This is a genomic window from Cellvibrio sp. PSBB006 (genome assembly GCF_002162135.1).
Lineage (GTDB): Bacteria > Pseudomonadota > Gammaproteobacteria > Pseudomonadales > Cellvibrionaceae > Cellvibrio.
In genome coordinates this window covers 2575336-2806021 of sequence record NZ_CP021382.1, presented here as the reverse complement: position 1 = coordinate 2806021, position 230686 = coordinate 2575336, and the positions used below count along the sequence as shown (strand labels likewise).

General features: G+C 51.3%; 202 protein-coding genes, 1 other RNA gene and 3 pseudogenes (2 of these 206 running past the window's edge). 113 read left to right on the top strand and 93 right to left on the bottom strand.

Going from position 1 to position 230686, the window contains the following annotated elements; genetic code table 11:
- Positions 1–2229: the 3' portion of a family 20 glycosylhydrolase gene (locus tag CBR65_RS11750; protein WP_087467022.1), read on the top strand. 345 nt of this gene lie to the left of the window's left edge; only the last 2229 of its 2574 coding nucleotides appear in the window; its start codon lies off the left edge, out of view; the stop codon is at positions 2227–2229.
- 392 nt (positions 2230–2621) lie between these two features.
- Positions 2622–2753 carry a hypothetical protein gene (locus CBR65_RS22575; RefSeq protein WP_255377125.1) on the top strand — a complete coding sequence of 44 codons (132 nt, stop codon included), beginning with the start codon at positions 2622–2624 and terminating at the stop codon, positions 2751–2753.
- A 64-nt stretch (positions 2754–2817) separates the two neighbouring features.
- On the opposite strand, the gene CBR65_RS11745 is transcribed toward CBR65_RS22575, so the two are convergent.
- The 4 genes from CBR65_RS11745 to CBR65_RS11730 all read right to left on the bottom strand — a co-directional run bounded on the left by CBR65_RS11745 (position 2818) and on the right by CBR65_RS11730 (position 4313).
- The gene (locus CBR65_RS11745; RefSeq protein ID WP_087467021.1) at positions 2818–3423 is read right to left on the bottom strand and encodes a 5-formyltetrahydrofolate cyclo-ligase; all 606 of its coding nucleotides are present in this window, start codon (positions 3421–3423) and stop codon (positions 2818–2820) included.
- A 40-nt stretch (positions 3424–3463) separates the two neighbouring features.
- A non-coding RNA gene (gene ssrS / locus CBR65_RS11740) (6S RNA) lies at positions 3464–3642 on the bottom strand.
- Positions 3643–3780: 138 nt separating this feature from the next.
- Positions 3781–4077: a cell division protein ZapA gene (locus CBR65_RS11735; protein ID WP_087467020.1), complete on the bottom strand. Its 297-nt coding sequence runs from the start codon at positions 4075–4077 to the stop codon at positions 3781–3783.
- Positions 4078–4106: 29 nt separating this feature from the next.
- Positions 4107–4313 (bottom strand): TIGR02449 family protein, encoded by a 207-nt coding sequence (locus tag CBR65_RS11730; RefSeq protein ID WP_087467019.1) that lies wholly within the window; start codon positions 4311–4313, stop codon positions 4107–4109.
- A gap of 238 nt (positions 4314–4551) precedes the next feature.
- On the opposite strand from CBR65_RS11730, the gene CBR65_RS11725 reads away from it, so the two are divergent.
- The 13 genes from CBR65_RS11725 (at position 4552) to CBR65_RS11665 (ending at position 14491) form a co-directional block, all read left to right on the top strand.
- Positions 4552–5130 (top strand): UPF0149 family protein, encoded by a 579-nt coding sequence (locus tag CBR65_RS11725; protein WP_087467018.1) that lies wholly within the window; start codon positions 4552–4554, stop codon positions 5128–5130.
- Positions 5131–5152: 22 nt separating this feature from the next.
- Positions 5153–6466 (top strand): Xaa-Pro aminopeptidase, encoded by a 1314-nt coding sequence (gene pepP, locus CBR65_RS11720; protein WP_087467017.1) that lies wholly within the window; start codon positions 5153–5155, stop codon positions 6464–6466.
- A 45-nt stretch (positions 6467–6511) separates the two neighbouring features.
- Positions 6512–7783, top strand: a complete 1272-nt coding sequence (ubiH, locus tag CBR65_RS11715; RefSeq protein WP_087467016.1) for a 2-octaprenyl-6-methoxyphenyl hydroxylase — start codon at positions 6512–6514, stop codon at positions 7781–7783.
- Positions 7780–9000: a UbiH/UbiF/VisC/COQ6 family ubiquinone biosynthesis hydroxylase gene (locus CBR65_RS11710; RefSeq protein WP_087467015.1), complete on the top strand. Its 1221-nt coding sequence runs from the start codon at positions 7780–7782 to the stop codon at positions 8998–9000. The genes ubiH and CBR65_RS11710 overlap by 4 nt, the downstream gene beginning before the upstream one ends.
- Before the next feature lie 29 nt (positions 9001–9029).
- Complete coding sequence (locus tag CBR65_RS11705; RefSeq protein ID WP_087467014.1) at positions 9030–9524, top strand: MgtC/SapB family protein; 495 nt, start codon at positions 9030–9032, stop codon at positions 9522–9524.
- 101 nt (positions 9525–9625) lie between these two features.
- Positions 9626–10675: a Gfo/Idh/MocA family oxidoreductase gene (locus tag CBR65_RS11700; RefSeq protein WP_087467013.1), complete on the top strand. Its 1050-nt coding sequence runs from the start codon at positions 9626–9628 to the stop codon at positions 10673–10675.
- A 47-nt stretch (positions 10676–10722) separates the two neighbouring features.
- Positions 10723–11085, top strand: coding sequence for a hypothetical protein (locus CBR65_RS11695; protein WP_232461181.1), 363 nt, complete (start codon positions 10723–10725; stop codon positions 11083–11085).
- Positions 11086–11360: 275 nt separating this feature from the next.
- The gene (locus CBR65_RS11690) at positions 11361–11588 is read left to right on the top strand and encodes a cold-shock protein (RefSeq protein ID WP_087469045.1); all 228 of its coding nucleotides are present in this window, start codon (positions 11361–11363) and stop codon (positions 11586–11588) included.
- 148 nt (positions 11589–11736) lie between these two features.
- Positions 11737–12054 (top strand): DUF3301 domain-containing protein, encoded by a 318-nt coding sequence (locus CBR65_RS11685; RefSeq protein ID WP_087467011.1) that lies wholly within the window; start codon positions 11737–11739, stop codon positions 12052–12054.
- 217 nt (positions 12055–12271) lie between these two features.
- Entirely contained in the window at positions 12272–12838 is a 567-nt protein-coding gene (locus CBR65_RS11680; protein ID WP_087467010.1) for a hypothetical protein, read from the top strand.
- Positions 12839–12882: 44 nt separating this feature from the next.
- Positions 12883–13434 (top strand): bacterioferritin, encoded by a 552-nt coding sequence (locus CBR65_RS11675; RefSeq protein WP_232461180.1) that lies wholly within the window; start codon positions 12883–12885, stop codon positions 13432–13434.
- A gap of 69 nt (positions 13435–13503) precedes the next feature.
- The gene (locus tag CBR65_RS11670; RefSeq protein WP_087467009.1) at positions 13504–13908 is read left to right on the top strand and encodes a GNAT family N-acetyltransferase; all 405 of its coding nucleotides are present in this window, start codon (positions 13504–13506) and stop codon (positions 13906–13908) included.
- A 13-nt stretch (positions 13909–13921) separates the two neighbouring features.
- Positions 13922–14491, top strand: a complete 570-nt coding sequence (locus CBR65_RS11665) for an NUDIX hydrolase (protein WP_087467008.1) — start codon at positions 13922–13924, stop codon at positions 14489–14491.
- A gap of 11 nt (positions 14492–14502) precedes the next feature.
- On the opposite strand, the gene CBR65_RS11660 is transcribed toward CBR65_RS11665, so the two are convergent.
- Positions 14503–15498 carry a metal-dependent hydrolase gene (locus CBR65_RS11660; RefSeq protein WP_087467007.1) on the bottom strand — a complete coding sequence of 332 codons (996 nt, stop codon included), beginning with the start codon at positions 15496–15498 and terminating at the stop codon, positions 14503–14505.
- 99 nt (positions 15499–15597) lie between these two features.
- Between CBR65_RS11660 and CBR65_RS11655 the strand changes: the two genes are divergently transcribed.
- Complete coding sequence (locus tag CBR65_RS11655) at positions 15598–16323, top strand: 16S rRNA (uracil(1498)-N(3))-methyltransferase (protein ID WP_087469043.1); 726 nt, start codon at positions 15598–15600, stop codon at positions 16321–16323.
- Here CBR65_RS11655 and CBR65_RS22300 read toward each other — a convergent pair whose 3' ends face one another.
- From CBR65_RS22300 to pilG, 9 genes are all read right to left on the bottom strand, one after another.
- A complete protein-coding gene (locus tag CBR65_RS22300) occupies positions 16324–16935 on the bottom strand; it encodes a hypothetical protein (protein ID WP_087467006.1) in 612 nt (203 codons plus the stop codon).
- Positions 16936–16984: 49 nt separating this feature from the next.
- On the bottom strand, positions 16985–17473 hold the full coding sequence (locus CBR65_RS11645) for a chemotaxis protein CheW (RefSeq protein WP_087467005.1): 489 nt from the start codon (positions 17471–17473) through the stop codon (positions 16985–16987).
- 28 nt (positions 17474–17501) lie between these two features.
- Positions 17502–18482 (bottom strand): chemotaxis protein CheB, encoded by a 981-nt coding sequence (locus CBR65_RS11640; RefSeq protein WP_232461179.1) that lies wholly within the window; start codon positions 18480–18482, stop codon positions 17502–17504.
- Between the two features lie 2 nt (positions 18483–18484).
- Complete coding sequence (locus CBR65_RS11635) at positions 18485–24724, bottom strand: Hpt domain-containing protein (protein ID WP_198300722.1); 6240 nt, start codon at positions 24722–24724, stop codon at positions 18485–18487.
- A 12-nt stretch (positions 24725–24736) separates the two neighbouring features.
- Positions 24737–25600 carry a protein-glutamate O-methyltransferase CheR gene (locus CBR65_RS11630; protein ID WP_087467003.1) on the bottom strand — a complete coding sequence of 288 codons (864 nt, stop codon included), beginning with the start codon at positions 25598–25600 and terminating at the stop codon, positions 24737–24739.
- A 43-nt stretch (positions 25601–25643) separates the two neighbouring features.
- Positions 25644–27803, bottom strand: coding sequence for a methyl-accepting chemotaxis protein (locus tag CBR65_RS11625; RefSeq protein WP_087467002.1), 2160 nt, complete (start codon positions 27801–27803; stop codon positions 25644–25646).
- Positions 27804–27919: 116 nt separating this feature from the next.
- On the bottom strand, positions 27920–28462 hold the full coding sequence (locus CBR65_RS11620) for a chemotaxis protein CheW (protein WP_087467001.1): 543 nt from the start codon (positions 28460–28462) through the stop codon (positions 27920–27922).
- A gap of 127 nt (positions 28463–28589) precedes the next feature.
- Positions 28590–28952 (bottom strand): twitching motility response regulator PilH, encoded by a 363-nt coding sequence (gene pilH / locus CBR65_RS11615; protein ID WP_087467000.1) that lies wholly within the window; start codon positions 28950–28952, stop codon positions 28590–28592.
- Between the two features lie 66 nt (positions 28953–29018).
- Entirely contained in the window at positions 29019–29414 is a 396-nt protein-coding gene (pilG, locus tag CBR65_RS11610) for a twitching motility response regulator PilG (protein ID WP_087466999.1), read from the bottom strand.
- 318 nt (positions 29415–29732) lie between these two features.
- Here pilG and gshB point away from each other — a divergent pair, with 318 nt between their 5' ends.
- The 4 genes from gshB (at position 29733) to ruvX (ending at position 32735) form a co-directional block, all read left to right on the top strand.
- On the top strand, positions 29733–30701 hold the full coding sequence (gshB, locus tag CBR65_RS11605) for a glutathione synthase (RefSeq protein WP_087469041.1): 969 nt from the start codon (positions 29733–29735) through the stop codon (positions 30699–30701).
- Positions 30698–31597, top strand: a complete 900-nt coding sequence (locus CBR65_RS11600; RefSeq protein WP_087466998.1) for an energy transducer TonB — start codon at positions 30698–30700, stop codon at positions 31595–31597. Before gshB ends, CBR65_RS11600 begins: the two co-directional genes overlap by 4 nt.
- Positions 31598–31660: 63 nt before the next feature.
- The gene (locus CBR65_RS11595; protein WP_087466997.1) at positions 31661–32251 is read left to right on the top strand and encodes a YqgE/AlgH family protein; all 591 of its coding nucleotides are present in this window, start codon (positions 31661–31663) and stop codon (positions 32249–32251) included.
- Positions 32252–32300: 49 nt separating this feature from the next.
- A complete protein-coding gene (gene ruvX, locus CBR65_RS11590) occupies positions 32301–32735 on the top strand; it encodes a Holliday junction resolvase RuvX (protein WP_087466996.1) in 435 nt (144 codons plus the stop codon).
- A gap of 39 nt (positions 32736–32774) precedes the next feature.
- Here ruvX and CBR65_RS11585 read toward each other — a convergent pair whose 3' ends face one another.
- Together CBR65_RS11585 and CBR65_RS11580 are read right to left on the bottom strand one after the other, a co-directional pair.
- A complete protein-coding gene (locus CBR65_RS11585; RefSeq protein WP_087466995.1) occupies positions 32775–33920 on the bottom strand; it encodes a PilT/PilU family type 4a pilus ATPase in 1146 nt (381 codons plus the stop codon).
- A 114-nt stretch (positions 33921–34034) separates the two neighbouring features.
- Positions 34035–35069, bottom strand: a complete 1035-nt coding sequence (locus CBR65_RS11580) for a type IV pilus twitching motility protein PilT (protein WP_087466994.1) — start codon at positions 35067–35069, stop codon at positions 34035–34037.
- Positions 35070–35171: 102 nt separating this feature from the next.
- Between CBR65_RS11580 and CBR65_RS11575 the strand changes: the two genes are divergently transcribed.
- The 13 genes from CBR65_RS11575 (at position 35172) to hemW (ending at position 47778) form a co-directional block, all read left to right on the top strand.
- A complete protein-coding gene (locus CBR65_RS11575) occupies positions 35172–35867 on the top strand; it encodes a YggS family pyridoxal phosphate-dependent enzyme (RefSeq protein WP_087466993.1) in 696 nt (231 codons plus the stop codon).
- 27 nt (positions 35868–35894) lie between these two features.
- On the top strand, positions 35895–36716 hold the full coding sequence (proC, locus tag CBR65_RS11570; RefSeq protein WP_087466992.1) for a pyrroline-5-carboxylate reductase: 822 nt from the start codon (positions 35895–35897) through the stop codon (positions 36714–36716).
- Between the two features lie 40 nt (positions 36717–36756).
- Positions 36757–37347, top strand: a complete 591-nt coding sequence (locus CBR65_RS11565) for a YggT family protein (protein WP_087466991.1) — start codon at positions 36757–36759, stop codon at positions 37345–37347.
- Positions 37347–37649 carry a DUF167 family protein gene (locus tag CBR65_RS11560; protein WP_087466990.1) on the top strand — a complete coding sequence of 101 codons (303 nt, stop codon included), beginning with the start codon at positions 37347–37349 and terminating at the stop codon, positions 37647–37649. The genes CBR65_RS11565 and CBR65_RS11560 overlap by 1 nt, the downstream gene beginning before the upstream one ends.
- A gap of 205 nt (positions 37650–37854) precedes the next feature.
- Positions 37855–39870, top strand: coding sequence for a dynamin family protein (locus CBR65_RS11555; protein ID WP_087466989.1), 2016 nt, complete (start codon positions 37855–37857; stop codon positions 39868–39870).
- 144 nt (positions 39871–40014) lie between these two features.
- A complete protein-coding gene (locus CBR65_RS11550) occupies positions 40015–41160 on the top strand; it encodes a homoserine O-acetyltransferase (RefSeq protein WP_087466988.1) in 1146 nt (381 codons plus the stop codon).
- Between the two features lie 3 nt (positions 41161–41163).
- Complete coding sequence (metW, locus tag CBR65_RS11545; RefSeq protein ID WP_087466987.1) at positions 41164–41757, top strand: methionine biosynthesis protein MetW; 594 nt, start codon at positions 41164–41166, stop codon at positions 41755–41757.
- 95 nt (positions 41758–41852) lie between these two features.
- Positions 41853–43319 carry an ATP-binding protein gene (locus tag CBR65_RS11540; RefSeq protein ID WP_087466986.1) on the top strand — a complete coding sequence of 489 codons (1467 nt, stop codon included), beginning with the start codon at positions 41853–41855 and terminating at the stop codon, positions 43317–43319.
- Between the two features lie 14 nt (positions 43320–43333).
- Entirely contained in the window at positions 43334–44716 is a 1383-nt protein-coding gene (locus tag CBR65_RS11535; protein WP_087466985.1) for a sigma-54 dependent transcriptional regulator, read from the top strand.
- Between the two features lie 176 nt (positions 44717–44892).
- Entirely contained in the window at positions 44893–45282 is a 390-nt protein-coding gene (locus CBR65_RS11530) for a DUF4168 domain-containing protein (protein WP_087466984.1), read from the top strand.
- 190 nt (positions 45283–45472) lie between these two features.
- Positions 45473–45910, top strand: coding sequence for a DUF4426 domain-containing protein (locus CBR65_RS11525; RefSeq protein ID WP_232461177.1), 438 nt, complete (start codon positions 45473–45475; stop codon positions 45908–45910).
- Between the two features lie 11 nt (positions 45911–45921).
- The gene (locus tag CBR65_RS11520) at positions 45922–46518 is read left to right on the top strand and encodes an XTP/dITP diphosphatase (protein ID WP_087469040.1); all 597 of its coding nucleotides are present in this window, start codon (positions 45922–45924) and stop codon (positions 46516–46518) included.
- Positions 46519–46599: 81 nt separating this feature from the next.
- Positions 46600–47778: a radical SAM family heme chaperone HemW gene (gene hemW / locus CBR65_RS11515; RefSeq protein WP_087466982.1), complete on the top strand. Its 1179-nt coding sequence runs from the start codon at positions 46600–46602 to the stop codon at positions 47776–47778.
- Positions 47779–47785: 7 nt separating this feature from the next.
- Here hemW and CBR65_RS11510 read toward each other — a convergent pair whose 3' ends face one another.
- The 6 genes from CBR65_RS11510 to CBR65_RS11485 form a co-directional block, all read right to left on the bottom strand.
- The gene (locus CBR65_RS11510) at positions 47786–48352 is read right to left on the bottom strand and encodes an exopolysaccharide biosynthesis protein (protein WP_157672047.1); all 567 of its coding nucleotides are present in this window, start codon (positions 48350–48352) and stop codon (positions 47786–47788) included.
- Between the two features lie 208 nt (positions 48353–48560).
- Positions 48561–49355, bottom strand: a complete 795-nt coding sequence (locus CBR65_RS11505; RefSeq protein WP_087466980.1) for a gluconate 5-dehydrogenase — start codon at positions 49353–49355, stop codon at positions 48561–48563.
- 10 nt (positions 49356–49365) lie between these two features.
- Entirely contained in the window at positions 49366–50205 is an 840-nt protein-coding gene (gene kduI / locus CBR65_RS11500) for a 5-dehydro-4-deoxy-D-glucuronate isomerase (protein WP_087466979.1), read from the bottom strand.
- 65 nt (positions 50206–50270) lie between these two features.
- Complete coding sequence (locus CBR65_RS11495; protein WP_232461175.1) at positions 50271–52781, bottom strand: glycoside hydrolase family 88 protein; 2511 nt, start codon at positions 52779–52781, stop codon at positions 50271–50273.
- Positions 52782–53055: 274 nt separating this feature from the next.
- The gene (locus CBR65_RS11490) at positions 53056–55761 is read right to left on the bottom strand and encodes a TonB-dependent receptor (protein WP_087466977.1); all 2706 of its coding nucleotides are present in this window, start codon (positions 55759–55761) and stop codon (positions 53056–53058) included.
- 261 nt (positions 55762–56022) lie between these two features.
- A complete protein-coding gene (locus CBR65_RS11485; RefSeq protein WP_198300721.1) occupies positions 56023–57480 on the bottom strand; it encodes a glycoside hydrolase family 28 protein in 1458 nt (485 codons plus the stop codon).
- A gap of 767 nt (positions 57481–58247) precedes the next feature.
- Here CBR65_RS11485 and CBR65_RS11480 point away from each other — a divergent pair.
- From CBR65_RS11480 to CBR65_RS11445, 8 genes are all read left to right on the top strand, one after another.
- Positions 58248–59768, top strand: coding sequence for a UxaA family hydrolase (locus CBR65_RS11480; RefSeq protein WP_087466975.1), 1521 nt, complete (start codon positions 58248–58250; stop codon positions 59766–59768).
- A gap of 400 nt (positions 59769–60168) precedes the next feature.
- Entirely contained in the window at positions 60169–61326 is a 1158-nt protein-coding gene (locus CBR65_RS11475; RefSeq protein ID WP_087466974.1) for a Re/Si-specific NAD(P)(+) transhydrogenase subunit alpha, read from the top strand.
- Between the two features lie 8 nt (positions 61327–61334).
- Positions 61335–61619, top strand: coding sequence for a proton-translocating transhydrogenase family protein (locus CBR65_RS11470; protein ID WP_087466973.1), 285 nt, complete (start codon positions 61335–61337; stop codon positions 61617–61619).
- Between the two features lie 27 nt (positions 61620–61646).
- A complete protein-coding gene (locus CBR65_RS11465; RefSeq protein WP_087466972.1) occupies positions 61647–63053 on the top strand; it encodes an NAD(P)(+) transhydrogenase (Re/Si-specific) subunit beta in 1407 nt (468 codons plus the stop codon).
- Positions 63054–63261: 208 nt separating this feature from the next.
- A complete protein-coding gene (locus CBR65_RS11460; protein WP_087466971.1) occupies positions 63262–64284 on the top strand; it encodes a TRAP transporter substrate-binding protein in 1023 nt (340 codons plus the stop codon).
- Between the two features lie 66 nt (positions 64285–64350).
- A complete protein-coding gene (locus CBR65_RS11455) occupies positions 64351–64812 on the top strand; it encodes a TRAP transporter small permease (protein WP_369825664.1) in 462 nt (153 codons plus the stop codon).
- Between the two features lie 29 nt (positions 64813–64841).
- The gene (locus tag CBR65_RS11450; protein ID WP_087466969.1) at positions 64842–66140 is read left to right on the top strand and encodes a TRAP transporter large permease; all 1299 of its coding nucleotides are present in this window, start codon (positions 64842–64844) and stop codon (positions 66138–66140) included.
- A gap of 33 nt (positions 66141–66173) precedes the next feature.
- The gene (locus tag CBR65_RS11445) at positions 66174–66563 is read left to right on the top strand and encodes a VOC family protein (protein ID WP_087469039.1); all 390 of its coding nucleotides are present in this window, start codon (positions 66174–66176) and stop codon (positions 66561–66563) included.
- 63 nt (positions 66564–66626) lie between these two features.
- On the opposite strand, the gene CBR65_RS11440 is transcribed toward CBR65_RS11445, so the two are convergent.
- Entirely contained in the window at positions 66627–67568 is a 942-nt protein-coding gene (locus CBR65_RS11440; protein ID WP_087466968.1) for a sugar kinase, read from the bottom strand.
- Positions 67569–67903: 335 nt separating this feature from the next.
- On the opposite strand from CBR65_RS11440, the gene CBR65_RS11435 reads away from it, so the two are divergent.
- A complete protein-coding gene (locus tag CBR65_RS11435) occupies positions 67904–69379 on the top strand; it encodes a mannitol dehydrogenase family protein (protein WP_087469038.1) in 1476 nt (491 codons plus the stop codon).
- A 79-nt stretch (positions 69380–69458) separates the two neighbouring features.
- A complete protein-coding gene (locus tag CBR65_RS11430) occupies positions 69459–70559 on the top strand; it encodes a pectinesterase family protein (protein ID WP_232461173.1) in 1101 nt (366 codons plus the stop codon).
- Between the two features lie 43 nt (positions 70560–70602).
- On the opposite strand, the gene CBR65_RS11425 is transcribed toward CBR65_RS11430, so the two are convergent.
- The 6 genes from CBR65_RS11425 to glnA all read right to left on the bottom strand — a co-directional run bounded on the left by CBR65_RS11425 (position 70603) and on the right by glnA (position 79034).
- Positions 70603–72126, bottom strand: coding sequence for a methyl-accepting chemotaxis protein (locus CBR65_RS11425; RefSeq protein ID WP_087466967.1), 1524 nt, complete (start codon positions 72124–72126; stop codon positions 70603–70605).
- Between the two features lie 270 nt (positions 72127–72396).
- Positions 72397–73887 (bottom strand): methyl-accepting chemotaxis protein, encoded by a 1491-nt coding sequence (locus tag CBR65_RS11420; protein ID WP_087466966.1) that lies wholly within the window; start codon positions 73885–73887, stop codon positions 72397–72399.
- Positions 73888–74250: 363 nt separating this feature from the next.
- The gene (gene glnG / locus CBR65_RS11415) at positions 74251–75669 is read right to left on the bottom strand and encodes a nitrogen regulation protein NR(I) (RefSeq protein ID WP_087466965.1); all 1419 of its coding nucleotides are present in this window, start codon (positions 75667–75669) and stop codon (positions 74251–74253) included.
- On the bottom strand, positions 75656–76729 hold the full coding sequence (gene glnL / locus CBR65_RS11410) for a nitrogen regulation protein NR(II) (RefSeq protein ID WP_304441681.1): 1074 nt from the start codon (positions 76727–76729) through the stop codon (positions 75656–75658). Before glnL ends, glnG begins: the two co-directional genes overlap by 14 nt.
- Before the next feature lie 200 nt (positions 76730–76929).
- On the bottom strand, positions 76930–77496 hold the full coding sequence (locus tag CBR65_RS11405; RefSeq protein WP_087466963.1) for a DUF4124 domain-containing protein: 567 nt from the start codon (positions 77494–77496) through the stop codon (positions 76930–76932).
- A gap of 137 nt (positions 77497–77633) precedes the next feature.
- Positions 77634–79034, bottom strand: a complete 1401-nt coding sequence (glnA, locus tag CBR65_RS11400) for a type I glutamate--ammonia ligase (RefSeq protein ID WP_087466962.1) — start codon at positions 79032–79034, stop codon at positions 77634–77636.
- Positions 79035–79624: 590 nt separating this feature from the next.
- Here glnA and CBR65_RS11395 point away from each other — a divergent pair.
- Both CBR65_RS11395 and thiI read left to right on the top strand, forming a co-directional pair.
- Positions 79625–80836, top strand: coding sequence for a cation:proton antiporter (locus CBR65_RS11395; protein ID WP_232461172.1), 1212 nt, complete (start codon positions 79625–79627; stop codon positions 80834–80836).
- A 239-nt stretch (positions 80837–81075) separates the two neighbouring features.
- Positions 81076–82554 carry a tRNA uracil 4-sulfurtransferase ThiI gene (thiI, locus tag CBR65_RS11390; RefSeq protein ID WP_087466961.1) on the top strand — a complete coding sequence of 493 codons (1479 nt, stop codon included), beginning with the start codon at positions 81076–81078 and terminating at the stop codon, positions 82552–82554.
- A 142-nt stretch (positions 82555–82696) separates the two neighbouring features.
- Here the strand turns inward: thiI and CBR65_RS11385 are convergent, their stop codons facing one another.
- A complete protein-coding gene (locus CBR65_RS11385) occupies positions 82697–83473 on the bottom strand; it encodes a helix-turn-helix transcriptional regulator (protein ID WP_087466960.1) in 777 nt (258 codons plus the stop codon).
- A gap of 163 nt (positions 83474–83636) precedes the next feature.
- On the opposite strand from CBR65_RS11385, the gene CBR65_RS11380 reads away from it, so the two are divergent.
- The 3 genes from CBR65_RS11380 to CBR65_RS11370 all read left to right on the top strand — a co-directional run bounded on the left by CBR65_RS11380 (position 83637) and on the right by CBR65_RS11370 (position 87872).
- Complete coding sequence (locus tag CBR65_RS11380; RefSeq protein ID WP_232461171.1) at positions 83637–84884, top strand: MFS transporter; 1248 nt, start codon at positions 83637–83639, stop codon at positions 84882–84884.
- 193 nt (positions 84885–85077) lie between these two features.
- The gene (gene typA / locus CBR65_RS11375) at positions 85078–86901 is read left to right on the top strand and encodes a translational GTPase TypA (RefSeq protein ID WP_198300720.1); all 1824 of its coding nucleotides are present in this window, start codon (positions 85078–85080) and stop codon (positions 86899–86901) included.
- 164 nt (positions 86902–87065) lie between these two features.
- The gene (locus CBR65_RS11370; protein WP_087466959.1) at positions 87066–87872 is read left to right on the top strand and encodes a sulfite exporter TauE/SafE family protein; all 807 of its coding nucleotides are present in this window, start codon (positions 87066–87068) and stop codon (positions 87870–87872) included.
- A gap of 55 nt (positions 87873–87927) precedes the next feature.
- Here CBR65_RS11370 and CBR65_RS11365 read toward each other — a convergent pair whose 3' ends face one another.
- Positions 87928–88596, bottom strand: a complete 669-nt coding sequence (locus CBR65_RS11365; RefSeq protein WP_232461170.1) for an alpha/beta hydrolase — start codon at positions 88594–88596, stop codon at positions 87928–87930.
- A gap of 278 nt (positions 88597–88874) precedes the next feature.
- On the opposite strand from CBR65_RS11365, the gene CBR65_RS11360 reads away from it, so the two are divergent.
- The 7 genes and pseudogenes from CBR65_RS11360 to CBR65_RS22490 all read left to right on the top strand — a co-directional run.
- The gene (locus tag CBR65_RS11360; protein WP_087466958.1) at positions 88875–89051 is read left to right on the top strand and encodes a YezD family protein; all 177 of its coding nucleotides are present in this window, start codon (positions 88875–88877) and stop codon (positions 89049–89051) included.
- An 83-nt stretch (positions 89052–89134) separates the two neighbouring features.
- Positions 89135–90193, top strand: coding sequence for a porin (locus tag CBR65_RS11355; protein ID WP_087466957.1), 1059 nt, complete (start codon positions 89135–89137; stop codon positions 90191–90193).
- A gap of 115 nt (positions 90194–90308) precedes the next feature.
- Complete coding sequence (locus tag CBR65_RS11350; RefSeq protein ID WP_087466956.1) at positions 90309–91319, top strand: sulfate ABC transporter substrate-binding protein; 1011 nt, start codon at positions 90309–90311, stop codon at positions 91317–91319.
- 66 nt (positions 91320–91385) lie between these two features.
- A complete protein-coding gene (gene cysT, locus CBR65_RS11345) occupies positions 91386–92210 on the top strand; it encodes a sulfate ABC transporter permease subunit CysT (RefSeq protein WP_087466955.1) in 825 nt (274 codons plus the stop codon).
- Positions 92211–92283: 73 nt separating this feature from the next.
- Positions 92284–93108: a sulfate ABC transporter permease subunit CysW gene (gene cysW, locus CBR65_RS11340; protein WP_369825663.1), complete on the top strand. Its 825-nt coding sequence runs from the start codon at positions 92284–92286 to the stop codon at positions 93106–93108.
- A gap of 126 nt (positions 93109–93234) precedes the next feature.
- Positions 93235–94293, top strand: coding sequence for a sulfate/molybdate ABC transporter ATP-binding protein (locus CBR65_RS11335; protein ID WP_087466953.1), 1059 nt, complete (start codon positions 93235–93237; stop codon positions 94291–94293).
- Between the two features lie 27 nt (positions 94294–94320).
- Positions 94321–94443 (top strand): annotated as a pseudogene (locus CBR65_RS22490) (hypothetical protein); the annotation flags it as partial.
- Here the strand turns inward: CBR65_RS22490 and CBR65_RS11330 are convergent.
- Together CBR65_RS11330 and hemH are read right to left on the bottom strand one after the other, a co-directional pair.
- Positions 94433–95647, bottom strand: a complete 1215-nt coding sequence (locus tag CBR65_RS11330; protein ID WP_087466952.1) for an MFS transporter — start codon at positions 95645–95647, stop codon at positions 94433–94435. The pseudogene CBR65_RS22490 and the gene CBR65_RS11330 sit on opposite strands and share 11 nt — an antisense overlap.
- 74 nt (positions 95648–95721) lie before the next feature.
- A complete protein-coding gene (hemH, locus tag CBR65_RS11325; RefSeq protein ID WP_087466951.1) occupies positions 95722–96744 on the bottom strand; it encodes a ferrochelatase in 1023 nt (340 codons plus the stop codon).
- A 272-nt stretch (positions 96745–97016) separates the two neighbouring features.
- On the opposite strand from hemH, the gene CBR65_RS11320 reads away from it, so the two are divergent.
- Positions 97017–97439 (top strand): DCC1-like thiol-disulfide oxidoreductase family protein, encoded by a 423-nt coding sequence (locus CBR65_RS11320; protein WP_087466950.1) that lies wholly within the window; start codon positions 97017–97019, stop codon positions 97437–97439.
- 89 nt (positions 97440–97528) lie between these two features.
- Here CBR65_RS11320 and CBR65_RS11315 read toward each other — a convergent pair whose 3' ends face one another.
- Entirely contained in the window at positions 97529–98683 is a 1155-nt protein-coding gene (locus CBR65_RS11315; RefSeq protein ID WP_087466949.1) for a PQQ-dependent sugar dehydrogenase, read from the bottom strand.
- 161 nt (positions 98684–98844) lie between these two features.
- Between CBR65_RS11315 and CBR65_RS11310 the strand changes: the two genes are divergently transcribed.
- Entirely contained in the window at positions 98845–99387 is a 543-nt protein-coding gene (locus CBR65_RS11310; protein WP_087466948.1) for a thioredoxin family protein, read from the top strand.
- 58 nt (positions 99388–99445) lie between these two features.
- On the opposite strand, the gene CBR65_RS11305 is transcribed toward CBR65_RS11310, so the two are convergent.
- The 4 genes from CBR65_RS11305 to CBR65_RS11290 all read right to left on the bottom strand — a co-directional run bounded on the left by CBR65_RS11305 (position 99446) and on the right by CBR65_RS11290 (position 102505).
- Positions 99446–100354, bottom strand: a complete 909-nt coding sequence (locus CBR65_RS11305; RefSeq protein WP_157672046.1) for an NPP1 family protein — start codon at positions 100352–100354, stop codon at positions 99446–99448.
- Positions 100355–100655: 301 nt separating this feature from the next.
- Positions 100656–101903, bottom strand: a complete 1248-nt coding sequence (locus tag CBR65_RS11300; protein ID WP_232461169.1) for an MFS transporter — start codon at positions 101901–101903, stop codon at positions 100656–100658.
- 58 nt (positions 101904–101961) lie between these two features.
- A complete protein-coding gene (locus tag CBR65_RS11295) occupies positions 101962–102159 on the bottom strand; it encodes a hypothetical protein (RefSeq protein WP_198300719.1) in 198 nt (65 codons plus the stop codon).
- Entirely contained in the window at positions 102152–102505 is a 354-nt protein-coding gene (locus CBR65_RS11290) for a hypothetical protein (RefSeq protein ID WP_087466946.1), read from the bottom strand. The genes CBR65_RS11295 and CBR65_RS11290 overlap by 8 nt, the downstream gene beginning before the upstream one ends.
- A 76-nt stretch (positions 102506–102581) precedes the next feature.
- On the opposite strand from CBR65_RS11290, the gene CBR65_RS11285 reads away from it, so the two are divergent.
- From CBR65_RS11285 to CBR65_RS11270, 3 genes are all read left to right on the top strand, one after another.
- Positions 102582–103103, top strand: coding sequence for a DUF2975 domain-containing protein (locus CBR65_RS11285; RefSeq protein WP_157672045.1), 522 nt, complete (start codon positions 102582–102584; stop codon positions 103101–103103).
- Between the two features lie 36 nt (positions 103104–103139).
- Positions 103140–103322 (top strand): helix-turn-helix transcriptional regulator, encoded by a 183-nt coding sequence (locus tag CBR65_RS11280; protein ID WP_198300968.1) that lies wholly within the window; start codon positions 103140–103142, stop codon positions 103320–103322.
- Between the two features lie 188 nt (positions 103323–103510).
- Positions 103511–105781 (top strand): hypothetical protein, encoded by a 2271-nt coding sequence (locus CBR65_RS11270; protein WP_157672044.1) that lies wholly within the window; start codon positions 103511–103513, stop codon positions 105779–105781.
- A 51-nt stretch (positions 105782–105832) separates the two neighbouring features.
- Here the strand turns inward: CBR65_RS11270 and CBR65_RS11265 are convergent, their stop codons facing one another.
- Positions 105833–106924: a serine hydrolase gene (locus tag CBR65_RS11265; protein WP_087466941.1), complete on the bottom strand. Its 1092-nt coding sequence runs from the start codon at positions 106922–106924 to the stop codon at positions 105833–105835.
- A gap of 39 nt (positions 106925–106963) precedes the next feature.
- Complete coding sequence (locus tag CBR65_RS11260; RefSeq protein ID WP_087466940.1) at positions 106964–107422, bottom strand: SRPBCC family protein; 459 nt, start codon at positions 107420–107422, stop codon at positions 106964–106966.
- Positions 107423–107680: 258 nt separating this feature from the next.
- Between CBR65_RS11260 and CBR65_RS11255 the strand changes: the two genes are divergently transcribed.
- On the top strand, positions 107681–108994 hold the full coding sequence (locus CBR65_RS11255) for a PAS domain-containing methyl-accepting chemotaxis protein (protein ID WP_087466939.1): 1314 nt from the start codon (positions 107681–107683) through the stop codon (positions 108992–108994).
- Between the two features lie 64 nt (positions 108995–109058).
- Here the strand turns inward: CBR65_RS11255 and CBR65_RS11250 are convergent, their stop codons facing one another.
- Both CBR65_RS11250 and CBR65_RS11245 read right to left on the bottom strand, forming a co-directional pair.
- Positions 109059–110279, bottom strand: coding sequence for an endo-1,4-beta-xylanase (locus tag CBR65_RS11250; RefSeq protein ID WP_087466938.1), 1221 nt, complete (start codon positions 110277–110279; stop codon positions 109059–109061).
- Between the two features lie 54 nt (positions 110280–110333).
- Positions 110334–110963, bottom strand: a complete 630-nt coding sequence (locus CBR65_RS11245) for a hypothetical protein (protein ID WP_087466937.1) — start codon at positions 110961–110963, stop codon at positions 110334–110336.
- 69 nt (positions 110964–111032) lie between these two features.
- Between CBR65_RS11245 and CBR65_RS11240 the strand changes: the two genes are divergently transcribed.
- On the top strand, positions 111033–111491 hold the full coding sequence (locus tag CBR65_RS11240; RefSeq protein WP_157672043.1) for a MarR family winged helix-turn-helix transcriptional regulator: 459 nt from the start codon (positions 111033–111035) through the stop codon (positions 111489–111491).
- A 12-nt stretch (positions 111492–111503) separates the two neighbouring features.
- On the opposite strand, the gene CBR65_RS11235 is transcribed toward CBR65_RS11240, so the two are convergent.
- The gene (locus CBR65_RS11235; RefSeq protein WP_087466935.1) at positions 111504–112334 is read right to left on the bottom strand and encodes an AraC family transcriptional regulator; all 831 of its coding nucleotides are present in this window, start codon (positions 112332–112334) and stop codon (positions 111504–111506) included.
- A 133-nt stretch (positions 112335–112467) separates the two neighbouring features.
- On the opposite strand from CBR65_RS11235, the gene CBR65_RS11230 reads away from it, so the two are divergent.
- Both CBR65_RS11230 and CBR65_RS11225 read left to right on the top strand, forming a co-directional pair.
- Positions 112468–113400: an alpha/beta fold hydrolase gene (locus CBR65_RS11230; protein WP_087466934.1), complete on the top strand. Its 933-nt coding sequence runs from the start codon at positions 112468–112470 to the stop codon at positions 113398–113400.
- A 188-nt stretch (positions 113401–113588) separates the two neighbouring features.
- Positions 113589–115250 (top strand): right-handed parallel beta-helix repeat-containing protein, encoded by a 1662-nt coding sequence (locus tag CBR65_RS11225; RefSeq protein ID WP_087466933.1) that lies wholly within the window; start codon positions 113589–113591, stop codon positions 115248–115250.
- Here the strand turns inward: CBR65_RS11225 and CBR65_RS11220 are convergent.
- From CBR65_RS11220 to CBR65_RS11195, 5 genes are all read right to left on the bottom strand, one after another.
- Complete coding sequence (locus tag CBR65_RS11220; protein ID WP_087466932.1) at positions 115247–115936, bottom strand: hypothetical protein; 690 nt, start codon at positions 115934–115936, stop codon at positions 115247–115249. The two genes, CBR65_RS11225 and CBR65_RS11220, sit on opposite strands and share 4 nt — an antisense overlap.
- A 15-nt stretch (positions 115937–115951) precedes the next feature.
- Entirely contained in the window at positions 115952–116764 is an 813-nt protein-coding gene (locus tag CBR65_RS11215) for an AHH domain-containing protein (RefSeq protein ID WP_087466931.1), read from the bottom strand.
- A gap of 236 nt (positions 116765–117000) precedes the next feature.
- Positions 117001–117222: a hypothetical protein gene (locus CBR65_RS11210; protein WP_087466930.1), complete on the bottom strand. Its 222-nt coding sequence runs from the start codon at positions 117220–117222 to the stop codon at positions 117001–117003.
- 114 nt (positions 117223–117336) lie between these two features.
- Positions 117337–117573, bottom strand: a complete 237-nt coding sequence (locus CBR65_RS11205; RefSeq protein WP_087466929.1) for a helix-turn-helix domain-containing protein — start codon at positions 117571–117573, stop codon at positions 117337–117339.
- Positions 117574–118031: 458 nt separating this feature from the next.
- On the bottom strand, positions 118032–119807 hold the full coding sequence (locus tag CBR65_RS11195) for an ATP-binding protein (RefSeq protein ID WP_087466927.1): 1776 nt from the start codon (positions 119805–119807) through the stop codon (positions 118032–118034).
- 163 nt (positions 119808–119970) lie between these two features.
- Between CBR65_RS11195 and CBR65_RS11190 the strand changes: the two genes are divergently transcribed.
- A complete protein-coding gene (locus CBR65_RS11190) occupies positions 119971–120270 on the top strand; it encodes a transposase (protein ID WP_012486016.1) in 300 nt (99 codons plus the stop codon).
- Positions 120267–121121, top strand: a complete 855-nt coding sequence (locus tag CBR65_RS11185; RefSeq protein ID WP_157671936.1) for an IS3 family transposase — start codon at positions 120267–120269, stop codon at positions 121119–121121. The genes CBR65_RS11190 and CBR65_RS11185 overlap by 4 nt, the downstream gene beginning before the upstream one ends.
- Here CBR65_RS11185 and CBR65_RS11180 read toward each other — a convergent pair.
- The 3 genes from CBR65_RS11180 to CBR65_RS11170 form a co-directional block, all read right to left on the bottom strand.
- Entirely contained in the window at positions 121118–122197 is a 1080-nt protein-coding gene (locus CBR65_RS11180; protein WP_157672042.1) for a hypothetical protein, read from the bottom strand. The genes CBR65_RS11185 and CBR65_RS11180 overlap by 4 nt on opposite strands.
- Positions 122198–122393: 196 nt before the next feature.
- Positions 122394–123110: a hypothetical protein gene (locus CBR65_RS11175; protein ID WP_087466925.1), complete on the bottom strand. Its 717-nt coding sequence runs from the start codon at positions 123108–123110 to the stop codon at positions 122394–122396.
- 593 nt (positions 123111–123703) lie between these two features.
- Positions 123704–124621 carry an AraC family transcriptional regulator gene (locus CBR65_RS11170; protein WP_198300717.1) on the bottom strand — a complete coding sequence of 306 codons (918 nt, stop codon included), beginning with the start codon at positions 124619–124621 and terminating at the stop codon, positions 123704–123706.
- A 114-nt stretch (positions 124622–124735) separates the two neighbouring features.
- Here CBR65_RS11170 and CBR65_RS11165 point away from each other — a divergent pair, with 114 nt between their 5' ends.
- The 3 genes from CBR65_RS11165 to CBR65_RS11155 all read left to right on the top strand — a co-directional run bounded on the left by CBR65_RS11165 (position 124736) and on the right by CBR65_RS11155 (position 128911).
- Positions 124736–125479, top strand: a complete 744-nt coding sequence (locus CBR65_RS11165; RefSeq protein ID WP_087466924.1) for an SDR family oxidoreductase — start codon at positions 124736–124738, stop codon at positions 125477–125479.
- A 394-nt stretch (positions 125480–125873) separates the two neighbouring features.
- The gene (locus tag CBR65_RS11160; protein ID WP_087466923.1) at positions 125874–127373 is read left to right on the top strand and encodes an ATPase domain-containing protein; all 1500 of its coding nucleotides are present in this window, start codon (positions 125874–125876) and stop codon (positions 127371–127373) included.
- A 35-nt stretch (positions 127374–127408) separates the two neighbouring features.
- A complete protein-coding gene (locus CBR65_RS11155) occupies positions 127409–128911 on the top strand; it encodes an ATP-binding protein (protein WP_087466922.1) in 1503 nt (500 codons plus the stop codon).
- Between the two features lie 14 nt (positions 128912–128925).
- On the opposite strand, the gene CBR65_RS11150 is transcribed toward CBR65_RS11155, so the two are convergent.
- Positions 128926–129462, bottom strand: a complete 537-nt coding sequence (locus CBR65_RS11150) for a pyridoxamine 5'-phosphate oxidase family protein (protein ID WP_087466921.1) — start codon at positions 129460–129462, stop codon at positions 128926–128928.
- A 224-nt stretch (positions 129463–129686) separates the two neighbouring features.
- On the opposite strand from CBR65_RS11150, the gene CBR65_RS11145 reads away from it, so the two are divergent.
- Positions 129687–129884, top strand: coding sequence for a hypothetical protein (locus tag CBR65_RS11145; RefSeq protein WP_087466920.1), 198 nt, complete (start codon positions 129687–129689; stop codon positions 129882–129884).
- A gap of 193 nt (positions 129885–130077) precedes the next feature.
- Here CBR65_RS11145 and CBR65_RS11140 read toward each other — a convergent pair whose 3' ends face one another.
- Positions 130078–131082: a DUF4166 domain-containing protein gene (locus CBR65_RS11140; RefSeq protein WP_157672041.1), complete on the bottom strand. Its 1005-nt coding sequence runs from the start codon at positions 131080–131082 to the stop codon at positions 130078–130080.
- Positions 131083–131225: 143 nt separating this feature from the next.
- On the opposite strand from CBR65_RS11140, the gene CBR65_RS11135 reads away from it, so the two are divergent.
- From CBR65_RS11135 to CBR65_RS11125, 3 genes are all read left to right on the top strand, one after another.
- Entirely contained in the window at positions 131226–131810 is a 585-nt protein-coding gene (locus tag CBR65_RS11135) for a TetR/AcrR family transcriptional regulator (protein WP_087466918.1), read from the top strand.
- Positions 131811–131826: 16 nt separating this feature from the next.
- Positions 131827–132315 (top strand): hypothetical protein, encoded by a 489-nt coding sequence (locus tag CBR65_RS11130; protein ID WP_087466917.1) that lies wholly within the window; start codon positions 131827–131829, stop codon positions 132313–132315.
- A gap of 120 nt (positions 132316–132435) precedes the next feature.
- Positions 132436–133263: an arylamine N-acetyltransferase gene (locus CBR65_RS11125; RefSeq protein WP_087466916.1), complete on the top strand. Its 828-nt coding sequence runs from the start codon at positions 132436–132438 to the stop codon at positions 133261–133263.
- A 107-nt stretch (positions 133264–133370) separates the two neighbouring features.
- Here CBR65_RS11125 and CBR65_RS11120 read toward each other — a convergent pair.
- Positions 133371–134738: pseudogene (locus tag CBR65_RS11120) on the bottom strand (endo-1,4-beta-xylanase); the annotation flags it as partial.
- A 3-nt stretch (positions 134739–134741) separates the two neighbouring features.
- A pseudogene (locus tag CBR65_RS22710) lies at positions 134742–135092 on the bottom strand (cellulose binding domain-containing protein); the annotation flags it as partial.
- A 368-nt stretch (positions 135093–135460) separates the two neighbouring features.
- Between CBR65_RS22710 and CBR65_RS11115 the strand changes: the two are divergent.
- The 6 genes from CBR65_RS11115 (at position 135461) to CBR65_RS11090 (ending at position 142587) form a co-directional block, all read left to right on the top strand.
- Positions 135461–136159, top strand: coding sequence for a MotA/TolQ/ExbB proton channel family protein (locus CBR65_RS11115; protein WP_087466914.1), 699 nt, complete (start codon positions 135461–135463; stop codon positions 136157–136159).
- Positions 136160–136163: 4 nt separating this feature from the next.
- Positions 136164–136604 carry a biopolymer transporter ExbD gene (locus CBR65_RS11110; protein WP_087466913.1) on the top strand — a complete coding sequence of 147 codons (441 nt, stop codon included), beginning with the start codon at positions 136164–136166 and terminating at the stop codon, positions 136602–136604.
- Complete coding sequence (locus tag CBR65_RS11105; protein WP_087466912.1) at positions 136591–137991, top strand: hypothetical protein; 1401 nt, start codon at positions 136591–136593, stop codon at positions 137989–137991. Before CBR65_RS11110 ends, CBR65_RS11105 begins: the two co-directional genes overlap by 14 nt.
- A 155-nt stretch (positions 137992–138146) precedes the next feature.
- A complete protein-coding gene (locus tag CBR65_RS11100) occupies positions 138147–140546 on the top strand; it encodes a TonB-dependent receptor (RefSeq protein WP_087469029.1) in 2400 nt (799 codons plus the stop codon).
- 77 nt (positions 140547–140623) lie between these two features.
- Positions 140624–141316, top strand: coding sequence for a response regulator transcription factor (locus CBR65_RS11095; protein ID WP_087469028.1), 693 nt, complete (start codon positions 140624–140626; stop codon positions 141314–141316).
- The gene (locus tag CBR65_RS11090) at positions 141316–142587 is read left to right on the top strand and encodes a HAMP domain-containing sensor histidine kinase (protein ID WP_198300716.1); all 1272 of its coding nucleotides are present in this window, start codon (positions 141316–141318) and stop codon (positions 142585–142587) included. The genes CBR65_RS11095 and CBR65_RS11090 overlap by 1 nt, the downstream gene beginning before the upstream one ends.
- Positions 142588–142830: 243 nt before the next feature.
- Here the strand turns inward: CBR65_RS11090 and CBR65_RS11085 are convergent, their stop codons facing one another.
- The 3 genes from CBR65_RS11085 to CBR65_RS11075 form a co-directional block, all read right to left on the bottom strand.
- Positions 142831–143280 (bottom strand): DUF695 domain-containing protein, encoded by a 450-nt coding sequence (locus tag CBR65_RS11085; protein ID WP_087466910.1) that lies wholly within the window; start codon positions 143278–143280, stop codon positions 142831–142833.
- Positions 143281–143420: 140 nt separating this feature from the next.
- Positions 143421–144323, bottom strand: coding sequence for a class A beta-lactamase (bla, locus tag CBR65_RS11080; RefSeq protein ID WP_087466909.1), 903 nt, complete (start codon positions 144321–144323; stop codon positions 143421–143423).
- Positions 144324–144684: 361 nt separating this feature from the next.
- Entirely contained in the window at positions 144685–146115 is a 1431-nt protein-coding gene (locus tag CBR65_RS11075; RefSeq protein WP_087466908.1) for an IS1182 family transposase, read from the bottom strand.
- 366 nt (positions 146116–146481) lie between these two features.
- Between CBR65_RS11075 and CBR65_RS11070 the strand changes: the two genes are divergently transcribed.
- Positions 146482–147615: a helix-turn-helix domain-containing protein gene (locus CBR65_RS11070; RefSeq protein WP_087466907.1), complete on the top strand. Its 1134-nt coding sequence runs from the start codon at positions 146482–146484 to the stop codon at positions 147613–147615.
- Positions 147616–147737: 122 nt separating this feature from the next.
- Positions 147738–148808 (top strand): serine hydrolase, encoded by a 1071-nt coding sequence (locus CBR65_RS11065; protein ID WP_087466906.1) that lies wholly within the window; start codon positions 147738–147740, stop codon positions 148806–148808.
- A 307-nt stretch (positions 148809–149115) separates the two neighbouring features.
- Here the strand turns inward: CBR65_RS11065 and CBR65_RS11060 are convergent, their stop codons facing one another.
- From CBR65_RS11060 to CBR65_RS11005, 12 genes are all read right to left on the bottom strand, one after another.
- Positions 149116–151056, bottom strand: a complete 1941-nt coding sequence (locus tag CBR65_RS11060) for a DUF5060 domain-containing protein (protein ID WP_087466905.1) — start codon at positions 151054–151056, stop codon at positions 149116–149118.
- 57 nt (positions 151057–151113) lie between these two features.
- Entirely contained in the window at positions 151114–152298 is a 1185-nt protein-coding gene (locus CBR65_RS11055) for a hypothetical protein (protein WP_087466904.1), read from the bottom strand.
- Between the two features lie 146 nt (positions 152299–152444).
- Complete coding sequence (locus tag CBR65_RS11050; RefSeq protein WP_087466903.1) at positions 152445–152819, bottom strand: hypothetical protein; 375 nt, start codon at positions 152817–152819, stop codon at positions 152445–152447.
- A 23-nt stretch (positions 152820–152842) separates the two neighbouring features.
- Complete coding sequence (locus tag CBR65_RS11045) at positions 152843–153781, bottom strand: hypothetical protein (RefSeq protein WP_087466902.1); 939 nt, start codon at positions 153779–153781, stop codon at positions 152843–152845.
- Positions 153782–153848: 67 nt separating this feature from the next.
- Positions 153849–155057 (bottom strand): RtcB family protein, encoded by a 1209-nt coding sequence (locus tag CBR65_RS11040; protein WP_087466901.1) that lies wholly within the window; start codon positions 155055–155057, stop codon positions 153849–153851.
- Between the two features lie 282 nt (positions 155058–155339).
- Positions 155340–156434, bottom strand: coding sequence for a hypothetical protein (locus tag CBR65_RS11035; RefSeq protein ID WP_087466900.1), 1095 nt, complete (start codon positions 156432–156434; stop codon positions 155340–155342).
- Positions 156435–156617: 183 nt separating this feature from the next.
- A complete protein-coding gene (locus tag CBR65_RS11030; RefSeq protein WP_087466899.1) occupies positions 156618–157421 on the bottom strand; it encodes a DUF1206 domain-containing protein in 804 nt (267 codons plus the stop codon).
- A gap of 166 nt (positions 157422–157587) precedes the next feature.
- The gene (locus CBR65_RS11025; RefSeq protein WP_198300715.1) at positions 157588–158058 is read right to left on the bottom strand and encodes a GNAT family N-acetyltransferase; all 471 of its coding nucleotides are present in this window, start codon (positions 158056–158058) and stop codon (positions 157588–157590) included.
- An 81-nt stretch (positions 158059–158139) separates the two neighbouring features.
- Positions 158140–160359 (bottom strand): xanthine dehydrogenase family protein molybdopterin-binding subunit, encoded by a 2220-nt coding sequence (locus tag CBR65_RS11020; protein ID WP_087466898.1) that lies wholly within the window; start codon positions 160357–160359, stop codon positions 158140–158142.
- Between the two features lie 33 nt (positions 160360–160392).
- Positions 160393–161373: a xanthine dehydrogenase family protein subunit M gene (locus CBR65_RS11015; protein WP_087466897.1), complete on the bottom strand. Its 981-nt coding sequence runs from the start codon at positions 161371–161373 to the stop codon at positions 160393–160395.
- An 8-nt stretch (positions 161374–161381) separates the two neighbouring features.
- The gene (locus CBR65_RS11010) at positions 161382–162065 is read right to left on the bottom strand and encodes a (2Fe-2S)-binding protein (protein WP_087466896.1); all 684 of its coding nucleotides are present in this window, start codon (positions 162063–162065) and stop codon (positions 161382–161384) included.
- A gap of 105 nt (positions 162066–162170) precedes the next feature.
- Positions 162171–163055 carry an NAD(P)-dependent oxidoreductase gene (locus CBR65_RS11005; protein WP_157672040.1) on the bottom strand — a complete coding sequence of 295 codons (885 nt, stop codon included), beginning with the start codon at positions 163053–163055 and terminating at the stop codon, positions 162171–162173.
- A gap of 121 nt (positions 163056–163176) precedes the next feature.
- On the opposite strand from CBR65_RS11005, the gene CBR65_RS11000 reads away from it, so the two are divergent.
- Complete coding sequence (locus tag CBR65_RS11000) at positions 163177–164085, top strand: LysR substrate-binding domain-containing protein (protein ID WP_087466894.1); 909 nt, start codon at positions 163177–163179, stop codon at positions 164083–164085.
- A 136-nt stretch (positions 164086–164221) separates the two neighbouring features.
- Here the strand turns inward: CBR65_RS11000 and nirD are convergent, their stop codons facing one another.
- The 3 genes from nirD to cobA form a co-directional block, all read right to left on the bottom strand.
- Positions 164222–164593 (bottom strand): nitrite reductase small subunit NirD, encoded by a 372-nt coding sequence (gene nirD / locus CBR65_RS10995; RefSeq protein ID WP_087466893.1) that lies wholly within the window; start codon positions 164591–164593, stop codon positions 164222–164224.
- Positions 164594–164662: 69 nt separating this feature from the next.
- Positions 164663–167203, bottom strand: a complete 2541-nt coding sequence (nirB, locus tag CBR65_RS10990) for a nitrite reductase large subunit NirB (RefSeq protein WP_087466892.1) — start codon at positions 167201–167203, stop codon at positions 164663–164665.
- A gap of 16 nt (positions 167204–167219) precedes the next feature.
- Complete coding sequence (cobA, locus tag CBR65_RS10985) at positions 167220–168161, bottom strand: uroporphyrinogen-III C-methyltransferase (RefSeq protein ID WP_232461168.1); 942 nt, start codon at positions 168159–168161, stop codon at positions 167220–167222.
- Positions 168162–168734: 573 nt separating this feature from the next.
- On the opposite strand from cobA, the gene moaA reads away from it, so the two are divergent.
- The 4 genes from moaA (at position 168735) to CBR65_RS10965 (ending at position 173794) form a co-directional block, all read left to right on the top strand.
- On the top strand, positions 168735–169787 hold the full coding sequence (gene moaA / locus CBR65_RS10980; protein WP_087466891.1) for a GTP 3',8-cyclase MoaA: 1053 nt from the start codon (positions 168735–168737) through the stop codon (positions 169785–169787).
- Between the two features lie 45 nt (positions 169788–169832).
- Positions 169833–170342, top strand: a complete 510-nt coding sequence (moaB, locus tag CBR65_RS10975; RefSeq protein WP_087466890.1) for a molybdenum cofactor biosynthesis protein B — start codon at positions 169833–169835, stop codon at positions 170340–170342.
- A 140-nt stretch (positions 170343–170482) separates the two neighbouring features.
- The gene (glp, locus tag CBR65_RS10970; RefSeq protein WP_087466889.1) at positions 170483–171664 is read left to right on the top strand and encodes a gephyrin-like molybdotransferase Glp; all 1182 of its coding nucleotides are present in this window, start codon (positions 170483–170485) and stop codon (positions 171662–171664) included.
- Positions 171665–171889: 225 nt separating this feature from the next.
- Positions 171890–173794, top strand: coding sequence for a bifunctional diguanylate cyclase/phosphodiesterase (locus CBR65_RS10965; protein ID WP_087466888.1), 1905 nt, complete (start codon positions 171890–171892; stop codon positions 173792–173794).
- Here the strand turns inward: CBR65_RS10965 and CBR65_RS10960 are convergent.
- From CBR65_RS10960 to CBR65_RS10950, 3 genes are all read right to left on the bottom strand, one after another.
- Positions 173718–173933: a hypothetical protein gene (locus CBR65_RS10960; protein ID WP_087466887.1), complete on the bottom strand. Its 216-nt coding sequence runs from the start codon at positions 173931–173933 to the stop codon at positions 173718–173720. The two genes, CBR65_RS10965 and CBR65_RS10960, sit on opposite strands and share 77 nt — an antisense overlap.
- Before the next feature lie 700 nt (positions 173934–174633).
- A complete protein-coding gene (locus CBR65_RS10955) occupies positions 174634–175266 on the bottom strand; it encodes a DNA-3-methyladenine glycosylase I (RefSeq protein ID WP_087466886.1) in 633 nt (210 codons plus the stop codon).
- Positions 175202–175951 carry a YafY family protein gene (locus CBR65_RS10950; protein WP_087466885.1) on the bottom strand — a complete coding sequence of 250 codons (750 nt, stop codon included), beginning with the start codon at positions 175949–175951 and terminating at the stop codon, positions 175202–175204. The genes CBR65_RS10955 and CBR65_RS10950 overlap by 65 nt, the downstream gene beginning before the upstream one ends.
- Before the next feature lie 252 nt (positions 175952–176203).
- Here CBR65_RS10950 and pip point away from each other — a divergent pair, with 252 nt between their 5' ends.
- The 4 genes from pip (at position 176204) to CBR65_RS10930 (ending at position 180039) form a co-directional block, all read left to right on the top strand.
- Positions 176204–177175, top strand: a complete 972-nt coding sequence (pip, locus tag CBR65_RS10945) for a prolyl aminopeptidase (RefSeq protein ID WP_087466884.1) — start codon at positions 176204–176206, stop codon at positions 177173–177175.
- Positions 177176–177322: 147 nt separating this feature from the next.
- Positions 177323–178498: an AraC family transcriptional regulator gene (locus CBR65_RS10940; RefSeq protein ID WP_087466883.1), complete on the top strand. Its 1176-nt coding sequence runs from the start codon at positions 177323–177325 to the stop codon at positions 178496–178498.
- A gap of 21 nt (positions 178499–178519) precedes the next feature.
- A complete protein-coding gene (gene dtd / locus CBR65_RS10935) occupies positions 178520–178960 on the top strand; it encodes a D-aminoacyl-tRNA deacylase (RefSeq protein ID WP_087466882.1) in 441 nt (146 codons plus the stop codon).
- Positions 178961–179154: 194 nt separating this feature from the next.
- On the top strand, positions 179155–180039 hold the full coding sequence (locus tag CBR65_RS10930; RefSeq protein ID WP_157672039.1) for a TraB/GumN family protein: 885 nt from the start codon (positions 179155–179157) through the stop codon (positions 180037–180039).
- 45 nt (positions 180040–180084) lie between these two features.
- Here CBR65_RS10930 and CBR65_RS10925 read toward each other — a convergent pair whose 3' ends face one another.
- The 8 genes from CBR65_RS10925 to ubiE all read right to left on the bottom strand — a co-directional run bounded on the left by CBR65_RS10925 (position 180085) and on the right by ubiE (position 189849).
- Entirely contained in the window at positions 180085–180516 is a 432-nt protein-coding gene (locus tag CBR65_RS10925; RefSeq protein WP_087466880.1) for a CBS domain-containing protein, read from the bottom strand.
- Between the two features lie 113 nt (positions 180517–180629).
- Positions 180630–182558: an acetyl-CoA hydrolase/transferase C-terminal domain-containing protein gene (locus CBR65_RS10920; protein WP_198300940.1), complete on the bottom strand. Its 1929-nt coding sequence runs from the start codon at positions 182556–182558 to the stop codon at positions 180630–180632.
- The gene (locus CBR65_RS10915; RefSeq protein ID WP_087466878.1) at positions 182509–184623 is read right to left on the bottom strand and encodes a 3-hydroxyacyl-CoA dehydrogenase NAD-binding domain-containing protein; all 2115 of its coding nucleotides are present in this window, start codon (positions 184621–184623) and stop codon (positions 182509–182511) included. The genes CBR65_RS10920 and CBR65_RS10915 overlap by 50 nt, the downstream gene beginning before the upstream one ends.
- A gap of 11 nt (positions 184624–184634) precedes the next feature.
- Positions 184635–185957 (bottom strand): acetyl-CoA C-acetyltransferase, encoded by a 1323-nt coding sequence (locus CBR65_RS10910; RefSeq protein WP_087466877.1) that lies wholly within the window; start codon positions 185955–185957, stop codon positions 184635–184637.
- 155 nt (positions 185958–186112) lie between these two features.
- On the bottom strand, positions 186113–186508 hold the full coding sequence (locus CBR65_RS10905; protein WP_087466876.1) for a DUF1294 domain-containing protein: 396 nt from the start codon (positions 186506–186508) through the stop codon (positions 186113–186115).
- Between the two features lie 137 nt (positions 186509–186645).
- Positions 186646–188307: a ubiquinone biosynthesis regulatory protein kinase UbiB gene (gene ubiB, locus CBR65_RS10900; protein WP_087466875.1), complete on the bottom strand. Its 1662-nt coding sequence runs from the start codon at positions 188305–188307 to the stop codon at positions 186646–186648.
- A gap of 175 nt (positions 188308–188482) precedes the next feature.
- Positions 188483–189100 (bottom strand): SCP2 domain-containing protein, encoded by a 618-nt coding sequence (locus CBR65_RS10895; RefSeq protein WP_087466874.1) that lies wholly within the window; start codon positions 189098–189100, stop codon positions 188483–188485.
- Positions 189100–189849 (bottom strand): bifunctional demethylmenaquinone methyltransferase/2-methoxy-6-polyprenyl-1,4-benzoquinol methylase UbiE, encoded by a 750-nt coding sequence (gene ubiE, locus CBR65_RS10890; protein ID WP_087466873.1) that lies wholly within the window; start codon positions 189847–189849, stop codon positions 189100–189102. Before ubiE ends, CBR65_RS10895 begins: the two co-directional genes overlap by 1 nt.
- 110 nt (positions 189850–189959) lie before the next feature.
- Between ubiE and CBR65_RS10885 the strand changes: the two genes are divergently transcribed.
- The 3 genes from CBR65_RS10885 to CBR65_RS10875 all read left to right on the top strand — a co-directional run bounded on the left by CBR65_RS10885 (position 189960) and on the right by CBR65_RS10875 (position 196841).
- Positions 189960–190424: a hypothetical protein gene (locus CBR65_RS10885; RefSeq protein ID WP_087466872.1), complete on the top strand. Its 465-nt coding sequence runs from the start codon at positions 189960–189962 to the stop codon at positions 190422–190424.
- Positions 190425–190541: 117 nt separating this feature from the next.
- Positions 190542–196148 (top strand): alpha-2-macroglobulin, encoded by a 5607-nt coding sequence (locus CBR65_RS10880; protein WP_087466871.1) that lies wholly within the window; start codon positions 190542–190544, stop codon positions 196146–196148.
- 186 nt (positions 196149–196334) lie between these two features.
- Positions 196335–196841: a transposase gene (locus CBR65_RS10875; RefSeq protein ID WP_087466870.1), complete on the top strand. Its 507-nt coding sequence runs from the start codon at positions 196335–196337 to the stop codon at positions 196839–196841.
- Positions 196842–196900: 59 nt separating this feature from the next.
- On the opposite strand, the gene CBR65_RS10870 is transcribed toward CBR65_RS10875, so the two are convergent.
- The gene (locus tag CBR65_RS10870) at positions 196901–198223 is read right to left on the bottom strand and encodes a glycoside hydrolase family 2 TIM barrel-domain containing protein (RefSeq protein WP_087466869.1); all 1323 of its coding nucleotides are present in this window, start codon (positions 198221–198223) and stop codon (positions 196901–196903) included.
- Positions 198224–198438: 215 nt separating this feature from the next.
- On the opposite strand from CBR65_RS10870, the gene pbpC reads away from it, so the two are divergent.
- From pbpC to CBR65_RS10850, 4 genes are all read left to right on the top strand, one after another.
- Complete coding sequence (gene pbpC, locus CBR65_RS10865) at positions 198439–200799, top strand: penicillin-binding protein 1C (RefSeq protein WP_087469025.1); 2361 nt, start codon at positions 198439–198441, stop codon at positions 200797–200799.
- Positions 200800–200827: 28 nt separating this feature from the next.
- A complete protein-coding gene (locus CBR65_RS10860) occupies positions 200828–201421 on the top strand; it encodes a hypothetical protein (protein ID WP_087466868.1) in 594 nt (197 codons plus the stop codon).
- 227 nt (positions 201422–201648) lie between these two features.
- Positions 201649–202179, top strand: a complete 531-nt coding sequence (locus CBR65_RS10855; protein ID WP_087466867.1) for a MauE/DoxX family redox-associated membrane protein — start codon at positions 201649–201651, stop codon at positions 202177–202179.
- Between the two features lie 15 nt (positions 202180–202194).
- The gene (locus tag CBR65_RS10850) at positions 202195–203112 is read left to right on the top strand and encodes a YihY/virulence factor BrkB family protein (RefSeq protein WP_087466866.1); all 918 of its coding nucleotides are present in this window, start codon (positions 202195–202197) and stop codon (positions 203110–203112) included.
- A 15-nt stretch (positions 203113–203127) separates the two neighbouring features.
- Here CBR65_RS10850 and CBR65_RS10845 read toward each other — a convergent pair whose 3' ends face one another.
- The 4 genes from CBR65_RS10845 to CBR65_RS10830 all read right to left on the bottom strand — a co-directional run bounded on the left by CBR65_RS10845 (position 203128) and on the right by CBR65_RS10830 (position 204744).
- A complete protein-coding gene (locus CBR65_RS10845) occupies positions 203128–203355 on the bottom strand; it encodes a hypothetical protein (RefSeq protein ID WP_087466865.1) in 228 nt (75 codons plus the stop codon).
- Positions 203352–203606 carry a mechanosensitive ion channel domain-containing protein gene (locus tag CBR65_RS10840; protein WP_232461419.1) on the bottom strand — a complete coding sequence of 85 codons (255 nt, stop codon included), beginning with the start codon at positions 203604–203606 and terminating at the stop codon, positions 203352–203354. Before CBR65_RS10840 ends, CBR65_RS10845 begins: the two co-directional genes overlap by 4 nt.
- Positions 203606–203872 (bottom strand): hypothetical protein, encoded by a 267-nt coding sequence (locus CBR65_RS10835; protein ID WP_087466863.1) that lies wholly within the window; start codon positions 203870–203872, stop codon positions 203606–203608. The genes CBR65_RS10840 and CBR65_RS10835 overlap by 1 nt, the downstream gene beginning before the upstream one ends.
- A gap of 185 nt (positions 203873–204057) precedes the next feature.
- Positions 204058–204744 carry an OmpA family protein gene (locus CBR65_RS10830; protein ID WP_087466862.1) on the bottom strand — a complete coding sequence of 229 codons (687 nt, stop codon included), beginning with the start codon at positions 204742–204744 and terminating at the stop codon, positions 204058–204060.
- A gap of 219 nt (positions 204745–204963) precedes the next feature.
- Here CBR65_RS10830 and CBR65_RS10825 point away from each other — a divergent pair, with 219 nt between their 5' ends.
- The 3 genes from CBR65_RS10825 (at position 204964) to CBR65_RS10815 (ending at position 208388) form a co-directional block, all read left to right on the top strand.
- Complete coding sequence (locus tag CBR65_RS10825) at positions 204964–205590, top strand: DUF2799 domain-containing protein (RefSeq protein ID WP_157672038.1); 627 nt, start codon at positions 204964–204966, stop codon at positions 205588–205590.
- A 26-nt stretch (positions 205591–205616) separates the two neighbouring features.
- Positions 205617–206843, top strand: a complete 1227-nt coding sequence (locus CBR65_RS10820) for a dicarboxylate/amino acid:cation symporter (RefSeq protein WP_087466860.1) — start codon at positions 205617–205619, stop codon at positions 206841–206843.
- Between the two features lie 186 nt (positions 206844–207029).
- Positions 207030–208388, top strand: a complete 1359-nt coding sequence (locus CBR65_RS10815; protein ID WP_232461418.1) for an MATE family efflux transporter — start codon at positions 207030–207032, stop codon at positions 208386–208388.
- A gap of 172 nt (positions 208389–208560) precedes the next feature.
- On the opposite strand, the gene CBR65_RS10810 is transcribed toward CBR65_RS10815, so the two are convergent.
- The 3 genes from CBR65_RS10810 to CBR65_RS10800 are packed head-to-tail and all read right to left on the bottom strand — an operon-like array spanning position 208561 to position 210167.
- Entirely contained in the window at positions 208561–208914 is a 354-nt protein-coding gene (locus CBR65_RS10810) for a DMT family protein (RefSeq protein WP_198300939.1), read from the bottom strand.
- 20 nt (positions 208915–208934) lie between these two features.
- Positions 208935–209300, bottom strand: a complete 366-nt coding sequence (locus tag CBR65_RS10805) for a hypothetical protein (protein WP_087466858.1) — start codon at positions 209298–209300, stop codon at positions 208935–208937.
- A 24-nt stretch (positions 209301–209324) separates the two neighbouring features.
- Positions 209325–210167, bottom strand: a complete 843-nt coding sequence (locus tag CBR65_RS10800) for a 23S rRNA (adenine(2030)-N(6))-methyltransferase RlmJ (protein WP_087466857.1) — start codon at positions 210165–210167, stop codon at positions 209325–209327.
- Between the two features lie 250 nt (positions 210168–210417).
- Between CBR65_RS10800 and CBR65_RS10795 the strand changes: the two genes are divergently transcribed.
- The 13 genes from CBR65_RS10795 (at position 210418) to CBR65_RS10735 (ending at position 230070) form a co-directional block, all read left to right on the top strand.
- Positions 210418–212184 (top strand): autotransporter assembly complex family protein, encoded by a 1767-nt coding sequence (locus CBR65_RS10795; RefSeq protein WP_087466856.1) that lies wholly within the window; start codon positions 210418–210420, stop codon positions 212182–212184.
- Complete coding sequence (locus tag CBR65_RS10790; protein WP_087466855.1) at positions 212181–215900, top strand: translocation/assembly module TamB domain-containing protein; 3720 nt, start codon at positions 212181–212183, stop codon at positions 215898–215900. Before CBR65_RS10795 ends, CBR65_RS10790 begins: the two co-directional genes overlap by 4 nt.
- A 185-nt stretch (positions 215901–216085) precedes the next feature.
- Positions 216086–217567: an MFS transporter gene (locus tag CBR65_RS10785; protein ID WP_087466854.1), complete on the top strand. Its 1482-nt coding sequence runs from the start codon at positions 216086–216088 to the stop codon at positions 217565–217567.
- 14 nt (positions 217568–217581) lie between these two features.
- Entirely contained in the window at positions 217582–218592 is a 1011-nt protein-coding gene (locus tag CBR65_RS10780; protein WP_087466853.1) for a glycoside hydrolase family 43 protein, read from the top strand.
- Positions 218593–218893: 301 nt separating this feature from the next.
- The gene (locus CBR65_RS10775; RefSeq protein WP_087466852.1) at positions 218894–219853 is read left to right on the top strand and encodes a glycoside hydrolase family 43 protein; all 960 of its coding nucleotides are present in this window, start codon (positions 218894–218896) and stop codon (positions 219851–219853) included.
- A gap of 404 nt (positions 219854–220257) precedes the next feature.
- Positions 220258–221937: a ribulokinase gene (locus CBR65_RS10770; RefSeq protein ID WP_087466851.1), complete on the top strand. Its 1680-nt coding sequence runs from the start codon at positions 220258–220260 to the stop codon at positions 221935–221937.
- Positions 221934–222629, top strand: a complete 696-nt coding sequence (locus CBR65_RS10765) for an L-ribulose-5-phosphate 4-epimerase (RefSeq protein ID WP_087466850.1) — start codon at positions 221934–221936, stop codon at positions 222627–222629. The genes CBR65_RS10770 and CBR65_RS10765 overlap by 4 nt, the downstream gene beginning before the upstream one ends.
- Positions 222630–222725: 96 nt before the next feature.
- Positions 222726–224228 (top strand): L-arabinose isomerase, encoded by a 1503-nt coding sequence (gene araA / locus CBR65_RS10760; RefSeq protein ID WP_087466849.1) that lies wholly within the window; start codon positions 222726–222728, stop codon positions 224226–224228.
- Between the two features lie 435 nt (positions 224229–224663).
- Positions 224664–225263 (top strand): beta-phosphoglucomutase family hydrolase, encoded by a 600-nt coding sequence (locus CBR65_RS10755; protein WP_087466848.1) that lies wholly within the window; start codon positions 224664–224666, stop codon positions 225261–225263.
- Between the two features lie 104 nt (positions 225264–225367).
- On the top strand, positions 225368–226762 hold the full coding sequence (locus tag CBR65_RS10750; RefSeq protein WP_087466847.1) for an MFS transporter: 1395 nt from the start codon (positions 225368–225370) through the stop codon (positions 226760–226762).
- 24 nt (positions 226763–226786) lie between these two features.
- Positions 226787–227758, top strand: coding sequence for a family 43 glycosylhydrolase (locus CBR65_RS10745; protein ID WP_232461417.1), 972 nt, complete (start codon positions 226787–226789; stop codon positions 227756–227758).
- Positions 227759–227980: 222 nt separating this feature from the next.
- On the top strand, positions 227981–229519 hold the full coding sequence (locus CBR65_RS10740; RefSeq protein WP_087466845.1) for a methyl-accepting chemotaxis protein: 1539 nt from the start codon (positions 227981–227983) through the stop codon (positions 229517–229519).
- A 254-nt stretch (positions 229520–229773) separates the two neighbouring features.
- The gene (locus tag CBR65_RS10735; protein ID WP_157672037.1) at positions 229774–230070 is read left to right on the top strand and encodes a hypothetical protein; all 297 of its coding nucleotides are present in this window, start codon (positions 229774–229776) and stop codon (positions 230068–230070) included.
- Positions 230071–230344: 274 nt separating this feature from the next.
- On the opposite strand, the gene CBR65_RS10730 is transcribed toward CBR65_RS10735, so the two are convergent.
- A protein-coding gene (locus CBR65_RS10730; RefSeq protein WP_087466844.1) for a sodium:solute symporter crosses the window boundary here: on the bottom strand, positions 230345–230686 show its 3' end. The gene runs 1290 nt beyond the window's last position; 342 of the gene's 1632 nt are visible here — the last part of the coding sequence; its start codon lies beyond the right edge, outside the window — the gene reads right to left on this strand; the stop codon is at positions 230345–230347.

Here is a 230686-nt window from a genome sequence, read left to right as displayed (position 1 = left end):
ATTGCCTACTCACCCTCTTCCTCTATGGTGAGCTACACCGATTTTATGCCCCGCGCATTTATCTATCGGCCCGGTTTGCAGGCTGAAATCTTTGCCAATACCGACACTGAAGATACGAAGCAATTTGTTGATGCCTTTGAGCGCCCGGAGCAGTTGCTGCGGCACAACGAGCCGGATTTATTCCCGATTGCCACCGCACCCTCCCGTTATGAGGCGAACCGGGCGGTCAATGAGATTCCATTGAACAGCAACGAAGCGGCCTTGCGCATCATTCCAAAGCCACAGGAAATGAAAGTGCAGCGCGGTAGCGCAAATCTGAATGCCACCTGGCAGATTCGCCACGCTGGCCGCCTGATGGGCGAAGCTAAATATCTTCAGGCGCGTTTAAAAGAGGCGCTGGGCGTGGAGCTGGATACCAAAGCGGACCATGTGGCAGCGTCCGGCAAGGTTATTGAGTTGCAGGTGAATGCTGGCGATGCGAACAAAAACGGTGTTCCGCAAAAAGCTGAAAGTTACAGCCTCAGCATTACCGCTGACAAGATCATTATCAATGGCAGCGACAATGCCGGTGCCTTCTATGGCGTACAGAGTTTATTGAGCTTGCTGCCCGCAGAACCCGCCAAAAGCTATTCACTGCCGTTGGTGAGCGTCAGCGACAGTCCGCGCGCCCATTGGCGCGGTATGCATTACGACATGGGCCGTAACTTCCACGGCAAAGCGGTGACGCTGCGGCTGATTGAGCAGATGGCGCGTTACAAGCTGAATAAATTGCACCTGCATCTGACCGAAGATGAAGGCTGGCGGATCGAGATTCCGGGTTTGCCGGAGTTGACCGACATCGGCGCCTTCCGCTGTTTTGACCTGAGTGAACAGACGTGCCTGTTGACTCAATTGGGTACCGGGCCATCCAAAACCGGTTCCGGCAATGGCTACTACAGCACCGAAGATTTTATTGAGATCCTGAAATACGCCGCCGCGCGTCATATTGAAGTGATCCCCGAAATTGACATGCCCGGTCACGCCCGTGCAGCGGTGAAGGCGATGGATGCGCGCTACAAAAAGCTACTCGCTGCTGGCAAAAAAGCGCAAGCCGAGCAGTACCTGTTGTCTGATCCAAAAGACAAATCCGAATACATCACCGTGCAAAACTATACCGACAACTCCATCAACGTTTGCCTGCCCTCGACCTATGCTTTCGTGGATAAGGTGATGTACGAGCTGCAGCAGATGTATCGCAAAGCCGGCTTGAAACTGGAGACTTTCCACATGGGTGGCGACGAAGTGGGCGCAGGTTCCTGGACTGCCTCACCGGCTTGTGAAGCCCTGTTTGCCACCGAAACCGGCGTGGCCGGGGTGGCAGATTTGAAACCGTATTTCGTAAGCCGGGTGGCAGCGTTGAGCAGTCAGCGTGGCTTGGCACTGGCGGGTTGGGAAGACGGTTTAATGTACGACCCCAACAACACCTTCAACCGCGCGCAGTTCGATAACAAGCGGGTGATGGCCAATGCCTGGGACAACATCTGGGAATGGGGCGTAGCGGACCGCGCCTATCGTCTGGCAAATGCCGGTTACGAAGTGATTCTCTCCCACGCCACGCATTTGTACTTCGACCATCCTTACGAGGCTCACCCGGAAGAGCGCGGTTACTACTGGGCAGCGCGATACACCGATACCGCCAAGGTCTTCGGCTACATGCCGGACAACCTCTATGCGAATGCTGATAAGACTCGCGCCGGTGCGAATATCGACAACCTGGAAGCTCTGGTGGGTCGTGAACTGCCGGGCCTGGAAAAACCGGAGAATATCCTCGGCATCCAGGGGCAGGTATGGACCGAAACTATCCGGACTGCCGAGCAGGTGGAAACCATGATCTATCCGCGCCTGATCGCACTGGCTGAACGCGCCTGGCACAAGGCGGCATGGGAAAGCGATAAACCTGATTTGGTGCAGCGCCAACAGGAATGGGCCAAATTTGCCCAGACCCTGGCAATAAAAGAGCTGCCCAGGATGATCGCGGCTGGAGTGCAATTGCATTTACCGCCCCCGGGTGCGGTTATACAAAACGGTACGCTGCGGGCAAATACTGCATACCCCGGTTTGACAATCGAGTACAGCCTCGATGCAGGTGAAAGCTGGAAAGCCTATGAAAAACCGGTCGAAACAACGGCGGACATGGTATTACTCCGCTCCCGCAGTGGTGAAATTGTCAGTCGCAGTACAGGGCTTTAATAACCATTAGGCATCAATGTTGCGAAAGCCAGACAGAAATGTCTGGCTTTTTTGTTTTCGGAGGGTTTTCATCTGTGGAATGCTGCACAAATTAAAAAATAGTTGGAATTTTTTTGACTAAAAACTGTTGTTAAGCTAACCCTGTGTCTATGCTTCATATCCACGCACAATTTTTATTAATTGTGACGATGCGAGCGATAAGGACACACGCTATAAGACGAGGAGCTTGGTACGAGGACGCAACAAAAAAGCCATTTTTTTGCGTGAGTATGGATACACAGCATGGAGCTGATCTAAGTCCGCTGTAAAACCTGTCTCGCGGGATTTGCCGATTGACGGTCGGGTATAAGTCTTGCAGTGAAAAGAAAACTTTTTTATTGATAACTCAAACTATGAAAATCGATATTGTTAGTGGTGTGGTTCTTATCTTTTGTGTAGGTGTATTTGCGAGTGCCTTGGCATCGTCCGATCTGTTTAAGGGTTCTGATGCGCCTGCCGCGATTACGGCGCAACTCGAAGAATAAGTTGCCAGTTAACACATCCCCACCCAGCAAAGCCAGCTGATAAAGCCGGTAGCCTTCTTATTGCTCACGCATTGCCGCAGAGGATTAGCTCACGATCGGTGGCGATGCCGTGGAGCGGTACATCCCAACTCGCGGTTTCCAGTTGATCCACTTCCTGGCAGGCATGCGCCAAGCCGATCAGATAGGGTTTACCTTTGCTTTTTTGCTGCTTGAAGGCAAAGGTATAGTCATAAAACCCCGCTCCCATCCCCAGCCGCGCACCGCTGCGATCAAAACCTACCAGAGGCAATAAGACCATATCCAGTAAATTGGCTGGCAGACGGTGGTTATGAAAGGGGTCGGGCTCTGCAATACCGTAACGGTTTGGATTGAGGGGCGTGCTTGGGTCGTAACGCACAAACCACATCTGTTTGGCTTTGTCCGGGCGCAGCACCGGTAAATAACAGGTCTTGTTCATCTTCCATAGTTGTTGCGCAACCGGTGCCGGATCGATCTCGCCGTCTGCTGCGATATACAGCGCAACATGATAGCTACGCATAAATAATGGCTGTTTCATCAGTTGGCGAAGCAACCCAAGCGAAGCCTGGTGCTGTTGCGTTGGCGACAACGCCTGGCGACGTGCGCGAAGTTGTTGGCGTAATTCGGAGCGGGACGGAGCAGAGTGGGTCATCGGCGGCCTTGTCAAACAGATGTAACGCAGATGCTGGAAGAGATGCCCCGGAAATGCCGCTACCAAGCGGGCCTTGAACCCAACGGCTCAAGGTGGCGATACCTGTGGTTCTTTAGGCTTTCCGTCAGGCGGACATGCACACCGAACACAACGAGGTACTGCCGGTTACACATTTATCGGCTCAAGGACTTTGTCGGTTGGCAAACATCCCAGGGCAGAGGCAATTATAACCCGGCACCACCGGGCTACCGCAAATACATTTATGAATGAGAGTGATGAGTTTCGGTAAGTAAATGCAATGGAACTTTTCGAAGGGCAACAGGAGCGCGCATTCATCGCGCCGGCAAACACAATCCATCAACTGAGATTATTGAGCGCGCGTTCGACTTTTTCGCTAAGGCGTTGCAGGTCGGTCTTATCGGTGGTTGACGATGAGCCGCTTGTCGTGCGTGCTTGCAGGAGTTCGTGGCTCAGGTTGAGCGCAGCCATCACTGCGATACGCTCCAGACCGATAACGGCGCCGGTATTTTTGATGGCTTTCATGCGCTCATCCAGCATCTGCGCGGACTGTTGCAAAGCCTGACGCTCTTCGCGCGGGCAGGCGACCTGGTATTCCTTGTCGAGGATCTTCACAAAAACGGTTTCGTTGCTCACTGGGTAAATCTCCGCTTATGACGTACCGCTTATTCCGCATCCAGACTTTTCAGGTGGGCGATCATGGCTTCCACCCGGCTGCGGGCCAGTTCATTCTTCTCGATCAGTCGTTCGCGCTCACGCTGCCATTCACCTTCGCGCGCTTTCAGCTGTGCATTTTCCTGTTGCAGGCGGTTGCACAGCAGAATCAAGCGATCCAGCTTGGTTTCCAATGAGAGTAGAAGGTCGTCAGACATGATAAGTGGCCAATAATGATGCAGCGGCTACTATATTGCGCCCTCCGCAGGTGGTCAATGATTGCGGCCCGGTTATTCACAATTATTCAAGTAGTTTCGAGGAAACCGCGTTAACACATGAATAACAAGATAGTTTTTCATTTCATTGTGTGTCTGTTGATGGGCGCACACAAGAATGTCTCACCCGGTCCTCCGGTGAATCGTGATAGCATTTGGCGATTGTCCAAGAGAGCGTGTTATGACTGATTTATCCCCTTCGCATTTTGACGATTTATGCAACCTGTTACTGCCGCTAGGTGCGCTTAACAGCCCTGCTGAGTTACACGGTTTGTTGTGCGGCAAGTTATGCGGCGGTGAAGCCTTGAGTGAAACCCGCTGGTTACTGGATGCCGTGGAATTTCTTGATTTTACCCAGGCGCCGGATGAATCGGTCCGGGCAGCACTCAGCAAACTGTATCAGGAAGCCTCGGCGCAATTGCGTGGCGAAGCGTTTGAGCTGGTGTTGATCCTGCCCGACGATGAGAGCGATATCGAGCAGCGCCTGACAGGGGTGGGGCAGTGGTGTTATGGCTTTTTATCCGGCTTTGGCAGTGTCGCTGCTGTGGGGCAGCAAGAAATATCCGAAGAATCCGAAGAAATCTTGCGCGATCTGGCATCCATCGCGCAGATTGATGTCGATGTGGAAGAAGACGAAGAGAGCGAGGCAGATTACACAGAGTTGACTGAATATATTCGTATGGCCGCCACGTCGCTGTATCTGGAATTTGCTACGGCAGCCCCCGCGGCTGCCGAACAACAACCGCCTACCCTTCATTGAATCGCGTGAGACCGTCGTCGCTATGAGAATTACCAAGCAGGAGTTCGCTCGCCGTCGCAAAACCCTGATGGGGCTAATGGAACCCAACAGTATCGCCATTGTGGCTGCCGCACCGGAAAAACCGCGCAGCCGTGACACGGATTATCCTTACCGGCAGGACAGTGATCTGTTTTACCTGTCCGGGTTTTCCGAGCCGCAAACGGTTCTGGTTTTGATTCCGGGTCGCCCCCACGGGGAATATGTATTGTTTGTGCGTGAGCGCGATCGCGAACGGGAAATCTGGGACGGGTATCGCGCGGGTCCGGAAGGGGCGTGCAGCGAATACGAAGCCGATGATGCATTTCCTATCGACGACATAGATGACATTCTGCCCGGCTTGATCGAAGGCCGTGAGCGTGTCTATTACGCTATGGGCAAGGACAGCGAATTTGATAAACAGGTGATGGATTGGGTCAACACCATCCGCGCCAAGGTGCGCTCCGGCGCGACGCCGCCGGGTGAGTTTCTCGACCTGAGTCATTTTCTCCACGACATGCGTTTATTCAAAAGCGCAGCAGAATTACGTGTGATGCGCGAAGCCGGTGAAATTTCTGCCCGTGCCCATGTCCGCGCAATGAAACTGTGCAAGCCGGGCCTGATGGAGTATCAGCTTGAGGCCGAAATCCTGCACGAATTCGGCATGAACGGCGCCCGCGCCCCGGCATATAACAGCATCGTGGGTGGTGGTAAAAATGGCTGCATCCTGCATTACATTGAAAACAGCGCGTCGTTAAAAGGCGGCGACCTGGTGCTGATTGACGCAGGGTGCGAGTTGGAAAGTTACGCAGCCGACATCACCCGGACCTTTCCCGTTAACGGCAAATTCACCCCGGAACAAAAGGCGTTATACGAGATTGTGTTGCGCGCCCAGGAAGCCGCCATTGCCACGGTAAAACCGGGCAACCATTGGAATGATCCGCACAATGCTACTGTGCAGGTGATTACCGAGGGGCTGGTGGAGCTGGGGCTACTGGAAGGCAAGGTGGAGGAGCTGATCGCTGCCGAGGCTTACAAAGAATTCTACATGCACCGCGCCGGCCACTGGCTGGGTATGGATGTGCATGACGTGGGCGATTACAAGGTCGGTGGTGAATGGCGTGTGCTGGAGCCAGGCATGGTTCTGACCGTTGAGCCGGGCATTTATGTCGCGCCGGATAACGAACGCGTCGCCAAAAAGTGGCGCGGTATTGGCATTCGCATTGAAGATGACGTGGCCATCACCAAAGACGGGTATGAGATTCTCACCAAAGATGTGCCAAAACGTGTCGATGAAATTGAAGCGCTGATGGCGGGTTAACCCCGCCGCTCGCTCCGCTCCGATTAATAACACCAGCCGTTACGCATGACCTCAAACGAGCAATTTGATATCGCCATTATTGGCGGCGGCATGGTGGGTACCAGTCTCGCCAGTTTGCTGTCGGCCAGTGGCTGCGGCTGGCGGATTGCCTTGATCGAAGCCAACCCGTTTTTAGCTACCGATACCACCTCGAACTACACCTCCCATTTTGATGCGCGCTCTACAGCCTTGTCTCACGGCAGCGTCGAGATCTTCCGTGAGCTTGGAATCTGGAATCAGCTGCAACAACATGCAACGCCGATTCGCCAGGTACATGTGTCGGATCGCGGCCATTTTGCTGGCAGCGTTATTGACGCTCGCGAACAGGGTATTGATGCGGTTGGCCATGTGCTGGAAAACACCTGGCTGGGTCAGGTGCTGGCGAATCATGTGCAGCAACAAACCGACATTCATTGCTATTCGCCGGCGCGCGTACAGCAGTTGATCCCGCAGCAACAGGGGGCGCGCCTGCGACTGGATTACCAGGGCATAACCGTCGAGCTGCAATGCCGGTTGGCGATCATTGCCGACGGTGGCGACTCGCCCTTGCGACGCGCCCTGGGTATCGAAACTGACATAAAGGACTATCGGCAGACGGCATTGATTGCCAATGTTGAGTTTTCCGAATCCCATCGAGGTGTGGCTTACGAGCGTTTTACCGATCAGGGGCCGCTGGCGCTTTTACCTTTGGGTGAAACGGAGCAGGGGCAACGGGCAGCACTGGTGTGGACACTTCCACCGGCAAAAGCACAGCACCACATGAGCCTGGATGACGCAGCGTTTCTCGCGCAACTGCAACAAGTCTTCGGACATCGTCTGGGACGCTTTGTACGCCTGAGCCAGCGCCAGGCGTTTCCGTTACAACTGATTACGGCGTGTGAACAAATTCGTTCCGGTGTCGTGTTGGTGGGTAATGCCGCGCACTTTTTGCATCCAGTGGCGGGGCAGGGTTTTAATCTTGCATTGCGCGATGGTGTGGTATTAACCGAGATGTTGACGGAAGTGCACCGACTGCAAAAAGCGCCGGGTGAACTTGCGGGTTTACAAACTTATATTGAACGGCAGCAGCGCGACCAGGCGCTCACGATCACGTTCAGTGATCGCCTGGTACGTTTATTTTCATCGGACCATTTACCTTTAATTGCTTTGCGCCACTTGGGATTTATCAGCCTGGCGGCGCTGCCGATTGCCAAACATTATTTTGCTGAACACACCATGGGAACCGCCGGACGCAGTCCGCGCTGGCGCGCCTCCGGTTTTGAAACGGAATCCTCATGAACCATTCTCCGCACGACTATGATCTGATCCTGGTGGGTTCCGGCCTGGTCGGTGCCAGCCTGGCCTGTGCGCTGGCGATGCTGGAGACAGGAAGGCAATTGCGCATCGCCATGATTGAAGCTGGCGGCGATATGCCGCGCTACAGCGGTGGGCAATTTGATCCGCGCGTGGTCGCGCTCACACCGGCATCCCGGCATTGGCTTGAGCGGTTGCAGGTGTGGGAAGCGATCCGGCAAGCGCGTGCTTGCACCTATCGCGATATGCATGTGTGGGACGGCGAAGGCACGGCCGCGATCCATTTTTCCAGCGCGGATGTGCGGCAGGATTGCCTGGGTCACATTGTCGAAAACTCTATCGCTGTGCGTGCTTTGCGTGAACGATTAGCACAGTTGCCGCAGGTTGAGGTGATGCAGCCGGTCAGCATCGTCGAGTTGCGTGGACCGCAGCCTATGCAGCCCGGTGTGCAGGTTACCTTGAGTAATGGCGATACGCTGCAAGCGCCACTTTTGGTCGCGGCCGATGGTGCGCAATCTCGCGTGCGGGAAATGGCCGCGTTTCGCACGCGCGAGTGGGATTATCAACAACAGGCAATTGTGACCACCGTCCGAACCAGCCAATCCCATGAGCACACCGCCTGGCAACGATTTATGTATACCGGCCCACTGGCTTTTTTACCTTTGCAGGAAGCGGGTGATACGCATCATTGCTCCATTGTCTGGTCAGCGGATACGCCCTTGGCGGAAGAGTTGATGGCATTGGACGCGGCTGCCTTTTGTGAGCGACTGGGTTTTGCCTTTGAACATCGCCTGGGAAACATTGAGCACTGTGCAGAGCGTTTTTGTGTGCCTCTACGTCAGCGTCATGCGCAGCAATACTGTCAGCCGGGTATCGTGCTGGTGGGTGACGCCGCACACAATATTCATCCACTGGCCGGGCAGGGCGTAAACCTCGGCTTGTTGGATGCCGCGGCCTTAACCAATGAGATTGAACGCGCACTGGTGCGTAATATTCCCTTGGCCGACTATTCGATTTTGCGGCGCTACCAGCGTCAGCGTCTCGCGGGAAATCTCGGCATGATGAGTGCGATGGAAGGTTTCAAACGGTTGTTCGGCCATCGCTCGCTGGAAGTTACCCTGTTGCGCAATATCGGGCTGCAAACATTTAATGATTTACCGTTGTTGAAAAATTATCTGGTGAAACAGGTTATGGGGGTGTAAATGATGGGTATTAACCGCAAGGGTGCGTTATGACGATTGCTGACATTATCTCGATTGCACCTTTCCAATGGCACTCTATCGGTACGGCAGTGTTGTGTGGTTTTATCATCGGCCTTGAGCGGCAACTGCGCGGCAAGCCAGTGGGTATTCGCACCTCGACCCTGATCACCCTGGGAACCTATATTTTTATTTCATCGGCGACGCTGGTTCAGACAGATGCCACTGATCCATCGCGGATTATCGGGCAGGTGATTACCGGTATCGGTTTTCTCGGTGCAGGTGTTATGTTAGCCCGTGATGGTGTGGTGCTCGGCGTCACGTCTGCCGCTACCATCTGGGCGCTGGCTGCTATTGGTGTGTGTATCGCGGTTGGCTATGAACTAACGGCTATCAAGCTCTCCCTCATTGTTGTGTTTGTACTCACCGGTGTGGATTTGCTGGAGGATTACTCCCAGGCATTAACGCGTGGTGTGCATCGGAAATATCAAGGCTGGCGCGATCGTTCAAAGCACAGCTCGGATTAATCCCGGCGCTCTTCTTTTTCCCGTGTAAGGTTATGTTGAGTTGTCCTGCCAGGCAGCTCTTTCTATAACCAGCGCATCTCTCCTGCTAACCGGATTTATGTATGTCTAACAGATTGCGTGTAGCTTTGGCTGCTTATGGTATGTCCGGCCGTTTATTCCACGCTCCCTTCATTCAGGCGAATCCTGATTTCGAATTGACAACAATTCTGGAGCGCTCACGCACGGATTCCAAAGAGCAGTTCCCCACTGCCAGAATCGTGCGTGACTATGACGATATTTTGCAAGATGCCTCTATTGATATTGTCGTGGTCAATACGCCGAACTCCATGCACTACACCATGACAGAAGCTGCCTTGTTGGCAGGCAAGCATGTCATTGTTGAAAAACCTTTTACGCCAACAGTAGCGGAAGGTGAAGCGCTGGTGACGCTGGCGCAACAACAGGGCTTGATGCTATCGGTGTATCACAATCGTCGTTTTGCTTCTGGTTATCGTACGGCGCGTCAGTTATTGGCAGAGTCCGGCGTGGGTGAATTAAGAAGTTTTACCATGACCCTTGAGCGTTATCGGCCGCAACCCGGACCGAAAAAATGGAAAGAAGAACACAATCCGGCGGCGGGACTGTTTTATGACATGGGCATTCATCTGCTGGATGAATCCTTGTTGTTATTTGGTTTGCCGCAATCATTAACTGCCGACTTGCGCATCCAGCGACAAGCGAGTCAGGTCAATGATTACTTTGATGTACGGCTCGATTATCCTGGCTTTCATGTAAACCTCAAAGGTTCATTGCTGGCACGTGAGCCGGCGCCTGCTTATGTTATTCACGGCGAAAAAGGCACCTATATCAAACAGCAGCAGGATGTTCAGGAACCGCGACTGCTTGCCGGTGTGACACCCACCGCACCAGGATGGGCGGAGGAGAGCGAGAGTGAATGGGGTCTGCTGCACAACGATGAAGGCCGACAAAAATACCCGACCGTGACCGGCGATTATCAGGATTTTTATCGAAATGTTCATGCCCATTTATGCGTCAACGAGCAGTTGCTGACGCCGCCGCAACAGGCGTTATTGGCGCTGCGCATGCTTGAACTTGCATTATTGAGTTCACAACAGCAGCGCACATTGCCAGTGCATTTTTCTGAACGCTGACAGCAAATTGTGCAATTGGTGTAGATTGGTAACACATAAAAGTTTTAATGGTACTGATGATGGCAAAGGTGACAGTTGTAACAAAAATATTGAATGTTTTATTGCAGTTGATATTGCTGATATCCCTCATGGGATTTGTAAGCTTTGCCAATGTGTATGGTTTTTTTTGGGCAGCGGTTACCGGCGTGATCCTTTTTGGCGTTAACCGTCAACAACGTTGGGCTTACTTTGCGTGCGCAGCCTGGGCGCTGGCCTGTTATCAATTGGCAAAACAAGGTTATGAATTTGAAAGTGTTAAGCGCTGGGTGATGTTGCTGGGGTTTTTGGTTATCGGTTTGGCAATTTATCTTCATGAAACATTGGGCAAAAAGGCTGCGACAAATAACGCGCGTGAAAGTGATCAAGGTTAATTGCCTATGCAGCGTTTGATTTCCATTATAAAAAACGTCGAATATTGTCTAAATTCATCCATAATCTCTTGAACTCGCATAGGCGAAGTGCTTTAATTTTGAACTGCTACAGATTGAGATTCGTCCAAAGACTACGGCTTTTGTGAGGTTCCCTCCGCTTGCTCGGCCCCTTGGTACGCACCACGACCTTAGCAATAGCTTTATTAATAAGCTATTTCACCCTGGCTTTTAATAAAGTCGGTTTTAATGTTTGGTCAGCATCGCTGACTTTTATAATGCAAGACGAGGAAAGTATGTCAGATCTGGTCTCTGGTGTTGTTAAATGGTTTAACGACGACAAAGGTTACGGTTTTATTGAGCGTGAAGGTGGTTCAGACGTGTTTGTTCACTTCCGTGCTATCAACGGCACCGGTCGTAGAACGCTCAAAGAAGGTCAAAAAGTGACTTTCGAAGTGACTCAAGGTCAAAAAGGTCCGCAAGCGGAGAACGTAACTCCTCTCTAAGAGCAGTTATGTTTCAAGGGGATGACGATCATTTTCACCATCCCCTTTATCCTCACCTCTGACGTCGAGTCATTGGTGTTAATCCCTCTTTTGTGCTGAAGCCGGTAGTTCGGTAGTTGTTTCAGTTCCTTTCTGTGTTTAACCGCTCATGCTTGATATCACCGCAATCTTCTGGCTTATCCTGTTCGGTTTGATCCTGTACTACTGGTTTAATGCCCTGAGGATCAAAGATATTGCATTTGCTGCGGCGCAACGTCATTGCAGTGAGATGCAAGTGCAGATGCTCGACCAGAGTGTGTATCTGCGCCGTTTGTGGTTTAAGCGTGATAACCGCGGACAATTCCGTTTCTGGCGTGCGTTTTATTTTGAATTTACCGTGACTGGTGAAGATCGTTATACCGGGCGCGTATTAATGCTGGGTCCACATCTTAACTCTGTGCAATTGGACCCGCATCGCTTTCATTGATTTACCTTTTCAATTTCCCATCTTGCTATTTCCTCTCAAAAATACGGCTTGTTGGCATTAATGTTTGCAAGCGTACTGAATCCGCCAAGGCAGACGCGCAAGCTATTATCGTCTGTTTATTTCATGTCTGCGCCATGTCATGCAGCGAAAACCAATGGCTGTATTCATCACATGTCGTGCCATGAAGCAATATTTTTCAACCAGGATGGTCGGCACAATGAACCGTTTATTGATTCATAAACTGGCGGGTTTTTCTTTCGCCTTGATGTGTGTAGCGATGTGTTTAACTAAGGCAGTTCACGCGGTACCTTTTTCGTCATCGCCAGAGTATGAAGCCAATATGCAGCGTGCAGAAAAAGAGTATGTTGCCGCACGCAAATTATGCGATGCATTGAAAGATCATCCGCAGGATGTTTGTATCGCTGAGGCAAAAGCGGAAAGAAAACGGCAGGAAGCAGATGCGGAAGCCGCCGAAAAAAATACCCCTGAGGCTAAAACCAAGGCATTGATTACCTATGCAGACGCTGCGTTGGATGTGGCTAAAATCAAGTGCGAAGGTCATAAGGGCAATGAACAGGATATTTGTCTCAAACGTGCGCAGTTGGAATATCAGCAGCGTGTGAGCGTGGCAGAGGCAAATCAAAAAGTAAGGGATGCACATCAGGACGCATTGGATGAAATTAGCGAGGCGGATTATCAACTGGCGCTGGAAAAATGCGAGCGTCTGATGGGCGACGAAAAAAAATCCTGTGTTGATCAGGTAAAAGCGCGATTCAACAAATAACAGGTAAGTGTATTTTCTGAAAATAATCACTGACGAGAGTAAAGATGATGAATGAAAATTTCTCTTTCACAGATGTGGCGACCTTGCGCGAGCAGGCTCGTGCCCATACAGAAGACGGGGCCGTGACCGCCGGTTATCGGCTCGATCGTGAACGCTTACTGCAACTGTTAAATGAAGCGCTGGCGACCGAATTGGTTTGTACAATGCGCTATCGCCGGCACCACTTTGTTGCTCATGGTTTGCGTGCCCAGTCGGTGGCCGAAGAATTTATGGTTCACGCGAATCAGGAGCTGGCTCACGCCGATCAGATCGCTGCACGTATTGTTCAATTGGGTGGCGAACCGGATTTTTCTCCAGCTACATTACAGGCGCGCAGCCACGCGGAATATGTCGAAGGGGAAACCTTGCAGGATATGATTCGCGAGAATTTGGTTGCTGAACGGATTGCCATCGAAAGCTATCGGGAATTAATCCAATACATCGGTGACGCTGATCCGACCACGCGCCGTATGCTTGAAGATATCCTGGCGGTTGAAGAAGAGCATGCTGATGAACTGGCAGATTGGTTGCCGCCTAAGGGTTCTGCGCTCGACTGAGTATCGACGTTTCCCGTCTGTTCCCAACGCGCTATGATAGAGGCCTGTTGATCAACGGGCTTTATCATCATGTCAATTACCTACCGGGACGATGCCGTCCTCACGCCAGAAGAAGCCATCGCGCTATATCAAAAATCTACCTTGGGTGAACGACGCCCGGTTGATCGGCCCGATGTTTTTGCGGGCATGTTGAAGAACGCTAATTTAATCGTGACCGCTTGGGATGATTCTCGATTGGTTGGTATCGCCAGATCCTTGACCGATTTCACCTACGTTACTTACCTCGCAGACCTCGCCGTTGATGTGGACTACCAGCATCAAGGTATCGGCAAGCAATTAATTGCAGAAACACAACGCCGTGTAGAGCCTGAATGCATGATTGTATTGCTCGCTGCACCCAAGGCTAACGATTATTATCCCAAGCTGGGATTTACCCACAACCCGCGCGCATGGATGCTGAAAAGCGATTATTGAGAGAAATCAAACCATGGCAGATGAAACTGTTCTCACCACAAAAATCGGTGGATGGCGCGTCAGGTCATCTGCAACCGTTTACGAAAATCCCTGGATAAAAGTCTCCCATGAAAACGTCATCACACCCAGAGATACGCAAGGTATTTATGGCGTGGTGCATTTCAAAAACACCGCTGTTGGCGTGGTGCCTATTGATGACGAAGGTAATACCTGGTTGGTCAGACAAAGTCGTTACACGTTAAATCAATATACCTGGGAAATTCCGGAAGGCGGGTGTCCGGTGGATGAAGAACCTTTGGCCGCTGCGCAACGGGAGTTGGAGGAGGAGGTAGGGCTGCGCGCGCAGCGCTGGGATTTTTTAATGAACCTGCATCTGTCTAACTCTGTCACCGATGAAGTGGCGCAGGTATTTGTTGCGCGCGGCTTATTTTCCGGCCAACAAAATCTGGAAGCTTCTGAAGATATCGAGCTAAAAAAATTATCCTTGCAAGAGGCTATTGCCATGGTAAAACGCGGTGAGATTACTGATGCTATTTCAGTGGCCGCGTTGCTGCGTCTGGCGGCTGACAATATATCTTTCTGATTCACAGTCTTCTATTTTCCTTGCAGCATTTTTATCAACGCTTCCCGCATTTTCGGTGTAAAAGATCGGTCCACAACAAAGTCTGTTGATGCATCAGGATTCATTGGATCAATACGAATACCCCACATCGGTTCCACACTGTCAGGCAACATAGCGTAACGCAGATCACCGACAAAATTTTCGTGCTGCGGGTGGGTTACCAGCATACGATCTGCCAAGGCAAAAAAACGCGTGAGGTCGCGATAAGCACGGGAATCCGGCGGTAAATCTTTCCAGAAAGCTGGTTCAATTAAAGTAACCGATGTACCCTGGTAAATCTTCGCTTCACTGGACCAACAGACGCGAATCGCATCAGTCCAGGCCCTACCATCTTCTATTGTGATAGCGCGCCATAAAAATAAATTGGCTAAGGTTGGTTTAATGATAATTCGTGAAGGTGTAACGCCGCGTTGTGCAGCCAATGCTTCTGCAGTGTGATAAGCGCGTTGATGTTGCACGGCTCCTACTGAGAGATATACAACGGCACCAACTAATCCGAGCCAGCACCAGCGTTGTTGGTGGGTGTAGATCGCGCTACCCAGCGCGCCGATAAGTATCAGGCTGAACAGGGGATCAACCACGGCGATAATACTGAGTGATATGGGTTTATCCATCAGCGGCCATAGCAAATGGGTGCCATAACTGGTGCACACATCCAGCAGACACGCGGACACATAGCCAATCAAGGCATAGAGATATAATTGTCTTTTGTTCATATAACGACGAAACACGAACCACAGAAACAAGCTCGCCAGCAAAGCACCAATGGGCGCAAAAAATAATGAATGGCTGAAGTGACGGTGATAGGTGAGTGTCATCAGAACATCGTCTGCGCTGCGAATCAGTACGTCCAGATCTGGTAGCAACGCGGCAATAGCACCGACGCCACTAGCTGCCCGAGCATGCTGTCGTTGGCTGATTGACTGGGCGGCAACTGCGCCGAGTAACGCGTGGGTCACTATATCCATAATCGATTATTGCTGTTGATTGTCCGACCACTTTACTACAATTTGCTGGCCGCGCTGATAAGCAGCGGGCCTCCAGAAATTTATATGAGTCATTTTGTCATGCGTGTACCCCGATTATTTACCTCGCACTCGTTGGCCTGTGGCCAATTCCTCGAATTGGAAGAGGCTGCGTCCCATTATCTGGGTAAAGTCCTGCGCATGCAGCCGGGGCGGGAACTGGTGTTATTCAATGGGCAGGGCGGTGAATATCAGGCGCAGATTACCGGTATCAGTAAAAAGCAGGTGACAGTCGCAGTCGGTGAGTTTTCTGCGGATGATCGTCAATCGCCCTTGCAGTTGGAGTTAGCCATCGGCGTGTCGCGCGGTGAGCGTATGGATTGGGTTTTACAGAAGGCGACCGAGTTGGGTGTTACCCACATTACACCGCTGTTGACTGAGCGCACCGAAGTTAAATTGGCGGGTGACCGGCAGGATAAAAAATTACAGCATTGGCAGCAGATCCTGGTCAGTGCGTGTGAACAGTGCCAGCGTAATATCCTGCCGTTACTCAGTGAACCCCTCAGCCTGAATGATTGGTTGGCGAGCGTGAGTGCCCAGCACAAATTTGTCTTGCATCATCGCGATAGTCGCGGCTTATCCGACGATGAGGACGTATCCAGTGTCGCCCTGTTGATCGGCCCGGAGGGTGGTTTATCCGATCAGGAGATTGAGCAGGCGCGGGCAAAAGAGTTTGCGCCACTCACGCTGGGACCGCGCGTGTTGCGCACCGAGACTGCGCCGATAGCGGCGATCAGTCTGGTGCAATATCGATGGGGTGATCTCTGATCAAGCCGTCGGTGGAGAGGATGACGCCGACGAAGATGATGACGAAGAGGACGATGAAGAAGAGCTTGAGCTGGATGATGACGGCCACTGAATCTCTTCAGAGAAGATCAGCTTCTCGCGGCTCTCGACAAAAAAGAAACGAAAGGGCCTCTCATCGCAACTATTCGCAGTGTCGTCTTCACGATTTTCGAACTCCAGGGTAACTCTAACCACCGCATCGTTTTCTTCCTGTGCAGTGGCTCGGCGAAACACTAACCTATCGGTGCACGGATTGAGATCGCGCGAGCCCGCGTCATATAAGATAACCTGGCCGCGCTCAAAGTCCGGTTCATCGATAACTTCATTGGTGTATTTGTCGTATACCTCGTAGTACTCGGTCTCATCGCGCATGACTTGCAGGCGCCTGGTGCTGTCTTCTGGCAGAATCGGGTCATTACCCATCACCAATGAATCGATATCAACCGCTACAACATCCACATCATCCTCATCATCGCCATCGCCCGGATCAAACGGCTCATCACGAGAACCGCCACAGCCTTGAAGGCTGATCAAGCCAGCGAGCAAAAGTGTTGCGAAGGACAGTTTTTTTCCTGAAAACCTGAATGTCGACATGGGTAAGCGTAATCCGTGTGTTATGAGGTATGAGTGCGTCTGGCAGGCATCAATAAGAAACCGCGCCCGCGCGGTAATCAAGCAATGCTTGTTCCATCCGGCTGACGTCGGGGATAACAGCATCCTCTCCGGCCCATGAGACATACATCAATTCGAAAGGTTTCTTATCGCCTTCGCGCTCGCGAATCTCTTCTTCATTCACCCGCGCCAGACGGGGCAGGCCTTGGGTGACGATGGCAATGAAGGGTAAATCATCGCTGATGCCGGTACTGTTAAGTACCGCAAAACGCGCGCGACTGCTGGTGCCGCCTTTGGGGTCACCGTTGAGGGTTTCAAATGAAAGCACAGGCACTTTCTGCTCGCGCCATATGCAGTCGCCCAGATACCAGTTGGGTGCATCGCTGACCGGCAAAACCTGCGTGATAGGAACGATTTCCGCAACCGAAACGTTGGGAAGCAATAACAGACAGTCGTTCAGGGGTACCAGCAGACTGGCGACTTCCTGAATTTTCTTTTCTAGGCGTTGTGGGGCTCTCATGGGAGCGCTTTCCTTCAAAGGGTTAAGATTAAAAACTTGATAATGTAGTCGGTTGATAACGGCGATATTGCCGACTGAACCTGGCTAATTGCTGCGCTAATTCCTGTGGCGTTCCGCTGAAACCGACGCAGTTCGTTGCCAGGGCTGCCTCGGGCATGGAGGAGCTGGTACAGCTCGCCGGTGTTTGAACCCACACCTGGCCACCCTGTTGCTTGATTAGCCGGGCGCTGGCCGCGCCGTCATCGCCCATGCCGGTAAATACGATCAAGCCACTGCGTTCCCGATAGATTCTGGCCACGTTGGCAACCACTTGATCAATGGAAGGCGCATAACATCCCCCCCAGGGTTTTTCGCTCACCAACAAGGTGCCGTTTTCCAGAATATCCACGCGTCGTTCGGCACTGATCAGGGTAATTCCATCGGGCTGTAGCACGGCGCCCTGGCAAGCCAGCGCGGCGGGGTAATGCCCGGCCCCGCTCATCATGCGTATCAGGGTGGTCGAGTAATGGGCATCAATATGTTGCACATAAACAAAAGCGATACCCAGCTCCGCTGGCAAGTGGCTGATAAATTCCTTAACCGCCGCCGGACCGCCGGTGGACGCCGCCAAAACCCAGAGGCGTGGTGCGCGCTCGGTCTGTTGCAGGTTGATATCCCCGCTCAGGCGTTGAAGCCTTTCGGTCGTCCGGCGCAGCCAGGCCTTATGTTCGTCACTGCCTTCACTGTACTCGCTGCTGTCGCTGAGGATAACCGGAACAGTAGCGTTTTCTAACAAGTGCTCGACAAACTGATCATGTGCCAAGTGGGTTTCATTTTGTTCAGTGTTGGCGGAATGATCCGCCGTCACATCGACAATCCAGGCATCCACGGGCGTGTCCGGTGTAGCGGGGGCTGCATTCAATAAGATAGTGATGCAAGCAACCTGATGTCCCGCCTGTGTTACCAGACCGGTGAGATAGTGTTGTTTGACCGCAGAATCCACCAGGATGCCGACACGCAGTGCACACACGATTATCTCGCCGGTTTGCCCAAAAGTTCGTTGATGTTATTCAACAGCAAATCCTCCTGATAAGGTTTGCCCATGTACTTATTCACGCCCAGGCTGAACGCGCGCTCGCGGTGTTTATCGCCGGTGCGCGAGGTGATCATGATGATCGGGATATCTTTCAGGCGCGAACTGGTACGAATATTTTTGGCGACTTCGAAGCCGTCCATGCGCGGCATCTCGATGTCGAGCAGCATCACATCGGGGATGTGGTCCTGCAACAACAACAGTGCTTCGGCGCCGTCTTTAGCGGTAATGACAATGAAGCCTTCGCGCTCAAGGAAGCGGCTGGTTACCTTACGCACCGTTACTGAGTCGTCTACGACCATGACGGTTTGTTCGGCTTGATCTTCTTTCTTCGCTGGTGCCGCGCTGAGCGGTTCGAGCAGCAGGGATTTGCCCAAGCCAAGGGCCAGTTGCTCGCGGATCAACGCATGCAGGTCGAGAATGACCACCACGCTACCGTCACCCATTACGGTGGCGCCGGATACGCCGCGCACAGTACTGAACTGCACACCGAGCGTTTTTACCACGATTTCGCGGCTGCCCAAGAGGCGATCCACCTGTAACGCCACGGTATTTTCGGCACTGCGCACCAGGACAACGGGCAGGGGTAGTGATTGGCCGTCCAGTTTGGGCTGAGCCATACTGTCAAGCATCGTACCCAGGTAACGCACCAGATAATTTTCACCGGCATATTCAAAACGCGCTTGTTCGTCCTGGTAATAGTGCTCCAGTTCAAACGGGCTGACACGCACGATACCTTCGATGGTATTGAGCGGAATGGCGTAGAGGTCATCACCAATCTGGACCATCAGGGCGCGGTTGACCGATACGGTGAACGGCAAACGCACAATAAACTCGGTGCCTTGACCCCAGGTGGAGTCGATAAACATGGCGCCACCCAGTTGTTTGATCTCGGAGTGCACCACGTCCATACCCACGCCGCGTCCGGAAATCTGGGTAACTTTGTCAGCGGTACTAAAACCGGCGTGCAGAATAAACTGGATGATGTCCTGGTCACTTAACTGGGCGCCTTCGGCCATCAAGCCACGTTCAATGGCTTTTTCCCGCACGCGCTTCAGGTTGATTCCGCGCCCGTCATCCGCCAGGCGAAGCATGACGTCACCGCCTTCGCGGCCGAGGCTCAAGACGATCCGTCCGGCGGCTGGTTTGCCAGCGTTAATACGGTCTTCGGTTGATTCAATACCATGGTCTACGGCGTTACGCAGCATGTGTTCCAGCGGCGCCACCATGCGCTCCAATACCGTCCGGTCCAATTCGCCTTCGACGTTATCCAGTTCAAATTCAACTTCTTTGCCGAGCTCGGTGGCAGCTTGCCGCACGATACGGCGCAGACGCGGAACCAGCCGTGAGAAGGGCACCATGCGCGAGCGCATCAGACCTTCTTGCAAATCGGTATTAATGCGCGACTGTTGCAGCAACAGGGTTTCTGTATCGCGCGTTTTATCAGCCAGGGTGAACTTCAAGTCCATCAAGTCCGATGCGGATTCGATCAGCGAGCGCGATAACTGTTGCAGTTGGGAGTAGCGGTCCATCTCCAGCGGGTCGAACTCCTCGTGAGCAGACATCTGTTCCTGCCGGAATAACACCTGGGCCTCGGTTTCAATATCGAGGCGGCGTAACTGTTCCTGCAAGCGCTGGATCGTGGAGTCCATCTCGTCAATTGCTGTACTCAGGTCGCTAACCTGCTGCTCCATTCGGCCGCGGCTGATGGAGGTTTCACCCGCGAGGTTAACCAGTTCTTCGAGTAATTCTGCGGAAACTTTTACAACTTCCTGCGGCCCGCTGCGACGGGTTGCAAGGTGCTGAATGGGCGCTGGCGCTGCACCACCACTGGGGCCGGGGCGCATACCGGGCATGTCCACAGACGGGACCGAGGGTGCACTTGGTACCTGTTTGGGTTTGGGTGTGAACGGAATGACTTTTGATGTATCGACAAATTCATGGCTTTCGCTCGGGAAAGTCGGTTTTGTAGACAGATCATCGTCAGTTTCGTTTGAATGCATGGGCTGCATCGGTGCAAGCTTGTCCACAACATGGGATTCGGGCGCAGCCAGTACGCCTTCTTCCAGTGGCGGCAGGGCTTCGCCTGCCAGCTTGGCGCGCGCGCGATCAACCAATAAATGCAGGCGGTCCTGGTAATTATTGAGTTTCTTGAAGAAGCTCTGATCGATCTGGGCATCGGCACCCATCTCGATTAATACGCTTTCAAATTCGTGTGACAGATCGCCGATATCCATCATACCTGCCAGCCGCGCACCGCCTTTAAAGGTGTGCAGGCTACGCTTCAGATCCTCGACCGGCTCGGTGTTGTTCCAATCTTCCTGCCACTCGTGCAGGGCGCGCTCGATATCCTCCAGCAACTCGCTGGCTTCTTCGATAAAAATTTCGACGATTTCAGGATCAAAATCTTCATCTTGTGCGGATTCTTCTTGCACATCAAACGAGAAGACAACATCCTCTTCTGCTTCTGCTTCTGCTTCTGCTTCTGCTTCTGCTTCTGCTTCTGCTTCTGCTTCTGCTTCTGCTTCTACGTCCGACTCAGTCGGGTCGAAAAGAAGCGGCGAAGGCGCGGGGTTGATCAGGTTGTCGAGCGATTCATTGATATGCGGTGGAATCTCACCGAGATTCTGACCTGCGGCTACGGCATCAACCATGTCGAGTAGCGACAGGTGTGCGGCATTGAGTGTTGCGCACACGTCATCGCTACAGTTCAACTGGCCGCTGGTAATGCGTTGATACACCGCCTGCAATTTCTCGCCGAGGGTAGCCATTGGTGGCAGATAAGCGTGCGCCGCACCGTGAGTCAGATTGCGTAACTCATTGATCAGTGGATTGAGTTGTTGCAAGTCTTTAGGTGCTTCTCGCCACCGCTCAATGATTTGATCAGCATTGAGCAACAGATTCATCTCTTCTGCCATAAAGATGGACAGCAGTTCCGGATCAATCGGACGCTTCCCATTGGCATCGGCTTCCTGTTGGCGTGCCAGCGGCGCAACATGGATTTCACGCAATTCGTGTACGCGAGCAAGGAATTGCTGCAGGCGCGGAATTTCTATCGGTTCGTTGTGATGAATATTGTCCAGCGCAATGTGGGTGTAACTGACGGCATCGCGCAACAGTTGCAGGATGTCATCATTGATATTGACCTGATAGCTGCGCAATTCCTTAACAAATTTTTCCAGCGGCGTTGCCAACTCGGCAACGGGAGTGATCTCTGCCATATGCGCGCTGCCCTTGAGGGTGTGCAGGGCGCGTTGCATGTGTTCGCTGGGTGGGTCATAGAAGGGCGCTTGTTCTTCCATGCGTTGAATATAATTCTGCACGACTTCCAGATGACTCAAGGCCTCCGCACCGAAGATGTCCCACAGAGGATCGTCCACTTCGCTGCTGTCTTCCTCGATTAAGTAACCATCCAGCGCGTTAGTGCCGGGCGATGACAGCGAGTCATAATCAATGACTTCCTCATCGTCCATGTGATGCTCGGCGTTGTCTTCATCGGTTGTTGCATCGATGAAACTCGCATAGGTAATTTCTTCAGCTTGCGGCAGTTCCCCGTTTTCCGGCTCCAGTTCTGCGGCAATAGTCTCCAGCGTAATCTCGGCATCGTCGCTCTCGCCATCCATTGCTTCAGACATGTCAGCATCGTGACCAGTCTCCGCAGCGGCGGGTGCATCGCTTAATTCCGGTGGCACAATGCCTTTGGCCAACGCTTCAGCCTGTGCGCGATAAGCAGCGGTTAGCTCTGGTTCCGGGTTGGGTTGGTGCAAGCTGAACGCGTTGATCATGCCGGGCAATAACAGACGCACTTTTTCAATAATAGCTATGTGCGGCTGGGACGGCGTGACCGTGCCATCGATGATGCGATTCAGCATGTTTTCGATGGACCAGGCGAGCTCGCCTATGTCGTTTGCGCCAACCATTCGACCGCTGCCTTTCAGTGTGTGAAACGCACGACGGAATTCAGTCAGTGATTCGGCATCGTCAAAATTTTGCGCCCACTGCGGGAAATATTCACCAATGGTTTGAGTAACTTCACCGGCTTCTTCAACAAAGATATCGATGATTTCATCATCAAGATCGTCATCCTCATCATCGGCAATGTTTTCGGCGGTGGATGAGTAGTTGATAAACTCTTCAGCGGCGGGCTCTTGTTCGGCAACCGTTTCTGGAATTGGCGCTGACTCGGCCTGATCTTCTTTGGGTAGGGCCCATTCGTTTGCGGTAATGTCTTCCGGCTCAAGTTCAGCTGCCGGTTCTTCTGTCATGACGGAAGTGGAATGCGTGTCGGCATCTGGCTCAAGGGCAGCTTGATAAGCAGCAAGTAGGGCTGCGGTATCTTCGTCGCTCTCCTGGGTTATATCTGGTGAGCTTGCATCTGGAGCCGCATCCGCTAACGCTAACGGTATTTCACCCGTGTCGATAACAGATATGTGATCATCTTCCGCATCGAAAGGCTTGGGTTCGGGGCGCGGCATCTTGGCCACGGCATACCCCAGCGATGCCACGCTCTCTTCAGCAACGCTTAGCAATAAATCATTTTCTTCTTTGCGCGCGCCGCTGCTCAAACGCTCCAGATAATATTCAACACTGGTGATGGCATCAGCGAGGGTGTCGAGGTTGTTCCATTGGGGAACCTCGTCCTGTTGCAGCAGTTGTTCTTCAATGTAACGCGCACAGGCACCGAGAATTCGGGCCGGGCGGGGCAGCGGCATAATTTCGAGGCCGCCGCGAATTTCACGCAAGGTTTCAGGTACGGCTTGCAGGTGCGCACGATCCCATTGCGAGGCAATGTATTCGATGATGGCGTCTTTGGCATGCTCCAGGCCGTTGCGTGATTCCCTTAGCACCGATTCTTTGGCGCGATTGAGGGTAATATCGGCTTCTTCACCCGAACGGTTGGCTTGGCTGGACTGTGAAGCAAGGTGGTCCAGTGCATCTTCAATCTCGATAACCTTGCCCGCCACAGACATCAACTGATCGTTGGATAATTGGCTGTTGGCGTCAACCACCATCTCCAGCACGGCGCCCTGCTCCAACACTTGCTTGCGCAACTCACCAATACCGAGAACCGCCATGGTATCTGCCACGCGCTTGACCACGGGCAATGCATCACTTAATGCGCTGCGGGTATCGCCACCGGAGAGGCAAATATCCAATGCATGTTTGATAACATCCAGTTCACCTTTCAGCGCCTCGACAACAGAACGCATGGCTTCAGGGTCGGGTGCCGAGAGCATATTCTGCGCGTCATCACCCACTTCCTTACCTTCCACCAGTGCCGCTTCCAATTGGTAGCCCTGATAGATGCGTTGGAGATGTGAATTAGGTGGGAAACCCGGCGCATGTTTGCCGGAACGGGCAACGTAATAGAGCAGGTTTTTAATTAGCTCGTCCTGGGTAAATGCATCCAGGGCTTTAACGCCATGCACCGCAAGTACTTTGATTTCCTTGTCGAGTTGGCGCAGCAAGTTTTTGATGGAAACGCTGATCTCTATAGCATCGATTTGCAATGCTTCAGCCAGGGCGAGGCAGATGTCCCACAATGGCGCCCGCGCCGTGCCTTGTGTCAGTTTATGCAATCGACTGAATACTTTTTGCAGGTAACCCAGATTCTCATCCGGATTAACGCCACGAATAAAACCGGCAGCAGCGTATTGATACATCTGCCGCAGTTTCTTCACCATTTCCTGGAATTGTTGGTTGTCTTGCGTCACGGGCAAACGCGTACCACTGATGCGTTTGGCCGGAGCAAGATTCGGAACAAATAATTTGGTATCGGTCAGCAGACTTTCGCCGCGTACTGCGCGCAAGTCGTTGAGCAGCGGCAAGACCACCAGCGGATTATCGCGGCGGGTTGCTTTTACCTGGTCGAGATAAACCGGGAATTGCAGGATAGCGCGCATCAATACTTCCTGCGCTTCGGCAGGATTGGCCACGGTATTGTTGATCATGGCCTGGGTCAGCTTTTCCATTTCCTCGGCGAGCATGGCGGCCCCGTAAAACTCCACCATTTGTAAGCTGCCATGTACCTGATGAATGTGCGTCAGGCAGAAACGGATGCGCGCCGTATCTTTCGGATTTTCAACAAAGGCTTCGAGCGATTGACGAGCTTCTTTCAGTGTCTCGCCAATTTCGTGGATAAGCCAATCCAACGCGGCAAAATTTCGATTATCTGCCATGTGGAGCATTCCTCATTGTTCTTCTCGCTCATCGCGTAGATATGCTTGCACGTCGTCTACAGAAACGCGGTGCATTTTGGGATGCTCCCAGTCAACCGCTTCGCCTAACCCGATAATTAACAAACCACCGGGTTTCAGCCGATCAACTAAAGCATTCAGGATATCCCGCCGTAACCAGCGGCGAAAATAAACCAGTAAATTTTGACAAAAGATGACATCCACCTTGACGTGCGGCATGCAGTCGGGGCGAATGATATTGCCTTGGGTGAAACACACACGCTCCCGCAGTTTGCTGACGACTTCATAGCTGCCGTCATCGCAGTGTTGCAAGTAACGTTTGATTTCTTCGGGTTTGACTTCTTCGAGTTTGCGCGCGGAATAATGCGCTTCCCGGGCTTTGGTCAAGGCGGTGGTGCTGATGTCCACGGCGGTTATACCGTAATAAGGATTCAGCGCCGCGAGCTCGAAGCAATCGTTGATCACCATCGCCAGCGAATAAGCTTCTTCACCGGTAGCACAGCCGATGCTCCACACATCGAAACTGCCCGGCAATTGCTGGTTGTTGATCTTGTTTTGCAGATAACGACGGACATATTCCAATGACGGACGGTGACGGAAAAAACTGGTTTCCTTCACCGCGATGCGATCGACCAGCGTAGACCATTCCATCATGCCGGACACGCCGTGAGTGACCTCGACGTAATACCGATCATAGTCGTCGAGACCCAATTCGCGCATACGAATGGATACTTGTGACTCCAACAACGTCCGCTGTTGGCGCACCAGATGAATGCCGGTGCGCTCTTCCAGCAGCGTACTCCACTGAGCAAACTGCCTGTCGGAGAGCGTCGGTAATTTTCTCAGTGACCACGCCATATCTACACCCGCAAATCAATTACCGAGAGGGCAATTGATGAACTCATGCCTTCGCCGCTACGTGAGAGTAATCATCTTCATCACCGGGCAGAACTTCGTCATCCAGATCAATGATTTCGGTATCGTAGTCAACCGCAGCCGCCGCTGGTGCCGGTTTGTGGGCGTGACGTGCATCGATAATGACGTCCTCTTCCGGCAGTTTGAAGCCGGCAACGGACTCACGCAGATCGAGTGCCATTTCGGCGAGGTTACCAATCGATTGTGCGGTAGCAGAAGTACCGGCGGATGTTTGGGTCGTAATCTCCTGGATAACATTCATCGTGTTGGAGATATGACCTGCGGATGACGCTTGTTGGCGAGCTGCGTTAGAAATGTTTTGAATCAATTCCGCAAGGTTGCCGGATACGTTTTCAATCTCTTCCAGTGCCACACCCGCGTCCTGCGCGAGGCGCGCACCGCGCACTACTTCAGAGGTGGTTTGTTCCATCGAAATTACGGCTTCGTTGGTATCGTTCTGAATGGTTTTTACCAGCGCTTCGATCTGCTTGGTTGCTGCTGCGGAACGTTCCGCAAGGCGTTGAACTTCGTCCGCTACCACCGCGAAGCCGCGGCCCGCGTCACCGGCCATAGATGCCTGAATTGCCGCGTTAAGTGCGAGGATGTTCGTTTGGTCAGCAATGTCGTTAATCAAACTTACGATATCACCAATCTCTTGTGACGATTCACCGAGACGTTTAATACGTTTGGATGTGTCCTGAATCTGTTCGCGGATGGTATCCATCCCGTGAATAGTGTTCTGTACCACTTTAGCGCCGTTGCCCGCGATCGATACCGCGCGCTCCGCTACCGCTGCTGATTCAGCGGCGTTTGCCGATACCTGGTCAATGGTGACCGCCATTTCGTTTACCGCGGCAGATGCACCGGCGATTTCTTGCGCCTGGTGTTCAGATGCTTCAGCGAGGTGCAATGCAGTTTGCTGGGTTTCCTGTGCAGCCGCCGATACGTTTACCGCAGTTTCGTTGATTCGCGCTACCAGGATACGCAGCTGGTCGATAGTGAAGTTGATGGAGTCCGCAATCGCACCGGTGAAGTCCTCGGTTACCGTTGCTGTCGTTGTCAGGTCACCGTCCGCGAGGTCGGCCAGTTCGTCGAGCAGACGCAAAATCGCAGTCTGGTTACGTTCATTCGTTTCCGCAGTGTGAACCAGACGGCGGCGAGTGTTACGGAACAGGCTGATACCGATAAAGGCAGCGCAAAGTACCGCGATAGCGGCGAGGATCAGAATCAGTTGGTTGTTGATCGGACGTGCACTGGCCTGGATTGAGATTTTATCGGCGATAGCCGCCAATGCTTGCAATAACTGTGGGCTGTCTTCGAGCAGCGCGTCACTGGCCTGACGTGCGCGGAACAGGGTAGTGGAACCTTCAACCATCTCCTGGATGGATTGATTTACCGCAGCAAACATTTCAGAAATTTGTTCAAGGCTGGCACGCGCATTGGCATCAGACACGCGAGAAATCCGCATGGTTGGGTCGCCCTGTTGCATTGCCGTTAGTACACGACCGTAGATGTTGGCGTCGAGGTTGAATTGGTCAGCAGCGCTGCTTGCGTCAGTGTCACCACGCAGCATCTTGTCCACGTTCCGACCGATACGCTCCGCCCGCCAGGATTGCATTTGCGCCTGTGAGACCTGATCCGCCGGTGCATTGTTTTCCAGCAGGATTTCCACGATGTTGTTGTGCTGGGCCTGCAGGTTGGGCAGGTTGTCATTCAGGTTGTTACCAACATTGTTGAGGCTAACGATTAGTTCACGGTTGGTCACAATGGTCTGGGCATTGTCGCGGACACTTCCCCAGATGCCATTAAAAGCTGCAAACTCATTGTTCAATTCGCGGCGGGTTCGTTCATCGCTGGCACGCAGGGATTCCCAGGTGCTGGACATACTACTTAATACGCCGGTTAATTCAGTGAATGCCTCCTCGTCACCGGAGGTCGCATCACGGGACAATGCCGTAAGTCGATAGGCTTCCGCACGGAGATCCGCCACTTGTTGCAGATAGCGCTGATCGTTATCTGCGTCTTTCTGCACAATGAAGTAACTCACTGCAATTGCCGCGAAGCAGGCAATCAGCAATAGCACGGCAATCGAAATTCCCGGACTCGCCTTGACTGCCGCAAAAGGGCTTCTGGATTCAGTTTTCATCTACGTACTCCTACCGACTCTGCGTCTTATTTTTTATCCCCGGTAGCGGAGAACATCCCCGATACCATTGATTCCGTCTCCAGCTTGGTGTGGATACTCTTACTACCAGCTAGTTACTAACCTTTGGCCGCGTTGATGAAACGCGGATCTTCTGCCAGCAGCCCCGGTCGAAATAGCGACCATTGTTGGCCACCGAGTGAGTAGCTTCCGGTTACAAATGGCAAAATATTGCTGGCGATAGCACCAGCCTGTTCACTGTATTCATCCATGGGAAAATGCTGCATACCAAAGACCTGGTCTACCATCAAACCGCTGTACAGGTTTTCGGTTTCCAGGACCAGCACCCGGCGTTGTTTGCGGCCGCTGATCAGTCTGTCGCCAAAGAAGGTTGCCATGTCAAAGATGGGAAGCAGTCGCCCCCGCACATTGGCCACGCCTTTTACCCAGGGTTGAACGCCGGGCAAGTGAGTAAAGCTGGGCACTTCCAACATCTCGGAAACCTCACCCATAGGGGCTACAAAGTTGCTGCCCATGAGCGAAAAGCCGATGCCGCTCCACTGTGGGCGGATGTCGGTTTGTGCCGGCAGACCGCGTGCTGCTGCGCGACTGCGTTGTGCGAGATCGAGGAGCGCCTGAAAGGCTACCTGTGGTTCTGACATAGACCGATTTATTCCATTCTCACCAAGCGACCAACAGAGTTGTGTAACGAATAGTGCGGCTGTTGGGTGCATTTGTTATTGAGTTTTGATGGCGCTGGTCTGCCATGGCGTCTTGGTCACGCCCTTATCAGCGCATGACCTGAGCGATTGCTGCCATCAATACATCTGCTTCAATAGGTTTCGCCAGGTAATCCTTCGCACCCTGACGCATGCCCCACACACGATCAGTTTGTTGATCTTTGGTGGTCACAATAATGACCGGGATGTGCGAGGTTTCCGGGAGTTTTGACAGTTGGCGGGTTGCCTGGAACCCATTGAGGCCCGGCATCACGATGTCCATCAGAATAACGTCTGGCTGTTCTTTCTGAGCCAAGGCGATACCGTCTTCGCCATTCTCTGCAGTCAATACTGCATGTCCATGCTTTTCAAGCATGCTGGTCAATTTATACGTCTCAGTCGGTGAGTCGTCGATGATTAATACTCTGGCCATAGCTACCCCAAAATAATAGAACTTCTAGTTGAGCAATCCATTGGTTTAAACGTATCCGCCCGCCCTTCACGAGGCTTTGGCATGCTTGACGTGTGCCTGAATGGCATCGAGCAATTCGCTTTTGCTGAAGGGTTTGGTGAGATATTGGTCGGAACCGACAATCCGTCCTTTGGCTTTGTCGAACAATCCGTCTTTGCTGGATAACATGATGACCGGTGTGGTCTTGAATTCGCTGTTATTCTTGATCAGGGCACAGGTTTGATAGCCATCAAGGCGGGGCATCATAATATCGACAAAGATAATGTCGGGGCGGGTATCAGCTATTTTCGCCAGGGCATCAAAGCCGTCGGTGGCTGTTACTACCGTGCAACCTGCTTTTTTAAGCAAGGTTTCTGCTGTGCGGCGAATGGTTTTACTATCGTCGATTACCATCACCTTCAGGCTTTCCAAACTTACGTCCATAACTCTGACCTTTGCCTTTTATCTCGTTGTCATGACACTGCCAGACCTTGCGATCCGTGTCACACTTTATGTCTCTCAAACACGGAAAACGGCCTCGAAAGCCGTCGTAACAAGCGCCATGCAAACTTTTAACATAGTTTTTAAGGTTTATCTATAACTACTTGAATATATAAAGAATCTATTCGTTTTCGCAATTCTTTAGAGCTTAACATTATGGGATGTACTTAAGCCTCTTGCTTTAATAGCCCCGAGGACTTAACTTTAGTCCGCATAACGACTCCCGGCAAATCCAATGCCACCATGAGTGCAAAAGATTTTATGACCATCTCCCTCGGCGTTGTGATGGACCCCATCGCAAGCATCAAATATTACAAAGATACCACCCTCGCATTGCTGTTGGCTGCCCAGGAACGGGGATGGGATCTTTATTATATGGAGCAAAGTGATCTTTATTTATTACAGGGCGAAGCCCGTGCCAGTGTGCGGGCATTGTTCGTCGCGGACAATGCCGATACCTGGTATGAGCTGGGTCCCCGAGAGGATAAGTCGCTGGCAGAGATCAACGTTGTTCTGATGCGCAAGGATCCACCTTTCGATAATGAATATATATATAGCACTTATATTCTGGAAGCAGCTGAAAAACAGGGTACTTTGGTGCTGAATAAGCCACAAAGCCTGCGCGATTGTAATGAAAAGGTATTCGCCACCCAGTTTCCCCAGTGTTGCCCGCCGGTTTTGGTCAGCCGTAACGCCAGACAACTGCGTGATTTTCATCGGCAACATCAGGATGTGATCTTCAAGCCCCTGGATGGAATGGGAGGCAGTAGTATCTTCCGTTGTAGGGAAGATGATCCCAATGTAGGCGTTATTCTGGAAACACTGACGCAACATGGAACCCAATTGACTATGGCCCAGCGTTATATTCCAGAGATCAGCGCTGGCGATAAGCGCATTCTGGTTGTCGATGGCGAGCCTATTCCCTATTGTCTCGCGCGCATTCCGGCTCAGGGTGAAACCCGGGGCAACCTGGCGGCAGGTGGTACCGGTGTGGCTCAGCCTCTGAGTGAACGGGACCGCTGGATTGTGGCGCAGGTTGCGCCAACCTTGAAAGCAAAAGGGTTACTTTTTGTAGGACTGGATGTGATCGGGGATTACCTGACGGAAATCAATGTGACCAGTCCGACCTGTGCCAGGGAGATCGATAAAGCCTACAACACGCGTATTGGTGCACGGTTCATGGATGCTATTGCCGGCTACCTGGCGGCCAAGGGTATTCAGGAACGATGAATTCTGTTGCTATGTCACCAGCACTGGATGAGGCGCGAGTCGATACCGGCGATCGTTTGAGTTTTACGTTTTTTCTTGCCTTGGTCGTCCATGCCCTGATCATTTTGGGGGTGGGTTTTAACCTGCAGCAACCCAACCAGTCTCAGACACTGGAGATTACCCTCGCTACCCACAAGTCGGCCAAAACGCCGGAACAGGCCGACTTCATCGCGCAGCATAGCCAGGAGGCCAGCGGCACAGAAGACGAAGCCAGGCAGTTGACCACTGAGCGTCAGGCTGAGTTTGCCGACTCAGAGGTGCGTGACGTCAATCCTATGCCGCAAACCCAGGCCGCTTCACCCAATGAGCGTAAAGATGACCAGTTGATCAGTACGGTTGCCGATAACCAGCGGCAAGTGCAGGTTCAGACAGATCCGGAGCCCTTGGATGAGCAACAGCAGCGCGACGGCCTTTTGCAGGAGCAAACATTTACTACGGAGATTGCCAGCTTGCAGGCCAAGTTGGATCGCCAGCGTCAGGAATATGCCAAGCGCCCGCGCATTCGCACCCTCACATCGGTATCTACGAAAGAATCCTTCGACGCCAAATATCTGCATGAATGGAGTACAAAGATCGAGCAGGTAGGCAACGAAAACTATCCGCAGGAAGCGCTAAGCCAACGCATTACCGGCCAGCTGCGCCTCTCCGTGGTCATTAACCCCGATGGCACCATCCACGAAATCGACATGTTGCAGTCCTCCGGGCAGCGTATCTTTGATGAAGCGGCGCGTCAGATTGTGCGTTTGGCGGCGCCCTTTGCAGTCTTCCCACCGGAGATTCGTCAACAAGCTGATCGCTTGCAAATCATCCGCACCTGGAATTTTGAGATTACCGGTCTGTCTACCTCAGCAGAGTAAGCGCGCGGGATAAATTTTTGCGATCAGCTTGTATTAGTCCACGAAGCCCCCAATACTGAAACCATGACAACACACGACGATCTCACCACTTCTGAACTCACGGCTGGCAGCCTCCGCGATCATTTCCTGATTGCTATGCCAGGTATGCGGGATTCCGCCTTCGCGCATTCGGTTACTTACATTTGTGAACATACAGATAAAGGTGCCATGGGTATTGTGATTAACAATGCGATGCCGTTGTTTATTCGCGATATTTTTGTGCAGATGGAATTGGCTGACGCGGCGGGCATCGGCAGTCGGGCGGTATTTGCCGGTGGGCCGGTACAGATTGAGCGCGGGTTTGTCTTGCATTCCAGCGAAAAAGAATGGCAATCCACACTCAAGATTTCTCCGCGAATTAGCCTGACAGCATCACGCGATATCATCGAAGCTCTGGCCGATGGGCGTGGGCCAGAAGAGTATTTAATTGCCTTGGGTTATGCCGGTTGGGGCGAAGGGCAATTGGAAGCCGAGGTCGCCGCCAATTCCTGGCTTACTGTGCCATCCGACGGCAATATCATCTTCCACACTCCGCATGAACAACGTTGGGCGGCAGCGGCGCAACCTTTAGGTATTGATTTGAATTTGATCTCCAGTGTCGCAGGGCACGCGTAAGTCGGATCAATATTCTTCTCGTCATTCATTCGTTTCAAAAATTCTTTCCATGATAAAAACGCTTCTGGCCTTTGATTACGGTACACGCAATATCGGCGTCGCCTCTGGCCAAACACTCACTCGTTCCGCTACTGAACAGTCCCCACTAAAGGCAAATGACGGTGTGCCCGACTGGGTGCAGGTAGAGAGGCTATTGCAGGAGTGGGAACCGGATCTGGTATTGGTTGGTTTGCCATTAAATATGGATGGCAGCGAAAGTGAACTCAGCGCCCGCGCACGTAAATTTGCCAATCGTCTGCACGGGCGTTTTGGTGTGAAGGTGGAGCTGGTTGATGAACGTCTCAGCAGTTTTGCTGCTAAAGGTGAAGTGATGGAACGCGGTGGCTCCCGTGACTACAAAAATAATCCCGTTGATTCTATTGCCGCACGCCTGATTCTCGAAACCTGGCTACAAAATCAAGTCATACCAGGTGGGTCGGATTAGCACAGCGTAATCCGCCACCAAGATCCAACAGTTTAAAAATTAAAACATCCGCCCGCGATCATTCTTATCATCGTCCTGAATAGATAAACCATCTGCCGCATGAGACAAATAGGTCGCATCGGTTTCTGAGCCCAGTTTGATCATCAAGCGCAGGTCGTTGGGCGAGTCAGCGTGAAGCAGCGCGTCCTCGTAAGTAATTTCACCATTGTCATACAGTTCATAGAGTGCCTGGTCGAAAGTCTGCATGCCCAGTTCGGTAGATTTTTTCATCAGCTCTTTCAAGTCCGAGACTTCGCCTTTGCGAATCAGATCCTGGGCGAGCGGTGTATTGATCAGCACCTCAAGACAGGCGCGTCGCCCTTGTCCATCCGGTGTCGGGATCAATTGCTGTGCAACAATCGCTTTCAGGTTGAGCGACAAGTCCATCCACAACTGGCGATGGCGGTCAGCGGGGAAGAAGTGAATGATACGGTCCAGCGCCTGGTTAGCGTTGTTGGCGTGCAGCGTACACAAACACAGGTGACCGGTTTCCGCAAACGCGATGGCGTGGTCCATGGTTTCCCGTGACCGCACCTCACCAATCAGGATCACATCCGGCGCCTGGCGCAGAGTATTTTTCAGGGCAATTTCAAAGGATTCAGTATCGATGCCCACTTCGCGTTGGGTGATGATGCAGCCTTCATGTTGGTGAATAAATTCGATCGGGTCTTCAATCGAAATAATGTGACCTTTACTGTTGCGGTTGCGGTGGCCGATCATCGATGCCAGCGATGTTGATTTACCGGTACCCGTGGCGCCTACAAAGATAATCAAACCGCGCTTGGTCATCGCCAGTTCTTTAATAATTTCTGGCAGGCCGAGATCGTCTATGCGCGGAATGTTGGTTTCAATCCGACGCAGCACCATGCCCGCCAGGTTGCGTTGGTAAAACGCGCTGGCACGAAACCGGCCGATACCGCGCGCGCTGACGGCGAAGTTCAGTTCCTTATTTTCAAGGAATTCCACACGTTGTTTTTCATTCATAACGCTCAGCACCAATTCGCGGACCTTTTCGGGGGCGAGTGGCGTGGCGGTAACGGGAACGATCTTGCCGTGCAACTTGATGGACGGCGGCACACCGGCGGTGACGAATAAATCCGACGCGCCTTTTTCCACCATCAACGCTAACAAACGATCAAAATCCATAACGGCTTACCTTCTGAGTTGCGCTCCAGAGCGCTAGTGAAAATTATTGCGTCTGAACGTTTTTAAAAGCAAAAAATTGTCCACTGTTTTCTCTGGATGACGCAGACAAATGAATTAAAAATTCTCCGGCATCTTCGCCTTGCTCTTGGCCGCTTCACGGCTGATGACACGTCGCGCCACCAGGTCCGCCAGGCATTGGTCCATAGTCTGCATGCCCAGCGATGCGCCGGTTTGAATGGCGGAATACATTTGGGCCACCTTATCTTCGCGAATCAGGTTACGAATTGCCGGGGTGCCGCGCATAATTTCGTGAGCTGCTACCCGGCCGCCGCCGTTTTTCTTCATCAGTGTTTGCGAAATAACCGCTTGCAATGACTCCGAGAGCATTGAACGCACCATGGATTTTTCGTTGGCCGGAAATACATCCACGATACGGTCAATGGTTTTTGCGGCGGAAGTGGTGTGCAGGGTACCGAACACCAGGTGGCCGGTTTCGGCGGCGGTCAAGGCGAGGCGAATGGTTTCCAGGTCACGCATCTCACCCACCAGGATAATGTCCGGGTCTTCCCGCAATGCTGAGCGCAGTGCTTCGGCGAAGCCGTGGGTGTCGCGGTGCACTTCCCGTTGGTTGACGAGGCACTTCTTACTTTCATGCACAAATTCGATCGGGTCTTCAATCGTCAGGACGTGTTCGTATTTGTTATCGTTGATGTAGTCAATCATAGCGGCGAGGGTGGTGGATTTACCGGAACCGGTTGGGCCGGTTACCAATACCAACCCGCGCGGTACGGCGCAGATATCGCGAAACACATTGCCCATGCCCAGCTCTTCCATGGTGAGTACCTTGGAAGGAATCGTCCGGAATACGGCGCCGGCGCCGCGGTTCTGATTAAAGGCATTAACCCGGAAGCGGGCGACGCCCGGCACCTCAAAAGAGAAGTCGGTTTCGAGGAATTCTTCGAAGTCCTTACGTTGCTTGTCATTCATGATCTCGTAGATCAAACTGTGCACCTGCTTGTGCTCCATGGGCGGCAGGTTAATACGCCGCACGTCGCCATCGACGCGAATCATCGGCGGCAGGCCAGCGGAAAGGTGTAAGTCGGACGCGCCCTGTTTGGCGCTGAAGGCGAGGAGTTCGGTAATATCCATACTGCTTGCTACCTTATTTCAATCAATTATTTTTTATCTCAGCCGCACAGGGAGCACAGGCTCCGGTGGTCGATCAACAGGCGGCACACTCTCATACTGGATATGCACAAGATAGACGACAATCTCGCCAAAGTCATGGCGCGCATTCAACGAGCTGCGCAGGAATCCGGCCGCGCTGCCGCTGATATTCACCTGCTCGCCGTTAGTAAAACCCAACCGGCAACGGCTGTTGAACGCGCCTGGCAATGGGGGCAGCGCCGGTTTGGTGAAAACTATGTGCAAGAAGCGCTGGAAAAAAAACAGGCTCTCGCACACCTGCCAGACATTGAATGGCATTTTATCGGCCCCATTCAGTCCAACAAAACCCGCGCCATCGCTGAAAATTTTGACTGGGTTCACAGTATAGACCGGCTCAAGACCGCGCAGCGTCTGAGCGCGCAACGGCCCTCTACACTGCCAGCACTGCAGGTCTGTGTGCAAGTGAATATTGATGATGAAGAAACCAAGGCCGGTGTGAGCCTTGCGGAGCTGCCGGTACTGGCCCAACAGGTCGCTGAGTTGCCCAATCTGCACCTGCGCGGCTTGATGAGCATACCGGCGCCCTGCGATGATCCCCGCCGCCTGCGCGCGACATTCTCTCGCTTACGCGATGCCATGGAGTCCCTGCAGCAGGCCGGCGTGCCGCTGGATACCCTGTCCATGGGGATGTCCGGTGATCTGGAAGCCGCCATCGCCAGTGGCTCAACGCTTGTGCGCGTCGGCACGGATATCTTCGGCGCGCGTGCTCCCAGGGATTAACCATTTTTTATTGCACAGGATGACGTTGTGAATAACACCAGACTTACATTTATCGGCGCGGGCAACATGGCGCGTGCCATCATCGGTGGGCTGTTGGCGAAGGGTTATCCCGCTGATCTCATCAGCGCCAGCGCCACTCGCCAGGAAACACTGGATACTGTCAGCAACCAATTCGGTATTGCCACGAGCACTGACAACCGCGCTCTGGCCCAGGCGGCTGATGTCGTGGTGCTGGCAGTCAAACCGCAGATGCTTAAAACCGTCGCGCTGGATTTGCAGCCGGCTCTTGGCCACAAGCCGCTGATTATTTCGGTGGCGGCCGGTATCACCACCCAGAGCATGGGCGAATGGCTGGGTGTGGATCAGGCCATCGTGCGCTCCATGCCCAATACTCCGTCGCAGGTGCAAACCGGTGCGGCCGGTCTTTTCGCCAACGCCAATACCTCTACTGAGCAACGCCAAACCGCCAGTCAAATTCTGGGCGCTGTGGGGGTGGTGCAATGGTTGGATGATGAGCCTTTGCTCAATGCGGTGACTGCCGTCTCGGGTTCCGGCCCGGCCTATTTCTTTCTGATGATGGAAGCGATGATTGATGCGGCGGTTGATCTGGGTTTGTCGCGCGACTGCGCGACTGACCTGACTCTGCAAACCGCTTTGGGTGCTGCCATGTTGGCCAAAAACAGCGATGTCGATGTTGCCGAGTTGCGCCGCCGGGTTACGTCCCCGAAAGGCACCACGGAACAGGCGATCAAGTCGTTTGAAGCGGATGGTATCCGCACGATGGTCAGCCGGGCGATGAAGGCTTGTGCTGATCGTTCGCTGGAGCTGTCTGAACAACTCGGGCGATAATTCCCGTATTTACCTGTTTATTGATCAACGAGGAGTCGCTATGTCCGTCCTGGCTGAGATTGCCATTTATGTGATCCGCACCATTGGATCGCTGTATCTGTTGTTGGTGTTGTTGCGTTTTCTGTTTCAGCTGGTTCGCGCTGATTTCTATAACCCTATCTCCCAAACCATCGCCAAAGCCACCAATCCGTTATTGTTGCCCATGCGCAAGGTGATCCCCGGCTTCTACGGGATTGATTTCGCCTCGCTGATATTGGGCCTGCTGGTACAGGCGCTGGTGATCCAGATCATCTTTTTTGTCGCCGGCTATGGCTTTATCGGCGTGCTTAACCTGATTGCCTGGTCGTTTGTCGGTGTCCTGGCTACCTTCGCCAGTATTTACTTCTGGGGTCTGATCATTGTGATCATTGCCAGCTGGATTGCGCCCTTTAGCCAGAATCCGGCGTTGGTGCTGGTGCGTCAGATTATCGAGCCGGCGATGGCGCCGCTGCGCAAGATTATCCCGCCGCTGGGGGTGATTGACCTGTCACCTATCGTGGCCTTCATGATCCTGCATGTGATCAACCGTTATCTGATCGCTGCCATCGCCGGTTCAGTGAATATGCCGTCGGGCCTGGTGCTTGGGCTTTAATGCCGGTGACCGGGACGGCAAACCACTATCGCTGGCAAGGGGAGGACCTGGTTCTTCATTGCCAGCTGCAACCCCGGGCCGCCCGCGATGAAATTGCCGGCTTGCATGGCGACCGCCTTAAATTACGCATCACGGCGCCGCCAGTAGATGGTAAAGCCAACGAGCACCTGATGAAGTGGTTGAGTAAATTGTTCAATGTCCCGCGCTCGGATATCACCCTTGTGCAGGGTGAGCTGGGCCGTCAGAAAACCCTGTTGATTCGCGCTCCCCGCCAGCTACCGCCGGAGATGCTTATTCTCTGATGCGGCCTTTATCCTTAATTCGCGCGCCTTTGATCCCGTTGGTTTGACCACTGGGTCAGGGTGGGACTATTCAGGTGTCAGCTTTTCGGCTTTAATCTAGTGTCAAAAAATGATCAGTGTGGTAATAGACGAAAGCGGTGTCGGCTAAGCCCCTGGATCAGCATTATCAACAAGCAAGATAGACAAAAAATAAAGGTCGGCTCCCATGGATGTTAAAGCGCTTCACCGTCAAATGACCAACTACAACCGCTGGAAGCACCAGTTGGATGATCGCCTGCAACGCTTTGAAAAGTGGGGCCAGAGCCACAACATGGTCAGTGCCGAGGTGCACAAGACCCTCAAACGCGCGCGCGAGTTGCTGCGTGGCGACTCCTTTACCATTGCCTGTGTCGGTGAGTTCTCCCGCGGCAAGACCGAATTGATCAATGCTCTGCTATACACCGAAGGTGGTCGCCGTTTACTGCCATCCCAGCCGGGCCGCACGACCATGTGCCCCACCGAGATTTACTGGGAGCCCAACCAGAAACATCGCAATTGCGTGCGCTTGCTGCCGATAGAAACCCGCCGTACCAACACCAGCCTGCAAAGTTTTAAACGCATTCCCCAAAACTGGGTGGCGATTCATTTTGACCCGCAGGACCCGGTGCAGACGCGCACCGCCATCAACCAGGTGTCTGCCAACAAGCTGGTGACGCCGGCTGAAGCCGCCCGGCTCGGCTTCTCTACGGATGAATTGGGTGAGCGCGACGCAAATGGGATGGTGGCCGTGCCTTGCTGGCGCCATGCGCTGATCAACCTTGATCATCCACTGCTGCGCCAAGGGCTGCGGATCGTCGATACCCCGGGCCTGAACGCGCTGGGAAATGAGCCTGAATTGACGCTCAGAACCCTGCCGGAGGCGCAGGCGATTCTGTTCCTGCTGGCCGCTGATGCGGGTGTGACAGCCAGTGATATGACGATCTGGCGCGAGCATATCCAGATCCTGCGCGACGACCATTGCACCGCAGTGCTGGCGTTGCTCAACAAGATCGACAGCTTGTGGGATGACCTGTCCGGCACCCAGGAAGTGGACAGCCAGGTTGAACAATTGCGCCAGCTGACGGCGCGCCAACTGGAGTTGTCGCCGGAACATGTGCTGACCTTGTCTGCCAAGCACGGTTTATTGGCCAAGGTTGGACGCAATGCGGCGCAATTGCAGCGCAGTAATTTCCCGGTGCTGGAGCGGATGCTGGCTGAATGCGTGATACGCAGCCAGCAGCAAATTGTGGGACATAGGCTTATCGGTGACAGCTACAGCATGATCATCAACACGCGCAACAGCCTGGCCCGGCGCTTGAAGGAATGCGAGGTGGAAGTGGGCGTGCTGCGTTCTGCGGCGAATCCGGATGCCATCGATACATTGCAACAACTGCGCGACACCATCCGCCAGACCCATCACCAATACCACAAACAAGCGCTCTCGCTACGCACCAGCCAGCGCCTGCTGGAAAATCAGCGCGCGGCGCTGTTAAGCCCGGTCAGTGCGAGCCAGTTGGAGAAGCAGGTGCAGGAGGCGCATCACAAGCTGGCCCAGAGTTGGACCACGCTCGGCTTGTCCCGCGCCATCGGTGAATTTTTTGATGCGGTGGACAGCAATATCCGCCATCTGGAACGCGAGATTGAGCGGGCCAACAAAGTACTGACCTCGATTTATGAGCGTCCGGAGCATAATCAGACCAACGGTGAGTTGCTTAACCGCCATCTGTTCCGCATGCACAAAGAGCGCCGTCAACTACGCCAGCTGCACACCCGTGCGGACGATTTCCGGCTCTCGCTGAACAGCTTACTGACCAGCAAAAGCACCCTTATCAGCCGCTTTATCAACACGCTGGTGCAGGAAGTGCGCAATACCTTCAAAGATATCAATCGTGCGATCGAGCACTGGTTACAGGAGGCGCTGTCACCGCTCTTCCACAACAACGAATACCAGAAACAACTGGTTGAACAGCACATGCTGCGCCTCACGCAAATGCAGAACCAGCGCAACACTCACGCGGAAAAAGTGGAAAGTCTGCAAACCAATATTTACCAAATGCAGGCGGCGCTGACCCAGTTGGAGCCGCTTTATCGTGAAGTCATGAAGTCGCCACTGGATGATGCCCTGGAGGCGAAACCCGCGGCGGATGCCGGTGCGACCATTGTCTCTCTCAGTGAAGCGCGGCAGGCTTCGCGCTCTTCCTGATCCATCCGCACCCTGATGAGCAGGGTGCACAACTCCCTTGCAGCCACCGAGTGGCGACCGTAGACTTGCGCCTTTGTCGCCGCGCCTGAGCGGCCTTCGCCACACGGCGATGTTCATTGTGTGCTGCCGAGATACGAGATCATCATGCCAATAACGCTACCCGCTGATTCAGTGGGTCTGGTTACGCCTCAGACCATTCATTTCAATGAACCCTTGCTGCTGGCCTGTGGCAAGACGCTGGACAATTATCAACTCATCTATGAAACCTACGGCCAGCTCAACGCCAGCAAATCCAATGCGGTGCTGATTTGTCACGCGTTGTCCGGCCATCATCATGCAGCGGGTTATCACACGGCGGAAGATCGCAAACCTGGCTGGTGGGATGCTTACATCGGCCCCGGCAAACCTATTGATACCAATAAATTTTTTGTGGTTGCACTGAATAACATTGGTGGCTGTCACGGCTCGACCGGCCCCACCAGTATCAACCCGGCAACCAATAAACCCTGGGGGCCGGATTTTCCCAAATTGCGCGTGCGCGATTGGGTGGCGAGCCAGGCGTGTCTGGCCGACAAATTGGGTATTGATACCTGGGCGGCCATCATCGGTGGCAGTCTGGGTGGAATGCAGGTTATGCGTTGGGCTCTGGAGTATCCGGAGCGGGTGCGTCATTGCGTGGTAATTGCGTCCGCGATGAAACTCACGGCCCAGAACATTGCGTTCAATGAAACCGCGCGCCAGGCGATCATGAGCGACCCGAATTTTTGTGAAGGTCGCTACCTCGAAGAGAATACTTTGCCGCGCAACGGATTGGCGGTCGCGCGGATGATCGGTCACATTACTTATTTGTCGGATTACGCCATGGGTGAGAAATTCGGCCGCGATCTACGCAAAGGCAGTTTTGAGCGCGGCACTGATGAGCCGGTGGAGTTCCAGATTGAAAGTTACCTGCGTTATCAGGGCGACACGTTTGCGAATAATTTTGATGCGAACAGTTATTTGCTGATTACCAAGGCGCTGGATTATTTTGACCTCGCGCGCGAGTACGACGATGATCCGGTTGCTGCCTTCAGTCACGCGCGCGCAAAATTTCTGGTGGTGTCCTTCAGTACCGACTGGCGTTTTGCGCCGGAGCGTTCGCGCGAAATTGTGAACGCACTGATGGGCGCACGCAAAGCAGTGACCTATGCCGACATTGAATCCAACTTCGGTCACGATGCGTTCCTGTTACCCAACCCGCGTTATCAGCAAGTGTTCGCCCGTTACCTCGCCGGGATTGCCACGGAGTAAGTTATGCGTATAGATCTTAATGAAATTCAACACTGGATCACGCAGGGCAGCCGGATTCTCGATCTGGGTTGCGGCGACGGCACGCTGCTGAAATTTTTGATCGACAACAAACAAGTGGAAGGCTACGGATTAGAGATAGACCCGGAACAAATTAATTTGTGTATCGATAAAGGGTTAAATGTTGTCGAACAAAACCTGGATCGCGGATTGGGCAATTTTTCCGATAAAAGTTTTGATACGGTACTGATGACCCAGGCGTTGCAAACCCTGCATTTTCCCCACCTGGTGCTGGATGAAATGTTGCGGGTCGGCAAGGAATGTATCGTGACCTTCCCGAACTTCGGTCATTGGAAGGCGCGTTTTTACCTCGCTACGCGCGGACGTATGCCGGTTTCCGACCTCTTGCCTTATGAGTGGTACGACACACCCAACATCCATTTTTGTACCTTTAAGGATTTCGAGGTGTTGTGTCGCGAAAAAAATATTCAGGTGATCAATCGCCAGGTTGTTAACGAAAAATCCCTGCAAACTCTGAAAGATATTGCGCCTAACCTGTTTGGTGAAACCGCCATTTATCACCTGCGCAAATCCGCCTGATTTTCACTTCGCTTGCACAGCGCTCTCCATTCGTGGAGCAGCGCTTTTTTTGTGTGTGTTAGGATGAAGCATCATTCACAAACACATGCCTGCCTATGTTTTTATTTAACCGAATCGCGTTTTACAACATACGCGCCGCCTTGCTGGTGTTTGTCTTATTGCCTTTCCTGATCACCATTGTCGCGACGGGTTGGTACGGTTTATACCGTCTGGAAGCCAGCGCCAAGGCGGCAATGGAAGAAGAAATTGAATTGTTGGCGCGCGCTATTCGTCTTCCGCTGAGTCATGCGCTGCAACATGGTCACTCCGGCACCTTACAGCGTAGCGTGACCTCCATCTTCGATATCGACAAAGTTTACGCCGTGTATGTGTATGACAAAGACGGCCGGCGTATTTCCACCAGTGGTTCATCCAAGGCGCGGGTGCAGGATCGCGAAGCGGTAGATCTGGCGAACAAGGGTGACGAGCAAGGTGAGTTTGACAAAGTGGGTGGCGAAGAAGTGTTTTCTTATTTTTTGCCGCTGACGGACAGTGGTGAAAACAGTATCGGGCTTTTGCAGGTCACCCGTCGCGGCAGTGATTTTTCTCGCCGTGTTGATGAATTTCGCGCGAATGCCATCGCTATGCTCGTGTTATCTACCTTACTGGTTACGGGGCTTATCTGGGTTGGTTACCAGCGAGCGGTGGGGCGCCATATTCATCGAATGCGCGAAGATATGGAGATGATCGCAGCGGGTGAACTACAACACCGGGTGGCGGTGGACGGCCCGTCTGAAATTCGTTTTCTGGCGCAGGGCTTTAATCAAATGCTCGACAGTATCGTGGCCTCCGAACAGGAATTACGCGAGCGGCGCGAACGGGAATACGAACTACAAAGCCGGTTACAGCAAACGGAAAAATTGGCCGCCATCGGTCGCTTTGCGGCGGGTGTGGCCCACGAATTAGGCACGCCGCTCAGCGTGGCGGACGGCAAAGCTCAGCGCGAGTTGCGCCGGGCGGACGAACAGAGCGCCGGTGTGCTGCATCAGATTCGCCAACAGTTGCAACGTATGGAACGCATCATTCGCCAACTGATGGATTTCGCCCGCCCGGTTAAACCGGTGGCCAGCGAGGTCCGGGTGGCCGACCTGCTGCATTCCACGCTGGCCCAGGTGGATATGGAGCGGCAGCAACAGCAAGTGCAGATGGTACTGGCGGGCCAGGATACGCCGCTCATTCTTCACGGCGATCGTTTGCGTCTGGAGCAGGCGTTGATCAACCTGCTGCGCAATGCCATTCAGGCAGCGCCGGGCGGGCGTGTCCGGCTGGATTGGTACACGACCGAACCGGGTTGGCTGGTATTCACTGTGGAAGATGACGGCCCCGGCATTGATGAAGTGGATCAGCGCCGATTACTGGAACCCTTCTTTACGACCAAAAGCAGCGGCACCGGTTTGGGATTGGCGGTGGTCGATGCGGTGGTCAGTGAACACGGCGGTCGAATCGACGTCGGTGATAGTGAGTGGGGTGGTGCCAAATTCAGTCTGCACTTGCCGATTAATCCACCTGACCAATCTGCCTGAACCAGGAGCTGAACATGACGAAGTCGCCGCCGGTTGATGTGTTGTTAGTCGAGGATGATCCCGACTTGCGTCAGCTCCTGTTGGAAGAGCTGGAGGACGCAGGCCACCGTTGCACCGCCTGCAGCGGTATTCAGGACGCGCGGGCATTTTTACAGGCGCAACTCCCCCAATTGATTGTCAGCGATCTGCGTCTGCCCGATGGCAACGGTCTGACGCTGCTGGAAAACGTAAAACAGCTGCCGCTCAAACCGGGATTTATCGCCATTACTGCCTTCGGCACCATTGATCAGGCAGTCGATGCGCTCAAACGCGGCGCCGATGATTTCCTTACCAAACCCCTGGATCTTGATCATCTGCGCCTGTGCGTCGAGCGGACTCTGCAACGCCAGCGGTTGCAGGAAGAGGTGGCCTACTATCGCCGGCTGCTGGATGAAGGCGAATTCCACGGCATGATTGGCGGCAGCAGTGCTATGCGTCAGTTATTTGCCCTCTTGCGTCAGATTGCCCAAGCCGAAGGGCCGGTGTTGATCACGGGGGAGAGCGGCGTGGGCAAAGAGTTGGTTGCGCGCGCCCTCCACAATGAAAGTCCCCGCCGCGACAAGCCTTTTGTCGCCATCAATTGCGGCGGCATTCCCGCCAGCCTGCTGGAGAGCGAACTGTTCGGCCATGCTGCGGGTGCCTTTACCGGCGCCGATAAAGCGCGGCAAGGATTATTCGCCGCCGCAAACGGCGGCACGGTGTTACTGGACGAGATCGGCGAGATGCCGCTGGAGATGCAGTCGAGTCTGTTGCGTACCTTGCAGGATGGCCGCGTGCGTCCGGTGGGCAGCAACCGGGAGCAGGAGCTGGATGTGCGGATTATCGCCGCCACCAACCGCCAACTGACGGAGGAAGTCAGCGCTGGCCGTTTTCGGGAAGACTTGTACTATCGACTCGAAACCTTTTCCGTGGAGGTGCCGCCTTTGCGACACAGGGCCGGGGATCTGGAGCGCTTGATCAGCCATCACCTCAAGCAACTAAACCTGCGCCGCGAGCAGCCAGTAGAAGGTATCTCCGCCGAGGCGCTGCTGCGTTTGAAAGCCTATCCCTTCCCCGGCAATGTGCGTGAGCTGGCCAATATGATCGAGCGGGCGGTCACCTTTTGTGCTGGCCAGCAAATCGAGGTGGAACACTTGCCTGAACGCGTGCAGTCCATCGCTATCACGCCGCTGGATACCTTTGAAAGCCGCTGGCAACCGCCGATGGCAGAGGGCCAGTTAGTGCCGCTGGAAACAATAGAGCAGGACTACATTCGCTATGTGCTGCAGCAGGTCGATGGCAATAAACGGCGCGCCGCTGAAATTCTCGGCATCGGGCGCCGCACCTTGTACCGTTGGTTGGATAGCGATGACGAATAAACCGTCAGACACATGTGTCAATCTGGCGCATGAGCGCTTGGGCACAGTAAGTTTTTTACATATAGATTAAAAAAGATTTATAAATCAATGCGTTAACGTTTTTTGTTGGCTGGCATAGCGATTGCAAAACTCCTTGTGTATTCACACTTTTCTGTTGAGTTAATGAGGAGAAAATTATGTTCAAGATGATCAAGCAACCACTGGCAATTCTTTCCGTGACGGCCGGTTTGTGCGTAGCACCTGTAGCCTTGGCTGAAACCGCTCCGCAAACTACCACGCCCACTGCGCCAGCGACCCAGGCGCAACCGCAGCTCAGTGAAGAGAAAGTGGATAAGTTCGTGACGGCCTACGTGGAAGTGCAGAAGATCAACCAGGAATACAGCGAGCAGTTGCAATCTACTGAAGTGCCTGAAAAGGCTACCGAGCTGCAGCAAGAGGCTCAAACCAAGATGCAGGAAGCGGTGACTGATACTGGGTTGACTATCCCTGAATATCAGCAGATCGCCAGCCGTGCGGGCCAAGACCAAAACCTGCGCTCTCGCATCCAGGAAAAAATGGCTAATTAATTTCAGCTGTTCTCATCACACTGGAGCCTAAGGCTCCGGTGTTTCGTTCTATCCCCACTTTCACCATTTATTTGCCGTGTAATCCTGTAAAATGCGGGCACTTTTGTCCGTTGGGAGATTCATGGCAATGTCACATCTTCGCGCTCTTCTTTTTCGTGCCCTTTCTTTTCGCCTCCATCTGTGGGTTTTCATGCTGTTGCTACCCGCTCTGGCAAGCCAGGCTCAAACCGACCAACTGAAACCCGTGGAAACCTCACAAAAATTTGGCAATTACACGGTCCATTTCAGCACGTTTAACAGCACGTTTATCAGCCCCGAGATTGCGCAGATTTACGGGCTGACACGCGCGAGCAATCAAACGTTGATTAACATTAGCCTCACCCAAACTGTCGACGGAAAAACCACCTTGGGTTTGCCCGCCAGGGTGAGCGGTACGGCGACCAATCTAATCCAACAACAACGCACGCTGGAATTCAAAACCATTGCTGAAGGTGATGCGACTTATTACCTTGCGCCGCTGCGTCACACCAACGAAGAAGTGATTAATTTTGCCGTGCAAGTGCAGGCTGAAACCGAGTCTGCGCCGTTTACCGTGCGTTTTACCCGTAACCTGCACACTGAAGAGTGATTGTGTTTTCTATGAGCCAAAAAATTATTCTCGCCAGCGGTAATGCCGGCAAGTTGCGTGAGTTCCAACAATTACTGGCTGACTGTGGGTTCGATGTAATACCGCAATCGGCTTACCAGATTGATAACGCAGACGAAACCGGATTGACCTTCGTTGAAAACGCCATTATTAAAGCGCGCCATGCGTGCCAACACACCGGCTTGCCAGCGATTGCTGATGACTCAGGCCTGGAGGTGGACGCGTTGAATGGTCGACCGGGAATTTATTCGGCGCGCTACGCCGGCACTCAGGCATCGGACTCAGCCAATAACACTAAACTCCTTCAGGAATTGAATGATGTAATGGAAGACCAGCGCACCGCGCGTTACCACTGCGTGCTGGCATTTATGTGGCATGCGGAAGACCCCACGCCGATTCTTTGCCATGGTGTTTGGGAAGGGCGCATCCTCAGTACGCCGCGCGGGGAGGGTGGTTTTGGTTATGATCCCTTGTTCTTTGTCCCGACCCACAATTGCGCTGCGGCTGAGTTGGATAAAGCTGAAAAAAATCGCATCAGTCATCGCGGCATTGCCATGGCACAATTGCTGGCCACATTGAAAGCTCGTTAGAACCGCGACGAAAGATTTTTCAGCCGTTGTTTAACGGCATTTTTTTACATTTTTATTGCTGTATCACCAGCAGGACTCGCCATGCTGCAACTTCCTCCCTTGGCTCTTTACGTTCATATTCCCTGGTGCATTCGCAAATGTCCCTATTGCGATTTTAATTCGCATCAAGCCAATGACGAGGCGCCGGAAGCAGATTATGTCGCAGCGTTGCGCGCTGATCTGGAACAGGATTTGCCTTTAGTGCAGGGCCGCAAATTAACCAGTATTTTTTTTGGTGGAGGCACGCCGAGTATTTTTTCCGCCAAAGCCATCGAACAAATCTTGCAGGACGCCGAGCAGTTGGTCGGGTTTGATGACGATATAGAAATTACCCTGGAAGCAAATCCCGGTACCTTTGAGCAGGAACGCTTTTGCGGTTTTCGCCAGGCCGGTGTGAATCGCTTGTCGATCGGTATCCAAAGTTTTAATGACACACAACTGACGTTACTTGGGCGTGTGCACGGGCGCAACGAAGCTTTGCGTGCAGTGGAGATGGCGCGCGCCGCCGGCTTCGATAATATCAACCTCGATTTAATGCACGGTTTACCCCAACAATCCGTGGCTGATGCACAGGCTGATTTGCAACAAGCAATTCTGTTAGCGCCGGAACATGTGTCCTGGTACCAGCTGACCATCGAGCAAAACACCGTTTTTTATTCGTCGCCGCCACGTTTACCGGATGAAGAAATTCTGGCGGATATTCAGGATGAAGGTATTGCGCTATTGGCGCAAGCCGGGTATCGACAGTATGAAGTTTCCGCCTATGCACAACCGGGCAGGCAAGCGCGACACAATATTAATTATTGGCAATTCGGCGACTATCTTGGCATCGGTGCCGGCGCCCACGGCAAGATCACCTTGCCGATACAAGCGCATATTATGCGATTGTGGAAAACGCGTTTGCCCAAGCATTACCTGCAAAGCCGCGACAGAATTACCCAGAGTATCTATGGGCATAGCAACGCTTATGCTGGCGGTGGAGAAATTCTGCAACAGACGTCATTGCCGCTGGAATTTTTGTTGAATGGACTGCGCCTGGTGGATGGCGTACCGGTAGATTATTTTCATCAGCGGACGGGCCTGCCGCTTAATGCGCTGGAGCCGCAGTGGTCTGAGTTGATGCAAAAGGGTTTGGTGCAGCTGGATCAAGGTGTAATAAAAACCACAGCACTTGGGCAGCGCTTTCTCAACAATGTACTTGAAGCCTACACTGAAAATTAAATGTTAATTACAGCAACCAGATCGCTGCGCCGCCAAGCATAATAAACGCGGCACTAAGTCCAACGAGGGTAAAGACACCATCGCGCGCCGTCAGGCCAAGACTGATAATAACAATGGACGATGAAGGGATGACATCGGCAAAAGGGATGATCTCCAGAAACGGCATAAACAAACACAGTACAATAATGACGGCACCGATAATGCGAGTCATCGGCTTTTTTGCGAAGCGTTTAAGTCGCGGCCGAAGCACATAATCGATTTTGCGCGTGACCGGTTTGAGTTTATTGGCCGCGCTACTGAATTTCGCTTTATCAAAACTGATGCTGCGCAGCTTGTTTGGCAGCCAGGGTGTGGAACGACCCCACGTGAGTTGTGCGGCAATAAAAATAATAATTACAGCGAGCAAGGTAGGAATACCCGGGATTCCACCGGTAGGCAACATGATGAACAGTGCGGCAATTAATAACAGAGGGCCATAACCCCGGTCTTCAAATTCATCGACGATCTTGCCGAATGTGATTTTATCACCGTCAATATTTTCTTCGATTTCATCCAGGACTGCGGTCAGATTCATTTCTTTCTCCATTCTCCCTCCCACGCTTTGTATTACCCGGAACGGCGGCGTGTTTGTTGGCAGGCAGTTTTATGTCTGGAATTCTAGACAAAGCAAAATAGAGCCGGTTCGGCTGACAGACACCGCCTTGTTGTGTGCCACACATAAAAAAACCGCTGCCGAAGCAGCGGTTATCAAGATGAACAAAAAAACAGAGGAGAAAAAGTTGTCAGGCTTCGTTGGAAGGCTTGCCAATGGTGGCGAGAATGCCACCATCAACATAGACGATTTGCCCGGTCACAAAGTCACTTGCTTTCGACGCCAGGAAGATGGTGGCACCTTGCAGGTCATCCGGATCACCCCATTTACCGGCCGGTGTGCGATTGATGATGAAATCATTAAACGGATGGCCATCCACACGAATCGGCGCGGTTTGGCTGGTCGCAAAATATCCTGGACCAATACCATTCACCTGCACGTTATATTTGGCCCATTCGGTCGCCATATTGCGCGTCAACATCTTCAAGCCACCTTTGGCGGCAGCGTAGGCGCCGACGGAATTGCGGCCGAGTTCGCTCATCATGGAGCAGATGTTGATGATCTTGCCGGAGCGACGTTCCACCATCTTGCGAGCCACCGGGCGCGTCATGGTGAATACACCGGTGAGATCAGTCTTGATGACTTCTTCAAATTCTTCCAGCGGCATATCGAGTAATGGAATGCGTTTAATGATGCCGGCGTTATTAACCAGAATATCGATCGGGCCGTGATCTTTTTCAATCTGATCAACAGCTGCTATCACTTGCGCTTCATCAGTTACATTAAATTTATAACCGAAAGCCTTAAAACCTTTCTCGCGATAAGCCGCCACCGCGTTGTCGATTTTTTCCTGTGACGAATTGCCATTGATAATTAATGTCGCACCGGCGCTGGCAAGCCCACAGGCCATGGACATGCCCAAGCCGTGAGTAGCGCCGGTGACCACCGCAATCTTGCCGGTTAAATCAAACAGAGGATGTGTCATGAGTCGATCCTTATTTCAAGTCGCTGGGCTTATGGAAATCCATATCGGTGTAATCCAGGTTCTCGCCGGCCATACCCCAAATGAATGTGTAATTGGCTGTGCCTGCGCCGGAGTGCATGGACCAGGGCGGTGAAACCACCGCTTGTTCGTTGCCCACCCAGATATGCCGGGTCTCATGGGCTGGGCCCATAAAATGACAAACGGCTTGGTCTTGCGGAATCTGGAAATAAAAATACGCTTCCATCCGACGACTGTGGGTATGCACCGGCATGGTGTTCCAGATACTGCCACTTTTCAGTTCGGTCATGCCCATCTGCAATTGGCAGGTGTCCACCACGCCGGCAATCATCAGCTGATAAATATTGCGTTCATTACAGGTTTCGGACGAGCCCATATTCAACACCTTGGCGTCTTCCTTGCCGACTTTTTTGGTCGGGTAAGCGTGATGTGCCGGCGTTGAATTCAAATAAAATTTTGCCGGGTTGCTGGCGTCGTCGCTACTGAAGCTGACATCCTGGGCGCCGCGACCAATGTACAAGGCTTCTTTGGTGTTAATCTTATACTCAGTGCCGTCGACAGTAATCTTGCCGCTACCACCGATATTGATAGCACCCAACTCTCGACGTTGTAAAAAGAAGTCGGCTTTTTGCTGATACACCGGGTCCAGTTTGATGACCTTGTTCACCGGCATAGCACCGCCGACCATCAGTCGCTCATAGTGTGTATAAGTAAAGAGTACTTCATCGGTTTCAAAAATTTTCTCGACCAAAAAATGCTTGCGCAATTTTTCAGTGTCGTAATGTTTGAAATCGTCCATATGAACGGCAAAGCGTTCTTCCACAATTTTCATAATAAAACCTTCAGCGTTACCAGGTTGATTGTTCAATAATACGGTTTACAGGTATGGCTTATTATTTATTGTGATGCGTTATCGCCAAGCAGCTTGTACATTTCTATGCCCGCGAGTATGAATGGCCCGTTACCTTTCGGATCATTCTCGTAGATACGCTCACTCATATAGTAATCGTAGCTACCATCGCGACCAAAGCCCAGGCCGGCAACCAGACATTGGTTGGTCATGCTGATCAAGCCATCCGGGTGCACGGTAACAAATTCCTTGATCAAACCGTCATAAGCCTGTTGCGCGGTGGCACGATATGAATCCGGAATATAGCCCTCATTAATTGCCTTGGCATAGAAATAGGTGAACATGGCGCTGGCTGAGGACTCGCGATAATTTCCGACGCGTTCCGGTTGATCCAGAATCTGAAACCAGGTGCCGGTGGCCGGGTCCTGATAGCGACGTAAATCCGCTGCCAGTTCAGTCACCATATCCAATAAGGGCTTGCGCAGCTCGGTATTGTTTTCCGGAATATAATCCAGCACATCAACCAAGGCCATGGTTAACCAGCCCAAACCTCTGCCCCAATAAAACTCGGACAAACCGGTTTCTTTGTTGGCCCAGTTCATTTGTTTGGATTCGTCCCAGGCATGGTAATAAAGCCCGGACTCCGGATTGCGCAGCTTTTCGTGCACCAGTTTAAACTCTTTGACAACTTCTTCCAGGCTTTCGCCATCTTCAAACATCACGCTGTAACGTGCCAGGAATGGCATGCCCATGTAGACACCGTCCAGCCAAACCTGATGAGGGTAGGACTGTTTATGCCAAAAGGCACCTTCGCTGGTACGTGGATGTTCCTTTAACTGCTTACGCAACAGGTCAGCGGCTTTGCGATATTTTTCATCTTTGGTTTTTTCATACAGACTCAACACCACCATGCCAGGCATAACGCTGTCGATGTTGTAATTTTTGATATCGTATTCGCGGATGTCACCTTCATCCGTAATAAAACTTCCCGTTACTTTTTCAGCAACATCATCATAACGAGCATCAGGTGAAACCTTGGCCAATTCTTCCAGCGCCAGAATCTGCAAGCCGTGAATATCATATTCAAATTTGGGCTTGCGACGACGATTTTCGTCCCAGCCATTGTAGTGATAATTCAAGGTTTTACGTTCCAGTTCCGAATCCACCAGACGCTTGCTCCAATTCAACGCCGCATCGGCAGTGATGGGAAATGATTTTGCCGATTCGCTCAGTTTGCTTTCAAAACGAACGCGCGGCGTGACGGTCAGGCGTTTCACTTCCTGTTCCAGATACGCCACAAATTCTTCTTCAGTTTTAATCCCGTCTTTTTCGCCATCCCATGCCGCAAGGAAGTAGTACTCAAGCTCGCCATCGGTAGGCTCCATAACAGAGACGTAACTGTTGGCATCTTCCGTTTGCTCTATGCGACTCTGGCGATGGAAAAGAATAGCCATGCCCAGATAATCGTCTTCACCACTTAAACTTTGTTTGCCCCAACTAGCGACATAAGTCCAGGCGTAACCACTGACTTCCTGGCTGCCTTGTAACAATTTCGTGCCGGGATGTTTCACCATGCCGATGGCAAGATTAGGTAATTCTTCTGACATACTTAAACGGGTATGCACCAAACGGCTGCCAGCAGTCATCGAAAGGTTGCTGACCAAATCCAGCTTCTGATTGTTGATTTCCCAGCCTTTGTAGGTCAGGTTCAGTGCGGAATAGAGCGGACCGTCTTCAACCACTTTAGCGGTCCATTGGTCAACCTTGGAGACCAGTTCGACTTCTTTGCCGTTCCAGAATCCGTAGCCACCGGCTCCCAGAGATTTACCCACTTTTAATAAATCCATGCCCCAGTCGGCAGGCTCATGGTAAGACTGATAACCATCTTGCCCGACATTTTGCAAAACCATATCGCTGGTTTTCTTGCCAAAAATATCGAAGCCGTTACGCCAGTCGAGATAAATCCGGTAGCCTACTTTATCGGATTCAATGCCCGGACCTTCGTAACGAATATATTCAGAGTGATCGGTGTACTGCGGTGGCGGGGTCAACTCTTTAACATTTTGAAATGTACCGCCGATATATTTTTTGTCCTGCCACTCGCCACCGACTTTATGGGAAATTTCGGCCTGGGTTTGCTTGGCAATTTCCAACGCATCGGCTTCGGTATCGGAAAGGATGGTGATGTTGCGTTCTTGTGCCGGTGAAAAATCCAGCGTAACCAGCAAATCATCCGGGGTGCCATCTGCATCGCGATCAACTAACTGCGTTGGCAGACGTTGCTCACCTTCTTTGGCAATAAGATGTTCTACCTGGGCGTCCTGTGCTTCCAGGCCGAGATCATAAAGACTGAAGTAAACAGGCTCCCGGGGGCGAGCAAAATCTGTTGAGTTAGCAATTTCTGCCTGCGCCAAAACCGCTGCACTGGCCGCGCTGCTGGATACTGTAGCGACGGATGTTTCCGTCGTCGGTTTACCCGAATCGCAACCTGCGATCAAAGCCAGCAATAAGCTGCCGGACACTAATCCGCCAATGTTTGCCATTTTTTTTCGTTTCAATGGATTCACCTTTTTCGGCTGGTCAATAATGTAATTTGAAATAGAAAATGAAGGTTAAATTTATCTCACCATCATGATAGTGGCGGCAAATACTGCCATGTGCAAGAGTGTCGGCTAACGCTTTCGTTAAGAAGAGTGGCGCTAACGACTAAAAAATTCGACAAGGTTTTGAATTGAACTTCCCCGCCATGAGCTACAAAAAAACTGGCCCGAAGAATCAAACAGGGATGCCGGAAAACCGGCATCCCTTTTCGGTCTAACAAAGTACTTTTAATTAGTACTTGTATTGTACGCCCAGATAATATTGAGTTCCGGTAGTGTGGTAGTAGGATAAACGATTACCGGAATAATCAACCCATTGGTCATCTGCTTCATCAGTCAAATTCAGAGCCTCAAATGTAAATTTGAGATTGTCATTGAGCTGGTATGAAGCGCTGAGGTCGATATTGGTTGTGGGATTGGTACCTTCGCGATCATTGTTGTTGCGTCCGGTGGCGTTAGTTAAATAGCCTGCACGATGGACCGCCGATACACGAGCACTGAATGCGTCGTTCTCGTAATATAAAGTACCGCTGGTGGTATCCTGCGAAAGGCCTAGCAAGGAGCGTGTTGCAACAACCTCACCGTCAGAGTTAAGGAAGTTCTGCTCAGCTTCAACATAAGTAAAGTTACCGATGAAACCGAAGTTGCTCCAGAACCCTGGCAGGAAGGTGAACGGGGTTTGATAGCTCAACTCAAAGCCATACAGATCGCCGCCTGGTGCATTGATTGGTGAGTTAACATCCCACTCAATATTTTCGTTACAGTCTGGACCATAACCGGGGCCGGCATTACATGCATCGATTGCGAGCTGTACAGGTAAACCGGTAGTAGTGAACGGACGAGTTTCCCTTACACCTTGAACAAAGGTCTCAATATCTTTGTAGAAGACTGCCAGTCCCAAGACGGACTCTTCGGACATGTACAGCTCAACCCCAAGGTCATATGCTGCAGCGCGAGTTGGTTCTAGCGCGGGGTTTCCAGAGCTTACGCTTCTGGAGCCGCCGGACACACTAATGTTGGTATTTGGCAGTAGGTTTCCTAATCCGGCCCGAGCTAGCACTTCAGAGTAACCTAAACGGATAAGTACATCTTCGATTGGTTCGAACACCAGATTCACAGAAGGGAGTGTGTCGCTGTAGTTGTGAGTTCCCGTTACTTGCTGGTCGTCGGATGTCCAGGCGGTAGACTCAACATCTGTCTCAACTTGGCGTATACCAATATCACCTCTTACAGGCGTTTCGCCAATTGTAGAATCAAAGCTCAATTGGATGTAGCCACCAATCGTTTCTTCGGCGATAGAGTAGTCCTCAACTTCTCTCAAAAAGACTTCAAAATCACCGCTGTTGCTGTAAATGCTGTAATCCGCTGCTATCAAATTCAGGTTAGGTACGGCCCACGGATTGTTGGAACCTAGTCCGGAGTTATACGGCATCATGTAACCATCAAGATCGAGACTTGCTCCATCTTCTGAGCCACGACGAGCCGCTGTCGTTTCAAACTCAAAGTTTTTATAGTTAATGCCACCTTTGATGGTGAGGCTGTCATTGATATCGTATTCAAGATTTACCTGTGCTGCATCGTAAGTGTTTTCGGCACTTAACGGACGCAAACGAACGCTATTGGAACTCCAGCCATCTAATTCAGATACTTCACTACCGAATTCCAGGATGGGATCTTCACGGTTGCTACCGCTGTAGTCGTAAGCAAAATCGATCCCGGTTTTTTGAGCCACAATAGTTGTCTGAACTGGATTATCAAATTCAGAGGTAACATTACCTACCATCCCGTCGATACGAAATGAGTCAGTAAACTCATGCTTCGCATGCAAGGTTATTTGAGTGAATTCGGTAGAGAGCTCATCAAATCGATTTTCAGAGCGAATAGTGGCATTTTCGAAAGAGGCTGCGGTTAAGGTATTGGTGTCATCTATCTGATAAGACAGGACATTCATGGCACCGGTTTGGCTGTTACCATTTAGAATGCCTTGCATGAAAACTTCATTTCGAGTTGCATCATATTTCGCGTACAGACCATCTAAACTGATTTCGGTAACGTCAGTTGGACGGAATTGTAAAGAACCACTAACGCCCAAACGCTCCATTTCATGAATATATGAATCATAGCGGGGAAGGCGTGGACGGAATGCCTCATTGATCTGGTCAATGGGTTCACCATCTACTGCAGGATTATCAGCGTTTCCTTGGTAGGTTGGGAAGTCATTAACATTATCCCAGCGGACAGTACTTGCTCCTTCATCCTGAATGTTGCGTTCGGAATAAGATACTGAAAGCAGAGCACCTATGGTGTCGTCGGCAAATGTATTACTGATTAAAAACGCTGCTTTAGGATCAGTTTCTTCTGAAAGGTCGTTGTATCCAACTTGACCTGAAGCTGTGAGAGTAAACTCTCCCAAATCGAAAGGTTTGGTGGTCTGCATATCTACAATGGCACCCAGAGAACCTTCTTCTTGGTCAGCGGATGCTGTTTTGCGCACTGTTAAATTGCTAAATAAATCTGCAGAGAATGTATTGAAGTCAAAGCTGCGGCTCCGGTTCGCGCCACCGGCAGCATCGGTTGAACCACCCGTAGCAATAGCTTCCATCCCATTGATCTTGGTGCGGGTAAAGTCACCACCCAAACCACGGACGGAGATTTGTCGGCCTTCGCCCGCTACACGAGAAATAGCCACACCAGGAATACGCTGTAACGATTCAGCGAGGTTTAAATCAGGAAAGTCTGCAATGTCTTCTGCAACGATTGCATCGACAGCACCGGCAGAATTTCTTTTCAGGTTTAACGCATTAGCCAAACTATCCCGGAAACTGCCAGTTACCACAACTTCTTCAATAGTTTCATTGGAATTATCTTGTGCGTGCACGGTTGCCGGCAGTACAACTGCCATAGCTAACACCAGCGGATTGATCTTGAACTGTCTCATTGTTTTTCCCCTGTATATTATTTTGATGTATCACATCGAGCGTTGTGATGCCTTATGTTTGGTGGTGAATGAATTCAACACCTAACAATTCCTTCGAGAACAAGGCTTGTTATACAGAAGCCAGATGACGTATTTATAAAAACTTCTTCGTCATGCCACTTCAGTTTTGTTTTAGGTCCCTTGTCTTTTGTTATTAATTGCGACAAAAAATGAAAAGTTAGCTTTGAAAGCGATGGAATAAATAGAAAGTTTTATTGCACTCTAGCCGACTTTAAAAGTTTTGCCTTCTATCGTAACGTTTTGAGCGACAAAATTTTCAACGTGTTCGATATCACCAATTTCATCGACGGAAACAAACGTGTTGTTAATCATGCGCAGGTTGCGGATGGGCGCGCGTTCAAAACCGCGTACCTGGAATACGCGCTCGGCCTTTTGGCAAACGAGATTGCGAATTTCAATGTTGCGTACCGTGGGATCGAAGTCACCAGCGTCACCTTCTTCATAATGAAAGTCGATGACCAACGCATTTTTCACTTCGCCGATTTCGATGTTGCGAATATAGAAGTTTTCGATGATGCCGCCGCGCATGGAATTGGTCTTGATGCGGATGCCGCGCTCAAGATCAGGGCTACTCATCTGGCAGTTTTCAACGAAAATGTTGCGCGCCCCACCGGAAATTTCGCTGCCGATGACAACGCCACCGTGACCGCTGCGCATCTTGCAGCCAGTAATAAGAATATTTTCCGCAGGAGTGTTCAGACGACGACCGTCGTTGTTGCGACCGGATTTGATGGCGATGCAATCATCGCCGGTATCGAAATAACAATCTTCAATCACAACGTTTTTGCAGGATTCCGGATCACAGCCGTCGGAGTTAGGTCCGAGGCTGGCGCAGGTGACACCCTTGACGGTGACGCTTTCACACAGCACAGGGTTGATCAGCCAGAAAGGTGCACCAGTAATGGTGACGCCTTCAATCAATACATTTTCGCAACGGTAAGGTTGGAAAAAAGGCGGGCGCAGGTGAGCGCCGTCGGCATAAAGACGCTGCTCCGGTGGTACACCTTGTTCGGCTTCGGCAAATAATTTCGTTCGCCCTTCATCTTGGGTGGGATATCCGGGAAGCCCCCAGTTGGTGCCGCCGACCCAGGCGCCGCCTTTCCAGGGCCACCAGGTAGTACGGTTGGCTTGGCCATCCAGTGTGCCGCTGCCGGTCACAGCAATATTCTTTTGTTCGTAAGCGTAGATCAGCGGGGAATAACCCATCAGTTCCACACCTTCCCAGCGGGTAAAGACGGCGGGGAGATAATCTTTTGGATCAGTGCTGAAGAGAATTCTGCTCTCGGGTTCAAGGTGCAGATTCACATTGGACTTCAAATGGATCGGGCCGGTCAGGAAACGTCCTGCCGGTACGACGACGCGACCACCGCCGGCTTCGTGACATGCAGCAATGGCTTGCGCAAAGGCGACGCTATTGTTGGTCTTGCCATCATCAATCGCGCCGTAATCGCGAACATTGAATTGGCGATCAGGAAATGTTGGAACAATGGTTTGCTGACGAATAGTGGACGCCATCTCCCAAGCCTGGTGGTGCTGGGCATCACCAGAAACTTGGGGGGCGCTGGACTGCTGATCAAGAACGGCGCAACCAATAGCACTACCTGCGGTAGCCACCAAAAATGTACGACGACTGATCTTTGCGGGACGAAGCTCTCTCACCTGTCTCTCTCTTTTATATATTCGTTGAGCGTTGCGTGTTCGCTAACTTTCGAGTCAGTAATGATCGTGTTCAGGCACAGACAACTAACACTGCATCAATGAAGAAAATTATGGTTGATTTCCGTTCTGCCAAAACACCCTGCGGGTCAATTAAATTGTTTTAGTAAGCCTGGTGCGTAAATCGATTATTGGCAGAAGCGGCTATCCGGTTGATGTATTCATTGATGCCGTTTTTTCATTGTGTATTCCGCTGCCAGGAAAATCAATATCTTTTTAGTGTGAAATTTCTATTTTGTCACCTTTTATTAGTTTCCCTGTCACTAATTTTAAGGTGTAATCGGTTTCATGTAATTATTTTTATTCTTGTAAACGGTTACATATTGCGCCGAGAAAATGTTTTACCGTTTTCTTTACAAAAAAAGAGAATTTTTTTTCAAAACTTAGCGAAATAATTTGCTCCTAATAAAGCGAGGCGAGCGCGGACTCTGGTTGCGCCAGAGTGAATGATTTTGAGATTGACAGCGCTGTCATGCTGGACATAGTTTGTTTAACCGGAAATCAGGGGTTGAGATAACGCTGGCGTTCGTTATTGCGGGACTATTCCCATCGGTGATAGATTGAAATTGGTATTGACCGAATACCATTGCCGATATTTAGGCGCCGCAAGGCGCCTGTTTTTTTCTCTACAGTCGGTAACACTTCTCCTATAACAAAAATCATCTGGCGAATTTGTACAATCGACCGAAAACTCACCGTAGGTTGCAATCTTGAGCAGTATTATTCATTTACACGAACAGGATAATGTCGGTGTCAGCAAAGCCGCTTTACCTGCCGGAATTACCCTGATCGAAAATAATCTCACCTTGCGTGCCGATATCCCGGCGATGCACAAAGTCGCTTTGATGCCAATTGCCAAGGGCGAAGCTATTCTGAAATATGGCCAGGTGATTGGCTTTGCCAGCACTGACATTGCTGCCGGCGACCATGTCCACACCCATAATTGTGTGATGGGCGACCTCGAAAAAGATTATGGTTTTTGCCGCAATGCGGTGCCCACTGAATTTGTGGCGCCAGAACAGCGTGCAACCTTTAAAGGCTACCGTCGCGCTAACGGCAAAGTCGGAACACGCAATTACATCGGTATTCTCACCACCGTAAATTGCTCTGCGACCGTTGCCCGCGCCATCGCCCAACATTTCACTTTCTCGGGCGAACTCAAATCATTTCCCAATATTGATGGTGTCGTGGCGTTTACCCATGAAACGGGCTGCGGTATGCGCTCGGATGGTGAGGGATATGAAACCCTGCGTCGCACGTTTGATGGTTATGCGCGTCATCCGAATTTCGGTGGTGTGATGATGGTTGGGCTTGGCTGCGAAACCATGCAGGTTCAGCGTGTTATGGAAGAAAGCGGCCTGGCGGATACCAAAACTTTTTTTGCTTACACCATTCAGGAAGTGGGCGGTACGCGCATCGCTATTGAGAAAGGTATTGAAACCCTGCGCGCGATGCTGCCGCTGGTTAACGAGGCCAGACGTGAACCTGTTCCTGCCAGCGAGCTAACCTTGGCGGTTCAATGTGGTGGTTCGGATGCTTTCTCTGGTATCACCGCCAACCCGGCATTGGGTATTGCTGGCGATATCCTTGTGCGTCACGGCGGCACCGTTATTTATTCGGAAACGCCGGAAATTTTCGGTGCGGAGCATTTGCTGACCCAGCGCGCAGCAACCCCTGAATTGGCAGAAAAATTATTGGAGCGAATTCGTTGGTGGGAAGATTACACCGAGCGCAACGGTTTTGAATTGAATAACAATCCTTCGCCTGGCAATAAGGTCGGTGGATTGACGACGATTTTAGAAAAATCACTCGGCGCTCAAGCCAAAAGTGGTTCGACCCAGATGACTGGTGTGTACTTGTACGCGGAAGAAGTGAAAGAAAAAGGGCTGGTGTTTATGGATAGCCCTGGCTTCGATCCGGTATCCGTCACTGGCCAGGTGGCTTCCGGTGCTAACGTGGTGTGTTTTACCACCGGGCGCGGATCTGCTTTTGGTTTCAAGCCGGTTCCCAGTATCAAGTTGGCCAGCAATTCGCAATTATTTGAGCGAATGAAAGAAGATGTGGATATCAACTGCGGTGGCATTCTGGATGGTGAGTACACCTTGCAGGAGTGTGGAGAAAAAATCTTTGCCGACGTGCTTGCCGTTGCATCCGGTGAATCCACCAAAAGCGAATTGCTGGGTTACGGGGATAACGAATTTAATCCCTGGAAAATTGGTGCCGTTGTATAAGTAACTTATGCAGGTGAGTTGTGCGTCTCAACCGCGTCGCGATAATCATCATGCAGGGTTAGAAGAAAGGTCTCCGGCTGCTGCGCGATGCTCGCATCGTGCATAAATACAACCAACGCAACTGGAGATTGCGTTTTAGTGTTTTGCATCCACTAAAGCGTATTTAAACGCCGCACTGACGGTGAGAGAGAAGAGTCAGACCTTGATGTCTGACCATCATGAAAAAGCACAGATTGAGAAGTCAGCCAAGCCATTCCTGCTTATAGTGAATTGTTCTGAGCTGGCCCAATTTAAGTGCCATATTATAAAGGCGTGCTTGCTACAGAAAACTTCTTGTGATTTAACAGTCGCGAGAGGTATTTGTTTGCAATCAAAAGACCTACTTAGAGGGAAGTGTCCTATGAAGATCTCCATACCCAGGGAGCGTCGTGCCCACGAGCGTCGTGTGGCCGCAACACCAGAGACGGTGAAAAAATTTGTTGCCTTAGGTATTGATGTAGCTGTAGAAGCAGGTGCCGGTGAAGCAAGCCGGATTACTGATGCGGCTTATGAAGCCGCCGGTGCAAAAATAATTGGTGATCTCGCGCAGTTGTTGGCGGATGCCGATGTTGTCCTGAAAGTCCAGCGTCCCCTTTTGGCGGGCGAGGATGGTCCCAATGAGTTGGCGCTGATGAAACGCGGCGCACTGCTCATCGCTATTTTATCTCCCTATGCTGACCCCGACGCTATTCAGCAATATGCCACTGCCGGTGTAACGGCAATGGCATTGGAATTTGTGCCGCGTATTACACGCGCGCAAAGTATGGACGTGCTCAGTTCTCAAAGTAACCTGGCCGGCTATCGCGCCGTGTTGGAAGCGGTGAATGTTTATGACCGCGCCATGCCGATGATGATGACGGCGGCGGGTACGATTGCGCCGGCGCGCGTGATGGTATTGGGTGCGGGCGTTGCCGGGTTGCAAGCTATCGCGACGGCGAAACGACTCGGCGCGATTGTCAGTGCAACCGATGTGCGTGCCGCATCGAAAGAGCAAGTGGAAAGTCTCGGTGGCAAATTCGTCATGGTGGAAAGTGAAGAAGTGGCCAATGCAGAAACCGCCGGCGGTTACGCCAAAGAAATGAGTGACGACTACAAGCGTCGCCAGGCCGAGTTGGTGGCAGAAACCCTGAAGAAACAGGACATCGCGATTTGTACAGCGCTGATTCCTGGCCGCAAAGCGCCTACATTGATCAACGACGAAATGGTGCACAGCATGCGCCCCGGATCGGTGATTGTGGATCTGGCGGCAGAGCAGGGTGGTAATTGCACGCTGACCAAACCCGGTGAAGTTATTGAAATTAATGGTGTAACCATCATTGGTTTGTTCAATATTCCCAGCCGTCTATCTGCCGATGCCAGTGCGCTTTATGCCAAGAACCTGTTGAATTTCCTCACGCCCCTGGTGAACGCTGAAGAGAAAGCGCTTAACATCAATTGGCAAGATGAAATTGTTGCAGCGGCGACCTTGACGCGTGACGGTCAGGTGGTTCATCCCAACTTTCAGCCGGCGAATGCCTAGGGGGATTTATGGAAGCGAATTTCATTTCTCAATTATCGATCTTTGTGTTGGCAATATTTGTCGGTTACTACGTGGTGTGGAGTGTGACACCGGCGCTGCATACGCCCTTGATGGCGGTAACGAATGCGATCTCCAGTGTGATTATTGTCGGAGCTTTGATTGCTGTCGGGCCAGCAGAGATGAGTCTGTCCAAAGTCCTTGGCTTTGGTGCAATGGTGTTAGCTGCAATTAATATTTTTGGCGGCTTTACCGTGACGCATCGCATGCTTGCCATGTACAAAAAGAAAAAATAAATCCGCACATCATCATTGGGGAACATCATGACAGAATTACATGCAAACCTTACCTCGCTCGCCTATCTGGTAGCGGCGGTGTTGTTCATCATGGCGCTGCGCGGATTGTCTTCACCGGAGTCTTCCCGCGCTGGAAATTTTTACGGAATGATCGGGATGTTCATTGCTGTTGTAACAACAGTGTTGAGTCCCGAAGTTGATTCATACGGCTGGATTGTTATTGCGCTGGCGATCGGTGCGGTGATCGGTGTGATTACCGCACGACGTATTGCCATGACCGCGATGCCGCAATTGGTCGCCGCCTTTCACAGTCTTGTCGGTATGGCGGCGGTGCTGGTAGCTGGCGCGGCCTTCAGTAATCCGGCAGCCTTCGGGCTGTTGGATTCTGCCGGTGAAATCTTTATTGCCAGCCGTATCGAAATGGGCCTGGGTGTGGTCATTGGTGCGATCACGTTTTCGGGCTCCGTTATCGCGTTTACCAAGTTGCAAGGTTTGGTTTCCGGTGCACCCGTTTCTTTCAGTGGACAACATATCCTGAACGCGATAATCGGTTTGGTAATTATTGGACTGATTGTGTTTTTCTGCTTTGAGCAGGCGCCCTGGGTGTTCTGGAGTATGACTGCATTGGCTTTTGTGATTGGTGTGTTGCTGATTATTCCGATCGGCGGCGCAGACATGCCAGTGGTGGTTTCCATGCTCAACTCCTACTCCGGTTGGGCAGCGGCCGGTATCGGTTTTACCTTGCATAATGATGCGTTAATTGTTACTGGTGCACTAGTCGGCTCTTCCGGCGCAATTCTGTCTTACATCATGTGTAAGGGTATGAATCGTTCCTTCTTCAATGTTATCCTCGGCGGCTTTGGTGGCGATTCGGCGGCGGCCGGTGCCAGCGGTGGTGTCGATGATCGCCCGGTAAAACAGGGTAGCGCTGAAGATGCGGCGTTCATTATGAAGAATGCCGGTTCCGTCATTATCGTACCCGGTTATGGCATGGCAGTAGCGCAGGCGCAACACGCGTTGCGTGAGATGTGTGATGAACTGAAAAAAGCCGGTGTCAAAATCAGTTACGCGATTCACCCGGTTGCCGGCCGTATGCCGGGCCATATGAACGTGTTATTGGCAGAAGCGAACGTGCCTTACGATGAAGTGTTTGAGCTGGAAGACATCAACAATGAATTCCAGACCGCCGATGTGGCGTTTGTGATTGGTGCCAACGATGTGACCAACCCCGCTGCCAAGAGTGATCCGGCCAGTCCGATCTTCGGTATGCCGATCCTCGATGTGGAAAAAGCGCGCACTGTGCTCTTCGTTAAACGCAGTATGGCATCGGGTTACGCCGGTGTGCAGAATGAGTTGTTCTACAAGGACAACACCATGATGTTATTCGGTGATGCGAAAAAAATGGTGGAGACTATCGTCAGAAACCTGGATTGATTTTTGTTGTTCCCTGCAAAGTGCCTCCTCACCCGAGGCACTTTTGCTATCTGCGAAAATCCCCAAGGACATAACATAACTCAATACATAACTACAACAGCTGTGAGAACCGTATTCTCTCGGGTAAAACAACACAAAAATATTATAAGACGGCCATGTGCGTTGCGCACCATGAGCCAGAAAAGCAGTCAACACGAGAAAAACGATTATGGAAACTTTGTATCAACATCAACCAAGATATCAACCAAAAAAACGTTTGTTGCGCACCCTGGGTATTGTTTGTTTAACCGGCTTACTGATGAGTTGCGGCGTGAAAGATAACGTCAAAATTCTCAAGCTGGGTCATAACCTCGATCAAACCACCTCCGTTCATAAAGCCATGGTATTTATGGGTGAGCGCCTGCATGAATTGTCTGGCGGTACCATGCGTGTCGATGTATATCCCAGTGGGCAGTTAGGTTCCGAGCGTGAATTAATTGAGCTGCTGCAAGTGGGCAGCCTTGCCATGACCAAAGTCTCTGCCAGCCCGATGGAAGGTTTTGTGCCGGAGATGCGCATCTTCAGTATTCCTTACGTGTTTCGCAATGAAGAACATCTGTGGCGTTTTCTGGAAAGCGATGTTGGTAAAGGCATGCTTGCCAAAGGGGAAGACAAACGTTTGCGCGGCATCGGCTATTACGATGCCGGTAGCCGCAGTTTTTACAGTCAATGTGGCACCGGCAAACCAATTCGCACACCGTCAGATCTTTCCGGATTAAAAGTTCGCGTACAGGAAAGCCAGACTTCCGTGCGTATGATTCAAGCCTTGGGTGGCTCTGCAACGCCTATTTCCTGGGGTGAGCTTTATACGGCCTTGCAACAAGGTGTAGTGGATGCCGCCGAAAATAACCCGCCAAGCTTTTATCTCTCCAAGCACTTTGAAGTATGCAAATTATTTACGATTGATGAGCACACCTCTGTGCCGGATGTGATGTTGATCAGCAGTTATGTCTGGAGCACCCTCAGTGAACAGCAACAGATCTGGCTGCAGCAGGCGATGGATGAATCAGTCGATTTTCAGCGTGAACTCTGGGCACGGGATACACAGGAAGCTCTGGCCGCTGTACAAGCTGCCGGTGTCGAAGTGGTTTATCCGGATAAAACCCTGTTTCAGGAGCAGGTTAAAAGCATGCACGAGTCCTATCGTGGCGAACCTATCTATGACTTGATGCAACGCATCAACGACATGTAAGACATTGAGGACCTCACAATGCAAAGCGTATTAAAAAAACTGGATAGCGTGTTGGCCTTTATCCTCATGATACTGATGGCCACCATTGTTATTGATGTGACATGGCAGGTGCTCTCGCGTTTTATCGTCGGCAATCCCAGCTCCGTTACCGAAGAAATTGCACGCTTCCTGTTGATCTGGATCGGGCTTCTGGGTGCTGCTTATGCCTTTCGCATGCACTCGCATTTGGGACTGGATTTATTTACGGCAAAGATGGAGCCATCCCGCAGACACGCGGCGGAAATTTTCTCGCAAGTCATGAGTTTTATCTTTGCCGCCTGGGTGATGGTGTACGGCGGTATCAGTCTGGTGAAGTTGCAATTTGATCTCGGCCAAACCTCGGCGGCGTTGGAGATCAACATGGGTTATGTGTACAGCGTGATTCCGATTGCCGGTGTGCTGATTTGTATTTATGCCCTCGACAATATGTTCAGCGCAAAGGTCCGTGTAGGCGCCAGCGCCGACGCCGGCCAAAACCCCATTGATTAATAACCAGAAGAATAACGAGGCGAGAGATCATGGAAATTTCAATTTTAGTGTTATTGCTCAGCTTTGCCATTTTATTGGCAATGAATGTTCCCATTTCTATCAGTATTGGTATTGCGACCTTGCTGACGATGTTGTTTACCATTGATGCCGGGCCGGCTGTTGTCACCATTGCGCAACGTATGGCGAGTGGTATCAACAGTTTTGCGCTGCTGGCTATTCCATTTTTTATTCTGTCGGGCATCCTGATGGGGCGCGGTGGTATCGCGCATCGCCTGATTGAATTTGCCAAGGTGATGTTTGGCATGCTGCCCGGCGGTTTGGCTTTCGTGAATATCATCAGCTGTACCTTGTTCGGCGCTATCTCCGGTTCAGCTGTGGCTGCGACGTCGGCTATCGGTGGATTTATGGTGCCGGTGATGGAGAAAGAAGGTTACGACCGTGCCTTCAGTGGCGCTGTGACTGTGACCGCATCGACCACCGGTTTGTTGATTCCGCCGAGCAATATTCTTATCGTTTATTCGTTGGCCAGTGGCGGTGTTTCTATTGCGGCTTTGTTTATTGCCGGTTACTTGCCGGGCATTTTGTTGATGCTGGGCTTGATGGCAGTGTGCGGTTTTTATGCCAAAGCCAAAGGTTATCCGGTGGGTGAGCGTGTTGGTTTGCGTGATGCGGTCAAGAAAACCCTTGATGCAATTCCCAGCCTGCTGCTTATCGTGATTGTGATTGGCGGTATCATCGGCGGTTATGTCACCGCGACTGAGGCCAGTGTGATTGCGGTGCTTTATTCTTTGTTGCTGGCAGTGGTTTTTTATCGCGAAGTCAGTGTTAAAGAATTGCCGGAGATTCTGGTGAAATCGGTAGAGACTACCGCTATCGTGATGTTGTTGATCGGTACCTCTTCCGCCATGTCGTGGATTCTGTCTTACGAAAATATCCCGCAAAGTATCAGCGACGGTTTGATTGCGCTGAGTGATAACCCGGTGATTATCCTGTTGATCATCAACGTGATTTTGTTGATTGTTGGCATTTTTATGGACATGACGCCGGCGGTATTAATTTTTACACCGATTTTCCTGCCTGTCGTTACGGAGCTGGGGATGTCGCCGCTGCATTTCGGGATCATGATGGTGTTGAACCTGTGCATCGGTTTGTGTACGCCGCCGGTGGGCAGTGTGTTATTTGTGGGTTGCGGTATCGCCAAAACAACCATTGCGCAAATGGTTCGTCCGTTGCTGCCCATGTACGTGGCGATGTTTGCCGTGTTGCTGCTGGTAACTTATGTCCCCGCCATCAGTGAATGGTTGCCGCGCGCGTTTGATTTATATTAATGAATGATTGATGAGAAGCTGGTGGGTATACCGATGAAGATAGAACATTTTGCGTTTAATGTAGCTGACCCGATTGCTGTCGCCGAGTGGTACGTAACGCACATGGGAATGACCATTGCGCGCAAGATGGACGGTGGTCCCAACACCCATTTTCTTGCCGACAACAGTGGTCAGGTGATGATTGAAATTTATAACAATCCACCTGATCAGGTGCCGGATTATGCGAACATGAATCCGTTGATCCTCCATCTGGCTTTTGTGTGTGAGAACCCGGAAGAAAAACGTGCGGAGCTTGAAAAGGTCGGTGCGACCTTTGCGGAAGAAGTGCGCATCAAAGATGGTTCGCATTTGGTAATGATGCGTGACCCCTGGGGGCTGGCAATTCAATTGTGCAAACGCGGCGTGTCGATGTTAAAGGCGTGATGTAGAAAGGCTGATGTTAAAGTAGGTCGGATTAGCCAAAGGCGTAATCCGACACCAAAAAAACTAAGCGCGCAGCTCCTGCTCAAAAACAGCCTTATCAATAACGCCGCCGCGATAACGAATGATGATACCCGCACAGCGAGTGCCTTGTTTTGCTGCATCCGCTGCCGAAGCACCGTTTAACCGGGCAGCCAGATAGCCGGCATTGAAAGTATCGCCAGCGCCGGTGGTATCGATAATATCTTTCACGAGTGGAACAGGTACACGAACTTCCTGTCCATCCTGAATGATGATAGTGTCACTGGCACCACGTTTTAAAATCAACTCGTTAACCGCCGTTGTTTTATAGCGATCCACACAGCCTTGAACGGAGTCGTCACCCCACAACAGCAACTCATCGTCAAGTGTCAGCAAGGCAATATCGGTGAGTTGTAAAATAGCCAGCATGGCTTGTTGGGCTTCACTTTTATCGCGCCATAAGCGTGGACGAAAGTTGCTGTCGAATGCAATCTTGACGCCCGCCGTGCGCAATTGTTGTAAAGCCGTGAGCAGTATCTTGCGCGATGCTTCGCCGATAATGGCCAGCGTAATGCCGCTGAGATACACACAATCACAGGACTTCAATTGTGCAACCAGGTGTTCGGCTTGCTCGGCTGTTGAAAACAACTCGCGTGCTGGCGCCTCTTTACGCCAGTAAAAAAATTCGCGTTCGCCATCCGGTGTGTTGCGGATGATGTACAGGCCCGGTGAGCGACCCGGCAACTGATTGATCATATCGGTACCGATTTTTTCGTCGCTCATGCGTTGCAGGATTTGTTTGCTGTAAGGGTCGTCACCCAGCAAGGTAACATAATCGGTTTGTAGGCCAAGTCGGGCCATATAAACCGAAGTGTTGTAAGTGTCGCCTGCGTAAGATAAGGCCATCACTTCGCGTTTGTCAGTTGTGTTATTTGTGAAGGGGGATAATTCCACCATCACTTCACCTATTGCTGCTATATGTGCCATAGACATGTGCCTGTAAGTCGGGTGTATGTGAAGATCACATTCCGGGTTGATTTTTTGATGTGTCTCTCAATAGAACAATAGAAATTCTAAGTAGAAATTTCTTTTTGGTTATTAAAAACGGGTGGTATTTTTAATTTATTAAAGGGTATAAAAAACCGGAAAAAATCCGCGAAAATATAGCATCTCCGTTGCACATTTACCAGTTTCCCGCTATCGAAGGCTTGCCCGGATTCGCTATAATTAACGGCGTTACACACGCAAAAAATGTTGGTTTGAGAGAGCCGGCAGCAGCACCGTTACAGTTAAAAAAACAAATCAACCACGCAGGTATTAAGATGAACAGGCTGAATTCAGGCAACACCGGGCAATTACCTTCCGATGTACAGTTACCCCGCTATGATCGTGCGGCACTTAAACCAGGCATCGTGCATCTCGGCATAGGTGCGTTTCACCGTGCGCATCAAGCCTATTACACCGAGGCCGTGTTAAATCAATTGGGTGGCGACTGGGGAATTGTCGGTTGCAGCTTACGCTCCGCAAATGTGCGTGAACAATTGGCGCCGCAGGATAATCTCTACACACTGGTAGAGCGTTCGGGTGACGGTGAAAAATTGCAACTGATTGGCGCGGTGTTAAAAACCCTGGTTGGACCGGAAGATCCCGCTGCTTTGGTTGCCTTGATGTCTGATCCAGCCATTCGCATCGTATCGCTCACCATTACTGAAAAAGGTTACTGCCATGATCCGGCTACCGGTGACCTGAATCTGGCGCACCCGGATGTTATTCACGACCTCGCTAATCTGGATCGTCCGGTGTCAGCGATTGGTTATCTGGTAGCGGCCTTGCAACAACGTTTTCAGGCAGGCCATAAAAGTTTTACGGCATTAAGTTGTGACAACCTGCCGAATAATGGTGAGGTTCTGGCGAAAGTCGTCTGGCAATTTGCTGCGCAGATCTCAGCGGAATTGGCCGACTGGATTAAAGCCAATACCGCCTTCCCTTGCACTATGATTGATAGAATTGTGCCTGCAACCACGGATGATGATCGTCACGAAATTGAAGCGCGCCTGGGCTTGCGTGATGAAGGTATGGTGGTTGCAGAACCCTTTACCCAATGGGTGGTTGAGGACAAGTTTTCTGATGGTCGCCCGCAATGGGAAAAAGTCGGTGTGCAGTTGGTTGACGATGTGCATGTTTTTGAAAAAATAAAATTGCGCCTGCTTAATGGTTCCCATTCCACACTGGCTTACACAGGTTATTTGTCCGGTTTCAGCTATATCAGCGAAGTTATGAGTGAGCCGGCGTTCGTTAACATGATCAAGTTGTACATGGCGCGCGAGGCCGGTGAGACGGTCACCGCACCGGATGGTTTTGATATTGAATTCTACAAACAGCAATTGCGCGATCGTTTTTTCAATAAAGCACTTAAGCATCGCACCTGGCAAATCGCGATGGACGGTTCGCAGAAACTGCCCCAACGCTTGTTGGAAACCCTGCGCGAACAGTTAGCCGGTAATGGACATATTGATATTATTTGTCTGGCGGTAGCGGCCTGGATTCGTTACGTGTCTGGTGTGGATGAACAAGGCAATGCTATTGAAGTCTCCGATCCCCTGGCGAAAACCTTACGTCAGCTATGCGATGACAATGCGGGTAATCCATTGGCCATGGTTAAGGCGGTTACGTCGTTGTCGCAAGTGTTCGGTACTGATCTGGCTAAGGATACGCGTTTTATCGAAACAACCGCACTCTGGTTAACGCGCTTTTATGAGAAAGGTGTGTTGGCAACGATCAAGCATTACTTCGCTTGAGCGGGTTATCACTGATGTAACGACATCTTAACGGCGGCGCCTATACAGGTGTCGCCGTTTTTATTTGTGGAGAAAGCAAATGAAAAGTATAAAAAATTTACTGTGGCTGTTGTTGGCGATGCAATTATTGGCTTGTGCTCACCATCCCGATTTACCTTACGACGCTGTGGTCACCCATGATGCAGTATTGGCTGGCAAGCTGAAGCATTTTGCCAGTGTTCAGGCAGCGCTTGATGCTGCGCCCATGGAATCAACCTTGCCTTATAAGGTGTTTATCCAGCCCGGCAATTATTACGAGAAAATAGTTATCAACAAACCCAATATCCAACTGATTGGTGCGGGTATGGATAAGACCCGCTTATATTTTGATGCCTATTCCGGCCAGGTTTCAGAGCCGGGAAAAACCTGGGGAACCCGCGGCTCAGGTACGATAATTGTGCGTGCGACGGATGTGCAGTTTCACCAGTTAACGATCGAAAATACCTTTGATTTCGTCGCGAATGATGCATTGGAAAATGACGACCCACAAAAAATTCGCCACAGTCAGGCTGTGGCATTACATCTGGATAAAGGTAGTGATCGTGTGCTGGTGCGCAAGGTAAAACTGCTCGGCTATCAGGATACCTTGTTCGTCGATGCCGGGCGGTCCTGGTTTGATCAGAATATTATTGCCGGCAATGTGGATTTTATCTTCGGCGCCGGTAATGCGTTGTTCACGGACTCGGAGATCATCACCCGAATCCGCGGGCGCGACAGTATTCCCCACGCTTATGTCACGGCCCCGTCAACGCAGATTGTGGATGAATTCGGGTTAACATTTATTCGCTGCACATTGACTCGTGAGCCGGGTGTACCGGATAACTCTACGCCACTCGGGCGGCCCTGGCATCCCACAACAGATTTTCCTGACGGTCGCTATGCTGACCCCAAAGCTATCGGAAAAGCCGTGTTTATCGATACAAAAATGGATGCGCACATTACCCGCGATGGCTGGTATTGGATGGGTGGCACGACTCGCGACGGTGGCAAGGAACCGTTTATGCCGGAGGATGCGCGTTTCTTCGAGTATCAAAGTGATGGACCGGGCGCACATAAAAACGACAAGCGTCGCCAGTTAACCGCAACAGAAGTGAAAGTCTACACCTGGGAAAATATAATGGGAGATTGGCAGACGCCGTAACAGTAAAACCGGAGCGCCAGGGTGCGCTCCCAATTTTTATTCATTAACTCTTCGCCAATTCCGCCGACGAATCCAGCACCACATTGCGCAGTTGTTGGTTTAGCAGCGCTTGATGCTGGATCAAAATATTAGACAGATTGCTTAATGCTGACACCTGCGCTTGCATCTGCGAATTGCGTTGTTCTACCGTGGCGGCATTGGCACTCATCTGCTGGCTCACCTGATCCTGCTCTTGTGTTGCCTGGGCGATGGATTGGTTGAGTTGATTGATCGACAACAAGGATGCCTTAAGCGTATCCAGCGATTGCGCTACGTCTATGCTGTTTGCTTCCGTCTCCCGGGCGATGCGTTGGCAATTTTTCATGATGTCCAGTGTTTCTTCCGAGCCTTTTTGCAGCGTTTGCACCAAGCCGAAAATCTCGCCGGTGGATTGTTGGGTGCGACCTGCCAAGGCGCGAACTTCTTCGGCGACCACCGCAAAACCACGCCCATCTTCACCAGCGCGGGCCGCTTCGATAGCAGCATTAAGCGCGAGTAAATTGGTTTGTTCTGCAATACCGGTAATCACGCTAACGACTTTATCAATCGTGTGGCAAGCCTGATTCAGGTTGCTCATCTTGTCTGACGCCAGTGTCAGGTACTCATTAATATCATGGCTGGATTTCACCACCATGCGTAACGAACGTTCATCTTTATAGGCATCTTCCACCGCGCTGGCCGCTGCAGCCGCGTTGTCGGCGATGTCATGCACGGCGCGCGACAGGGTGGTGACGGATTCGGCGAGGCTGTGAATATCCATTTGAATGGTTTCGCTGTCCTGGTGTAACTGTTCGCGTTTTACATCCAATTCCTGCGCGGAGGATTGCAATTCATCGGATACTTTATTGACCTGAAACAGCAATTTTTTCAGGCAGCAAAGCAAGCGGGAAAACTGTTGTAATTCGGTGCAGGAGCTTTCGATCTGGATGCGAAAATCAATGGTATCTTCGTCGCGCATCATCTTTTGTGTGGTGACCATTAGCACATCACCGACTTCAACTTCGCGACGGGCATTGCGCGTAAAGAAAATCAGGAATGCTGTCTCTGCAATCACATAGCCGGCGTGGATAAAGACGCGCAACCAATGATCAGTCATATCGCGAAATAACCACACACCCATATCGGAATGTTGCAGATAACAGAACACCAGATGATGCACCGCAACTAACGCAGCGGTGATCACCAGTGGTAACCAGTCGCGGTATACCGCGATAAATGCCAGCACAACAAAAACCCCGAAATGCATTTCTATCAAGCCGTGTGCCTGATGAATGTGCAGGGTGACGAATAGCATCGCAATGCTAGCCAACACGACGGAGCTTAATCGGGTGGCAGGTCGCACGGTGTAAATCATCACGGCAATAATTACCAATGGTATACCGACGATGAATGCCGCTTTCCAGGTGTCAAACCAGGGGGCAAGTGCAAGGGCGTAGGTGAATTCCAGGATGATGGTCAGGAGGAACATCTTGTCGGCGCGCAAAGCTCGGCTTTTGCGTAGCCCATCGAGCGTGGTGAGCGATGTCATGCTTAAAGTCCTGTTTAACTAACGATGAGAGTACCGTGAAGATAGATCCTGTTCAGGTATGGATAACTTTAGTTGATGTTTTTGGGGTGAGCAAAATTAAAGCAATATTTATATGTCTTTATAAATAATGTGCATAGGTTTTTATTTTTTTCTGTGAAAAGTTTAGTTTCTTAAAACGAATTTGCTTTGGAAACAGTTTAAATGAAGAAAAGGAGATATAAAAAAGCGATATTGCAACGCAATATCGCCCAAGCAAGGCTCTGGCTGGTTTTAAATCTTGAAGTTGTCTATCTGCTCTTTGAGCTCACTGCTTTCCTGGGTGAGGTGTCCGGCGCTGGCGCTGACGACATTGGCGTTTTGCGAGACTTTGCCGGACAAGTTGTGGATCGCAGAAATATTTTTGCTCACCTCATCCGCGACTGAACTTTGTTGATGTGAGGCGGTGGCAATCTGGTGGTTCATGTCGTTGATCACGGTGATATTCGCGCGAATTTTATCGAGCGCTTCACCGACGCGTGCGGCGGTGTCGATGGTTTCGCGTGCGGAGGCGGTGCTGGTGTTCATGGATTGATGGGCTTCGTCTGCCGCGCGTTGCAATTGCACAATGATCGATTCAATTTCTTCGGTGGAGTCGCGGGTTTTTTGCGCGAGGGAGCGAACTTCGTCAGCGACCACCGCAAATCCGCGCCCTTGTTCGCCGGCGCGCGCGGCTTCAATGGCGGCGTTGAGAGCGAGCAGGTTGGTTTGTTCGGCGATGGTACGAATCACTTCCATCACAGAGCCGATATTCACACTGTTTTCTTTCAATATCTGAATTTTCTTCGCTGTTGCATCAATCTGGTTGGTGAGGCTGTTGACGTTATTGAGTGACAGATTGACTACCTGGTGTCCTTCATCGGCCAGGATGCTGGTGGCGTTGGTTCGCTCAGCGGTATCGCCGGCGTGCTTGGCGATTTCGGTGGCTGAGGCCGACAGTTCTTCCACGGCGGTGGCAACCAATTCAATTTCTTTTAACTGTTGGCCGGTGGAGGTGACGGTGCTGTCAGTGGCAGCGGCCATATCGCGGACGTGGTCGCGCACTTTGTCATTGACCTGCACCACGTTGCGGATGATGTCGGCGATATGTTCCATCACGCGATTAAAGTTGTGGGCCAATGCGGCAATTTCATCGCGTCGGGCGGTGGACAAACGGCGGGTCAAATCGCCGCCGCCGTCAGCGATGGAGGCGAGGGATTGGGTCACTTCGGCTACCGGTGCCAGCACCAGTCGGCGGGTCAGCACGTACACTGTCCCCAGACTTGCCAACAGCAGCAAAACCACGACCAAAATATTGTTCTTAACCTGGCTGCTCAGTACCTGGTCGACTTCATGGGTGGAGAAAGTAATGTCGTAGCTGCCGATATTGCTGCCGTTGTACACAATCGGAATGGCGGTGTGGGGAACCTGGCCGTCGCCGAGCTGGGCATCCTGGGCTGTGGCCAGTGCTTTGCCACGATGATCCACAATGTTGATGCCAGTGATGAGCGAGGTATTGACCAGGGATTTGGCAATGGCTTCAATCTGCTGGAAATCATAGGCGAACACGGCTTCCAGTAAGGAGGAGTTAGTCAACTCGATCATGGTCTGGCTGTCGTGGGTAAATTTTTCCTGTAGTTCGTTGGCGGCAATGCGGTAGTTGGCAAAGGCCACGATCATGGCAATCAAAACCATGGCGGCGCTCAGCCAGCCCATCAATTTGGTGAGCAGAGAACGTTCAACCATCTTTTCATACTCCGATTTTTTATTATTCAGGTGTCCGCCGAGGTCTGGCGGGCCGGGATAAGGCAGACAAAAACAATCCCGTGCGGTGGTTTATAAGAATGTTTCCGGGTGCGCGAAAACCACTGTCGTTATTGATTAGCCTAGTTGGGTTAACGGCATAGTCAATAAAACATTAAGGGTTATAACCAAGTGTTTGGAAGATAAAGTTTAGGATGAGGAATGTTGTTAACAGCGACAAATCCCGTAGGTCGGATTAGCCGCAAGGCTTAATCCGACGCGTTATTCCTACGAAGAGATGCACGATACTTCGGCGAGAAACTGTCGGATTACGCCTGGCGGCTAATCCGACCTACGGAGGAAACGTTATTCTTCGGTACCGCCGGACATGCCCAGGTCTTTCAGTTTGCGGGTCAGGGTATTGCGGCCCCAGCCGAGCAGATTGGCAGCGTCGCGTTTGCGCCCGGCGGTGTATTTGAGTGCGGTTTCAATCAGTGCGCGCTCAAAGGTTGGTACCGCTTCGCTGAGCAACTGGTGGTGACCGCGTGCCAAAGCCTGATCGGCCCAGTGGCGTAAGGCTTTTTCCCAATCGTCCGCCGGTGTGCTGCCTTCTTTATGGTCCAGCAGTTCCGGCGGTAAGTCTTCAATATGCACTTCCCGGCCGGATGCCATCACGGTAATCCAGCGGCAGGTATTCTCCAATTGGCGCACGTTGCCTGGCCATTGCAGGGAACAGAAAAACTCTTCGGTTTCCGGCAGCAACACTTTCGGGTCCACATTCAATTCGGTAGCGGCTTTATGCAGGAAGAAGCGCGCCAGCTTGGGAATATCCTCGCGGCGATTGGCGAGCTTGGGGATATGAATCCGGATCACGTTCAGACGATGGAACAAGTCTTCACGGAAGCGGTTCTCCGCCACCAGATGTTCGAGGTTCTGGTGGGTGGCGGCGATGATGCGCACATCCACCTTGATCGGCGTATGACCACCAACGCGGTAGAACTCGCCATCGGCCAGCACGCGCAGTAAACGGGTCTGGGTTTCCGCCGGCATATCGCCAATTTCGTCGAGAAACAGCGAGCCGCCGTTAGCTTGCTCAAACCGCCCCTGGCGTTGCGAGGCAGCTCCGGTAAAGGCGCCTTTCTCATGGCCAAACAACTCGGATTCCATCAGATCTTTAGGGATCGCGGCCATGTTCAGCGCAATGAACGGACCGTTGCGGCGCGGGCTGTGGCGGTGCAGAGCGCGTGCCACCAGCTCTTTACCGGTACCGGACTGGCCATTGATCAATACGGTGATGTTGGATTGGGACAAGCGACCGATTGCACGGAAAACTTCCTGCATGGCCGGCGCTTCACCGATGATCTCGGTGTTGGCATCGATGCTCGCCACACTGGTGTGTTCGCTCTTCTGTTCCTGGGCATGAGCCAGGGCGCGCTGGGTCACAGCTACGGCGTCATCCACGTCGAAGGGCTTGGGCAGATACTCAAAAGCGCCACCCTGATAAGCCGCTACCGCACTGTCCAGATCCGAATGCGCCGTCATGATGATGATCGGCACCTGCGGATGATTGGAGTGCAGATTGGTCAGCAGCGCCAGACCATCCATCCCGGGCATGCGGATGTCGCTGATAATGGCATCGGGCACTTCGCGGTTCAGTTGGCTCAGCGCACTGTCACCCGAGTCAAATACCCGCGTGTCAATGTTGGCTTGTTGCAGGGCCTTTTCCAGCACCCAGCGGATGGAGCGATCATCATCAATAATCCAGACACGATTAGACTTCTGCATGTTGTACTTCCATTGGTAGGTAGAGAGTGAAACGGGTTTGGCCCGGCTCACTCTGGCACTCGATAAGGCCGTGGTGTTGATGGATAAGGTGTTGCGAAATCGTTAAGCCCAGTCCGGTGCCTTCAGCGCGCCCGGAGATCATGGGGTAGAAAATGTTTTCGATCATGTCCTGGGGAATACCGGGGCCGTTGTCCAGGATGTCGACGCGGCACACCAGCGGATGATGGCGGCGCCCGATAGTGAATTGCCGTTGGATGCGGGTACGCAGGCGAATCACCCCATCGATCATGCCCGCCTCAAGCAATGCCTGCATGGCGTTGCGCACGATGTTCAGGAACGCCTGAATCAGCAGCTCCTTGTCGCCCATGATGTCCGGAATACTGGGGTCGTAATCGCGCACGATCTTGACCGCATCGTTGCTTTCGGCGTGGATGATGGTTGCCACTCGCTCCAGCGCTTCGTGGATGTTGAGTTGCTTGTGCTGTGGCAGCTGGTTGGGGCCGAGCATACGATCAACGAGGTTACGCAGGCGATCTGCCTCGTCGATGATGATATTGGTGTACTCCTGCAAGCCGCTGTCCGGCAGTTCCCGCGCCAGCAATTGGGCGGCTCCGCGAATACCGCCCAGTGGATTCTTGATCTCATGGGCCATGCCGCGAATCAGGTTGCGCGTGGTCTCGTGGGATGAGGCCAGCATCTCCTCGCGGCTGATACGCAGCAGGCGGTCAATTGGCAGGATTTCGATGATCAGGCCTTCGTGGTCGCCAAAGGGCGTCACCGTGTAATCCACGGTGATATGGCCACCGCTGAGCAGCTGCCATTCAGCATGGCGCTTGGTGTAGTGATTAGCCTGAACGGCGGCGAGTTTGAGTTGTTTTTCGGTTTCGTTGGATTCGTGGAAGAAGTAGGTGATGGGCTCGCCGATATTGCGTTCACAGCTCATCGACAGTAAGGCTTCGGCAGCCGGATTCATATGGCGCAGGAGCAGATCGCCGTCCACCAGAATAATGGCTGTACTGAGGCTGTCGAGCAGCGGTTTGTGAAGATCGCGAGGGCTCACCGATTCATTAACTCCTGAATGCCTTGGCACTGGGCACATGCCCGCTCGTGTGCTTGGTCTGTGTGCATCACCTATGCAAAAAGCAAACCAAATTAAGAAGTGCTTGTTTTTAGGCGTTTTCAGTGGTGAGTCTAGTTGGTGTGAGCGGGTTTTGCACCAAGTTGGTGCTGCCCGCTTTTAGGGCTTGGGCATATGGCGCATTATGTCTTGGGCTTGGGTTTCGGCGTAGGGGCAGTTTGCTGTTTAACGGTGGGGCGAATGACATTGACGACGACCGGGGCAGACTTGCCCAGGGAGTTGCCATTGCTATCGATAACTTCGACTTCCAGCGTGTGGCTACCGCGAAAGACATCCTGCACCACAATGTTGCTATCGCGAGTCTCTTCCAGCAATTCACCGTTCATAAAGTAAAGCAGCCAGTGATCACCGGCCAGGGGCGGGTTGAGCGTGATAGCGATCCCCAAATCCCTTTGCCCTGGCGGAATAGTTACATTCTCGCGGGGGCTGATGATGTTTACCTGATAGTTGATGGCTTCCTGCTGATTATCTTGCCGGGGTTCTGGAAAATTGTCGGCGTTTTCGGGTGGCAGGGTGTTGATGGGTGGGAGATCCACCGCTTCTGCGGGTTGATCGCCGCGGGGCTTATCGGTGTAGATGACCTTGCCGTCCTTGTCGACGGTTTTATAGATTTGTGCACTGGCACTGGCGCTGGCGCTGGCGGTCAGGGCAAGAGCAAGGAGTAAACACAGGAACGGACGGACGGGCATAGGTGCTTCCTCAAACGATTTCAGCAAGATTACTCCCGCCGCCGCAAAAGAAAAAGCCCGTTCAGGTGACTGAACGGGCCTTACGTAATCCATTAACCAACTTGCATCACCTGCCGGAGCAGGTGATGCCGGCAGGTTTACACGCTGTAGTAGAGTTCGAATTCTACCGGGTGCGGAGTCATGTCAACACGTTGAATGTCGGCACGCTTCAGCGCGATGTAAGAATCGATGAAGTCTTTGGTGAACACGCCGCCAGCAGTCAGGTAGTCGTGGTCAGCTTCCAGAGACAGCAGTGCTTCTTCCAGGCTGGCACAAACGGTCGGGATTTCCGCTTCTTCTTCTGGCTCCAGGTCGTACAAATCTTTAGTCGCTGGGTCGCCAGGGTGAATCTTGTTCTGAACGCCGTCGATACCCGCCATCAACAGAGCAGCGAACGCCAGGTATGGGTTAGCTGTCGGGTCAGGGAAACGGGTTTCGATACGCTTGGCTTTGGCGCCAGATACGAACGGAACACGGATAGAAGCAGAACGGTTACGGGCAGAGTAAGCCAGCATTACCGGCGCTTCGAAGCCTGGAACCAGACGCTTGTAGGAGTTGGTAGACGCGTTACAGAAAGCATTCAGTGATTTAGCGTGCTTGATGATACCGCCGATGTAGTACAGGGCAGTTTCGCTCAGGCCAGCATAAGCATCACCGGCAAACTGGTTAACGCCAGCTTTAGAGAAAGACTGGTGAACGTGCATACCTGAACCGTTGTCGCCAATCAGCGGCTTCGGCATAAAAGTAGCGGTTTTACCGTACTGGTGAGCAACGTTGTGTACGCAGTACTTCAGGATCTGTACTTCGTCCGCTTTTTTCACCAGGGTGTTGGCGCCAACACCGATTTCACACTGACCGGCGTTAGCCACTTCGTGGTGGTGAACTTCGATTTCCAGGCCCATAGCTTCCATGGCATTACACATGGCGGCACGGATGTCGTGCAGAGAGTCGATCGGCGCAACCGGGAAGTAACCACCTTTTACGCGTGGTGCGTGGCCGGTTTTACCTTCGGTGTCAGCACCTGAGTCCCAGGCGGCTTCTTCAGATTTGATCTTGTAGAACGCGCCGCCCATGGTGCTGGCGTAGTGAACGCTGTCGAAGATGAAGAATTCAGGCTCCGGACCAAACAGGGCTTTGTCGCCCAGGCCGGTGGACTTCAGGTACTCTTCAGCGCGACGGCCGATAGAGCGTGGGTCGCGGTCGTAGCCTTGCATGGTGGCAGGTTCAACGATGTCGCAACGCACGATGATGGTTGCTTCGTCGTAGAAAGGGTCCAGCATAGCGGTAGAATCGTCCGGCATCAGGATCATGTCGGATTCGTTGATGCCTTTCCAGCCGGCGATAGATGAACCATCGAACATTTTGCCTTCTTCAAAGAAGGTGTCGTTTACGACGTTGGCGGGGTAGGTAACGTGTTGCTCTTTACCTTTGGTATCGGTAAAGCGCAGGTCGATCCAGCGCGCTTCGTGTTCTTTGATCAAGTCCAGAGTCTTAGACATTGAATGCCTCCAAGTAAATGAGTAGCCACCATAGCTACAAGTCAGTAATCATTTTTATCCCGCGCTCTTTCCACCTCGCCACCCCGGTAGCGAGCAGAGCGAGAACCAGGGTGTCCGAAAAGGGGCAAAATATATGCCATCTCGGAGAAATAGCAACGGGCTTGTAAAAATCAGGCTTTGCGGAAGATTGGGACCCAAGCTTTTTTATCAAAAGCACCAAAATATTGCACACGATTTTTGCTTTGCACTTTTTTGGTGCCAAATTGAGCGGCGGGGTAGATGGTATCCACCATCCCTTGCTTTAAAATCTCTCAACTTCTTTTTAGCGCGCCAACAGTAGGCTTTCCGGTGATTCATCGTCAAGCTCCCAGCACAAATAAATCCCTACTTTGGCACTTGGGGGCACTTGGGGTTGCGTTCCGGCGTCTGTGAGCACGTCCAGGCTATCGCGGGGATAGCTTTAAACAATTGACCGCCACCCGCCCGGCTTTGTAGAAAGGCGGCGCCATGCACGGTGGAGATTCGCTGCACGGTTTATCGGTTGTGATGTTCTGTCACTTTATTCCCCTAAAAAATAGCCTGGATTAGCCATGCCTCATGCCATGAACACCACGGAAATCTTCCTGATTGCCATGACGATTATCTTCACCGTGCCTTATTTCATCTGGCGCGTTGGAAAAACAGATTACTGGGCACCGCTGGTGGTGGTGCAGATTATCACCGGCATTTTGCTGGGGCCGGGCATTCTCGGTGCCTTCTTCCCTGACTACTACGCCTTTGTCTTTAACCCCTCGGTGGTCACCGCGCTTAACGGTATTGCCTGGTGGGCAGTGATGTTGTTTGTGTTTATCGCTGGTGTTGAATTGGATCTGAGCAAGGCCTGGCAATATAAACGCGAAAGCGGCATCACCGCCGGGTTGGCCCTGGGGATGCCCCTGGCCTTCGGCTGCGTGGCCGGCCTGGGCATGTTGATGTTTGAAGGCTGGTTGGGGCCGCAGGGTATGCCCTGGCAGTTTGTATTGGGTGTGGGGATGTCCTGTGCAGTGACTGCCTTGCCAATCCTGATTTTGTTGATGGAGAAGCTGAATATCCTGCGTCAGCCCATCGGTCAGCGCATCCTGCGCTACGCCAGCCTTGATGACATTGCGATCTGGGGCGTGCTGGCGCTGATCCTTCTGGATTGGGATCGCGTGGGGCGCCAGGGTATGTTCCTGGTTGGGTTTGCGGCGGCCAGTTATCTGTATCGCAAGTTGATGGTGGCGATTCCTGAGCGGGATCGCTGGTACGTGAGCCTGGTGTGGCTGGCAATTGGAGGTTTTGCCGGCGACTGGTCGGGATTGCATTTTATGGTCGGCGCGTTTCTGGCCGGCGCGGTGACGGACAGCCATTGGTTCAATCAGGAGGAGATGGACAAGCTGCGTCATCACGTGTTGCTGGTGATCATGCCGGTGTTTTTCCTCAGCACGGGGTTGCGGACCAACTGGGATGTGGGGGGCACCATGGTGTTTATTGCGGCGGCGGTGTTATTGGTGGCGTCGGTGAGCGGTAAGCTGGCGGGTGTGCATCTGGCGGGCAGGATTTTGAAATGGGAGAAGGGGGAGGCGTCGATCATTGGTTGGTTGTTGCAGACCAAGGCGTTGATCATGATTATTTTTGCGAATGTGTTGTTGGATAAACAGATTATTACGAGTGAGACGTTTACGGCGCTGTTGTTGATGGCGGTGGCGAGTACTATGTTGACGGTGCCGGTAGTGGCGCCGAAGCTGGAGAAGTTGCGGGACGTTATTTTTAGATCGAAATAAAGTCTTCTATTGGGCAAGAAGTACTCCATAAACGTTTGTTGTAAAGCACGGCATATCGAAAACGCGGTGAATACGTCCCTGTAGCTCCCTCACGTCATCCCTGACGCGAGGGTTTCGATATGCCGTGCTTTACAACAAACTCACTTCAGTGCGAATTTATGTCATTGATGCCTCAATCCCGGTCCAAGCGAACATAAGGTATAATCGCCGCCTTTTTCACCAGTCAGGCGCGGTTGTTCATGCATTTTATCGTCAAGGTTTTCCCCGAGATCATCATCAAAAGTCCGCCGGTGCGTAAGCGCTTTATCAAGCAGCTGCGCGATAACCTGCGGCGTTTGTTGGCGGATCTGGGGGTGGATATTGATGTGCAGCGCGATTGGGAGAAGATTGAGGTTGTAGCGCCCGGTGCGGATGCGAGGGTAACGGCGCAGGTGGCCGAGGTGTTGGCGCATACGCCGGGCATCGCGAATTTTTCGTTGATTCAGGCTTACCCGCTCGGTGACCTGGAGGATATCTTTCAAAAAACCCTGGCCCATTGGCGCGATGCGTTGGCTGGTAAAACGTTTTGTGTGCGCGTAAAGCGCCATGGTAAACATGACTTCGGTTCGGTCGATGTGGAGAAGTTTGTGGGTGGTGGGTTGTTGCATAACTCCCAGGCCAAAGGTGTGGATCTGCATAAACCGGACATTATCGTGCCGCTGGAAATCAAATGGGAGCGCCTGTTTGTTATCGCGAGCAAAACGCAAGGTCTGGGCGGTTTTCCGCTCGGTGCGCAGGACCCGGTTCTGTCACTGATTTCCGGCGGTTTTGATTCCACGGTGTCGACGTATTTGTGTATCAAGCGCGGTTTGCGCGCGCATTATTGTTTCTTCAATCTCGGCGGTCGTGCCCATGAGATTGGTGTAAAAGAAGTGGCTTATTATTTGTGGAATAAATACGGCGCTTCGCATCGCGTAAAATTCGTCACTGTGCCCTTTGAAGATGTGGTGCGTGAAATTCTCGAAAAAGTTGATAATTCCTATATGGGCGTGGTGCTCAAGCGCATGATGTTGCGCGCGGCGGAAAAAGTGGCGGACTCGCTGGAGATTCCCGCGTTGGTAACTGGCGAAAGTGTGGCGCAGGTGTCGAGCCAGACGCTGGTGAATTTAAATGTGATTGATCGCGCGACGGACATGATTGTGTTGCGCCCACTGGCCACCATGGATAAGGGCGAGATCATCGATATCTCGCGCAAGATCGGCACGGAAACCTTCGCCGCCAGCATGCCGGAATATTGTGGTGTTATTTCCGTAAACCCCACCACGCGCGCGAAATTGGCTCGCGCCGAGGCGGAAGAAGAAAACTTTGATATGGCGGTGTTGCAACGCGCTATTGACGAACGCATCGCGCAGAATATCGATGAAATTGTGGACGACCTGAATGCAGATCTGACCGTTCCGATTGTGGCGGATATCGTCGGTGCCGACCAGGTAGTGATCGATATTCGCCATCCCGATGAAGAAGAAGCGAACCCGCTGAAACTGATCGACGTCACCATCGAAAAGATTCCTTTTTATTCGCTTAACAAACAATTCCCGCAATTGGATGCCAGCAAACAATATTTGCTTTATTGCCAGAAAGGCGTCATGAGCCAACTGCATGCCGCCAACCTGAAAGATGCCGGACACACGAATGTTGGCGTCTATCGTCCGGAACCCAAGAGTGCATGCTCGATCTAGAAGCCGTCTCAAAATTCGATTGGCGAGACTCAGGCAAGGCGAAAAGTTGATGAGGAGCGGAGTTTACTTAAGTAAATGAGCACCGGAATCAGCTTTTCAACGCAGTATCAGGCCGCCAAGTGATTTTTGAGATGGCTTCTGGTTATCGTTGAAAATATTGGTTGGGCGTGACACCAACATTGCGTTTGAACATTGCCGAGAATGCACTGGGATTGGCGTACCCGAGGAAGTTGGCGATGCGTGCAATGCTTTCGCCTCGGCTAAGGCGGCAGAGTGCTTCGGCAAGCTGTACTTGCTGAACCCACTGGTGGTATTTCAGGCCGGTTTCTTTCGGAAATAAACGAATCAGGGTGCGAGCACTGGCACCCGCCATCTCGGCTAATTCATCGATGGTGTAAGTCACCCCGGGCGAATTCATAATCCGCTGGCACACGGTTTGTAAGCGCCGATCCTGTGGCCAGGGAATTTCCACCGGCTGGGTTGCAGCGCGGTCAATCTCCATCAAAATCAGCGCAACCAAATGTTCACCGCGTCCCGGCATTGGATACTCGGCCGGTTCTTGCAGTAAACCCAAAATCAATTCGCGTAGTAATCCCGACACAGAAATTGCCCGGCATTCCTTGCCGAGTGAAAGCCGGATATCGTCACTGACGTAAAGGGTGCGCATCTCCACCTCGGTCATCATAAACGAGTGATGTTCAACATTCGGCGGCACCCAAAGTGCGCGATGCGACGGGATTGTCCAGACGCTGTTGGGGGTTATCACCCGCATTACCCCTTCAACCGCATAAAGTAACTGCGCGCGCCGGTGCGTGTGGCTGGGAATCTCGTCGCCATTCGCATAATGCCCAGCCCAGGCCACTATGGGGCGCGGCACATGTTGAAGTTCTTCCGGGCTGCGCTGTTCAACAATACGCATGATCGTTCCCCCTTCTCCCATGGCTTGGCTGCGGTAAATGGACGGCTTTGATTTGTCACTTATTCGACATTTTATGTCATTTCTATTATTTCTGGCGCCTTATACTGGCCTGCCGAGCAATTACCGGCGTGATCGCCGCTTAATCCCTTTTTGAAGTCATGTTATGAGCCAGATGGAAACCCTTACTCCCGCTGGTGCGGTGCTGGGCGAGATACCGCCGGTTGTACCTGCTGCCAATACTTTTGATCCGACCAAAACGATCTTGCCGGTGATTGGCGCGGTCAGCTTTGTCCACCTGATCAATGATTTGATCCAATCTATCTTGCCGTCGATCTACCCCTTGCTGAAAACCGATTACGCGCTGAGCTTTACCCAGATCGGCATGATAACGCTCGCGTTCCAGATGACGGCGTCGCTACTGCAACCGGGCATTGGACTGTATACCGACAAACACCCCAAGCCTTATCTACTGCCCACCGGCATGCTGTTCACATTAGCCGGCCTGGTCATGCTGGCATTCGCCAACAATTTCACCTGGCTGTTGATTGCCTCTGCGATGATTGGTTTGGGTTCTTCGACTTTCCACCCGGAAGCCTCGCGTGTTGCACGTATGGCATCGGGCGGGCGTTTTGGTTTTGCGCAATCGTTCTTCCAGGTGGGCGGCAATGCCGGTTCTGCGTTTGGTCCCTTGTTGGCAGCGGCCATTATTCTTCCGCAGGGACAAGGTGCCATCGGATGGTTTACGTTGTTTGCGATTGTTGGTTTTGCCGTACTGTTTGGTGTTGCCCGCTGGACAATCCGTTCCCATGCATCACTTAAGAGTGTAAAAAAGCACGCGCACTTCGCACACCTGTCACGCGCTCAGGTTATCGGTGCATTAACGGTGTTGGCGCTGTTGGTATTTTCCAAATACATTTACATGGCGGCGTTTACCAATTACTACACGTTTTACCTGATCGAAAAATTCTCGACGTCCGTTGCCGACGCGCAATTGTTTTTATTTTTGTTTTTAGCCGCAGTGGCGCTGGGCACATTTGCCGGTGGTCCGATTGGCGATAAGGTTGGCCGCAAAGCCGTGATCTGGATTTCCATTCTCGGCGCCGCACCTTTCACGCTGCTCTTTCCCTACTGCAACCTGTTCTGGACGGCGGTGCTGTCGGTCGTGATCGGGCTGGTTTTATCCTCGGCGTTTTCCGCGATTGTGGTGCTCGCGCAGGAGTTGGTGCCCACTAAAATCGGCATGATTTCCGGGATATTTTTTGGTTTGATGTTTGGTATTAGCGGCGTCGCAGCGGCGGGATTGGGTGCTTTGGCCGACGCAACAACCATCGAACATGTGTTTGATTATTGTGCTTATTTACCCCTCATCGGCATGGTCACTATCTTATTGCCGCGTATGAGTCGCAGGTAATTGGCGGCGAGATCGCGTAACTTCTTCCGCTTCGCTGCCATTTTTCGACTAAAAAATCATCAATAAAACCCTATCTGTCATATCCCCGTCAGCCCGACATGGGTATAATGCGCGGCTTTTTACCGTCCTCCCTTGCCTCAGCTGGCGCCAAATCCAAGCCTCAGCTGGCGCCAAATCCAAGAGAAACAACACTGTGACAGATCAATCCGCTATCGAAAAACTGCGTAATATTGCCATCATCGCCCACGTTGACCACGGTAAAACCTCCATGGTTGACCAGTTGTTGCGTCAATCCGGCACCCTCGACCGTCGTGAGGATACCGGCGACCTGATCATGGATAGCAATGATCAGGAACGCGAACGCGGGATTACCATCCTCGCGAAAAACACCGCGATCAAATGGAACGATTACCGCATCAACATCGTGGACACCCCCGGACACGCCGACTTCGGTGGCGAGGTAGAGCGGGTTCTGTCGATGGTGGATTCTGTGTTGTTGATCGTGGATGCGGTAGGCGGACCTATGCCGCAGACCCGCTTTGTAACCTCCAAAGCCTTTGAACAAGGTTTGAACCCCATTGTGGTGATCAACAAGATCGACCGTCCGGGCGCTCGTCCGGAGTGGGTGATCGATCAGGTATTTGAGTTGTTCGACCGTCTGGGTGCTACCGAAGAGCAGCTGGATTTCCCGGTGGTCTACGCATCGGCATTGAACGGTGTCTCCGGTACCGATCTGAACGACATAAAAGACGACATGACACCCTTGTTCCAGATGATCGTCGACAAAGTTAAGCCGCCGGTCGTTGACCTGGACGGTCCCTTCCAGATGCAAATCTCTGCGCTGGATTACAGCAGCTATGTGGGTGTTATCGGGATCGGCCGTATCACGCGCGGCAGCCTGTCGCCCAACCAGCAGGTTGTGGTGGTGGACCATGAAGGTAATCAGCGCAAGGCCAAGGTATTGCAGGTGATGGGGTATCACGGCTTACAACGTATTGAAACTGGCAAGGCATATGCGGGCGACATCGTTTGTATTACCGGTGTGGACAAGTTGGGTATCTCCGATACCCTGTGTAGCCCCGATGCCGTTGAAGCACTGCCGGCACTGTCCATTGACGAGCCAACCGTCAGCATGACCTTCCAGGTAAACGACTCGCCCTTCGCCGGTAAAGAAGGCAAGTTCGTGACCAGCCGTAATATTAAAGATCGTCTTGAGCAAGAGCTGATTGCCAACGTGGCCTTGCGTGTTCAACAGGGCGACAGCCCGGACAAATTTATCGTCTCCGGTCGCGGCGAATTGCACCTTTCCGTATTGATTGAAAATATGCGTCGTGAAGGTTTTGAGCTGGGCGTATCGCGTCCGGAAGTGGTACAGAAAATTGTTGACGGCGAAGTGCACGAGCCCTACGAGCAAGTGGTTATCGACGTTGAAGAACATCACCAGGGTTCGGTGATGGAAGAACTCGGTCTGCGTAAAGGCGAGCTGACTAACATGGAGCCGGATGGCAAAGGCCGTATCAAGCTGGAATTCCTGTGTCCGTCGCGCGGCCTGATCGGTTTCCGTGGTCAGTTCCTGACCATGACCTCCGGTTCGGGCATCATGACCAGCATCTTCGACCATTACGGTCCGGTGAAAGAAGGTGAAGTGGCCAAGCGTCAGAACGGTGTGTTGGTGTCCATGGTGAAAGGTAAAACCCTCGCTTATGGTTTGCACCCGCTGCAAGACCGCGGCCGTTTGTTCCTCGGCGCCGGTGTGGAAGTATACGAAGGTCAGATCGTTGGTCTGCACTCACGCGGTAACGATTTGGTCGTTAACCCCACTAAAGCCAAGCAGTTGACCAACGTGCGCGCCTCCGGTACTGACGATGCCTTGACCTTGTCGCCGCCGGTTCGCCACACCCTGGAACAAGCGCTGGAGTTTATTGAAGACGATGAGCTGGTTGAAGTCACACCGCAAAGCATTCGTCTGCGCAAAAAGCTGTTAAGTGAAAACGATCGGAAGCGCTCCAAGAAATAACGCGCCACCTTTCAGGTAGTGAATACAATGCCCGTTTACGTCCGGCTATACCGGTGCGTAAATGGGCATTATTTTTTGCGGGCTTCCAGGTATTAAGACGCATTGATCACGAAAGCGCTTAGGCTGTTTTAATTCGCCCGTTATTAAATCTGTGTTTGATCATCATGCCTGAACTTTATTTTCTGTTATCGCTGTTGCTATTGGGGGCCGCCACCGGTTTGTTTGCCGGACTGTTCGGTATCGGTGGCGGTGGCATCATGGTGCCGATATTAACCCTGCTATTTATGGCGCAGGGTTTTCCTGAGCAGCATCTGGTGCATCTTGCGTTAGGAACTTCCATGGCAGCGATAGTGCCCACGGCCCTGGCCAGCGTCCGCGCACATCATGCGCGGGGCGCAGTATTGTGGCCGGTTGTGATAAAGATTGCGCCGGGTATTTTATGCGGCACCTTCGCGGCAACGTTTTTGGCCAGTTACCTTTCTGCCAAACCACTCGCACTGTTCTTCTCGTGTTTTATGGCCTTTGTTGCGCTGCAATTGATGATAGATCGCAAACCTCAGGCTGCACGTCAATTGCCAGGCGCAGTCAGTTTGTCGGCCGTGGGGGTGGGTATCGGGAGCATTTCGGCATTGGTGGCGATTGGCGGCGGCACGTTAACTGTGCCGTTTTTGACGTGGTGCAACGTTCGTTTACAAACGGCCATAGGCACCTCGGCAGCGGTCGGTTTTCCCATTGCGCTTGCTGGTGCCACGGGTTATCTGGTGAATGGATGGTCAGTAGATAATTTACCCGTTCACACGCTGGGCTTTATTTATTGGCCCGCCGTCATTGCAATGGCATTGATGAGTTTTATCACGGCACCGGTCGGCGCGAGGCTCGCGCATCGTTTACCCGTCGCGTTATTAAAAAAACTATTTGCCTTGTTGCTGATTGGTCTCTCCCTGCAAATGCTGTATTCACTGTTTGTTTAACCGATCCCGTAGGTCGCATTAGCCGCAAGGCGTAATCCGACACGCAAATGCAACCTTACGCGGCAACCCCGTTTCGATGGCTCGAACGAGTCAACAGTTTCTTAACAACATTTTTTGGCTTAACTCTCCGCACTAACAATTCCAATTGCTTTAATCCCTGCGGCCATACACCGATGTCGGAGTGGCTATTGATATGCCCCAGTTCTTTTATCCGCAAAAAATTCGCACCCCACAACAATGCCCAGTAGGCTGCCTTACTGTCCTTCATCCAGGGATCATTACTGCTCGCAATCAAATGCACGGGAACCGACAAGGGGCGGTCTGGCAGACGATCGGCGATCTGGAATTTATCGGGATCAGCAGGCGCCACCAACAACACCGCCGCGATCAGTTCCAGGTATTCCGCTGCGATAGATGCCGCCGCGAGTGCCCCAAAACTGTGTGCGATTAATACGCTGGGTCGATCAACCCCGGCCAGGGATTTCTTGATGGCATTGCGCCATTTATCCAGATCAGCTTCGTGCCAATTTTTTACCGCGATACGTTGCGCATTGGGCAGGCGATTTTGCCAGAGTGTCTGCCAATGATTGTCATCACTGTTATTCAATCCTGGCACAATCAACACCGGATGTTCTCCCACAACCTGCGCAGGATTAACTAACGCCTCGTCATCATGGGGCGCGTCAAAAAAGGGGGCATCAAAAAAAATCGGCTCGTGGCTCATGGTCGGCTCCGTTACCAATGTATGGTCGTTGTTCAATGGGTCGCGTTCATAGCGTTAGGGCGGAGCTTACTGGCTGGTTATATGAATGCGAAGGAATAATTTGTTCTGTGGTTATGCCTGAAATGTTTGCCGTTTTCCGGGTACGGCATATGCCAAAAAATGAGTCGCTTATGACTACGCATGTCATAAGCTAATAAAAAATAAATCTTTTGCGGCCAGATGAGCGTTGATTAGTATGGCGCCGTCGCTGAGCAATCAGTTGTTATTGAGATACCGTCATGGCAAGCCCAACGAATGAATCCATTGCTATCGATGAAGATGTGCTGAAGGAAATCAAGCAAATCCTGGCGCAAATTCAATACGGCTCGCTGGAAATATCTGTCCACAATGGCCGGATCGTGCAACTGGAACGTCGCGAGAAAAAGCGGTTTGATAAAAGCGAAAACGCTAAATAAATTACCGCGCATTCTAAAAGAACATACACACCATCAACACTGACCGGACCGCCGGAAGTGATAAGTTAATTCTGGAGATTAACATGTCATTTCAACACCTGCGGTCGTTGCGTCGATCGTTTTACACGCCCACACTTTTTTCATTAGCTGTGACTGCGGCCTTGGGGCTTAACGCTCAGCACGCGTTGGCTAATCCGCCGATTATTTACGGAAAACTGAATATTACTCTCGATCAATTTGATCACGAAGGCGCGGCTCGCGTCATTGCTCTCCAGGCTCCTGCTGTGGTTGACCAGTGGGAGCTTAATTCCAATGCTTCACGCTTGGGGATCAAAGGCGAACAGGCATTAGAGAATACCGGTTTGACGGTGGTGTATCTCGCGGAATACGAAACTGATGCGGACGACGGCGGTAGCAGTCCCTTTGTACAACGCAATATTTACGCCGGATTGCAAGGCAGCTTTGGTCGCGTGATTGGTGGAAAATTCGATACGCCGCTAAAAGTCATCGAAGGCAAAGTTGATCAGTTTAACGATCTGAAAGCAGACATTGATGTTCTGCTCGGCGGTCAGAATCGCGTGAACAATATCGTCCAATACTCCACACCCAGGCTCGCCAAATTATTCACCGCCAATCTTGCGTTTGTTACGCCGGAAGGTGCGGATGTAGATCTCGACGGCGAGGTAGACGATGGTTTGACCGATACCCTTTCCGCGTCGTTGGTTGCAGATAACGGCATTTTTTATGGCGCTATTGCCTACGACAGTAACCAACTGGCGCGTCGCAGTCTCGATGGTATTGTCCGTGCTGATGTAATCCGAGCGGTGGGCACGGCCAAACGGGGCTCATTTGAATTGGGAGCACTGGTGCAACAAGCCAGCGATGTTGTTGCCGGTAGCGAAGCAGAGGACACCAGCTATTTAATCTCCGGCGCCTGGAATATCGACAGGTTTAAAGTAAAAGCGCAATACGGCATCGCCGAAGCAAATGTCAGCGACGAAGAAGGCACGCTGGCAGCAGTGGGCCTGGACTATAGCCTGGGTAGCAAGACCAAGATATTTACCTACTATTCCGCGCTGGATGTGGATAACGCCGACCTGGCGGATAACACCTTTGCCGTTGGTTTTGATCACAGTTTTTAAGGGAAATCATGAAGTATTTTTCAAGCAATTACCGATGTTGCTGCGCATAGCCTGATTCACCATGCCAACACTTATTCGATTTATATACACGCTTTTTTTTGTAAGGAACCTGATCATGATTACTCGTTATCTGAAAAATACATTGCTGGTCCTGTCACTTGGCTTTGCCAGCGTTGCATACGCGCAGGATGTCAAACTATTAAACGTTTCCTATGACCCTACGCGCGAACTCTACGTGGAATTTAACAAAGCCTTCGCAGACCATTGGCAAAAAGCCAACAAACAAAAAGTCAGCATCAGCCAATCCCATGGCGGAGCTGGCAAGCAGGCGCGTGCCGTTATCGATGGCCTTGAGGCAGACGTTGTGACTCTGGCATTGGCCTACGATATTGATGCTATCCATGAAGAGCGTGGATTAATTCCCAAGGATTGGCAGTCACGTTTGCCGCACAACAGTTCGCCCTATACATCGACTATCGTGTTTCTGGTGCGTAAAGGTAATCCCAAAAATATCAAGGATTGGGATGATCTGGTAAAACCGGGCATTGAAGTCATTACGCCAAACCCGAAAACCTCGGGCGGCGCGCGCTGGAATTATCTGGCCGGTTGGGCCTACGCGAAAAAGAAATATAGTTCGGATGAAAAAGCGCAAGCGTTCATCGAAAAACTCTACAAAAACGTCCCGGTCCTGGACTCAGGTGCGCGGGGATCGACCACAACATTTGCACAACGCGGTATTGGTGACGTTTTTCTCTCATGGGAAAACGAAGCGTTTCTCGCTGAAAAGGAATTTGGCAAGGGCACCTTTGAAATTGTGGTTCCTTCGCTGTCGATTTTGGCTGAACCGCCCGTGACTATCGTGGATAAAAATGTCGACAAGCACGGTACGCGTAAAGTTGCACAAGCCTATCTGGAGTTTTTGTATAGCGAAACCGGCCAGAACCTTGCGGGTAAACATTTTTATCGTCCGCGTGATTCTGCGATTGCAGCCAGGTACGCAGCGCAATTTTTGAACGTTGACCTGATTACCGTGGATGAGGAATTTGGTGGTTGGCAGAAAGCCCAGAAAACCCATTTCAATGACGGCGGTGTGTTCGACAAGATCTACAAGCCTGGAACGAATTAACGTCTGCTGAGGGCAGCGCCCGCAATAAAACACAAATTCAGTGCGGGTTTTTTTTAAAGGTGTTTCATGAGTCGTCGATCTTCTGTTATTCCCGGTTTCGGGTTGTCCCTTGGCTACGCTGCATTTTATGCGAGTTTGATTGTGTTCATCCCGCTCGCCTTTTTATTTGCCAAAGCCATGACGCTTACCTGGTCGGAGTTTTGGGCAACGGTGCTCGATCCGCAAGCGGTAGCGAGTTATCGCTTGAGTCTCGGCGCTGCGTTTATTGGTGCGCTGATCAATTTAGTGTTTGGGTTTGTCGTAGCCTGGGTGCTGGTGCGCTACGATTTCTTTGGCAAAAAAATTGTTGATGCCTTGGTGGATTTACCTTTCGCCTTGCCCACCGCCGTGGCGGGTATTGCGCTCACTGCACTTTACGCACCGCAAGGCTGGATCGGCCAATGGCTCACGCCACTCGGCATTAAAGTGGCTTACACGCCGCTGGGCGTGATCGTCGCGTTGACTTTTATTGGTTTGCCCTTTGTCGTGCGCACCGTGCAGCCGGTGCTGGAAGAATTGGAACGAGAGATTGAAGAAGCCGCCGCGAGTTTAGGTGCAAATCGTTGGCATATCTTCCAGCGGATTTTATTGCCCGCGTTGTTACCCGCCTTGCTCACCGGCTTCGCGTTGGCATTTGCCCGCGCGGTGGGCGAATACGGTTCGGTGGTGTTTATCAGCGGCAATATGCCGTTTCGCACCGAGATCACGCCCTTATTAATTGTCTCCAAACTGGAGCAATACAATTACGCCGGTGCTGCTGCCCTGGCGGTGGTGTTGTTAACCTTTTCCTTTGTCCTGCTGTTGCTGATCAATTTCTTGCAACACTGGAGTAGCAAGCGGGCAGGAGCCTAGTATGAGCGGTGCTGTATCTTCCCTGGGCCGTCGCACCCGCAAAGCGACCGATGCCACCACAGAACCTTTATGGATGCAAATGACGTTAATCAGTATGGCATTGCTTTTTTTAGCGCTGTTTTTAGTGGTGCCATTAATCGCCGTATTTACCGAAGCCTTTTCGCGCGGTGCCGATGTGTATTGGGCGGCCATTACCGAACCCGATGCCTGGCATGCGATTACATTAACCTTGTTGGCGGCAGCCATCGCTGTGCCGCTCAATGTCATATTCGGTTTGGCCGCAGCCTGGTCGATCACCAAATTCCAGTTTCGTGGCAAGCAGGCATTGATCACCTTGATCGATTTGCCTTTTGCTGTCTCGCCGGTGGTGGCTGGTTTAATTTATGTGCTGCTCTTCGGCGCGCAGAGTTGGTTTGGCCCCTGGCTCTCCGACAACAACATACACATTATTTTTGCCGTGCCGGGCATTGTATTGGCCACCGTGTTTGTCACCTTTCCGTTTATCGCACGCGAATTAATTCCCTTGATGGAAGAGCAGGGCACATCCTATGAAGAAGCGTCGCTCACGTTGGGCGCCAGTGGTTGGCAAACTTTTTGGCGAGTGACGTTGCCGTCCATTAAATGGGGTTTGCTCTACGGCATTATCTTGTGTAACGCGCGTGCCATGGGTGAGTTTGGTGCAGTGAGTGTCGTTAGCGGCCATATTCGCGGCCAGACCAACACGCTGCCGTTGCATATTGAAATTTTATACAACGAATATCAATTTGCGGCGGCCTTTGCTGCTGCCTCGTTACTTGCCGGTTTGGCATTGATCACGCTATTGGTGAAATCTTTACTGGAATGGCAGCACACACGGGAGCGCGAAAAATCCATCCGCGCTGCCCAACAACAAACCTGACTGACCATCCGTAGGTCGGATTAGCCGCAAGACGTAATCCGACACCATGGTGGCCAAAGGCATTGTCCCTGACACCAGAGATTCCAAAAAAGTAGCACTCTATTTATTCACGCAACGAGAAACATCATGAGCATCCAGGTCAAAAAAATCCACAAAAACTTCGGCAGTTTTTCCGCGTTGAATAACGTTTCACTGGATTTCCCCACCGGTGAACTGGTCGCGCTGCTTGGCCCCTCCGGCTGCGGTAAAACCACACTCCTGCGCATTATTGCCGGTCTCGAACAACCGGATAGCGGCGTAGTGGAATTCCACGGCGAAGACGCCACTAACGTCCATGTGCGCCAGCGGCAAGTAGGTTTTGTGTTTCAACACTATGCACTGTTTCGTCATATGACGGTGTTTGATAACGTGGCCTTCGGGTTGACCGTGCGACCCAAACACACACGCCCGAATAAAAAAGACATTGCTGAGCGCGTTCATGAATTGTTGCGCCTCGTGCAACTGGACTGGCTCGCCGATCGTTATCCGGATCAGCTTTCCGGCGGTCAACGTCAACGTATTGCCTTGGCTCGTGCGCTCGCGGTAGAACCAAAAGTGTTATTGCTCGATGAACCCTTCGGTGCACTCGATGCAAAAGTCCGTAAAGACTTGCGTCGCTGGTTGCGTCGTTTGCACGATGACTTGCATATCACCTCGATCTTTGTCACCCACGATCAGGAAGAGGCCATGGAAGTAGCGGATCGCATTGTGGTGTTAAACAAAGGTAAGATCGAACAGATCGGTTCGCCGGATAAGGTTTACAATAATCCTGCCAGTCCATTTGTGTATGACTTTATCGGACAGGTGAATTTATTTCACAGTCGTGTCAGCGAAGGCTGGGCCCATATCGGCGATTACAAATTACCGGCCCCGGAACACGCGAGCGTTAAAGACAGTGCTGCTGTTGCTTATGTTCGGCCGCACGATATTGAACTACAAGCGGAACCCCAGGGGGAGGGTTTTATCGAAGCGACAGTGGACAGTATCAGTACGGCGGGTTCGGTGTTGCGCATTGAATTGCGCCATGCACTCAGCGAGGATATTTTTCATGTGGAATTGCCGCGCTCGCAGGAACGTTTAATTCATTTACAACCTGGCGCCAGGGTTTATGCCAAACCTGTTAATTCCAAGGTGTTTTTGCAATGATTGTCAGATTAGGCTTCTTGGTTCTCTGAATTAACCCCCCAGCAATGGTGGGCAAAAGATGAAACCCTCGATCAACGCATCCGCGAACGCTTCAGCGATATACACGCCCAAGCCACACGCTGTAGCCGGGATCAAGTTTTTAAGTTCTGAAATAAACCCGCCGGATGTATGGCAACTTCACCAACACCATGATGCCAAACACAGCCGCCGCTGCGCCGAGCAACCACTGCAAACTCACCCATTGTGCGCAAGCACCGAAGATAAACGCACCCAGTGCCGGGCCGGCGCGAAAGATCAAACCGTACAGTGCCATCACCCGGCCTTTCATGGCAGGTTCGCTCAGTGTTTGCGCCATGGTTTGCATACCGATATTGCACACCACATGAAAAACACCGGCAATGGCGATGATCAACACCACCCATTCTAGTTGCGTCGTGAATGAAAAAATCATCAGGGTTGCAGCAATACCGATGGCGGCACCGAAGGTGATTTTAATTAAATGATCGGCGGGCTTGGCTTTTAACATCCAGATTGCGCCGAGCAAAGCACCGAATCCTTGCGCGCTCATTAACCACGACAAGGTTTGCGGGCCACCGCGCAAAATATCCCCCGCGATAGCTGGAAATAATTCGCTGAACGGCCGCGCGAGTAACGCAAAACCCAGTGCCAGCGCAAACAGTGCCGCAATCACCGGTGTGTGACGGATATAGGAAAATCCTGAATGGATGTCGTGCAGAATATGCGCGGTGCGTGGCGATAAGCCCGGTCGGTTAATGTGATGGCGTACCCATACGATCACAGTCACCAGTGCGATAAACGAAAACGCATTGATCAGAAAAACCTGTTCGATATGGCCGGTCACCATCACCAGACCGGCAATCGCCGGGCCGAGACTGCGGGCCAGGTTCACAGCAATGGAATTGGTGGCGATGGCCTGCGACATGCGTTCCGGCGGCGCCAGTGAACCGATCACCACCATGCGCACCGGTTGATTAAAACCTTGCACGCTGGCATCGGTGATCGACCACGCGAGTAATAACCAGATGGTCAATACGCCGCTGGCCGTCATGGCCCAGAGGACCAGCGTCAGCAGAATCAGCAATGTTTGGGTGAGTAACATCAGACGAAAAGGATTGCTGCGATCAGTCACCGCGCCCGCCAGCGGTGCGACCCACAAGGCCGCGATCAAATCGCTCATGGCAATGGCGCCTACCCAGGCTGGCGAATGGGTCAGTTCCCAGGTCAACCAACCCACTGCCGTTTTTTGCATCCAACTGCCGAGCGACGATAAACCGTGCCCGGTGCTGAATATCACAAAGTAGGGAATGCCATGGCGGGTTGCTAAGGAATGCATGAATGTCTTGACCAGCAAACTCCTCCGTTTACGCCGCAAGTGTGGTGTCGGATTGCGCTACGCTAATTCGACAGTCATAGCTTCTTGCGGATAATGTCGACCAGCGCATTAATATGATCGGGGCGATCATTCAAGGCGGGAATATAGTGGTAGGACTCGCCACCGTGATGCAAAAAAATCTCGCGATTCTGTTCGGCCAATTCTTCCAACGTCTCCAGGCAATCAGCACTGAATGCCGGCGATACAATCGCAATATTTTTGACGCCTTTGGATGGTAACTCCTCCAGCGTTTTATCGGTATAAGGCTGCAACCATTCCGCGTAGCCAAAGCGCGACTGAAAAGTGGATAAACAGATGTCTTTATCGAGCCCCAATTTTTCCGCCACCAGGCGCGTGGTCTTCATACAAAAACAATAATAGGGATCACCTAAATCCAGGTTACGTTTCGGCATGCCGTGGTAAGAAAAAAGTATTTTTTGTGGTAAGCCCTGCGTATCAATATGCTCTTTGATGCTCTGCGCCAGAGAATCAATATACAGCGGGTTATCGGCATAACCATTGACAAAATCCAAGGCCGGTACCCAGCGCCAAGTCATCAACTCCCGCGCGATGGCATCGAATACAGAGCCGGTGGTGGGTGCGGCGTATTGCGGGTACAGCGGCAACACAATGATGCGGCGAATACCGGCTTCACGAAATTCCCGCAGCGCACTGGCGATGGATGGGTTGCCGTAACGCATGCCCAGTTTGACACTGACGTCGCTGCCCAGCTCTTGTTGAATGGCGGCCAGTTGACGTTGGCTGATAGCCAGTAAGGGTGAGCCTTCGTCGGTCCAGATGCTTTTATATAACGCCGCTGATTTTTTCGGGCGCACGCGCAGGATAATGCCGTGCAAAATCAGCTTCCACGCCAGAGGCGGAATTTCAATGACCCGCGGGTCGGAAAGAAATTCTGCAAGATAGGTGCGCACCGAGGGTGTGGTGGGCGCATCCGGCGTACCCAGGTTAACCAGCAAAACCCCGGTGGTGACGCGCGGCGCCGTCTCTTTTTTGTGGAATAACGCATCAGCAGGTTGTTGCAGCGAGCTATAAGTCATGAAGCCTCCTCGACAGGTTGCGAAAAAATAGCCGCTTATACCGGATAAATCCAGTAAAAGATCGCAATCGTGCTAATTGGTTGCAAGCAGGTTGCTTGCGTTTAGCTTGTGCTGGTCACGCGGGGAATTTTTGTCGCCTTGCCTTGATTTATATTCATGCCTGATCCAGCCTTATAGTAAGCGCGTATAGACCCAGTAACGCACAGCGATTCATTAACTGCGTAGCTATTCATTAACGCGTCAATGCTGTCCTTTTTTGAAGGTGACCGATCGTGCGCAACTCGCCTGTTGTCAATAAATCCTCTACTGAAATCGTTTCATTTGTGCTGGATAAAGCCACCCTGTTTTACGATGGCCAATGCCCCATCTGCCTGCGCGAAATGCACTGGCTCAATAAATTCAAAGCGACGGGATTGCAATTGATCAATGTGCATGACATGTTGAGTTTGTCGGCGGATGAACGCGAACGCTTGTTGCGCCGTTTGCATTTGAAACAGGCGGATGGACGCTGGTTGATGGATATGGATGCGAGCGTCGCCGCCTGGTCGTTCACGCCCTTCGGCTTTTTATTACAGCCCCTGCGGTGGCGTTTGTTCGCCCGGCTGGTAGATCATTTTTATGAACGCTGGGCTGATAAACGCTACTGCCGGGTATACGGTTGTTCCCTGCCGCCAAGCGCTGCTGAAAAATATTGAGTGGGATAGAAAGCGGAGGTAAGCGCCGGAAGCGTATTCCGGCGCAGGATGCCATAGACAACAATCCGTGGCAGTGTCACCCGTGGTAATTATTTTTTGACGGCGGGTTCAAGGCGAAAAATCTTGCCGTTGCTTTCATCAGAGATGAGATACACAAAACCATCCGGTCCTTGCACCACATCGCGCAAACGTTCGCCCACTTCCTCTTGCAGCAAACGTTCTTCGTGGGTGATCTTGTTGCCATCCAACACCAGTCGGGCCAGTGTTTGTCCGCGCAATGCACTCACCAACAAATTGCCTTTCCACTCGGGAAATTTATCACCGGTATAAAAGGTCATGCCGGCAATCGCGATAGATGGCACCCACTTGTGCAGCGGTTGTTCCATGCCTTCTTTATGCGTGCCGATACCGATCTTGCCGCCACCGTAATTTTCACCGTAGGTAATTACCGGCCAACCGTAATTGTTGCCTGGCTCGTCGAGGTTAATTTCATCACCGCCCTGTGGGCCATGCTCGCCGGTCCAGAGTTTGCCGGTGGTCGGATGCAACGCCGCGCCCTGCACATTGCGGTGGCCGTAAGACCAAATCTCGGGCAAGGCACCTTCGGTTTTTACAAACGGGTTATCTTCCGGCACGCTGCCGTCGGGTTTAATGCGCACGACCTTGCCGTGGTGGTTATCGAGAGTTTGGGCATCGTCCATACGCGCGTAGCGATCACCCAAGGTGATAAACATATTGCCGTCGGGTGTGAACACAATGCGCGAACCGAAATGCGCTGTGCTATCAAACTTGGGCTGTTGGCTGAAGACCACCGTAACATCTTCCAGCGCATCACCTTTCAACACGCCATAAGCAACAGCGGTGCTATTACCTTTACCTTCTTTGGCGGGTTCAGAAAACGCAAAGTACACGCGCTTGCTCGTCGCAAAATCCGGTGCCACGGTGACATCGAGCAAACCGCCCTGGCCGCGCACAATAATATCCGGTAAGCCTTTCAGCGCTGGCCCTTTGGTGCCATTGGCTTCAACGATGCGCATCTGACCGCTGCGCTCGGTGACAATCATCTTGCCGTCCGGCAGAAAATCCAGACCCCAGGGATTCTTTAACCCGTCCGTGACGGTGACGACGCGCAAGGGTGTGGTTTCCGTCTTGACGTTGATGGTTTTGCTGTGCGCCGCACCGGCACCCAGCAGCAGGCCCAATGCTATAGCGAGTAAAGAATAGGGGCGGGTTAGGGTTTTCATTTATCGTCTCCGATGACGGTTGCAGTGATCTGGCAGGTTAACAAAGGCGCGCCGCCGGTCGCAACGGGCGCTGGTTTAAGAAGTGTATAGATACGCATAAACCTCGCACGGCAGATATGCTAGGCTCGCTGTCTTCACCACTCACATGAAAGGAGAAACCAATGGCCCGCACACCGTCTACCATGGTCGCCCTCGGCAGCAATGCGGCTGACTTCCGTTTACTCAATCCTGCCAACAACCAGCAGGTCGCGCGCGACGATCTGTGTAAAAGCAAAGGCTTGCTGGTGATCTTCATGTGCAACCACTGCCCCTTCGTCAAACATATCCTTGATGGCCTGCGTGCATTAGGCCGTGACTACCAAAACAGTGACATCGGCCTTGTGGCCATCAGCTCTAACGACGCACAAAATTATCCCGAAGACGCGCCGGAAAAAATGCCGCAACTTAATCTCGGCATCACTTACCTCTATGACGAGACCCAACAGGTTGCCAAAGCTTACGACGCGGCCTGCACACCGGATTTTTTCTTATACGATGGTGATCTGCAATTGGTTTATCGCGGCCAGTTCGACGATTCGCGTCCGGGCAATGACATACCGGTAACCGGAAAAGATTTGCGTGCGGCGATGGATGCGTTGCTGGAAGGTAAAGACATTTCGGCTGATCAGGTGCCGAGTTTGGGATGTAATATCAAGTGGAAGTAAATGTTGTGATGTTAAAGCTGTATAGATACAGCTTTAACATCAACTGTTGATCTATTTTTTATTCGCTGATTTGCTGGTGAATAGCCGGGTAGTTAGCTTCAAACTCTTTCGCCCGTGTAGCCCACACGTCATCCCAGGAAAACCAGGTGTTGGCCCAAAACGCATCGCTACGCGGAGCGTTGTCATTGGCTTTGTTCAATACTTCCGCATCGTTACGTGTTTTAAAGGTTCCGCTGCCGAAGTTTGAGTTTTCCAATACCAATCGATATTGTCTGTTGGCGTTGTAACGAGTCCATTCATCGTTACTCCATGAAGCCACCGCGCGATAATGGCTCAGGATATTCGGCGCATAAAACTCGCCCCAATTGCCCTGGAATTCAACATTGTTTTTGTCGGTAGCGTTGGCAAAGCGAAATGCGTGAGTGCCCGCACCATCTTTATGGTAAACCACCAATGCATGCGAACCCTGGGTTTGAATCTGGTTCATCGCTCTGGTCGTAAAGTTGCCGTGTGCGCTCACTGACGTATGTGAAACAAATGGAGCCTGATTATTGATTTTTCCCGTCCAAACGATAACCGTTTCTACATCATGGCGATGACCGGCCAGGAAAGAGAAGCCGAGGGCTTGGTCTTTTTCGAAATAGAGTTCATAAAAATGTGCGCAACGTTGGATGGTATTTCCACCTTCGTTTGTTGTACGACACAACTGACGATGGATGGTGTTCGCGTAGTTTTCCCAGCCAGCATCCCGGCAAGCACCCCAGACAGTACCGGTTGCGCCTAGCCCCGGATTCTGCCGCAAATTTTCATAACGATGAAACGGCGTTGCTGCGTAACACCCGTCTGAGTCAAAGTCGAATTTGGGGTGAAAGTTTTGCACCTGCACTTCATTGTATTTGGTAATGGCTGCATCCCAGCGTGGGAACTCATCTGCTTGCACCTGACCGATACCGCAGGTGAGTGCCATGAACAAAATACAACCTGTTGACCGAGAAGTTATTGCTTTTTTTACGCCTGATATAAAAGACATCACACTTTCCTTTTAAAGGTTATGGAATTGGTGACGGCATTCTACAAACGTAATCATGACAACTTGTTGACGGTTGGTTGCGGTTCAGAAGATTGGTATTGCGGAGAAAATTAAGGGAGGGCTCGGCAGTTCAACCGCCGAGTTTTAGAAGTCTTGCGTAAATAAAAAGCGTAATAATTTTTACATCAGCTGTTCATTATAATGTGATAAGTACCGATGACGCACAACGTAGGTCGAATTAGCGCAGCGTAATCCGACAAAACCCCGCCAACCCGAATACCGGGCCAAGCAATAATATAAACGCAGAATCCAATCCGATTTCTTCAAACAAATACGTCGTGATCGTGATCGAAATAATCGTGATAGCAAAACCAATCGAGTTTTGCAGTGCCAACGCACTGCCGACAAAGCGAGGCGGACAAGCTTTTGCGGAGAGCGCTGAAAAATGCGGTGAGTCTGCAATGACAATTGCGCCCCACAGTAGCAGCACAACCAATAACACCCACGCTGGTAAAAATCGCCATCCAAAAAGAAATACTACACCGCACAGGCCAGACAAGGTCAGTGCGCTCGCAGCAACTTTAGCGCTGCCAAAACGCTGTGAAAGCTCTCCGCCGATAATACAGCCAACCGCCCCCATCGCCATAATAAAAAAGGTCAATCCCGCTACGCCGACGAGCCCGAAGGATTCATGCAATTTCAAACTGGAAACATATAGCGGCACAATGGTCCAGAACGCATAAAGCTCCCACATGTGCCCGAAGTAACCGGTCGCCGCGGCTCTGAAATTGTGAATGTTGAATAAGCGATAGGCGTTGAAACGAGAATGATCTGTTACATCAGTTTGTAAATGTTGCTGTTGAGCAACCCGTGGCTTATCACCTAGTAATGCAATTAGCAACGCGCTGATCACCGCGAGTAGGGACGATACTGTAATGATTTCCCGCCAGGGAAGTTCGGCGGCTAACTCGCGCAGCCCATAGGGCAATGCAGTTCCCAGCGTTAGCATCGCGACGAGTAGAGATAGTGCCCATCCAGCTCGCTCCGGTGCCCATTGCACCATGAGCTTCATTCCAATCGGATAGACGCCGGCTAGTGTAATGCCAACAAGGAAACGATAAATAATTCCCTCGGTTAAATCCGCTGCCAACCAGGCAAAGCCCGCATTAAAACCAGCACCCACTAATGCTGAAACCGTAAAGATCACACTGGCTCGAAAACGATCAGCCAGCCCCGACACAGAAATCACTAAGGTGCCGATAATAAATCCCAGTTGCACAGCACTGGTCAGCCAACCTATATCCGTCGGGCTGGCTTGCCACTCTCGCATGAGATCCAGCGCGGCACTGTTCGCGCTGAACCATAAAGAAGTCCCAAATAATTGCGCAAGCGTGATCACAGCAACGGCGTATAAACCAAAACGGTTACGCAGCTGAGCTATAAAACCAGAAGGAGGCAGGTGGTGCTTCATATCTTTTACGGTCACTAATACCACTTCGGCGGGACTTACCCCAGAAGATACCCGGATGAATCTTTCAGCTTACCTATTTTTCCGATACTTCGTTTCGTTCACGCTGATACTCTTCATAAGATTTGTTCGTGCGTTCAATGCATTCATCATAGGCGGGCGGTGGCTCTTTAATACACTCATTGCGCTGATTGATGCGTATATTGTCGTACACCGCTTTGTTGCTACACCCGACCGCGCCCAATATGAGCAATACCATTAATAACTTACTCATGATTGCAGCCTCCACGTTCCTCAAAGTATCGGATCAACACCAGCATGGCATTGTCGCTGCGGTATTGTTCACTCCGTTGCTCCATAAACCGGATAATGGCCGGTACATCAAATAATTCTTTCGGCGCTTTGCAATATACCTTTTGTAGATAGTCCGTCCGTTCATCGAGTGTGGCCAGCAAATCCAGCGCGCCGCCAACATAGGCCTGAACGGTGGGGTGGTCGCTGCATTTCACAGGAGATGATTTACAGATATTGGAAAATTGCTCCATCGTCAGCGCTGTGGCAAGCGGCACGTGCAAAGATAGTAATAGGGTGGCAATGATAGTGAGCAAACGAATAGTCACAGGAAAATCCTCTTGACAAAATTGCTGTAAAACAATAATTTATTATTGCATTGCAATAATGTCAAGCGGAGGATATATGACTCGCCATTTTTCACGCTTAATCGCTCTGGGCTGCATGGCCATACTTATTGCAGCCCCTGTGGCTGCGCTGTATTTCCTGATCGACATAGAACAATTTGCCGTAATGGCCAAAAGCAACCTGAATCTGCCGATACAATGGCAGACAGTCTCTAACATACAGTGGTACGGCTTATGGCTGTTGACCATCTTATATATTGCCACTGGCTTGGCTGGTCTCTTTTTCTTACGTCGTGCGTTCGCCAACTTCGCTAGAGGAGAGCTCTTTAATTACAGCAACAGCCGTGACTTGCGCCTGTTTTCCGTTTTTCTATTCGTGCAGGCACTTGCCAAACCCTTGCATTTTTCGCTCGCCAGTATGTTGTTATCAATGAATCATCCCGCGGGCCAAAAGATGCTTTCGATTTCTTTGGGAAGTGGTGAAATTAACGTGATCGCACTGGCCATGATTCTGTGGGTGATGAGCGACCTGCTGGTAAGCGCCAGCAAGCTCGAAAACGAAAACAAGCAATTCATCTAGGAGTTCGCAGTGCCTATTGTCGTTAACCTGGATGTCATGTTGGCCAAACGCAAAATTCGTGGCAAAGAACTTGCCACGGAGATCGGCATTACCGAACAGAACTTATCGCTGCTGCGTACCGGTAAAGTGAAAGGTGTGCGCTTTTCAACGCTCGAGCAAATTTGCCAAATTCTGGAGTGCCAACCGGGGGATATTCTTGAATATGTTCCGGATGAATAGATAAGTGAAAACGGAAATTATTTTGATGATAGACTTTTTGTTGGTTTTGTTATCCAATCCCACCTCTTCGAAATGCTGCCTCAAGTACTTGGGGCTACGGCATAGTCAATAAACGCCTCACGCTTAACTCATAAAGCGAAATCAAATTAAGAGCCGGTATTCGACCATCGGCAAGAAAGGAGATGTGTATGTATAAAGTTCACCTGGGATTGATGCTTTGCCTGTTCGCGCTTGCAGGTTGCGGGGGTGGTGGTGGCTCTGGCGGTAATGGTGGCGAATCGAGAACAAGCGCATCAGTATCCTCCCTATTAGTGGGTAGTTCATCGTCCAATTTTCCCTCAAGCGCAAATTCATCTATTACCAGTTCTTTGCAAGCTAGCTCGATACCGGCTTCATCCCTGTCGGGGAGTTCGAAAAATTCATCAACCTCGTCATCCAGCGAGCCTGCGAGTTCTACCAGCTCCAGCTCATCATCAATGCCTCTTGTCGATACTCCAGCAAGCGTCAATTTCACCGCATGGATAGGTGAGCAAGATACCATTTTTGAGTTCGATGCTTCTGCTAACGGTATGGAATTTATTGGTACAACGGATGGCGGTTGCGATTACTTGTTTTATCAGGATTGCGATCCCGTAACCCACAGCTGGATACTCGGCAATAAAGCGCGTGATTCCACGCTTGCCATAGGCGGCTATGCGTATTACGCCATCAAAAATGGAACAGAAACATCTGAAGTAGTCCTGCGAACAGACGACCTCCCTGTGCGTCGCGGAGCAGAATCTTTCGCTTTTAATGATAAATTGTGGATTATAGGTGGATATGAAAGTGGAGCGCGGAATGACATCTGGTCTTCTGTCGATGGCGCTAACTGGAAGATCGAATTGGAGCAGGGCGCTTTCTCTGGCCGAGAGTATCATCGGGTTGCTCATTTTAATAATCAATTGTGGCTGATTGGCGGCGATAGCAGCAAAGGACCCACTAATGATGTCTGGTCATCCTCGGATGGCATTAACTGGACATTGCGAAATGCGAATTCGCCGTTCAGTCCGCGATACGGACATGCACTAGTGGCTTTTAATGGAAAGCTGTGGTTAATCGGCGGAGAAGATGATGAGAGCTGGTTTGGCGATATATGGTCTTCATCAAACGGGATCAACTGGGTTCAGGAAACAGATCTCGCTGTATTCGGCGCGCGCACGAGCTTTGAAGTCATTGAATTTGAGGGACAACTTTTACTATCGGGTGGTTATGGAGAGAGTGGCAGAACAAATGATATCTGGACCTCTCTCGATGGCGTCAACTGGTCGCTCGCAATTGAATACGCAAATTTTTCCCGCCGTTATGGCCATGCCATCCACGAAGTTGATGGGAGGTTATGGTTAACAGGTGGTTCTACAGATGATCTTTCCGTGGATGAAATTTGGTGGTCGGACGATGGCGTTATTTGGGAGCAATCAATGGCAACACTTCCTGATACCTATTTCGAGCACAGGGTTCTTACCTTGAATGATCAGCTGTATATGGTTGGGGGATTTCTCCGTAATACCATCTGGAACTCTACCGACAGCCTGACCTGGGAAAATTTGACTTCCCGTACGGTTGTTCCTGATGCATGTCGTTTCTACACCTTCAATGACCAGCTTTATGCAGCTTCTCGTGGCCTTCTTTGGCGAGCAAACGATATAAAAGATTGGGAGCTATTGCCCGCGACAACGCCTTTACCCGCGCAAGGAATCTGTAGTCTCGTTGCTCACGGTGAAAAGCTATATGTCGTCGGTGGCTTTGCGGGACCTGGCGATTTCAGAAGGGATGTATGGTCATCCACAGATGGCGAGACATGGGAACAAATTTTATCGCCCGCACCCTTCTCCTCCCGCGCAAATCAAACCATGGTATCGTTTAACGGCAAGATATGGATGATTGGAGGAAACGACCTCTTTACTACTTTTGAAGAGGTATGGGCCTCAACTGACGGAATTGAGTGGGAGCAAGTTGATTTGCTTGGCCTACCAACATCGAGGATATTTCATAAACAATTTTTTGTTTTCAACGATAAATTATGGTTCATCGGCATTTACGGGACTGCCGAGCAGGAGCTCGTCGCCTATTCAACGGCTGATGGAGTGACCTGGCAACCAGAAGTTTTGAATGATCTGGTCATAACTGGTAATTTTGCAATTACGTTCTATAATCAAAAGCTTTGGTTGTTTAATAGAGGCACAACGCACCGTGCAATTTATTCATCAGTTGACGGAAGCAATTGGACAGCCGAATACGAGAATGTGCCCTTCTGGTTAAGTCATCTCTTTGTTTGGAACGATCAACTGACTGTCATTGGCCAAACGCTGCAACCAGGCGGGAGTTGGCTCTCCGGCGTAAATGATTTATGGATGCAAGACAATGATCTGGAATGGCGTCGTGCATCTGTAGGAAAATTTATCTTTAGGGTAACTGATTAGAATCCGGTCTTGTTGTTGCATTATCCCGTATCTTCCAGGTAGCTATACGTCTCAGAAGATACGGGATCTTGCCGAAGCTCCGCTAATTTTTCCACCCTTCAATACCTGCTCAATCTCATCAATAATTTCCCAGCGCGGCACATCACTACTGTTCGTCAATAAAATAATAGCGTTGTTAGCACTGGGCTCCATCACAAGAACGGATTCATAGCCGCGTATACCACCCATATGGTAAACATAGTCGATCTGATGACGGCGAGTTATGAACCAACCCAAACCAATGCGGGTTTCTTCCCAGGATGTTTTTTCTAAAGGCGTGGTCATTTGTTTATAGGATTTTTTTGACAGAAGTTTAGATGACCTGGTCAAAACTGCCTGGACCCACAAACTTAAATCGTTAACGTTGCTAATTAACCCTTCACTGGGAAAAAACTGTGGATCAAAAGGCCATTGCTGGTCGTGAGGGATAAGCTGCCCGTTCTTAAAAGGTTCCACATCTGGTTGTACGCCGGTCGATCCAGAATAATAACCAGAGCTTTCCATTAACACAGGCTTCAGAATATTGCGTTCGATGTAAATGTGATAGGGCAGCCCGGAAACCTTGGTAATAACCTGGCCGAGCAAATTAAAACCGGTATCGGAATATTGAAATTGAATGCCCGGTTTAGTATCCGGATTCACGGCCAGCACATTTTTAAGATAAGCATTGAACCCGCTGTCCTCACTGAAGGGCTCGGGCCAAACTTTATCCTGCAAGCCGCCGTGATGGGTGAGTAGATGCTGGATGGTAATGTGGTCGTTTTTAAATTCAGGAATATACACAGCAACGTCGTCATCGAGCCTTAGCTTATCTTTTTCCACCAACTGCATGATTGCTTGAGCGGTAAACAGCTTGGTGATAGACGCAATTCTAAAGCGTGTAATGCCGGTTTCAGTTTGCAGAATTTTATCGTTCCGCTGATGTAAGTCAGCGATATACACGATCTTCCCTGACCGTATGACACTGACCGATAAATCGGGAATCTTGTGCTGGTGCATGATGCTTTTTAAAGCCTCTTGCATGGTGTCCGTTTTATCCGCAAATGCCGATGCCGATACACACATAAACACCAGAACTATCGAAACGAGCTTCCGTACTTTCATTGATCCACCTGCCCTTCATATTATGAAGGGCAGATTGTCTCATCCATTATCCGAAATGTCAGGCTCAACCAGTTTGATCAGTTGCTCCAGCGATTCCTGCCAACCCAGATAACACATTTCTGTTGGAATGACGTCGGGGATACCCGCCTGAACAATACTGATTTCCGTCCCACACAAGACTGTTTTGAGGGTAATGGAAACTGTCATTTCTCCGGGCAGATTCTCATCATCAAAACGATCTTTGTGTTGAATGTATTCATTGGGCACCAGTTCAGTATATTCCACCGTAAACGAGTGGCTGCTGCCGGTGCCGAAATTGGTGAACGACATTTTATAGCCGCCGCCGACGCGGACATCCATGGTGTGGATCGTACCGGTAAACCCATAGGGCGGCAGCCAGCGCTCAATAGCACTTTTATCGGTAAACGCCTTATACACGCGCTCGGCGGGCGCCCGCAGCACGCGGTGTAATCGCACAGTGTTTGCTTCATTAGACATAGTAGCCTCCTTAATTTAATGGAATGGTTTCTGGTGTTTTCAGAATAGTTACCAGGATAGTCGAACAGGAAAGCTGGAAATCGACAGGTTACTGGTCCTTGCATAGTTTTTATTTGCTGAATGCCTGATCTATTTCGCGAGATGTGGCGTATAAATCATCATTATTCTTCCCGGGCACGCTTCAAATGTGTTCCGTTAGAAAGCCGCGACGAATAACTCATTGATTTATATGGCCTTTCATTATCTACGGGTAGATCTATGTTCTTTTCGAAAAAGCGAAAGCTTGAGCTGGAAGCCTTGGCTCAGAAGGCCGCTAACACCCAGGATCGGTTAGATAGCATTTCTCGCTGCTGCGCGACCATCAACTTCACCACAGCGGGCGAGGTGTTGGATGCCAGCGAGTCATTCCTCAGCGTGATTGGATATTCACTGAGTGAGGTTAAAGGTCGGCACCATCGCCTCTTTTGTCCACAGGCAATTATTGATTCAAAAGAGTATTCCCTGTTCTGGCAAGATCTCTCAAAAGGCATTGCCAAACGCGGCATCTTTTTGCGGAAGCATAAGAACGGTAAGGATATCTGGCTGGAAGCGACTTACATCCCCATCTATGAAGATGGTGTTTTGGTGCACATCATGAAGATTGCCTACGATGTTACCAGTGTGCAAATGCAGTCAATGGAAAGTAAGGCGCTTATTGACGCTATCCACCGGTCCAGCGCCATCATCGAATTCACGCCCGACGGCACAGTGGCCAACGCCAACGCCAATTTTTTGCAAACAATGGGCTACCGCGATCTCAATGCGATAAAAGACAAACATCACAAAATATTTTGTCCTACGGATTTTTATAACGAGAATCCCAACTTCTGGCGGGAATTAGCCAACGGTAAAATTAAAAATGGCCTTTTCCAGCGGTTAGACAGTCGCGGCAATACCGTGTGGCTGGAAGCAACCTATAACCCGGTGTACAACCACGCGGGAAACATCGTAAAAATTATTAAAGTCGCGAGTGATGTCACGGAGCGTATTGAAAAACAATTGAAGATTCAGAAGGCTGCTGAAGTAGCTTACAGCACCGCCGTAGAAACGGCCCAGGTATCTGAACACGGCGCACAAATTCTGAAAGAAAACCTCAGGAATTCAGAAAAAATATCGGTGGATATAAAACAATCCGCCGAGCGGGTGGAGGATTTAAATAAACAATCGCGCGAAATATCCAAGATAGTCACCACGATAAAATCCATTGCCGATCAGACCAACCTGCTCGCATTAAATGCGGCAATTGAAGCCGCAAGGGCTGGCGACCATGGGCGGGGATTTGCAGTCGTGGCCGACGAAGTCAGAACACTGGCGGCCAGAACCAGCAAATCCACGGAAGAAATTAATCAAATGGTGGACACTAACAGCAACCTGGTTGTGCAAGCGCGCGATAGCATGATTGAAGTCATCACCCAGGCAAACAAAAACGCGGATCTGGTGAACGAAGCCACAGCCATCATCGACGAAATTCTGCGCGGTGCCGAACACGTTTCACAAGTTGCGGTTAACCTGGTAAATAATTCGAGCAGTTAGTTAAACGCACTATGCCGCGTCGCGCGCAGCGCGCGGTATGTGTGCGTGTGGCTGGCTTCAAACCCTACCGCGCATTCACATCCCATTGCACTATGGTTTCGGAAATTAATTTCGCCGCAATCTTGGGATTTTTGTCCTGGTCAAACAAATAGGGATCATTAGGCGTTGCAAACATCCACGGCAAATCTTTGTGCCACGCGTCCTGGTCGTGCAAACCCCAGAACGTAACGCCTTTGCAGGCTTTGATGTCGAGGCAGGCGGTCATGATATCCCGGTAATATTCCGCCTGGGCCAGATGCGGATTTTCTCCATCAGCAAACAGACGAAGGCGCGCATCCAGTTCGGTAATTTCAACATCAACGCCCAAGGCTGACAACCGTTGAATAAACGCTTTGGTTTCTTCACGCGGCGCGAGCGTGAACAACATATGATGCTCCAGGCCCACACCGTGTATCGGCACTCCCTGTGCCTTTAAGCGTTTGACTAACGCGATAAATGCATCGGCTCTGGGCCCGGTGTAGCGATCAAATTGTTCGTTTAAAAATAACCTTGCCTGATTGTCAGCGAGGTGCGCCCGTTTAAACGCATTGGCAATATAATCAGGTCCCAGATTTCGCAAAAACACGTTATCTTCCAGCTCGCCTTGCCCAAACAGCCCCAGGGGCTCGTTCACCACATCCCACTGCGTGATCCTGCCCTGGTAGCGCGTCACCATAGTATCAATATGATGATCCACCAATTCTTGCAACGCCTGACGCTTGTTTGCGTCATCGCGATAGTATGTATCCAGCCAGGTTTGCAAATTTGGTTCTTCATAAATATCACTCAGTTTGCCGAAAACAAGGGCATGGCCGCGGATACGTAAACCTTGATGCAAGGCTTCATCAATAAAGCGATCCGCTTGCGTGAAGTCATAGATTTTCTGATTAATCTCTGTGAGCACAGCGCCAATCTTCAGCGCATTGATCGCGGTATAGGAATTAAATAAATCCGTGAAGGCGTGGTGCTTTATATCGTCAACCGTATAGGTGCCTGCACCCAGATAAAAATCCAATGCCGTTAATGCCGCGCGGGTCTCGGGTGCGATGACTTGAGCTTCCAGTGCAGGTGCCGGCGGTATATTGATGGGCCGCATAAAATAGCCATAAACCACCGCTGCAATAAATAACGCGGCCCCGCCTGCATAACCCAGGTATTTGCCGATGGTGCGGCTGCGTCTAAAACTGATAAGCAGCGCGATCAGAATAACAAGGGCAAGAAAAATTAATGCAATAGTCTGCAACATAGCGTACGTCCAATGTATAAATTTTGAAAAGTCAGGTTAAAAAACCGATGTGTATTAATTGGCTTTTCCAGTGAATAAGCCGTAACAAGTGCGTCCGCACAGGGTCAGCACCAGGACTACTGCCATCACTAACGCCCAGAGATATGTGAGAGCAAATAAAAGGAATTTAATCACCGCAAAGCTGCTATAGGGATAAACCAGAAAATCAGGAAAACTCACCGGCTGTAGCAACAGAATAAAAGACAATAAATTTTCAATCGCATCCGCGACGGCGGCCAAGGGGGCGATAAAACACATCCACGCCGCCACGTTTCGCCAGCGCAGGGCGTTGGGAAATACCCGCACCATGCTATGAAAAATACTTTGGCTTAACGCGAAGAACGCCAGGTAGGTGCAGGCGATAAAGACAAAATCAATGCACTGGGTTGACCAGTAAACCGGCATAGTCCCTTTGTCCAACATCACCTGGTAATAACTTTTTAATTCGGCAGCATCAAACGTCATCTGGCCGACATAAAAAGGTACAGGATATTGCGACGCAACATAGGATGGGTCGAGCCACAGTGTCTGGACTAAACGGGCAACAACGAGCCCGATGAGTGCCATCAGCCACCAGTACCCGACATTGAATTGGCTGGTGAGGCTGCGGTTAACGAAACGGGTGTGGGGGTTAACTATGTCCATATAAGCTCCTAAGGTGTATTCTATGGAATGTATTATTGTATTCCATGGAATATATTGTCAAGAGTCGCTATGAAAATTCCACCATCCTTGCTCGGAGCCGGCGTGCAATGCTTGTCGATTGTTTATCAACAATTGGCCGCCCGCCTCAATCGTCAGCTCGAACCGCTGGGTCTGAATATGACCCAGATTTCATTATTAACTCATCTGGTTCACGCCAATCGCGAAGAAACGGTATTGGGCCTTGCGCAGACCATGCAGATGAATCAACCCGCTGTTACCAAGGCGATTCAGGCAATGGATGTGCGGGGGTGGGTGCAGAAACGAAAGTGTAAAAAAGATGCGCGCGTGAGTTACGTGACCGTCACTGCCGATGGCAAGGATCACCTGAATCGAGCGCAGCAGGCATGCGTGCCGCTGTTGCAGAAAACCTTCAGCGGGTTGGAAGAACAGGAACTGCGGCAGTTGATTGATCTTTTGCAGAAGATCAACAACACGGCCTGGAAGAGTGATCAGCCGTCGGCAGAATAACAAGGCACAAAGCTAATCACCGCGCGCCTGCTTAAGCCACGCCTTCGGCGAAACACCGCATTGCGATTTAAACGCCCGCGAGAGCGCGGACTCGCTGCCGTACCCCGCTTCTTCCGCAATCAACTTAAGCGATTGCCCATTCTTCAACCATTTTTGTACCAGGCCGATGCGCCAGCGTTGCAGATAACTCGCGGGCGTTTCTCCTACGGCTTCGCGAAACAGGTTTGAAAAAACACTGCGCGACATACCCGCAACCGTGGCGAGTGATTCAACGGTCCACTCTTTTTCCGGTTCCTGATGTATCGCCACAATCGCGCGGCGCAATTGCGGATGCGCAAAACCCGCGAGCAGGCCGACCTGGGCGCTGCCGTTTTCCATCAGTTGCCGCAAGAGTTGAATCAATACCACTTCAAACAGCCGATCCAGCAGCGCTTGTCGGCCGCAATTCCTGGCCTCGGCTTCGGCAAACAACAGCGTCAGTACCGACACGCTGTCGGGCAATTGTGACAGCGGGATGCACACGCAGGCGGGCAGGGCATTGGCGAGGGGATTCGCCGCACCGCCCTCAAACGCGATGTGCGCACACACAAAATCGGCACCCTGTTCGGCATGGGTCACAAACCGGTGTGCGGTGGGGCGCGGATAAAACAACAAGGTCGGCTCCTGAAGGTCATGGGCTTTGGTGTTGCCATGCCAGACCTCTGCCTTTCCCTCCTTCAACAGATGCAACTGACCATAGGGATCTGTCCCGTCCAGCGTGTTAACTCCGCACAGCGGGCCGGATTGGAAGGTGCGGGCACTGACTGAAAAGTGGCCCAGCAAGGCAGCGAGTCGATCAACCATAAAATACGATCCGTCAAAAATTGAAGACAAACTGTATCAATTCGTATGGGGGATTGCTAGACAATGCTCCTCGTCAACACAAAACAGCGTGTACCCAAACCCAACATTTAACTCACTGATAGGAAGCAAAGTCATGAATAAATTTACGCGTACCCTCATCGCCACCTTAGCCGTTGCCGCGTTGCCGCTCGTCTCTATCGCCGCCGAGGCATCAAGCAAGGTTGTCCATACCGCCAGCACCGTCACCACGCAAGACGGCGTAGAGCTGTACTACAAAGACTGGGGCCCCAAAAATGGCCAGGTCGTGATGTTCAGCCACGGTTGGCCGCTTAACTCCGACAGCTGGGAGTCGCAGATGCAATTCCTCGCCGAGAAAGGCTACCGCGTCATCGCCCACGACCGCCGTGGTCATGGCCGCTCAAGCCAGCCCTGGGACGGTAACGACATGGACCATTATGCCGACGATTTATCTGCCGTGATCAAAGCCCTCAAGGTAAAAGATGTAACTCTGGTAGGCTTCTCCACCGGCGGCGGCGAAGTGGCACGTTACATCGGTCGGCACGGCACCAAACTCGTGAAAAAAGCTGCACTGATCAGCGCCGTACCGCCGATCATGGTGAAGACCGAGTGGAATCCCAATGGCGTGCCTATGTCGGTGTTTGATGGCATCCGTGAAGCATCAAACAAAGACCGCTCGCAACTGTATCTGGACATCGCCTCCGGCCCCTTCTTTGGTTTTAACCGCGAAGGCGCGAAACCTTCACAAGGCATGATCCAATCCTTCTGGAGACAAGGCATGATGGCCGGTGCAAAAAATACCTACGACTCCATCGCCGCCTTCTCAGCAACGGATTTCAGAGAAGATTTAGCAAAATTTGATGTGCCAACCCTGGTAGTACACGGCGACGACGATCAACTCGTACCGATTGAAACCACCGGCAAAGCCTCAGCCGCGTTGATCAAGAATTCAAAACTGATCATCTACAAAGGCGCCCCGCACGGATTGGCAGATACGCATAAGGAACAGTTGAATCAGGACTTGTTGAATTTTTTGCAAGCCAAATAAGTCGATAGGTGTAAACGAAAAAGCCGGGGCGAAAGCTCCGGCTTTTTCAATTCTCCTGCGTGATCATGGCGATTGGACATCACACCTTCAGGGATAAAACATGTAAACGATTTTTGGGTAAGATGCTTCATACCACCGTGAAGTGATATGTTTCTGCCTTATGCAGAGGCTTCTCAGGATATCGAATAATGAAAACACCAGTTGTCAGTCTTGTCAGTGCGTTGATGTTATGTGGCATGACTCTACAAGCCGCAAGTCAAAACGCAGACGCTGCTTTGAGTATTAATGTTGCCAACTATGGTGCGATAGGCGATGACGAGAAAGATGATACGGTGGCTATTCAAACGGCGATCAACACCGCCAATGCCGGTGATACGATATTTATCCCGAATGGCATATATAAAATCTCCCGCGCTATAACGTCCAGGTCAAACATTAAAATTCAAGGTGAGTCTCAAGCAGGAACGGTTGTTGAGTTTTCAGGAGAGAAAAGCTTCACGATGATTGACCTGGCGAATCTCTCCAATGTAGAGATAACAACACTCACCCTTGATGGAAAGCTGAAAAACCTGGCGAATGGCATTTTTGCCACAAATGGCGGCGGCCATAAAATACATTTCATGACGATACGAAATTTGGCTTATAACGGCTTTGGACCTCACGGGATTTTATTTGAAGGTAATGCGAAATGGAAACAGGCTGTTAATCATAGTCTGCTATCGGATAACACATTTTCACATATTGGTGTGAAGTCAGAATGGGGCGCGGCCATACGATTTGCCAATGGCTCCTCGCACAATCAGGCGCTCAGAAACACCATCACAGATACAGGGCGCGGCGGAATACTTGCCAATAATGGTGCGACAGATTTAACGATTAGTGGGAACTCAATTACCGGAATAGGCAAGGTCGCTGAGGGTTTATCGATTGAAGTGCACACCGAGTGCAATCGCGCGCTCATTGAGGACAACACCGTTGAGCATTGGATAAGCCTGGACAAAACAAATAACAGTGCAATCCGCAGAAACAGTGTTAGCTCCAACAAAGTGGATGACTGGAAATACGCTGGCCTTGAACTGGCGGGAGGATCAAATAATATCTTTACCGACAACCAGGTTAATCAAGGTGCAAAACTGGGTATCTCTATATCCGTTGATTACCCCAAAGAATATGTGTTTTGGGGGCGCAACACCATCAGCGGTATGGCTGATTGGGGTGCACAATTACAAGGCGAAGCAACCGGATTGGGTTATCACTATTTTTATAAAAATAGCTTTTCCAACACCTACAGAAATCACACGCAATCTACCTATAAAAACCAGGGCCATGGATTTCGTATCAACGGTAATTCCCACCACGTCACTCTGGAAGAAAATGCTATTAAAGGAAATGAAGGCTTTGGCGTGGAGTTTAGTGGAAAGGGTATCGATCAATTTACGTTTATCAATAATGTCCTAACCGATAACAAGCAAGGTGCAATAACAACCTACCAGGGCACTGATTTACAGTGGAGCGGCAATCATGTTGCCAGTAATAAAAGTAATGTTGTACCAAGCTCCTCAGGATTCAATAACAGCGCCATACCCAGCGCTGATTTTAAAGTTAACAAGCGCATTAAGGAGCATCAGCCCGTTGAATTTATAAATCTTTCGCGCTCAAGCAATGCGGACGGCTCCATCGCACATGTGCTATGGGATCTCGGCCAAGGGTTGCCCAGCACAGAAAAAAATCCAACCCATACCTACACAGCACCAGGTACATACCGGGTCACACTGATTGTATGGGATGAAAAAGGCAGAGCTGCGCGTAAAGAGCAATTGATTAAGGTGGCGGCGGCTTCAGGCCGCTAAAGGGCAATTTCTGTCAGATCATAAAAGGCAACATCTGATCCAAAGCCTTTCTCCAGAAGCGCATCACGCAAGGATTCATGCACAAGAATGGCGTTAGTGGATTCCGCCAGCCGAAACATCTTGATGCCCCGCGTTTTATTTTCATCGATAACCAACGAATTAAAATCCACATCAATCAGTGGAATGCCATCGTGAACGGTGGCTTCGGATTTCGCCATATCGGCGGCAGCAACGAGTCCGAGAACATTAACGGCTTTATAATTGGTAAACACGGCCCCAGGCTTGGGATCGATCCACTCCCCGAGTTCCTGATAACCGATATCGCGAAGATACTGATCCACATCATCGACGCCGGCATCGCGCATTTCCTGATAAAACGCATCAATGATCGGCTTGTTGTCCGGGTTTGAGATAGCAACATCGTAGGTATCAAAGTTATGCACGCCGCAGTCGCGGAGCGCCTGGATGAAATCATCACGCCAAAGCGGCGGGTTAGTTTCCATAATGGCTCCCATATACTGATCCTCGTCTTCCGAAAACGGGCGATACGGGTGCAACGAAAAGGGTAGTGGTTTCGGGAGCGGTGCCGTGATCACAGCACCCCGCCACCAACTGACGTTCTCTATAAACGGCGTTTCAGCAATGCGGCGGCGAGGACGGCTATTGGCGGATAACAGATAATACATAGGTAGCTCCGAACATTAATCCTGGTGTGACTTATCAGTCATGTACATTTCGACAAAGCGGGATGTATAGATGTTACGTTTCCAGTTGCGGGTAGGGAAGGTCAGCATCTTTTTCATACGGGAAGAGATGGTATTCAACCGCTGAACCAGCGCGTAAATAGGCTCTTTTTCCTCAGGCTTTTTCTCTTCTTTCTTTTTGGCCTCAGGGCACCATATGTCTTTCTTGGCTTCGAGTTTTTCAAACACCTTATCCAGGCTGTCCTTCACAAAAGAACTGTAATCCGCATGTGCATCATGAAATTGAGTGCGCCATTTGTCCATGGCGGCAAAAGCAAAGTCTTTTGGCTCCAACGTCGGATTGCCCAACTTAAACGCGGCCCCACCGGGGCCCCAAGGGCGGACGCCATAGTTGCCCGGCGACCAGACGCCATTTTCGCCGGCATTGATGTTGTAACCGATATTGCCTTTGGCTTTACCGTCCTTCCAAAGGTATTTTTCCGACTTGAATAATTGGCTTTCTTTAAGGGCCGCGTTACCCGGAATCAAATGGTGCGCTGCTACCGAGGCTTCAAAGTCTTTATTCGCTAGCGCGACGATCTTTGCATCCGGCTTGCCGCCGAGCGCGGTACCCAACTTTCCCGCATCGTTCTTGAATTTATAAGTGGGCATGTTATCGCCGAGCTTGGCTTCGGCGTCTTCATCGTGCTCATCGGTTAGATCATTGACGACGTCTTTCGGCGGTTCGGTTGAGCTACAGAAAGCGCACGTCTCTTCGTCGTGCATTTCGCTCGCAATCATGTCTACGCTGACTTTTTCACCAAGATCCATAACCCGAACTCCTCGACTTGTTCATTGCTAACACATCCATTCGCAAGGCATGCCCGATTCTGCGAGAGCTGGCGTAGGTGGATGGTGCCATAGCTAAATTTATAGCATACCGCTTGTGGATTACACCACCTTCCTTATGTAACCTCGGGGAATCAGCGGTGGTTCACATCAGGCTGGCCTGAAGACTGTATCAGTTTGGGGTGGGGCTGCGAGCCGGGAGGAAGGCCAGCTTTTTATTATTTTAGAATTTCATCGTAAGGCACATGGTTGCTGCCTTCTTGCCAATTGCTTTCATAAAGTGCTTTAAGCTTTCCAGCTATCTCACCCACCTGAACTGAAAGATCCGCGGCATCGTCGGCTATCTCATCGTTATCAGAATTAATCTGTTCGTGCAGTTCCTCCAACTCCTTGTCAACGAGGCGAATCAAAGTAGCCAGTTCGGATAAAGAGAAATTCATTTACGCCTGCACAGCTAATTTTATGAAGGGTTGATCGAGTAGCTATCTTCCTTTTCATCAGCATTCTTCACGCGTTGCTCCTTATCTACGGCGGAATAGTAAAAGCCGGTAATACTATTTTTCGAAAGGCGTTAATAAATAGGCCGGGGTCACATCCAGAGCGATAGACAATCGCTCGATGTTATAAATTGTGACGTTCTTCTCTCCCCGTTCCAGCATTCCGATATAAGTGCGATGCACCCCGGCATATTCCGCAAGCTCTTCCTGGGAAAGCCCGAGCTCCAGCCGTTTGCGTCGAACATTGGCCGCGAATACGTTAACAAGTTGGCATTGATTGGGTTGTGTAGGCATTCGCCAACTTTGCTAATTTGCATACTATAGTTCTACATACTATGATTAGCAAATAATATGTATATGGACGGCTTTAATATGTTGGATATAGAGACAAAAAGGAAGATTGACGGGCAGGAGCTATCGCTCAGGCAGGAATTTCTGAACCTTTGCGATGAGTTTTCCGAGTTTAATGACTATTGTACTTTTTTTTGCGAATCGGTAAGTCTTCATATCGCCCAATGTGATTCGGCAGATAAGGCATATGCGCAAGGAATGAAGCGTATGTCTCGGTCGATCAGCGATAAAGCGCAACTGTTTGATGAGTGGTTGCAACGAATTAATAGTCGCGTATAAATACTATATCGAAAGAGACTTGATGGCAGCTTTCGGCCAAAAGCGGAAGTTATCGATTGTATCAGCCTGGTGTCGGCCCTCTCAATATTCTCATTTGCCAATTGCAATAGTTAATATTTCCCTTAAGAAATATCTTTCCAGAGTTCTTTCAAATCTACATCTCCGCTATCAGGTTGGTGATCCTTAGCCAGTTGTTTAAACTGCACAACCATAGGAATATCAAATGATGTCCCTGTTATCACCGCACAGCCTTTGGGCAAGTTGGGTATCATTGAGCGAGAAAGAAAGTCCAGCGTGCTAATGGAGTTTTCCAGTAACAATAAGTCCCTATCGTTAACCAGCCGGTGAATAAAGAAATTATGAATTTGAGACATGATGGTTGGTGATATATCAGCAGGACGCTGACTGGAAAGCGTCAAGTAGAAGCCAAATTTCCTCCCTTCTTTAATAATTTCCTCAAACAGCTCCAATCGATAATCTTTCCAGCTTTCACTTTCACGATTCGATTGCATCGACAAAATGTTGTGTGCTTCATCGATTATCATATGGAATGTTTGTTTTGGAGGACTTTGGTTGATTACAATTTCCTTATGAGAGTTGTAATAATATTTTGCTAAAAGCAACGGGATGACTTTCTTAACTTCTTGATTTGACCTCCTTAGAGAAATCACCGTCAGGAGGTTGTTGACAGGGTTTTTACCAATTGAAAACACGCGCTCTAAAGATTTTAGTGAAGCCTCGACGCGTTTCAAAAGTGGTTGTATATGTTCAAACTGGACATACTCATCAGTTAGATCTGCCAGCAATTGAAGATTGATTCGAAGTTTTAGCTCTCCAAAATGATCCAGTTGTCCCACCGTTATATTGTCAATGTGTGGCTTGAAATAATTTCGATATGTCGCATCATTTTCACCACCATTGAGAAAATTTCCTCCGACGATATAGAACTTCCCATCTTTACTGTACCAACTCATCTTTCTGGCTAAATCCTTGAGTTCATCTGCTAAAACTACTCCTGCAATAGTCCTTATCAGTTCGGCATACTCTTTTTTGGGTGATGTGCTGATTAGTGCTTTAGTTATAGTTTTCCTTGTATAGGTAACAAGGCTGTCCTCAGTATCTTTAAATCGCTCCCTGCCAGCCACGATACGTCTTAAGAATGGTTTCTGCGTATTCTCCGTCGCTTTAAATAGAATACCGAAAACCTCTTCGTCCCAAAACACGCTCTCACTCAACGGAAACTTGTCGCCATCATCCGAACGAGTATCCAATTCGTGAACTTTTTTGTATTCTGGATTGGCAATTAATTGATTGCCTGTATACTCACCATTGAAATCAATTACAACAAAATGGCTGTTGCCATTTAGTTGCTCAAACTTGTTTAGAAAAAGAGTCGTGTATAAATTTGTAAGAGTATTAGATTTGCCGCTACCAGTATTTCCAAATACTCCTATATGTGTATTGAAAAGACTTGCCCAAGGTAATGATATCGGAAGTTCTTCTTTTAAAATCTCACCAACAACAAAGTTTTCATCTGGCTCACCATAAATCTGTCTCACTTGCTCATCATTCATCAAGTAAGCTACGTCCCGAATCATCGGTAAATGCTTTATGCCCTCGAAGAATTCTTCCTGATGATAAAATCCAATAGGTTTCAACTCTACTTTTCGGACATAGTTGCCACTATCTTCAGAATGTAGCCGCGCATCCAAGTACTCGCCTTGTACGCGTGCAACTATGTCTTTAAATCCTCGTTTAATCAGGACATGCTCTTGAATGGAAACACCTTTAAACTTCTTGCCATCGTAGAATAGCGTTTCTTTATTCGATTCCTCATACAGCTCGATAACAATGTTGATTCCTTTTACGGATACGACCTCTCCGATGGCAATGCTCATTTACTCACCATCCTTTTTAAGAGTGAATACACGCTTGTTAAAGCGAGTAAAAGTCAGGTCATCATCTATGGCAATATATTTGACATTTGCATACCCTTGAAGTGGTCTAATTAGACCGGACACCAAGTTAAGCGGATAATACCGTAAAACATCAAGGTGTCCTATGACCAAGCAAACACGAAAGAAATATACGCCTGAATACAAACTTGAAGCCATCGCCCTGGTTCGCGATCAAGGCTTCAGTATAGGTGAGGCAGCGGCCCATCTGGATATCAATCACAATATGCTACGCCGCTGGCTAAAAGAGCATGAAGCTCAGCCTTTTAGTGATTACCAGGGAAAAGCCGGGATGACCCCCGAGCAAAAACGTATCCGTGAACTTGAAAAACAAGTGCGCGAGCTACAGTTGGATAATGATATTTTAAAAAAAGCCAGCAGCTACTTCGCGAAGCATATGCGGTGAGATTTGCGTTTATCCGAGAGCATGCTTCGCGCTGCCGGGTAAAACACTTGTGTCGCATGCTAAGTGTCAGTCGCAGTCGTTATTACGAGTGGCTGGGACAGCAACAGGATAAGCCTGATCCGGAACAGCAGAGGTTTGAAACCTGCATGCGCGCATTGTTTGTTGAATCCAACAGCAGCATGGGCAGCAGACGCATGGCGCGGCGATTACAGGCACAAGGTTTTGCGGCGGGGCGGTATCGGGTACGACGACTGATGAAAAAGCTGGGGCTGGTAGTTAAACAGAAGCGTAAGTTTCGTATTACCACCAACAGCAACCATAAATTGCCGGTAGCGGAGAATATACTTGATCGGCAGTTCAATCCGGTTACACCGAATCAAGCCTGGGCTGCAGACATTACTTATATTTGGACAGCAGAAGGATGGCTGTACCTGGCGGTGGTGATTGACCTGTATTCGCGGCGGGTTGTTGGCTGGTGCATGGATAAACGGCAAACGAAATCGCTGGTGATTCGCGCATTGATGATGGCGGTGAATATGCGCAAGCCATCGGCGGGACTCATTCACCATTCGGATCGTGGTTCGCAATATGCGAGCCTGAAGTATCAGACTTCATTGAAGCAGCACGGTATTGTGTGTTCCATGAGCCGCAAGGGAAATTGTTGGGACAATGCTGTTGTGGAGCGCTTCTTTAGCAGCCTGAAACGGGAGTGGATCAGGGATAATTTGTATCGCCATCGAGAAGATGCAATTCGGGATGTGCGAGCTTATATTGTGACCTGGTATAACTCGCGAAGACCACATTCAACTCTGGGCTACAAAAGCCCGATTGAATTTGAAAAGTGTGCTTAACTTTTTGTCCGGTTTTTGTTGACCATTACACCTTTAAATTTATTCTGCATCTCACGCTTTTCACCTTCGTTAAAACAGGAGACGTAAACGGTTAAGCTGGGATTAGACAGGGACCTCTGCACTAAGTGCAAAATGTGTTCATCTGCGAAAGAGAAACCAAAGGTTATCAAAACCGAATTTGGGCGCTCCAGCTCAAAGCTTAAGTGACGCAGAATCTGGTAGTAGGCTTCTTCGAAAACAGTTTCATGAAATTTCCACTTTGTGGGATTAACTATAGGAATTTCTTTATATTTCTCCCAAAAGGTATCAGCTTGCAGGGTACTCCAATCCCATAAGCCAAGCTCATCCTTCTCGAATTCAATCAGATCATTTATATTCCTGTTTTTGTCGTCAAGTAACTCTTCAAATGCCTTCAGGAGCTTCTCTTGCTCTGAATCAAAAATAATGTCATATGGTGAATGGCCATAATTGACCGCAATATTTTTATCAATTTTATGCCAGTAGACAGAGCCATGCGGATGAAGGATATTAATTTGCGGAATATATTCGGCGTGTTTATCAAATATACCTTTTTGTAAGACGCGATTGTTGAAGTTCTTTGTATGAAATTTCCGCTGTTGAAATCCGGAACTTCCGTCATTGATTGCACAGTTCAAAGCTTGTTCGGTCATTAGTGAGTCAGCAGACAGCTCAAAGCAATTGTCGTAGTTAGTCGTGTATATATTGCACTTTTTATCATTTCGGTTTTGCTTTTCTAATACTGATAATAGAGTTTTTAGGAAAATTTTGTACTCTTTAAGAACTTTTGCACGATACGGTGGATGTGGTGCCATTGGTAGTCGTGGTAATCCGGTATTGATGCATTTCTTAAAGTAGTACATAAAGAGCAGAGTATATAGATCGCGGGTACTGCCCTTATCCAGCTCTTTTGCCAAAGTCTCAAAAGTATAATGCGTTCCTTCACGATCTTTAATATTTAACGCCAATGTTGGGAGAAATCCATAAGACGCACCAGCGCCAAACAAAAAATTTAAGTTCTGTTCGTAAACATCATATAGGTTAAATTTATCTGGCATAAAAATCTCTGGTTTGTGCTGTTGACTAATTAAGGATTTAACTTTCGCTTCGGGCACAACTGGGTAAGCCGCATATATTGAGAATCGGAACAGGTTATTACATCGCATACCGGCCGAAAGCGGAGAATGATACAACTCCACTTAGACTCGAAAATAGCTGGCCTAGGGGTTAAACAAAAAATGTTTCTAAACGTAGTCACTTTTTAGAGTTTTTCCACTTACCATTAAAATCTTCGTATGGATATACTGAAATATCTTTTTCACTTGGAAGGAGCATAAAATATATGTGGCAAACGGTTTGGATTGAACACTGAAAAAATTCGCTAAACTCACAGGAATAGCTCCCTTCATGCATGAATTCGTTCCTTGCGCTTTTTAGTAAAACCAATCTTTTAATGGCGGTTTTTGTGATTTTTCTCTCTGCAACTGAAAACGATTTGGCAAACCCTTTCTTCGCTTTATCTACAGTTTTTTCATCTGAAATATTTAAGTCACCGTGCACACCGTAATGCCATGCTTGTCGATTTTTTAAACCGCCCGGATTTACATTTTCAGATATCTCATTACCAAAGTTCTCTAGCAGGGTATAAATATAAGCTGATGATGCGGCCTCCAATGGATAATAGGATAGCTCGGGAGCAACATGTGCTGGACTCAACGGTTCCTGACTATGAAGAAAGCCACCCCAATCCTCGTCGGGTTCATCTAAATTTTTACGTGTCGCTTTTATGCCTATTCCTTTTATGGGGTAGTCCATGTGAAGAAAATCTTCGAATTCTCTCCAGTTCTCCTGGGCATTATTATGAAGTAATTGAGCTGCTTGATATGCAACATGAAATGACAATAAGTTTTCAAAAAAACTTATTGTTCTTTCTTTAATAAACTCTTTTTGTCCTTTTGTGAGACGAGCCACGCACTCTCCCTCAATAGTTATTTAGACAGCCAAATCATAAATTATCATAGCGCCTATTACCAAATATCATCTGCTTGTAAAAGGCGCCTGTTTCCAATTTCATTTTTCGAGTTCAGAACAGGTGATATACAGCTTTTAGCCGGACCTGTGTTTATACAGTCCCAGCGTCCGCTTTGGGCACAAAGCAGCCCCTAAAACTCATCCATAAGCCAACAATCAGCGAGGCCTTATGGGCCACTGATCATCTAGCCTCGCTGACATATAAACTTCGGGGAATACAATCGTGGGGAAGGCGGCATAAAGAAGTAACAAACCTATCATTCCCTTTTTCCCTGTTACGCATTATTGCTTGAGAAAGTCTTGCTGTAGCGCCCGGCAATAATTCCTGTATTAAAGCCCATGGAAGACTCTTGTGCCAGCTCGGGGACGTGTTTTTTCAGAATTCTTTTGCATGGGTTTATTGGTTTTAATGCGGGATATTGGGGCGGAAAGTCAATTACGCGGTATTACACGGTTTTTGTTTTGTCGGATTACGCCTTTGGCTAATTCAACCTACGGGTTATTGGAGTTTTGAAATTGCGCAATCAATAAAGTCACGAAGTGATTGCTTTTAAATACTGCCGGGAATATTGGCTTGGTGGTTCGCCGGCGTAGCGCGTGAACGCGGTACTGAAAGCGCTGGCTGAGCCGTAGCCGACGCGTTCGGCGATTTTTGTGAGTCCTGCATCGGGTTGGCGGAGCAGGCGTTTTGCGACGGCCATGCGCCAGGCTAATAGATATTCCATCGGTGGTATGCCTACGGCGTGTGAGAAGCGTTCGAAAAATGCGGAGCGCGAGAGTGTGGCGTGTTTCGCGAGTTCGGCTACGGTCCACGGGTGCGCCGGGTCGCGGTGCATGTTGCGCAGGGCGAGTGCGAGCCGTGGGTCGGCTAAGCCGCGTAGTAAACCGGGTGGTGTTTTTTCGCCGGGGGTTGCGCGCAGGGCTTCAATTAATAACACGTCTATTAATCGCGTCAGGATCGAGTCCCGGCCCGGTCTTTGTGCTTTGCATTCATCACTCACGAGTCGTACCAGCGTCGCAAGTCGTTCCTCGCCGCGTACATGCACCAGCGTCGGTAGCAGCGAGACGAGCAAGGCTGCGTCGGGTGAATCGAAAGCAAAATAGCCACCTAACAAGCGCACGTCGGGTTCTGCATTCGGGTCGCCGTGGCGAACTTCATCCATGTCACCCGCGCTGGCGAGTGGATCTGTCTGTATGGGCGTCACCGGCTCGAAGCCCGACATGGTGAAGCCGGGTGTTGATGACAGCAACACAAAATCGCCTGCCTCCAGTGTCAGCATCGCTTCGCCATCCACGGCCAACAGGCAGCTTCCTTCAAGCACGACACAAAAGCTCGGGTGGCCGAAGGATGAATAGCGCACGCCCCAACGCCCGGCGCCGCTGATGGCTTTGGAGAACACCTGGCTGGGCCGGAGCAGGGCGATGACATCGGAGAGAGGGTTATGCATCATGGCTTAACTTCAAGACTATTGATAATGTTTTATGGATTATCCGTTATAGAGGGTATTGGTTGCGGAGCTTATCATGGCCACATCTTAACCAACACCATCATTAAGGAGATTCCTATGAAAACAGTTCTTATCACCGGTTGCTCGTCAGGTTACGGCCTGGAAACCGCTCGCTATTTTCTCGCCCAGGGCTGGCAGGTGATCGCCACCATGCGCAGTCCGCGTGAAGATATCTTGCCGGCGTCGCCACGGTTGCGCGTGTTGCCGTTGGATGTGACAAACCCCGAAAGTATCGCCGCCGTGCTCGATGCCAGCGGGCATATCGATGTGCTCGTGAATAACGCGGGCATTGGTTTGTTCGGCGCCTTTGAAGTCACGCCCATGGCGACGATTCGTGAAATTTTTGAAACCAATACCTTCGGGGTGATGGCGATGACGCAAGCGGTGTTGCCACAATTTCGCGCGCGCCGTGCGGGGATGATTGTGAATGTGACCTCCAGTGCGACCCTCGCACCCATGCCATTGGTCGCGGTTTACACCGCAAGTAAGACCGCCATTCAGGGTTTTACCGGATCGCTCGCGCACGAGCTGGCAGAGTTTACTATCGGGGTAAAACTGGTGGAGCCCGGCTATGGGCCATCGACCCGTTTTGCGGAAAATGGTGGCGAGCGCATGGCGGGATTAATCCCGGAAAGTTATGCCGCTTACGCGCAGTCCGTGTTTACGTTGTTTGCGCAGCAGGCGGCGTTTACCAGGGAATCGGATGTGGCCGAGGTGGTGTGGCGAGCAGCGAATGACAGCTCAAAGCAATTGCATTTTCCAGCGGGTGCAGATGCGCTTGCCTTGGTTTCTGCAACATAAAAACAAACGCGACTGCTTAAAAAAATGTCGACTCTTGGCGCAAAACCAGCAAGGTACCTTATGTGCCTTGCACCACATTGTTCTTAAATGGCTTTTTTTAGTTTGTTTTTTAAAAAATTGCAAAGCGCAAGCGGGCACAGCATCTGCGCGCGCGTTTGGGCAATAACAGACGGAACCGCTCACACAAAAGATGAATAATAGTAAGACTGGTGAAGCGTCGGTTGGTCTTCGCTTGAACCTTTCAAACTAAAACATCTCCATTGAAGTAATTGATCCGGAATTCACTCGCATGACGTAAAAAAGTAATTCCATCTGCTGACAATAGGGATGAACCGAGATCTGTTTGCGAGGCTTTCTGCGGTTTTAGCCTCGTAGGATTTATGAGGGAAAACACATGGCTACGCAAAATACCGTGAGCAAAGATTTTATCTCCTCGGGTGTTCCTGGGCTCGACCTTGTATTGGGAGGCGGGTTAACGAAAGAACGGCTTTATCTCGTCGAAGGTGATCCGGGCTCGGGCAAGACCACCATGGCGCTGCAATTTCTGATTGAGGGTGCGCGGCAAGGTGAAAAAGTGTTGTATGTCACGCTTGCCGAAAATGAAGTAGAGCTGCGAGCCGTTGCTGATTCACACGGTTTTTCAATGGATGGTGTGACAGTGCATGAGGTGATTCCGGAAGAAGGTTTGCTTGATCCGGCTGAGCAGTACACGGCGCTTCATCCGTCAGAGGTGGAGCTGAGTGAAACGAATAATCTCATCCTTGAAATGATAGAGAAGCTGCGCCCCACACGTGTTGTGCTGGACTCTTTGTCGGAGCTACAACTGTTGTCCGGCGATGCGTTGCGGTATCGCCGGCATGTGCTCGGCCTTAAGCAATACTTTGCACGACGTTCATGCACAGCGCTGTTACTTGATGACAAGTCATCCATTCGCCGGGATTTACAAGTGCGCAGTATTACCCACGGTGTGATTTCACTGCAGCATTTTGATTCTGAATACGGAGCCGAACGGCGCGTTGTGCGGATACTGAAATATCGCGGCATTGCCTACCGTCGTGGACCGCATGATTACAGCATTATCACCGGTGGGATTGTTGTGTACCCCAACGTTATCGCTGCTGAATCACGCGAGTTGGCAGAGCGGGGGCAAATTAAAAGCGGACTGGATGCATTCGATGCGTTGCTGGGCGGCGGAATCGAAGAAGGTTCCAGCACACTGATTTCCGGACCACCCGGTACGGGAAAATCCAGTTTGGCTAATCAATTTGTAAAAGCGGTAACAGAGAGCGGCGACAAAGCCTCCATGTTTCTGTTCGAAGAATCGTTCAACACACTTCTCAATCGCAGCAAAGGCATCGGCCTGGATTTACGCGCACCTTTTGAGTCCGGCTTGCTCAGTGTGCATCAAATTGATCCTGCTGAAATGTCGCCGGGAGAATTTTCACACGCTGTGTGTAAGTCGGCGGATGACGGAGCGAAAGTGATTGTGATTGATAGCTTGAACGGCTATCTGAATGCCATGCCCCATGCGCGTTTTCTTTCGACGCATTTGCATGAGGTTTTAACTTATCTTGGCCAGCGTGGCGTGGCGACGTTTCTTATTGGTGTCCAACAGGGTATGGTTGGGACAATGACCACCGGAATCGATGTGAGCTATATGGCAGATAACGTTTTGATTCTGCGTTATTTCGAAGCGCGTGGTTCGGTAGAAAAAGCGATATCGGTTTTCAAAAAACGTGGCAGTGCTCACGAAACGACACTACGCCGACTCTGTATTACCAAGAATGGAATTGAAGTTGGAGCAGTGCTCAATAATTTTCAGGGCGTGCTGACCGGTGTGCCATCCGTTGTAAGTCCTCTCGATGATATTAGGTCACAGGAAATAACCAAGTAGATGAGCGATTGGACTGCAGATTTCAGGTGTTGTAAATGATTATGGAAAGCCGTCTACTGATTTATGCACCTACCGGCAAGGACGGTAGGCTATTGGCTGGCGTTCTCGAACGCGCGCAGATGGATTGCTATGTGTGCACCCGATTCGATGAAGCGTTTGAAGAAATGGGGAAGGGGGCTGGTGCCATTATCCTGGCGGATGAAGCGCTGACTGTAGAATTCCTGAAAGTGGTTCGCCCATTTCTTGATAATCAACCTACCTGGTCTGATTTTCCTTTTTTGGTGCTGCGGCAAACTGCCCCCGACACACCGGACATGCGCAGTCGCTATCTCAAGTTGGGCAATGTTACCTTGCTGGACCGGCCCGTCAGGAGCGTAACGCTCGTCAGCGCCGCCACGTCGGTATTGCGTGCGCGTAAACGGCAATACGAGATGCGTGAAATTGATCGGCGCAAAGATGAGTTCCTCGCGATGCTCGCGCATGAATTGCGCAACCCTCTGGCGCCGATCAGTGCGGCGTCTGAATTGCTCAGTGTGCCAACCTTGGATCGCGAAAGAATTCAACAAACCAGCGAAATTATTTCGCGGCAAGTGCGCCACATGACCGGTCTTATTGATGACTTGCTGGATGTGTCCAGAGTATCGCGCGGGCTGGTTACGCTCGACCAGGGCATTCAGGACGCATGGCAAATTGTGGCCAGCGCCGTGGAGCAGGTTCGCCCGATCATGGATTCGCGACAACATCACTTAAGCGTGCGCGACGCACCGGTTGCTGCCTCAATCTTTGGTGATCAAAAAAGATTGGTGCAGATCATTGCCAACATTTTGAATAACGCGGCGAAATATACGCCTTCGGGCGGTGATATTTCTCTCAGTGTCGAAGTCGATGATGCGAGTGTTATTTTTACGGTTGAGGATAATGGTATCGGAATGGAACCGAGTGTCCTTAATCGTGTATTTGATATGTTCGCCCAAGGCGAAAGAAATTCAGATCGCACCCAGGGCGGTTTGGGAATAGGGCTCGCTATCGTCAAGAGTCTTGTCAGCTTGCACGGCGGCAGCGTGGCGGCGCACAGTGCCGGGCTTGGGAGAGGCAGCACGTTTACATTAACCTTGCCCCGCGTTGCGCATCAGAACATGCCCGCGCGAACCCCGCTTCCTGAATTACCGCCGGTGCAATCATCCCCTCGCGTATTGGTGGTGGATGACAATGTCGATGCGGCGACGACACTGGGAACTATTCTGGAAATTGCCGGCTATGAGGTTTCTATTGAACACAGCGCCAGGGCCGCCCTTGATCGGGTTGCGACTGAATCGCCAAAAGCCTGTTTGCTCGATATTGGATTGCCCGACATGGATGGCATCACCCTCGCGCGACAACTGCGCAATCGCCCTGACACAGCATCCTCCCTGATGATTGCCATTACCGGCTACGGTCAGAACAGTGATCGGCAAAAGTCGCTTCACGCAGGCTTTGATCACCATCTGGTAAAACCGGTCGACCTTCCGCAATTGCTTAAGATATTGTCGTCGCTCTAGCAACGTTTGCGTGATTAAAGTTTAACTTTTCCTTCTATCGAATCGTCCAGCGTTTTACTGGTTAGCGCGCCAATCACCATCTTGATACCCGCTACAGCGAAGCCGTGTTTAGTATCCCAGTAGTAGCCTTCCGTTGGGGCAACTTTAATCACGGAAATACGCGGATCATTTTCGCCTTCGGTGAACCAGGTTTTAAAAATCGGCTGCCAGAGTGCTTTAATTTTCTTCTCATCGCGCGACGCTGTGGCAGTACCTTTTAGTACCAGGAAATCAGAATGTGCTGACCCCTGAAAATACAAAGTCACGTTCGGGTTAATCGCAATCTCCTGATCTTTATGGCTATCGTTAGCACTCAGAAACCACAGGTTTCCTTCGTCGTCCACCTCCTGTGCGCCCATCGGACGCGTGCCAGAAGATCCAGCAACGTGAAACGAGGTACTAAAAAAGCAGCTCTCTGCTTTATCAACAATGTGTTTGATCTTCTCGACAGCCGCTGTGCCGTTTAAATCTTCATGATTGTGTTCGGGTTGGTTTTTGTTGATCGAATCCATAATGACCTCATTTGCTATAGCGTTAAAAGAGAATGTTGCGCCTGCAACATGAACCTCATCACCCTATAGCAACGCTGTATGATCAACCGTGTGGTAAATAACCTAATGGACTCCTCAGAAAGTTCCCTGTTTTTGTAACAATTAGCGTGCTTGTGAGTCTCTGCCATTCACATCATCGTAAAAGACAAAAAACAGGCCATTTTATGGTTACGGAGCATCCGGCTATGTCTCAAGAAACGTCAGCGTGGCTATTGCATGTACTAAAAGTAGAGTTCACTGTTTATATCAGTTTAATTGTCGCTAATTTTCTCTTCGGGGTGCTTCATCCTGAAAATAAACTGATTGCTATCGGCGGGGTCGTCTTTTTTACCCTTGCACTGCTGCGTCAGTTTTACGTCGAACACCCCTTCAACGTTCGTTAGCGCTTTTGTTCGGGTAGTTACTTATGCTCCCTTGGGTATAAACCACCGTGCTTTTATTCGGGTCGAGTTCGCTTTGAACTGTAATGTGGAGTTAACTCGTTTGGCACCACAATATCCCAATCACCAATTGAAAACTGTTTTCCGTTAACAAAAACCCTGTGGTGTGAGCGTTGATATATGTAAAACCTATGCGTCACTCTGCTATCTTAAAGCGCCCTTTGTATTCATAAACCTTTCCCCACCAGGGATGGGTGATATGGGTTTGCATATCAAACGTATTGTCATCAATAGGATGTTCTTCCGCATATCCGGCGCCCAAGAGTATTGTTAGCGGTAGCGGAATCAAGTGGCCGAAGAGTTGCAAGGCGTAACCTTTATGCGACAAAACAACTTTTTCACCATCCCATGCATACCGCATTTTCCAGCCAAAACCGAATCGCATAATCTCAACAACCTCGTCACCTTTTATCTGGAGCATGCGAGATTGGAATGTGTATGGTTTTCCGTTGGCGAAGTGAAAAACACGATTGAAATAAAAATATTTGTAGTTTGCATCGCTCTGAAAATTAACGCTCACTGGTACATTATTATCATTGCGCGTTGGAATTTGTCCCAGAAGCGACATCAGTGGCGACATGTATAACAAGGGTGGCTTGCACATGATATTTAACACGCCGTTAACGGTTGTTGTGTCCTGCGTGTAAGGTCGATTGGCATAATGCCGCTTCATCACCAACGGTAATTCTTCCCAGCTGTTTCCAAAGATAGATTTAAAAATGGGTTCGCTTTTTAGAGCAAGGTTATCGATACGATGAACCTTCTTTCGTCTTAAAAACCAATTGCGCGCACCACGCATCCACGGATACATCAATCTGGAAAGGTGATCCGACCAGAAAAATCCTTTGGCAGCAGCCATGAAAGTATTCTTGCTCTCCCCGTATTGGGCGATAAATTTTAATGCGTCCTTACCGTGAAAAAACTCACCACGGGTGTAAATCACCATGCCTTCATCCAGGTCGAGGCCCAGCTGGTTTATTTCCTTTATCAGTGGTTCATCTTCACTCACGTCACGAGCATTAACGGTGTGTAACGTCCCGTAATCTTCTTTTATACGTAAGGCTTTAGCCGCGTGCTGACAGATCGGGCACTCACCATCGTGGACAAACCACACGCCTTCTTTTTCTTTCAATGCATTCATGTACGGGTCCATACGATCTGTTTTAAGTCGAGGGAGATTGCACCGGCAGACTATAAACCAAACCCGTCGGGGCCGCCCCTTGGACGTTAAGCTTCACTTTTTAATTGTTGACAGCCTACCTACTAGTAGGTAAAATCGCATCCATGAAAACATCCTCCATGACATCCGAAAAAATCCTCGACGCCGCCCGCACGTTAATCCTTGCGGGAGGGTATAACGCGTTTAGCTACGCGGATGTAGCCGAAGCCGTGGGTATCCGCAAGGCGAGCATCCACCATCACTTCCCAGGCAAGGTTGATTTGGTGCGTACGCTTCTAATCACCTATCGACATCAGATGGCGTCGGGCATTGCAGACATTGATCTCCAGATACCAGATCCTCTCGAAAGACTCCGCGCTTATGCTGGGTATTGGGAAAAATGCATTCTGGATGCACGTGCGCCGTTCTGTATTTGTGCACTTTTGGCGAGTGAATTGCCTGTACTGCCAGAGGCGTTGCAATCGGAAATCAAAACATTTTTTACGACGTTATCGGGATGGCTGACATCCGTTTTTGAGCAAGGTGTGCAGCAGAAATCGATTCGAATTGTTAACGCACCCTACGTGGAAGCCGAATCGTTTATGGCAACGATTCACGGCGCAATGCTATCCGCTCGCGCTTATGGCGATCCAAAACTATTTGGAATTATTGTTAGTCCGCTTTTAGCACGATTGTCCGTCAATTCGTAATGTATGAGGAATTTTTATGTTTGGAATCTCGCCACTCGGTTGGTTGCATACACTTGGCAGTCTCCCGGCTATCCCCTTAGCGCTTTACATGCTCGTGCGTTATGGTCGAATAATGCCCCGATCAACACCGGGCATGATTTACCTGATATCAATGCTTCTGGGCAGCGTCACTATTTTTTTAATTGCACAGCAAGCTGTCAGCTATGGCATTGCCATCGCAACAATAACGTTGTTATTGATCGGTTATGGGGTTGCGTATCTACCGATATTGAAAAACAAAAGCGTGTATATCGAAACGATATGTTTAACGTTAACCGTTTTTTTATTAATGGTTCCCACCGTGTCTGAAACCCTGCGGCGCGTTCCCGATGGTAATCCGATTGTAACTGACCTGAAATCGCCCATTCTTTTGGGAGCACAAGCCGGTTTATTGGTTGCGCTTATTGTTGGGCTTACGTTGCAGATTATTTACTTGCGTAGGAATAAAGCATCATTAGCGGCGTAAAAAGTGCCAGATTGGTGGGCGATTTTACCAGGAAAAATCTCTCTGCTTCCTCTTGACCTAAAGCTAACTTGAGGTTTTATAGTGCTTCCCAATCTAATCAGTCGCGATGAGGAGGCACCAATGGAACGCCAATTGAAGAATATCGCCGCATACCTGGACCAGATCCAATATGGCGGCGTACTCACAACCACTTTCGATACGCTTTACCAACTGCACCTCCGGCATACGCAATCTATTCCCTTTGAAAACCTGTCTCCCTTTACGGGAACGCAAGTGCACCTGGACATTCCTGCCTTGCTGGAAAAATTTACGGTCGCTAAACGCGGCGGATACTGTTACGAACAAAACACTGTATTCCAGTATGTGTTGGAGCAGATCGGCTTCAGAACCACCGGCCTTGCCGCGCGCGTGCGGTTAAATATGGCGGATGATGTGATAACGCCGCGCAGTCATATGCTATTGCTGGTGGAGGCCGACGGCGAACAATGGATTGCCGACACCGGTTTCGGCGGCATGACCCTCACCGTGCCCATACGGTTCGCCGTTGATGAAATTCAAAACACGCCACATGGACAATATCGCCTCACACGCGACCGCGAGCATTACCGCCTTGAAACACGCATCAAAAATGAATGGACGGTGCTTTACGTTTTCGATTTGACCGCGCATTACGCGGCGGACTATGAGGTGTGCAATTGGTATGTGTCGACGCATCCCGGCTCCCAATTCGTCACCAGCCTGGTCGCCGCTCGACCTGAACAGGCGGGGCGGCATGTGCTGCACGGCACGCAGTATTCTTTCTATCCCCTGGTGGGCGAAGCGGAAAAAAAGCAACTCGGCTCTGTTAGTGAAATCAAGGGTCTGCTTGAAGGTGTATTCCGCATTCGCACTGCCGAGGTGGTGGGGCTGGATGCGCGATTGGGTAAGCTGATCACTGAATTTTTTTAGAATATGTCAGGCGGGGAAACGTGGCGGCAAGCCAATCAAAAAAACGGCCAAGGGAAGTCCGTTTCCCTTGGCCGTTTATGTAAAACGCTTATCGATAATGCAAGCGCTTAGCGGTTCAGATACTCCATCAACCACTGCATGGCGGGACGTTGCTGGCCATTGCTTTGGATCAGGCCGGTGCCGTCACGCCAGGTGGCGCCCACAACATAACCCCACAGGGTAATGCCAGCCACATTGGGGTGGTTGTAGAAGATCGGGAAGTGCATCTGCATGTACTGCAACTGAGTCTGATCATTCGTCGCTTCGATGTCATACTCGGAAATGTACAGCGGCAGGCCCAACTCGGAAATCTGATCCAGCTTGTTCTGGATTTGCTGAGCGGTCCAGATTTGCGGGGAATACAAGCTGTGCGCCTGAAGGCCCAGCGCATCGACATAACCGGAGTTCACGGCTGGGCGAATCATGTTGATGATGGCATCGGTATCCCAGGTCATGAAGTTATAGTCGTTGTAGATCAGAACGGCATTCGGACAATGCTGGCGCGCCAAACGGAACGACTCAGTGATCCAGTTGCTGCCAAACGCATTGGCCGCATAGTTTGCCGGGGCGTGCGAAGGCAGCGCTTCGTTCACCACGTCAATCATCGCTGTATCCGGGTAGCGTGTGCAGTAATCGCGAATCCACTCTTCAATTTCCGCGCGTTGCTCCGCGGCACTCAAGCCATCAATCCAGCCAGGACGCTGACTACCCCACACCAGGGTATGCGCTTTGACAGGAATACCGTTCGCGCGAGCGTAGTTGTAGATGGCGTCCAGCGGACCCCAGTTATACTGGTCGCGCGTACCTTCTACCGAGCCCCACTTACCTTCGTTTTCCGGCGTAATCTGATCCCAGTACTGGGTGAAATCAGAGCGAACCGCGCCGCTAGTGGTGATATTACCCACGAAGAAATCGGGGAAATTCGGGTTGCCCGGGTTGGGGTTAGAGCTGCTGGAGCTTGATGTGCTGCTGGAACTGGACGATGGGTTGCCGCCATTGAACGGATTGCCAAAGCCGATGGAACCGTTGCAATGCAGCATCTGCGAGAAGGACCCCGCACCACACTCTCCGTCCCAGGCGCCGGTGTTATCTTCCTGATCTTCGGCCTGATAGGTCACACCATTGACGATGATGTAATCCACTTCGACATCGCGATCACCCGCGTCGTTGGTAAACGCAACACGCAGCTCGCCAGTAGCGTTGGTCTGTACGGTGTAGTCGAGCATGCCGACGCTCAGGGTCCACGTCTGGATGGTCTGGCCACCGATTTGCAAGCTGACACTTTCATCGCCGGTGACGCCGCTCATGCGCACGGTGACGCTGTGGTTACCGCCAGGAGCCGAACTGCTGGAGCTGCTCGAACTGATAGAGCTAACGGAACTGCTCGAATTAATAGAACTGCTTGAACTGCTGATTGGGCCTCCGCCGCCTTGAACGGAAAACGTCGCCAGTGCGGGTGTCGCGCTACCGTTGGCACAAAAACCAAAACTGGTGTTGCTGCCCGGCGCCACGTTTGCATTGTACGGGGCGGGCGTTACCGTAACGCCACTGAGGTTGCCGCTCCAGAGATTGCTGATGGTCGTGCCATTAAGGTTCAGGCCAACCGTCCAGGACGTAATGGCCTGGTTGCCATTGTTGGCAATGGTGACATTGGCGCAATAACCTGAACCCCAATTGTTATTGACGTTCAGAGTGGCTTCGGCCGAGCCGGAAGTCAGCGCATGCGCTGCTTGGGCTGACGTTAGTATTGCTGCTGCAAAGAGCAGATTTTTGGGTAAATGGATGGTCATTTTTTCGAACTCCTGTTTAAGTTATTGGCATGGGAGCATTGCTGATTACTACACCGAGACGCCTGAACATCGGAAGGTTCGATACATAACAACAAAAGTGAATAGCGAGGCCTACTGCTTATTTGAACCTATTATTAAACGTTATTGGTCGTATCGCCGACATCGGGCGCCGTCGGAGAGTAAACAACTGATCGAGGATATTGTCAATTTGAAATTAAGGTGTGGCGCATGTCACTTTCTCTAATTATGTGGATTGCGTATCGCATCACGAATCATCAAAACCTGATGACAAATAGCACTACAATTCCCCACCAGCATCAGCAATGATTGCGAGCTATCTACCAGAATAATCAAAACCAGGAGCGTTTATGGATTTTAAGAAAACTGTCTTTTTCGTCGGTGCTGTCAGCTATTTCATCACCTATTCTTCGTTCGCATGGTCGGCAGAATTAACGCTTGCCAAGACACTGAGTTTATTTGGTGTGACCGGGGTGATTATTCTTGGGCTTTCGGTTATGGCTGTGGGGGTCGTGTTCGAGCGCTTCGCGGGGTTGCGCAAGAAATTCATTATTCCCGACGGGCTGACACAACAGGTACGCGAGTTGTGGCAGGCGGGACATCACGACGCCATTGCCGAGCTTTGCAAATCGCGTGGCAGTACGCTGGGTAAAGTGTTGGGGTTTATCAATCAGCACCGACATCAAAGCCTGCAAGCCATTTCGACGGGTGCGGGCGATATTGCTTCAATGGATTTACGTCGCCATCTTCAGCGCGCTTATCCCTTAGCCGTGGTAGCAACGATTGCGCCACTGGCCGGATTGCTCGGCACGGTGCTGGGTATGATTGAAGCCTTTTACGTGGTGGCGGCAACGGGTTCGATTGGTGATCCGGCTATTCTCGCCGATGGTATTTCCAAAGCCTTGCTGACCACGGCTGCAGGTTTAAGCGCAGCCATACCCGCCCTGGGTTTTCATCACTACTTTAAAAGCCGCACGGTGATGTACGGTATTTCGCTTGAGGAAGTCATCAACGAATTAACGGCTGAATGGTTTTCTGCCAGGGAGTAACACAATGCGTATTAATCTCGATGACGACGAAAACATGGAACCGAGCATGGCGCCTTTGCTCGATTGTATTTTCCTGCTGCTTATTTTTTTCCTGGTTGCCACATCATTTCAGCAGCAAAAAATTGACGAGAATCCAGAGCTCCAGCAACTCTCAATTAAATTACCGGAATCAGCCGCTGCGATGTCGGTCGCTGACGGTTTACCAGAACCCCTGGTTATTGCGATTGATTACAAAGGGCATTTGTACATGAATCACAACCGACTGAGCGTGACGGAGTTGCATCAGGTGCTCAAAGAGCAAGCCGCTGCAAATCCCGATCGACGCATTCGGATTGATGGCGACCGCAACACACCCTTACAGCATATTGTTCATTTGATGGATTTATGCGAGTTCGAGGGGCTTACCAATATTGGTTTGCGAGCAGCGTCCCGTGCCGAATACTAAACCCACGCACACCGGGCCAGACAAAACCAGCGCGAAGCCTAAACCCTCGGGCCTGGAGGCTTTTCTGGGTAGCAATCCTTTTCTTGGCTTGTCGGTATGGGCGCATATCGCGATCATTCTTTTTCTGCTTCAGAGTCCAGATCTTTTTACGCCGGAAATACCCGAAACACCCGCACATGACATAGCACGGGAATATACCCGCGAAAGTCGCCAGCACGCGATGCGTGAACGTGTGGATGACATGGAAGCCGTAAAGAAAATGGTGGACGCCCTGTCGCGCACAGAAGAGTCGCGCACGCCAGAACAGTCGCCTTCTGATTCAAATTCGACGACTGAATCCGATTCGGAACGACCACCAGAATCCATGCAAGAGTTGCTAGCTCGCTCAGAACAGTTACTGCAAGAGATCCGCGCTGCAAGTGATGAAGTACTGGAGGAAAAGTTATCTGCATTAGCCGAAAAAGCGGAAACGGAAAGGGAAACAGAAACAGAGACCGACACACCTGAGCAGGCCTCAGCAGAAGATTCTGTTGAGCCGCTGTCCGATGAAGAGCTTGTACAGGCTGTTTCAAAAAACCAACGGGAAGCGCGCGAGCTGTTAAGTAAAATGATGCGCAGCGAAGCCGCCAAACAACAAGGCAACAGCGCTGAACTTCAACAGGGCGAGAGCGAAAGCAATGGTGGAAATGGTAATGGCGGCCAGGGCCTTGATCCCAACAACCCGCTCTCGGTTGAACATTACTTTAGCGGCATGGCCCGAGGTTCTGTTCAAGATGTAAGCCAGGCCATGAGATCGCTCGCTAGCGGTCAGGCAAGCGAACTCTATGCTATTGATGATGGCGAAAAGAAACGCTTAAATGCGCCTCACATTAATCAGCGGCAAAAACTGGTTTATTCACGCAAGCTCGCCGCATCTGGAGAAAAAGCTGAATGGGTTGTACTCAACGCCTGGTATTTTATTGGTCCGTTTCCCAACCCCGGTCGGGCAAATATCCACACCCGTTTTCCACCGGAAATCAGTATTGATTTAGATGCGCTTTATATCGGCGACAGTAACCGCTTGCTCCAATGGCAACATATACAATTTGATCACCTGCCGATCATCCCGCCAGATTTTACCGACTATGCGATTTACTACGCCTACACCGAAGTGTTCTCAGAACACGCGCAGGATTTATGGCTAGCGATAGGCAGCGACGATCAATCCAAGCTGTGGGTTAACGACATGCTGGTCTGGCAAAGCACCGACCACGAGCGGGTTTGGTCGCCAGCGCAAGGGCACCGTAAGGTACACCTGCAACAAGGGCGCAATAAATTTTTATTTCGATTGGAAAACGGCATTGAGCGCGCTGCGTTTTCGGTGGCATTGGCGCCAGCCATTGAGTAGTGGCTGGTTGGAAGGTCCGGTCATTTCTGGATCTACTGTAGCTTTCACATTTCAGCGACTTTTTAGTCACATTGCCGTTGTTAACCTCCCGGCGTTCATCAAACAATACGGTCGATTCTTGGAGGAAGAGCAATATGAGCAGGCAATTGAGCAAAATGAGCAGGTATTTGGGGCAGATATCATGGTTGATTCTGTCGGCGCTCCTGATCAGCTTTCCACTTTCTACCTTTCCACTTCTTGCCAGCGCAGCAGAGGCGCCCGGTGCGCTGACTGTCATTGTCAAAGATCAGAATACTGACCGGCCACTCTCAACCGTGCAGGTCACGATCACGAAACGGGAAACCAATGCCACGCGATCGGTAGAAACCGACGCACAAGGTCGCGTTGTCGTTGAACAGCTCGACCCCGGTCTCTATTCGGTGAACCTGACCAAAGGCGGGTTCGCTTCATCGTATGAGCCAAGCGTGCGTGTGATTACGCGCAAAAATATCAAGATTGAATTCGAACTTAGGGCGCAGGTCATTGAGGAAATGGTGGTTCTCGGACAGGAAGCTGAAGCCATTGCCTCTGTCAACGGCACCTATCTCGATAGAGAAGCGTTGCGAAGTTCTGTTGGCGGTGGCGCAGATCCGCTTCTCTCGCTGGACGGTTTACCTGGCCTGGCATCCACCGGGGAATTCGCGAACTTTAGCGTGCGCGGCCGTGGCCCACGAGATAATTTGTTATTCGTTGATGATTTCCCCTTTGATAAAGCGGTGCACTTTGATGCGTCACTCGGTGAACAGGAAGATGTCGGTGGCGGCGGCCGTTTCTCGATCTTCGCACCGAATGTTATCAGTGGTGCAGAGTTTTCACCGGGCGGGTGGGGTGCGGCTTATGGCGGCAAGGCGGCATCGCTACTTAAGCTGGACGTCGCCGATGGCAACCCAAGCCCCTCAGCGAGTCTGCGCCTCGACCTTGCGGGTTATGAAGTGGGCTACGACGGACCTGCCGGTATCACTGAAGACTCAACAATGCTCGTTTCTGCTCGACGCCTTGATTTCGGCGCGTTATTTGAAACGATCGAAGAACTCGACATTGGCGAGCCTGTGTTAAGAGACATCATCGTAAAGTCGGTCACACCCATCAACGAGAACAACACGCTTGAAGTTCTACTGATCGATACACACGAAGACTATACTCGCGGCGTGACGCACGTTTTTGCGTCGCCCAATTTCGAAGATGTTGCACTTCAGGATTCTGAACAAGATAGTGATTTGTATGGGCTGACATTGCGATCATTGGTCGGTGAAGACGCTGTCTGGACCAACAAGGTTTACTACCGCACAAGCGACAAAATTAGCTCAGAGGGTGAAGCATTTCCTGATCTCGTCCCTGAGGGATCGCCCGCGTCCAGTTTTCCGGTACGGGAAAACATTATTACCATCGGTGAAGAGGAAACAGAGATTGGCTGGCGAAGCGACTTTGAGACACTGAATCAATGGGGCGTGTTCAGTGCCGGTGTTCGCGTAACGCAACTTGAACTGGACTACAACACGGTCCTGGATGGCGATTGGATTCGATTTACCTACGACGAAGATGATTTTAGACCAGACCCCGATCAGCGTTATATTGTGCTGACTCCCGCCGACACCAACGCTTCACTCAGTCAGAAAGAAACAAGCTACGCAAGTTACGTAGAACAAATTTTTGAACGCGGCGATTGGGAATTTGGCACAGGCGTGCGGTTCGAACGGGACGGCTTTGCAGACGAAAGCTTCGCGTCGCCCCGGTTCAGTGTCAATTGGCGGCCGAGTACTACGGTTAGGTATTTTGCGACAGCAGGGCTCTTTCATCAGTCACCACGATTTTTAGATCTTGCCGCTAACCCGGAGAACAACCTCAAGAACGAAGAAATCACACACGGTAGTGTCGGTTTTGAAGTTTTCCCGAGCAGCAACTGGTCGGTGTTGACTGAAGCCTATTATCAAAACCTCGACAACCTGGTGGTAGACCTTGATCGCGTTAGCGGAACATTTGCTAACATTGGTGACGGCACATCCTACGGTGTCGATATCGTGGCCAGGGGTACGATTACCGAAGGCCTTTACGCTACCGCAACCTACTCTTACAACGATGCCGTCATCGACCGGAAGGACGGTCGCGGTGACCTGGCTGCCGACTTCAGCCGCGAGCATGTCGCGACCTTCGGCCTGACCTGGGAAATCAACGACCGCTGGAAGATCGCCGGGCGCTACAAATATCTGTCCGGCAGGCCAGACGAAGAATTTATTATTCATTCAGATGTGCTGGGCCCCGGACAACCACTGCGCTACTCGAAAGAAATCACAGAGCGCAATGTCGGTCGTAAAAGCGCTTACAGCCTGGTGAACATTCGCGTTGACTATCGGCGCGCATTTGGCCCCATCGATGTAACAACCTTTCTCGATGTCATCAACGTAACGGCAGCATCGTCGAGCGACGACACCGAGTTTGACTACCGCCGCGGCATTAACGTGGAAGACGAAAACGAAGCCGAGCCACTTATTGGTTTGCGGCTGGACTACGCATGGTAATGGGCCTGGTAATGGGCTTGGTAAATCGTGCATGGTAAGAGGAGCAACGAATGGTACATATGCTGGGTGCAGCGCCGATTAGAGTGTTGATTGTCGAAGACAACCGCGATATTTGCGAGAACATTGCTGCGTATCTTGAGAAGCACAGCTATGTTCTGGATTTTGCCTACGACGGTATAAGCGCGATGCACCTGGCGTTGACGAATCGGTTCGACGTTATTGTTCTGGACCTGATGCTACCGAGGATGGATGGCTTGAGTTTCTGTCAAAAGCTGCGAACTGATGCCGACGTAGAAACGCCCGTGCTGATGCTAACGGCGAGAGACACGCTTGACGATAAACTGAAAGGATTTGCGGCGGGAGCCGACGACTATCTGGTCAAGCCATTCGCACTACAAGAGCTACATGCGCGACTGCAGGCGCTGTACAAACGTAGTCATGGAAAAACCGAAAATCTGTTAACGGTTGGTGATCTGACGATGAATAAATCCACGCTGCAAGTGCATCGCGCGGGGCGGCGCATCGATCTCACCCCGGCGGGCATGAGACTACTTCAACGATTGATGGAAGCGTCGCCGTCTGTTGTGGCTCGCGAAGATCTCGAAACGCTGTTGTGGGCTGACGAGCGCCCCGATGGCGACGCGCTTCGCTCGCACTTGTACAAGCTGCGGCAGGCTATCGACAGGTCGTTTGATAATCCGCTAATTCATACGGTGCATCGCATCGGATACCGAATTGCAGAGCCTGATATCACAGAGGATAGTCAATAATGTACCGGCACAGTTTGCGCACGCGTGTCGCCATTGCCTTTGCGCTTTGTGTTGCTGTGCTCAGCGTCGCCTGGGGGCTCGCTTTCTTCGGGGCGATCAGGTTCAGCGAAGACCGTGTGCTGGTGCATCAGCTACAGCGTGCCGCCGAAAGCTATCCCGCACTGACGACGAACCTTCGCGGATACGATGAGGTCGGTAGCCTGCCGGAATCACTCAGGGAATGGGCGCAGACAAATCCCGATGAGGGAATATACGAATTCGAAGCCGAAGAGTTGCATGTCGCAGTGCTATCTACCGGGAATGAAGAGCCGTCAGCCGGTAATAAACAGCCGCGCGCATTTGTGGTTTTCGATGTTGCCGGGATTGAGGCTGCGTCGTCAGAGGATTGGTGGTGGCTGCTCCTTATCACCGGAGTCGTAGGTACGCTCGGTGCTCTTGGATTCGGGCTGGGCGTTGTTGTGATGCGTAGAGCGATTTTCCCTGTCGTGCAACTCGCCAACGTGGTCGCGGACATCGACGTAGAACATCTATCGGCTGAGGATCATAAGCGCATCGAGTCCAGCCGGTTCGGCGACGACGAGGTTGGCGTGCTTGCTGGAACCATTGAAAAAACCCTTGAGCGTATCAGCGCATTCGTTGCGCGAGAGCGATACTTTACCGATTCAGCCAGTCATGAATTGCGCACGCCGATCACCGTGATAACAGGCGCACTTGAACTGCTGGAGCAAAGCGATCTGTCGGCGGCCGATGAGAAGGTGGTAGATCGAATCAGGCGCGCGACGCTCGACATGAAAACCACGATTGAAATGTTCTTATGCCTCGCTCGCGAAACCGACGACGGTTTGTATGACAAGCAATTTTTGGTGATGCCGCTGGTGAGCCAGGCAATAGAACAGCAACGCCACTTACTGAACGGCAAGTTGGTCGATGTTGAAATCGACCAACTCGCAAAACCTAAAGTCTGCGGGCATCCACAAGCTTTCTCTATCGCGGTCAATAATCTGGTGCGAAACGCGTTCGAACACACACTCGCCGGGCAGGGACCGATCACGATTCTCATCAAAGAGCACGAGCTGCTAGTCACAAATCAGGTGAGCGCTTTAGTCACCAACCAAGAGGGCGCTGACGAGCAGCCCACGCCGGCCGAGGCGTCGTCGTTTCACGGATATGGCCTGGGCCTGGGTATCGTTCAACGGCTGTGTGAGCGCAATGGCTGGTCGTTTTCATTGCACGCTGATGAGGCGCGTGTAGCAACTCGTCTTTCATGGTGATGCCGTTAGTTATGTGCGGAATTCTATCTCGTAATCTAACATTATTGATGCCCTGCGCTTTCGCGCACCATGGAAAGCTGAACAAGCGTCTTTCCACGCTCTTAAATTATTACCTCTTTCTTTGTAGGTGGCGTGAACATTTCGGTGAAGCCGATCTATCTCCTCGGCTTCCGATTCAATCATGCATCGAAATTCTCTCATCTCCGAAAAATAGGAGCACAGCGAGTATTTTGTCCGGTGCAGCTACTTGTTAACCGCTTTTGAGAAATCACTTAGTAGCCTCTTAAAGTCTTCCCACTCTGCATCCTGATAGAAATTAATTTCAATAGGATAGTGTGGATGATCACTTAGCGCGTCGTTAAAAACTTCTAAGAATACATCTCGGTCGTTTATATGATAAACCAGCTCTTTGAGATTGTTGCCCGTTCGGCTATAAACATGACGAAGCACTTGATCATTCTCAATATGATCCTGGATTGCATCCTCTAAGGTGATCATTCTTTGATTGTCATCGTTTAAAGGCATCCCATTATTGGATGAGCCATCGTATTTCCAAGATATTACCGTTAACCATGGTAGGTTTGATCTGATAGTGTCCTGCGGAAGTTCATCAACGAACTTATATATTACGGGAGCACCATCTTCGTATACTCGGCCAATTATCCCTTTTTCTTCTTCAGCATTTGCTGTCATGGTAAATAATATTCCTATAAGTGTGGTGATTACTCTATTCGTGCGGCTAACAGTTCAATAGTGCGGCCCCTCTGGTCCGCGAATTAGTTTTTAGGTATCACTTGTCGAATTTAGAATCAACGGAAAACTGATCGGCGCGACTAACTTATCGCCCATTCGGCAGCAATCTTTCCCACTTCAGCGAGGACAGCGTCATGCCTCTCCTCTATCTTTTCCGTGTACTCGCCGCTGTCGAAATAGGCCGCAATGATGATTGGGTTCTTGCTGGGCGGAAAAGTAATAGCGACGTCATTGCACTTGTTGGTCGTCCCCTCGTCACGCCCAGTCCCGGTCTTGTTCCCAGTACGCCATTCGGGGGGAAGGCCGGCTCGCAACCGTCTAGCACCCGTGGCTGTATTTCGCGTCCACTCCAGAAGTTGTTCGCGCGAATCGCGCCGTAAAATACTGCCAGTCAGAATTTGCCTGACAAGCTCCGCATAAGCAAGAGGTGAGGTGGTGTCGCGAGTATCGGCAGAAAGAACCAAGCCTAGATCCGGCTCATAGCGATCAAGGCGGGTCACCGTATCACCCATTTCTCTGAACTTCGTGGTGACTGCGTTAGGACCGCCTAGGCGCTTAACCAAAAGGTTGGCGGCAACGCCATCGCTCATTTCTTGAGCCGCTTGCGCCAAAGTGGCAATACTCAGCCCGCCCTTGGCGAGATGCTTTCTCGTGACCGGTGCCCAGGGTAGAAGATCTGCCTCTGAATAGGGCAGTATCTCCTCCAGGTTCAAGCGCCCGTTGTCTGCCTCGCGCAGGCAGGCGGCAACCATTGCCAGCTTGAACGTCGAACACATAGCAAAGCGTTCCTCAATGCGGTTACCGCTGATTTCACCGGTAACTGTGTCAAGGAAACAAACGCCGAGGCGCGCGTGTCCCACTTCTAACGCCCGAAGCCGCTCGGCGGCATCAAAGCGACGTGTAGCTGGCTCTGCGGCAGCAGGCATAGCTAGAAGTGAGCTCGCTGCCATGGATGTGATCAAAAAGTCGCGTCTTGTGAACATTCAGTTAATCCTATTGTTTGGTAGACAAGGGTTTATCACGTGCAACCTAATGAGCTCCAGAAAAGCGATTAGTATCAATCGCCACCCTTCAGTCCTAATAGGCTTTATTAATTGGCCACTACTTAACAAGAACCGGTTGAAACAAATGCCCGTTATACAAGGCAGACCTACGTTATTTGGCGATTATGCTGTTGCTGCATTTCGACTGGCACATAACGGCCGAGGCTGTGTGAAAACTAAGAATACTAGCTTTTAGTGAAAAGCGTATCCACAGATATTTTTCATTCATTTGAATTCTTAAATAGGTATTCTTTCACTAAAAATTATTCTTAAGATAGAAATATATATATTTCAAAAAAACCTAAGCCTCAATGGCCGAAATCAGTGCTTTAACACCAAGAATTTTTATCATTCTCTTAATGTTATATGAAAGCACATGCAAACTCATTTCAGTTTTCACATTAGGTAACGTTTTTGTTAAAAAGTGCGTAGATCCCATCCATGCTTTTAATGTACCAAAAGTGTGTTCCACCGTTGACCGACGCACCTTCATTTTATCTGGATCACGTTCTAGCCTTAGCTGAACTGCTTCCAATACGGATTCGTGCTCCCAGCGCCTTATGCGTCGATGTTTCCCTGTAGTGCATTGTTTTTTTAGTTCGCAGCTTTGACAGTTGGAACTCCAATAACAATGAAGAATCTGACCTCTTTCTTCCGAGGTGAATCGCCAAATTAGGCGCTCACCAGCCGGACAACGGTATTCGTTTACTGATTCCAAATAATTAAACTCTTCTCTACCAAATAACCCTTTTATAGGATTTGGGGATGTTTGAGGCTTGGGGAGAAATACTTTTATTTTATCTTTCTCGCAAGCGACAATTTCTTCTCCATTAAAATAACCACGGTCAGCAACAACCTCTATCTTTTTCCTCCCTATTTCATTGCGTGCTTTTACTGCCATAGAATGCAGCTGGCTTCTATCACTACCATTGTTGGTAACTTCATGCGCAATTATTAGGTGGTTTTCACTATCTACGGCAGCTTGAACATTGTAACCGACTATCCCGGTTCCCCTTGTTTTCATAGACCGAGCATCCGGATCGGTAAGGGATACTTGTTTTTCATCGGAATGTTGTAGTTGCAGCTCAACGCCTTTTATTTTTCGTGCAGCCTCTTTCAGGGCTTCAATTTTGCCCCGAAGCCTTATTTTTCTGAGGGCAGAAGCTTCAGGCTCGGCTCGATCAGCAGCATCCATTTGCAAAAGATAGCGTGAAATATTCTGTTCTATTTCTTCAATTCGATGCTTTATTTTGGCTTCAGTGAAGTTCTTATCCCGGCTATTCACTGCTTTAAACTTGCTACCATCAATCGCAACTGTTGATTTGGTGAACAGCTTTAACTTTCTACATAACACAATAAACTCACGACAAGCAGCACGTACTGCCGAGCCATTGTCTTTTCGGAAATCTGCAATAGTTTTGAAATCTGGAGCTAGTCGGCCAGTTAGCCACATCAATTCAACATTACGCTGTGCTTCTCTTTCCAATCTTCGACTGGATTGGATTTGATTCAGATAACCATACACATAGATTTTTAACAATATTGCAGGATCGTAGCCAGGGCGACCAGTGGTGTGAGGCTTGGTTCTTTGAAATCCAAGCTGGGAGAGATCTAGTCCTTCAATAAAAGCTTCAATTATCCGGACAGGATTTTCTTCTTCAATATAATCATCAAGCGTTTCGGGAAACAGAATACTTTGAAATCGATCCGCACTTTTTATAAACCGACTCATTGCTTTTCTCCGCTGAAGAGACTAGTTTATTTTAACTTATTATGAGTTTTCACACAGTCTCGGCCAAGAGCGGACCTTTTGCCAATTTTACTCTGCTCCCTATTATTTTTTACTCCAATGTCTTTATTCAACTAACTCGAAAACAGTTTTTATTCCCTGGAATCGCTTATAAAAGATGTAATATAAGCGCCATCTTTTTACTTTTTGACCTCAATATATTGGCTTAAACGTTATTCATTACGTCAAGTTGTTCGCGGGGGCAAAGCTACCTCTATAGTTCAGTCTATACAGTGCTCGCTGGCACTTTAAGTTTTTAATATATGGTGTATCATCCGGCTTCAATTCACCATGATTTGCTAACATTCCATGTCTCATGAACTTGCGTTGCTCCAGCTTTTCATTAACTTCTTTGCAGCACTATTTTTGCTGAGCATTCGCTCTGGAAATCTGATCAGCAACCGCATCCTGGCTTTTTACTTTGTTATCTTTAACCTCGATATCAGCAACTTCGTTTTTATCAATTTTTATAATGAGCATCTTAATCTTGAGATGCTTCGATGTAATCTATCGGCATTGCTGGCGCCGACGCTTTACTTTTATGTGCGCTCTGTTTTACATACTGATTTTCGTTTTAAGGCGAAAGATTGGGCGCATACACTGCCATTTATAATAATTGTTCTTACATTTATGCCTCGTTTTTATGTGGTCGAGGATACGGCTTTAAAATTACAGATTAATAATAATTTGCAGCCTTCATTCGAGCTGCTTTTTGTCCATATATTTCAATATATTCAGATGGCAATATATCTTGCGTTAATTTTCATCGTGATTAGACGCAATAAGCTCACTATTCTCAACAGCTATTCAGATGAATTGAAACTCAACAAACAATGGCTGAGCCATTTTATGGCCTTTTTCCTGGTGAGCTTTGCGCTGGCCTTAATTCGGAATGTGGTTAAATTTACAGAGTTCCAGAATGCGCTTAACGTAATAACACCAATCATGATGCTAGCGGGGCTGGGCTTTTCATGCTGGATCTTGTGGCAAGCACTTCACAAGCCAGAGTTGTTTAAGGGGATTAGCTCGCAGCTAGAGAAGGTTAGATTTCCCGCAGACAATAAAAAAATCCCGATCGGGCAGGCATCAGAGATACTGGCAAAACTTGAGCTTCACATGCAATCACAAAAACCCTATTTAAATCCAACGCTGAATATTGATACTTTGGCGGAGGCAGTGGGTATTGTTGCTCAAGACATCTCATCGGCACTTAATCATCATTTGGGTCGCCACTTCTTTGACTTTATCAATGGCTACCGAATTGCAGCGGCCTGTGAAATGTTGGCTTCTCCAGATTGTAGTGAGAAAACGGTTTTGGATATATTGCTGAAATCAGGTTTCAATTCGAAGTCTTCATTTAATACTGCCTTCAAAAAGCATATGCAGATGACTCCATCTCAATATCGCCAACAAAAATTACCCGCAATTTTTCAACAATCCTAAGTTATTGATTTATATGGCGACCGACTTTTTTATTCGGTCGAACACATCACCAAAACTCCCTAATATCATCACCTTTACAACAAGTCTAGAGTTTCAAGAACCAACACAAAGGTGAATATATAATGCATAAATTATTCAGTATCGCGTGCTTTTTAATCAGCTTGTCTTGCAATACTTATGCGATAGGCACTCAAGAGAACATTGAATTGGCGATCAAAAAGCAAGCTGAACACTTGTTGCAAGACAAGCGTTTTACTTCCGTTTCCATTGGTGTCGTTAGTGATGGGAACAGCGTTACGGGACACTATGGAGAGCTGACAAAAAAACAAGGTAATAAACCGATCGATCAAACCATTTATGAGCTTGGCTCTGTAAGTAAAACCATGGTGGGGCTACTCGCAGCTTATGCCGTTGAGGAAGGTAAGCTATCGCTGAATGAAAATGTTAATTTTTATATTAATAATCAGTTAGATAAAGTTAGTACTGCCTCACAGCCAATTACCATCCGGCAACTGTTAACTCACACATCGGGATTACCAAAAGATATCGAACAATTAGGCCTTGCGGAGAAAACCGTGAGCAAACAATCATTCATCACAGCAATAGATAAATTTGATACGTCTACTTTAAAGGGGCAGTTCCATTATTCTGGTGTCGGTGCAGAACTCTTAAGTTATATTTTAACGCAGGTCTATCACAAATCATTCGATACGCTTCTTAAACAAACCCTGAGAGAAAAAGCGGGCATGTTGAATACCCAGGTTAATTTATCTAAAGCACAAATCCCTTTTTTTGCCTACGGATATGACGACAAAAATGAGGTCGCAAAGCCCCATGTGGTTCCCAATAAACTCTGGGGAGGTAGAGGTTTCGTAAAGTCAACCATGGCTGACTTGATTAACTATATGAAGCTGCAGTTACAGGAAGACCTGCCGGTAATTGCCTTGTCACACAAACGACTATTTGATGTAACAGACAGCGAATATTTAGCTTTTTTTTGGATAGTCGCGAAGGATGAGAGACTCGGTACTTACATCATTCACCATGGAGGTGTTGAGAGCACTCAAAATTGGATGATAATTTTCCCAACACATAACTTGGCTATTTCTGTGGTTTCAAATAGTAGTTTTCCTGATGCTGCTCAATTACTACGTGATGTCGGAATGAAGATTGCCACTTCTCTAATAGACTAACTGGCCGGTGAGGTGACACTACCGTAGGTGTGTTGGTTTTGCTGTAAAAATGGAGGCAGGCTCGGGACTGTCGGCCAAAAGTCACGTGCATGAATAGAATTGGTGGGACACAATCCCCTCAATTTGATTCAGGAAATGAGTCTCCACATTCTCGTTTAAATTCATATGTCGCGAAATGGCTTAGGATTGTTCACTAGAGCTAGGGAAGGCTAAATTGCATAACAGCTCATTCAAATTTCTATCTCTAATAAATATCCGCTTGTGGCCGCGCGGTAGCGAAAGCCGAAGCTTTCGCTATGCTGCAAACTTAAAGCAGAATTTTTGCTGCCCAATCGCGGCTGGCAATTTTTTCATTTTGCGGAAAACCCGGTATATCGATATTGCCTTCGCTGTCTGCCGTGATTGAAATGGTTTTTTGCCATTGACCATTTATCGGGTCAAACCAGGTTAAGGTGTAGGTCTTGCCGGGGGAGAAGCCTTTTAATCTGGGTGCGACGGATTTGTTTTCAAAATACAGCAGCGCAAAATCTTTTTCTATTGTGCGCATCATGTAAGACCAGCCATCGAGCCCGTTTTCCGGGCTGCCTGGCGCTTTACGCGGTGATACCTGATCAGACGCTAATAACAAATCCTGATAGCGGCGGCCTTCCGACTGTATGAATGCATTCAAGTGCTGCATGTAATTGGCGGACTCGTAATTCAATGCATCCCAAATGTGTGGCCGTGCACCGGCGGGTTCGCCGGTGGTGGTTACGTCATACGCGGCGGTGCCATGCACATGGCCAGACAACCCACCGGAAAGCACAGAGCCATACATTTGTGCGCGGGCGAAATAATTATCCCGTGCGGAATTTGCGGGCGGCTCTTCGCCAGCGGGCTTATTAATTTCGTGCAGCCAACCCGTGTAGTAAGGTTCGAAATTAATGGTCGGGTAGGGCGGTGTAAGTTTGAATTGCACTTCCAGCGCTTCGCCTACTCGATGATCGCGCGGTTTGTTGCCCACGGAATGCATGGTCATCCAGGGTACTTGCTCACCGTGGCCAAAGGCTTCATAGGTGGAGCGATCAATCAGCGCCGTAACCGGTTGGCCAAACGGCGGCTTGCCGTATTTGTTTAGGTGATAGGTCAGGGCTTCATTAAATTGTGCAGCGGTCAGGCTGAAGTCGTCGGGAATCCAATCCAAATGAATGCCGCTAAACACGATATTGTTCGCACCATAGCGCGCAATTAAATATTGCGTGTAGCGAGCAAAGGTTTCATTGAAATCGAAATAGGCATTCCACGACGGGCCCACATCCCGTCGCACCGTTTCAATTAAGGGCACAAATCCCTGCTCGGATAAGTAGGCCATTTTGCGGTCCAGGCTTTTGAAATATGCTGGGTTAATGCGGTTAAAATCCGACACGCCTTTATGTTCTTCCGACATTGCAAAAGGCAGGTGGCCGTATTCATCGCGCATGCTTTTGGCTGTGAACGAGCCCCAGTAACTCAAACCTCCCGATGCATCGGTACCCTGTTCACTCGATACGTCGTAGCCGAATTTTTCCCACGCATTCCTCAGGTAAATACCATTTGCGTCGGCGAAGGTGCTGGGGTTTAAATCTGCATCCCAATTGGGGAAGGCGGCAATCATGCTGACGGAATTGAAACCCTGCTGTTTGCGAAACGCGACAGCATCTTCAAAGCCAATGCCTGGGCCGGGGCGGTAATCCGGTGAGGTAGGTGCGTTGCGAAATGGCAGTCGCCAGGTTGTGCCTGCGAGCCAGGTGTCACCGACCATAAAGAAGGGTGTGCCGTCGGCATATTCAAGCGCGCGGCCATTGGGTGAGATACGCACAAAACCCTGTCGGTTAGGGTTTTGCTGTTTTTCACGGGCAGACCATGCGGTGGCGGTGAAGGCGCCGGACTGATTATTCAAACCGGCATCATCAGCGTGGTTAGACGCACTGCGCCACGTCCATTCGCCCGGTACGGTCGCAACAACACGCACCACATAGCGGTTGTCGCCATCCCAAAAACCGTACACGCGTTTGTCGAACTTAGGCCCCTTGAGCTGAACCCATACATCCACATCGGTGTAATAATTCTCATATTGTTTTTCGGCGAGGAGAATAATTTCCTGCATTTGCCAGGGGTGTATTTTTTTCTCGTGGGTAGTATGTTGCGCTGGCGTAGCGCAACCATTGAGTGCTGCTACGCAAAAAACTAGCACTGTTCTGATTAAAAATTGCTTGAATAATGGGTTCATTATTAACCATTTTATAATGGAGTGCTGGCCTGTTGTTGAATGACTTGGCTGAATGTTCTATTTGGCGCGAGTATTAAAATGCAATGTCGGCGCTTGGCTGCCATCGCCGTGTTCTGAGTCGTAAAACGAGACTTCCAGCGCGCCGAGTGGCTTTAACAAAAGTCCGCGCGTGGTCCCATCGAGTAAACGTTGCATAACGGGGCGCGACAGGGTGACAAAGGTTTTTCCGTTAGCTTGTGCTACGTCGGTATCGAATATCATTTGGCCGTTAATCAAAGATTGTAATTCTTTCCCTTGCGTAAAATTGGCATAGGTCACGCTAGCTTGTTGCCAGTCTGCATCGCCACCAAAAATTTCAATGATCCGCACCTTATCAAACTCAATACCAAAATCTTCACCGAGTGCGTCAACGTAATTACCGCCTTTTTGTACTGATTGCGTCGTGAGTTCAAGTACGCCTGCGCCATTGGCTTTTTTCCCGCGAAAGCTTTTCATATCCCAGCGCAATAGTGGATATTGGCCCGCACTCACGGTAAGTACACGCGCACCATCTGACTGCCAGTTATTAAAACTAACCGCAGGAAAGGCGGCGTTAATTATGGCATCGTGTTTTACGCTGATGTGTTGTTTGAAGGCGTCGAGTGGGGGAACCGGAGGATGATAAATGAGCGGCTCGCCCATATCGGGCTTCGCATCCTTCACCTTCACGACTTGCGCGCGATAATAATCGATATCGAGATAGTATTCTCCCGGGCCCCAATCGGTGACCCCCAATTGCACATTAAGTTGGTCTCCGGCCACTGCATCCAGTTTTTGCGTGGTCATACTGATAATTTGCCAATCAGCGTTCTGGCCGAGGTCATACTCGCGTAAGTGTTCGTGATAGTCCGTTGTGCGCTGCGTGTTAATCATAAAATTAACCCGGCGCGGCGAATGGCTGGGGCGCACGCGAGCTTCTACGCGCAGCTCATAATCCGGACTCTGGAGTTTTTTCATATCCAGCGACTGAGCGACATCCCGTTTGATGACGGTCCACCAAATCGTGTGTTGGTCTTTTGTTGCATCAATCTGCATGCGTAAAAAACCATCCATAGGTAAAAGTGTTAATTGTGCATCGCCATCACCGGTGAGCGCTTGCCAGCCCGCGACCGATTTATCATCAAAGTTATCAACAAAATCAGCTTGGGAAAGGGGCGCAAGAGTGAGTAGCAGGCTTAGTGTCAGGATTTTTATGTTATGCATTATGGGTGCCTTATGGATGTAAAGGCCCCGAGCTTAAACGCCCTTTAATTGAAATTCTACTCGCAGAGCGAGCAAGGTTCAGAACTTATTATTTCTTTACAGTAAGCTTCGCATTGAGGTCTTCTTTAGTGGCAGTAACTACAAATTCAGAATCTGTGACAACCAAAACATTCCCTGATCAGCTGAACAAGATAAGCTTGGTCGTTAAGGGATTTGTCGGTATCGGCTGGATTGGCTTTGCTTAAGCTATGGGATTTTTGTGCTGTGTGCGGTTGGCAGCCTAAGGTGATAGCGATGTTCAAAATCATAAAAGAGCGGCCAAGCCACTCCCGAACCTTCTGATTCGTTTGTTGCTTGGCCGCTGCGCGTTGGGCGCCTTTGGATTTTTCGTGGGCGCCGCCCTTGTTCATGATCGGGTGAAAGGCGTGGCCGTTTCGTTTGGGCTGTTTGGTTCCCTTGGAAACGGGCGCAGTTTCACCCAGTGAAAGCCCGGGTAAGTACCGGCTGATTTTCTTTACCATGGTTCCTCCTGTTGGTGGGTGTATTAACTCGCCATCAAATACCACTTGGGTTTTTTGATAGTTTTCAGTCGTCGTGTTGCCTTTTTATCCTTGGCGATAAATGCCGGTGCTTCCTCGGTTTGCTGAAAGCAAAATTGCTCCGGCAAGTCGGTGTACAGCGAGCGCGGTGGTTTGCGCGAGCGAATATTTTTGAGCGCGTTGCCGGTATCAAAGGTGTGGTAATACACCTTGTTGATACCCAGCTCCCGATGCACAAACCAGAGTGCAGCGGTGAGCATCGCTTCGGACCAGAGCTTACGCTGCGTTGCCAACAACTGTTCGCAGTATTGCAGGGCTTTGGTTTTATCAAACATAAATCCATACAGATAAAATTGCCCATGGCTGTCGGCGGGCCGCTCCTTGGCCACGCGATACACGGCTTCCAGGTCGCGCATCAAATCCGATTGAATTTCTTCAATCAACACTTCACCTGTAACAAAGTCCACATCCAGTCGCGCCCACGCGAGTGTCGCTGCGCGTTTGTGGCTGGAGGGATGCACTGCCGAGGTAAAGTCGTTGGCTGTGCAACCGGCCATGGCTTGAAACGCTCGGTCGTATTCGCTTTTCAAATTTAACTGCAACACCAGGTTGGCACCGGGGCGCGAGGTCTGTGCCCAATCATAGCGACGCTTTTCGCCCCAGCGCCCGAGTGTCAGCACATAATGCTCCGGGTTGGCGGCCCACAAATAATCCAGGTGTTCCGCTGCCAATTTTCCCTGGCCCGCGTACTTGAGTGCATCGTTCAACAAAGGCTTGTTAAGCAGCTTGCCCCAGCGGGATTGCCGCAAGCGTTTTACATCCTCCGGTGCGTGCTGGCATAAACGTTGTAGTAAATACACCGCGTACTGGTCCTTGTAGTAGGAAAATAAACTTCGGTGTTGCGGTAAACAGGCAATAATTTCTTCAACTAGTTGTTCTTGCATGGTCGTTTCCTTGTGTCGCTCTCTTGCGTCACGCTGTAGGAGCGATGTCATGATGAATATGTGTGGCTCATCCTTTAATGCACATAACCTGCTTTAACGTATGCACCACCTCAACCAGATCCGACTGGTTTTCCATTACGGTATCAATATCCTTGTAGGCCGAGGGTATTTCATCAATCACTCCTTTATCTTTCCGGCATTCAACGCCTTTGGTTTGTTGTACTAAATCGCTTACGCGAAATTTATTGCGCGCGGCGGTACGACTCATGGTTCGGCCAGCGCCGTGGGCGCAGGAACAAAACGATTCCGGGTTGCCTTTTCCTTTAACAATATAGGATTTGGCTCCCATGCTGCCGGGGATAATGCCCAGTTCGCCGTCCCGTGCGCTGATGGCGCCTTTGCGCGTTACCATCACGTCCGCGCCGTAATGTGTTTCGCGGCTGACGTAATTGTGATGGCAATTTATCGCGTGGCGATCCGTGCGAAACGGTGGCAGGAAGGGCGCAATAGCGCGCAACACCAGGCCCATCATTTCATCGCGGTTAAGCCGCGCGTATTCCTGTGCCCAATTCACCGCGGCCACGTAATCCACAAAATACTCGCTGCCTTCGGTGAAGTAGGCGAGGTCTTTGTCGGGCAGGTTGTGGATGTGTTTTCCCATATCTTTTTTCGCAAGCGCGATAAAGTAACGGCCAATCGCATTGCCAATGCCACGGCTGCCGGAATGCAACATTACCCACACATCCTTGTTTTCATCGACGCACACTTCAATAAAGTGATTGCCGCTGCCGAGCGTGCCCAGTTGCTTGGTCCAGATGGTGTGCGGTTGGTTGAGCATCTTCATTACAGCCGGATGTTTTTCAAATAACCACTCCACACCCGGTGCCAATTGTTTGCACGCACTCCCGCGCACGCTCACCGTTTTATGCGCCTGCATGCCGACCGGTACGGCGCGCTCGATGGCGCTGCGCATGGGCGATAAATTATCCGGCAGTTGCGAAGACTTCACCGATAACCGCACCGCACTCATACCGCAACCGATATCCACACCAACGGCGGCGGGAATAATCGCGTTGAGTGTCGGGATTACCGAACCCACTGTGGCACCGATGCCGGTATGAACATCGGGCATGGCGGCAACGTGTGAATGCACAATCGGTAATTGCGCGATTTGTTTCAGTTGCGTAATCGCAGATTGCTCGATGTTGTTGGTGTAAATCTTTACCGGCTTAATGCCGTTGCTCGCGTTTTTGTTTAACTCAATTTTTACAGGCATGACTTTACCTACCAATAGGGGGTATCTATAAATCAAACCAACCGGAGCCAAAAGAAAAAGCCCTGAACAGTGACCTGATCAGGGCTTTGTAGTTGCCTGACCTGGAAGGTTTTGTAAATGACCTTCCAAGCCTGAGTACTCGAAAGGTGTTAGTCGAATTGTTTTCCTACATAAGACATTAACGAGTACTCCTCTGTGATGGGTAAATGGGCTTGGCCCGAAAAATTGTTGGCGATAATACGCCGATTTTTTGTGCTGTCAACCGATGAGAATATTTTTTTGCTATTCTTTTTGCGCAAAGAAATCGGGATAGATCTTTTCAAGATCCTGATACATATTTTCCCGGTCTTCATCAGAAACAATATTTCTGGGCAGCATCATGATCTTGCCGAACAAGGTTTCCATGGATTCCCGCTGTGGCACTTTTCTAACGGTATAGGATGTTTCAGGAAACTCAATGCCACCCGGCCCGATAGGAAAGGTGCGTGCCAGGACATATTTGCCGAATATGTAGTCGGCGACATTTTTGTCGAACTCGGCATAAGACATCTCAAAGATATAAGCAAAACTATCATCGACTGAATGTCCCTTGTCGATCAGTGCGAGGTATCTGTAAAGTTGCTGACGCCTTGCCGGGTCACTGTTGAGATAATGCACCACCGCTGCCGAGCGCGCATAAAATTTACTGTATTCACGGCTTTGTTGATTGTTCATCTTTTCGTGAAATTCCAGGTCGGCTTGTCGCGTCTTGAGTAATGACTCTGAATCTATGCCTTCAAAACCGCCGCCGTTGCGGGTCAACATGGTATAAAACCGGTCACCAAGTACACTCATGTCCCCGAGGATGACATGGCCGTCCTTTTCCAGATAGGTTCCGAAATATTCAGCAATACCTTCGTTGTACCAAAATGGGCGGGCGAACTCCAAAGACGAGTTGTTAACCAGCAGATGCATCAGCTCATGCAACACCACGGCGCGCCCCCAATTACCTTTGCCCTGCGCGGAAGACTTAAAACCATCGGCGCGGGCAAAAATAACGTAGCCATGGTTTTGTACAAAGATACCAGCGAGGTTGTCGAAAAAGCCCATGGATTTAAATGAGCTTCTATTTTTGGCCAGGATGACCGGGACTTTTTGGTTAAGCGGATGTTGTTCATAGCCCAGCAGGAACGCGGTGAAGTGGCGGAAATGTTCAAGCTCCAGCGCCATGTCTTTGGCTTGTTTTTCCTTTGCATCGGTGAGGACAATAAAGTTCTCGGTTTCCAATTGAAGCCATTTGCTTTTATATAACTTTTTAATAGCAACGTCGGCTGCATAACCATTTAACGCAATAAAACCCAGTGCCAACACGGCACAAACCCGCAACAGGCTCCACATGATTAAAAATCCCCAAGTCGATGTTTATTTATAGTGATTCAGGGATTGCCTTCACCATTGCTGATATTCCCTGTATATCCGAACGTTCAATTTAAGCATGGACTTGTGCGGAATCCTAGATCGGACTTTGTTTTTCTGGAAACGGCTCTGGATAAAACGATGGTTTTGCGTAATTCTTATGTGTTAATCGGTATTGATTCGTCGATACAAGGCTTCCAGCACACTGTACACACCAAACGCCACCAGGCCGGCCGCAACAATACTGAATAACCAGATTCCATAGGTGGTGTTGCGCAAAGTATCCAGCGCCTCGGCAATGCCTTTTATGTCGCCACTGCCCGCGAGCAATGCAGAGCGAGCCAAAAACCAGCCGACGATACACCACACAATGCCGCGCGCGATCAAACCGAATCGGCACACAGGTCGCGCCCATTGTTGTTGGTTTCCGGGAATATCCATGTAGCGCTCAAAGCGACTCTGCCAGCCTTTATACATATGCGCAAAACCGACGCCGATAACAATTAAACCGACGATGCCGAGCACCATCTGGCCGATATCGGTTTGCAAAAAAGCCTGACCGTTTTCCTGCATACCGCCGCCGCTGGCGTCGCTACTGCTTTCTTCACCCAGCAATAACATCGTCGCCCAGAAAGCTAAAAATAAATGCGAGATCGCGCTGATAAACAGTCCACTGCGCACTGCCAGACCTTTGGGATCATTGCCATGGCCGTCCGCATCTTTCACCGCCTGAGTAAACCGCCACACGACATAGCCCAGCAATCCGATAATTAAAATCGTCAGCAATATTTCACCAAAAGGCTGCTGCATAATTTCTGTAATCGCGCCCCTGCTGTCCGTTGTTTTTCCACCTTCTCCAAACGCGGTTAACAACGCCAGTCCACCGATCATCAGATAAACCACACCTCTGGCACCGTATCCCATTCTTGCCAAGGTTTTGAAATTTTTACTGGTTGCAATATGTTCCATAGCGATCGCCTTAAAATAATGTCAGACACTTTTCTCGGCGATCTCAAGCACTTGCGTGTTATTGGATAGCTTGAAATAAGCTCCTCGCCGAAGGCCGGATGATAGAGTTGCAAGCCTTGGGCCAAGTTGGTGATTATAATGAGTGTATTAATTAGAAATATGGGGACTATACATTTAACGGTTTGGTAATATTTTTAGAGAACAAAATCTTCGCCTCCATCGGGTCGCCATTCGCTTCATATCCATCAATCACATAACCCGCACCAATTAATAGTCGCAACATACCGGGATAGCGGTTCATGGATTTTACGCTAAGTGTTTTGTATCCAGCATATTTCGCCCATTTCTCTTGGGCGTCGATCAAGGCTTTTGCTACACCCATTCGCCGATAATCTGGCATTACACCTCCGAGCCAGCTATAAAATGTTTGTTCACTTTCCGCATAACCTAACTTGAACCCGATAGGCTGATTATCGACGTAGGCCGCCAGTGCTAAATAAGGACGTTTTTTAATTCGGTTGATATAATGTTCAATGCTTTCTGCCGCGCGCATTTCAGGAAGCTTGGCATGAAGCGTAAAAATATCGGTGAGGTTAACCTGGTGGATGGCAAATGAGGGGGCGTTTTCCTGTTGCACGGGCGATGACCTTTTTAAAAATCATTGTATATCCTATGCGCATAGTTGGTGTGAATCAACTTGGCGGTGTGAGTGCTTCCCTCACACCGCCATCAATTTCTCCAACGAAATGGGCAAATCACGAATACGTTTGCCCGTCGCATGATACACCGCGTTGGCAACCGCCCCCGCCAACCCGGTAATCCCGATCTCACCGATACCGCGCGCACCAAACTCGCTGAAGTTGTAATCCGGGTGATCGAGCAAGATTACATCCAGTTCCGGCGGTTGGTCGGCATGGACGGGCATCATATATTCCGCGAGGTCGTTGTTGACTGGCCGCCCGGTGCGGGTGTCGTAGTCTGTGTGTTCGAACAGCGCCATGCCGATGCCCATCACAACGGCGCCTTCGACCTGATTCTTCGCGGTCTTTTCATTGACGATCTGACCCACATCAATGGCGCTGACAACGCGGGAGACGCGTAGCCGTGAGATGCCGGGGTCCCAACGCACTTCGACAAAGTGCGCGCCGAAGGATTTATAGGAATATTTTTCGTTGGTTCTGCCAGAGGTTTTGGCGGTGCCGTCGGCGTTGGCGAGTTTTTTGGCTTTCAGTATTTCTGGAAACGCCACCGCGCGATTGTTCGGGCCGATAAGTTTGCCGTTTTCAAAACGCAGAGCGTCTTTTTTTGCATCGGCAAAAATGCCACCTTCATCGGCGGCATATTCCTTGAGTTCTTCGATAGCATTTTTCGCGGCTTCGGCGACCGCTGGCATGACAGTAGCGGTGGCCCAGGAACCGCCGGCCAATGGGCCTTTAGGAAAACTGGAATCACCGATCTCGACGTCAATACGTTCAAGAGGAACCCCCGTTATGGCGGCAGCGGTTTGCGCAATAACGGTGTAAGTGCCGGTGCCGATATCCTGGGTCGCGCAGGACACAAAAACGCTGCCGTCGGCGCGCAAGGACAAGCGGGCTTCACAATCATTTTTCATTGCTTCCCAATTGCACGCTGCGAGTCCCCAGCCGAGGATGTCATTGCCGTCGCGCATGGAACCGATTTTAGGATTACGTTTTGCCCAGCCAAATTTTTCAGCGCCACGTTCGTAAGCTTCCAATAAATGAATGCTGGAAAACGGTAAATTATTACTCTGATCTGTATCGGTGAAATTAATTCGCCGAAATTCCAGCGGGTCCATGCCGAGTGTTTCGGCCATCTCATCGATCGCGGATTCCAACGCAAATAAACCCGGTGCGGCGCCGGGCGCGCGCATGGCGGTGGGTGTGCCGGTATTGGCTTGCAATGTGCCGTGAGTGACGTCCACGTTCGGGCAGCTATAAAGACTGCTGCTGCAACGGCCCGCCGTTTCCACCACGGTATTGATGGTGGATGTTGTGTTGACGGTGTGATGCTCCAATGACGTAAGCCGACCTTTATCATCGGTGCTCATGCGAATCTGCTGATGGGTGGGCGCCCGATGGCCAGTGGTGGTAAACATCTGCGCGCGCGGCACAACAAATTGCACCGGCCGACGAATTTCCCGCGCCGCGGCGGCAGTGGCAATGGCGTGGGGCCAGATCCACAATTTATTACCAAAACCTGATCCAATAAACGGCGCACGCACATCCACTTGTTCGGGCGGCAGACCGAAAATTTTGGCCATGGTATTGCGCGCGAAGATAACGCCCTGGGTTGCTTCGTACATCAGTAAATTATTGCCATCCCACATGGCAGTGGTGGCATGCATCTCCATGGGATTATGGGTTTCTATCGGCGTTGTGTAGGTTACGTCAATGCGTTGGGTGGCTTGTTGAAAAACCGCTTTGGGTTTGCCGCGTGCACTTTGATTCTCTTTGTCCGGTTTGATCTTCGCACCACTGGCCATCGCTTGTTGCAATGTGATGACGGGCGTGTCTTCCGCGTAGCGAACATCGACTAAACGTGCCGCTTCGCGCGCTACTTCAAACGTATTCGCTACCACCAGCGCCACAAATTGTCCGGCGTAATGCACGCGATCATCTTCAAACGGCAGGCGTGTTTCATCCATGTGATTTTCTTGTGCCATGGAGCTGGGCGAGTGGTAGAGCTTGGGGAAATGGTTGTGATGAAACACATCGATCACGCCCGGCATGTTCAGCGCGCGCGCAGTATCGAGCTTGGTAATGCGACCTTTAGGAATGGTGCTGAACACACCGTAGGCGTACACCATGCCGGGGAAGCGATTGTCCGCCGCGTAGTGTGCCTGGCCGGTGAGTTTTTTGGGGCCGTCGATGCGCGGCTTGGCGACGCCGATCATGCCGCTTTGCTTGAAATCATTCATGGTTCGATCTCCTTCGGCTCCTTGCGCAAGCCGCTAGACAGTTACGGTGAGCAGACTGCGCACGATGGCTTGTTGGCCGAGTGGAATCTTGAATGCGTTTTGCGATTGCGGTTGCGCGCCTTCAAACGCAATGCGCGCTGCCCGTTCAAAATTTTCCTGCGTCGGTGCCTGGCCGATCAGACTTTGCTCCGCTTCTTTGGCGCGCCAGGGCTTGGTGCCCACGCCGCCTAACGCAATGCGTGCCTGTTGAATAGTTCCGCCGGAGGTAGCAACAATTACGGCACTGGATGCCAAGGCAAATTGATAGGACGCGCGGTCACGCAGTTTCAGGTAATGGGATTTGCTGCCCGCGATGGGCGCATCAAGCACAACGTGAGTAATGATTTCATCGGTACCGAGTGCGTGTTCTTTCTCCGGCGAATTACCGGGGAGCAGATGAAAATCCAGAAAATCAATTTCGCGTTTGCCTTTAGGGCCGTCCACCAGAATGCGCGCGCCGATAGCCGCCATGGCCACACACATATCTGACGGATGACTCGCAATGCAATGATCGCTGGTACCGAGCACGGCGTGCACACTGCGGTTAACGCCGCCGATAGCGGAACAACCGGAACCCGGTTCGCGTTTATTACACGGCGAGATGCCATCGCGAAAATAAGGGCAACGCACACGCTGCATGACATTGCCGCCAGTCGTGGCTTTATTGCGCAACGACGTGGATGCGCCAGCCAATAATGCTTCGGATAACACTGCGTAATCCTGCTTAACCGTCGGGTGCCACGCGAGGTCTGCGTTGGATACCATTGCACCAATTTTCAAACGCCCGTCGCTCAATCGTTCAACTTGTTTTAACGGCAGCGGATTGATATCGACGATACGTTCCGGGCGCATCACATCCAGCTTCACCAGATCAAGCAAAGTCGTGCCACCCGCCACAAACGAAGCCTGTTGACCCGCGTGGGCTTTCACCGCTTGATCCACACTGGCCGCACGTTGATAACCGAAATTACGCATGTGACCTCCTAAGCTTTGTCGCGCGCCGATTGAATAGCGCTGAGAATATTTTTGTAGGCACCGCAACGGCAAATGTTGCCGCTCATGGCTTCGCGCACCGTCGCATCGTCCGATGCAATATGTTGTTCATTGCGCAGCACAAAATCGGCGCTCATCAATTGGCCGGACGTGCAATAGCCGCATTGAAATGCATCGTGTTCGTGAAAGGCCTGTTGCAATGGACTGAGTTTGCCAGCGGAACCGCCGAGACCTTCGACGGTGGTAATCTCATCGCCCTCGTGCATGACCGCGAGGCTGAGGCAGGAATTAATCACCTTGCCGTTGACCTGCACATTGCACGCGCCGCACTGGCCGTGATCGCAACCTTTTTTGGTACCGGTAAGGCCGAGGTAATCGCGCAGTGCATCGAGCAATATCACATTGGGTGCGACATCGATTTGTTTTTTTTGACCGTTCACCGTAAACGCGACGCGAACCTTACCTTCGGCGGCAGCACCAGCGTTGGTGGGTGAGGTTGCGGGGGGATTTTGTTGCGCCCAGGTGTTCATCGATGCGCCACCCGTCGCAGCGGCGAGGCTCGACAAGCCCACGCCTTTGATAAACCGTCGTCGCGATGGAATGCTTGTAGCATCATGACTATCAAGGGTGATTGTATTTGCCGGATCAACGTGATCGCTGTGCTCTTTCGTCATGGCTTGCTCCTTGAATCAACGCAAACCCTCAGCACTATTTGGCAGAGGACTGATAACGCAGGCATCAGTTTTGGCGGTAGGTTCCCGGAACGCGCAAAGAGAAAGTCACTGCGGTGGGCTTATGATGGGTTTAGCACGGAGTAGTAATAACGGCAGGGCGGAGATGTCTTTATTACCTAATCCTGAAGTCGAAGCGCGCTGAAATAATTTCCAGATAGGTTGTATCAGGTCTTCCTGTACGCCTTGTTCACGACTGGCATCCAGAATATTTTTGAGCCCGGCAGCCATCATCGTATTGTTTGAACTCGGCTGCGGATATACACCCGTATCAATTTCCTGCGCAGTTTGGGGGAACAGTTCAATCATCGCCTTCAGCATGGACATGATCATCGGTGTGACATCGGTGACAGGTATATTTTCTGAACGCAAGAGCGCAGCAGCATGAATGTAGCCTGCGAACATGCCAAACATTGAACTGAGTAATGCCAGATCATAAATCGCCGCGAGTGCAAAATTCTCTCCGACATAAACCGGGTTGCCCAGCATGGCCAGCACTTTTTGGTGCTGTTTATAAACGGCGAGAGAGCCGCTATAGAATACAAATGCTTCGGGTCCGCCGACTAACTCTGGTGTCACCATCACGCCGCCATCGAGATACTTGCCACCACATTTTTCTACCCATGCGGCCATGTCGCGCACTTGAGATGGTGTGCCATTGGTGAGATTGACAATCGTCCGTCCGGCCAAAGCTTCCGTGGCTGACTCCAGGATTTCCTTTACGGCTTGGTAGTCGAGCACCGATATCAACACCAGTTCACTGGTACTTATGGCAGACGCGATATCTACCGATAGGTTGGCACCTTTGACGATGAGTGGTTTTGCTTTTTCGGGGGACCTGTTCCAGACATTAACCTTTAGTCTCTGGGCGAGAAGTGTTTCGGCCAGTGCTGTGCCCATAGCGCCAAGACCCACAATTGTTACGTCGCTCATTCCTGCTTTCTCCATCGTTGACAAATCAATCAATAATGTCGAAAGTTTATATAGGGATACGATGGTCTAGTAGATCGCAAATTGTTAACGAAAAGTCTACAAATGTAGACGGTGAGCGAAGATGAGAAACCTCAACGACTTTTATCTTTTTGTTCAGGCGGTGGACTGCCAGGGGTTTGCTCCTGCGTCGCGCCAGCTTGGCATTCCAAAGGCGACCCTCAGCAAACGTGTCGCAGCGCTGGAAGATGCGCTGGGTGTGCGCCTGATTCAACGTACATCGCGCCGTTTTGTTGTGACTGACACTGGCAAGGATTTTTATCGCCACGCGGCCGCAATGTTGATTGAGGCGGAAGCGGCAGAAAATATTGTTCGCGGTCGCATGGCAGAGCCTAACGGATTGGTGCGAATCACCGCGTCTATACCGACAGCGCAACTTTTTCTGGCGCCACTGCTGCCCGAACTTGCGGGAAAATATCCAAAATTGCGCATAGACCTGGACGCGACAGATCGTTTTGTTGATGTGATACAGGAAGGTTTTGATATCGTGGTCCGTGATCATTTTTCACCGCTGCCGAATTCTGAGTTGGTTCAACGACAGCTGTGTGTTGACCCGGTTTTTCTCGTGGCCTCACCTGCCTATCTGGACACATTCGGGGCGCCAAAAACACCTCAAGATCTTATCGCTCATCACGGTTTGCTAACGGCGACATCGGCGTCGAGTTGGTCGCTCACTCATATGACAGGTAGCAAGACGAAGGTCACGCCCATCTCACGTTTTATGGCGAATGACACAACAACACTGATAAACGCGGCGAGCTATGGTTTGGGCATCACCTGCTTGCCGCGCCAATTGTGTATGACTGAACTTTTATCTGGAAGGCTTGTGCAGGTATTGGAGGGATGGACCGCAGGTGAAGTAACCACAACGCTGTTAATGCCCCACCGCAGAGGACTACTTCCGTCCGTGCGTGCCGTGGTGGAATTTCTGTTTCAGCAAAAAGACGTTTTGCTATCCCACGGCCGAATGTAGAAATACCGTTGACGTATCGTCATAAAAAAGTGGGGCAGCCGAGGCTGCCCCAGAGGCCGACTTCATGAAGCAGTCGTCGAAGAAGCTGGGGAAAAAAGCCGCCGGGTTAACGGCGGCAGGGGTCGAGTGAAACGGGTTATGCGTGTACTTGTACCTGGCCGTCCTGAATGCGGATGGCGTAAGTTGGTACGGTGTGCTCGGGCTTTTCCAGGCACTCACCGGTGCGCAAATTAAAATGCTGCTTATATAAGGGCGAGGCGACTACCACGGCGTCGCCGATGGAGCCGATGATGCCGCGCGACAAGACGTTGGCTTCGCCGATGGGATCGTAATTACCGATGGCGAAGTATTCGTTCAGTCGGCGCGAGTGAAAAATGGCGATTTGCTTTTGATTGATCAATGCACAAACGCCGGTATCCGGTGTCAGGTCGCTGACCTCGCACACGCTGGTCCAATCGGAGACCTGGGTGTGACGGGTAATGTCGGAAGTCGCTGTCATGGTATTCATAATGGCTTCTCGTTATGGATTGTTGATGAAGTATCTTGCTCGCCCGGTGAGGCGAGCCATGCGTACCGATTAATTTTCTACCAGTTCAATCAACGGAATTTTCTGCACGCGCTCTTCACTGGTAGCCGGGCGCGGCTGATCCCGTTCGATCACATAAGCCAGGTTTTCATCAATCGCTTTTGAATTGATAAAGTGACTGAAACGTTTCAGCTTGCTCGGATCTTCAATGGTGGTTTTCCATTCGCACTGGTAGTTACCAATGTTGCTGGTCATTTCATCTTCCAGGTCTTGTCCGATACCGAGTTTGTCTTCCATAACCACTTTTTTCAGGTAGGCCAAGCCGCCTTCAAGATTTTCCAGCCACACCGAGGTGCGCTGTAAACGATCGGCGGTGCGGATGTAGAACATCAGTACGCGGTCGATGTACTTGATCAGGGTTTCATCGTCGAGGTCGGTGGCAAATAAGTCTGCATGACGTGGACGCATGCCGCCGTTGCCACACACATACAGGTTCCAACCATTTTCTGTGGCGATAACACCGATGTCTTTTGATTGCGCTTCCGCACATTCGCGTGTACACCCGGACACCGCAAATTTTAATTTATGCGGTGCACGTAAACCTTTGTAACGATTTTCGATCGCGATGGCCATACCGACGCTGTCCTGTACGCCGTAACGACACCAGGTGCTGCCGACGCAGGATTTCACGGTGCGCACAGCTTTGCCGTAGGCGTGGCCGGTTTCAAAGCCGGCATCAATCAGTTTTTTCCAGATGGTCGGCAGGTGATGCAGTTGTGCGCCGAATAAATCGATACGCTGGCCGCCGGTGATTTTGGTGTAGAGATTAAATTCCTTGGCGACTTCACCCAGTACAATTAATTTGTCAGGTGTAATTTCGCCACCGGCGATGCGCGGCACGATGGAGTAGGTGCCGTCTTTCTGCATGTTGCCGAGGAAGATGTCGTTGGTGTCCTGCAAGCCCATGTGCTCCGGCTTGAGCACATATTCATTCCAGTAAGACGCCAGGATAGAACTCACCGCCGGTTTACAAATATCGCAACCCAGGCCGTGACCGTGTTGATCGAGCAATTCATCAAAGGTGCGGATTTTTTTCACGCGCACGATATCCGCCAGTTCTTGCCGTGTATGGGCAAAGTGTTCGCAGATATTGTTGTTCACTTCCACACCGAGTTTGGTGAGTTCGCAATCCATTACCTGTTTGACCAGCGCTGCACAGCCACCGCAACCGGTAGACGCCTTAGTGGCATCCTTGATGCCGGCCATAGTAGTTACACCATTTTGTACGGAGCAGCAGATAGCGCCTTTGGTGACGTCGAAACAGGAGCAGATTTGTGCCGTTTCCGGCAGAGCATCCACACCGATGGCCATGCCGCCGCCTTCTACCGCCGGCAGAATCAGTTGTTCCGGTGCGTCCGGTAAATCCATACCGTTAACACAAATTTGTTGCAGTGTGCCGTAGGCTTCAACGTCGCCGACCAGGACGGCGCCGAGCAATTTTTTGCCATCGGCAGAGACGATCAGGCGTTTATAAACTTCCGCCACGCCATCGCTGAAGATGTAGGATTGTGAACCCGGCGTGCGGCCGTGGGCATCGCCGATGCTCGCCACATCCACGCCAAGTAATTTCAGTTTGGTGCTCATGTCAGCGCCGACAAATTGATCGGCACCGCCAGTGATGTGTGCAACAGCAACCTTGGCCATCTGATAGCCGGGCGCGACCAAGCCGAAGATGCGGTTGTCCCACAGGGCGCATTCACCAATGGCATAAATATTGTCGATCGACGTCTGGCAATTGTTGTTGATCACAATACCGCCGCGCTCGCCGATGGTTAAACCAAACTGACGCGCGAGTTCGTCCTGCGGGCGAATGCCGGCAGAGAACAAAATCATGTCGGTTTCAAGGAAAGAGCCGTCGGCAAAATTCATGCGGTAGCGGCATTCTTCGCCGGCCACAATTTCCTTGGTATTTTTTTCGGTATGCACACACACATCGAGTGATTCAATCTTGCGACGCAATAATTGGCCGCCACCTTCATCTAACTGAACTGCCATCAAACGCGGAGCAAATTCCACCACGTGGGTTTTCAGTCCGAGATTTTTTAACGCGTTGGCTGCTTCCAGTCCGAGCAAACCGCCACCCACGACAACACCCACTTTGCTCTCGGCAGCGGACGCGGTGATAGCTTCCAGATCTTCAATGGTGCGGTACACCAGGCAGTGAGGCTGGTCTTTGCCCGGCACGGGCGGAACAAAAGGATAGGAACCGGTCGCCAGTACCAGTTTGTCGTAGTGTTCGCTGCGACCGCTGGCGGTGGTGACGGTATTGTTGGCGGTGTCGATGCCAACCACTTTATCGCTCAAGGTGTAATGTACGCCGCGCGCCTGATATTCCGTTTCGGAGGTCAACATCAAATCCTGCACGGTCGAGCCGGCAAAGTAATAACTGAGTTTTACCCGGTCGTACGCGAGTCGTGGCTCTTCGGAAAATGTCAGGATTTCATAATCAGCGGCGTTCTCGCTGTTGAGCAGGCCATCAATAAATTTGTGGCCGACCATACCGTTGCCGACAACAATAATGCGTTGTTTCATAACCTTACTCCTACTCTCAGGCTAACAGACGTTGGGTGTTGGCTTCTGCTGCAACAGATTGCCAAAAGTCCGGTTGTAATTGTTCCGCCAGGCTCACCACCTGACCGACGATAATTAATGCGGGGGATTGCACCTGCTCGCGTGCAACAAGTTCAGTTAATTCACTCAATGCACCGATAATCACGCGCTGATTGCTGCGGCAGCCGTTTTCAATAATGGCAACCGGTGTGTCGGCAGCCATACCGCCATTTAGCAACTCTGTGGCGATTACATCGGCACGCGTCAGGCCCATGTAAAACACCAGTGTGTGATTCAGTTGCGCCAGTGCTGACCAATTCAGGTCCAGGGTTTTTTCGGCGTGGGCAGTGACAAACGTGCAGCCTTGGGCAAGGCCGCGATGGGTCAGGGGAATATTGGCGTAGGTGCTGCAACCGGATGCCGAGGTAATGCCGGGAATGACTTCTGCTTCAACACCTGCTTTACGCAGTTCCAGTAATTCTTCGCCGCCGCGGCCGAATACAAACGGGTCGCCACCTTTAATGCGGCATACGGTCAAGCCGAGCTGTGCTTGATCCACTAATAATTGGTTTAAGTCTTCCTGCGCAATGCTGTGCTGGTTTTTCGCTTTGCCGACGTACAGCGCCGGTGTACCTACAGGAAACAACGCGCGAATCTCTGCACTGACCAATTGGTCGAAAAAAATAATATCGGCGTTTTCTATCGCACGCAGGGCTTTGATGGTCAACAACTCTGCATCGCCTGGACCGGCGCCCACCAGCCACACTTTTCCGCCGGCAGATTTTGCTGAGCGACCCTGGGTAGTGCCGTGCTGCTTGGCGGGTGATGCGGTCACAGTGAATTGCGATGCACGGACCATCAGCGGCTCAATAGCGCGCGCATGGATGGCGGTGACAGTTTCGTCAGCAGGTGTGTAACGCGGTAAGGATGAAGTACTCACAATGACAGCCCTTTGTGTAGTGGCGACGCAACAGAAAAAATGAAAAGTTGCACCGGTCTTAAAACATCTTGCAGTGATCAAAACTGCGCAAAGGGACTTGAGCAAAGAGAGTGCCATCTGCCGATTCGGCGCGAATAATTTTTTTTAGTGCTTTATTTTCAAGAGGTTATGAAGGGTAAAAAGGTGGTCTCTGTCATTTGGGCGAGCCGGGTGAATTTGCACTACGGCACCAATGGTGTGCAGGTGTGCGCTTTTTTATTGCAAAAACGCAGTGGAATTTTTTAACAAAAATGATCCAAAATGAATCAACATGTGGTGCACGAGAACCAATAGTGTGCATTCTTCTTTTCTATGGGTTTTCGGTGAAATATAGTTGATGCATTTGTACGGTAGTTGACGCCTGGATTGGTCTAACCGCGAAGCTGGTTTGGTAATTGCACCGCTCAGGAACCACTCGGCTCGCTGCTGGCTTATATGAAGGATGTCTTAACAAACGTTAGGCGCTGTAAAGTTAACAGGAACCCGCGAGACTCTGCGCTATCATGTGATCACTGAGGTGAATTGAGAACATCTATGTACACAGTGCCTGTTTCAACGGCTGGTCCTACGCAAACTGATCGACCTGTCGCTTCGCGCCGCGCCGCCCTGGTAGATGGGTTCGGGCGTGAGATTACCTATGTACGTCTGTCGATTACCGACCGATGCGACCTGCGCTGTGTGTATTGCATGGCGGAGGACATGACGTTTTTGCCGCGCAATGAATTACTCTCCATCGAAGAACTGGTGCAGGTGGGTAAAACCTTTACCGAACTGGGCGTACACAAGTTGCGCATTACCGGGGGCGAGCCGCTGATTCGCCGAGGCGTAATTGAGCTCATGGAGCAGCTGGGTCAGTTGCCCGGCCTGCGCAGTTTATGTCTGACCACCAACGCCACCCATCTCGCACGCTATGCCCGGGCTCTGCATGACGCTGGTGTGGATCGCATCAATATTAGCCTCGACAGTCTCGACCCGGAGCGCTTCCGCCGCCTGACCCGCTTTGGCGATGTGCAGCAGGTGCTGGAAGGCATTCGCGCCGCCCAGCGGGTGGGGTTTTCGCGCATTAAGTTGAACTGCGTCGCTCTCAAACATTTCAATGCCGATGAAGTGCCGGAGCTGGTGCGCTTTGCGCTGGATGAAGGGCTGGATATCAGCTTTATTGAAGAAATGCCTCTGGGGCGTATCGATGACCACGGGCGTGCCGCCGAATTTGTCAGCAGCGCCGAGTTGCGTGCTTTGATCGAACAACAATTTCCGTTGGTGCCGGTGGACGATGATTCCGGTGGTCCGGCGCGTTACTGGCGCAGCGGTACTCATGCTTCACGCATCGGTTTTATTTCCCCCCACAGCCAGAATTTTTGCAGTAGTTGCAACCGCGTGCGGGTGACGGCGGTAGGGCGGTTGCTGTTGTGCCTAGGTCAGGAAAACAGCGTTGACCTGCGCGCAGTCTTGCGTGCCTCGCCCGATGATCCGGCGCCCTTGCGTGAAGCGATTATCGCGGCCATGGCGAATAAACCGCTGCAACACGACTTTAATCTGGCCGAAGAACCCCAAATATTGCGCTTTATGAATACCACTGGCGGCTGACATCCCGGCCGCTATCTCTCCAGGCTTGTTCAAGGACTTTCATTTGTGAGCAGTCAAACCTACTTCGTTCCTTTACATATTTGTGTGCTGACCGTCTCTGACACCCGCAATCGCGAGACGGACACCTCCGGGCAACGCTTGCAGGATCTGTTGCAAGAAGCCGGGCATCAGCTGCATCAACGCGAGCTGGTGAAAGACGATATCTACCAGATTCGCGCCGTCATCTCTAATTGGATTGTGGATACGCAGGCCCAGGTGATTTTAATTACCGGCGGCACCGGCTTTGCGGGCCGCGACAGTACTGTGGAAGCGGTTACACCCTTGTTCGATAAAACCGTAGTGGGCTTTGGCGAGCTGTTTCGTCAGGTGTCTTATGAGGAAATCGGCACCTCGACTATCCAGTCGCGCGCCACCGCCGGGCTTGCCAACCGCACGCTGATCTTTTGCCTGCCCGGCTCAACCGGTGCCTGCACAACCGCCTGGCAGCGCATCATCAAAGACCAACTCGACAGCCGTCACCGCCCCTGCAATTTCGTCGAACAAATTAAACTGTGATTCGCACCCTAGGTCGGATTAGCGGCAAAGCCGCGTAATCCGACATCGGTTTGAATAACGCCCAACCAACCCCCACCTCATCCACACCCAGCGCTAATGCGTAAAACCCGACCGATAACAAAAAGACTTTGGATAACGCCATGACCAAAAAGCTCATCAGCATTGAATCCGCCCGCCAGCAGTTGATCGATGGTGTGAGTACGATCAAAGCCACTGAAACCCTGCCGTTGATGCAAGCCTTCGGTCGGGTTCTGGCGCAGCCATACCAGGCTGGTATCAATGTGCCGCCAGCGGACAACAGCGCGATGGACGGCTACGCGGTAAACAGCATGGGGTTGCAAGTGGGCAGCAGCCTGCCCATCAGCCAGCGCATTGCAGCGGGAGAGGTTGCACAACCGCTGTTGGCCGGTACGGCAGCACGGATTTTTACCGGCGCGGAAATTCCTGTCGGCGCCGATGCAGTCATTATTCAGGAAGATTGTCGGTTGGAAGGTGATCGGGTCACTCTCTTGGCGCCGGTCAAACCTTGGGAAAACATCCGCCCCCAAGGGCAGGATATCCACGCCGGTACACGCCTGCTGGAAAAAGGCCATTACCTGGGCGCGGCAGATGTGGCGTTGCTGGCGTCGGTGAATATTGCCGAGGTGGTGGTTTACCGCCCCCTGCGGGTTGCGCTCTTGTCTACAGGCGATGAATTGCTCGACCCGGGTCAACCGCAAATGCCGGGCAAGATCTACAACTCCAACCGCTATCTACTTACCGGCCTGCTGCGTGACCTGGGTTGCGACGTGGTTGATCTCGGCATTGTGGCCGATACCCTCGATGCCACCAAAGCCGCACTGCAACAGGCTGCCGAGGCAGATGTCATCCTCAGCAGCGGTGGTGTATCGGTTGGCGAAGAAGATCACGTGAAAGCGGCAGTGACCGAGCTGGGTAAGTTGACGTTGTGGAAGATCAACCTTAAGCCCGGTAAACCGCTGGCCTTTGGTTACGTGGGTGAAACGCCTTTTGTCGGTCTGCCGGGCAATCCGGTTTCCGCGTTTGTGACCTTTACCCTGCTGGTGCGCGCACTGTTGTTCAAGCGCCAGGGGCGCAGCTATGTATCCCCGCAACCACTGCGCCTACCGGCCTTGTTTGCCTTGCCCAACCCGCGCAAGCGCTGTGAATACCTGCGTGGTCGCATCACGCCGGCCGGGGTGGAGATTTATCCCCAACAGAGTTCCGGAGCCTTGTCGTCTGTGGTGTGGGCCAATTGTCTGGTGCGTATTGATGTGGGTGTCAGTGTGGCGGAAGGGGATGAGGTACAAGTGTATCCGTTGTAGGCGCGAATGCGTTTGCGTTGTCATGGTGCGCGTGCCTTGACGCATTATTCAACTTGGTGCGTGCTGTTGAGGTTTTGATTCCTGCGTGTAGGCGCAGATAGTTTATTAAGCCTGCACAGGGCCGGTTTTGTTATAAAAAATCGCCTTCGGCCCATTTTGTCGGACTTGGCAGATTTGTTGCTCCACTCAATTGTTTTACCGCCTTGCCGGCGACAGTGAGTGGCGATGAACAATAATTCTCTCGGCCTGAGCGCAGTTCCTTCGTTGTTGGCGGCGATGGATGCCTTGACGCTGGAGCCGGATTTCTCAACCTTCTTTCGCAAAGCGGCGATGTCGGTGCAGTCTATCCTCGGCGCCGACGGCACAGCCTTGATCATGCTCGACGATACGGGTCAGCATTTTGAATACCGCTTGTTTGAAGGCAGTCGCCAGCATTTGCTCGGTGCATTCAGGGGCATGCGCTTTGCCTCAACCCAGGGAATCGCCGGGCGCACCTTGCGCACCAAGAACAGTATTTTTGTCAGCGACTATCCCGCCGATCCCGATGCCATGCCCTCGTTAATCAGTGCCGGTTTGAAGGCCAACCTGGTGATTCCGCTGATCGCGTTTGACCAGGTGATCGGTGTGCTTGCCTCATCCTGGTTTAATGACAACCAGCCGCAAATATCGCCCAACGCCCTTAATCTCGCAGAACGTATCGCCAGCCAGATTGCAGTGGCCTGTCATCGGGAGCAATTGGAACACCGCCTGCGCTCACTGGTGGACACCGACCCGCTCACCCAGGCGCTGAATCGTCACGGCGTAATCAGCCGCCTCGACGCGCGCTTGCAACGCCTGCGCGAACACCATTGTTCCTTCGCTCTGTTTTTTATCGACATTGATGGGTTGAAAACCGCTAACGATAACTGGGGGCACGAAGTCGGTGATTGTCTGCTGCGCGATGCGGCCAATCGCCTCAACGATGCCAAACGCAAAAGCGATGATCTGGGTCGGCTGGGTGGCGATGAATTTCTGGTGATTGCGGAATGTGACGAGGCCGGTGTCGAGGTCTTGGCCAAACGTTTCCAGCAAGCCTTGCGCATCCACTTCGGTACCGGACGCAAGTGCGGCCGATTGAGCGGCAGTATTGGCGTCGTCCTCGCACCGGCCGATGGCACCGACCAAATCAGCCTGCTGCGTAAGGCAGATGCGGCCATGTACCGCGCCAAGCTCGACGGCGGTGATCGCGTTTACCGCGCCTCGGCGCTGGTGGATGTCGAGCCGGAAAAAAGTATTTCGAGTGTCGATATCGACGGCGCACTGGATCGCAACGAATTGTGTTTGTGGTACCAACCGATCATCAATCTCAGCAATGCAACGGTGGAAGGTTTCGAAGCCTTGCTGCGTTGGCAAAAACCCTCCGCCAAAGTGATCACCGCCACGCCTATCGTCAACGCCATCGAATCGGCGCGCGGCGACATCGACTACCGCGTTGGCAACTGGGTATTGAACAACGCCGTGGCGCAGATCTTGGAGTGGCAGCGTCAGGGCGTGACCGCGAGCATGCACATCAATATTTCAGCACGACACTTTCTGCATCCCTCGTTCCTGGCGGAGCTGCAAAGTGTGTGCGAACTCTCGACGGACATTGGCAAGTCACTGCTGATTGAGATCACCGAAACCGCCATGCTCGAAGATCTGGAACGGGCGCGGCGCATCATGCTCCGGTGTCACGACATGGGCGTACGTGTTGCCATCGACGACTTTGGCACCGGCTACGCATCGCTGACTTATCTCAAGCGTCTGCCGCTGGACGTTATCAAGATCGACCGCTCGTTCGTGGCCGACCTGCCGCATAACAAAGTGGATCGCGACATCATCAAAGGCATCGTCTCCATCGCTCACGCGCTGGGTTTACAGGTGGTGGCGGAAGGAGCCGAACTTTGCGAGCAGGTGCAGGCGTTACATGAATTGGGTTGTGATCAGGTGCAGGGTTACGTCGTGCATCGTCCGATGCCGGTCAGCGCCGTACCAGCCTGGCTGACCGATCAACAGCGCGACGTTGCGGGAGGAGTTAAAAACGGGGCGGTAATTTATTCAGCATTTCCCGTCGCGCATGAATCAATTCCTTATAGGTTTGAATCATGCTGAAGTTCACGTGGTTTCCGTTTAACTTCAACGAGGCTTGTTGACGTTCGTATTCAGTAATCTCGGCAACTAATTGGTCGCGCAGCGCTTCAGTGTGGCCGAGGTTAACGCCGACTCCAACGGTTTGGCGATGTTTGCTCATAAACTTTGCTCCATGTCGATGTTGTGCAGTGAGGGTAATCTAGCGTCGATGTGTTATTGGTGTAAGGTGATGACCCTGTGCTCCTTGAGTGGTTCCGCAGGATGATCGTGCGCTAGGTTTTTGAAGCATAGACCAGTAGGTCTTTTGCTAATAGAGCGTTAATAGATTGTTTTGTTTTTATTGCTGGTTTTTTGAACTGGTTTTACTTCGAGTGGAAATATAGGCGGGATTTTGACGGTTTTTTTTGTCGTTTTAATGGCTTGTTTTAGGTGGGGTCATGGGTTTCGGTGTTGGGTCCGAGACTCGCCGTGAACCCATCCATGGGGGCTCATCACCGGCATCCTTGCCGGTGATGGTCTCGGACCCAACACCGAAACCCATTCTGCGACATTTGTGCCACAGCGTGACTTTTAAAAAAGCGCATGGTGTATAGCCGGTGAGGAGAAATTTCCGTACTGCTTTTTTGCAATTAAACAGATTATTTCATGCAAATCTGACTTTATGCACAGGCCCTAGTGCCACGGGCATTATTCCCTAATAAACGCTTTTAACCCCAGCCGTTCGCACCGAACTTCCAGAGTGGATTCCGTTGTACCCTCCGGGACCATCGCCGGCAAGGATGCCGGTGATGAGCCCCCATGGATGGGTTCACGGCGAGTCCCGGAGGGTACAACGGAATCCATGACCACAAGAAAAAAAGCTAATCCGCACAGTCTTTGTAACGATGGCAACTGATCAAATGATCATTCACCATCCCCGTCGCTTGCATATGCGCATAACAAATAGTCGTGCCCACAAAATTAAACCCGCGCTTTTTTAACTCCTTACTCATCGCATCCGACTCCGGCGTCGACGCCGGAATATCCGCCAGGGTACGGCGCCGGTTCTGTTTCGGCTTACCACCCACAAACTGCCACAGAAAATCGCTGAAACTCTCCCCCTGTTCCTGCAAATCCAGATACGCCCGCGCATTGCGCACCACACTCTCAATCTTCAAACGGTTACGGATGATGCCGGGATTCAACAGCAGCTTCGCCTTCTTCGCCTCGCTGTAACGGGCAATCCTGACCGGATCAAAATTATCAAACGCCTTGCGATAAGCCTCCCGCTTGCGCAGCACCGTGATCCACGACAAGCCCGCCTGGGCGCCTTCCAGCATCAGAAATTCAAACATCTTCTGATCGTCGTAAACCGGCACGCCCCATTCCTCATCGTGGTACTGGCAATAGAGTTCATCCGTGCCGCACCAGCCGCAGCGAACGGGTGTTTTACTCGATAAGCTCGGCGACTTCTTGCTTGTGGCATTCGTAGGCTTGTTCGTTGTATTGCTCATAATTTTCCGCCATCAGATTCAGATAGTGTTTCAGACTCTTTTCATCGCTGGTTGTGAATTTTTCATCGGTGGTTGCCAATTGCTGGATACGATCGAGGCGAAATACACGATAGTCATTGCGCAATTGGCACCAGGCCACCAGCGTCCAGACCTTGCCCCAAAAGATCAGGCCCAGCGGCTCGATTTGACGGGAGGAGGTTTGTTCATCGGCGCGTTTGTAATCGATCAACAGCATCCGTTGCTGGCGAATCGCTTCGCGGATGGTCTGGCTGTGGGCGGTATAAATCTTCTGGTATTCGTCATAGGTTGGCACCAGCAGCGGCAGGTTTTCATCGCTGTGGCGCAAGTGGTCGGGCAGGACCGCGAGGATTTTCTGGATGGCACTGTTGGCACTGGCGGCCATCTGGCTGTCGCCCCAGCCGCTGACCATGCGTGCACCCAGCAGTAAGGCTTCCACTTCGTGGCGGTCAAACATCAAGGGGGGCAACTGGAAGTGGCGTTGCAGGCGATAGCCAACGCCGGCTTCGCCTTCAACCGGCACGCCGGACAGGCTGAGTGCCTGGACGTCGCGGTAGATGGTGCGTTCGGAGACTTGCATATGTTCACTCAACTGGCGCGCAGTTAATGCTGTGCGGCGGTTGCGTAACAGAGTGAGTAATTGGAACAGACGTTCGGCGCGTTGCATGGTGGCACTCCCTCGGTAGATTGCGCAGCAGTCTAAAAGATGGGTTTGTCAGTCTATGTCAGTAGAATCCGCCATTTTGTGAAAACTTGTAAAGCGCAACGGAACATGCATCCTGCGTTCTGTGCCACAAAATGGGTTTTAACCGGTTGTGGTGGCCGATAAAAATGTCATGGTGTGCTACTGTTAATCTTTGAAACTGTCTGGTGGTATGTGTGACGGTTTTGGCGTGCAGTATTGCTGAAAGGAAAAACTATGCAGACGTTTTACCCCGAAATCAAACCCTATCAACGCCACGAAATTGCCGTGGAGCCTCCCCACGAATTGTATGTCGACGAGTCGGGCAACCCCGACGGTATCCCGGTACTGTTTGTACACGGCGGACCGGGTGCCGGGTGCGGTAAGTTCGATCGGCGCTTTTTTGATCCAGAGGTTTACCGCATCGTGCTGTTCGATCAGCGCGGCTCCGGTCGTTCCCGTCCTCACGCTGAGTTGGAGAACAATACCACGCAAAAACTGGTGGAGGATATGGAAGTCATCCGCGAGCATTTGGGCATTGATCGCTGGGTATTGTTCGGCGGCTCCTGGGGTTCGACCCTCAGCCTTGTTTACGCGGAGACCTATCCCGACCGGGTGCTGGGTTTGATCCTGCGCGGTATTTTTCTGTGTCGGCCGCAGGATTTCCATTGGTTTTACCAGGATGGTGCCAGCCATGTCTTTCCCGATTACTGGCAGGATTTTATCCAGCCGATTCCGGTCAGTGAGCAGCACAATCTGATGAAGGCCTATTATCGACACCTGACCAGCGACAACGAAATTATGCAGATGGCCGCCGCCAAAGCCTGGTCGTTGTGGGAGGGGCGCTGCGCAACCCTGCGGCCCAATCAGGAAGTCGTTGAATCATTTACCGAGCCACATCGTGCCCTGTCTTTGGCGCGTATCGAATCGCATTATTTTATGAACAATGCCTTCCTCTCCGAGGACCAGATTGTGCGCAATGCGGACAAGTTGCAAGGTATCCCCGGCGTGATTATCCATGGCCGTTACGATATGGTATGTCCGGTTGATAATGCCTTTGCGCTGTCCAAAGCCTGGCCGGATGCCGAGTTGCAAATTATCCGCGAAGCGGGCCACGCCTCACGCGAAACCGGTATTGTGGACGCCCTGATTCGCGCAACGGATGCACTGGCCAGAAAGCTGCGTCACGAAAGCGACAATCTGGCGTAATATAAAAACAAAAGCGCAGCAGTCCGGATAACGCTGCTGCGCCATGATTTCCCGATTATGCGACCGGTGCGCATGGATGTATTTTTCGCCGGGCCCGGGATGTGAACAATAACGAAAAAACCGCGCATCCTTTTCGGTGGTATCCCCATGGAAGCAACAATCTTTAATACCCATGATGTCGTGCTGTTGATGACAGCCTATCAATGTATTCTCTTCGCGATCTTATTGCTGACAGCGCGCCGGGAACGGCGTTTGACCAACACCCTACTGGCGTTATTCCTGTTGCAGCAAGCGGCGATTCCACTGGATATCCTGATCAGTTTCGGTGCCGAGTTCCGTGCGATTGCATTGGACTGGTCGCCCAATCTGTTTTATGTATTCGGTTTTGGTTACTGGCTCGAAGGGCCGTTATTGCTTTGGTACACCCGCTCGCTGGTGTATAAGGATTACCGCCTGACCGCGCGCGATCTGGTCTACCTGATTCCTTTTATTGCGTATTTCCTTCATCAGCTGGTGTTTTATTACAGCCTGGATTTCGCCACCAAAAAATCCATACAGGAAGAATATGACCTGCTGGTTGCGCCTCACTACATGAATTTTGTGACGCTGTTTCGCGATCTGTTCCGCGCAACCCTGGGCGCGGTGTGCCTGTTGGAGATTCGCCGTTACGGCAAACATTTGAAACACAATTATTCTGATATCGATAAGCTGGATTTAACCTGGTTAAAGTTATTGGTGATCGGGTTCCTCGGTATTCGTTTGTGGGCGGTATTGGTCGCCGTGATGTTAATCCTGTCCATTATGTATGGTGTGTCGGCAGATTTCGGAACGGCCGGTTTATTGGGAAATTACATTACCTTTATTCTGGTGAGCATCCTGATTTTCTTTGGGCTGAGCCACTCGACGGTGTGTGAAGGGCTTGAGTCGCGCACGCCAGAGGCAGAAAGCGGTAAGGAAGAAACCAACAAAGATAAATATAAACCGGAGTTGGCGGAAACCTTGAGTCGCTGGATGGAAGATGAAAAACCTTACCTGATTCCGGCCCTGACCCTGGAGAAACTGGCAGGGCAATTACATATGCCGTCGCGAACGCTATCCAATATCATCAACCGCCATTTCAACTGTAATTTTTTTGAATTTGTTAACCATTACCGCGTCGAGGAAGCCAAGCGTTTGTTAGCCGATCCGCAGTCAGCCGATAAAAACATGATCGACCTGATGTACGAAATGGGTTTTAACAGCAAGGCAACCTTCAACGCACTGTTCAAGAAAAAAGTGGGCATGACGCCGAGCGAGTTTCGCAAGCAGGCCAGTCAGTCATAATCGGCAGCAAAAAGGGTAGTTATGTTAGGTTTGATTCAGCGGGTCAAGCGCGGGGCGGTAGAAGTCGATGGGAAAATTGTCGGTGCGATAGAGCAGGGTATTTTGTTGCTGCTGGGGGTGGAAAAGACCGATACCGAAGCGAGTGCGGATAAGTTGCTTGACAAGGTGTTGGCCTATCGCATCTTTGCGGACCAGGACAACAAGATGAACTGCAATGTGCAGCAGATCAATGGTGGTGTTCTTGTTGTCTCGCAGTTCACCCTGGCAGCGGATACGCGCAAGGGGCTGCGCCCGAGTTTTTCATCGGCGGCACCACCGGCGCAAGCGGAGCAACTGTACGATTATTTCGTTGCGCGCCTGCGTGAACGCCACTTGCAGGTTGCCACCGGTATCTTCGCGGCTGACATGCAAGTCAGTTTACTAAATGACGGGCCGGTCACATTTATGCTGCAAGCTGAGTAGTTTTTACTGAACCTTGCCCGCAAAACTTCATCGAACGGATAACCCAATTACTTACGCGCTTCGCTGGCAATTGTAATAAGAATTCGGAGGGTAGTCGGGCAGCGGCATGGCCGCTGAGCCCGACGCTTTTTAAGCGAAGCGTCTAGCGTGCGATGTATCCCATGATAACGACATTTTTCCTCAGTAAAATATCAATGCTGAAAACTTCTGTAGCGCTCATCATGCTGTTGCTTACCCCGGCTGTTTGGGCTGAAGCGGCTATTTGGGAAGTCTCCCATGGCAAACACTCATTCCGGGTTGGTGCAAGTCTGGGTGCGTTAAAGAAAACAGCCTATCCCTTGCCGGCAGAATTTGATGAAGCCTTTCGCGAGGCGGATGCACTCTACGTCGAGCGCGATATTCACGCGGTTAATCAACCGGATTTTGGTGTGCGCGCCATGCAGGCCAGTATGTACACCGATGGTCGCAATTTAAAATCGGTACTGTCCGCGCCGGTGTGGCAGGAGTTGGAAGCATTCGCGCGGGAGCGCCGCGTACCGGTCTTCAGTTTATTTATGTTCAAACCCGCCTTTGCCAGCTTTACCCTCACCCTGATGGAAACCAAACGCCTGGAATTTACCAACGGTGTTGATGCCCATTATTTTTATCGCGCGCGTCGTGCGGGCAAGCCGGTTATTGCGCTGGAATCCATCGACCAACAAATCCAGCTTTTGCAAGTGGTTAATAATGCGGACGCCGATGCGTTAATCAAAGCCACTCTGGATGAATTGAAAAATTTATCCGAAACGACCCAGCAAGCGACACAAAGTTGGCGTAAGGGTGATATGGAAAAACTCGATGAACTCAAAAGCAAGAAACTACGCACCCAGGCGCCGGATTTGTACAACGAGTTGGTGGTCAAGCGCAATAAATCCTGGCTGCCGGCATTTGCCGGTATGTTAAAAAGTAAGGATGTAGAGTTGGTGTTGGTCGATGCGATGCACTTTACCGGGCCGGGTAATTTGTTGGAATTGTTTGCAGCAGAGGGCTATACCGTTAAGCGTTATCAGCCAGTGGTGGTGGGGCAGGCGGGTCATTGATAGTTTGGTCGGATTACGCTGCGTTAATCCGACCCACAGATTTCTCTACGCCGCATTAATCATAATATGCCGCGCCGTTTCCGCTGCGAGAATTTCTTCGTTATGCCGCAAAATATCGCCGAGGGAGATTACCCCGCACAGGCGTTTGGTTTCCGGTGAATCAAGGACAATCAATCGATACACGCCTTGTTCACTCATCTTATCCGCAGCGGATTCAACGCCGTCTTCCGCGTAACAATAAAGCACGTTGGGCGTTTCAATCTGGTTCAACAAGGTTTCGGTAGGATGACAGCCGTCTGCCACCGCACGCACCACAATATCGCGATCCGTAATCACACCTTCCAGCGCACCGGTAGCTGGACGCACAATGGGTAGAAACCCGCAATTCAGGTCACGCATTTTTTGCGCCGCTTGTTGCAGGTTGTCATCCGGTTCGATGAACTCGCATTGACTGGTCATGGCTTCTTTTACTTTCATGATGCGTCTCCTCTGGCAAGGTGATCAGATGGAAGTCGACTCAGGTAAATCACACAAGGCGTGTAGCCTGATTCTGCGACTGGGAGAGGTGGGGGGAGTTCCGATTTTTAACGTTAATAGTGCTCGCATAGCGCGCCAATCAACAGGCGGCGATACAGCTTTAATTTAAGCGACCCGGGGGCATCCAGATCCATGCGCTTCAAACAGGCCCGAACGGCTTCGTCTGGTGTTTGGCCCCAGGATTTTTTAAATAGTCTCCAGAGTGCTTTCCTTGAACCTTGTTGTTTATTGAGAATTTTCAGCGCAGCGGCGAGTCGCTGTTCTGTCGGCGTAAAGTCACTGCCGATAGGAAAATGGTTGAGATAACCGCGCGCGCGGATCGGCCCCAACAGCGTCAACAAATGCGCTGGCGTGTTGTGGCGATAGAGCGGCGGAATCTCATAATCTGCCGGGATTTTTTTGGCCCGTTTGGCTTGTTGTAATAGCGCCATCTGAAAACGTGAATCGGCAATATTCAGCAACGCCGCGATAACCTCTGCATCACATTTACCACGCAAATCTGCCGCGCCGTATTCCGTTACCACGATATCGCGCATATGGCGCGGAATGGTGATGTTGGCGTAGGACCAGCAAATATTCGAATGCACCTTGCCCTTGTGGGTGCGGGTTGCGCGTAGCGTAATAATGGAGCGCGCATCCGCCAGCGCGTGCGCCTGGGCGACGAAGTTGTGCTGGCCTCCCACACCGCTGATGACCTGACCGTTATCCAGACCGTCGGATACCACCGCACCATTCAGCGTGGCCATGATGGCGGAATTGACGAAGCGCGCCTTGACCCGCGCGCGGCGTTTTTGTGGTTCGTCGCCGTAGAGTTCATTTACAAACGACACCGGCATCATCGCAATCCGGCGGCGAATCGCCGGGTCCATCTGCTCCAGCATCTGATAAAAATGCGGGCTGCCCATAAAAAAACCGGCGTGCATCAGGTAACCATCGACCTCGCGTTTAACGATGCTGGCGTTGATCAGCGCAAGAAAACCCTCTACCAGCATTTCGCTCAACCCGTATAGCCCGTCGCGAAACGGTTCTTCATAACCGGGCAGGGTTTTGCGGTTGCCCAACAGGTTGCGCACGCATTCGCGGAAGATGTCGTTGTGCTGCTGGCGCAGGATCAAGCCGCTGGCAATGGCGTCGCCGATGGAACCGATACCGATCTGCAAGGTGCCGCCGTCTGGGATCAGACGGGCCACGTGCAAACCAATGGCATGATCCATCAGGCTCACCGGTTGCTGCGGTGGCTTGAAGAGCGAGAAATACACCGGGCCGGTATCCAGCAGCAAATCAAATTCATCGGTGCTGCGCTCGGCCGCGCCGTGCATAAAGGGCAGGTGGCGGTTTATCTCGCCCACCATCAGGCACTCCAGCTTGCCGTCCCGGCGCAAATCCAGCAGGTCGGCGGTGATGTCGGGGTTGCTGCTTAAACTGACCTGCGCGGGTAATTCACCGGCTTCATAATTGGCGGGCGGCGCCAGGAGCTGGCCGATAACATTGACCCGCGCATTCAGCAAAAACTGCAAGGCATAGGTGTAGTTGAGCGAAACATAATTCTGCTGTACCTGGGCATTGCCCAACCATTTACCCGGTTGCAGAAAGAATTCCTGGACGCGGATATTGCCGGGTAATGGTTTGCCTTGGCTGAGCGTGCGGGCGTAGGCGAGCCTTGGATAGTCACCGAAGAACTGGTCGCGCAGCGGGTTGAGGAAGCGTTTGGCCAGTTCACTGCTGGCGGGTGGTGCTTCCAGTGTCAGCGCGGTAAAAATCGTGAGGGAAATGCTGCGGTCATTACAGGCGCGCTCGAACAGCGCATTGGCGAACTCATTGGCTTTTCCCAATCCCAGGGGTAAACCGAGGACGATCCGTTTCCCTACACGTTCGATAACGGCATCAGCCAGGGCCTGTGGATCAGAGAATAACCGGGGCTGGCACTTCAGCTCATCCATTGTCCTTGCGCCAGCCGGGGTCGGGCCTGAAGCGTGGGCCATGTTGTTGTTCCAGTACATCCAGGCGGATGGCGATTTCCGCAAAACCATTGCGGCGCGCATAGTGCATCGGACCTCCCCGGAACGGGGCAAAGCCGGTGCCGAAGATCATGGCGCCGTCGAGGATATCTTCGTCCGGAACCACGCCCAGCCGCAGGCACGCCATGCAGGCGTTCAGCATCGGCAGAATCAGGCGATTCACCGTGCCTTCCGGCGCCTTGGGTAGATCCTTCTTTTTCTGCGCCTTGCCATCCTGCCAGGTATATAAACCCTGGCCCGATTTTTTGCCGAGCTTGCCCTCCTCGACTTTTTGCCGCAGCCAGTCCGGTATGGGTGCCATCTCGGTGGAGAGCTGTTCGTGGAGCATATCGGCCACGCCAAGGCAGATGTCGAGGCCAACCTGATCCGCCAGCTCCACCGGACCCACCGGCATCCCGAAATCCACCGCGGCCTGATCAATGCTTTCCGGAGCGATGCCTTCGTCCAGCATCACCATGGCTTCGAGCAAATAAGGCGTAAGCGCGCGATTGACCAGGAAGCCCGGTGCACTGGAAACCGGGGCGGGGAGGCGGTTGATCTTGCCGGTAAAGGCCAATGCTTTTTGGTAAGTGTCCTCGGCGATACCCCGTTGGCTGACCACTTCAATCAACTGCATCATGGCCACCGGGTTGAAGAAATGCAGCCCCACCAGTCGCTCCGGATTCTGTAGGCCTTCCTTGAGCTGGTCCAGCGGAATGCTGGAGGTATTGGTGGCGAGTATGGCGCCGGGTTTAAGCTTGGGCTCGATAGCGCGGTAGACCTTGTGTTTGATGTCGAGATCTTCCGGCACCGCCTCAATCACGATATCGGCGGTACGCACGCCAAGATTGTTGAGGTCGGGAATTAAACGGTCCAGTACGCGCCGCTTCTCCGCCGGACCCAGATGCTTGCGGTCACACAGTTCCGCCGCCTGTTTAACGGCGCGGGCAATGGAATCGGTTTTCTGATCTGACAATGTCACGGTCAGGCCTTGCAGTGCGCACCAGCCGGCAATGTCGCCGCCCATCGCGCCTGCACCCACCACGTGAACCCGCTTGAAATGGTAGGTCGGTTGTTCCTTGGCAATGCCTTTCATGGCCTCGCGCAGAAAGAACACCCGGATGAGGTTTTGCGCGGTGTGGCCAGTGAGCAGACGGGCAAACGAACTGATTTCGGCGCGGCGCATGGCACTACTGTCGCTACCGTGCTTTTCCCAGAGTTCGATCAAGGCTTCCGGTGCCGGGTAGTGGTCCGGTGAGGCTTTGTGCGCGGCCTGTTCACGCATCTTTTTTGCCGCCAGTTGGCGGGCCGGGGCGCTGTTGAGCAGGCGCGCTTTCAGGCCCGGTTGCTGACGAGGCAGTTTGCCGCGCATGGCGGCTTCAATGGCATTGGCGAGATGGCGCTCCGGTACCAGATCATCAATCAGCCCCAGTTTTTTGGCTTTGCTGTCCGGCATGGGTTTGCCGGTCAGCATCATGGTCATGGCCGCGATGGGATCGATTAATTGCGTGGCGCGTGCGGTGCCACCCAATCCCGGATGCAGGCCCAGTTGCACCTCTGGAAAACCCAGGCTGGCGCCGGGCACGGCGAGGCGATAGCGGCAGCAGAGTGCCAGTTCCAGGCCGCCGCCGAAGCAGTGGCCATGGATCACGGCGACGGTAGGGAAATTCAGGCTGGCAAGTCGGTCTGCCACCGCATGGGCGGCATGGAGTTTTTGTTCAACGGATTCGGTGGTTTCCAGGGAGCGGAATTCGCGGATGTCGGCGCCCACACAAAAGTGGTTGTCCTTGGCGGAGCGCAGCACCAGGCCGCGGGGTTTGTTCAGTAACAGTTGTTCCAGTATCTGTCCGAGTTCTTCCAACACCGCCTGCGACAGCGAATTGGTATTCGCATCCGCGCGGTCCATGACCAGCCAGGCGATACCCGTATCATCGGTACGCAGGTGCCAGTGCTGCCAGGGGTTCACCTCGGTGTTGATCAGGTCGCCCCGACCGAAGGGCCCGAGTTGGCGTTCCTGTCGGTTGAGTGTGTCGAGTATGTGGCCGGCCATGGAGGTACTCCCTAGACTGCTTCAATCAACATAGCGCCGGATTGTCCGCCGCCAATACATTCTGTGGCGATGCCACGTTTGAACCCGTTGCGCTGCATGGCATTCATCAGATGCAGGACGATCCGGTTGCCGCTGGTGCCCACCGGGTGGCCTAGGCTGACGGCGCCGCCGTCGATATTCAGCCGGTTGCGATCAATCAGCCCCCAAGGGGTTTCGCGACCCAATGCGGTGCGGCAGAAATCGGCGTCGTTGAAGGCGGCCAGACAGGCGAGCACCTGTGCCGCGAAGGCTTCGTTGAGTTCCCACAGGTCAATATCATCCAGCGCCAGTTGGTTGCGCGTCAGCAGGCTGGAGCAACTGAGGACCGGCCCCAGGCCCATGATCGCCGGGTCGAGCGCAGCCCAGTCGCTGTCGAGGATTACCGCCCTGGGGGTGAGTTGGTATTTCTGTACCGCCTCTTCCGAGGCCAGCACCAGCCAGGAAGCGCCGTCGGTAATTTGCGAGCTATTGCCGGCCGTGACCTTGCCGTAAGGTGCTTCGAATACCGGCTTCAGTTTGGTCAGGGACTCCAGCGAGCTGTCGGGCCGCACGCCGTCATCGTCTTCGAACAATTCCCCGGCATCGCTGAAGACGGGTAAGACTTCCTGTTTGAGCCAGCCTTCCTGTTGTGCGCGGGCCAGCCGGTGATGGCTGGATACGGCGTATTCGTCCGCCTGCAGGCGCGTGATATTAAATAAGTGAGCGATTACTTCGGCAGTTTGCCCCATGTTCAACTCGGCGATGGGATCTGTCAGGCCCCGTTTCAAACTGATGACCGGCTTAAGGAAGCCTGGCTTGAAGTGCGTGAGTTGGTGCAGGCGATCCGCAAGGCTTTTGGCTTGCTGCACGCCGGCCAGCCACTCCACCGCCTCGTCCTCCAGCACCATGGGCGCGTGACTCAGGGCTTCGGTACCGCCGGCGAGAATCAAATCTGCCGAGCCTTCACGGATATAACGAAAGGCAGTATCCACGGACTGCATACCGGAACCGCAATTGATCTGTACGGTAAAAGCCGTCATGGCTTCACCCATACCCAAACGCAGCGCCGCAATGCGCGCGGGGTTCATCTCGCCCGCCACCACATTGACGCAGCCGAGGATCACCTGGTCAAAAGCATCGGCGGGGATATCCAGACGCAACAGCAATGGGCGCCCGCACTGCACCGCCAGATCCACCGGCGAAAACGGACCGGGTTTGCCGCGCGCTTTCAAAAAAGGCGTGCGCGCACCATCCACCAGATACACGGGGCGACCGGTTGCGCGAGGCGCGGCGGAATCTTGCAGCGAATGGGTCATCATTACATCCTGTTAACCGAGTGCATTTCACGCTGTATACAGCGCGCGCGAATGGCAGTCAGGTGATGCTAGGACGGAGCACCGGGACATGTCAGTGCTCTAGCTAACATGAATCCGGTGACAGCAGAACAGGTGTGATGCAGAAGTGAAAAAGCTTAGCGGCCCATCAGGAATTTCAGCACTAATGAGGAATAATGACCGCCGGATAAAAACCAGTCGCACCAGAACGCGAGATGCAGCGAAACGATGAACCAGAATAAAAGCTGAAACGAAACTTTGCGGGTTTTGTGACGAAATAATTGTTGCGCGAGCAGCGCACCGGGCCAGCCGCCCAGCAGCGCAAATAATTGCAGGGATTTTTCAGAGAAGCGACGCTCGCCTTGTTGCGCACGGCAATTATCGCTGCGATAGATTAAAAAAGTGATCAGGCTAAGCACGCTGTAAATCACCGCAGGCCAGATAAAATCCAGACGCAGCCACATATCGCGCGCACCGAAAATCGGCAAGGCGCACATCGCGATAAACAATAAAATTTTAAAATAAATAACCATACATCATCACGTCGAATTAGGCTGCAGGCCGTAATCCGACAAACAAATCCCCAAGCAATGTGTGCCTTATTTCAAGCACAACCCATTTTCCGACACCGCGTTGGCTTACGCTTGTGCTAAGCCAACCTACAAAATACTCACCGACGGAACCACAATGCCGCTGCACCGATGGTGGCAAGAATATAACTGCCCACAGGAATATCCATCTGCGTAACATCATCCACCGAGCGCAATACCGCATCGCCAATGTCGGGCCAGGCAATGGCTATTGCACCGCCGAATGCCAGTAACGCAATGACCGCACGGCGACGCCGATGGATGCGTTTACGTTCATTGATATCCAACTGCATGCGAAGCTCCTGCAGTTGCGGCGCAACCTCTCCGAGATTCTGCAATTGCTCCAGGCTGTTAAACACCAGGTGCGGCACCTGCGGAAATTTTTCCATCCACTCCGGCGCGTAGCGTTTTAATTCGCTCCACAAGATGGTGGGGTGGAAACGTTTCTTCAGCCAGCGTTCGAGGAACGGATGCGCCGTGGTCCAGAGATCCAGATCCGGATAAAGCTGGCGGCCCAGCCCTTCGATATTCAGTAAGGTTTTTTGCAGCAACACCAATTGCGGTTGCACTTCCATATCAAAGCGGCGCGCGGTGCGGAACAGGCTGATCAGCACATGGCCGAAGGAAATATCTTTTAGCGGCTTTTCAAAGATCGGTTCGCACACGGTACGCACTGCCGCTTCCAACTCTTCCACACGCGTGTGGACCGGCACCCAACCGCTTTGCACATGCAGCTCGGCAACCTGGCGATAATCGCGGCGGAACATCGCCAGCAGATTGCGCGCCAGATAATATTGATCCTCCCGCGTCAGCGAGCCGACGATGGCCATATCCACCGCAATATATTGCGGTAACTCGGGATGCTCCTCCGCCACAAAGATATTGCCGGGGTGCATGTCCGCATGGAAAAAATTATGCTCGAACACCTGCGTGAAAAAAATCTCTACGCCGCGCTCGGCCAATTTTTTCATGTTGGTATTCTGCGCATTCAATGCGGCAATATCAGTGACCGGAATACCGTGGATGCGCTCCATCACCAGAATATTGTTGCGTGTGTAATCCCAGTAAATTTCCGGCACATACAACAAGGGCGACTTGGCAAAGTTGCGGCGCAACTGTGACGCGTTGGCAGCTTCGCGTTGCAGGTCCAGCTCATCAAAGATGGTGATGCGATAATCTTCCACCACTTCAACCGGGCGCAGGCGCTTGCCGTCGCGGCTGTGTTTTTCAACGAGCTTCGCGAGGTGCAACAGCAGCTGTACGTCCTGCTCGATAATGCGTTCGATACCAGGACGGATAATTTTGATCACCACCCGCTGCCCGTCCTTCAACACCGCACCATGCACCTGCGCAACCGACGCCGATGCCAACGGCTCCTGTTCGTACTCCAGAAAAATATCTTCGACCTTCGCACCCAACGCCAACTCCACCAACGCGCGAAATTGATTGGCATCAAAGGGTTTAACATTGTCTTGCAGGTGATTGAGCTCACGCACGATATCGTCGGGAATCAAATCCGGGCGGGTAGAGAGTAACTGACCAAATTTAATAAAGATCGGCCCCAGATCTTCAAACGCCCGCCGCAAGCGTTCACCGCGATTCAGGGAAGGCGTGGGAAATAATTTGCAGGGCAGTAACAACAACCGCATACCGAACGATAGTTGTTCGGTCGGCAAAATTTGATCCAGACGATAGCGCAGGAAAACACGCAGGATAGTCAGTAGACGAAGCAATACGATCACGTGAATCCTTTATTAATTAATTTGGAAAGAGACATAACCCAATCTTCAGAAACCGCGGTGTTCGCCGGGGATCGGGTGAAGGTGGGGGAGACCATCACCCGCAGGGATGCGGGTGTTGAGCCTACAGGGATGTATTTACGGCGTGTCTCCCCCGCCTTCACCCGATCCCATACCATCAACCGTTTTTGCCGTGCTGTAAAAACTCTTTGATCCGCGCTTCCAAACGATCCGCCTGCAACCGCAGATCATCCACATCCTGATAAAACCCTTCCAATTCATTTCTGGAAGGTAATGTGCCTAGTTCTTCGGTCAAAAACTCACTCACCAAACGCTTCGCTTCACCGGCACGATCCTGCGTATAACGCGCGCCGCTGCGCAGCATCTCCGCGCCCTGGTGTCCCACCACATCGCCAACAATTTCCGTCAACGCTTCTTCCCAATCGATATCCAGATTTTTCAGCAGGCGCTGCAAATCCACCAGCAACCCCGTGTTACCAATCACCTCTACACCACTGTCAGCAAAGGTCGTCTGTTCACTGCGTGCAAGGCGCGCCAGGGCAGGCAGGGAGCCGCGCAAGCGGGTATGGACTTCACCTTCCCAATGGCCCATGAGGCAAATACCCGCGTCGTCGGGCGTGAGGTAAACCGTAAATGCCGGCGCGGTGACCTGGATGGCCAGTACCTGATCGGCCAGGCTCGTCAAGGCGATGCGGGTGCCCGGATCATAGCGCAGGGCGGTGTTGATGAGCTTTTCCAGTCCGGCGAGAGCCGCCGTGGAGAGGGTGGCGTCCATCAGGGTTTGATCCCTTTGTGCAGCGCGACGATGCCGCCGGTCATGTTGTGGTATTCGGTATTCACAAAACCGGCGTCTTCCATCATGGCCTTCAGGGTCGCCTGGTCGGGGTGCATGCGGATGGATTCGGCGAGGTAGCGGTAGCTGTCGGCGTCGTTGGTAATTAAGCGGCCCATGAGCGGCAGGACTTTGAATGAATAGGTGTCGTAAACCTTTTCCAGCAGGCTGTTCTGCGGCTTGGAAAATTCCAGCACCAGCAGGCGGCCGCCGGGTTTGAGTACGCGCAGCATGGCGCGCAGTGCCAGGTCTTTGTCGGTGACATTGCGCAGGCCGAAGGCGATGGTGATGCAATCAAAAGTATTGTCCGGGAAGGGCAGGTATTGGGCATCGGCCTGGGCAAACTGGATATTGCCCGCGACACCGCGATCAATCAGCCGGTCGCGGCCCACGTTGAGCATGGATTCGTTGATATCCGCCAACACCACCAGGCCTTCGCTGCCGACGCGCTTGGCGAACTGGTAACTCAGGTCGCCGGTGCCGCCGGCAATGTCGAGCACTTTATGGCCGCTGCGCACCGCTGAGACTTCAATGGTGAAGCGCTTCCACAAGCGGTGGATACCGCCGGACATCAGGTCGTTCATCACATCGTATTTGGCGGCGACCGAATGAAACACGTCAGCTACGCGTCCGGCTTTTTCGTCAACGGCGACTTCTTCAAAACCAAAATGGGTGGTTTTTTTCTCGTTCATAGCAAGGTCCAGGGCGGTGAGCGGCGGAGTCAAAGGCGGCTATTGTACAATGCCGGAGCGTTTACACCAGCCGGGGGCTGTCAGCAGCCGATCAGGAGACAGAAATCACCATGAAAGCCATCAGGACAGGCTTGGGCACACTGTTATTGCTTGGCGCATCGGCAATGGCGCAAGTTAACACGCTGATGCCGTTCAGTACCGACGGTTGCAGCATGATGCTCGATGGCCTGCCCGGTGATCTACCGCGCTGGCGCCATTGCTGTGTGGCCCATGATTTTGATTACTGGCTCGGTGGCACCGAGAAACAACGCGAACTCTCGGATCGGCGGCTTGAGCTGTGTATCAGCGAGGCCGCCACACCCATGCTGGGTAATTTTGTCTACAGCAATGTCCGCTGGGGCGGCAGCCCCTACTGGATCACGACCTACCGCTGGGGTTATGGCTGGCCCTGGTGGGATGCCGTTGTCCGCCAACCGCGCGGTTACAAAATTCTCACCAAAGACGAACGAGAACAGGCGGATGAATTGATCCCTGCTGCGAGACTGTTGTTGAAACGGGAACTGGATGCGGAATAAAGCCACATTTTGTGGTGCAACCAAACGATATTAGCGGCAGTCTGAACCATACTGTTACGCGACCTGAAATATTCCAAAAAAGTTTCACACTGACACACCACCGACAAGGAATCGGCAATGATGTTAATGACTGCCCGCAGACTTTTTGTTCTGCTTACTGTTCTGTTCAATGTTCTGTTTATTGTCACTGCTTGTGATCGCACGCCGCCCGCCGAGGCACCAACAGAAGAGGCAACGGCATCTGCCTGGGATGCGCATATTGTTGACTACCCCAAACGCTGGATTGCGACGGACGCACCGCTGATTATCCGTTTCAGCCATCCGGTGGTGGATGAGCAGCAGCTGAATCAACCGGTGGAGGGCTTGGTGTCATTAACGCCAGACCATCCGCTGATCGCGCTCTTCACCGCCACCGATGAATTGCGTATTACCCCCGGCACGCGCCTGCCCAATGATCGTCAACTTACCCTCACGCTGCGCAATAAAAAACTACAAGGTGTGGACAAAGATCTGCCGCCTTTTGTGGTGCAGGTGCATACCATCAAACAGGATTTCGATCTAAAGATCGATGGTCTGGTCAGTCAGGAAAACACGGAGCAGATGACTTTGCGTGGTCAGCTGATTACCACCGACCGTGCTGACCCCAAAGCGGTAGAAAATATTCTGCGCGCGAGTCTGGCGGGAAATACCTTGCCGGTTAGCTGGCAAGCGCAGAGCGATAATAAAACCTACGACTTTACCTTGGCGGATATTCCCCGCACTGCCGAAGCGGCCAGTTTGCGCCTTGAATGGGATGGCAGTGCGATCGGCTCCGACGAAAAAGGTGCGCGCGATATCACGGTGCCCGCCATCAATCAATTTCTGGTAACCCACGCACGGGTCGTGCGCCATCCTGATACTTATGTAGAGGTGAATTTTTCCGAGCCGCTGGATGCGCGACAAAATCTGCGCGGCCTGGTGCGCCTGGCTGATCAGGAAAATGTGCGAGCACAAGTGGACGGCAGTCGGTTGCGGGTTTATCCCGCGCAGCCGTTGAGTGGTGAAGCGGAGCTGGTGGTGTCTGAATTATTGCGCAGCAGCCAGCAAAAAAATCTGCCGGAGGATTATCACCACACCTTGATGATGGCCGTGGCAAAACCGGCGGTTAATTTTGTGGGCAATAGCAGCATCCTGCCACCGGCCTCACAAATCTCGGTGCCTTTTGAAGCCGTGGGGGTGGACTCGGTACAGGTCATCGCGTTTAAAGTTTATGCCAACAACATCGGCCAATTTTTACAGCGCTACAATCTCACCGCGAATGTAGCCGACACCAGTACCGGCCGTTATTTGTGGCGTAAAACCTACCGCCTGCCCGACATTCCCCGCGAAGCCGCGCAACGTTTTCATCTCGATTTAACGGAATTAATGGCGCAGCATCCCGATGGATTGGTGCGTATTGAATTGCGTGTGGATCGCAGCAACGCCATTTATGAATGTGAGAGTGAGCGTCCGGTCGAGCCCACTGCGGCGATGCCGGAAGACTACGATGGTGTGGATTATTATGCGCGCGAACAGGAACCGGATTGGTATCGCCAATATTACGAGTCCAGTGGATACTGGAATTACAGTGAACGCAATAACCCCTGCCATGATGCCTACTACGCTTACGGCGATAATGTCAGCAGCGGCCGCACGTTTATGGTGTCCAACATCGGCATCATGGCCAAGCGCGGTGCCGATAATAAATTGCATGTGATCACCACCGGATTAAACGACGCGGCGCCTTTGGCGAACAGCAAAATCAACGTATTTAATTTTCAACAACAGGTGATCGGCTCTGCCCAAACGGACCAATACGGTATGGCCGAGGTCACCACCGATGGCACACCTTTTTATGTCACGGCGGAGCGCGACAAAAAACTCGGCTTTTTACGCATCCCGCGCAACGAAGCGCTGCCCACCAACCAATTTGATGTGGCGGGCGAAAATGTCAAAGGCGGCTTGAAAGGATTTATCTACGGCGAACGCGATGTCTGGCGACCGGGGGATGATATCTTCCTGACGTTTATCTTGCAGGACAAAGAGAAATTATTACCTGATGATCATCCGGTCAAACTGGATTTGTTCGATCCGCGCGGCAACAAAGTCACCAGCCAGACCAATGTGCAGCCGGTGAATAATTTCTACACCTTTCAGTTGCGCACGGAAGAAACCGCACCGACAGGAAACTGGCGAGCGGTGGTGCATGTGGGCAACCGTTACTTCGATAAAATTCTTAAGGTCGAAACCATCACGCCCAACCGTTTGAAGGTGGATTTAACACTCAGCGAAACGCCATTGCGCCTGTCCACTATGCCGTCGCAGGTGGAGCTCTTCGGGCAATGGTTACACGGCGCGGTGGCCAATCAATTGAAGGCCGATTCGGAAGTCAAACTCAGTAGCAAGGTAACGCGCTTTGATGGCTTTGATCAGTTCAGCTTCGATGATCCGGCGCGCAGCTTTGAAGGCAGTTCACAAAAAGTCTTTGATGGAAAATTAAATGCCCAGGGCCGTGCGCAATTTCCCTTGAATGTACCGGTGGAGTCACCGCCGCCCGGTATGTTGTCTGCCACTTTCGTCACACGCGTGTTTGAAGAGAGCGGTAATTTCAGCACCACGCTGCGCCGCTTTGATTTATTGCCCTACGACAATTGGGTTGGCGTGATGGTGCCCAAGGGCGACGGTTATCAGGATGCGATCAGTCGCGAGTCAGACCATGAAGTCACTTTTGTGACCCTGGGGCGCGATGGCAAAACCCTGGCAAACCGGCAATTGGATGTAACGGTGTATGAAATTGGTTGGCGTTGGTGGTGGGATCAGGAAAGTGAGGATCTTGCCAGTTATGTCGGCAATCAAAATCATACGCCGGTAAGTCAGGCAAAACTCACCACGGATAATAGTGGCCGCGCACGCTGGACGCTGGCTAAAAATACGTATGAATGGGGACGCCATTTAATCCGCGTGTGTGATGTGCAGGGCGATCATTGCGCGGGGCAGGTGGTGTATCTCGGCTGGAGCTGGAGTGAACAAAAGAATCCGGATTCCGCCACACAGTTGATGCTCACTACGGATAAAGAAAAATATCAGGTCGGCGAAACGGCTATTGTGCGTTTGCCGCAGAGTCAACAGGGCCGCGTTCTGTTAAGCCTGGAAAATGGCAGCCGCGTGCTCGAACATCGCTGGCTCGATCTAAAGCCAGATCAAACAGAAATCAGTATTCCGATTACCGCCGATATGGCCCCCAATGCTTACGTCAATGTTGCGCTGTTGTTGCCACATCAAGCGCGCGAAACCGATGCGCCCATGCGTTTGTACGGCATAGTGCCGCTGCTGGTGGAAGATCCTGCCACGCAATTACAACCAGAAGTCGATGTTCCCGACGAGGTGCGCCCGGAGACTGAATTTACCGTCAGTGTCAGTGAAAAAAATCAACGGACGATGACATATACCCTGGCGATAGTGGATGAGGGTTTATTGGGGTTGACCGGTTTCAATGTACCCAAAGCACATCAATATTTTTATCGCCGCGAAGCGCTGGGCGTTATGACCTGGGATTTATTTGATCAGGTCGTTGGTGCTTATGGCGCATCGCTGGAACGTGTGCTCGCTATCGGTGGTAGTGACGCCGACAAAGAGGCAGACAATAAACGCCGTGAACGTCGCTTTCCGCCCATCGTGAAATTTATGGGGCCCTTTACGCTAAATGCAAAAGAAACGCGCGATCATAAAATTACCTTGCCGCCCTACATGGGCGCTGTGCGGGTGATGGTTGTGGCGGGCGATGAAGGTGAAGTCAACGCCTACGGCAGCACAGAAAAATCGGTAACGGTAACGCAACCTTTGGTGTTATTCGCCACCTTGCCGCGTGTGGTTGGTCCGGGTGAAGATGTGACCTTGCCGGTGAATGTTTTTGTCAGCGATGTGGCCATTAAAGACGTAAGGGTTGAGGTTGAAACCAATGAAATTTTTACGGTGATTGATAACAACACCAACCTGAAATTCGATAGCCCCGGTGATGCGATTGCGAGCCTGCGCTTGAAGGTCAATGATCGCATCGGCAAAGGGCGGGTGCTGGTAACGGCGCGCAGCGGTGACGAAACAGCGACCCAGGAAATCTTTATTGAATCCCGTGCGGCGAATCCGCCCTCGGTTATCTGGGAAAGCAAATTGCTTGCGCCCGGCGAAACCTGGCAGTCACCCTTAACGCCCCACGGCATGGCCGGTACTAACCAAACCACGCTGGAGGTGAGCACCTTGCCGCCGCTGAACCTGGAGAAGCGGTTGGATTATTTAATTGGTTATCCGCACGGTTGTCTGGAGCAAACGGTGTCGGCAGCGTTTCCACAATTGCGTTTATCCAAACTGGTTAATTTGAATGAGGCGCAGACGGCGGACATCGAGAAAAATGTGCGTGCGGCAATCAATAAACTGGCGAGTTTTCAGCAGAGTAATGGCGGCTTCAGTTATTGGCCGGGTGCCAGTTATGTGAACGATTGGGCCTCCAGTTACGCGGGTCACTTCCTGCTGGAAGCGAAACGTGCCGGCCACGCGGTGCCTACCGGTTTGCTGGATCAGTGGATTAATTATCAGCGCGATCTCGCGCGGAGCTATCGTGGGCAGCAACAGGATTATGATGCGACGGTGGCGGCTTATCGGCTATATACGCTCGCCTTGGCTGACAAGGCTGAATTGCCGGCAATGAATCGTTTGCGCGAGCAGTTGCGCCGCCCCACGGACAATCGTTACAACATCACCGCGATGCGGTTGTTGTCATTAACCTATCAACACATGGGCCTGAAAGATGCGGCAACGGATGTGCTGGCGAACGCGAGTGATCAAGTGCCGGATTACGATGTGTCCGGTTATACCTACGGATCAGAATTACGCGACCGCAGTATCCTGTTGATTACCCGCATTCGTAACGGTCAGGCGAAGGAAGATTCAACCTGGCAATTGGCAGAAGCAATTGCGACGGAATTATCCAGCGGCAATTGGTACAGCACCCAGAGCCTGGCCTGGGCATTGTTAGCCATGAGCGAATTCGCGCAGCATTCCGGTGCAGGTGACGATATGCGTTTTGCGATTAATACGACCAATAATTGGCAAAACATCCAGGCGACAGAAACTTTTTATCGCCAGCCGTTGGAACAGAGTCAACTCAGTGTGCGCAACGATGATGACCACAATATTCGCGTGTTGGTAAGCAATCGCGGTATTCCTGCGAATCTGGAAGAAGTGGCGAGCCAGCATGGTTTGAGTATCGCGGTTGATTTTATGACGATGGATAATCAGCCGCTGTCGGTTGAGTCGTTGATACAAGGCACAGATTTTGTTGCTGAAGTGACGGTCAGCGCCGACTTTATCACCTTGCCGGTTGATCGCGTGGAGGATATCGCGCTCACGCTGGTCATGCCCAGCGGCTGGCAAATTCGCAATGAACGTCTGGAGGGGGCGCAGTTGCCGAAAGGCCTGGATTATATGGATATTCGCGATGATCGCGTGTTGAGTTATTTCAGCCTCTGGCGGGATTATTATTGGTCCTACCGCTACAACGACCGCAATCAAACCAGTGTGACGGTGCGCGTTATTTTAAATGCGTCTTACGCGGGTAAATTTTATTTACCAAGCTGGCAAGCCAACGCCATGTACGATGAAAAAATTCACGCGAAGACCAAAGGCTATTGGGTGGAGGTTGTGGCGGAGTAGCTTTTTGATTGAGGCTTTCTGAGCAAGGGCGGTGTCGGGTTACGCTTACGCTAACCCGACCTACGGAGCGCAAAGTAGGTCGAATTAGCCGCGCAGCGGCGTAATCCGACACCCAACTTGCACCCACACAAAAACTTCTGCAATATTCGCTCAACACAGAATACGCAACACTCAAAGGACTGAACCATGCAATACCGCAGAGCCCTGCACAACGGTGGCTGTTATTTTTTCACTCTAGTCACCCACGAACGCAACCCCATCTTTAATCATCCCGATGTTGTTCTCCTGCTGCGTCAAACCTTCAAGCGCATAAAACGCAATTACCCTTTCGATATCGACGCCGCCGTCATCCTGCCCGACCACCTCCATTGCATTTGGACTTTACCCGCCCACGATGACGATTTCTCAACACGTTGGCGGTTGATAAAAAGTGGTTTTGCGAAAGCTTACGGACAACCATTGCCCATCTGGCAAAACCGTTTTTGGGAACATTTGATTCGCGACGAAAGGGATTATCGCCAGCACCTGGATTACATTCATTTCAATCCGGTAAAACACGGTTATACACAAACACCCGCGCAATGGCCGCATTCAAGTTTTCGTAAATTTGTTGAGTTGGGATTTTATGACGAGGATTGGGGGGAGAGGTGGATTTGCCGGAGACGGTGGGGAATGAGTAGATTGTTTTATTGAATTGACATGGTTGTGTCGGATTAGCGCAGCGTAATCCGACACCCCACCCGCCAAAAAAATCACCGCACAAAAAACGGCACATTCGCGGCGGCGGCTCGATTAAACCGATTGGTCACGTAAGCAAACAAACGATAAGGCCCACCTTCTTCCGGCGCTTTGAACTCAAGGGTTCCTTTCCGATCGTCATTTACAATCAAACCTTCCACCGCTTTCGGGCGGGCTTCCGGGTCCCCGCCGGCGCGAATGTCGGTGCTTTCCGGTAAAAATTCCCAGCGGACAGTAAACGCTTCGTTGTCGGGATGAAACGCATCAAGCTGTGCGGTGTAGGTTTTTCCTGCTTCCAGGTAAATACTCTCTTCCGCCCTTTTTCCATCAATCAAAAAGCTGCGAATAGACGGCGCGCGCTCTTTGGGCCACTCGCCGGTCCACAAAAACTGCATGGTATCCACGACTTCGGTAGCTTCACCGGATTCCAGAAACATACCGTACCAGGTTGGTGTGGTTTCCTGTTTTTGTCCCCATAAAAAGGCGTAGGAGCCCAGGGCCTGATCAGGCGCACCGAGCACGCCGGCTTCGTAACGTTCGCGATAGGATTTTGCTTTTTCAGTCGTAGTTTGCTCGATAGGTACATCCCAATCAGTCCTGGTAATTTGCCAGTGACCGGTAGGGCCCCATTCGGTGACCGCGTAGGCGCCAGTCCAGCCGATATCTTTCAGGGTTTGCGGCAGGGTTTCCAGACCGCCGTAAATGTTCACGCTGAGGTAATCGATACTTGGCACGCGTTCCATAATCAGCTGCGCTTTTTCGGCATCAATACCGGCGGTGACCGTCGTGATTAAATGATTGGGATCAAGTTCGCGCACCATCTTCGCAATATCTTCGATGGCATACCACACCTTGGTGTTGGTATAAAACAGGTCGACTTCGTTACCCAGGCCCCACACGAGAAGTGCGGGGTGATCCTTGTATTTCAGGACCTGCTCGCGTACTTCTTCTTTTTGCCTGGCTACGGCGGCTTCATCGTTGTAATCAAAGCCATGCCGCTCGTGACCCAGGCGCAGTCCCATCATCACGGTCAGGCCGTGCTCGTGAGCTTCGTCGAGGATGCGTTCGGCATCGTTAGTGCCCCAGGTGCGCAGGGAGTTGCCGCCGCTGGCGGCCAGTAATGGAATGTTATGGCTGCCTCCGGCGCCGCGAATAAAGTAGGCTTGATCACCGCGATAAATCTGAAAGCGGCCGTCTTCCTGTTTCAGCGTGACCGGTATGGCGCCGCTACTGGACGCCGCTTGTGCATTGGCTTGTTCATTTGACGGGTCTTCCGTCGAGGGATTACAGGCAGCCAGAAGCGCGGGAAATGCGAGAGTAAAAAGGAGCTTGCGCATGATGTTGTTCTCTTGTTATGGGTTTATTGGTATTGCGGGCGCCGATGTCCCGTGTTCCAACGTTAATCTATTCATCGGCGCGACTCAAAACAATTTTCGTTAAGATGGTGTGGGAGAGAGAAGCTGGAATAGGCGAGTCTTGATGTGGATGTGTGTCGGATTACGCCCTTGGCTAATCCGACCTACGGGTAATGTATAACGGTGAAAAATTATTGATGAATCGGCGTTTCGGGTTTCAGGGTTTTGCGTTAGCGGCACTGGTATTGGTACTGGGTGTGGCGATATTGGTTGTGCAATTCGCTCCCTTGCCGGAAAAGCTGACCCGTGTCAGTTATGCCACGATGCTGTTGGATCGCGAGGGACATTTGCTTGGCGCAAGCATCGCCGCTGATCAGCAATGGCGTTTTGCACCGGTTGAGACGCTGCCGGAAAAATATGTGCAGGCATTGTTGTTATTTGAGGATCGCCGTTTTTATCACCATCCCGGTATTGATCCGCTGGCGATTGCGCGCGCGGCCTGGGGCAATCTGCGCGACGGGCGGGTTACCAGTGGTGGCAGTACCATCACCATGCAATTGGCGCGCATGCTGCGCGATGAACCGCCGCGCACATTGACAAGCAAAATCATTGAAGCCGCTCGCGCATTGCAATTGGAGTGGCGTTTTAGCAAAGATGAATTACTAATTCACTACGCCAGCCACGCGCCTTTCGGTGGCAATATTGTTGGCTTGCGTGCAGCGGCCTGGCGTTATTTTGGCAGGGCACCGGAAGAGTTGTCCTGGGCGGAATCTGCGTTGCTCGCGGTCTTGCCTAACAGCCCGGCGCTGATTCACCCGGGACGCCAACGGGATGTGCTGCAAGCAAAGCGTGATCGCTTGTTGCAACGTTTGCATGCGCAAAAAAAATTAACGGCACTGGATCTGCAATTGGCATTGCTGGAACCCCTGCCGGAAAGACCGCAAACCTTACCGCAAACAGCACCGCATTTTCTCTCCACCGCCAAACAACAATTTCCTCAGGATGCCGTCTTACATTCAACACTCGATGCACAACTGCAACAACATGTTCAGCAGATAGCGCAGCGCCACAGTCGGCGACTGGCCAATGAGGGAGCGAACAATATTGCGCTGCTGGTTATCGATCATCAAACCTTGACGACGCGCGCTTATGTGGGTAATCAGGCGTGGCAAAACCAGGCGCGTTATTCGCCGCAGGTGGATATTATTCAGCGGCCGCGTTCTACCGGCAGCATTTTAAAACCCTTGTTGTATGGTTTGATGTTGCAGGATGGTGAGTTGCTGCCGACCACTCTGGTGTCTGATATTCCCACGCAATTTGCCGGTTACAAACCGCAAAATTATGATCGCCAGTATCGCGGCGCCGTGCCGGCGCATTACGCGCTGGCGCATTCACTGAACGTACCGGCGGTGCGCATGTTGCGCCAGTACGGTATCAGCCGTTTTCACCATCATCTGCAAGCCATGGGCATGACAACCTTATTTCGTCCGGCGGATGATTATGGGCTGACATTAATCCTCGGCGGTGCGGAAGGCACGCTGTGGGAGCTCACCTCCATCTATGCACGCATGACCGCCAGTGCGCGCGACGGCGCATTCGCATCACCGAATACGATTCGTGTATTGCGCGATGAAAAATCATCCTCATCGTCGCACGCAACCTTGAACCAGGGCGCGGCCTGGTTGACCTTGCAAGCGATGGTAGAGGTGGTACGCCCCGGCAATGAAAATTTGTGGCGGGATTTTTCCGGCAGCCAGACCATCGCCTGGAAAACCGGTACCAGTTATGGCTTGCGCGATGCCTGGGCGATCGGCAGCAATGGCCGTTTTACCGTTGGTGTCTGGGTGGGCAATGCCGGTGGAGAAGCGGCCAGTTTTTTAAGCGGGCAAGCCAGTGCTGCGCCGATTCTTTTTGATGTATTTGATCGCCTGGGCTCAAGCAGTTGGTTCGAGCGCCCACTGCAATCTCTGAAAACCGTGAGCGTATGCCGTAACGATGGCTATCTGGCCGGGGGCCAATGTACGGCGCAAGATATTTTTATTCCGGTCGATAGCCATTTTCAGCAGGTTACGCCCTATCATCGGCGCGTGCACCTGGATGCGGCGGGACAATTTCGCGTGCATAGTCGCTGTGAATCCGTCAGTCAGATGCAAGCAGTAGACTGGTTTGTGTTGCCGCCCGCGCAGGAATTTTTCTGGCGGCAATACCACAGTGATTATCGCAGCCTGCCACCCTGGCGAGCGGACTGCCTGGCGGAGCGCAGTGAACTTGACGATGATCAACCGATGGATTTGCTCTATCCTCATGAAGGCAGTCGCGTTTATATTCCGGTAGATCTGGATGGCCGCCGCAGTCGCGCCGTCTTGCAGGCAGTGCATCGTCAACCGGAGATGACGCTTTACTGGCACCTTGACGATAACTTCCTGGGTGAAACCAACACCTTTCACGAGCAAAGCGTTTCACTGGAACCCGGTTGGCATAAGTTGTTATTGATCGATCAGCAAGGCTATCGCCTGGAACGGTGGTTTCAGGTGCTGGGCGATACGCCGGAAGAATAATATTTACGATAATCAAGAGGGGAAAAAAATGGAAAATGAAATCTATAAAACGCCGGAGGCCGATCTGGAAGCGACATCGATCGATGAGACCGATGATCACTTTTATGTGGTCTCCCCGCAAAAATTTCTGGTGCTGTTTTTTATGACGGTGGGTATTTATCGCATCTACTGGTTCTATAAGCATTGGGCGCAACATAAAAAGCATATTGACTCCAGCATCTGGCCGATTCCTCGGGCAATCTTTTCGATATTTTTTACCCATTCTTTATTTGATTTAATCGACTTTCGCTTGAAAGACAAAAATATTTCGTTCAATTGGACGCCCGGTTTGTTAGCGACGTGCTACGTTATTCTTTTGCTGGTTGAGACGGTGGTGGAGCGTTTATCGGCAAAAGATATCGGCTCGCCCATGACTGATATTGCTTCAATCCTGCTGTTGCCTGTATTGGTGTGGCCACTGTATCGGGCGCAATTGGCTGCCAACGCTGCATGTAGTGATCCACAGGGGACCGGCAACAGCCAGTTCACACCCATCAACTGGTTATGGATTGTGGTTGGCGTCTTATTCTGGGGATTTATTGCGCTGGGCATGTACAGTATTCTGGTCGACTACGCGGGCTAAAAACTTTCATCTGCCGGGCAGGCTGCCAACAAATGCGGGTTGGTAGTTTGCCCATTGTTCTTTTTACAGCCTGCCCTTGTAAATCTGACAAAATTTCTGCTTTTTAGTCTCCCCCTCCAATCTTCCCCTCCATAGCTACTTGCTGTAAGTGCACGCTTCGTTTAGCGCGTTTTAAATGGAATAAAAAATGCAACCTGCTTTATCTCTGTCGTAAAAGGAGCCCTGATATGAGTGAGCAAGCTGATTACCATCAACGCGATGACCAACGCGGAAAAAATATCGCCGATTACTGGCCTTTGATGGTGTTGATTGCCATTGCGATTCTCGCTGCACTGGCGTTAAAAAGCGGTTTGAATATGGCGCCGATGGCGGGTATGCACTTTTATATGGGCATCGCCTTGTGTCTCTTTGCCATGCTGAAGTTATTCGATTTGTCAGGTTTTCGCGATGGTTTTGCGATGTACGACCTGGTGACAAAGCGATTCAGCTACTACGCCTGGATGTATCCCTTTATCGAATTATTACTGGGCCTGAGTTACCTCGCGTTTTTTGCCCCGGTGTTGACGTATCTGTTGACGATTGTTGTTTTCGGTGTCGGTACGCTCGGGGTTTACCGCGCGCTGCAAAATAATATCGATATTTATTGCCCTTGTATGGGTTCGGTGCTCAAGGTGCCTTTAAGTACGGTTTCGCTGATCGAGGATGTCAGTATGGTCGTGATGGCATTGTTGATGTTGCTGACGCGAATATTTTCCTAAGTAAGGCTGCCGGCAATGATGCTACAGCATGTAAAAAATATGGGCAGCCTGCTCAAGGAAACTTTCTCGCAGTGGATTAGTCGTGACCCCTTCAGGAACAGTACCGTCATTGCCTACTACACTATTTTTTCGATGCCGGGTCTGCTCATTATTATTATCAACCTGGCGGGTTATTTTTTCGAGCAGCAGGCTGTCAGCAATGAAATAGATCAACAGATTCGTGCGCTGATCGGCGCCAAGGCTGCCGAGGATGTGCAGGCAATCGTGTCCAATGCAAATCAAAGCAAAGGTTTCACTATTTCATCCATCGTCAGTCTGGCCACCTTGCTGTTTGGTGCAACCGGTGTGTTTTATCAATTACAACAAACGCTCAACCTGATGTGGGAAGTCAAGCCACAGCCCAAACGAAAATTGCTCAAGCTGGTAATGGATCGTTTGTTTTCTTTCGGTTTGATCCTGGTGGTCGGTTTCCTGTTGCTGGTCTCGCTCGTGCTATCCACCGTGTTGAGTATGATAAGCAACTGGGTCGCAGCCTACTTCTCTGGTTCACTCAATGTGGTTTTCCGTCTGCTCGATGTGAGTATTTCGCTAGGCGTTATTACCTTGTTATTTGCTGCGATCTATAAATTTTTACCGGATGTGGAAATTGAGTGGCGCGATGTCTGGATCGGTGCGCTGGTCACTTCCCTGTTATTTGTGCTCGCTAAATTCGCGTTGGGGCTGTACTTTGCCTACAGTGATCCCGGTTCTGCCTATGGCGCAGCGGGCAGTATTATCCTGATCATGTTGTGGGTTTCATATGCTGGCATGATCCTGTTTTTTGGTGCGGAATTTACCCGGGTTTATGCCCGGCGGCATGGCCGCCGAATTATGCCTTCGGAGTTTGCCGTATCAACCGCGTCAGAACCTGTACGGTTTGATAAAGATAATTAGCCGTCTCCTGTAGCATCACTTCAATAAAGTTGTTTTTCCCTCGCCGAGAGTGGATTTTTCTGCTTGCTCTTTGATAATAGATGTTTCAGTTTTTAACTCGCCTTCCGCTGGTGTGCATAAGGCATTTTCCTGTTGATCATGCTCGACTACTGCCTGGTTGTTCACCGGCATTTGACTTGGCACTTGCTCAGTACCAGCAGATGTCCGTTGTTCATCCTTCTCAGCTTTATTTTTTGCGATCACCTGTATCCCTTGCGGGAAGATAACTTCACGCGCGTTGTCACCGCCTGAACGACACCGATAAAATTCAATACCTCAATGGTATCGCCCAAACGAAATGGCCGTTGCAGGCTGATCAGAATACTGGCAAGAAAATTCTCGGCGATGTCACGAAAAGCAAAACCGATAATCAAACCCAATAAACCTGTACCACCGATGACGGTTGTGGCGAGATTATTTAACCCGGTAATATTCAAAATCAGATAAATGCCCACTAATAAAATCGGCAGGGCTTTGTAAATTGTCGAACCAGCGCATGGCCCTCTTCTAAAACAGGCGCTATGACAGTATCGGAAATTCGGGAATCAAGCGGAATACGCTCAGCGGGAACGATATCGTGCTGTTGATCGGGGTTATCGGTGATTGGCGGGTTTTTACTTTGCTGCGCACCGGCGGATGCTGCGGCGAAGAAAAACAGGCAGAATAAATATGTGATGATGGGCGGAGCAGAGTGCCTGGTATTGCGCTGCATAAAAACCATAAACCGGTCTCCCTGTTGTGTCGCGGAGGATTGCTTTCCGAATAGACCACATAACAGGAATTTTTATCACCTTTTTTACGCTGGTTGGTGTTATAACAAGTCATCAGGTTTACGTCCTTGTAGTAAATCTCCTTACCTGATTAAAAAATCCCTTTTGTATAAATTCCTTACTGACGTGTTGTTACTTACTGCATGGAAACGACATTCGGTTGTGGGTTAACGATCTCGATATCCACGCGGCGCTCCAGCGCATAGGTGTCGGCATTGTCGAGCGGTGTCTTGGCGCGATTGGCTCCATGGGCGGTGATGCTAATGCGATCGTAATCAACACCGGCCATCTCCAGCGCCTCTTTCACTGAGATTGCGCGATAATGCGATAGGACTTCGTTGTAATCTTCCGTTCCGCGCGGGTCCGCATAGCCGTGCAAGTGAATCGCCAGGTGTTGGTGCTTGTTGAGGAAATCAGCGAGAATCTGCAATTGCTTTTCACCTTGTGCGGTCAGGCTGTCTGAACCGGTGAGGAACAGGACTTGCAGTTGTAGCTGATCAAAAGTGTGTTGTTGCAGTTGTTCCAGTGCTGTACTACGTTCAATCAATTCAGTATTCAAATGAGAAATGGTCATCTCTGCATCCGTCCGGGCCAGTTGGGCATCATCAAGTTGATCAGCCTTTTCGATTTGATCTCCCAGGTAAGCGCCGCCGATGGCGCCGACAAACAAACCGATGGGGCCGCCGGCGATGGCGCCGAGGATACCGGCCGTGGTGAATACGGTAGCTTGTTTGACATCTGTTTTGATATCGTCGGCCTGTGCGGCCAACGGCAGACTGGCGGATGAGACAAGAGCCATGGATAATGCGATTGCTTTTTTCATGTTTGCGGTCCTTTGTTGTTCGGAAAAAATGTGTAGGAAGAAAACGCTTGGGAAAATGTGTTCTTGACGATGCTTAGTAAACCGCAGGAAAAAGGCAGTGCCGTGGCGAGAAAAAGGAAAAGCGCTGATGAATTATGGCGAATTGTGGCAGATGGAGTTTTGGCAGATATGCAGATAGATAGATGCAAGCTGCCAGGGATAATTAACCAGAGAAAATCCATGACAATAAAGACCAGCATTATCGCCGCCGTATTGCTTATGGCAGGCTGTGCGACCCTGAGTAAAGACGAATGCCTGAACGCCGACTGGCAGATCATTGGTTTTGAAGATGCCAGTAACGGTTACGCAATGGATCGTATCGGCCAACATCGCAAAGCCTGCGCATCGGTAAAGGTCGTGCCGGATATGGCAGCCTACGAGGCGGGCCATCGTAAGGGTGCGCGGCAATACTGCACCCGCGAGCGTGGTTACAGCGAAGGCGTGGACGGTAAGGCCTATAACGGCATTTGTCCCCTGGATCTGGTGGATACATTTATGCAGGCATACCGGGATGGGCAGGAGCGTTATCAATTTGAAAAGCACCTGGATGACCTGGCTGCGACTATGGTCTCCATTAAACATCGCATCGAAGAGATTGATGCAGACATCGCCTATCACGAAGGTGAAATCATCAGCGAGCAAAGCGGATCGGAATCCCGCGCAGAACATCTCAACATTATTCGCGAGCTACGCTACGAGTTGAGCGATTTGCAAATGGAATTGGTGAATCTGGAAGAGCAACATTATCGGTTGGACGGCGATTATCTCCATCTGCTGAATCAGCATCGTCGTCAAGGCTATCAATAGGTTTCGCAGTACGATCAGGAAATTCCATGCCAGGTATCAATATCCAAATTTTAATCGCCGCTGTGCTCGGTGTCCTTCTGGGTTGGTGGGTCAGTGGGCTTGCTGATACATCCACCACGCGGGAAGTCGTACTTTATTCCAGTGGCATTGTCGGTGGTATTTTTATCGACTTGCTCAAGATGGTATTGATACCCTTGGTGTTTACGTCAATCGCGGTGGGTATCGCCAACCTGCAAGCGCATCATCAGGTACATCGCGTGTGGATGACCACGCTGGGGTTTTTTGTTGTGTCCACTAGCCTGGCGATGTTGCTCGCGTTAACAGCGGCGAACATGTTTAAACCCGGTGCGGGCTTGGAGTTGTCGCTGTTTCAGGACGCGATGGAAAATTTCGACGCAAAGCAACTAACCATGCCGGAGTTTTTCATTCATTTCTTTCACAACCTGTTTATGAATCCCTTCGCCGCTCTGGCTGACGGCAAGGTGCTGCCGGTGGTTATCTTTGCCTTATTTATTGGTATTGCACTGGTCATCGGCGGTGAGCGGTATCGTAATATCTTAAAACTCTTGCAGGAATTCCTTGAGCTGATCATGCGCATCGTGGGCTGGATTATGGTGCTGGCGCCGCTCGGTATTCTGGCGCTGTTGATCAAACTGGTGGGCACCCAGGATATCGGTGTACTGAAAACGGTGGCCGGTTTTATCGGGCTGGTATTTGGCACCACGCTCATTCACGGCGTCATTGTTTTGCCGTTGCTGTTATTTATTGTCACGCGCAAAACCCCACTCTGGTTTCTGCGCGGCGCGCGCGATGCGCTGGTCACCGCCTTTGCCACTAGCTCCAGCACCGCCACTTTGCCGGTTACCTTGCGTTGCGCCGAGGAACAACTTCATGTCCGGCGGGACATCGCCGGTTTTGTCATCCCCTTGGGTGCTACGGTGAATATGGATGGTACCGCGCTCTATGAAGCCGCCGCCGCATTGTTTGTTGCCAACCTGGTCGGCATTGAACTCAGCCTTGCGCAACAACTGGTGATTTTTTTCACCGCCATGATTGCCTCCATGGGCGCGCCGGGTATTCCCAGTGCGGGCATGGTGACGATGATCATGGTATTGCAATCTGTCGGTTTGCCGGCCGAAGCGGTTGCCATCCTGCTACCCATTGATCGCCTGCTTGATACGGTGCGTACAGCGGTTAATGTGGAAGGCGATATGGTCGGCAGTTTGGTCGTGCAGCATGTGACGGATCGTTAACCGGTTATATTCACGGCAACAGGAGAATGAGATGGAACATGAAAAAATAAATTACGTGGAATTTTCTGCAGCGCTTTACCGCTAAAGAAATGTAAATTCCTCCGCCTTGCGTGGATTCTCCATGCGCCTTTTATTTCACTCTCTATAATAGGCGCAACTTTTCTCTTATCCCCCACCGGAGCCGTTGTGACCCTGCCCAAAACCCCAAAATCTTTCTGGCTCAGTGTGCTGGTATTGGCCCTGCCGGTCGCTGCGCAGATGTTGTTGCAGTCCATGTTGGGGATGGCCGACGTCATCATGGTCGGCGGTTTGGGACCGCAAGCAATTGCGGCGGTGGGCCTGGCGGCGAAGATTCACTTTTTATTGCTGGTGTTGATGAGCGGCCTGGCGACCGGCTGTAGTGTGCTAGTGGCTCAGTACACCGGCGCGCGGGATTTTCCCAGTTGCCAACGCACCGTGTCGGTGACCTTGTTTGTCGGCATGGTCGTAATGTTGCCCTTCACCCTGGCCTTCGCATTTGGTGCACCCACCTGGGTAAACTGGATTAACCCGGACCCGCAGGTCGCTGCGCTCGCCGCACAATATTTACAGATCACCGCACCGGTATTATTGCTGACGCAGGTGATTGTAATCTTCGAAGCCTCGCTGCGCGCATTGGGCAATACCACCATGCCACTGGTGGCCGGCGTGATCGCGGCGATAGTAAATATCGCGCTGAACTACGCGTTAATCTTCGGCCACTGGGGTTTTCCTGCGTTAGGTGTTGCGGGTGCAGCCTGGGCAACTTTGGCAGCGCGCGCGTTGCAGTTGTGTTTTATGCTCAGCTGGTTATATCTCAGCAAACACGGCTTCGCATTAACCTTCGCGCAACTGCGTGGTGGCATCGATAAAGAACACATCCTGCGTTACAGCGTCTTCGCCTTACCGCTGGTAGCGAATTACGCGATATGGGCCGTAGGCAACTCGGCCTACCACGTCATCACCGGCTTTGCCGGCACCGAAGCACTGGCCGTCATGGGCGTCATCGTCCCGCTGGAAAGTGCATTCTTTGCGTTATTCGTAGGCCTGGCCAATGCCTCTGCTGTGTTGGTAGGTCGAGCATTAGGCGCGGACAACACCGCCGAAGCCTGGCGACTCTACCGCTTCTTCGACCGTCTCACCCTCGGACTGGTGATTTTTTTCAGCCTCGCCCTCTGGTTTGCACGACCCTACATCCTGTTAGTGTTCGATCAACTGGATGAAAAATCCACGGTATTACTGATGAACACCCTCGGCGTTTTCTGCGCACTGGTATGGCTAAAAATTCTCAACATGATTCGCATCATCGGCGTACTGCGCGCTGGCGGCGACAATCGTTTTTGCCTGATCACCGACACGGTCGTAATGTGGGTCTTCGGCCTACCCATTTACGCGGCAGCCGTGTTCTTTGGCAACTACTGGTTCGTTATTTTATACGCGCTAATGTTCCTGGAAGACGGCCTGAAATTTTTACCGGTTATCCGCCGCATCCACACCCGCAAATGGATAAAAAACCTCACAACCTAATATTTTTAGGTGCATTTATTCTTTCAATAATTCCGTTTCTTGGCACATTGTTCGGAGATGGTGTGGGGAAGGGGTTGTGAGACCATCACCGACATGGATGTCGGTGCTGAGCCCCCACGGACGGGTTCACGGCGTGTCTCACAACCCCTTCCCCGCACCATTCGGCCCAAAACTAAGCCGTAAACTTATCCCGAAACATAAAAAACACCGCCCCCAACAAACACAACCCCGCCCACAAATAATCCAGCTTCAACGGCTCCTTCATGTAATACACCGCAAACGGCACAAACACACTCAGCGTAATCACTTCCTGCATAATCTTGAGCTGCCCGACATTCATCACCGTATAACCAATGCGATTCGCCGGCACCTGCAAAAGATACTCAAACAACGCAATACCCCAACTCACCAATGCCGCAATAATCCAGGGTTTTTGATTCAATTCTTTCAGGTGCGCATACCAGGCAAAGGTCATGAATACATTACTGCACGTCAACAGACAGATGGTGGTTAAGGTTGCCTGCACGATAAAACCTCAAGAAAAAATTAACGGGATGTCGGTGCGGGCGCGGCTGCCTTTTCAGTTTGCGCGCCCAACCAGTAAGACACAGGTACGCTGCCCAGCCAGGAAATAACGAAGGCGATCTTGGCGGTGGTGAGTAAAGGGCTATCGGCGGCCAGGGCTTTGTTGATGGCGGATCGAATGGAAAACATATCGGCGGGAATCTGGCCGTTGACGATGCGTTCCGCAATGACCTGCGCAACGTCCATCACGTAATACATGATATAGCCAACGGCGAGGGTGGCGGGCAGGGCGAAGAGTAAAACCAGCCAGTAACGTTTCATTAAAAAAAATCCTGCGCCGGGGTAAACCAGTCCGGAGAAAAGCGCGGCTTTTACAGAAAGTTTCATGAGTCACCTGCTGACAAATAACAGTTATTCCGGCACCACTTGCACCTGACGATAATGACCATCGCCAGGCTTTGCAAGCTGATTGGCAAGGTAAGGCAAAGCCGTTTCCATCTCGGCCCACAAGGTCCAGGGCGGATTGATAACGATCATACCGCTGGCACTCATGCCGTAATCAGGGTGATCCGGTGCGATACCGAATTCAAAAAGCTGGATATTGCGAATACCACTTTTCTGTAACGACTTTTCCATTTCATCAATGCGTTGCCGTAACACCACCGGATACCAGATCAAATAGGTGCCGGTGGCGAAGCGTTGATGTGCATTGATGATCTGCTTGATCACATGCTGGTAGTCGCTCTTGATTTCATAGGAAGGATCAATCAGCACCAGGCCGCGCCGGTCCGGGGGAGGCAGCAGAGCCTGCAATCCCTGGAAGCCATCTTCTTCGATGACCTTGACGCGCGCGTCTTTACCGATGGCTTCGCGCAGCAGACGACAATCGGTACTGTGCAACTCATGCAAAAACAAACGGTCTTGTGGTCGCAAGTTGGCTTGCGTCAGCAGCGGAGAGCCGGGATATTGTGTCAACGCATGGTCGGGATTAAAGGCGCTGACAGCTGCGACATAGCCCGCGAGTAATGGCGGCAAATCCGGCTTTTGCCACAATTGGCCGATTCCGTTGTCATACTCACGATTCCTGATGGGCTGATGCCCGCCGAAACTGTAGCCACCGGCACCGGCATGTGTATCGATAATGCGCAAAGGTTTATCTTTTTGCTGCATATAGGACAGTGTGTGCAACCACACACTGTGTTTAAGGACATCGGCAAAATTGCCGGCGTGAAAAGCGTGGCGATAACTGAGCATCGGGTTCCTGTCGAGATATTGAATCGGCGCTGAGTATAACGGTTAACCCTGCGCTTTACGCAGGAAAGGTTTTACAAAAAATAACACCTTCCCGGCAAGCGCCCTTTGAGGAAAACCGTCAAAACGGTAAAGTAACGGCTATATTCAGGGGCGGTTGTCATCCCCGGAGGTGATGACGTGCAACTTCTGTGTGCAGGGTTTTCATTGGCTGTCAGGACCTTGTTGTAAATTGACTGTGTAGGATTCAACCTTGCTGCGACTCCCCGCTAATCTGCTATTGCCTGTCACTCTACTTGCCGCCCTCGGATGGAGTGCGTCTTCGGTCGCGCAGCCCAAACCGAATATTGAGATCAAGGGTGGGAGCGAAGCCCTGCGGGAAAATATCCGCCACTTTTTACCGCTGTACGAAGAAGCCTGCAAAACGCCGCCCTGGCGTTTACGCTCCCTGTTGCGCGAATCGGAACGCGAGATTACCGCAGCCGGACAAGCGCTTGGCTATTACCATCTGACCTTTGAGCACGAATTAACGCGCACGGACGATTGCTGGAATATGGTGATTACGGTCACTCCCGGCGACCCGGTGCTGGTTCAGGAAGTGCGCATCGTCATTAATGGTGATGGCGTCAACGACCCGGCATTTCAGCGCATCCAGGAAAAGCCCGGCATCGCCAAAGGCGACCGTTTAAATCACGGGCAATACGAAACCCTGAAGAATCGCTTCACCAGTCTGGCCGCCAATCGCGGTTATTTTGACGGCAAATTCCAGCACGCCCGGGTGGCGGTTAGCCTGGAACAGAACTCGGCGGTGGTGGAGTTGGTGTACGACACCGGACCACGCTATCGCATCGGTAACATCAACATTCAGCAGGACATCCTCAACGACAGCTTTGTGCAGCGTTACATTGAATTCAAGGAAGGCGATTACTACAGCGCGGAAGAGTTGCTCGAATTAAAGAGCATGTATAACAACAGCAATTTTTTCAGCACCGCAACCATCGCGCCGGACTTGCACGAACTGGAAGGTGAATCGGTACCCATCAATATTTCCCTGGAAGCGCGCAAGCGTTACAGCTATTCCGTGGGTGCCGGTGTGGCGACGGACACGGGGCCGCGCTTGTTGTTTGGGTTTGAAGATCGCTACATCAGCAGTCGCGGCCACTCACTGACGGCTGATCTCAGTTTGTCCGAAGTGACCTCAACCTTTGAAACGGCCTACAACATTCCGATGACACGGCCGGCATACGAGCACCTGAAAATCTATACCGGTTACGAACGTAGCAATACCGACTCCAGTCGCAGTGACCTGTACAAGGTCGGTACCAGCTATACGCGTTTTGAGGACAACGATTGGTTGTACACCTACGCCCTGAATTACGAACGTGAAGATTCGGCGGTGGGCAGTGAAGACGAGCAGCGCACGCACTTATTAATTCCATCCGTCAGTATTTTTCACACCAAAACCGATGGCAATCCGAGTTATCCCCGGCAGGGCTGGAATTTACTGGCTCGCTTGTCGGGCTCGCCGGAAACCCTTGGTTCCAGTGTCAGTTTTGTGCAGCTTTACGGTCGCGCCAAATATATTCATCCGCTGGGTAAGGGCCGTTTGTTGCTGCGCGCGGAAGCGGGCATGACCGAGGTTGATGAGCTGACCAGCTTGCCCGCGTCGGTACGTTTCTTTGCCGGTGGTGACGCCAGCGTGCGCGGTTACGACTATGAATCGCTGGGACCAAAAGAGGACATTGAAGTAGATGGTGAAATTGTCAGTGAAGTGGTCGGTGGTAATAACCTGCTGGTAACCAGCATTGAATACGATTATCTGGTGCGCCCCAAATGGGCTATTGCTGCGTTTTATGATCAGGGTAATGCCGGCAATGATTTTGATTTCGATTTTGCGCGCAGTGTCGGGTTAGGTGTGCGTTGGATTTCCCCCATTGGTCCGGTGCGTATTGATGTGGCCAAGGCACTGGACGAAGGTCGCGGTTGGGCTCTGCATTTAAGTATGGGGCCCGACTTATGATTATCCGTTGGTTAAAACGCATCATCCTCGGCGTATTGTTAGTGGTGCTGGCCAGCCTCGCCTCTATCAGTGCGTTGGTGGCGACGGAAGATGGCAGCCGCTGGTTAATCGGTAAGGTCGTGAAGTGGTTGCCGGAGCGCATTGGCACACTGGAAATCGGTGAGCTCAAAGGCAATTTATTGACCGGCCTGGACGTTACCTTTTTTGATTTTAAACAGCACCGCGACGGCCAGTTGCACCAGCGCTATCGCGCAAAAGATGTGTCCTTTCGCTGGCAGCCTTTTGCGTTGCTCTACAGTGCGGTGTCGGTGCAATCACTGGAAGCGAAAGACATCAATATTATCTTGCCGCCACCTTCGGGCGAACCCCGGGCAGAGCCTTTTGAGTGGCCCAGTTTTGCGTTGCCGGTGCGTATCGAATTGGGTGATGTGCAACTGCGCGATATTTATATTCAGCGCGGCCGGCAACCACTGGTTTATCTGCAAAGCATCAGTGGGTCACTCAGCCTCGGCACATTTAATTTCCGCATGGATGAATTTGCGGTAGTGACTCCCAGCTACGGCGCGGAAGTGTCCGGGCGCATCGGTTTGCGCTTTCCCTATGCGGCGAGTTTGAACACAAACTGGTTTTATGATTTGCCGGTGCGGGAAGGGGCCGAGCAAGATCCGGTGCATTTCAGCGGTGCCGGTGACGTGCGTGGCGATATCCAGGAACTGGATATTGAACACCAGCTCGCCACGCCGTTTATTATTGCCTCGGAAGGAACCTTCCTGCCCAATCTGGTTACCGAAGAGGATCAGCCACGCCAATCCCCGGAAGTGAAATTACAAAACGAATGGCAGGACCAGCAATTACTTGCGCGCTGGTTTCCTGCGAATCTTGTGCCCCCGATCAGCAGCGCGACCCTGGATGTTTCCGGCTGGTACGACAATTATCACGCGCTACTGAACGGCGAGGTTACTCAGGAAGCGTTAGGTGAATTTGCGGTGCAAGCTGATGTGCGCGGCGATCTCAAACACGTCGATATTGCGGAATTGGCTGTGCAGCAAATCAATCGCGATGACATCGCCCCGACATCGCAACCGGCCGAGCTAAAAACCAACGGGGAAGTAACCTGGTTGCCGGCCGTTAACTGGGAATTATCGCTGGCAGCGGAACATGTAAATCCGGCGCATTATCTGCCGGAGTGGCCGGGCAACCTGCGGATTAATCTGCTAACCACCGGCGGCTATAGCGCCGCTAACGGTGAGGTAACGGATGGCAATGCGCCGAATGAGTCGGTGAAAAAAACGCTGTCGGTGCGTATTACCGAGCTGGCCCTGAACGGTCAGTTGCGTGGCCTTGAGGCGACCGGCAGGGGCGATGCGGGTTATGACGGGCAGCGCTGGTTCAGTGACCAATTGCGTTTGACGTTGGGGGCTAATCAGATACAAGTCTCCGGCAGTTACAGCGATCAGATTGATATGCAATGGCAAGTGAATGCTCCCTTGCTGGCGCAAATTGATCCGCGCATTACCGGCACCTTATCCACCACCGGACGCTTGCAGGGCAGCTTATCCGAACCGCGCATGGAGGCGACCGCTCAAGGTAAGAACCTGCAATATCAGGGGTATGCGCTGGACAATGTGGACTTGCAACTGGAACGCACCGGCGCGGGCAATTATGCCTTGGCACTGACGGCGCAGGATGTGCAAATTAACCAGCAACGGCTCGAACAACTTCAACTCAACGGGGCCGGCAACCTGGCGCAACATCAACTGCAAGCCAAGGTAAACAGCGATACCTACGGGGAGCTGACGTTTGATGTGCAGAGCCGTTACGACCAGGGCACATGGCGCGGTAAATTTGACGCGCTTGAAATCGATATGGACAAACTACCGCGCTGGTGGTTGACCAGCAGCGAATGGATTCAGGTGGATGCGCAACAGGCCAGCACCGGTAAACAGTGTTTAACAACCCGTGTGCGCTGGGGGAATGCCAACCGCACAGAGGGCACAACAGACACCGATGTCGCAGACAATAGCGACGCGACGGTTGATGAAGACTCCTCCGCTGAAACACCGCAGCTATGCATCCAGGGCGAGTGGCAGGCACAGAGTGGTGTGCAACTGCAAGCCAGCCTGTTTGCCGCGCCCTTGCGTCAGGCGCGTCCCTGGTTAAAACCCGATGTGACCCTCGGCGGTGTGGTGGACGGTGAAGTGAATTTTCGTCTGGACACGAATCTGCCTAATAAAACTTCCGCATTCAGTGGCATGACCGCCAGCGTCAATATGCAAACCCGCGATGGGGAATTGCGCTATCAATTTGCGGATGAAGAACCCAATGTTTACGTCTGGGACAGTGCGCAGTTAACCGCGAATGTGGAAGACGGCAAACTCGATGGCCGTTTTGTGATGGATTGGGCCCAATACGGTGACGTGCAGGCGACGACACAAATAGATTTTGAGCGCGAAGATATCACCGGCGACGTCACGGCAAACTTTACCGACCTGGCACCACTGGAGGCGTTGATTCCCTTTGCCGATGATGTGCAGGGGCGCCTGGCGGCGGATGTGCAGATCAGCGGCACGTTGCAGCAGCCTGATGTGGTCGGGCAATTGAATCTGGTGGAAGGCGTGGCCAAGTTGCCGCGCCTCGGTGTTGAGTTGACGGCGGTAACGGCGCGCCTGCAAAGCCAGCGCGGCGGCAACATTGACTTACGCGCGTCGGCGAAATCCGGCCCCGGCAATCTCCAGATCACGGGTGATCTGAATAATCTGGGAAGTGATAACTGGCAGTTACAGGGCAATGTCACTGGCGACAACTTTCAGGTGCTCCAGCAGCAACAGTTAAACGCCAACATCAGCCCGGCTATCGACCTCTCGGCCAGCAGCGAGGCCATCCGCATTCAAGGTACCACCGTCATTCCCTATGCGCGCGCCGAAATAAAAGCCTTACCGCCCAGCGCTACGCGGGTGTCGAAGGATGTGGTGATTATTGACGATGAGCGCGAAGAAACTAATGTCGTCGGTATTCCTGTCTTCATCAATCTCGATCTGGAAATCGGTAAGGATGTCCACTTCAACGGCTTCGGTCTGGACAGCAAGCTGGTCGGGAAAATCAATATCCTGCAATCGCCACCGCGCGCGCTGTTGACCACCGGATACGTCAGCGTGGTGGATGGTATCTACAAGGCTTACGGTCAGGAGCTTGAGATTGAGCGCGGGCGGCTGTTATTCCAGGGGCCTTACGATAACCCCGGCCTGGATATTCGCGCCGTGCGTGAAACGCCGGAATACGAAGTCAGCCTGGAGATTGGCGGCACCCTGCAACAACCCAGCAGCCAGATTATTCCCGGCGATGGTTTATCGGAAAGCCAAAGTATGGCAATCCTGCTCACCGGTAAGCCGCTGTCGGAAGCCTCTGCGGCCGATGCCTATATGTTGCTCAGTGCCGTCAGCGGGTTGGGGATGAGCAGCGGGCCGGGCATCCAGGAAGAGATTGCGCGTACCCTCCACGTCGATGAGCTCACTATCCGCTCTGACGACGGTCTGGAGCAAAGCTCGCTGTCGGTGGGCAAATACCTTAGCCCACGCTTGTTCGTGCGCTACGTAGTCGGCCTGTTCGATCAGGCATTCAGCGTGGAGATGGAGTACCAGATGACCGACCGGTTACGTCTGGAAGCGACATCGGGCGAGGCGCAGAGCATTGATATGGTCTATAAGATTGAGCGTTGACCCGATTTATCAACAATGCCGCTGACTGTTCAGGTGTGAATAAAACCCCATGCTGTTATCACCGCCACTGGCATTTCAGTACATTTAAGGGTATGTTTGTCATCTAGACTATAAGTGGGTTTTGCCCTTACCAACATCCCGGATGATAAATACTCCAGTAACACAATAAATAAGAAAATTGATCTATGAATACCAACTCGCAAAGACTGTCCGTGACGGAAAAGATTGGTTATAGCCTGGGCGACCTGGCAGCCAACCTGATCTTCCAAACCCTGGTTACCTTTATTGCCTTCTTCTACACCGATGTGTACGGCATTCCGCCGGCACAGGCGGCCGGGATTACCGCGATCGGCGGTATTGTCGGTGCCTTGTTTACGCCGGTAATGGGGATTATTGCTGACCGCACCTCGACCCGCTGGGGTAAATTCCGCCCCTGGGTGTTGTGGACCGCTATTCCCTTTGGTGGTCTGGCCTTGTTGGCGTTCAGCACGCCCAACTTCAGCGAGGGCGGCAAGGTGGCCTATGCCTATGCCACGTACATCCTCTTGCTCCTGATCTATGCCGCCAACAACCTGCCGTACTCCGCCCTGAGTGGTGTGCTGACCGGCAGCATGGCGGATCGCAACAGCCTGTCGTCCTACCGCTTTGTGGCGGTGATGGTGGCGCAGTTCATTATCCAGGTGCTGCTGCTGCCCCTGGTGTTGATCCTCGGTGGCGGCGATAAAGCGCTGGGGTTTGAAAAGGCGATGCTGTTTTTCTCCATTACCGGCACGATCTTTTTCCTCATCACCTTTCTTACCACGCGCGAGCGGGTTTTGCCGGTGGTGGAATCGCGCAATACCGTGGGCCAGGATGTGTCAGACCTGGTCAGAAACCTGCCCTGGCTGGTGATGTTGATTGTCACAGTGCTGGTGTTTGTTACCCTGCCGCTGAAAGGCGGTATGTATATTTATTATTTCCAGAACTACCTGAGCGAGCCGCACCTCGCCAGCTTCCTGCAAAACATTGGCTTCAATGGCTTTATTGCCGGATTGAACAGCTTGTTGACCAGCCTGGGGCTCACAGAATTTGCCTGGCCGGAGGATGCTCCCACCTCGGCGTTCAGCCTGTTTAACGCGTGCGGCATCATCATGATGATTATCGGTATTGGCTTCTCCAAGCGGCTGGCTGATAAATTTGGCAAGCGCAATGTGTTTGGTGTGGCCTTGTTTATTTCGACGATTTTTATCGCGATCTTCTATTTCTTCCCGCCCGACAGTATCGGAATTATCTTTATCTCCCAGATACTGCACGGTTTCTTCTATGGCATCACCATTCCCCTGTTGTGGGCGATGATTGCGGACGTGGCGGACTATTCGGAGTGGAAGAACAACCGTCGCGCGACCGCGATTGTTTTTTCCGCGATGATCCTCGGCCTCAAGGGCGGCCTGACCATCGGCAGCTCACTGGTATCGGGCATTCTGGCCATGTACGGCTATAACGCATCCCTGGCAGAGCAGGCCCCGGAAACCATCGGCGGGATTCAAATGGCCGTCAGTATCTATGCCTCCTTGCCCTTCTTCCTTGCGGCGGGGTGCATGTTCTTCTACGCCATCAACAAACCCCTTGAACTTAAAATTGAAGCAGACCTGGCCGCGCGTCGTTTGGCCGGTGCAAAAACGTTATAACGGAGATTCACATCATGTCCGACGACAATCAGGATTATCAGGCACTGGCCGCCAAGGCGATTTCACAACCCCTGGTTACCCATATCTACACCGCTGATCCATCGGCCCATGTGTTCGACGGCAAGCTCTATATCTACCCGTCCCACGATATCGATGCGGGTATTCCGTTTAACGACAACGGTGATCACTTCGGTATGGAGGATTACCACGTTCTGCGGATGGACGGCCCCAACAGCAAGGCGGAAGACTGCGGTGTAGCACTGCATGTGAAAGATGTGCCCTGGGCTGAGCGGCAAATGTGGGCGCCGGATGCGGCCACCAAAGACGGCAAATACTATCTATACTTCCCTGCCAAACGCGCCAATGGCCTGTTCCAGATTGGTGTCGCCATTGGCGACCATCCCGCCGGCCCCTTCAAGGCCGAGCCGGAAGCCATCGAAGGCAGCTACTCCATCGACCCGGCGGTGTACCGGGATGACGACGGCGAGCACTACATCTACTTCGGCGGTATTTGGGGCGGGCAATTGCAGTGCTACCGCGACAACACCTACAGCCCGGATTATCAGGAGCCGACAGCTAACGAGCCTGCATTAGGACCACGCGTTGCGCGTTTGTCTGCCGATATGAAACAGTTTGCTGAAACTCCTCGCGAATTGGTGATTCTGGACGAACAGGGCAAGCCTTTATTGGCTGGCGACAACGCACGCCGCTATTTTGAAGGCCCCTGGATGCACAAGTATCAGGGTAAGTACTACCTCTCTTACTCCACCGGCGACACCCACTTTTTGTGTTACGCCACCAGCGATAATCCCTACGGACCCTTCACTTACCAGGGCCAAATTCTTACCCCGGTGGTGGGTTGGACGACGCATCATTCTATTTGTGAGTTTGAAGGCAAGTGGTATTTGTTCTATCACGATTCCATCTTATCCGGCGGTGTAACACATTTGCGGTCGGTGAAGATGACGGAGCTGAAGTACGATGACCAAGGGCGGATTTTGACCATCGAACCCTATAAGCGTTAATCACTCCTTGCTGTTCTCAAGTTGCATAATTGACGACGCGATGATGTGAGTTTGCTGCCAAGGCTTATGTTTCGAAACCTTCAAGTCAGGGACGACTTGAAGGAGCTACAGGGATGTATTCATGCGTTTTCGAAACATAAGCCTTGGTGGCAAACGTATCTCGAAGTGCTCATTTCCCCTAGCTGCTATATCTCCCTTTTCCTATTTGTTTTAACCTTTTTAACTTGATCCTCGTTGCGCTTTTATTATATTGTAATACAATATTACTGATTAATAATCATAACGAGCAGGATCTATACCCATGTCTGTTATCCATTCTTACGCGCGTCGCGCGCTCTTGCCCTTGATTCTGGTTGGGGCTGCCACCGTCCAGGCGGACAATCCGATCTTTAAAGATGTGCTTACTGCCGACCCGGCCGCCATGGTGCACGACGGTACCGTTTACCTGTACACCGGCCATGATGAGGCTAAAGACAACACCAAATTTTATGAGATGCATAAGTGGCTGGTGTTTTCGTCTACCGATATGGTGAATTGGAAGGAGCACGGGCCGAAGTTGTCGGTGAAGGATTTTAAATGGGCCAAGGGTGATGCCTGGGCGGCCCATGTGATTGAGAAGGGTGGCAAGTTTTATTGGTATGTGACGGTGCGTCACGCGACGATCAATGGTTTTGCGATTGGTGTGGCGGTGGCTGATAGTCCGCTCGGTCCGTTTAAGGATGCATTGGGTAAAGCGCTGGTCAGCAATGACATGACCACTGATACCAACATTGATTGGGATGATCTCGATCCGGCGGCGTTTATCGATGATGACGGTCAGGCGTATCTGTTCTGGGGTAATACCAAGCCGCGTTACGCCAAATTAAAAGACAACATGATTGAGTTGGATGGTCCGATCCATGCCATTGAGGGTTTGCCGAATTTCACCGAGGCGCTTTGGGCGCATAAGCACGGCGAATATTACTACCTGACCTATGCCATGGGCTTTCCGGAGAAAATTGGTTATGCCATGAGCAAGAGCATCACGGGGCCTTGGGAGTACAAGGGCATCCTGAATGAGCTGGCGGGTAACTCCAATACCAATCACCAGTCCATTATCGAATTTAAAGGTCGTTCGTTCTTTATTTATCACACCGGTGGTCATGTGCCTGATGGTGGCAGCTTCCGTCGTTCGGTGGCGATTGATGATTTGCATTACAACCCGGACGGTACGATCAAGCGCATCGTTATGAGTAGTGAAGGTGTTGCGCCGGTCAAATAATTTTCCTGCTGTTTTCCTCCGCTGTTTTATTGTTAGTTGGTGTTTTGCAGTCGATGTTTTGCCGCTGCATGTTCGCTTCACGGCCAGCCCCCTCACTGGCCGTTTTTTTGCATCTCGCTAGTACTTCGTAGTCCGCTTGTCATTAGGGCATGGATTTCGAAAACGCATACATACGTCCCTGTAGCTCCCTCAATTCATTCATGAATTGAGGGTTTCGAAATCCATGCCCTAACGCCAAGCTCGCATGGGACAAATAACTAGAGGTATATTTGACTATTTCTATCGGGAGCGGCTCTGATCCCATTGACAAGTGCCGCTTTTTTTGAATAATATTATCATACAATATAGATAAATCGCTGAGGCCTTCGGTTCCTTTCGGCTCAGCCTGTCCAACAAGGTGATTTATGACGTCTTATGCCCTGGGCCTGGATTATGGCTCGGATTCGGTTAGAGCCCTGTTAGTCGATACCCGTAGCGGTGCTGAGGTGGCCACCAACGTGGTGTATTACCCGCGCTGGAAGAAGGGTTTGTATTGCGTGCCGGCCAAAGATCAGTTCCGGCAGCATCCGCTGGATTACCTCGAAAGTCTGGAGGCGGTGGTGCGGGGTTTGTGGGCCAAGGCGCCCGGCGGTGCGGCGGCGCAGGTCGTGGGCATCAGTTTTGATACCACCGGCTCAACGCCGGTAGCGGTGGATGCGGAGGGTGTTGCGCTCGCATTGAAGCCCGAGTTTGCGGATAACCCCAACGCGATGTTTGTGTTGTGGAAAGACCACACGGCGATCAAAGAGGCGCAGCAAATTACTGCAGCGGCCAATCAGGCGCCGGTGAATTATTTGAAATATGAAGGCGGTATTTATTCGTCCGAATGGTTTTGGGCGAAGGCGTTGCATGTGCTGCGCGAAGACGCTGCCGTGCGCGCGGCGACTTATTATTGGGTTGAGCATTGCGATTGGATGTCGGCGGTGCTGACCGATACTACTCATCCCACCAAGCTGCGTATGGGTCGTTGCGCGACCGGCCACAAAGTGATGTGGCATGAAAGCTGGGGCGGTTATCCGCCCAATGAATTTTTTGTGGGCATTGATCCGTTGTTGGATGGCCTGCGTGATCGCTTGCCGAAAGAGACATTTGCTTCCGATCAGGCGGTTGGTCCGCTTACCGCCGCCTGGGCCGACAAACTCGGTTTGCCTGCGGGTATTCCGGTCGGTTTCAGCGCGTTCGATTGCCATATGGGCGCGGTGGCGGCCAACGTAAAACCCGGTGTGCTGACGAAGATTATGGGTACGTCTACATGCGACATTACTGTCGCGAGTTATGCCGACATCGGCGAAAAATGTATTCGCGGTATCTGCGGCCAGGTGGACGGTTCGGTGATGCCGGGCATGGTGGGGCTTGAGGCCGGGCAATCCGCGTTTGGCGATTTGTATGCCTGGTTCCGCAATGTATTGATGTGGCCGGCGATCAATGTGCTGCAACAATCTACTGTCGTGGACGATGCGACCAAAGCCACACTGATTCAGGATCTGGAAGACAACACGCTGCGCATGCTCGGCGATGCCGCCAGCAAAATTCCGGCAGGCGAAACCGGTATTACCGCGCTGGATTGGGTGAACGGCCGCCGCACGCCGGATGCCGACCAGACTTTATCCATGGCCATCACCGGTTTGAAGATGGGCAGCCAGGCGCCGCATATCTTTCGCGCATTGGTAGAAGCAACGGCATTCGGTGCGCGCGCAATCATCGAACGCTTTAAATCAGAAGGCGTGGCGATTGATTCCGTCGTTGTGATCGGCGGTATCTCCAAAAAGTCTGACTTTGTTATGCAAGTCTGTGCCGATGTGTGGAATTGCCCCATCGATGTTTTAGAGAGCGAACAAAGTTGTGCACTGGGTGCGGCGATCTTTGCTGCAACGGTAGGCGGTGCATATCCCGACGTGGCCAGCGCACAAAAAGCCATGGCATCACCGGTATGTAAAACCTATCAACCGGACGCAGCAACCGCAAAAATTTACGAGAGCCTGTATCAAAAATACCAACAGCTCGGTGCCTTTGTGAGCGGAAATGCGTCAGGAGGTTCGTTATGAGTTATCGCGAATTAAAACGTGCCGCCTACGAAGCCAACATGGAATTGCAGCGCCGTAACCTGGTGGTTTATACCTGGGGCAATGTATCAGAGATTGATCGCGATAAAGGTGTGATCGCCATCAAGCCCAGCGGCGTGGCTTACGAGAAATTAACCGCCGATGACATGGTCATTGTCGATCTGGACAACAACATCGTTGAAGGCAATTTGCGCCCGTCTTCCGATACCAAAACCCACACGCATTTGTATCGCCATTTTGAAACCATTGGGGGTGTTACGCATACCCACTCAACCTATGCCACCGCCTGGGCGCAAACCCAACAAGGTATTCCCTGTTATGGCACCACACATGCTGATTATGCCTACGGAGAAATTCCATGCACGGCCGTGATGACTGATGAGCAAATCACGCGCGATTACGAAGAAGAAACCGGTGTGCAGATTACCGATTGTTTTAAAGAACGCAGCCCGGTGGAAGTGCCGATGGTGATTGTCGCGGGACACGCACCATTTACCTGGGGCAAGAGTGCGGCAGAAGCGGTTTACCACGCGGTGATTCTGGAAGAGATTGCGCGCATGGCCTATCTCACCAAAACCCTGGATCAACAGGTCGCGCCGTTAAAGCAGGGCATCGTGGACAAACATTATCTGCGTAAGCATGGCAAGAATGCTTACTACGGCCAATCGAAATAAAGATTTATACAACAGGTCTGCCCGTGCGCAGCCAACGTAACAATTGATAAAAGTAAACAATTGACAAAACACCAACGTTATTTTGAGGAATCAGTAATGAAGATTTTCGGCAATAAAGAAGTGTGGCTGGTCACCGGTTCCCAACACCTGTACGGCCCTGGCGTCTTGAAGCAAGTGGCAGAAAACAGTCAAAAAATTGCCGAGTCGCTGACGGCCTCGGACAAGATTTCAATCAAGATCGTCGCGCAGGACACGGTGAAATCTCCCGGCGAAATCCTGTCAGTTTGCCAACGCGCGAATAGCGATGAAAATTGCGTGGGTCTGATCCTGTGGATGCACACCTTTTCTCCAGCGAAGATGTGGATCTCCGGTCTGAAAGCGCTCAACAAACCTTACATGCATTTACACACGCAGTTTAATGCGGAGCTGCCGTTTGCTGATATCAACATGCATTTTATGAACCTGAATCAGAGCGCCCACGGCGACCGCGAATTTGGTCACGTCAGCACGCGGCTGCGTCAGGATCGCAAAGTAGTAGTGGGCCACTGGTCAACCGATTCTGTGCAAAAACAAATCGACAGCTGGTGCCGCGTCGCTATGGGTTGGAACGAAAGTCACAACCTGAAAGTCGCGCGCTTCGGCGACAACATGCGGCAAGTGGCTGTGACCGACGGCGATAAAGTCTCCGCACAAATTCAATTCGGTTACGAAGTTCACGCTTATGGTTTGGGCGATCTGCAAAACGTTGTGGATGCCGTAACCGATGAAGAAGTAGCTAAACAAATCGACGTCTATCGCGCAGAGTACGATGTATCTCCTGCTGTATTTGATGATGAACATCAATTCCAGATGCTGAAAAATGAAGCTCGCCTGGAGTTGGGTATGCTGAAATTTTTAACCGAAGGCGGCTTCGGTGCATTCACCAACTGCTTTGAAAATTTAACCGGCTTGACCAACTTGCCCGGCCTGGCAACCCAGCGTTTGATGGCCGCCGGTTTTGGTTACGGTGGTGAAGGCGACTGGAAAACCGCCGCTATGGTACGCATCGCCAAAGTGATGTCCAAAGGTCGCGCAGGTGGTTCTTCGTTTATGGAAGATTACACCTATCACTTCGGCGCACCGGATCAGGTGTTGGGCGCGCATATGCTGGAAGTGTGTCCGTCTATCGCCGCCGAAAAACCGAAACTGGAAGTGCACCTGCACACCATCGGTTGCCGCAACGACATCGCACGTTTGATCTTTACCGGCAAACCCGGCCCGGCGTTGTGTATTTCTGTCATTGATCTGGGTACGCGTTTCCGCATGATTATCAACGAAGTGGATACCGTGAACCCGCCACAAGAATTACCAAATCTGCCAGTGGCAAAAGCCCTGTGGGAACCGCGCCCGAATCTTGAAGTTGCAGCAGCTTCCTGGATTCACGCTGGCGGTGCGCATCACAGTGCTTACACTCAGGGTATTACGGCGGATGAAGCGGTTGATCTGGCGGAGATGGCGGGTATCGAAGCGATTGTGATTGGTGCGGATACCACCGTGCGTAATTTGAAAACCGAATTGCGTCATAACGCGGCGTTTTATCATTTGAGTCAGGGTGTTTGATTGGTGTGGTGGGCGATTGGGTGACGGTGGGTGAGACACGCCGTAAACCCATCCGTGGGGGCTCAGCAGCGACGTCCTGTCGCTGATGGTCTCACCCACCGTCACCCAATCACCCCGGCAAGTTTTTCGTCACCCCAACAAAAAGCGGAACCCGTAGGTCGGATTAGCCGCGCAGCGGCGTAATCCGACGCGATGCCCAAAATTGGCAAAAAATTCATTGTTGTGCACGGATTAAATTTCACATAAAGCAATTGAAACTTCCTGAATCTTGTTAAGAGTTTCGAAGAACTCTGCTTTTAAAGAACCAAAATCCCTGCGAAAAGCTTGCTGATGGTCTCGCCTGAAGGTACGCGATACCACTTAACACCAAAAAAATTTGGGCCAACTCCACCCCCTATGCTCTAATCGCTGCTTTTACCCAGCGAGAAAAAATGTATGTACGACCACTTTGACGCACTGATTTTCGACATGGACGGCACCCTGGTAGATAGCGGGCAGTTACACGAAGTCGCCTGGACCGAAACCCTCAACCGTTTCGCCATCCCCATCGACCGCCCCTACATGCGCTCACTCGCCGGCGTTCCCACCAAAGGCACGCTGGAATTGTTGATTGAAAAATTCAACTGTGAGGTCAGCGCTACCACGATTGAGATGAATGAATTTAAAGAAGCCTTTGTGCGCGAACACATGCACAAATATGTAAAGCCCACCGCGTTGCTAGACATCGTAAAAAAATACCACGGAAAAAAACCGATGGCGGTGGGGACTGGAGCTTACACGGCAGAAGCTGAAACAATTTTGCGCTTGTGTGGCCTCGATCAGTATATCGATGCTGTGGTTGGTGCGGATCAGGTCGGTAACCCGAAGCCAGCGCCCGATACCTTCTTGCGCTGTGCCGAATTACTGAATGCAAATCCTGCGCGTTGCGTGGTGTTTGAAGATGCACAGATGGGGTTGCTGGCGGCGCGTAACGCCGGTATGGAAGCCATTGATGTATTGGCGGTTTTGCAAATAGAAAATGATTATTTCCTATAGCAGTAATGTTGTACAAATGATATGCCTGCGCTAACTCAACGCAGGCGCGCTAAACGCACCAAGGCTGGTTTTGCCCTGATAGCCATAATAAGGTAACAATAATAATGCAAACACAAAAATTATCGATCACCGAGAAAGTCGGTTTTGGTGCGGGTGACATGGCGGTTAACGTCATGATCGCAGCCATGTTTTATTTTATGCAGTATTTTTATACGGATATCTTTGGATTAAAGCCGGCACACGTCGGCACGCTGTTTCTGGCGGCGCGGTTAATTGATGCGCTCAGCGATCCGCTGATGGGATTGATCACCGACAAATATAAATCGCGCCTCGGCCGCTTCCGCCCCTACTTTTTGTATCTCTCCATTCCTTACGGCTTCGCTGTTTTCCTGTTGTTCACCACACCGGATTTATCCTATAACGCGAAACTGGTCTGGGCTTATGTGACGTATCTGTTTGCTACCCTGATGTTTACTGGCGTGGCTATTCCTTATATTTCTTATATTGGCGTGCTGACATCTGATCCGCAGGAACGTTTGTCAGCCAACGGTTACCGGATGTTTTTTGCCAAGATCGCCAATGTCATTATTGTTGCATCAGTACCACCCTTGGCGGTGATGTGGGGTGGTGATAATCCTGCAAAAGGTTACCAACTCGCGATGGGTTTTATGTCGTTTGTCGGTGTGTTTTTATTGCTGTTCTGTTTCTTTACTACCCGCGAGCGCGTTGAACACATTGTTGATAAAAAACCGCTGGGCGAGCAATTTAAATTGCTTATGAAAAATGACCAGTGGTTGGTGCTTTGTGCGTGCTGTGTATTGGGTACCTTGGGTTATGCATTACGTGGCAGCGTCGCGTTTTACTATGCCATTTATTATCTCGGTGGTGATGAATCCCTCGCGGCAAGTTTTACCAGCGCGGGCATCGCTGCGTCGATCGTGTCGATGGTGGCATCAACCTGGATCACTAAACGTTATTGCAAAGTGAATTTGTTTCGCTGGTCCCAATTGGTGGTTGCGCTTCTGAGTGTAGTGATGTTTTTTGCCGTGTCCCCTGGCGATGTGGTGCTTGCGTTCGCGCTGTATATCGTCTTGTCGTTTGTGGTGGATCTGCACGCGCCGATTTTTTGGTCCGCTATTGCAGAAGCGGTAGATTACGGTGAAGTAAAAAATGGCAAGCGGGTTTCCGGCCTGGCATTTGGCGGCATTTCATTTTGCCAGAAAGCCGGTGCTGGCCTCGCGGGCTTTTTAACGGGCTTGCTGCTGACCTATTTCGGTTATCAAGCCGGCGAAACCCAAACAGAATTTGCCTTGACCGGTATTGCTCTGATGCTGACGGTAATTGCAGGTGGCTTTCATGCATTGATGGGCCTGGTGATGTTCAAGTACCGTATTACTGACAATTATTACCATCAGATGCTTGCACAAAAACCACCGCTGGAAAAATCCGGTGACGATGCCAGCACCGCCGTAGCACGTGGCGAATCGGCACCGATTTAAATGAGCCAACCTTGGAGAGTAAACGTGAGCCAGGTATTAAAACCGCTGATCGAACAGCGCGCCGATCCTTTTATCTACAAACACACCGACGGTTTTTATTATTTCACCGCATCAGTGCCCGCCTATGACCGTATCGAATTGCGCCGGGCAAAAACGATTGCTGAGCTGGCCACAGCTAAAACAGTGGATGCCTGGCATAAGCCGGATACCGGTCCCTACAGCGAACTGGTCTGGGCGCCGGAGATTCACTTTAATAAAGACCCGCAATCCGGCGAGTCTGCCTGGTATGTTTATTTTGCGGCAGCGCCGAGCCGGGAAATCAAACACAACCTCTTCCAGCATCGCATGTACGCCATCCGCAACACATCTGCCAATCCATTGGAAGGTGACTGGGAATTTATGGGGCAAGTGGACAGCGGCATCGACACCTTTTGTCTGGACGCGACCACCTTTACCCACAACGGCGTGCTCTACTATTTATGGGCGCAAAAAGATAACGCCATTGAAGGTAATTCCAACCTGTATATCGCGCCGATGAAAACGCCCTGGCAATTAGCGGCGGCGCCAGTGATGCTGACCAAGCCAGAGTTCGATTGGGAGATTCGCGGCTTCTGGGTGAATGAGGGGCCATCGGTGGTTAAACACGGTGGTCGTATCTTTATCAGTTACTCCGCCAGCGCTACGGATGAGAACTATGCGATGGGCTTGTTATGGGCGGATGAAAATGCCGACCTGCTGGACCCGGCCAGCTGGCACAAGTCGCCGGAGCCGGTGCTGAAGACCTGCTACGAGCACGGTATCTATGGTCCCGGTCACAACAGCTTTACTTTGGGTGAAGACGGCCAAACGGTGATGCTGGTGTATCACGCGCGCACCTATACCGAAATCGAGGGTGATCCTTTGTGGAATCCGGATCGTCATACCTTTGTAAAACCCCTCCGCTGGGATGCTGATGGCATGCCGGTATTCGGTCGTCCCTCAGTCATTGAAAGCTAGAAGCGGCAATCCCTGCCGCTTTTTCATCCGCTGTTATTCCTTAAAAATCAAGCGCTTCACCCAAAGTGGGTGAGGCGTTATATCAACCTTTCTTAACGCATTTCTGACGAAAAATACGCCAAAAAGCGCGTGCAATTTCACATTCCTCTGCTAACCTAATCAGACCTATACGGTATTTGTGGGGATCTTTGGTTCCTCGCGCGAGATATAAATGAGGCATGTGTGAATAACTTATCGCTCAAGTGGAAGATCTTATTAAGCGTGACGCTCACCTGCGTGGCAGCGGTGATCGTGACCACGGTGGTGACGGTTCGGTCCGGTCTGGCCACAACAGAAGAAACGATTGTCAATGATACCCGCACCCTTGCGCAGGTACTGGGTGAGTCCAGCATCGGTGCTATGACCTTCGATGACAGCGTGACGGTAACGGCGTCTTTGGGAGCCCTGCGGGTTAGCCCGCGCGTGTTGAGCGCCGTGATTTACAGCGGCAACAAGCCCTTTGCCTGGTATGCAAAAGGTTCAGACGCAAAAGAATTGCCTGCCGGTATGTCGTCAACGCCCGGTGCTGTTGAAGTGATCTACCAGGACAATGTGGTGGTGATTACCGAAGCGATAGAATCAGAGGGCTCACGTATCGGCACCATTACCTTGCGCGTGGATATGTCCGAGGTTGACCAGATCGTTACCGAAGCGCTGAGTTATGCGTTGCTGGTGATTGTAATCATCAGCGTTATTGCGGCATCACTCGCTTACGCCGTGCAATTGAGTATCGTTAAACCGGTTAATAATGTTGTGCGCGCGCTGCGCGATATTTCCGAAGGCGAGGGTGACTTGACCCGTCGTTTGCCGGTGACCGGTACTGACGAAATTTCTGAATTGGCGCAGTGCTTTAATACCTTTGTTGAACGCCTGCATACCATCATTGCCAGTGTGTCCGAAACGGCGCAGGAAGTGAGTGGCAACGCGGCGGTACTCTCCAGCCTTTCACGCGAAAACGAACGCGAAATCAAAACCCAGCAATCAGAAATACAGCAGATTGTTGTGGCGGTAAAAGAAATGGCCAGTGTGGTGCAAAACGTGACGGTCAGCGTGACTGAAACGGCCGACAAATCCATGCAGGCCGACGGTGCCGCGTCATCGGGTAAAACCATCGTGACCAACACTATGGGCCAGATTAAAAACCTGTCGGAAGAAATTAAAACCGCTGCCGAAGTGATCGATCGTCTGCGCAAGGAAACCGTCAGTATCGGTTCTGTGCTGGATGTAATTCGCGGTGTTGCCGAACAAACCAATTTACTCGCATTGAACGCGGCTATTGAAGCGGCGCGTGCCGGCGAACAAGGTCGCGGTTTTGCGGTAGTGGCGGACGAAGTACGCACCCTGGCATCGCGCACGCAAAGTTCTACCACGGAAATCCGCGAGATGATTGAGCGCTTGCAGTCCGGTTCCCACGAAGCGGTGGAGATGATGTCTGCCGGTACTGCACAAGCGAACTCCTCGGTGCAGCAAGCCAGTGAAGCCAGCAGTTCACTGGAGCATATTACCGAGATTGTCAGTGTCATTCGTGACCGGACTAACCAGATTGCCGCTGCGTCTGAGCAGCAAAGTGCTGCCACGCGGCAAATAGAACACAATATAGATCGGATCTCTTCCGTTGCGACCAACACTGCCGAGAGTTCAGTGAGGATTACCTCCAATACTGAACACCTGGCGGATATGGCAGCGCGGATGGCCGAGCTTGTGGGTCGTTTCAAAATCTAGGTCATTGTTGGAATCTACCGGAGATATTTTTCAACAATGATCTGATGCACGGTTGAAAATTTGCGCGAGCAGATTCTCAACCGTGCGTCGTTTGAAACGATTTTTTAAGTGAATCGAATGGGAAAAAAACCGCGAATTTAAAGAACGGGATGAAACCAAAAGGGACCGAACCAGCAGGGAGTGATATGAAACCGCGATTCAGTGTCCAACCCTTGTCATAACGCAGTCAATTGACCATTATGAGATTAACCGTCATGAAGAAAACATTACTTCTTATTTCAGTCTGCTATGCATTTTTATTCGCACTTCCTACGCTGGCATGCGACAAACCTGCTGCCAAGCCGGAAATTCCCAATGCGGAAACCGTGGTTACCGCGCAAATGGTGAAAGCCAACAATGAAGTGAAAGCCTACGTAAAAGCGTATGAAGATTATTTAGCTTGCGCCAGACTCTCTCGTGGAGAGGAAAAGCAAGAACTGGATAACCTGAAACAATTTGCGGAAGACTTCAACGTTGTCGTTCGCGCGTTTAAAGCCAGAAGTAATGGCTAAGTTATGCTGATACCGCGTGGCTGCGATTACGCCAGCCAGACGCCATAAAATAACACTGCATTTTCATATCCCCCAAAGCACTGCCGGCCCCGGTGGTGCTTTGTTTTTTCTCGCCCATAGAAATTACTGGTAATACGCATTAATTGCTATATAATAATACAAATGAACGATGCCGTTCATGAGCCTCCGTTTTATCGTCGGTATACGAGGTACGCATTATCTACCTGATACCACTTACAGCTCGCTCAGGGTTTACCTGCGCGAGCTTTTTTATTTACCAGAAACGGATATAGATAGCGGCGGTAATACCGAGGATGATGACGGTGTGGATAATGTCCCACTTGTCGATGCCAGCCCGAATGTCTGCGCGTTGTTCTGCGCTAATGGACGAGTAGGTGAGCCCTGCCAATTGTTCATCGCTGGCACGTGTCGTGAACATACTGGTAAGTATCACAATCGCCACAATCACGATAAACAGGGCGGAGCAGTAATACAACCAGTTCATCGCCACCAGACTGTGGAGCAGTCCATCGGGACTGAGTTGATCCTTAAATATCGTTAAAACCAGCCGCGCCATGCCAAGCACAAACCCGGCCACCAACCCGACAAAACCCGC

What these genes read in the sequence shown, in the direction of transcription:
- CBR65_RS10860 (WP_087466868.1), top strand. Translation starts at nt 200,828, where the DNA reads ATGGAAAATGAAATCTATAAAACGCCGGAGGCCGATCTGGAAGCGACA.
- CBR65_RS11160 (WP_087466923.1), top strand. Translation starts at nt 125,874, where the DNA reads ATGGCTACGCAAAATACCGTGAGCAAAGATTTTATCTCCTCGGGTGTT.
- nirB (WP_087466892.1), bottom strand. Translation starts at nt 167,203, where the DNA reads ATGAAACAACGCATTATTGTTGTCGGCAACGGTATGGTCGGCCACAAA.
- CBR65_RS11000 (WP_087466894.1), top strand. Translation starts at nt 163,177, where the DNA reads ATGAGAAACCTCAACGACTTTTATCTTTTTGTTCAGGCGGTGGACTGC.
- CBR65_RS11125 (WP_087466916.1), top strand. Translation starts at nt 132,436, where the DNA reads ATGGAACGCCAATTGAAGAATATCGCCGCATACCTGGACCAGATCCAA.
- CBR65_RS10825 (WP_157672038.1), top strand. Translation starts at nt 204,964, where the DNA reads ATGACAATAAAGACCAGCATTATCGCCGCCGTATTGCTTATGGCAGGC.
- araA (WP_087466849.1), top strand. Translation starts at nt 222,726, where the DNA reads ATGAAGATTTTCGGCAATAAAGAAGTGTGGCTGGTCACCGGTTCCCAA.
- kduI (WP_087466979.1), bottom strand. Translation starts at nt 50,205, where the DNA reads ATGAAAATTGTGGAAGAACGCTTTGCCGTTCATATGGACGATTTCAAA.
- CBR65_RS11595 (WP_087466997.1), top strand. Translation starts at nt 31,661, where the DNA reads ATGACAACACACGACGATCTCACCACTTCTGAACTCACGGCTGGCAGC.
- CBR65_RS10915 (WP_087466878.1), bottom strand. Translation starts at nt 184,623, where the DNA reads ATGGCCGGCCACATACTCGACACACTCAACCGACAGGAACGCCAACTC.
- CBR65_RS11230 (WP_087466934.1), top strand. Translation starts at nt 112,468, where the DNA reads ATGAATAAATTTACGCGTACCCTCATCGCCACCTTAGCCGTTGCCGCG.
- metW (WP_087466987.1), top strand. Translation starts at nt 41,164, where the DNA reads ATGCGTATAGATCTTAATGAAATTCAACACTGGATCACGCAGGGCAGC.
- CBR65_RS11655 (WP_087469043.1), top strand. Translation starts at nt 15,598, where the DNA reads ATGCGTGTACCCCGATTATTTACCTCGCACTCGTTGGCCTGTGGCCAA.
- pepP (WP_087467017.1), top strand. Translation starts at nt 5,153, where the DNA reads ATGAGAATTACCAAGCAGGAGTTCGCTCGCCGTCGCAAAACCCTGATG.
- CBR65_RS11150 (WP_087466921.1), bottom strand. Translation starts at nt 129,462, where the DNA reads ATGGATTCGATCAACAAAAACCAACCCGAACACAATCATGAAGATTTA.
- CBR65_RS11420 (WP_087466966.1), bottom strand. Translation starts at nt 73,887, where the DNA reads ATGGTTGAACGTTCTCTGCTCACCAAATTGATGGGCTGGCTGAGCGCC.
- CBR65_RS11460 (WP_087466971.1), top strand. Translation starts at nt 63,262, where the DNA reads ATGGAAACTTTGTATCAACATCAACCAAGATATCAACCAAAAAAACGT.
- CBR65_RS11305 (WP_157672046.1), bottom strand. Translation starts at nt 100,354, where the DNA reads ATGGCACTCACCTGCGGTATCGGTCAGGTGCAAGCAGATGAGTTCCCA.
- CBR65_RS11110 (WP_087466913.1), top strand. Translation starts at nt 136,164, where the DNA reads ATGCGTATTAATCTCGATGACGACGAAAACATGGAACCGAGCATGGCG.
- CBR65_RS11665 (WP_087467008.1), top strand. Translation starts at nt 13,922, where the DNA reads ATGGCAGATGAAACTGTTCTCACCACAAAAATCGGTGGATGGCGCGTC.
- CBR65_RS10770 (WP_087466851.1), top strand. Translation starts at nt 220,258, where the DNA reads ATGACGTCTTATGCCCTGGGCCTGGATTATGGCTCGGATTCGGTTAGA.
- CBR65_RS11210 (WP_087466930.1), bottom strand. Translation starts at nt 117,222, where the DNA reads ATGAATTTCTCTTTATCCGAACTGGCTACTTTGATTCGCCTCGTTGAC.
- CBR65_RS11490 (WP_087466977.1), bottom strand. Translation starts at nt 55,761, where the DNA reads ATGAGACAGTTCAAGATCAATCCGCTGGTGTTAGCTATGGCAGTTGTA.
- CBR65_RS11335 (WP_087466953.1), top strand. Translation starts at nt 93,235, where the DNA reads ATGAGCATCCAGGTCAAAAAAATCCACAAAAACTTCGGCAGTTTTTCC.
- ubiH (WP_087467016.1), top strand. Translation starts at nt 6,512, where the DNA reads ATGACCTCAAACGAGCAATTTGATATCGCCATTATTGGCGGCGGCATG.
- CBR65_RS11625 (WP_087467002.1), bottom strand. Translation starts at nt 27,803, where the DNA reads ATGAAAACTGAATCCAGAAGCCCTTTTGCGGCAGTCAAGGCGAGTCCG.
- CBR65_RS22300 (WP_087467006.1), bottom strand. Translation starts at nt 16,935, where the DNA reads ATGTCGACATTCAGGTTTTCAGGAAAAAAACTGTCCTTCGCAACACTT.
- glp (WP_087466889.1), top strand. Translation starts at nt 170,483, where the DNA reads ATGACCAAAAAGCTCATCAGCATTGAATCCGCCCGCCAGCAGTTGATC.
- dtd (WP_087466882.1), top strand. Translation starts at nt 178,520, where the DNA reads ATGTTAGGTTTGATTCAGCGGGTCAAGCGCGGGGCGGTAGAAGTCGAT.
- CBR65_RS11430 (WP_232461173.1), top strand. Translation starts at nt 69,459, where the DNA reads ATGAAAAGTATAAAAAATTTACTGTGGCTGTTGTTGGCGATGCAATTA.
- glnG (WP_087466965.1), bottom strand. Translation starts at nt 75,669, where the DNA reads ATGCAGAAGTCTAATCGTGTCTGGATTATTGATGATGATCGCTCCATC.
- CBR65_RS11530 (WP_087466984.1), top strand. Translation starts at nt 44,893, where the DNA reads ATGTTCAAGATGATCAAGCAACCACTGGCAATTCTTTCCGTGACGGCC.
- CBR65_RS11075 (WP_087466908.1), bottom strand. Translation starts at nt 146,115, where the DNA reads ATGAGTCGGTTTATAAAAAGTGCGGATCGATTTCAAAGTATTCTGTTT.
- CBR65_RS11630 (WP_087467003.1), bottom strand. Translation starts at nt 25,600, where the DNA reads ATGGCGTGGTCACTGAGAAAATTACCGACGCTCTCCGACAGGCAGTTT.
- CBR65_RS10735 (WP_157672037.1), top strand. Translation starts at nt 229,774, where the DNA reads ATGAAGAAAACATTACTTCTTATTTCAGTCTGCTATGCATTTTTATTC.
- CBR65_RS11695 (WP_232461181.1), top strand. Translation starts at nt 10,723, where the DNA reads ATGGTACTGATGATGGCAAAGGTGACAGTTGTAACAAAAATATTGAAT.
- CBR65_RS11040 (WP_087466901.1), bottom strand. Translation starts at nt 155,057, where the DNA reads ATGCCTGTAAAAATTGAGTTAAACAAAAACGCGAGCAACGGCATTAAG.
- cysW (WP_369825663.1), top strand. Translation starts at nt 92,284, where the DNA reads ATGCAAATGACGTTAATCAGTATGGCATTGCTTTTTTTAGCGCTGTTT.
- CBR65_RS11445 (WP_087469039.1), top strand. Translation starts at nt 66,174, where the DNA reads ATGAAGATAGAACATTTTGCGTTTAATGTAGCTGACCCGATTGCTGTC.
- CBR65_RS10830 (WP_087466862.1), bottom strand. Translation starts at nt 204,744, where the DNA reads ATGAAAAAAGCAATCGCATTATCCATGGCTCTTGTCTCATCCGCCAGT.
- CBR65_RS11295 (WP_198300719.1), bottom strand. Translation starts at nt 102,159, where the DNA reads ATGAGTAAGTTATTAATGGTATTGCTCATATTGGGCGCGGTCGGGTGT.
- CBR65_RS11315 (WP_087466949.1), bottom strand. Translation starts at nt 98,683, where the DNA reads ATGAAAACCCTAACCCGCCCCTATTCTTTACTCGCTATAGCATTGGGC.
- CBR65_RS11470 (WP_087466973.1), top strand. Translation starts at nt 61,335, where the DNA reads ATGGAAGCGAATTTCATTTCTCAATTATCGATCTTTGTGTTGGCAATA.
- CBR65_RS11675 (WP_232461180.1), top strand. Translation starts at nt 12,883, where the DNA reads ATGATGAATGAAAATTTCTCTTTCACAGATGTGGCGACCTTGCGCGAG.
- CBR65_RS11705 (WP_087467014.1), top strand. Translation starts at nt 9,030, where the DNA reads ATGACGATTGCTGACATTATCTCGATTGCACCTTTCCAATGGCACTCT.
- CBR65_RS11505 (WP_087466980.1), bottom strand. Translation starts at nt 49,355, where the DNA reads ATGACACATCCTCTGTTTGATTTAACCGGCAAGATTGCGGTGGTCACC.
- CBR65_RS11575 (WP_087466993.1), top strand. Translation starts at nt 35,172, where the DNA reads ATGCACAAGATAGACGACAATCTCGCCAAAGTCATGGCGCGCATTCAA.
- CBR65_RS11670 (WP_087467009.1), top strand. Translation starts at nt 13,504, where the DNA reads ATGTCAATTACCTACCGGGACGATGCCGTCCTCACGCCAGAAGAAGCC.
- CBR65_RS11265 (WP_087466941.1), bottom strand. Translation starts at nt 106,924, where the DNA reads ATGAAAGTACGGAAGCTCGTTTCGATAGTTCTGGTGTTTATGTGTGTA.
- CBR65_RS11100 (WP_087469029.1), top strand. Translation starts at nt 138,147, where the DNA reads ATGAGCAGGTATTTGGGGCAGATATCATGGTTGATTCTGTCGGCGCTC.
- pilG (WP_087466999.1), bottom strand. Translation starts at nt 29,414, where the DNA reads ATGGACGTAAGTTTGGAAAGCCTGAAGGTGATGGTAATCGACGATAGT.
- CBR65_RS11360 (WP_087466958.1), top strand. Translation starts at nt 88,875, where the DNA reads ATGGCAAGCCCAACGAATGAATCCATTGCTATCGATGAAGATGTGCTG.
- gshB (WP_087469041.1), top strand. Translation starts at nt 29,733, where the DNA reads ATGACCATCTCCCTCGGCGTTGTGATGGACCCCATCGCAAGCATCAAA.
- CBR65_RS10965 (WP_087466888.1), top strand. Translation starts at nt 171,890, where the DNA reads ATGAACAATAATTCTCTCGGCCTGAGCGCAGTTCCTTCGTTGTTGGCG.
- CBR65_RS11550 (WP_087466988.1), top strand. Translation starts at nt 40,015, where the DNA reads ATGCCAATAACGCTACCCGCTGATTCAGTGGGTCTGGTTACGCCTCAG.
- CBR65_RS11435 (WP_087469038.1), top strand. Translation starts at nt 67,904, where the DNA reads ATGAACAGGCTGAATTCAGGCAACACCGGGCAATTACCTTCCGATGTA.
- CBR65_RS11190 (WP_012486016.1), top strand. Translation starts at nt 119,971, where the DNA reads ATGACCAAGCAAACACGAAAGAAATATACGCCTGAATACAAACTTGAA.
- CBR65_RS11525 (WP_232461177.1), top strand. Translation starts at nt 45,473, where the DNA reads ATGCTGTTGCTACCCGCTCTGGCAAGCCAGGCTCAAACCGACCAACTG.
- CBR65_RS10960 (WP_087466887.1), bottom strand. Translation starts at nt 173,933, where the DNA reads ATGAGCAAACATCGCCAAACCGTTGGAGTCGGCGTTAACCTCGGCCAC.
- CBR65_RS11165 (WP_087466924.1), top strand. Translation starts at nt 124,736, where the DNA reads ATGAAAACAGTTCTTATCACCGGTTGCTCGTCAGGTTACGGCCTGGAA.
- CBR65_RS11050 (WP_087466903.1), bottom strand. Translation starts at nt 152,819, where the DNA reads ATGGTAAAGAAAATCAGCCGGTACTTACCCGGGCTTTCACTGGGTGAA.
- CBR65_RS11535 (WP_087466985.1), top strand. Translation starts at nt 43,334, where the DNA reads ATGACGAAGTCGCCGCCGGTTGATGTGTTGTTAGTCGAGGATGATCCC.
- CBR65_RS11235 (WP_087466935.1), bottom strand. Translation starts at nt 112,334, where the DNA reads ATGGTTGATCGACTCGCTGCCTTGCTGGGCCACTTTTCAGTCAGTGCC.
- CBR65_RS11700 (WP_087467013.1), top strand. Translation starts at nt 9,626, where the DNA reads ATGTCTAACAGATTGCGTGTAGCTTTGGCTGCTTATGGTATGTCCGGC.
- CBR65_RS11600 (WP_087466998.1), top strand. Translation starts at nt 30,698, where the DNA reads ATGAATTCTGTTGCTATGTCACCAGCACTGGATGAGGCGCGAGTCGAT.
- CBR65_RS11240 (WP_157672043.1), top strand. Translation starts at nt 111,033, where the DNA reads ATGAAAATTCCACCATCCTTGCTCGGAGCCGGCGTGCAATGCTTGTCG.
- CBR65_RS11285 (WP_157672045.1), top strand. Translation starts at nt 102,582, where the DNA reads ATGACTCGCCATTTTTCACGCTTAATCGCTCTGGGCTGCATGGCCATA.
- hemW (WP_087466982.1), top strand. Translation starts at nt 46,600, where the DNA reads ATGCTGCAACTTCCTCCCTTGGCTCTTTACGTTCATATTCCCTGGTGC.
- CBR65_RS11370 (WP_087466959.1), top strand. Translation starts at nt 87,066, where the DNA reads ATGCCTGAACTTTATTTTCTGTTATCGCTGTTGCTATTGGGGGCCGCC.
- hemH (WP_087466951.1), bottom strand. Translation starts at nt 96,744, where the DNA reads ATGACTTATAGCTCGCTGCAACAACCTGCTGATGCGTTATTCCACAAA.
- CBR65_RS10955 (WP_087466886.1), bottom strand. Translation starts at nt 175,266, where the DNA reads ATGAGCAATACAACGAACAAGCCTACGAATGCCACAAGCAAGAAGTCG.
- CBR65_RS11510 (WP_157672047.1), bottom strand. Translation starts at nt 48,352, where the DNA reads ATGAATCTGACCGCAGTCCTGGATGAAATCGAAGAAAATATTGACGGT.
- CBR65_RS11155 (WP_087466922.1), top strand. Translation starts at nt 127,409, where the DNA reads ATGATTATGGAAAGCCGTCTACTGATTTATGCACCTACCGGCAAGGAC.
- CBR65_RS11140 (WP_157672041.1), bottom strand. Translation starts at nt 131,082, where the DNA reads ATGAATGCATTGAAAGAAAAAGAAGGCGTGTGGTTTGTCCACGATGGT.
- pbpC (WP_087469025.1), top strand. Translation starts at nt 198,439, where the DNA reads ATGAATCGGCGTTTCGGGTTTCAGGGTTTTGCGTTAGCGGCACTGGTA.
- CBR65_RS11450 (WP_087466969.1), top strand. Translation starts at nt 64,842, where the DNA reads ATGGAAATTTCAATTTTAGTGTTATTGCTCAGCTTTGCCATTTTATTG.
- CBR65_RS10750 (WP_087466847.1), top strand. Translation starts at nt 225,368, where the DNA reads ATGCAAACACAAAAATTATCGATCACCGAGAAAGTCGGTTTTGGTGCG.
- CBR65_RS11425 (WP_087466967.1), bottom strand. Translation starts at nt 72,126, where the DNA reads ATGACATCGCTCACCACGCTCGATGGGCTACGCAAAAGCCGAGCTTTG.
- ruvX (WP_087466996.1), top strand. Translation starts at nt 32,301, where the DNA reads ATGATAAAAACGCTTCTGGCCTTTGATTACGGTACACGCAATATCGGC.
- CBR65_RS11115 (WP_087466914.1), top strand. Translation starts at nt 135,461, where the DNA reads ATGGATTTTAAGAAAACTGTCTTTTTCGTCGGTGCTGTCAGCTATTTC.
- CBR65_RS10940 (WP_087466883.1), top strand. Translation starts at nt 177,323, where the DNA reads ATGGAAGCAACAATCTTTAATACCCATGATGTCGTGCTGTTGATGACA.
- pilH (WP_087467000.1), bottom strand. Translation starts at nt 28,952, where the DNA reads ATGGCCAGAGTATTAATCATCGACGACTCACCGACTGAGACGTATAAA.
- bla (WP_087466909.1), bottom strand. Translation starts at nt 144,323, where the DNA reads ATGTTCACAAGACGCGACTTTTTGATCACATCCATGGCAGCGAGCTCA.
- CBR65_RS11220 (WP_087466932.1), bottom strand. Translation starts at nt 115,936, where the DNA reads ATGTATTATCTGTTATCCGCCAATAGCCGTCCTCGCCGCCGCATTGCT.
- CBR65_RS11055 (WP_087466904.1), bottom strand. Translation starts at nt 152,298, where the DNA reads ATGCATAACATAAAAATCCTGACACTAAGCCTGCTACTCACTCTTGCG.
- CBR65_RS11745 (WP_087467021.1), bottom strand. Translation starts at nt 3,423, where the DNA reads ATGACCCACTCTGCTCCGTCCCGCTCCGAATTACGCCAACAACTTCGC.
- CBR65_RS11035 (WP_087466900.1), bottom strand. Translation starts at nt 156,434, where the DNA reads ATGTGGAGCCTGTTGCGGGTTTGTGCCGTGTTGGCACTGGGTTTTATT.
- CBR65_RS11455 (WP_369825664.1), top strand. Translation starts at nt 64,351, where the DNA reads ATGATACTGATGGCCACCATTGTTATTGATGTGACATGGCAGGTGCTC.
- CBR65_RS11555 (WP_087466989.1), top strand. Translation starts at nt 37,855, where the DNA reads ATGGATGTTAAAGCGCTTCACCGTCAAATGACCAACTACAACCGCTGG.
- CBR65_RS11215 (WP_087466931.1), bottom strand. Translation starts at nt 116,764, where the DNA reads ATGGATCTTGGTGAAAAAGTCAGCGTAGACATGATTGCGAGCGAAATG.
- CBR65_RS10765 (WP_087466850.1), top strand. Translation starts at nt 221,934, where the DNA reads ATGAGTTATCGCGAATTAAAACGTGCCGCCTACGAAGCCAACATGGAA.
- CBR65_RS11225 (WP_087466933.1), top strand. Translation starts at nt 113,589, where the DNA reads ATGAAAACACCAGTTGTCAGTCTTGTCAGTGCGTTGATGTTATGTGGC.
- CBR65_RS10905 (WP_087466876.1), bottom strand. Translation starts at nt 186,508, where the DNA reads ATGGTTATTTATTTTAAAATTTTATTGTTTATCGCGATGTGCGCCTTG.
- CBR65_RS11355 (WP_087466957.1), top strand. Translation starts at nt 89,135, where the DNA reads ATGTCATTTCAACACCTGCGGTCGTTGCGTCGATCGTTTTACACGCCC.
- CBR65_RS10950 (WP_087466885.1), bottom strand. Translation starts at nt 175,951, where the DNA reads ATGCAACGCGCCGAACGTCTGTTCCAATTACTCACTCTGTTACGCAAC.
- CBR65_RS11255 (WP_087466939.1), top strand. Translation starts at nt 107,681, where the DNA reads ATGTTCTTTTCGAAAAAGCGAAAGCTTGAGCTGGAAGCCTTGGCTCAG.
- CBR65_RS10775 (WP_087466852.1), top strand. Translation starts at nt 218,894, where the DNA reads ATGTCTGTTATCCATTCTTACGCGCGTCGCGCGCTCTTGCCCTTGATT.
- CBR65_RS10800 (WP_087466857.1), bottom strand. Translation starts at nt 210,167, where the DNA reads ATGCTCAGTTATCGCCACGCTTTTCACGCCGGCAATTTTGCCGATGTC.
- CBR65_RS11540 (WP_087466986.1), top strand. Translation starts at nt 41,853, where the DNA reads ATGTTTTTATTTAACCGAATCGCGTTTTACAACATACGCGCCGCCTTG.
- CBR65_RS10875 (WP_087466870.1), top strand. Translation starts at nt 196,335, where the DNA reads ATGCAATACCGCAGAGCCCTGCACAACGGTGGCTGTTATTTTTTCACT.
- glnA (WP_087466962.1), bottom strand. Translation starts at nt 79,034, where the DNA reads ATGTCTAAGACTCTGGACTTGATCAAAGAACACGAAGCGCGCTGGATC.
- CBR65_RS11635 (WP_198300722.1), bottom strand. Translation starts at nt 24,724, where the DNA reads ATGGCAGATAATCGAAATTTTGCCGCGTTGGATTGGCTTATCCACGAA.
- CBR65_RS11195 (WP_087466927.1), bottom strand. Translation starts at nt 119,807, where the DNA reads ATGAGCATTGCCATCGGAGAGGTCGTATCCGTAAAAGGAATCAACATT.
- CBR65_RS10835 (WP_087466863.1), bottom strand. Translation starts at nt 203,872, where the DNA reads ATGGTTTTTATGCAGCGCAATACCAGGCACTCTGCTCCGCCCATCATC.
- CBR65_RS11010 (WP_087466896.1), bottom strand. Translation starts at nt 162,065, where the DNA reads ATGACGAAAGAGCACAGCGATCACGTTGATCCGGCAAATACAATCACC.
- CBR65_RS11680 (WP_087467010.1), top strand. Translation starts at nt 12,272, where the DNA reads ATGAACCGTTTATTGATTCATAAACTGGCGGGTTTTTCTTTCGCCTTG.
- CBR65_RS11380 (WP_232461171.1), top strand. Translation starts at nt 83,637, where the DNA reads ATGAGCCAGATGGAAACCCTTACTCCCGCTGGTGCGGTGCTGGGCGAG.
- CBR65_RS11170 (WP_198300717.1), bottom strand. Translation starts at nt 124,621, where the DNA reads ATGATGCATAACCCTCTCTCCGATGTCATCGCCCTGCTCCGGCCCAGC.
- CBR65_RS10925 (WP_087466880.1), bottom strand. Translation starts at nt 180,516, where the DNA reads ATGAAAGTAAAAGAAGCCATGACCAGTCAATGCGAGTTCATCGAACCG.
- CBR65_RS11060 (WP_087466905.1), bottom strand. Translation starts at nt 151,056, where the DNA reads ATGAACCCATTATTCAAGCAATTTTTAATCAGAACAGTGCTAGTTTTT.
- CBR65_RS11620 (WP_087467001.1), bottom strand. Translation starts at nt 28,462, where the DNA reads ATGTCAGAACCACAGGTAGCCTTTCAGGCGCTCCTCGATCTCGCACAA.
- CBR65_RS10870 (WP_087466869.1), bottom strand. Translation starts at nt 198,223, where the DNA reads ATGCGCAAGCTCCTTTTTACTCTCGCATTTCCCGCGCTTCTGGCTGCC.
- CBR65_RS11250 (WP_087466938.1), bottom strand. Translation starts at nt 110,279, where the DNA reads ATGTTGCAGACTATTGCATTAATTTTTCTTGCCCTTGTTATTCTGATC.
- CBR65_RS11020 (WP_087466898.1), bottom strand. Translation starts at nt 160,359, where the DNA reads ATGAATGATTTCAAGCAAAGCGGCATGATCGGCGTCGCCAAGCCGCGC.
- CBR65_RS11405 (WP_087466963.1), bottom strand. Translation starts at nt 77,496, where the DNA reads ATGCCCGTCCGTCCGTTCCTGTGTTTACTCCTTGCTCTTGCCCTGACC.
- CBR65_RS11710 (WP_087467015.1), top strand. Translation starts at nt 7,780, where the DNA reads ATGAACCATTCTCCGCACGACTATGATCTGATCCTGGTGGGTTCCGGC.
- CBR65_RS11270 (WP_157672044.1), top strand. Translation starts at nt 103,511, where the DNA reads ATGTATAAAGTTCACCTGGGATTGATGCTTTGCCTGTTCGCGCTTGCA.
- CBR65_RS11465 (WP_087466972.1), top strand. Translation starts at nt 61,647, where the DNA reads ATGACAGAATTACATGCAAACCTTACCTCGCTCGCCTATCTGGTAGCG.
- CBR65_RS10855 (WP_087466867.1), top strand. Translation starts at nt 201,649, where the DNA reads ATGAGTGAGCAAGCTGATTACCATCAACGCGATGACCAACGCGGAAAA.
- CBR65_RS10850 (WP_087466866.1), top strand. Translation starts at nt 202,195, where the DNA reads ATGATGCTACAGCATGTAAAAAATATGGGCAGCCTGCTCAAGGAAACT.
- CBR65_RS11015 (WP_087466897.1), bottom strand. Translation starts at nt 161,373, where the DNA reads ATGCGTAATTTCGGTTATCAACGTGCGGCCAGTGTGGATCAAGCGGTG.
- CBR65_RS11065 (WP_087466906.1), top strand. Translation starts at nt 147,738, where the DNA reads ATGCATAAATTATTCAGTATCGCGTGCTTTTTAATCAGCTTGTCTTGC.
- CBR65_RS11135 (WP_087466918.1), top strand. Translation starts at nt 131,226, where the DNA reads ATGAAAACATCCTCCATGACATCCGAAAAAATCCTCGACGCCGCCCGC.
- CBR65_RS11565 (WP_087466991.1), top strand. Translation starts at nt 36,757, where the DNA reads ATGTCCGTCCTGGCTGAGATTGCCATTTATGTGATCCGCACCATTGGA.
- thiI (WP_087466961.1), top strand. Translation starts at nt 81,076, where the DNA reads ATGCATTTTATCGTCAAGGTTTTCCCCGAGATCATCATCAAAAGTCCG.
- CBR65_RS11475 (WP_087466974.1), top strand. Translation starts at nt 60,169, where the DNA reads ATGAAGATCTCCATACCCAGGGAGCGTCGTGCCCACGAGCGTCGTGTG.
- CBR65_RS11205 (WP_087466929.1), bottom strand. Translation starts at nt 117,573, where the DNA reads ATGCCTACACAACCCAATCAATGCCAACTTGTTAACGTATTCGCGGCC.
- CBR65_RS10880 (WP_087466871.1), top strand. Translation starts at nt 190,542, where the DNA reads ATGATGTTAATGACTGCCCGCAGACTTTTTGTTCTGCTTACTGTTCTG.
- CBR65_RS11180 (WP_157672042.1), bottom strand. Translation starts at nt 122,197, where the DNA reads ATGCCAGATAAATTTAACCTATATGATGTTTACGAACAGAACTTAAAT.
- CBR65_RS11070 (WP_087466907.1), top strand. Translation starts at nt 146,482, where the DNA reads ATGTCTCATGAACTTGCGTTGCTCCAGCTTTTCATTAACTTCTTTGCA.
- CBR65_RS10805 (WP_087466858.1), bottom strand. Translation starts at nt 209,300, where the DNA reads ATGAAACTTTCTGTAAAAGCCGCGCTTTTCTCCGGACTGGTTTACCCC.
- CBR65_RS11260 (WP_087466940.1), bottom strand. Translation starts at nt 107,422, where the DNA reads ATGTCTAATGAAGCAAACACTGTGCGATTACACCGCGTGCTGCGGGCG.
- CBR65_RS11520 (WP_087469040.1), top strand. Translation starts at nt 45,922, where the DNA reads ATGAGCCAAAAAATTATTCTCGCCAGCGGTAATGCCGGCAAGTTGCGT.
- moaA (WP_087466891.1), top strand. Translation starts at nt 168,735, where the DNA reads ATGTACACAGTGCCTGTTTCAACGGCTGGTCCTACGCAAACTGATCGA.
- CBR65_RS11365 (WP_232461170.1), bottom strand. Translation starts at nt 88,596, where the DNA reads ATGAGCCACGAGCCGATTTTTTTTGATGCCCCCTTTTTTGACGCGCCC.
- CBR65_RS11045 (WP_087466902.1), bottom strand. Translation starts at nt 153,781, where the DNA reads ATGCAAGAACAACTAGTTGAAGAAATTATTGCCTGTTTACCGCAACAC.
- CBR65_RS10790 (WP_087466855.1), top strand. Translation starts at nt 212,181, where the DNA reads ATGATTATCCGTTGGTTAAAACGCATCATCCTCGGCGTATTGTTAGTG.
- cysT (WP_087466955.1), top strand. Translation starts at nt 91,386, where the DNA reads ATGAGTCGTCGATCTTCTGTTATTCCCGGTTTCGGGTTGTCCCTTGGC.
- CBR65_RS10920 (WP_198300940.1), bottom strand. Translation starts at nt 182,558, where the DNA reads ATGGCCCACGCTTCAGGCCCGACCCCGGCTGGCGCAAGGACAATGGAT.
- CBR65_RS11385 (WP_087466960.1), bottom strand. Translation starts at nt 83,473, where the DNA reads ATGCGTATTGTTGAACAGCGCAGCCCGGAAGAACTTCAACATGTGCCG.
- CBR65_RS11005 (WP_157672040.1), bottom strand. Translation starts at nt 163,055, where the DNA reads ATGAGCGACGTAACAATTGTGGGTCTTGGCGCTATGGGCACAGCACTG.
- CBR65_RS11145 (WP_087466920.1), top strand. Translation starts at nt 129,687, where the DNA reads ATGTCTCAAGAAACGTCAGCGTGGCTATTGCATGTACTAAAAGTAGAG.
- CBR65_RS10910 (WP_087466877.1), bottom strand. Translation starts at nt 185,957, where the DNA reads ATGACCCATTCGCTGCAAGATTCCGCCGCGCCTCGCGCAACCGGTCGC.
- nirD (WP_087466893.1), bottom strand. Translation starts at nt 164,593, where the DNA reads ATGAATACCATGACAGCGACTTCCGACATTACCCGTCACACCCAGGTC.
- CBR65_RS11085 (WP_087466910.1), bottom strand. Translation starts at nt 143,280, where the DNA reads ATGACAGCAAATGCTGAAGAAGAAAAAGGGATAATTGGCCGAGTATAC.
- CBR65_RS11130 (WP_087466917.1), top strand. Translation starts at nt 131,827, where the DNA reads ATGTTTGGAATCTCGCCACTCGGTTGGTTGCATACACTTGGCAGTCTC.
- ubiE (WP_087466873.1), bottom strand. Translation starts at nt 189,849, where the DNA reads ATGAACGAGAAAAAAACCACCCATTTTGGTTTTGAAGAAGTCGCCGTT.
- CBR65_RS11685 (WP_087467011.1), top strand. Translation starts at nt 11,737, where the DNA reads ATGCTTGATATCACCGCAATCTTCTGGCTTATCCTGTTCGGTTTGATC.
- CBR65_RS11330 (WP_087466952.1), bottom strand. Translation starts at nt 95,647, where the DNA reads ATGCATTCCTTAGCAACCCGCCATGGCATTCCCTACTTTGTGATATTC.
- CBR65_RS11560 (WP_087466990.1), top strand. Translation starts at nt 37,347, where the DNA reads ATGCCGGTGACCGGGACGGCAAACCACTATCGCTGGCAAGGGGAGGAC.
- CBR65_RS11725 (WP_087467018.1), top strand. Translation starts at nt 4,552, where the DNA reads ATGACTGATTTATCCCCTTCGCATTTTGACGATTTATGCAACCTGTTA.
- CBR65_RS11245 (WP_087466937.1), bottom strand. Translation starts at nt 110,963, where the DNA reads ATGGACATAGTTAACCCCCACACCCGTTTCGTTAACCGCAGCCTCACC.
- CBR65_RS11645 (WP_087467005.1), bottom strand. Translation starts at nt 17,473, where the DNA reads ATGAGAGCCCCACAACGCCTAGAAAAGAAAATTCAGGAAGTCGCCAGT.
- CBR65_RS11280 (WP_198300968.1), top strand. Translation starts at nt 103,140, where the DNA reads ATGTTGGCCAAACGCAAAATTCGTGGCAAAGAACTTGCCACGGAGATC.
- CBR65_RS11580 (WP_087466994.1), bottom strand. Translation starts at nt 35,069, where the DNA reads ATGGATATTACCGAACTCCTCGCCTTCAGCGCCAAACAGGGCGCGTCC.
- CBR65_RS11585 (WP_087466995.1), bottom strand. Translation starts at nt 33,920, where the DNA reads ATGGATTTTGATCGTTTGTTAGCGTTGATGGTGGAAAAAGGCGCGTCG.
- CBR65_RS11690 (WP_087469045.1), top strand. Translation starts at nt 11,361, where the DNA reads ATGCAAGACGAGGAAAGTATGTCAGATCTGGTCTCTGGTGTTGTTAAA.
- CBR65_RS11440 (WP_087466968.1), bottom strand. Translation starts at nt 67,568, where the DNA reads ATGGCACATATAGCAGCAATAGGTGAAGTGATGGTGGAATTATCCCCC.
- CBR65_RS10780 (WP_087466853.1), top strand. Translation starts at nt 217,582, where the DNA reads ATGTCCGACGACAATCAGGATTATCAGGCACTGGCCGCCAAGGCGATT.
- CBR65_RS10785 (WP_087466854.1), top strand. Translation starts at nt 216,086, where the DNA reads ATGAATACCAACTCGCAAAGACTGTCCGTGACGGAAAAGATTGGTTAT.
- CBR65_RS10895 (WP_087466874.1), bottom strand. Translation starts at nt 189,100, where the DNA reads ATGGACGCCACCCTCTCCACGGCGGCTCTCGCCGGACTGGAAAAGCTC.
- CBR65_RS10755 (WP_087466848.1), top strand. Translation starts at nt 224,664, where the DNA reads ATGTACGACCACTTTGACGCACTGATTTTCGACATGGACGGCACCCTG.
- CBR65_RS11660 (WP_087467007.1), bottom strand. Translation starts at nt 15,498, where the DNA reads ATGGATATAGTGACCCACGCGTTACTCGGCGCAGTTGCCGCCCAGTCA.
- CBR65_RS11310 (WP_087466948.1), top strand. Translation starts at nt 98,845, where the DNA reads ATGGCCCGCACACCGTCTACCATGGTCGCCCTCGGCAGCAATGCGGCT.
- CBR65_RS10885 (WP_087466872.1), top strand. Translation starts at nt 189,960, where the DNA reads ATGAAAGCCATCAGGACAGGCTTGGGCACACTGTTATTGCTTGGCGCA.
- CBR65_RS11395 (WP_232461172.1), top strand. Translation starts at nt 79,625, where the DNA reads ATGCCTCATGCCATGAACACCACGGAAATCTTCCTGATTGCCATGACG.
- CBR65_RS10930 (WP_157672039.1), top strand. Translation starts at nt 179,155, where the DNA reads ATGCTGAAAACTTCTGTAGCGCTCATCATGCTGTTGCTTACCCCGGCT.
- CBR65_RS11730 (WP_087467019.1), bottom strand. Translation starts at nt 4,313, where the DNA reads ATGTCTGACGACCTTCTACTCTCATTGGAAACCAAGCTGGATCGCTTG.
- CBR65_RS11090 (WP_198300716.1), top strand. Translation starts at nt 141,316, where the DNA reads ATGTACCGGCACAGTTTGCGCACGCGTGTCGCCATTGCCTTTGCGCTT.
- CBR65_RS10820 (WP_087466860.1), top strand. Translation starts at nt 205,617, where the DNA reads ATGCCAGGTATCAATATCCAAATTTTAATCGCCGCTGTGCTCGGTGTC.
- CBR65_RS22575 (WP_255377125.1), top strand. Translation starts at nt 2,622, where the DNA reads ATGAAAATCGATATTGTTAGTGGTGTGGTTCTTATCTTTTGTGTAGGT.
- CBR65_RS11350 (WP_087466956.1), top strand. Translation starts at nt 90,309, where the DNA reads ATGATTACTCGTTATCTGAAAAATACATTGCTGGTCCTGTCACTTGGC.
- pip (WP_087466884.1), top strand. Translation starts at nt 176,204, where the DNA reads ATGCAGACGTTTTACCCCGAAATCAAACCCTATCAACGCCACGAAATT.
- CBR65_RS11030 (WP_087466899.1), bottom strand. Translation starts at nt 157,421, where the DNA reads ATGGAACATATTGCAACCAGTAAAAATTTCAAAACCTTGGCAAGAATG.